General features: G+C 66.5%; 206 protein-coding genes, 3 tRNA genes and 1 pseudogene (1 of these 210 only partly in view). 94 read left to right on the top strand and 116 right to left on the bottom strand.

What is annotated here, in order from left to right; genetic code table 11:
• The first annotated feature begins 311 nt into the window (after positions 1-311).
• Both KHO22_RS12240 and KHO22_RS12245 read left to right on the top strand, forming a co-directional pair.
• Positions 312-1904: an exonuclease domain-containing protein gene (locus KHO22_RS12240; RefSeq protein ID WP_211947412.1), complete on the top strand. Its 1593-nt coding sequence runs from the start codon at positions 312-314 to the stop codon at positions 1902-1904.
• A 211-nt stretch (positions 1905-2115) separates the two neighbouring features.
• Positions 2116-2478: a hypothetical protein gene (locus KHO22_RS12245; protein WP_338031336.1), complete on the top strand. Its 363-nt coding sequence runs from the start codon at positions 2116-2118 to the stop codon at positions 2476-2478.
• 37 nt (positions 2479-2515) lie between these two features.
• Here the strand turns inward: KHO22_RS12245 and KHO22_RS12250 are convergent, their stop codons facing one another.
• The 3 genes from KHO22_RS12250 to KHO22_RS12260 form a co-directional block, all read right to left on the bottom strand.
• Positions 2516-3523, bottom strand: a complete 1008-nt coding sequence (locus KHO22_RS12250; RefSeq protein WP_211947414.1) for a Bug family tripartite tricarboxylate transporter substrate binding protein — start codon at positions 3521-3523, stop codon at positions 2516-2518.
• Between the two features lie 135 nt (positions 3524-3658).
• Positions 3659-4663, bottom strand: coding sequence for a pyridoxamine 5'-phosphate oxidase family protein (locus KHO22_RS12255; RefSeq protein ID WP_211947415.1), 1005 nt, complete (start codon positions 4661-4663; stop codon positions 3659-3661).
• 51 nt (positions 4664-4714) lie between these two features.
• Complete coding sequence (locus KHO22_RS12260) at positions 4715-5383, bottom strand: glutathione S-transferase family protein (protein ID WP_211947416.1); 669 nt, start codon at positions 5381-5383, stop codon at positions 4715-4717.
• Between the two features lie 109 nt (positions 5384-5492).
• Here KHO22_RS12260 and KHO22_RS12265 point away from each other — a divergent pair, with 109 nt between their 5' ends.
• The 3 genes from KHO22_RS12265 to KHO22_RS12275 all read left to right on the top strand — a co-directional run bounded on the left by KHO22_RS12265 (position 5493) and on the right by KHO22_RS12275 (position 8091).
• A complete protein-coding gene (locus KHO22_RS12265) occupies positions 5493-6383 on the top strand; it encodes a LysR family transcriptional regulator (RefSeq protein WP_211947417.1) in 891 nt (296 codons plus the stop codon).
• Between the two features lie 140 nt (positions 6384-6523).
• A complete protein-coding gene (locus KHO22_RS12270) occupies positions 6524-7210 on the top strand; it encodes a TetR/AcrR family transcriptional regulator (protein WP_420839595.1) in 687 nt (228 codons plus the stop codon).
• Positions 7211-7416: 206 nt separating this feature from the next.
• On the top strand, positions 7417-8091 hold the full coding sequence (locus KHO22_RS12275) for a histidine phosphatase family protein (protein ID WP_211947419.1): 675 nt from the start codon (positions 7417-7419) through the stop codon (positions 8089-8091).
• 325 nt (positions 8092-8416) lie between these two features.
• On the opposite strand, the gene KHO22_RS12280 is transcribed toward KHO22_RS12275, so the two are convergent.
• The 3 genes from KHO22_RS12280 to KHO22_RS12290 form a co-directional block, all read right to left on the bottom strand.
• Positions 8417-9595 (bottom strand): acetyl-CoA C-acetyltransferase, encoded by a 1179-nt coding sequence (locus tag KHO22_RS12280; RefSeq protein ID WP_211947420.1) that lies wholly within the window; start codon positions 9593-9595, stop codon positions 8417-8419.
• A 125-nt stretch (positions 9596-9720) separates the two neighbouring features.
• A complete protein-coding gene (locus tag KHO22_RS12285; protein WP_211947421.1) occupies positions 9721-10170 on the bottom strand; it encodes a PaaI family thioesterase in 450 nt (149 codons plus the stop codon).
• Positions 10171-10174: 4 nt separating this feature from the next.
• Positions 10175-11146, bottom strand: coding sequence for an NAD(P)H-dependent flavin oxidoreductase (locus tag KHO22_RS12290; RefSeq protein WP_211947422.1), 972 nt, complete (start codon positions 11144-11146; stop codon positions 10175-10177).
• Positions 11147-11310: 164 nt separating this feature from the next.
• Here KHO22_RS12290 and KHO22_RS12295 point away from each other — a divergent pair, with 164 nt between their 5' ends.
• Complete coding sequence (locus KHO22_RS12295) at positions 11311-12186, top strand: crotonase/enoyl-CoA hydratase family protein (RefSeq protein WP_211947423.1); 876 nt, start codon at positions 11311-11313, stop codon at positions 12184-12186.
• Between the two features lie 12 nt (positions 12187-12198).
• Positions 12199-12870 (top strand): nitroreductase, encoded by a 672-nt coding sequence (locus KHO22_RS12300; protein WP_211947424.1) that lies wholly within the window; start codon positions 12199-12201, stop codon positions 12868-12870.
• A 35-nt stretch (positions 12871-12905) separates the two neighbouring features.
• On the opposite strand, the gene KHO22_RS12305 is transcribed toward KHO22_RS12300, so the two are convergent.
• Positions 12906-15689: a winged helix-turn-helix domain-containing protein gene (locus KHO22_RS12305; protein WP_211947425.1), complete on the bottom strand. Its 2784-nt coding sequence runs from the start codon at positions 15687-15689 to the stop codon at positions 12906-12908.
• A 165-nt stretch (positions 15690-15854) separates the two neighbouring features.
• Positions 15855-17399 (bottom strand): AMP-binding protein, encoded by a 1545-nt coding sequence (locus tag KHO22_RS12310; RefSeq protein ID WP_211947426.1) that lies wholly within the window; start codon positions 17397-17399, stop codon positions 15855-15857.
• 271 nt (positions 17400-17670) lie between these two features.
• Here KHO22_RS12310 and KHO22_RS12315 point away from each other — a divergent pair, with 271 nt between their 5' ends.
• The 5 genes from KHO22_RS12315 (at position 17671) to KHO22_RS12335 (ending at position 23747) form a co-directional block, all read left to right on the top strand.
• Positions 17671-18816, top strand: a complete 1146-nt coding sequence (locus KHO22_RS12315) for an acyl-CoA dehydrogenase family protein (RefSeq protein WP_211947642.1) — start codon at positions 17671-17673, stop codon at positions 18814-18816.
• A gap of 53 nt (positions 18817-18869) precedes the next feature.
• A complete protein-coding gene (locus tag KHO22_RS12320; protein WP_211947427.1) occupies positions 18870-20105 on the top strand; it encodes an acyl-CoA dehydrogenase family protein in 1236 nt (411 codons plus the stop codon).
• A 700-nt stretch (positions 20106-20805) separates the two neighbouring features.
• Entirely contained in the window at positions 20806-21426 is a 621-nt protein-coding gene (locus KHO22_RS12325; protein ID WP_211947428.1) for a response regulator transcription factor, read from the top strand.
• Positions 21427-21706: 280 nt separating this feature from the next.
• Positions 21707-22846 (top strand): FAD-dependent monooxygenase, encoded by a 1140-nt coding sequence (locus KHO22_RS12330; protein ID WP_211947429.1) that lies wholly within the window; start codon positions 21707-21709, stop codon positions 22844-22846.
• Positions 22847-22907: 61 nt separating this feature from the next.
• Positions 22908-23747: an IclR family transcriptional regulator gene (locus KHO22_RS12335; protein WP_211947430.1), complete on the top strand. Its 840-nt coding sequence runs from the start codon at positions 22908-22910 to the stop codon at positions 23745-23747.
• Between the two features lie 108 nt (positions 23748-23855).
• On the opposite strand, the gene KHO22_RS12340 is transcribed toward KHO22_RS12335, so the two are convergent.
• The 7 genes from KHO22_RS12340 to KHO22_RS12370 all read right to left on the bottom strand — a co-directional run bounded on the left by KHO22_RS12340 (position 23856) and on the right by KHO22_RS12370 (position 31309).
• Positions 23856-24887, bottom strand: coding sequence for a tripartite tricarboxylate transporter substrate binding protein (locus KHO22_RS12340; protein ID WP_211947431.1), 1032 nt, complete (start codon positions 24885-24887; stop codon positions 23856-23858).
• Between the two features lie 11 nt (positions 24888-24898).
• Positions 24899-25723 (bottom strand): IclR family transcriptional regulator, encoded by an 825-nt coding sequence (locus tag KHO22_RS12345; protein ID WP_211947432.1) that lies wholly within the window; start codon positions 25721-25723, stop codon positions 24899-24901.
• A 147-nt stretch (positions 25724-25870) separates the two neighbouring features.
• Positions 25871-26644, bottom strand: coding sequence for an SRPBCC family protein (locus KHO22_RS12350; RefSeq protein WP_211947433.1), 774 nt, complete (start codon positions 26642-26644; stop codon positions 25871-25873).
• The gene (locus KHO22_RS12355) at positions 26634-27110 is read right to left on the bottom strand and encodes a (2Fe-2S)-binding protein (protein WP_211947434.1); all 477 of its coding nucleotides are present in this window, start codon (positions 27108-27110) and stop codon (positions 26634-26636) included. Before KHO22_RS12355 ends, KHO22_RS12350 begins: the two co-directional genes overlap by 11 nt.
• Before the next feature lie 9 nt (positions 27111-27119).
• Positions 27120-27986, bottom strand: a complete 867-nt coding sequence (locus KHO22_RS12360; RefSeq protein WP_211947435.1) for an FAD binding domain-containing protein — start codon at positions 27984-27986, stop codon at positions 27120-27122.
• Positions 27979-30276: a xanthine dehydrogenase family protein molybdopterin-binding subunit gene (locus KHO22_RS12365; protein ID WP_211947436.1), complete on the bottom strand. Its 2298-nt coding sequence runs from the start codon at positions 30274-30276 to the stop codon at positions 27979-27981. Before KHO22_RS12365 ends, KHO22_RS12360 begins: the two co-directional genes overlap by 8 nt.
• 46 nt (positions 30277-30322) lie before the next feature.
• Positions 30323-31309 carry a Bug family tripartite tricarboxylate transporter substrate binding protein gene (locus KHO22_RS12370; protein WP_420839596.1) on the bottom strand — a complete coding sequence of 329 codons (987 nt, stop codon included), beginning with the start codon at positions 31307-31309 and terminating at the stop codon, positions 30323-30325.
• A gap of 347 nt (positions 31310-31656) precedes the next feature.
• Between KHO22_RS12370 and KHO22_RS12375 the strand changes: the two genes are divergently transcribed.
• The gene (locus KHO22_RS12375) at positions 31657-32181 is read left to right on the top strand and encodes a MarR family winged helix-turn-helix transcriptional regulator (protein ID WP_211947437.1); all 525 of its coding nucleotides are present in this window, start codon (positions 31657-31659) and stop codon (positions 32179-32181) included.
• 85 nt (positions 32182-32266) lie between these two features.
• On the opposite strand, the gene KHO22_RS12380 is transcribed toward KHO22_RS12375, so the two are convergent.
• Entirely contained in the window at positions 32267-34690 is a 2424-nt protein-coding gene (locus KHO22_RS12380) for a penicillin acylase family protein (RefSeq protein ID WP_211947438.1), read from the bottom strand.
• A gap of 362 nt (positions 34691-35052) precedes the next feature.
• Positions 35053-35256, bottom strand: coding sequence for a cold-shock protein (locus KHO22_RS12385; protein ID WP_010812830.1), 204 nt, complete (start codon positions 35254-35256; stop codon positions 35053-35055).
• A gap of 480 nt (positions 35257-35736) precedes the next feature.
• Here KHO22_RS12385 and KHO22_RS12390 point away from each other — a divergent pair, with 480 nt between their 5' ends.
• The 6 genes from KHO22_RS12390 (at position 35737) to KHO22_RS12415 (ending at position 39448) form a co-directional block, all read left to right on the top strand.
• Positions 35737-36468 (top strand): S1 family peptidase, encoded by a 732-nt coding sequence (locus tag KHO22_RS12390; protein WP_211947439.1) that lies wholly within the window; start codon positions 35737-35739, stop codon positions 36466-36468.
• Between the two features lie 458 nt (positions 36469-36926).
• Positions 36927-37202 carry an isochorismatase gene (locus tag KHO22_RS12395; protein WP_211947440.1) on the top strand — a complete coding sequence of 92 codons (276 nt, stop codon included), beginning with the start codon at positions 36927-36929 and terminating at the stop codon, positions 37200-37202.
• Positions 37203-37219: 17 nt separating this feature from the next.
• A complete protein-coding gene (infA, locus tag KHO22_RS12400) occupies positions 37220-37441 on the top strand; it encodes a translation initiation factor IF-1 (protein ID WP_115682815.1) in 222 nt (73 codons plus the stop codon).
• Between the two features lie 196 nt (positions 37442-37637).
• The gene (locus tag KHO22_RS12405) at positions 37638-37850 is read left to right on the top strand and encodes a DUF2513 domain-containing protein (protein WP_230426852.1); all 213 of its coding nucleotides are present in this window, start codon (positions 37638-37640) and stop codon (positions 37848-37850) included.
• Between the two features lie 869 nt (positions 37851-38719).
• On the top strand, positions 38720-38950 hold the full coding sequence (locus KHO22_RS12410; RefSeq protein WP_230426853.1) for a hypothetical protein: 231 nt from the start codon (positions 38720-38722) through the stop codon (positions 38948-38950).
• 213 nt (positions 38951-39163) lie between these two features.
• Positions 39164-39448, top strand: coding sequence for a hypothetical protein (locus KHO22_RS12415; RefSeq protein WP_211947645.1), 285 nt, complete (start codon positions 39164-39166; stop codon positions 39446-39448).
• Positions 39449-39588: 140 nt separating this feature from the next.
• Here KHO22_RS12415 and KHO22_RS12420 read toward each other — a convergent pair whose 3' ends face one another.
• The 6 genes from KHO22_RS12420 to KHO22_RS12445 all read right to left on the bottom strand — a co-directional run bounded on the left by KHO22_RS12420 (position 39589) and on the right by KHO22_RS12445 (position 41944).
• Positions 39589-39831: a hypothetical protein gene (locus KHO22_RS12420; RefSeq protein ID WP_211947442.1), complete on the bottom strand. Its 243-nt coding sequence runs from the start codon at positions 39829-39831 to the stop codon at positions 39589-39591.
• 48 nt (positions 39832-39879) lie between these two features.
• Positions 39880-40146 carry a GTP cyclohydrolase gene (locus tag KHO22_RS12425; protein ID WP_211947443.1) on the bottom strand — a complete coding sequence of 89 codons (267 nt, stop codon included), beginning with the start codon at positions 40144-40146 and terminating at the stop codon, positions 39880-39882.
• 12 nt (positions 40147-40158) lie between these two features.
• Positions 40159-40467, bottom strand: a complete 309-nt coding sequence (locus KHO22_RS12430; protein ID WP_230426854.1) for a hypothetical protein — start codon at positions 40465-40467, stop codon at positions 40159-40161.
• Positions 40468-40493: 26 nt separating this feature from the next.
• Complete coding sequence (locus KHO22_RS12435) at positions 40494-40730, bottom strand: hypothetical protein (protein ID WP_211947646.1); 237 nt, start codon at positions 40728-40730, stop codon at positions 40494-40496.
• Positions 40731-40762: 32 nt separating this feature from the next.
• Positions 40763-41281, bottom strand: coding sequence for a hypothetical protein (locus KHO22_RS12440; RefSeq protein WP_211947445.1), 519 nt, complete (start codon positions 41279-41281; stop codon positions 40763-40765).
• A 321-nt stretch (positions 41282-41602) separates the two neighbouring features.
• A complete protein-coding gene (locus tag KHO22_RS12445; RefSeq protein WP_211947446.1) occupies positions 41603-41944 on the bottom strand; it encodes a hypothetical protein in 342 nt (113 codons plus the stop codon).
• A gap of 295 nt (positions 41945-42239) precedes the next feature.
• Between KHO22_RS12445 and KHO22_RS12450 the strand changes: the two genes are divergently transcribed.
• On the top strand, positions 42240-43097 hold the full coding sequence (locus tag KHO22_RS12450; RefSeq protein ID WP_211947647.1) for a transglutaminase-like domain-containing protein: 858 nt from the start codon (positions 42240-42242) through the stop codon (positions 43095-43097).
• Between the two features lie 5 nt (positions 43098-43102).
• Here KHO22_RS12450 and KHO22_RS12455 read toward each other — a convergent pair whose 3' ends face one another.
• The 6 genes from KHO22_RS12455 to KHO22_RS12480 all read right to left on the bottom strand — a co-directional run bounded on the left by KHO22_RS12455 (position 43103) and on the right by KHO22_RS12480 (position 50270).
• Positions 43103-43420, bottom strand: coding sequence for a hypothetical protein (locus KHO22_RS12455; protein WP_211947447.1), 318 nt, complete (start codon positions 43418-43420; stop codon positions 43103-43105).
• Between the two features lie 483 nt (positions 43421-43903).
• Entirely contained in the window at positions 43904-44146 is a 243-nt protein-coding gene (locus KHO22_RS12460) for a DUF2188 domain-containing protein (protein ID WP_338031337.1), read from the bottom strand.
• 175 nt (positions 44147-44321) lie between these two features.
• The gene (locus tag KHO22_RS12465) at positions 44322-45704 is read right to left on the bottom strand and encodes an amino acid permease (protein ID WP_211947448.1); all 1383 of its coding nucleotides are present in this window, start codon (positions 45702-45704) and stop codon (positions 44322-44324) included.
• 89 nt (positions 45705-45793) lie between these two features.
• Positions 45794-47350: a histidine ammonia-lyase gene (hutH, locus tag KHO22_RS12470; RefSeq protein ID WP_211947449.1), complete on the bottom strand. Its 1557-nt coding sequence runs from the start codon at positions 47348-47350 to the stop codon at positions 45794-45796.
• Between the two features lie 8 nt (positions 47351-47358).
• Positions 47359-49047, bottom strand: a complete 1689-nt coding sequence (gene hutU / locus KHO22_RS12475) for a urocanate hydratase (protein WP_211947450.1) — start codon at positions 49045-49047, stop codon at positions 47359-47361.
• Positions 49048-49367: 320 nt separating this feature from the next.
• Positions 49368-50270, bottom strand: a complete 903-nt coding sequence (locus KHO22_RS12480; RefSeq protein ID WP_211947451.1) for an alpha/beta hydrolase — start codon at positions 50268-50270, stop codon at positions 49368-49370.
• 337 nt (positions 50271-50607) lie between these two features.
• Between KHO22_RS12480 and KHO22_RS12485 the strand changes: the two genes are divergently transcribed.
• The 3 genes from KHO22_RS12485 to KHO22_RS12495 are packed head-to-tail and all read left to right on the top strand — an operon-like array spanning position 50608 to position 51855.
• Entirely contained in the window at positions 50608-50961 is a 354-nt protein-coding gene (locus KHO22_RS12485) for a hypothetical protein (RefSeq protein WP_211947452.1), read from the top strand.
• 14 nt (positions 50962-50975) lie between these two features.
• Positions 50976-51407: an anthrone oxygenase family protein gene (locus KHO22_RS12490; RefSeq protein ID WP_211947453.1), complete on the top strand. Its 432-nt coding sequence runs from the start codon at positions 50976-50978 to the stop codon at positions 51405-51407.
• Between the two features lie 22 nt (positions 51408-51429).
• A complete protein-coding gene (locus KHO22_RS12495; protein ID WP_230426855.1) occupies positions 51430-51855 on the top strand; it encodes a methyltransferase family protein in 426 nt (141 codons plus the stop codon).
• Between the two features lie 57 nt (positions 51856-51912).
• Here the strand turns inward: KHO22_RS12495 and KHO22_RS12500 are convergent, their stop codons facing one another.
• Positions 51913-52443, bottom strand: coding sequence for a VOC family protein (locus KHO22_RS12500; protein WP_230426856.1), 531 nt, complete (start codon positions 52441-52443; stop codon positions 51913-51915).
• 212 nt (positions 52444-52655) lie between these two features.
• Positions 52656-53708: a ribonuclease Z gene (locus tag KHO22_RS12505; protein WP_211947454.1), complete on the bottom strand. Its 1053-nt coding sequence runs from the start codon at positions 53706-53708 to the stop codon at positions 52656-52658.
• Positions 53709-54199: 491 nt separating this feature from the next.
• Here KHO22_RS12505 and KHO22_RS12510 point away from each other — a divergent pair, with 491 nt between their 5' ends.
• The 3 genes from KHO22_RS12510 (at position 54200) to katG (ending at position 58320) form a co-directional block, all read left to right on the top strand.
• The gene (locus tag KHO22_RS12510) at positions 54200-55783 is read left to right on the top strand and encodes an isocitrate lyase (protein WP_211947455.1); all 1584 of its coding nucleotides are present in this window, start codon (positions 54200-54202) and stop codon (positions 55781-55783) included.
• 124 nt (positions 55784-55907) lie between these two features.
• On the top strand, positions 55908-56066 hold the full coding sequence (locus tag KHO22_RS12515) for a hypothetical protein (RefSeq protein ID WP_211947456.1): 159 nt from the start codon (positions 55908-55910) through the stop codon (positions 56064-56066).
• Between the two features lies 1 nt (position 56067).
• The gene (gene katG / locus KHO22_RS12520) at positions 56068-58320 is read left to right on the top strand and encodes a catalase/peroxidase HPI (RefSeq protein ID WP_230426857.1); all 2253 of its coding nucleotides are present in this window, start codon (positions 56068-56070) and stop codon (positions 58318-58320) included.
• 79 nt (positions 58321-58399) lie between these two features.
• Here the strand turns inward: katG and KHO22_RS12525 are convergent, their stop codons facing one another.
• The 13 genes from KHO22_RS12525 to KHO22_RS12585 all read right to left on the bottom strand — a co-directional run bounded on the left by KHO22_RS12525 (position 58400) and on the right by KHO22_RS12585 (position 71610).
• Positions 58400-59827: an MFS transporter gene (locus KHO22_RS12525; RefSeq protein ID WP_211947652.1), complete on the bottom strand. Its 1428-nt coding sequence runs from the start codon at positions 59825-59827 to the stop codon at positions 58400-58402.
• A gap of 172 nt (positions 59828-59999) precedes the next feature.
• On the bottom strand, positions 60000-60956 hold the full coding sequence (locus tag KHO22_RS12530) for a PDR/VanB family oxidoreductase (protein WP_211947457.1): 957 nt from the start codon (positions 60954-60956) through the stop codon (positions 60000-60002).
• A gap of 76 nt (positions 60957-61032) precedes the next feature.
• A complete protein-coding gene (locus KHO22_RS12535; protein ID WP_211947458.1) occupies positions 61033-62007 on the bottom strand; it encodes a VOC family protein in 975 nt (324 codons plus the stop codon).
• 22 nt (positions 62008-62029) lie between these two features.
• Positions 62030-63505 carry an aldehyde dehydrogenase gene (locus tag KHO22_RS12540; RefSeq protein WP_211947459.1) on the bottom strand — a complete coding sequence of 492 codons (1476 nt, stop codon included), beginning with the start codon at positions 63503-63505 and terminating at the stop codon, positions 62030-62032.
• Between the two features lie 41 nt (positions 63506-63546).
• On the bottom strand, positions 63547-64350 hold the full coding sequence (locus KHO22_RS12545) for an aspartate dehydrogenase (protein ID WP_211947460.1): 804 nt from the start codon (positions 64348-64350) through the stop codon (positions 63547-63549).
• Positions 64351-64362: 12 nt separating this feature from the next.
• A complete protein-coding gene (locus tag KHO22_RS12550) occupies positions 64363-66087 on the bottom strand; it encodes a thiamine pyrophosphate-binding protein (protein WP_211947461.1) in 1725 nt (574 codons plus the stop codon).
• Complete coding sequence (locus KHO22_RS12555; protein WP_211947462.1) at positions 66080-66883, bottom strand: SDR family oxidoreductase; 804 nt, start codon at positions 66881-66883, stop codon at positions 66080-66082. The genes KHO22_RS12550 and KHO22_RS12555 overlap by 8 nt, the downstream gene beginning before the upstream one ends.
• Before the next feature lie 5 nt (positions 66884-66888).
• The gene (locus KHO22_RS12560) at positions 66889-67755 is read right to left on the bottom strand and encodes an IclR family transcriptional regulator (RefSeq protein ID WP_211947463.1); all 867 of its coding nucleotides are present in this window, start codon (positions 67753-67755) and stop codon (positions 66889-66891) included.
• A gap of 46 nt (positions 67756-67801) precedes the next feature.
• Positions 67802-68338 (bottom strand): cupin domain-containing protein, encoded by a 537-nt coding sequence (locus KHO22_RS12565; RefSeq protein ID WP_211947464.1) that lies wholly within the window; start codon positions 68336-68338, stop codon positions 67802-67804.
• 32 nt (positions 68339-68370) lie between these two features.
• Positions 68371-69141 carry an SDR family oxidoreductase gene (locus tag KHO22_RS12570; RefSeq protein ID WP_211947465.1) on the bottom strand — a complete coding sequence of 257 codons (771 nt, stop codon included), beginning with the start codon at positions 69139-69141 and terminating at the stop codon, positions 68371-68373.
• Entirely contained in the window at positions 69134-70201 is a 1068-nt protein-coding gene (locus KHO22_RS12575) for an aromatic ring-hydroxylating dioxygenase subunit alpha (RefSeq protein ID WP_211947466.1), read from the bottom strand. The genes KHO22_RS12570 and KHO22_RS12575 overlap by 8 nt, the downstream gene beginning before the upstream one ends.
• A 46-nt stretch (positions 70202-70247) precedes the next feature.
• On the bottom strand, positions 70248-70568 hold the full coding sequence (locus KHO22_RS12580) for a recombinase-like helix-turn-helix domain-containing protein (RefSeq protein ID WP_230426858.1): 321 nt from the start codon (positions 70566-70568) through the stop codon (positions 70248-70250).
• Between the two features lie 196 nt (positions 70569-70764).
• Positions 70765-71610, bottom strand: a complete 846-nt coding sequence (locus KHO22_RS12585; RefSeq protein WP_230426859.1) for an alpha/beta fold hydrolase — start codon at positions 71608-71610, stop codon at positions 70765-70767.
• 552 nt (positions 71611-72162) lie between these two features.
• Between KHO22_RS12585 and KHO22_RS12590 the strand changes: the two genes are divergently transcribed.
• Positions 72163-73257 (top strand): porin, encoded by a 1095-nt coding sequence (locus KHO22_RS12590; protein ID WP_211947468.1) that lies wholly within the window; start codon positions 72163-72165, stop codon positions 73255-73257.
• A 206-nt stretch (positions 73258-73463) separates the two neighbouring features.
• Positions 73464-74456, top strand: coding sequence for a Bug family tripartite tricarboxylate transporter substrate binding protein (locus KHO22_RS12595; protein ID WP_211947469.1), 993 nt, complete (start codon positions 73464-73466; stop codon positions 74454-74456).
• A 95-nt stretch (positions 74457-74551) separates the two neighbouring features.
• On the opposite strand, the gene KHO22_RS12600 is transcribed toward KHO22_RS12595, so the two are convergent.
• The gene (locus KHO22_RS12600; protein WP_211947470.1) at positions 74552-76132 is read right to left on the bottom strand and encodes a fatty acid--CoA ligase; all 1581 of its coding nucleotides are present in this window, start codon (positions 76130-76132) and stop codon (positions 74552-74554) included.
• Positions 76133-76212: 80 nt separating this feature from the next.
• Entirely contained in the window at positions 76213-76998 is a 786-nt protein-coding gene (locus tag KHO22_RS12605) for an SDR family NAD(P)-dependent oxidoreductase (protein WP_211947471.1), read from the bottom strand.
• A 299-nt stretch (positions 76999-77297) separates the two neighbouring features.
• On the opposite strand from KHO22_RS12605, the gene KHO22_RS12610 reads away from it, so the two are divergent.
• The gene (locus tag KHO22_RS12610; RefSeq protein ID WP_211947472.1) at positions 77298-79607 is read left to right on the top strand and encodes a mechanosensitive ion channel family protein; all 2310 of its coding nucleotides are present in this window, start codon (positions 77298-77300) and stop codon (positions 79605-79607) included.
• Positions 79608-80003: 396 nt separating this feature from the next.
• Positions 80004-81191, top strand: coding sequence for a helix-turn-helix transcriptional regulator (locus KHO22_RS12615; RefSeq protein ID WP_211947473.1), 1188 nt, complete (start codon positions 80004-80006; stop codon positions 81189-81191).
• A gap of 76 nt (positions 81192-81267) precedes the next feature.
• Here the strand turns inward: KHO22_RS12615 and KHO22_RS12620 are convergent, their stop codons facing one another.
• Positions 81268-82167: a LysR family transcriptional regulator gene (locus KHO22_RS12620; protein WP_211947474.1), complete on the bottom strand. Its 900-nt coding sequence runs from the start codon at positions 82165-82167 to the stop codon at positions 81268-81270.
• Positions 82168-82270: 103 nt separating this feature from the next.
• On the opposite strand from KHO22_RS12620, the gene KHO22_RS12625 reads away from it, so the two are divergent.
• The 5 genes from KHO22_RS12625 to KHO22_RS12645 all read left to right on the top strand — a co-directional run bounded on the left by KHO22_RS12625 (position 82271) and on the right by KHO22_RS12645 (position 87275).
• Positions 82271-83503 carry a CaiB/BaiF CoA transferase family protein gene (locus KHO22_RS12625; protein WP_211947475.1) on the top strand — a complete coding sequence of 411 codons (1233 nt, stop codon included), beginning with the start codon at positions 82271-82273 and terminating at the stop codon, positions 83501-83503.
• Positions 83500-83967 carry a MaoC family dehydratase gene (locus tag KHO22_RS12630; RefSeq protein ID WP_211947476.1) on the top strand — a complete coding sequence of 156 codons (468 nt, stop codon included), beginning with the start codon at positions 83500-83502 and terminating at the stop codon, positions 83965-83967. Before KHO22_RS12625 ends, KHO22_RS12630 begins: the two co-directional genes overlap by 4 nt.
• Positions 83968-84033: 66 nt before the next feature.
• Entirely contained in the window at positions 84034-85026 is a 993-nt protein-coding gene (locus KHO22_RS12635; RefSeq protein ID WP_211947477.1) for a Bug family tripartite tricarboxylate transporter substrate binding protein, read from the top strand.
• 49 nt (positions 85027-85075) lie between these two features.
• Positions 85076-86236 (top strand): acyl-CoA dehydrogenase family protein, encoded by a 1161-nt coding sequence (locus KHO22_RS12640; protein ID WP_211947478.1) that lies wholly within the window; start codon positions 85076-85078, stop codon positions 86234-86236.
• Between the two features lie 46 nt (positions 86237-86282).
• On the top strand, positions 86283-87275 hold the full coding sequence (locus KHO22_RS12645) for an acyl-CoA dehydrogenase family protein (protein WP_211947479.1): 993 nt from the start codon (positions 86283-86285) through the stop codon (positions 87273-87275).
• An 80-nt stretch (positions 87276-87355) separates the two neighbouring features.
• Here KHO22_RS12645 and KHO22_RS12650 read toward each other — a convergent pair whose 3' ends face one another.
• The 8 genes from KHO22_RS12650 to KHO22_RS12685 all read right to left on the bottom strand — a co-directional run bounded on the left by KHO22_RS12650 (position 87356) and on the right by KHO22_RS12685 (position 98619).
• Positions 87356-88909 carry a SpoVR family protein gene (locus tag KHO22_RS12650; RefSeq protein ID WP_211947654.1) on the bottom strand — a complete coding sequence of 518 codons (1554 nt, stop codon included), beginning with the start codon at positions 88907-88909 and terminating at the stop codon, positions 87356-87358.
• 130 nt (positions 88910-89039) lie between these two features.
• On the bottom strand, positions 89040-90302 hold the full coding sequence (locus KHO22_RS12655) for a YeaH/YhbH family protein (RefSeq protein ID WP_211947480.1): 1263 nt from the start codon (positions 90300-90302) through the stop codon (positions 89040-89042).
• Between the two features lie 37 nt (positions 90303-90339).
• The gene (locus tag KHO22_RS12660; RefSeq protein ID WP_211947481.1) at positions 90340-92262 is read right to left on the bottom strand and encodes a PrkA family serine protein kinase; all 1923 of its coding nucleotides are present in this window, start codon (positions 92260-92262) and stop codon (positions 90340-90342) included.
• 402 nt (positions 92263-92664) lie between these two features.
• Positions 92665-93858, bottom strand: coding sequence for an acyl-CoA dehydrogenase family protein (locus KHO22_RS12665; protein ID WP_211947482.1), 1194 nt, complete (start codon positions 93856-93858; stop codon positions 92665-92667).
• Between the two features lie 158 nt (positions 93859-94016).
• Positions 94017-94796 (bottom strand): enoyl-CoA hydratase/isomerase family protein, encoded by a 780-nt coding sequence (locus KHO22_RS12670; protein ID WP_211947483.1) that lies wholly within the window; start codon positions 94794-94796, stop codon positions 94017-94019.
• 44 nt (positions 94797-94840) lie between these two features.
• Positions 94841-95824 (bottom strand): Bug family tripartite tricarboxylate transporter substrate binding protein, encoded by a 984-nt coding sequence (locus KHO22_RS12675; RefSeq protein WP_211947484.1) that lies wholly within the window; start codon positions 95822-95824, stop codon positions 94841-94843.
• Between the two features lie 49 nt (positions 95825-95873).
• Positions 95874-97601, bottom strand: coding sequence for a long-chain fatty acid--CoA ligase (locus KHO22_RS12680; RefSeq protein WP_211947485.1), 1728 nt, complete (start codon positions 97599-97601; stop codon positions 95874-95876).
• A gap of 13 nt (positions 97602-97614) precedes the next feature.
• Positions 97615-98619, bottom strand: coding sequence for a tripartite tricarboxylate transporter substrate binding protein (locus tag KHO22_RS12685; RefSeq protein ID WP_211947486.1), 1005 nt, complete (start codon positions 98617-98619; stop codon positions 97615-97617).
• Positions 98620-98940: 321 nt separating this feature from the next.
• Here KHO22_RS12685 and KHO22_RS12690 point away from each other — a divergent pair, with 321 nt between their 5' ends.
• Positions 98941-100101, top strand: coding sequence for an AraC family transcriptional regulator (locus KHO22_RS12690; protein WP_211947487.1), 1161 nt, complete (start codon positions 98941-98943; stop codon positions 100099-100101).
• Between the two features lie 1115 nt (positions 100102-101216).
• On the opposite strand, the gene KHO22_RS12695 is transcribed toward KHO22_RS12690, so the two are convergent.
• Both KHO22_RS12695 and KHO22_RS12700 read right to left on the bottom strand, forming a co-directional pair.
• Positions 101217-102452: a CaiB/BaiF CoA transferase family protein gene (locus tag KHO22_RS12695; RefSeq protein ID WP_211947488.1), complete on the bottom strand. Its 1236-nt coding sequence runs from the start codon at positions 102450-102452 to the stop codon at positions 101217-101219.
• A 1-nt stretch (position 102453) separates the two neighbouring features.
• Positions 102454-103368, bottom strand: coding sequence for an SDR family NAD(P)-dependent oxidoreductase (locus KHO22_RS12700; RefSeq protein WP_211947489.1), 915 nt, complete (start codon positions 103366-103368; stop codon positions 102454-102456).
• 193 nt (positions 103369-103561) lie between these two features.
• Here KHO22_RS12700 and KHO22_RS12705 point away from each other — a divergent pair, with 193 nt between their 5' ends.
• The gene (locus KHO22_RS12705; RefSeq protein ID WP_211947490.1) at positions 103562-104464 is read left to right on the top strand and encodes a LysR family transcriptional regulator; all 903 of its coding nucleotides are present in this window, start codon (positions 103562-103564) and stop codon (positions 104462-104464) included.
• A gap of 31 nt (positions 104465-104495) precedes the next feature.
• Here KHO22_RS12705 and KHO22_RS12710 read toward each other — a convergent pair whose 3' ends face one another.
• Positions 104496-104981 (bottom strand): DUF2628 domain-containing protein, encoded by a 486-nt coding sequence (locus KHO22_RS12710; RefSeq protein ID WP_211947491.1) that lies wholly within the window; start codon positions 104979-104981, stop codon positions 104496-104498.
• Between the two features lie 945 nt (positions 104982-105926).
• Here KHO22_RS12710 and KHO22_RS12715 point away from each other — a divergent pair.
• The 5 genes from KHO22_RS12715 (at position 105927) to KHO22_RS12735 (ending at position 111539) form a co-directional block, all read left to right on the top strand.
• Complete coding sequence (locus tag KHO22_RS12715; RefSeq protein WP_211947492.1) at positions 105927-107096, top strand: acyl-CoA dehydrogenase family protein; 1170 nt, start codon at positions 105927-105929, stop codon at positions 107094-107096.
• Between the two features lie 8 nt (positions 107097-107104).
• Positions 107105-108304, top strand: coding sequence for a CaiB/BaiF CoA transferase family protein (locus KHO22_RS12720; RefSeq protein WP_211947493.1), 1200 nt, complete (start codon positions 107105-107107; stop codon positions 108302-108304).
• Positions 108305-108414: 110 nt separating this feature from the next.
• Positions 108415-109809, top strand: a complete 1395-nt coding sequence (locus tag KHO22_RS12725) for an MmgE/PrpD family protein (RefSeq protein ID WP_211947494.1) — start codon at positions 108415-108417, stop codon at positions 109807-109809.
• A gap of 11 nt (positions 109810-109820) precedes the next feature.
• Positions 109821-110657 (top strand): HpcH/HpaI aldolase/citrate lyase family protein, encoded by an 837-nt coding sequence (locus tag KHO22_RS12730; protein ID WP_211947495.1) that lies wholly within the window; start codon positions 109821-109823, stop codon positions 110655-110657.
• An 18-nt stretch (positions 110658-110675) separates the two neighbouring features.
• Positions 110676-111539, top strand: coding sequence for an HTD2 family dehydratase (locus KHO22_RS12735; protein ID WP_211947496.1), 864 nt, complete (start codon positions 110676-110678; stop codon positions 111537-111539).
• Between the two features lie 518 nt (positions 111540-112057).
• Here the strand turns inward: KHO22_RS12735 and KHO22_RS12740 are convergent.
• Positions 112058-113104 (bottom strand): porin, encoded by a 1047-nt coding sequence (locus tag KHO22_RS12740; RefSeq protein WP_211947497.1) that lies wholly within the window; start codon positions 113102-113104, stop codon positions 112058-112060.
• Positions 113105-114250: 1146 nt separating this feature from the next.
• Here KHO22_RS12740 and KHO22_RS12745 point away from each other — a divergent pair.
• Complete coding sequence (locus tag KHO22_RS12745) at positions 114251-115954, top strand: methyl-accepting chemotaxis protein (protein ID WP_211947498.1); 1704 nt, start codon at positions 114251-114253, stop codon at positions 115952-115954.
• Positions 115955-116050: 96 nt separating this feature from the next.
• Here the strand turns inward: KHO22_RS12745 and KHO22_RS12750 are convergent, their stop codons facing one another.
• On the bottom strand, positions 116051-117019 hold the full coding sequence (locus tag KHO22_RS12750; protein WP_211947499.1) for a Bug family tripartite tricarboxylate transporter substrate binding protein: 969 nt from the start codon (positions 117017-117019) through the stop codon (positions 116051-116053).
• A gap of 80 nt (positions 117020-117099) precedes the next feature.
• Positions 117100-118614, bottom strand: a complete 1515-nt coding sequence (locus KHO22_RS12755) for a class I adenylate-forming enzyme family protein (protein ID WP_211947500.1) — start codon at positions 118612-118614, stop codon at positions 117100-117102.
• A gap of 296 nt (positions 118615-118910) precedes the next feature.
• Here KHO22_RS12755 and KHO22_RS12760 point away from each other — a divergent pair, with 296 nt between their 5' ends.
• Positions 118911-120104 (top strand): acyl-CoA dehydrogenase family protein, encoded by a 1194-nt coding sequence (locus tag KHO22_RS12760; protein ID WP_211947501.1) that lies wholly within the window; start codon positions 118911-118913, stop codon positions 120102-120104.
• 13 nt (positions 120105-120117) lie between these two features.
• The gene (locus tag KHO22_RS12765) at positions 120118-121251 is read left to right on the top strand and encodes an acyl-CoA dehydrogenase family protein (RefSeq protein WP_211947502.1); all 1134 of its coding nucleotides are present in this window, start codon (positions 120118-120120) and stop codon (positions 121249-121251) included.
• Positions 121252-121391: 140 nt separating this feature from the next.
• Here the strand turns inward: KHO22_RS12765 and KHO22_RS12770 are convergent, their stop codons facing one another.
• The 6 genes from KHO22_RS12770 to KHO22_RS12795 form a co-directional block, all read right to left on the bottom strand.
• Complete coding sequence (locus KHO22_RS12770; protein WP_211947503.1) at positions 121392-122132, bottom strand: GntR family transcriptional regulator; 741 nt, start codon at positions 122130-122132, stop codon at positions 121392-121394.
• A gap of 185 nt (positions 122133-122317) precedes the next feature.
• A complete protein-coding gene (locus KHO22_RS12775) occupies positions 122318-123352 on the bottom strand; it encodes a Bug family tripartite tricarboxylate transporter substrate binding protein (protein ID WP_211947504.1) in 1035 nt (344 codons plus the stop codon).
• 64 nt (positions 123353-123416) lie between these two features.
• Positions 123417-124433, bottom strand: a complete 1017-nt coding sequence (locus tag KHO22_RS12780; RefSeq protein WP_211947505.1) for an Ldh family oxidoreductase — start codon at positions 124431-124433, stop codon at positions 123417-123419.
• Positions 124430-125365: a hydroxyacid dehydrogenase gene (locus tag KHO22_RS12785; protein ID WP_211947655.1), complete on the bottom strand. Its 936-nt coding sequence runs from the start codon at positions 125363-125365 to the stop codon at positions 124430-124432. The genes KHO22_RS12780 and KHO22_RS12785 overlap by 4 nt, the downstream gene beginning before the upstream one ends.
• Positions 125365-126540, bottom strand: a complete 1176-nt coding sequence (locus tag KHO22_RS12790; RefSeq protein WP_211947506.1) for a UxaA family hydrolase — start codon at positions 126538-126540, stop codon at positions 125365-125367. The genes KHO22_RS12785 and KHO22_RS12790 overlap by 1 nt, the downstream gene beginning before the upstream one ends.
• 59 nt (positions 126541-126599) lie before the next feature.
• Positions 126600-126881: a UxaA family hydrolase gene (locus tag KHO22_RS12795; protein ID WP_211947507.1), complete on the bottom strand. Its 282-nt coding sequence runs from the start codon at positions 126879-126881 to the stop codon at positions 126600-126602.
• 641 nt (positions 126882-127522) lie between these two features.
• Here KHO22_RS12795 and bcsB point away from each other — a divergent pair.
• From bcsB to KHO22_RS12840, 9 genes are read left to right on the top strand one after another with little or no spacing between them, the layout of a single operon-like run.
• A complete protein-coding gene (gene bcsB, locus KHO22_RS12800) occupies positions 127523-129841 on the top strand; it encodes a cellulose biosynthesis cyclic di-GMP-binding regulatory protein BcsB (RefSeq protein ID WP_230426860.1) in 2319 nt (772 codons plus the stop codon).
• A gap of 1 nt (position 129842) precedes the next feature.
• Positions 129843-131021 (top strand): cellulose synthase complex periplasmic endoglucanase BcsZ, encoded by a 1179-nt coding sequence (gene bcsZ, locus KHO22_RS12805; protein WP_211947509.1) that lies wholly within the window; start codon positions 129843-129845, stop codon positions 131019-131021.
• A complete protein-coding gene (locus KHO22_RS12810; RefSeq protein ID WP_211947510.1) occupies positions 131006-134833 on the top strand; it encodes a cellulose synthase subunit BcsC-related outer membrane protein in 3828 nt (1275 codons plus the stop codon). Before bcsZ ends, KHO22_RS12810 begins: the two co-directional genes overlap by 16 nt.
• 7 nt (positions 134834-134840) lie before the next feature.
• A complete protein-coding gene (bcsE, locus tag KHO22_RS12815) occupies positions 134841-136559 on the top strand; it encodes a cellulose biosynthesis protein BcsE (protein ID WP_211947511.1) in 1719 nt (572 codons plus the stop codon).
• 6 nt (positions 136560-136565) lie between these two features.
• Positions 136566-136769, top strand: coding sequence for a hypothetical protein (locus tag KHO22_RS12820; protein ID WP_211947512.1), 204 nt, complete (start codon positions 136566-136568; stop codon positions 136767-136769).
• On the top strand, positions 136766-137554 hold the full coding sequence (gene bcsQ / locus KHO22_RS12825; protein WP_211947513.1) for a cellulose biosynthesis protein BcsQ: 789 nt from the start codon (positions 136766-136768) through the stop codon (positions 137552-137554). Before KHO22_RS12820 ends, bcsQ begins: the two co-directional genes overlap by 4 nt.
• Positions 137551-140118 carry a UDP-forming cellulose synthase catalytic subunit gene (bcsA, locus tag KHO22_RS12830; protein WP_211947514.1) on the top strand — a complete coding sequence of 856 codons (2568 nt, stop codon included), beginning with the start codon at positions 137551-137553 and terminating at the stop codon, positions 140116-140118. Before bcsQ ends, bcsA begins: the two co-directional genes overlap by 4 nt.
• A 13-nt stretch (positions 140119-140131) precedes the next feature.
• Positions 140132-141700, top strand: a complete 1569-nt coding sequence (gene bcsG / locus KHO22_RS12835; RefSeq protein WP_211947515.1) for a cellulose biosynthesis protein BcsG — start codon at positions 140132-140134, stop codon at positions 141698-141700.
• Complete coding sequence (locus KHO22_RS12840) at positions 141700-141924, top strand: hypothetical protein (RefSeq protein WP_211947516.1); 225 nt, start codon at positions 141700-141702, stop codon at positions 141922-141924. Before bcsG ends, KHO22_RS12840 begins: the two co-directional genes overlap by 1 nt.
• A gap of 940 nt (positions 141925-142864) precedes the next feature.
• Here the strand turns inward: KHO22_RS12840 and KHO22_RS12845 are convergent.
• The 4 genes from KHO22_RS12845 to KHO22_RS12860 form a co-directional block, all read right to left on the bottom strand.
• Positions 142865-144037: a thiolase gene (locus KHO22_RS12845; RefSeq protein ID WP_211947517.1), complete on the bottom strand. Its 1173-nt coding sequence runs from the start codon at positions 144035-144037 to the stop codon at positions 142865-142867.
• Entirely contained in the window at positions 144034-144438 is a 405-nt protein-coding gene (locus KHO22_RS12850) for a Zn-ribbon domain-containing OB-fold protein (protein ID WP_211947518.1), read from the bottom strand. The genes KHO22_RS12845 and KHO22_RS12850 overlap by 4 nt, the downstream gene beginning before the upstream one ends.
• 142 nt (positions 144439-144580) lie before the next feature.
• Complete coding sequence (locus tag KHO22_RS12855; RefSeq protein ID WP_211947656.1) at positions 144581-146125, bottom strand: acetolactate synthase large subunit; 1545 nt, start codon at positions 146123-146125, stop codon at positions 144581-144583.
• A gap of 33 nt (positions 146126-146158) precedes the next feature.
• Positions 146159-146938, bottom strand: coding sequence for a GntR family transcriptional regulator (locus KHO22_RS12860; RefSeq protein ID WP_211947519.1), 780 nt, complete (start codon positions 146936-146938; stop codon positions 146159-146161).
• 380 nt (positions 146939-147318) lie between these two features.
• Here KHO22_RS12860 and KHO22_RS12865 point away from each other — a divergent pair, with 380 nt between their 5' ends.
• Positions 147319-148878 (top strand): glycosyltransferase family 39 protein, encoded by a 1560-nt coding sequence (locus KHO22_RS12865; RefSeq protein ID WP_211947520.1) that lies wholly within the window; start codon positions 147319-147321, stop codon positions 148876-148878.
• Between the two features lie 292 nt (positions 148879-149170).
• Positions 149171-149668 carry an acyl-CoA thioesterase gene (locus tag KHO22_RS12870; protein WP_211947521.1) on the top strand — a complete coding sequence of 166 codons (498 nt, stop codon included), beginning with the start codon at positions 149171-149173 and terminating at the stop codon, positions 149666-149668.
• Between the two features lie 74 nt (positions 149669-149742).
• Here KHO22_RS12870 and KHO22_RS12875 read toward each other — a convergent pair whose 3' ends face one another.
• The 10 genes from KHO22_RS12875 to KHO22_RS32845 all read right to left on the bottom strand — a co-directional run bounded on the left by KHO22_RS12875 (position 149743) and on the right by KHO22_RS32845 (position 160450).
• On the bottom strand, positions 149743-151161 hold the full coding sequence (locus KHO22_RS12875; protein WP_211947522.1) for a sensor histidine kinase: 1419 nt from the start codon (positions 151159-151161) through the stop codon (positions 149743-149745).
• Between the two features lie 196 nt (positions 151162-151357).
• A complete protein-coding gene (locus tag KHO22_RS12880) occupies positions 151358-151561 on the bottom strand; it encodes a CsbD family protein (RefSeq protein ID WP_211947523.1) in 204 nt (67 codons plus the stop codon).
• An 83-nt stretch (positions 151562-151644) separates the two neighbouring features.
• Entirely contained in the window at positions 151645-152226 is a 582-nt protein-coding gene (locus tag KHO22_RS12885) for a hypothetical protein (RefSeq protein WP_211947524.1), read from the bottom strand.
• Positions 152227-152507: 281 nt separating this feature from the next.
• Positions 152508-155627, bottom strand: a complete 3120-nt coding sequence (locus tag KHO22_RS12890; protein ID WP_211947525.1) for an efflux RND transporter permease subunit — start codon at positions 155625-155627, stop codon at positions 152508-152510.
• 13 nt (positions 155628-155640) lie between these two features.
• Positions 155641-156849 carry an efflux RND transporter periplasmic adaptor subunit gene (locus KHO22_RS12895; RefSeq protein WP_211947526.1) on the bottom strand — a complete coding sequence of 403 codons (1209 nt, stop codon included), beginning with the start codon at positions 156847-156849 and terminating at the stop codon, positions 155641-155643.
• On the bottom strand, positions 156833-158101 hold the full coding sequence (locus KHO22_RS12900) for a TolC family protein (RefSeq protein WP_211947527.1): 1269 nt from the start codon (positions 158099-158101) through the stop codon (positions 156833-156835). The genes KHO22_RS12895 and KHO22_RS12900 overlap by 17 nt, the downstream gene beginning before the upstream one ends.
• A gap of 144 nt (positions 158102-158245) precedes the next feature.
• Positions 158246-158506, bottom strand: a complete 261-nt coding sequence (locus KHO22_RS12905; RefSeq protein ID WP_211947528.1) for a hypothetical protein — start codon at positions 158504-158506, stop codon at positions 158246-158248.
• 4 nt (positions 158507-158510) lie between these two features.
• A complete protein-coding gene (locus KHO22_RS12910; RefSeq protein WP_211947529.1) occupies positions 158511-159668 on the bottom strand; it encodes an acyl-CoA dehydrogenase family protein in 1158 nt (385 codons plus the stop codon).
• A 127-nt stretch (positions 159669-159795) separates the two neighbouring features.
• Positions 159796-160215: a DUF2442 domain-containing protein gene (locus KHO22_RS12915; RefSeq protein WP_211947530.1), complete on the bottom strand. Its 420-nt coding sequence runs from the start codon at positions 160213-160215 to the stop codon at positions 159796-159798.
• Positions 160202-160450, bottom strand: a complete 249-nt coding sequence (locus tag KHO22_RS32845; protein ID WP_211947531.1) for a DUF4160 domain-containing protein — start codon at positions 160448-160450, stop codon at positions 160202-160204. Before KHO22_RS32845 ends, KHO22_RS12915 begins: the two co-directional genes overlap by 14 nt.
• Positions 160451-160646: 196 nt before the next feature.
• Here KHO22_RS32845 and KHO22_RS12925 point away from each other — a divergent pair, with 196 nt between their 5' ends.
• Entirely contained in the window at positions 160647-160886 is a 240-nt protein-coding gene (locus KHO22_RS12925; RefSeq protein ID WP_211947532.1) for a hypothetical protein, read from the top strand.
• 15 nt (positions 160887-160901) lie between these two features.
• Here KHO22_RS12925 and KHO22_RS12930 read toward each other — a convergent pair whose 3' ends face one another.
• From KHO22_RS12930 to KHO22_RS12975, 10 genes are all read right to left on the bottom strand, one after another.
• Positions 160902-161768: a LysR family transcriptional regulator gene (locus KHO22_RS12930; RefSeq protein WP_211947533.1), complete on the bottom strand. Its 867-nt coding sequence runs from the start codon at positions 161766-161768 to the stop codon at positions 160902-160904.
• 95 nt (positions 161769-161863) lie between these two features.
• On the bottom strand, positions 161864-162229 hold the full coding sequence (locus KHO22_RS12935) for a hypothetical protein (RefSeq protein WP_211947534.1): 366 nt from the start codon (positions 162227-162229) through the stop codon (positions 161864-161866).
• Between the two features lie 206 nt (positions 162230-162435).
• Complete coding sequence (locus tag KHO22_RS12940; protein WP_211947535.1) at positions 162436-163773, bottom strand: DUF1214 domain-containing protein; 1338 nt, start codon at positions 163771-163773, stop codon at positions 162436-162438.
• Between the two features lie 154 nt (positions 163774-163927).
• A complete protein-coding gene (locus KHO22_RS12945; RefSeq protein WP_211947536.1) occupies positions 163928-164755 on the bottom strand; it encodes a class I SAM-dependent methyltransferase in 828 nt (275 codons plus the stop codon).
• Between the two features lie 190 nt (positions 164756-164945).
• Positions 164946-166265: a PQQ-dependent sugar dehydrogenase gene (locus KHO22_RS12950; protein WP_230426861.1), complete on the bottom strand. Its 1320-nt coding sequence runs from the start codon at positions 166263-166265 to the stop codon at positions 164946-164948.
• Between the two features lie 158 nt (positions 166266-166423).
• Positions 166424-167128, bottom strand: a complete 705-nt coding sequence (locus tag KHO22_RS12955) for a glutathione S-transferase N-terminal domain-containing protein (RefSeq protein WP_211947538.1) — start codon at positions 167126-167128, stop codon at positions 166424-166426.
• 301 nt (positions 167129-167429) lie between these two features.
• Positions 167430-167504, bottom strand: a tRNA-Thr gene (locus KHO22_RS12960).
• 19 nt (positions 167505-167523) lie between these two features.
• Positions 167524-167599, bottom strand: a tRNA-Gly gene (locus KHO22_RS12965).
• A gap of 5 nt (positions 167600-167604) precedes the next feature.
• Positions 167605-167680: transfer RNA gene (locus KHO22_RS12970), tRNA-Asn, on the bottom strand.
• Positions 167681-167846: 166 nt separating this feature from the next.
• Positions 167847-169550 carry a methyl-accepting chemotaxis protein gene (locus KHO22_RS12975; RefSeq protein ID WP_211947539.1) on the bottom strand — a complete coding sequence of 568 codons (1704 nt, stop codon included), beginning with the start codon at positions 169548-169550 and terminating at the stop codon, positions 167847-167849.
• 328 nt (positions 169551-169878) lie between these two features.
• Here KHO22_RS12975 and KHO22_RS12980 point away from each other — a divergent pair, with 328 nt between their 5' ends.
• A complete protein-coding gene (locus KHO22_RS12980; protein WP_230426862.1) occupies positions 169879-170229 on the top strand; it encodes a LysR substrate-binding domain-containing protein in 351 nt (116 codons plus the stop codon).
• A 53-nt stretch (positions 170230-170282) separates the two neighbouring features.
• Positions 170283-171245 carry a prolyl aminopeptidase gene (gene pip / locus KHO22_RS12985; RefSeq protein WP_211947541.1) on the top strand — a complete coding sequence of 321 codons (963 nt, stop codon included), beginning with the start codon at positions 170283-170285 and terminating at the stop codon, positions 171243-171245.
• Between the two features lie 14 nt (positions 171246-171259).
• Here pip and KHO22_RS12990 read toward each other — a convergent pair whose 3' ends face one another.
• The 5 genes from KHO22_RS12990 to KHO22_RS13010 all read right to left on the bottom strand — a co-directional run bounded on the left by KHO22_RS12990 (position 171260) and on the right by KHO22_RS13010 (position 174830).
• Positions 171260-171613 carry a CREC-EF hand family protein gene (locus KHO22_RS12990; protein ID WP_211947542.1) on the bottom strand — a complete coding sequence of 118 codons (354 nt, stop codon included), beginning with the start codon at positions 171611-171613 and terminating at the stop codon, positions 171260-171262.
• A 106-nt stretch (positions 171614-171719) separates the two neighbouring features.
• On the bottom strand, positions 171720-172373 hold the full coding sequence (locus KHO22_RS12995; RefSeq protein WP_211947543.1) for a glutathione S-transferase family protein: 654 nt from the start codon (positions 172371-172373) through the stop codon (positions 171720-171722).
• Positions 172374-172474: 101 nt separating this feature from the next.
• Positions 172475-172966 (bottom strand): flavodoxin family protein, encoded by a 492-nt coding sequence (locus tag KHO22_RS13000; RefSeq protein ID WP_211947544.1) that lies wholly within the window; start codon positions 172964-172966, stop codon positions 172475-172477.
• 58 nt (positions 172967-173024) lie between these two features.
• Entirely contained in the window at positions 173025-173765 is a 741-nt protein-coding gene (locus tag KHO22_RS13005) for an oxygen-binding di-iron domain-containing protein (protein ID WP_211947545.1), read from the bottom strand.
• Between the two features lie 141 nt (positions 173766-173906).
• On the bottom strand, positions 173907-174830 hold the full coding sequence (locus KHO22_RS13010) for a LysR family transcriptional regulator (RefSeq protein WP_211947657.1): 924 nt from the start codon (positions 174828-174830) through the stop codon (positions 173907-173909).
• Positions 174831-174947: 117 nt separating this feature from the next.
• Between KHO22_RS13010 and KHO22_RS13015 the strand changes: the two genes are divergently transcribed.
• From KHO22_RS13015 to KHO22_RS13025, 3 genes are all read left to right on the top strand, one after another.
• Complete coding sequence (locus KHO22_RS13015; RefSeq protein WP_211947546.1) at positions 174948-175691, top strand: SDR family oxidoreductase; 744 nt, start codon at positions 174948-174950, stop codon at positions 175689-175691.
• A gap of 512 nt (positions 175692-176203) precedes the next feature.
• Positions 176204-176683, top strand: a complete 480-nt coding sequence (locus KHO22_RS13020) for a hypothetical protein (RefSeq protein WP_211947547.1) — start codon at positions 176204-176206, stop codon at positions 176681-176683.
• A gap of 122 nt (positions 176684-176805) precedes the next feature.
• Complete coding sequence (locus KHO22_RS13025; RefSeq protein WP_211947548.1) at positions 176806-177783, top strand: ABC transporter substrate-binding protein; 978 nt, start codon at positions 176806-176808, stop codon at positions 177781-177783.
• A 2-nt stretch (positions 177784-177785) separates the two neighbouring features.
• Here the strand turns inward: KHO22_RS13025 and KHO22_RS13030 are convergent, their stop codons facing one another.
• Positions 177786-178151: a mechanosensitive ion channel protein MscS gene (locus KHO22_RS13030; protein WP_211947549.1), complete on the bottom strand. Its 366-nt coding sequence runs from the start codon at positions 178149-178151 to the stop codon at positions 177786-177788.
• A gap of 472 nt (positions 178152-178623) precedes the next feature.
• Here KHO22_RS13030 and KHO22_RS13035 point away from each other — a divergent pair, with 472 nt between their 5' ends.
• Positions 178624-181062: a DUF3772 domain-containing protein gene (locus tag KHO22_RS13035; protein ID WP_211947550.1), complete on the top strand. Its 2439-nt coding sequence runs from the start codon at positions 178624-178626 to the stop codon at positions 181060-181062.
• A gap of 14 nt (positions 181063-181076) precedes the next feature.
• Here KHO22_RS13035 and KHO22_RS13040 read toward each other — a convergent pair whose 3' ends face one another.
• A complete protein-coding gene (locus KHO22_RS13040; protein WP_211947551.1) occupies positions 181077-181463 on the bottom strand; it encodes a c-type cytochrome in 387 nt (128 codons plus the stop codon).
• Positions 181464-181646: 183 nt separating this feature from the next.
• Between KHO22_RS13040 and KHO22_RS13045 the strand changes: the two genes are divergently transcribed.
• The 3 genes from KHO22_RS13045 (at position 181647) to KHO22_RS13055 (ending at position 183218) form a co-directional block, all read left to right on the top strand.
• On the top strand, positions 181647-182354 hold the full coding sequence (locus KHO22_RS13045) for a cyclase family protein (protein ID WP_211947552.1): 708 nt from the start codon (positions 181647-181649) through the stop codon (positions 182352-182354).
• A 16-nt stretch (positions 182355-182370) separates the two neighbouring features.
• Entirely contained in the window at positions 182371-182673 is a 303-nt protein-coding gene (locus tag KHO22_RS13050) for a DUF1330 domain-containing protein (protein ID WP_211947553.1), read from the top strand.
• 119 nt (positions 182674-182792) lie between these two features.
• Positions 182793-183218 (top strand): TOBE domain-containing protein, encoded by a 426-nt coding sequence (locus tag KHO22_RS13055; protein WP_211947554.1) that lies wholly within the window; start codon positions 182793-182795, stop codon positions 183216-183218.
• A gap of 18 nt (positions 183219-183236) precedes the next feature.
• Here KHO22_RS13055 and KHO22_RS13060 read toward each other — a convergent pair whose 3' ends face one another.
• Both KHO22_RS13060 and KHO22_RS13065 read right to left on the bottom strand, forming a co-directional pair.
• Complete coding sequence (locus tag KHO22_RS13060) at positions 183237-183719, bottom strand: molybdopterin-binding protein (protein WP_211947555.1); 483 nt, start codon at positions 183717-183719, stop codon at positions 183237-183239.
• A 137-nt stretch (positions 183720-183856) separates the two neighbouring features.
• Entirely contained in the window at positions 183857-184267 is a 411-nt protein-coding gene (locus KHO22_RS13065; RefSeq protein WP_420839597.1) for a winged helix-turn-helix domain-containing protein, read from the bottom strand.
• Positions 184268-184380: 113 nt separating this feature from the next.
• Here KHO22_RS13065 and KHO22_RS13070 point away from each other — a divergent pair, with 113 nt between their 5' ends.
• Both KHO22_RS13070 and KHO22_RS13075 read left to right on the top strand, forming a co-directional pair.
• On the top strand, positions 184381-185367 hold the full coding sequence (locus KHO22_RS13070; protein WP_211947556.1) for a molybdopterin-dependent oxidoreductase: 987 nt from the start codon (positions 184381-184383) through the stop codon (positions 185365-185367).
• A gap of 215 nt (positions 185368-185582) precedes the next feature.
• A complete protein-coding gene (locus KHO22_RS13075; RefSeq protein ID WP_211947557.1) occupies positions 185583-186548 on the top strand; it encodes a LysR family transcriptional regulator in 966 nt (321 codons plus the stop codon).
• Positions 186549-186659: 111 nt separating this feature from the next.
• Here the strand turns inward: KHO22_RS13075 and KHO22_RS13080 are convergent, their stop codons facing one another.
• Complete coding sequence (locus KHO22_RS13080) at positions 186660-187859, bottom strand: NAD-dependent formate dehydrogenase (protein WP_211947558.1); 1200 nt, start codon at positions 187857-187859, stop codon at positions 186660-186662.
• Positions 187860-188011: 152 nt separating this feature from the next.
• Positions 188012-188923 (bottom strand): LysR family transcriptional regulator, encoded by a 912-nt coding sequence (locus KHO22_RS13085; RefSeq protein ID WP_211947559.1) that lies wholly within the window; start codon positions 188921-188923, stop codon positions 188012-188014.
• 145 nt (positions 188924-189068) lie between these two features.
• Here KHO22_RS13085 and KHO22_RS13090 point away from each other — a divergent pair, with 145 nt between their 5' ends.
• A complete protein-coding gene (locus tag KHO22_RS13090; RefSeq protein ID WP_211947560.1) occupies positions 189069-190349 on the top strand; it encodes a DUF2325 domain-containing protein in 1281 nt (426 codons plus the stop codon).
• Between the two features lie 25 nt (positions 190350-190374).
• On the opposite strand, the gene KHO22_RS13095 is transcribed toward KHO22_RS13090, so the two are convergent.
• Positions 190375-192066, bottom strand: a complete 1692-nt coding sequence (locus KHO22_RS13095; protein ID WP_211947561.1) for a Na/Pi cotransporter family protein — start codon at positions 192064-192066, stop codon at positions 190375-190377.
• Positions 192067-192311: 245 nt separating this feature from the next.
• On the opposite strand from KHO22_RS13095, the gene KHO22_RS13100 reads away from it, so the two are divergent.
• Positions 192312-192503: a YjfB family protein gene (locus KHO22_RS13100; RefSeq protein WP_211947562.1), complete on the top strand. Its 192-nt coding sequence runs from the start codon at positions 192312-192314 to the stop codon at positions 192501-192503.
• A 202-nt stretch (positions 192504-192705) separates the two neighbouring features.
• On the opposite strand, the gene acnB is transcribed toward KHO22_RS13100, so the two are convergent.
• Entirely contained in the window at positions 192706-195297 is a 2592-nt protein-coding gene (acnB, locus tag KHO22_RS13105; RefSeq protein WP_211947563.1) for a bifunctional aconitate hydratase 2/2-methylisocitrate dehydratase, read from the bottom strand.
• Between the two features lie 450 nt (positions 195298-195747).
• Here acnB and fliL point away from each other — a divergent pair, with 450 nt between their 5' ends.
• The 8 genes and pseudogenes from fliL to KHO22_RS32850 all read left to right on the top strand — a co-directional run.
• Positions 195748-196242 (top strand): flagellar basal body-associated protein FliL, encoded by a 495-nt coding sequence (fliL, locus tag KHO22_RS13110; RefSeq protein ID WP_211947564.1) that lies wholly within the window; start codon positions 195748-195750, stop codon positions 196240-196242.
• 153 nt (positions 196243-196395) lie between these two features.
• The gene (gene fliM, locus KHO22_RS13115; protein ID WP_211947565.1) at positions 196396-197409 is read left to right on the top strand and encodes a flagellar motor switch protein FliM; all 1014 of its coding nucleotides are present in this window, start codon (positions 196396-196398) and stop codon (positions 197407-197409) included.
• Positions 197402-197839 carry a flagellar motor switch protein FliN gene (gene fliN / locus KHO22_RS13120; RefSeq protein WP_211947566.1) on the top strand — a complete coding sequence of 146 codons (438 nt, stop codon included), beginning with the start codon at positions 197402-197404 and terminating at the stop codon, positions 197837-197839. The genes fliM and fliN overlap by 8 nt, the downstream gene beginning before the upstream one ends.
• A complete protein-coding gene (fliO, locus tag KHO22_RS13125; protein WP_211947567.1) occupies positions 197836-198285 on the top strand; it encodes a flagellar biosynthetic protein FliO in 450 nt (149 codons plus the stop codon). Before fliN ends, fliO begins: the two co-directional genes overlap by 4 nt.
• Positions 198282-199079 (top strand): flagellar type III secretion system pore protein FliP, encoded by a 798-nt coding sequence (gene fliP / locus KHO22_RS13130; RefSeq protein WP_211947568.1) that lies wholly within the window; start codon positions 198282-198284, stop codon positions 199077-199079. Before fliO ends, fliP begins: the two co-directional genes overlap by 4 nt.
• A 22-nt stretch (positions 199080-199101) precedes the next feature.
• Positions 199102-199371 (top strand): flagellar biosynthesis protein FliQ, encoded by a 270-nt coding sequence (gene fliQ, locus KHO22_RS13135; protein WP_211947569.1) that lies wholly within the window; start codon positions 199102-199104, stop codon positions 199369-199371.
• Positions 199372-199401: 30 nt separating this feature from the next.
• Positions 199402-200187, top strand: a complete 786-nt coding sequence (gene fliR, locus KHO22_RS13140; protein ID WP_211947570.1) for a flagellar biosynthetic protein FliR — start codon at positions 199402-199404, stop codon at positions 200185-200187.
• 207 nt (positions 200188-200394) lie between these two features.
• Positions 200395-200505: pseudogene (locus KHO22_RS32850) on the top strand (porin); the annotation flags it as partial.
• 77 nt (positions 200506-200582) lie between these two features.
• Here KHO22_RS32850 and KHO22_RS13150 read toward each other — a convergent pair.
• The 3 genes from KHO22_RS13150 to KHO22_RS13160 form a co-directional block, all read right to left on the bottom strand.
• Positions 200583-202208, bottom strand: coding sequence for a methyl-accepting chemotaxis protein (locus tag KHO22_RS13150; protein WP_211947571.1), 1626 nt, complete (start codon positions 202206-202208; stop codon positions 200583-200585).
• A 686-nt stretch (positions 202209-202894) separates the two neighbouring features.
• Positions 202895-203278, bottom strand: coding sequence for a RidA family protein (locus KHO22_RS13155; RefSeq protein ID WP_211947572.1), 384 nt, complete (start codon positions 203276-203278; stop codon positions 202895-202897).
• Positions 203279-203356: 78 nt separating this feature from the next.
• Positions 203357-204298 (bottom strand): LysR family transcriptional regulator, encoded by a 942-nt coding sequence (locus KHO22_RS13160; RefSeq protein ID WP_211947573.1) that lies wholly within the window; start codon positions 204296-204298, stop codon positions 203357-203359.
• A gap of 141 nt (positions 204299-204439) precedes the next feature.
• On the opposite strand from KHO22_RS13160, the gene gtdA reads away from it, so the two are divergent.
• The 5 genes from gtdA (at position 204440) to KHO22_RS13185 (ending at position 209660) form a co-directional block, all read left to right on the top strand.
• Positions 204440-205486 (top strand): gentisate 1,2-dioxygenase, encoded by a 1047-nt coding sequence (gtdA, locus tag KHO22_RS13165; RefSeq protein WP_211947574.1) that lies wholly within the window; start codon positions 204440-204442, stop codon positions 205484-205486.
• Between the two features lie 92 nt (positions 205487-205578).
• A complete protein-coding gene (locus KHO22_RS13170) occupies positions 205579-206277 on the top strand; it encodes a fumarylacetoacetate hydrolase family protein (RefSeq protein WP_211947575.1) in 699 nt (232 codons plus the stop codon).
• Between the two features lie 58 nt (positions 206278-206335).
• A complete protein-coding gene (gene maiA, locus KHO22_RS13175; RefSeq protein WP_211947576.1) occupies positions 206336-206977 on the top strand; it encodes a maleylacetoacetate isomerase in 642 nt (213 codons plus the stop codon).
• A gap of 27 nt (positions 206978-207004) precedes the next feature.
• A complete protein-coding gene (locus tag KHO22_RS13180) occupies positions 207005-208219 on the top strand; it encodes a 3-hydroxybenzoate 6-monooxygenase (protein WP_211947577.1) in 1215 nt (404 codons plus the stop codon).
• Between the two features lie 97 nt (positions 208220-208316).
• Positions 208317-209660 (top strand): MFS transporter, encoded by a 1344-nt coding sequence (locus KHO22_RS13185; RefSeq protein ID WP_211947578.1) that lies wholly within the window; start codon positions 208317-208319, stop codon positions 209658-209660.
• Positions 209661-209672: 12 nt separating this feature from the next.
• Here KHO22_RS13185 and KHO22_RS13190 read toward each other — a convergent pair whose 3' ends face one another.
• Genes KHO22_RS13190 through KHO22_RS13205 form a run of 4 tightly spaced genes read right to left on the bottom strand, consistent with a single transcriptional unit; the run spans position 209673 to position 213923 of the window.
• Positions 209673-210839 (bottom strand): ABC transporter permease, encoded by a 1167-nt coding sequence (locus KHO22_RS13190; RefSeq protein ID WP_211947579.1) that lies wholly within the window; start codon positions 210837-210839, stop codon positions 209673-209675.
• Between the two features lie 8 nt (positions 210840-210847).
• The gene (locus KHO22_RS13195) at positions 210848-212002 is read right to left on the bottom strand and encodes an ABC transporter permease (RefSeq protein WP_211947580.1); all 1155 of its coding nucleotides are present in this window, start codon (positions 212000-212002) and stop codon (positions 210848-210850) included.
• Positions 212003-212023: 21 nt separating this feature from the next.
• Positions 212024-212716, bottom strand: coding sequence for an ABC transporter ATP-binding protein (locus KHO22_RS13200; RefSeq protein ID WP_211947581.1), 693 nt, complete (start codon positions 212714-212716; stop codon positions 212024-212026).
• A 4-nt stretch (positions 212717-212720) separates the two neighbouring features.
• Positions 212721-213923: an efflux RND transporter periplasmic adaptor subunit gene (locus tag KHO22_RS13205; RefSeq protein ID WP_211947582.1), complete on the bottom strand. Its 1203-nt coding sequence runs from the start codon at positions 213921-213923 to the stop codon at positions 212721-212723.
• A 192-nt stretch (positions 213924-214115) separates the two neighbouring features.
• On the opposite strand from KHO22_RS13205, the gene KHO22_RS32730 reads away from it, so the two are divergent.
• The 9 genes from KHO22_RS32730 (at position 214116) to KHO22_RS13245 (ending at position 221726) form a co-directional block, all read left to right on the top strand.
• The gene (locus KHO22_RS32730) at positions 214116-214250 is read left to right on the top strand and encodes a hypothetical protein (protein WP_268914536.1); all 135 of its coding nucleotides are present in this window, start codon (positions 214116-214118) and stop codon (positions 214248-214250) included.
• A gap of 123 nt (positions 214251-214373) precedes the next feature.
• Positions 214374-215294: a dioxygenase family protein gene (locus KHO22_RS13210; protein WP_211947583.1), complete on the top strand. Its 921-nt coding sequence runs from the start codon at positions 214374-214376 to the stop codon at positions 215292-215294.
• Between the two features lie 38 nt (positions 215295-215332).
• Positions 215333-216082 (top strand): SDR family NAD(P)-dependent oxidoreductase, encoded by a 750-nt coding sequence (locus tag KHO22_RS13215; protein WP_211947584.1) that lies wholly within the window; start codon positions 215333-215335, stop codon positions 216080-216082.
• A gap of 29 nt (positions 216083-216111) precedes the next feature.
• Positions 216112-216996 carry a beta-keto acid cleavage family enzyme gene (locus KHO22_RS13220; RefSeq protein ID WP_211947585.1) on the top strand — a complete coding sequence of 295 codons (885 nt, stop codon included), beginning with the start codon at positions 216112-216114 and terminating at the stop codon, positions 216994-216996.
• A gap of 42 nt (positions 216997-217038) precedes the next feature.
• Entirely contained in the window at positions 217039-218016 is a 978-nt protein-coding gene (locus tag KHO22_RS13225; RefSeq protein ID WP_211947586.1) for a quinone oxidoreductase family protein, read from the top strand.
• A complete protein-coding gene (locus tag KHO22_RS13230) occupies positions 218013-218354 on the top strand; it encodes a cupin domain-containing protein (protein ID WP_211947587.1) in 342 nt (113 codons plus the stop codon). The genes KHO22_RS13225 and KHO22_RS13230 overlap by 4 nt, the downstream gene beginning before the upstream one ends.
• Before the next feature lie 111 nt (positions 218355-218465).
• Positions 218466-219569, top strand: a complete 1104-nt coding sequence (locus tag KHO22_RS13235) for a porin (RefSeq protein WP_211947588.1) — start codon at positions 218466-218468, stop codon at positions 219567-219569.
• A 25-nt stretch (positions 219570-219594) separates the two neighbouring features.
• Positions 219595-220596 (top strand): tripartite tricarboxylate transporter substrate binding protein, encoded by a 1002-nt coding sequence (locus tag KHO22_RS13240; RefSeq protein ID WP_420839598.1) that lies wholly within the window; start codon positions 219595-219597, stop codon positions 220594-220596.
• Between the two features lie 98 nt (positions 220597-220694).
• Positions 220695-221726, top strand: a complete 1032-nt coding sequence (locus KHO22_RS13245; protein WP_211947589.1) for a LacI family DNA-binding transcriptional regulator — start codon at positions 220695-220697, stop codon at positions 221724-221726.
• Positions 221727-221776: 50 nt separating this feature from the next.
• Here KHO22_RS13245 and KHO22_RS13250 read toward each other — a convergent pair whose 3' ends face one another.
• Both KHO22_RS13250 and KHO22_RS13255 read right to left on the bottom strand, forming a co-directional pair.
• Positions 221777-222247, bottom strand: a complete 471-nt coding sequence (locus KHO22_RS13250) for a MaoC family dehydratase (protein ID WP_211947590.1) — start codon at positions 222245-222247, stop codon at positions 221777-221779.
• Positions 222248-222283: 36 nt separating this feature from the next.
• Positions 222284-223267, bottom strand: coding sequence for a tripartite tricarboxylate transporter substrate binding protein (locus KHO22_RS13255; RefSeq protein ID WP_211947591.1), 984 nt, complete (start codon positions 223265-223267; stop codon positions 222284-222286).
• A 217-nt stretch (positions 223268-223484) separates the two neighbouring features.
• Between KHO22_RS13255 and KHO22_RS13260 the strand changes: the two genes are divergently transcribed.
• A complete protein-coding gene (locus KHO22_RS13260) occupies positions 223485-224387 on the top strand; it encodes a LysR family transcriptional regulator (protein ID WP_211947592.1) in 903 nt (300 codons plus the stop codon).
• 90 nt (positions 224388-224477) lie between these two features.
• Entirely contained in the window at positions 224478-225680 is a 1203-nt protein-coding gene (locus tag KHO22_RS13265) for a CaiB/BaiF CoA transferase family protein (RefSeq protein ID WP_211947593.1), read from the top strand.
• A gap of 99 nt (positions 225681-225779) precedes the next feature.
• Here KHO22_RS13265 and KHO22_RS13270 read toward each other — a convergent pair whose 3' ends face one another.
• The 3 genes from KHO22_RS13270 to ppk1 form a co-directional block, all read right to left on the bottom strand.
• The gene (locus KHO22_RS13270) at positions 225780-226001 is read right to left on the bottom strand and encodes a hypothetical protein (protein WP_211947594.1); all 222 of its coding nucleotides are present in this window, start codon (positions 225999-226001) and stop codon (positions 225780-225782) included.
• A gap of 50 nt (positions 226002-226051) precedes the next feature.
• On the bottom strand, positions 226052-226471 hold the full coding sequence (locus tag KHO22_RS32855) for a DUF3562 domain-containing protein (RefSeq protein ID WP_420839599.1): 420 nt from the start codon (positions 226469-226471) through the stop codon (positions 226052-226054).
• Positions 226472-226746: 275 nt separating this feature from the next.
• Positions 226747-227280, bottom strand: the 3' end of a protein-coding gene (gene ppk1 / locus KHO22_RS13280) for a polyphosphate kinase 1 (RefSeq protein ID WP_230426863.1). 1602 nt of this gene lie beyond the right edge of the window; only the last 534 of its 2136 coding nucleotides appear in the window; its start codon lies beyond the right edge, outside the window; its stop codon occupies positions 226747-226749.

The following is a 227280-nucleotide window of genomic DNA, read 5'->3' on the forward strand; positions in this document are numbered from 1 at the left end:
TTGTTAAAGAACCCGCCCTTTCGGACCCGCACCGGCTTTGCCGTTTGCGTCGCTGCGTCAGCAGCAGAGAAACGAGATTATGCAGAACTTTCTTCGTTTCGTCAACCAGGTCAGCAATCTTTTTTGCTTCGGTCCGCCGCGCCAACTTCGCGCCGCCGAACCACCCGGTCCACCCCGCAACCCTTGCCAGCCCTGCCTTGCAGCGCCGCGTTGTGTTGCGAGGGGGCGAATAGTACGGCAGCCTGCAGGGCTTGGCAAGCGCTTTTTAAGAACACTCTGACGCCGGCCGCCAGGGCCCTTAGAATCAGGCCATGCAGGACATCTCTCCCTCTCTCGCAGACCAACCGCCAGCAGAAGCGACTTACGCCGATGCACAGTCCCTCGCGGCAGCGCTGTCTCGCCCCATTGTCTTCGTGGATCTGGAAACCACCGGCGCCGATGCCCAGCACGACCGGATCACCGAGATCGGTGTCGTCGAAGTCGGCCCCGACGGGATTCAGGAGTGGGACACGCTGCTGGACCCCGGCACAGGCATCCCCCCGTTCATCCAGCGCCTGACCGGCATCACGAATGAGATGGTCCGAGGCCAGCCCACTTTCGCGTCGATCGCTGAGACGCTGGCTGAGCGCCTGCAAGGTCGCCTTTTCGTCGCCCACAACGCGCGCTTCGACTACGGATTCCTGAAGAACGAATTCCGCCGCGCGGGGCTCACCTTCCGCGCGGATGTCCTGTGTACGGTCAGGCTGTCGCGCTCCCTGTTCCCGTCGGCGGCAAAGCACGGACTTGATGCGATCGTCGCCCGCTTCGGGCTCGAGCCCCGCGCACGGCACCGGGCGCTGGCCGATGCCGAGCTGCTCTGGCAATTCTGGCAGAAGATCCATGCGCTCTACTCTGTCGAACTCATCGCTGCCGCCACGCAAGCGCTGATCCGGCGCGCCAGCTTGCCCGCCGGCCTCGAAGAGACGGCGCTGGATGACGTGCCGGATACCGCGGGTGTCTATCTCTTCTATGGCGACAACGAAGCGCCTCTTTATGTTGGCAAGAGCGTGCATTTGCGGCAACGAATCGGCGCGCATTTTTCAGGCGATTACCGCGTCGGCAAGGACATGCGCCTGGCCCGGCTCGTCCGGCGCGTGGAATGGCGCGAGACCGGCGGCGAAATCGGCGCCCTGTTGCTCGAAGCGAGCCTGGTCAAGTCCATGCAGCCGGTCCACAACCAGATGCTGCGCCGGAACACCAGGCTATACACGTGGGAACTGCCCCCGGAGTTGCCCGTGCCGCGCCTGCGCTCGGACATCGACACAGATTTCAGTCGACGTGGCCACCTGTACGGCGCGTTCCCCAGCCGCGGCGCAGCGCACGCCTGGCTGCGCCGGCTGGCTGACGAACATCAGCTCTGCCAGGCAACGCTCTCGCTGGAGAAGACGACACGCGCGGGCAGCCCCTGCTTCGCGCGTCAGATTCACCGGTGTGAGGGGGCCTGCGTCGGCCTAGAGAGTTTCCGCCGCCACCGCGCGAGAATCGCCGCGGCCATGGCGGAAGCGGAACTCAAACCCTGGCCCTTCGGCGGCCCTGTGGCCTGGCCCGAGGTTTCGGGAACGCAGACCTGGTGGCATGTCGTGGAGGACTGGTGCTATCTCGGCTCAGTGCGAACCCGGGAGGACGCCGCGGCCCTGCTTGCAGCGCCAGCACGTTTCGAACTCGATACCTATCAAATCCTGGCTTCGCGGCTGCCGCAGTGGATGCCCCACGTGGTGCACCTGAGGTCGACACGCAGCTTCGAGCTTGCCTTTTACGAGGCTTCCGCCCCCGACGATCATGCCCGCCCGACAGCGTTGCGCCCGCGGGTATCGGGCAAGCCGACGGCTCGGCAGCAACCGTCGCCAGGCCTATTCAACGACTGACGCGCCGAAGTTCCGGGCCTCCGTGCGCCAGCACGCACAGCCCGCTTGCACCGGTCGGAGCGGCTCCGCTAGCCTTTTATCGAGGGGCTTGGCGCCCTGATGTGCAGCCGCGGAGTCGCCCATGCCGGCCTCATGTTTCCTTCTCCCCGCCCTGCGCGCGCGCAGGACAGCGATCCTTCGCACTGCACCCGCCGCAGCAGCCGCACTAGCCATGATCCTGACTGGCGCTTGCGCCAGCATCGAAAGCGACACGATGCGCAGCCTGCTCGACTCCTGGAAGGGCATCCCCATCGATGAAGCCAAGGCACAGTGGGGGCCGCCGCTGACCGTGCAGGCGGTACCAGGCGGCACCGCTTATGTTTGGCAAGACATTGTGCCGCCGCCAGCCAAGCCACAGTCCGCTGAAACCCGCGATGCCGGCGTGGATGCGCCGCGCCCGCCTGGCCGCTGCGAACGCCGGCTGGTGGCGGGGCCGGACGACGCCGTCATGTGGGGAGACTGGCGCGGCGACGCTTGCTGCGTCACCACGCTCGTCAGGTATTGCGCCGCACTGAAGCACCGCACGCGCCAATGAAGGGAAGGCGCCCGCGCAGCATCCGGCTCCCCGGGGCTCAGTCGATCTTGGCGCCAGACACCTTCACAGCCTGACCCCAGCGCTTCTGTTCAGCCACGATGGTGGCCGTGAAAGCCTCCGGCGACTGCCAGGCGGGCTCGGCGCCCTGCTGCTCCAGCCTAGCCTTGGTATCCGGGTCGGTCAGCACCGTGTGCAAAGCGTTCGACAGGCGCGCCACGATTTCCTTCGGCGTGCCCGCCGGCGCCAGCATGCCGTAGAAGCCGACCACCTCGAATCCCTTCAGGCCACCCTCCTCCAGGGTCGGCACGTCGGGCAACGCCGGCGAGCGCTGCTTCGACGTCACGCCCAGCGCGCGCACCTTGCCTGCCTTGATGTATTGCGTGAACAGCGGGATCGAATCGGCCATCATCTGCGCCTGACCGCCCATTACGTCGGTCAAGGCCGGCGCGCTGCCCTTATAGGGGATGTGCACGATGAACGTGCCCGAGGCCTGCTTGAACAACTCGGGCATCAGATGGGAGATGCCGCCGTTGCCGCCCGACGCAAAATTCAGCTTGCCCGGGTTGGCCTTGGCATAGGCGATGAACTCCTTGAGGTTGCGCGCCGGCACGTTGTTGTTCACCACCATTACAAGCGGGATCAGAGCGGTTCGCGCCACCGGTGCGAAGTCCTTCGGCATGCCGTACGGCAGCTTCGGATACAGCGAGTTGTTGATGGCCATCTGCCCGGTATTGGCCAGCAGCAGGGTGTAGCCGTCCGGGGCCGACTTGGCGACGTTGTCGGAGCCGATATTGCCCGCGGCGCCGGCCTTGTAGTCGAGCACGATCGACTGGCCAAGCAGCGGCTGCAGCTTTTCCGCCAGCACGCGCGCGTGCGTATCGACCGGGCCGCCCGGCGGGAACGCCACCACCAGCCGGATGGGCTTCTCGGGCCATGCCGCTTGCGCGGTCCCCATGGCGATGGCAAGCGGTGCCGCCGCCAGGGCAAACAGCGCACGCCGGAAGCGGTTCGGACGGGATTGCGGCTCGTGCTTCGACGTCTTCATGTCTTCTTTCTCCTCGTATGAGCCACGGTGGATGTCCGGCAGCAGCCGCTGGCATCCGGCATGGCCAGCCGCTATTGTGACGTTTTTATGACACCCATGTGGCCTCTTACATGGATCTCCTGGCTGAGCAGACGCTCACCGGTCATGCCTCCCGGCGGCCACTTCCTTCCAGGTTCCGGTTTTTGCCAGCCACGGCGAGTACTCACGAAGCTGCCAGCGCCATGGCAGCGCATGCTCGCGATGCACGACGGAGGCCACATGCACCCGCACCAGCCGCTCCGCGCCGGCGAAGCCGTGCAACTCGGCGCCATCCCAGATCACTTCGGCGTCGCCGCTGACATGCAGCAGGCTACCGTTGCCAAAGTCCGGCACGAGGAGCCCGGCACGGGGATTGACCAGCAGGTTGCCAATGGTATTGAAGAGGTTGTTGCCATTGAAATCAGGAAAGGTCAGCGTGCGCGCGTCGTCCACGCGAATGAAGCCGGGCCTGCCGCCGCGGTGAGACACGTCGACGCCTTCGCCGTTGGCGACCTCGTCACCCACGCCTGGCTTCGCATGATAGTGACTGGCAATGAACAGCGTGTCCGCACGGCTCAGCAGCGCGACGGACGCCGGGTCCAGTTCGCTTCCTTGCCACGCAGCTGCCGACGGCTCCGCAGACGGAACGGGACTCAGGTCGCGCAACTGGATATAGCGCGGGCAATTGCCGAAGCTCTGCTCGACTGCCACAGTGAAGCCACGATCATCGCGCACGGCGATGGTGCCGTTCATGCGATTGCGGCGCCGCGTCGGCAGTTCGATGCCGAGCAATCCGATGCCGGCCCCTTCCTCCAGCAATCCCAGGAGGGGATCGCCGGCCATGGGCAGTGCATCGATGCGCAGGTGGCCCGGGTCCGGCGACCAGGCAAACCCAGGCGCCCCGGTCAGCAGCGTCGCCCACGGCAGCCCGCCGTCATCGATCGCACTGGCAACCATGAACGGCAGCTGGCCGAAGAACGTCCGGTGCTGCTCGGGCATCTCGGCACGGATCATGCGCCGCCCGGCAGATGCCATCTGCTCACGCACGCCTGTCCGCTCCTGGGCTGCAATCTCGCCGGCATGGAAAGATGAATCGTGATCAGGGCGTACGGGCAGTTCCATGATGGACTCCTGGGTAATCGAAGCCTTTTCGGGCAGCGCGCTTGCTCGTGGTCAGGCGGCGAGCCCGACGCGCGACACCGGCATCGGGACGAATCCCGGCAGCGCCTCGATGCGCCGCAGCCAGGCGTTGAGCGCCGGGTAAGGCGACAGCGCGACGCCGCCCTCCTCCGCCCGCGCGATATAGCTGTATGCCGCCACGTCTGCGAGCGTGGCGTGACTGGCCGCCAGGAATGGCTGATGGGCCAGGATCGGCTCCATCAACGCGAACAGGCGGGTGGCGCGGGCGCGTGCCTCCTCAACCGGTAGCGCAGCGCCGAACAGCACGGCCAGGCGCGCGGCGGCAGGGCCGGATGCAATCTCGCCAGCGGCAACCGACAGCCAGCGCTGCACCGTCGCGGCCCCGGCCGGATCACGCGGAAGCCAGTTGCCGTCGTCATAGCGCGTGGCCAGATAGACGAGGATGGCATTCGAGTCGCTGACGATGGTGCCGCCATCATCGAGCACCGGCACCTGCCCGAACGGATTGAGGCGCAGGAACGCCTCGCGCTTGTGCTCGCCGCCGCGCAGGTCGACGTCCACCGACCGGTATGGCAGGCCCAGTAACGAAAGCATCAGTTCGGCGCGGTGTGCGTGGCCTGACAGCGAGAATCGATACAGGATCAGCTGCGTCGAGGGCGGCTGCGTCGAGGGCGGTGCGGAGGGGACGGTCGGATTTGGCATGGCAGCTCCATTGGCTGGGTGGAATGCAGTCATTGTGGGAACCTCCAGCCGTGCAATAAAGACGATCAACCGTATTTGACTACTCCGGAAATCGGAGTAATGTGCCGCCATGGACAAGCTGAGAGCCATGCAGACTTTCGTGCGCATCGTCGACGACGGCAGCCTGACTGCCGCCGCCGCGTCGCTGGATTCCTCGCTGCCCGCGGTGGTGCGGACGCTGGCCGCGCTGGAGTCGGCGCTGCAGGTGCGGCTTCTCAACCGCACCACGCGCCGCCTGTCGCTCACCGACGAGGGCCGGCGCTATCTCGACAGCTGCCGGCGCATCCTTGCCACCCTCGACGAGGTGGAAGCCGGACTGACCGAGCGCCACGTGGAGCCGACCGGCCAGCTCCACCTGACAGCGCCGATGCTGTTCGGCCAGATGTATGTGGCGCCCGCCGTGACACGCTTTGCGCAGCGCTACCCGAAGGTGCAATGCCGGATGTCATTCACGGACCGCGTCGTCAACCTGCTCGAAGAGGACCTCGATGTCGGCGTGCGCATCGGTCCACTGGCCGATTCCACGCTGGTCGCGCAGACCGTCGGCCACATCCGCCGGGTGGTAGTGGCCACGCCCGCAGTACTGCGCCGCCACGGCGTGCCCCGGCATCCGGATGAACTGGCCCAGGTCGCGTGCATCCGCGTGACCGGCACCAGCGCACACTGGTGGACCTTCCAGGAGCAAGGCAAGGAATTCCAGGTGCCGGTCACGGGCAATCTGGAATTCAACCAGACGGCTCCCGCGGTGGCCGCGTGCGCAGCTGGCGCGGGCTTTGGCCATTTCCTGTCCTACCAGGTCGACGACCTGGTCCGGCAACGGCAATTGCGCATCGTGCTCGAGCGTTTCGAACTGCCCGCCTGGCCGCTCTCGCTGATCTATCCGCACGCGCGCCTGCTGCCGGCCCGCACCCGCGCATTCCTGGCATGGATGCGCGAGGATCTCGAGCCACGCTTTCGCTGAAACGAGCGCGCGGCGGCACGCCGGTGCAGCGGGCCGCAGGTGACGCACCAGGCCGAAATGGAAGAAGGCGCTTGACGTCCCGGCCACCCTGCCCGTATGGTTCAAAACCGAATCATAATTCGAATTATATAAATACAACTATGCGAGACATGACACCAGGAGGCACCTTCCCGTCTTCCGCCTTTCCGCGCGTGGAGACCCCCTCGATCCTGCAGCCCCCGCGCCAGCGCCGCGCGCGCGAAACCGAGCAGGCACTGCTCGGCGCGGGACGCGAACTGCTCGCGCAGCGGGACTTTGCAGCGGTATCCGTGGCCCAGATCGCCGCGGCGTGCCAGGTGTCGGTGGGTGCCTTCTATGGCCGCTTCCGCGACAAGATGGCCTACTTCGAAGCCCTGCGCGCCCTGGTGATCGAAGAAACGGCCGAGTCGGTCAAACGCTACCTGAGCCAGCAGCGCTGGGAGGACGTCCCGACGCACACGGTGCTCGAGAAGGCCATGCGCTTCCTGGTGCTCGGCGTCATTGCCAACCGTGGCGTCATCCGCGCTTCGCTCCGGCATGCATCGACTCGCCCGGAGGAATGGCTGCCTCATCGCCAGAACGGCGACGAGGTGGTCGAGCGCATGGTGCTGCTGCTGGTGCCGCGCCTGGCTTTGCCGACCGCCGAGGCTGAGCAGCGCGTGCGCTTTGCCATGCAGGCGGTGTTCAGCATGCTGGTCAACGCGGTACTCAACGATTCCGGGCCATTGCATCTGGACGACGAACGGCTGCCTGGCGAGATGACTCGCATGCTGACCGGCTACCTGGGCGTGGAAGTCGCGCCGGCCTGAGTCCGCGTTGCGCGCCCCGTGGTCCCGGCCGCAGGTAATGCAGGCCGGCGATAGCCGCTATGAATTTCCATGCGCCTTGCTTTGACGGCGCATGCAAGCCCCCTAGAATCCGCCTACACACTGGGGGCCCGTCGGCGCATCCAGCCCTTCCTGCCGTCGCTCCGCGCTTTCGCGGAGCAGCGGCACTTCGAACCTCGAGATCCTCCATGGCAACCCTCTTCCTCGTCCGGCACGGACAGGCCTCGTTCGGCGCGGCCAACTACGACTGCCTCTCCGAAACCGGCCGGCAGCAGGCGCGCTGGCTCGGCGAGTACTTCCGTGATCGGGGCCTCAGCCTCAAGCGCGTCGTGGCCGGCACGCTGGTGCGCCAGCAGGACACGGCCTCCGAAATCCTTTCGGCCATGGGCATTGCGGGATCCTCGATGGAATCGCATCCGGGCCTGAACGAATACGACGGCGAGGCGCTGTACCGGTCCTATACCGGCGGCGCCGACCATCGCGTCCACCAGAACGGCGACTACCATGACTACTGGCGCACGTTCAGGGCCGCCTATCACGCCTGGACCCAGGACACCCTGGCCGATATGCCGGAATCATGGGCCGAGTTCGGTGCGCGCATCCAGGGGGCGCTGACGCAGGCGTGCGAAGGTACCTCGCGTGAAGATGCCATCCTGGTGGTCAGCTCGGGTGGCGCCATCGGCCGCGCCACTGCGGACCTGCTTGGCGCTCCCGCGCAGACGGCCATCGAGCTGAACCTTCAGTTCCGCAATACCGCGTTCTGCGAAATCATTGTCGGCCGCGGCACGCGGCGCTTGCTGAGCTTCAACAGCGTGCCGCACCTGGAACTGCCGGACCGCCGCAGCGCGCAGACGTTCGCCTGAGTGCGCGGCGCCTGGCGCCGTGAATCGGTCCTGCCGGATGGAATCCCGGGACCCGCGCCGGGATTGGAGTGTGATCCCGGCAACTGGCGCGGGCACTTTGACATGCCCGCGCCGCCGGTCCTTCTCCCTTTACACTTCTCTGCCAGCGTCCTTGCGACGCCGGTCGGAACAGTGGCGCTGCCCATTGCCTTGGTTTTGGCCTGCGCCGCCCCGGCGACTGGCGCAGGCACTTTGACATGCCCGCGCCGCCGGTCCTGCTCCCTTTACACCTTTTACCCCTTGCCCTCCGCCGTACCGCGCGGAGACCGGTTGCCCGGCGCAGCGCCTACAGGCGCTCGATAATGGTGACGTTGGCCAGCCCGCCGCCTTCGCACATGGTCTGCAGGCCGTAGCGCTTGCCATGCGTGTGCAGCGCATGGATCAGCGTGGTCATCAGCTTGGCGCCCGAGCCGCCCAGCGGATGGCCCAGCGCGATGGCACCGCCATGGATGTTCAGGCGTTCCGGATCGGCACCCGTCGCCTTGAGCCACGCGAGCGGCACCGGGGCAAATGCCTCGTTCACTTCGTACAGGTCGATGTCATGGATGCTCATGCCGGCCTTCCTGAGCGCGTGCTGCGTAGCCGGCAGCGGCGCTTCCAGCATGATCACCGGATCATGGCCGATCACGGTCATGTGGTGCACGCGTGCCAGCGGCTTGACGCCCAGCTTCTTCAGGCCGGCTTCGTTGACCACCATCAAGCCTGCCGCGCCGTCGCAGATCTGGCTGGCCGTGGCCGCGGTCACGCGCCCGCCGTCGGCGATCAGCTTGACGCTGCCGATGGATTCCAGCGTGGAATCCGCCCGAATGCCTTCGTCGGCAGTATGCATCTCGCCGTTGCGGGTGCCATCGGCCAGGCGAGCCTCCACCGGCACGATCTCGGCATTGAAGCGGCCCGCGCGGGTCGCGGCGGCGGCGCGCTGGTGGCTCAGCAAGGCGTAACGGTCCAGGTCCTCACGCGACAGGCCGTAGTTGCGCGCGATCATTTCCGCGCCCGTGAACTGGCTGAACTGCACACCCGGGTAACGCTGCTCGACGTTCGGGCTCTTCGGCACGCCAAAGCCGTTCTTGGCCGGCAGCTGCGACGACAGGCCCATCGGCACGCGCGTCATGCTCTCCACGCCAGCGGCAATGACGATGTCCATCGCGCCGGACATCACCGCCTGCGCGGCAAAGTGCAGCGCCTGCTGCGACGAACCACACTGGCGGTCGACCGAGGTGCCCGGCACGCTCTCGGGCAGGCGCGAGGCCAGGATGGCGTTGCGCGCCACGTTGCCGGCCTGTTCGCCGACCTGGCTCACGCAGCCCATGATGACGTCTTCGATCAGCGCGGGATCGGCACCGGTGCGGTCGAGCAGCGCGTTGAGCACCTCCGCGGCCAGGTCGGCCGGATGCCAGCCGGCAAGCCTGCCGCCCTTGCGCCCACCCGCGGTACGTACCGCACCAACGATATATGCCTCTGCCATGTGGATCTCCTTGAACGGTGCCGGCAATATGATCAGCCGTATAGCCTCGATGCTCGTATTCTGGTGGCCTCATCAGGCGCGCGCGTCGTCGGAAGCGACGAACCGCACGCCGCCCCCCTCCCCGCTCAGGTCCGCGGCCCGAGCACGGCAAAGATGGCGGTAGCGCGCAGCAGGCAGCGCTCCCCGCTCATCACGCGGCATGTGCCATAGCGCAGGCGCGACCCGAGCTTGTCGAACTCCACGCGCGCCTCGAGCCAGTCGCCGACGCGCGCGGCGTCGAGGTAGTCCAGGCTCAGGTTGACGGTGACGGCGTTATTCTTCCGCTCGGTCTCGACCTGCATCATCATGCCGATCGCCGTATCGGCCAGCGTGGCCAGCATGCCGCCGTGCGGAATGCCGAGATTGTTCAGATGATGCTCGCCAACGCGCACGGCCAGGGTGCGGCGCTGCAGATTGACGTACAGCTGGCCGAAGTGGCCCATGTAGCCATCCAGCTTGCTCAAGGCCGCGAATCCCTCGGGCACGACTTCAGCGTCATCGCCGGTTGCCATGTTGGCAATGTCCCCTTCCGCCATGGCTTCAGCCGAAATAGCGCGTGGCGACGCCGAGCTGCTCGCGGCACTCGGCTACCATGCGTGCGATCAGTTCTTCACAGCTCGGCACATCGTCGATCAGGCCCACGCACTGGCCCGCGCTGACGATGCCGCCATCGGGCTCGCCCGACACCAGTGCCGCCTTGCCACGCTGGCCCGTGACCAGGTGCCGCACTTCTTCGAACTGCGCGCCACCGGGACGGCGTTCGATGCTGACCACCTCGTCGGACACGGCATTCTTCAGCACGCGCGCGGTGTTATGCATGGTGCGGAAGATCAGGTTGGTATCGCGCTCGCTCGCACCGACCAGCGCCTGCTTGATGTTGTCGTGGATGGGGGCTTCGCGCGTGGCGCAGAAGCGCGTGCCCATGTTCACGCCCTCGGCGCCCAGCACCAGGGCCGCCGCCATGCCGCGGCCATCCGCGATGCCGCCCGACGCGATGACGGGAATCTGCAGCCGGCGCGCCGCCAGCGGAATCAGCACCATGCCGGGCACATCGTCTTCGCCGGGATGGCCCGCGCACTCGAAGCCGTCGATCGACACCGCATCGACACCCAGGCGCTCGGCCGACAGCGCATGGCGGATCGCCACACACTTGTGGATCACCCTCAGGCCGGCGGCCTTGGCGCGCGCAATGTGTTCCCTGGGGTTGTTGCCCGCCGTTTCCAGCACTTTGACGCCGCTTTCGATGATGGCATCGAGATAGCGCGCGTACGGCGGCGGGTTGATCGACGGCAGCAGCGTGAGGTTGACGCCGAAGGGACGATCGGTCATGGCGCGGCAGCGGCGGATTTCCTCGGCCAGCGCCTCGGGCGTCGGCTGCGTCAGCGCGGTCAGGATGCCCAGGCCGCCGGCATTGGAGACGGCAGCCGCCATCTCGGCATAACCCACCCATTGCATGCCGCCCTGGATGATCGGGTAGCGGATGCCCAGCATTTCGGTGATACGTGTCTTCATGGTTGTCCTTGGATTCAGCCGCGCGGCCTGCTACCTGGGCAGGCTGCGCCACGCAGGGGCAGTCTAAGGTGCCCCCGCGCGCCCTAGCTTCGTCGGAAGCGACGATTGCAGGAGACGCATTCTGCACTAGTGTGGACCCGACCCACCCACGCCGCCTGACCGCCATGAGCCATCCCACCCCGACCTTCGAGACCCTGCGCTACGCCGTGGAAGACGGCGTAGCGACCATTACCCTGCACCGGCCCGAGCAGCTCAACGCCTTCACGGCCCAGATGATGCAGGACCTGATCGCCGCCTTCGACGCCACCGATGTCGACGACAACGTGCGCGCCGTCATCGTCACGGGCTCCGGCCGCGCCTTCTGCGCGGGCGCGGACCTGTCGGGCGGCAGCTCCACCTTCGATTTCGAGAAGCGCTATGGTGCGAAGCCCGACACGGCCCACCGCGACGGCGGCGGCCGCGTGTCGCTGCGCATCTTCCGCAGTCTCAAGCCGGTCATTGGCGCGGTGAACGGCGCAGCAGTTGGCGTCGGCGTGACCATGCAGTTACCCATGGACATCCGGCTGGCGTCCACCGATGCCAGGTTCGGCTTCGTGTTCGCGCGGCGCGGCATTACGCCGGAAGCCGCGTCTTCGTGGTTCCTGTCGCGCGTGGTGGGCATCTCGACGGCGCTGGAGTGGTGCTACACCGGCCGCGTGTTCTCGGCGCAGGAAGCGTTCGAGCGCGGCCTGGTACGTTCGCTCCATGCACCCGAGGACCTGTTGCCCGCCGCCCGCGCCATCGCGCGGGAAATCGCCGATAACGCGGCGCCTGTGTCGGTCGCCATCTCGCGCCAGCTGATCTGGCGCATGGCCGGGGCCAGCCACCCGATGGAGGCGCACAAGCTCGACAGCCGGGCGATCCAGTCGCGCGGCCGTTCGGCCGACGTCAAGGAAGGCGTCAGCGCGTTCCTCGAGAAACGCCCCGCAGCCTTCCCCGATCGCGTTTCGGAAGACATGCCGGACTTCTTCGAATGGGGCGGCGAGCCGCCGTTCGCCTGAACAGGGGTCAACATGAAAGTCAGCCAGGCGGTGGACAGCCGCAAATCCGTGCGTGGTTTCCTGCCGAAGCCCGTTGATCCCGATACCATCCGCCGCGTGCTGGGCGCCGCGGCACGCGCGCCCTCGGGCGGCAACCTGCAGCCCTGGCACATCCACGTGATCGGCGGCGCGGAGATGGATCGGCTCAAAGGCATCATGCGCCAGCGCGTGGCGGAAGCGCCCGGCGGCGAAGACCGCGAGTACGACATCTATCCGCGCGAACTGGCCTCTCCCTACCGCGACCGGCGCTTCGAAGTCGGCGAGGCGCTATACCGCTGCCTGGACATCCCGCGCGAAGACAAGCAACGGCGCCTGGCGCAGTTCGCCAACAACTTCGCGTTCTTCGGTGCGCCGCTGGCGCTGTTCTGCAGCGTCGACCGGCGCATGGGGCCGCCGCAATGGTCCGACCTTGGCATGTACCTGCAGACGGTGATGCTGCTGCTGCGCGAGGAGGGCCTGGATAGCTGCGCGCAGGAATGCTGGGCGATCTATCCGCAGACCCTCGGCAGCTTCCTGTCGCTGCCGCCGGAGCGGATGCTCTTCTCGGGCATGGCGATCGGCTACGAAGATCCCGAAGCTCCCGCCAACCGGTTGCGCGCGCCCCGCGCGCCGCTGGAGGCGTTCGCCGAGTTCATGGGCATCTGAACGGCCAACAAGGCGCGCCGCTCCGGCGCGCCTTTTTACAGCAGCCCGAGCTGCCTCGCGATGGCCACCGCCTGCGTGCGGTTGCTGGCGTGCAGCTTGGCGCTGATATTGCGCAGGTGCGTGCGCACGGTGGTTTCCGACACGAACAGCCGCTGCGCCATGGCGACGTTGGAGAAGCCTTCGGCCAGCAATTGCAGCACCTTCTGCTCCTTCGGCGTCAGCGGTTCCACAAGTGGCGCCGGTGCGGGCTGGTTTGCCGGCGCCGCGTCCGGTCCCATGCCACAGGCTTCGAGCAACTTTTCCACATAGGCCGATGGCAGGTTGCCGCCTTGTCTCGCGCAGGCCTGCGCCACGAGGCGGCGCACCTCGTCGCCCTCATCGGCAAAGATGCGGACAAAGCCTTCCGCCGCACCGAAGCGCAGCGCTTCACCCATGACCACGAGCGCCTGCGCGCCGTCGCCCGTGCGCTGGTACGCCTGCGCCAGCAGGATGCGCAGCTTCAGCGCGCGCCGCATGAGCTGGTTGGACACCGCGGCCGCCAGTTCGCGCTCCAGCGCCTCGCGCACCTGCGCAGTGGGCTCGACATGCAACGCCAGCCGCAAGCGGCCGACGGTGATGTCCTCGACATCGCTGGCAAAGGAACTGACGCCCGGCCGCGTCCGCCACAGCGCAGGGTCGGCGGCGCGCAGCAGGGCTTCTTCGGCGGCATGCCGGTTGCCCTGGCGCAAGGCCAGGCGCGCGCGCTCGAGCATCGCGGACATGACCAGGCGCGTCAGGCCCCGGTGGTGCCCGAGGTGCTCCAGCGCGGCCAGCCACTCATGGGCCTGATCGGCTTCGCCACGCTCGAACGCAATGCGCGCCAGCACCAGATGTCCGGTAATGATCTGGTCCGGCAGGCCCAGGTCTCGCGACAGGGGCAGGTACACATTGAGCAGCCGGCCGGCGCGATCGGAATCGCCGCTCTCATAGAGTCCCTCGGCCAGCAGGATGCACGCCATGGCGTTGCCGTTGGTCGGCCCGAACCGGTTCGGCAGCATGGTGCGCGCGGCAATGCGGAAGCGCCCCAGCGCCTGCTGCAGCCGTCCCTGGCGCAGGTCGATCAGCCCTTCCACCGACTCCGAGAAGATCTTGTTGAAGTTGCTGTCCGAGCCGCGCACGGCCTGGCGCGCCACGGCCAGCAGCCGGCGCGCCTCGCCATAGTCGCCGCTGACCGCCGCCAGCCGCGCCATCGACGTGGCGAGAATGGCATCGGGAAAGGCATAGCCCATCGGCAGCGGCGGCAGCTCGTTGCGCGCAAAGGCGCGGGCATCGTCGAAGCGATCCATCATGTTGAGCAGCATGTGCCGCAACGCACGCACATGGGCCAGCAGCTCGCCGGCAGCGCCTTCGGTGGAAGCGGCCTGCAGCAAGGCAATGGCCTCCGCCGGGCCGCGCGTGAACGACACCGCCCACGCGCGCGCGATCTGCAGCTTGGGCCAGCGCGCCAGTTCGTCGGGCGGCACCACCTCGAGCCAGCGCGTCAGCAGCCGCATGCGGCCCTGCGCCAGCAGCTCGCCCGCCGCGCTGTCCAGCAGCTGCAGCGCATGGGCCACGGCCCCGGCGGCAAACGCATGTTCGATGGCCGGCACCGGGCGCCCCTGCCCTTCGTACCAGCGCGAGGCCGCCATGTGCAGCCCGGGCACGGCCTGCGGCATGGTCTGCGCGAGCTGTCCGCGCAGGAAGCTGGAAAACAGGCTGTGATAGCGATACCACTGCTGCGGCGGCTCGCCCGTGCCGCGTTCGCCGTAGCGCTCGCTTTCCAGCGGCAGCAGGAACAGGTTGGCACGCTCCAGCCAGGCCAGGATGTCGGCGCTGTTGCCGGCCGGCGCGTCGCCATCGACGGGTGCCGGGGGCTGCGGGCCTGACTGGTACAGCGCGTCGCACAGCGGTCCGCACAACTGGTCGAGGATCGACGTGCGCAACAGGAAATCGCGCACCGGCTCGGGCAGGTGGTGAAAGACGTCCTCGACCAGGTAATCGGCAATGGCCGCGTTCGAGCCCGAGAAGCCTGCGATGAAGGTCTCGGGCTGCGCGCGCCGCTCCATGGATACCGAGGCCAGCCACAGCGCGGTGGGCCACCCTTCGGTACGCCGGTGGAGCACGCTGATGGCGGCCTGCTCCAGCTTCAGGCCACGCGCCTGGCGCAGGAACGATTCGGTTTCGCTGGCGCTGAAGCGCAGCTGGGCGGGCTCGATCTCGAGCAGTTCGCCACGCGCGCGCAGCCGGCCAAGGCCGGTCTCCGGTACCCAGCGCGTGCCGACCACGACGCGCGCGCCCGGCGGCAGGCTTTCGACGAGTTGCCAGACCAGCCCCACCACGGCCGGGTTCTGCAGGGCTTCGAAGTCGTCCAGGAACAGCGTGAAGGCGCCATGATGCCGCGCCACGCGGTCCATCAGCGCGAGCGCCTGCTCGCCGGCATCCACGCCGGCATGATCGGCTGCACGACCGGGGCCGCCTTCCAGTACCTGCGACAGCGCCACCTCCAGCGAACCGAGGAAGCGCGTGGCGTCATTGTCGGCACGGTCCAGCGTCAGCCAGACCGTCGGCACGCCCGCCGCTTCCAGCCGCGCCCGGCATTGCAGCATGGCCGTGGTCTTGCCGAAGCCCGCCGGCGCGCGCACCAGCACGAGCCGCACGAAGCCGGCCGCGCAGACGGTGTCGCAGATGGCCGCTCGCTCGACCTGGTAAGGGGACAGCAGGGGTGGCCGCAGTTTCGCCGCCAGGGCGCCAGTGCCCGCGCCCGGCGCCGGGCGCCGGGCAGTCTCCTCTTTGCTCGCCATTGGCTAGTTTGTGCTCCGCATCCGGGTTCAGCCTTGCCCTGTGTACTGCAGGCCGGCCGGTGTGATGGCGCGGCCGTGCCCGTGAATGAACAGGGGATTATGGCGTAAACCGCCCCCGGCGTCGGCAAGCAAGGCCGCGACAGGCGATCGCGGCGCCGATGCGTCTCAGACCAGCTTGCTGCCGTGGCCGGCCCAGTAGCGGTCGCGCAGCACCCGCTTGAGCAGCTTGCCGGTCGGCAGACGCGGCAGTTCGGCCGCGAAGTCCACGGTGCGCGGGCACTTGATGCCAGACAGATTCTCGCGGCAGAACGCGATCAGCTCGGCAGCCAGTTCCGGCCCCGCTTCCGCCATGCTGGCCGGCTGCACCACGGCCTTGACCTCTTCGCCGAAATCTTCGTTCGGTACGCCGATCACGGCCACGTCCATGACCTTCGGATGGGTCATCAGCAGGTTCTCGGCCTCCTGCGGATAGATGTTCACGCCGCCGGAGATGATCATGTTGGCCTTGCGGTCGGTGAGGTAGAGGTAGCCGTCCTCGTCCACGTAGCCGATGTCGCCGATTGTGCTCCAGTCCGCGTGTCCGGGATGGCGCGATTCCCCGGTCTTGGCCGGGTCGTTGTGGTACACGAACTGGCGCCCCTCGGCAAAATAGATGGTGCCGGGTTGCCCGGGCGGCATCAGCGCACCCTCCGCGTCGCAGATGCGCAGCTTGCCGATCATGGCGCGCCCGACCGTGCCCTTGCGCTGCAGCCACTCGGGCGAGCTGACCACCGTCACGCCATTGCCCTCGGTGCCGGCGTAGTACTCCCATACGACCGGCCCCCACCATTCGATCATCTGCTCCTTGACCTGCACCGGACACGGCGCCGCGGCGTGGATGGCCGCGCGCAGCGACGACACGTCATAGCGGGCGCGCGTCTGCGCGGGCAGCTTCAGCATGCGCGAGAACATGGTCGGCACCACCTGCGTATGCGTGATGCGGTGCGCCTGCAGGAGCCGCAGGAAGTGCTCGGCATCGAAATGCTCCATCACCACCGAAGTGCCGCCGAGCGCCTGCACCGACATGTTGTAGCGCAGCGGCGCGGCATGGTACAGCGGCGCCGGCGACAGGTAGCGCATATCGGGCCCGAAGCCATACAACTTCTGGGTGAGCGCGGTCAGCGAAGTCGGTGTGTCGATGTCCGGGCTGCCCGGTGGCGCGTAGACGCCCTTCGGACGTCCGGTGGTGCCCGATGAATACAGCATGTCGCCGCCCGTGGTTTCGTCCTCGATGCGCTGGGCCGGATACCGTGCAAGCGCGGTTTCGTACGACGTGTAGCCGGGCAAGGTACCGTTTAGCATCAGGTAGCCCTTCAGGCCCGGCACCTGTTCCGTCAGCGCCGCGGCGACCTCTTGCTGTGCCCGGGACGTGATCAGCATCTGCGCGCCGCTGTCGCGGATGATGTAGGCGGCATCCGCCACGTTCAGGCGCGTGCTCAGGCAGATGAAGGTGATGCCGCTGCGCTGCGCGCCCCAGCACAGCTCGAACAGCCGCGGATGGTTTTCGATCAGGAAGGCCACCCTGTCGCCCGGCTGCAGGCCGTGGTCGCGATAGAGGCGGGCCACCTGGTTGGAACGCTCGTCCAGCTCGCGGTAGGTCACCACGGTGCCGTTGTCCATGATGACGGCCGGCTTGTCTGGGGTGCGCTGCGCGTGGACATACGGGTGCATGGTGGTCTCCTGGAATGCGAATGGGCACCGCCGCGTCGCCGGCGGCTGGACTGGATGCATTCTCATGAGCCCGGCCAGACTCGGGCATCGTCGGAAACGACGAACGGGCCGAGGCCGGTGCATGCGGCAGTGCGGCAAGAGCCGGGCCCGGGGCTTCGTCCGATGCGACGATGCGCGCGCGACCGGCTTGCGTCGAAGATGGCTGTCGCAGCACGTCCTTGCGTCATTGCCCCTTCCCATTCCGAGACATCCCTTGCCGAAAGGAGCCGCGGTGGATTTCCAGTTCAGCGAAGACCAATCGATGCTGCGCGACACGCTCGCGCGCTACCTGGCCGATCACTATGACTTCGAAGCGCGCCGCGCCGCCGTGCGTACAGAGGCCGGGTGGCGCCCCGGCTGCTGGCGCGCCTTCGCGCGCGAGCTCGGTATCCTTGGCGCCGGATTTCCCGAGGCGCTGGGCGGTCTCGGCGGCGGTGCGGCCGAACATTTGATCGTGATGGAACAATGCGGCCGGCACCTGGTGCTGGAACCGTACCTGTCGACCGTCGTACTGGGCGGCGGCGCCTTGCTGCATGGCAGCAAGGCGCTCGCAGAACAATGGGTGCCGGCCATCATCGGCGGCGAAGCCATCGTGGCCTGGGCCCACGCCGAACCGGCCAGCCGCTACTGCCGGTATGACGTGCAGGCGAGCGCGGCCGCGGACAGCGCCGGCTACGTACTCAATGGCCACAAGTCCGCGGTGGCGGGCGCACCGTTCGCCACGCATTTCGTCGTCAGCGCCCGCACCGGCGGCGCACGGCGCGACACCGATGGCATCAGCCTGTTCTGGGTGCCGCGCGACGCGCCGGGCGTGTCGCTGCGCGAGTACCCGACCATCGACGGCAACCGCGCCGCCGAAGTGCGGTTCGAGCAGGTCCGGGTGCCGTTCGGTCACCTGATCGGCGCCGAAGGCCAGGCGCTGCCCCTGATCGAACAACTGAGCGACGCCGCGCTCGTGGCGCTGAGCGCGGAAACCAACGGCGCGATGGCCCGCATGCTTGCGGACACGATCGACTATGCCCGCCAGCGCAGGCAGTTCGGCGTCGCCATCGGCAGCTTCCAGGTCCTGCAGCACCGCATGGCCGACATGGCGATGCAGCTGGAACAGTCCGTGGCATTGACCCAGGTCGCGGCCATGCAGGCCACGGCACCATGGTGCGAGCGCGCCCTGGCAGCCTGCGCGGCCAAGGCGCAGGCCGGGCAGGCCGGCCGCTTCATCGGCCAGGCCGCGGTGCAGATCCACGGCGGCATGGGCGTGACCGATGAACTGGCGGTGGGGCACTACTTCAAGCGCGTGACGGCCATCGACCTGCAGTTCGGATCGGCCGAGCACCACCTGGGCCGCTACGCCGACCTGCTCTACCCCGCGGCAGCCTGAGGCTGCGCCACCCAAACCCCAAGCATCCTTCAGTCCTTCAGCGAGGCCCGCCGATGCATCTCGAGTTCTCCGAGCAAGACCTGCAGTTCCGCGACCAAGTGCGCGCCTGGATTGCCGAGGCGTTCGACCCTGAATTGCGCGCCATGATGGCGCAAACCAAGAATGGCTACCTGGACAAGGCCGGCCAGGTGCGCTGGCAGAAGGCGCTGCACGCGCGCGGCTGGGCCGCGCCCAACTGGCCCGAGGCCTACGGTGGCCCCGGGTGGACGCCGACGCAGCGCCATATTTTCCAGTCGGAGTTGGCCGCGGCCGGCTGCCCGCCGGTGTCGCCGATGGGCCTGAAGATGGTCGCGCCCGTCATCATGAAGTACGGCACCGAAGCGCAGAAGGCGCGCTTTCTGCCGCCCATCCTGAAGTCCGATGTGTGGTGGTGCCAGGGCTACTCCGAGCCCAATTCAGGCTCCGACCTGGCATCGCTGCAGATGCGCGCCGATCTTGCCACCGACGGCGAAGGTGCCCACTACGTGCTCAACGGCTCCAAGATCTGGACCACGCATGCGCAATGGGCCGACTGGATGTTCTGCCTGGTGCGCACCAGCCGCGACGCGCGGCGCCAGGAAGGCATCTCGTTCGTACTCGTGGACATGCGCACGCCCGGCATCACGGTCGCCGCGCTACCCACGCTCGATGGCCCGATGCCCGGGCAGCAGGAAGTCAACCAGGTGTTCTTCGACAATGTGCGCGTGCCGGTCGAGAACCGCATCGGCGAAGAAGGCATGGGCTGGACGGTCGCGAAGTACCTGCTCGAGTTCGAGCGCGGCGGCACCTATGCTCCGACCTTGGGCAAGCAACTGGCAAAAGTCGCCGCGATCGCCGCCGACCAGCCTGGCGATGATGGCCGGCCGCTGCTCGAAGACGCCGGCTTCCGCCGCAGGCTGGCCCAGCTTCACCTGCGGGCGGCCGGACTGCAGGCGGTGGAGCTGAAGCTGTTCAGCGGCGTGGAATCGGGCAAATCGATCGGCGCGGCGTCGAGCATGCTCAAGCTGCTGGGGACGGAGGCCATGCAGGCCATCAGCGAACTGGCCGTGGAAGCGGCCGGCCCGGCGGCGCTGCCGTTCGTGCAGGACACCTGGGCCGAAATCCAGGGCCGGGAGGCACCGCCGCGTGTCGGGCCGGAGTATGCCGCCGTGCTGGCCCCGCGTTATTTCAACTACCGCAAGGCTTCGATCTACGGCGGATCCAACGAGATCCAGCGCAATATCATTGCCAAGCTGACGCTCGGTCTCTAGCGCCATCGGTAGCTGCGCACGTTGCGCGGCAAAGGCTTGTGGCAGACAGAAGCCCGCCGAAGCGGGCTTCTGTTTGTGCAACGGGCCTGAGCTACAACGCATTGCGCGGACACCCCGCCATCACCGCAATACTCCTTCCGTCCACCGGACGCTGCCCGTTCGCCGCAGCCTGCTGGACCGCGACTTCAGAATTTCCGGCCCCGATTGCGCGGGCTCGCTTGCCCCGTCTGCCAGGCCGTTCGTCACTGCGGGGCGAATTCTGCTTGGGCTGGCACATTACGGAAAGAGTAGAACTACTCAACCTCGCGCTCTCCTTGGCAAAATTGGCTGCACAGGACCTAACTCGTTTGAGGTGTTCTGCGCGCGCGGCCTTGCACCGCCAGGCCTGGATTGCGGATCATCACGCCGCCGTCTGCGGCGCAGGGCATCGGTTTGCGATGGTATGGCGCGAACGGCGCTGCGACTTCTCCCGCAGTCGTGCCAAGGCTGCAAGGCATCGCGCCGCTGAACGAACACTTTTTTTGTAACGACGGGCTTCCGGCAGCACTGGCCACGCAATCCGGCAATTGCCGTTGCGCGCGAAGTACAGGAAAATTTCCGGCCCTCCCGGATATCGGCGGGACACATCGTCCCTACAGCAACCGCCCGGCTCGACCGGTTGAAAGACCTGGCATGGCATCAGCAGAAGGAGCAAGCACCCGTGTCGGGTAACCCATCCATCGTCTACGTGGTTGACGACGACGAGATCGTCTTGTGGCTGTACCGCGAACTGCTTCAGCACCATGGCGTGGTCCTGAGGCCGTTCACGTCGCCGCGGGCCTTTCTCGACAGCTATTCCCCGAGTCCGTGCGAATGCCTGGTCTGCGACCTGCGCATGCCGGAACTCTGCGGCCTGGGCGTCCAGAATGAACTGCTTTCCACCGGCGACTGCCTGCCCATCGTCTTCGTCTCCGGCCACGCCGAAGTGTCGTCGGTGGTGGAAGCCATGCGCGTCGGCGCATTCGATTTCCTCGAAAAACCCGTCGATGGCGAGCGCCTGGTCCGGACGGTGCACGCCGCGCTGGAGCACAGCCGCGGGCTGCACGCGAGGCGGCTGGCCCTGACCGGGCGCCGCAAGCGCCTGGCCATGCTCACGCCAAAGGAACGCGAGATTGCCGAGCACGTCGCCAGCGGCAAGTCCAGCCGCCAGATCTCCGAGGCCCTGAGCATCAGCGTGCGCACGGTGGAGAACCATCGCGCGCGCATGACCGAGAAGCTGTCTATCACCTCCGTGGCCGAACTGGTGCGGCTGCTGTACGACCTGCCCGGGTCCGGCGTCTGAACCGGAACGCCTTCACGTCCTTCCCTGCGTTGGCGAGGCCTGCGGCCTCGCCCGCCGCGCTCGATCTCCGAAGGACTCACGGCCGTTGACCTGACGGCTGCCGCCGTTCTTCCGCTGCCTCCCTGTTCACCTCCTGCATGAACGGCTTGACGCGAAGCTTTTTTCGCGCCTAAACTTTTATGAACAATACGTTCATTTTTGAACACAAGCCACCAGATGCGGATCGCCCGAAGGAATCCGTCCTGGCGCCCCCACCACTGGCAGACAGCAGGCAGACAACATGACTTCACTGAAGATCGGCATCAATGGCGCCGGCATCGGCGGCCTCGCGGCGGCGATTGCGCTGCGCAAGCTCGGCATGGACGTGACCGTGTACGAACAGGCTTCCCGCTTCGCGCGGGTAGGCGCCGACATCAACCTGACCCCGAATGCCGTGCGCGCGCTCGATGGCCTTGGCGTCGGCGACGCCTTGCGCGAAACCGCCGCGCGCCCCACCCACCGCATCAGCCGTACCTGGGACACCGGCGAGGAAACCTCGCGCCTGCCCATGTCCGATGAAGCCGAGCAGCGCTATGGCGCGCCGCAGCTCACCATGCACCGCGCCGACCTGATGAGCGCGCTGGAAAGCGCCTTGCCGGCCGCCAAGGTCAGGCTCGGCCACAAGGCCGTGGCGATCGAGCGCAATGGCGGCGGCATCACCGTGCGCTTTGCCGATGGCAGCGAAGACGAGGTCGACGTGCTGGTCGGCGCGGACGGCATCCATTCGATGGTGCGCACCGCCCTGTTCGGCCAGGAGAGCCCGATCTTCACCGGCGTCGTGGCGTACCGCGCGGTGGTACCCGCCGAACGCCTGGCCGGCGTGCCCAACCTCGATGCCTTCACCAAGTGGTGGGGCACGGATCCGGCCTCGCAGATCGTCACCTTCCCGCTCAACCGTGGGCGCGACATCTTCATCTTCGCCACCGTGGCGCAGGCAAGCTGGCGCCATGAGTCGTGGACCACGCCGGGCCGCGTGGAAGACCTGCGCAGCGCCTACGCGGGGTTCCACCCCGAAGCGCGCGTCCTGCTGGACGCCTGCGACGACGTGCTGATCTCCGCGCTGTACGTGCGCGACCCGCTGCCGTCGTGGTCGGACGGCCATGTCACGCTGATGGGCGATGCCTGCCACCCGATGATGCCGTTCATGGCGCAAGGCGCCGGCATGGCGATCGAGGACGGCGTGGTGCTGGCGCGCTGCCTGGCCGAAGCCGCGGGCGACGGCCAGGCCGCCGTGCCGGCCGCGCTTGCCTGCTACCAGCGCGCCCGCCATGAGCGCACCAGCCGCATCCAGATCGGCTCGCGCAGCAATGCCTGGCTCAAGGAAGGCGGCAACGCCGACTGGGTGTACGATTACGACGCCTGGAACGTCGCGCTGGGTTGATTCCGGCGCTGCATTGCCCGTACGGCCGCGCCTGCGCGGCCGTTTGCCTTTTCCGATGACCATGCCCAAGCAAGCACGCCACGACACCGACGACACTGCCGACAACGACGACGCCAGGGACCAGCAACTGGTCTCGCCCGTCATCCGCGGGCTGCGGCTGCTGCGCTTCATCGCCGAAGGCGGCTCGACCGCCAACCTCAGCGAGGTAGGCCGGCGCATCGACGTGAACCGCGTCACGGTGATGCGGCTGCTCGCCACGCTCGAACACGAGGGCATGCTGGAACGCCTGCCGCAGGGCGGGCACGAGGTCGGCTTCGGCTTCCTGAAGCTGGCCGCGCGCGTCCTGGCCGCCAACGACCTGACCACGTTCGCGCGGCGCGTGCTGGCGCGGCTGAGCGCTTCGCTGCAGCTCTCGGCCTATCTGGTCGTGCGCGATGGCGGCCACGCGCTCTACCTGCTGCGCGATATGCCCAACACCTCGCTGGTCAGCAATATCCAGGTCGGCAGCCGCGTGGCCGCGCACCTGACCACGCCCGGCCGCATGCTGATCGCCGATCAGCCCCCCGAGGAACTCCGCGCCTTGCTGGGCGATGACCCGCTGCCGACCGCAACCGGCCAGAGCCCCGCCACGCATGCGCGCCTGGCCGAGATCCTCGGCGCCGACCGCGAACGCGGCTGCGCGTGGAGCTTCTCCGCCTATGAGGCCGGCATCGATTCCTGCGCCGCGCCCGTGCGCGATGCCAGCGGCGAGGTGATTGCCGCGATCAGCGTGGCCGGACCGCAGCAGCGCTTCGAAGCCGACGGCACGCTTCGTGAACGCGCGGAGCGCGAAGTCAAGGCCGCCGCGCGTGACCTGTCCGCCCTGCTGGGCGACCGCACCGGGAACGGCAGCCGGCGATAGCGCAACTGCCCGCGCGAAGTGCAGCCGCTATTCGGGCTATTCGGGCTATTCGGGCTATTCGGGCTATTCGGGCTATTCGGGCTATTCGGGCTATTCGGGCTATTCGGGCTATTCGGCCTTGATGTCGTATTCGCGGATCAGCTTCGCCCACGCGGCGGTTTCTTCGCGGATGCGCGCGGCGAGCGCGTCGGGCGTACTGGCCACCGGCTCCATGCCCTGGCGCTGCAGCTCGGTCCGGACCGCCGCCGTCCCCAGCAAGGCACGCACCTCGGCAGCCAGTCCGTCGACGGCCGCCGCCGGGGTGGCGCGCGGCACCAGCAGCGCATACCAGGAACTGACGTCGATGCCGGCCACGCCCTGCTCGGCCAGCGACGGCACGCCGGGTGCAGCAGGCGAACGCTTCGACTGCGTCACCGCCAGCGCACGCAGCTTGCCCGACTGGATGAACGGCGCCAGCGTTGGCCACGTGCCCAGCAACACGGGTACCTGGCCGCCCACCACGTCATTGAGCGCCTGCGTCGTGCCTTTGTAGGGCACGTGCATCAGCGTCACGCCGGCCTTGTGCCGGAACAGCTCTCCGGCCAGGTGCAGGCCGCTGCCGACGCCGGGGCTGGCATAGCCGAGCGGCGTCCCGGCCTGCGCCGACTGCCGCGCGAGCCGGATCAGCTCCTGCACGGAATTCGCCTTGACCGACGGATGCACGGCCAGCACGTTGGGCGAGCTGGCCAGCAGCGAGACCGGCCGGAAATCACGCTCCACCTGGTAGGACAGCGCCGGGAACAGCGTCGGGTTGATGGTCAGGTTGCCGGCCGGCACAACGAGCAGCGTGCAGCCATCGCCCGCGGCACGGCGCACGGCGTCAATGCCGATATTGCCGTTGGCGCCGGGCTTGTCGTCGACGATGTACGGAACGTTGGCATGCCGCTGCTGCAGCCCGTGCGAGAGCGTGCGCGCGAGTTGGTCGGCCGGCCCGCCGGCCGGGAACGGCACCACGATGCGCACATTGGCACAGGCGGCCTCGGCGCTCTGCGTTGCGAGGCCGGCCGTAGCCAGCAGGCCCGCCGCCACGGCAGCGAGCCAAAGGCGCCTGGCAGGGAATCCGGCCAGCCGGCCGCCGTGACTGAAATGACTTTGCTGCATCGGTCGATGGTTCAGCCCAGGCCGAACGGCCGGGGCGGTTCGGGCGGACGGTAGTCGAGCAGCCGCGACAGTTCCGCGGCGGCCCCCCGGACCATTTCCACCATATTGTCGAGCTGATCCGGCTCGATGCGCGAAGCCGGGATGGTTGCCCCCAGCGCCGCCACCACCTTGCCGGTACGGTCGCGCACGGGCGCCGCGATGGTCGAGATGCTGGCCTCGAAGAAGCCTTCCTGCAGCACATAGCCGCGTTCGCGGTCGCGCTGGACCATGTCGTAGAGTTCTTCCACCGTGCGCGGCGTGCTTTCCGAGAACACCTCCAGCCGCGATTCAGGATACAGCGCGCGCAGCTCGTCCAGCGACAGGTCTTCGAGCAGTACGCGCCCGAGCACCGTGGCGTGCGCCGGCAGCCGCGTGCCCACGTTGACCGTGCTGGCAAACGGGCGCGGCGACACGGACTTGGCCACGTAGACGATCGAGCGCCCGTCGCGCACCACGAGGTTGCAGGGGTAATGGATCTCGTCGCGCAGGCGGTCCAGCAGCGGGCGGCCCAGCTCGGTCAGTTCCAGCGAAGCCAGGTAATCAAAGCCCAGCCGCAGCACCGCCATGCCGAGTCGGAACTCGCGGCCGCCATCGGTGCGCTCGACGAAGCCCATCATCTCCAGCGTGGCCAGCAGGCGGAACACGGTCGAGCGCGGCACCTTCAGGCGCCGCGCCAGCTCGGCGGCCGACAGCGTGCGCTCGCGGCTGCTGAACTCCCCCAGCAAGCGCAGGCCGCGCTCCAGCCCGGGCACGATGTACTTGTCCTGGGCGTCTTCGGGCGGCGATTCGGTGGTCATGGTCTGTCTCTGAGGTGGCGTGTTATGGCGTTGATAAGGTGCGGGGTGCCGCAGGGGCGGCTCCTCGCCGCTCCCGCGCCCCGGTAAATGTCCCATATATCACGCCTGAGCCCCGCAGGGTACCCGTCACGCCGACAAACCCCGCGCTTATTTCAGGTAGTCGCGCAACCAGCCCGCGCACTGCTCCCCATACTGGGCCGGCCAGCGCACCACGATGGTTTCGTCGCGGCGGCGCAGTTCCACACAGATGTCGGAGTGCGGCCCGCGTTGCGCCGGCGCGCGCCCGAACAGCCGGGAGAGCAGCCCGCCGCCATGGCCATTCAGGGCCGGCGCGCCCACGGCATGGCCATTGTTGGGGCCAATGTTGGGGCCATTGCCGGCGGCCAGTGGCGCCGGCGCGGCAACCGCCGGCATGGCGGCGGCCCGCGGCGCTGCGACCGCGACGGGTGCCGCGCCCGCCACCGCTTGCGCGCCCTGCGGCGACAGCCGCGCCAGCAGGTTCGCGCCGAACTCGTCCCACATGCGATCGGCCTTGGTCTTCATCACGCTCAGGCCAAAGGTTCCGAGCCGGCCCAGCACGTCGACCTGGACCCGGATGCGCAGCTGGGTCGAGCCATCCTCCTGCTCCGTCAGGAAGATCTCGCTGGACTGGCGCAGCGAACTGGCGACGGACGCGTCCTCGCCGGTGCCCTCGGTGCGCAGGTAATGCGGCGCGCGCGTCTCGACGATCTTCGTGTGCAGGCGGAAGCGTGCATTGATGAACGCGATCTTCACCGCCATGTGCGCGATGTACTCTACGTCGCTGATGACCTCGATCGATTCCATGCCGGGCACGCAGGCGCCCATCACGTTCGGGTCGAGCAGCAGCTCCCACACGCGCGCCGGCGGCGCCGCGGTGACCAGGGTCTTTTCAATTTCCACGCATTTTCTCCGCGGCGGACAGGATGGATTCGACGATGCCGACATAGCCCGTGCAGCGGCACAGGTTGCCGTTCAGCCCGTGGCGGACCTCTTCTTCCGTAGGGTTGGGGTTGTTGGCCAGCAGCGCGCACGACGTCATCAGGAAGCCCGGCGTGCAGTAGCCGCACTGCAGCCCGCCGCACGCCATGAAGCACTGCTGCAGCGGGTGCAGTTCGCCGTCGGCGGCCAGGCCTTCGACGGTCATCACGTGGCGCCCACGCGCCTGCGCGGCGAGCATCAGGCAGGACTTGACGGCCTCGCCGTCGACCAGCACCGTGCACGCGCCGCAGATGCCGGTCTCGCAACCGCGCTTGGTACCGGTCAGGTTCAGGTCGTCGCGCAGCAGGTCGGACAGCATGCGCCGCGCCGGGACCTCGACGGTGTGTTCCTCACCGTTGACGGTGACATCGATGGTGATCTTGTTCATGGCAACTCCTCAGTCCGCGGCCACGCCGAACAATCCGGCGATGGTGCGGCGTGCGACCGTGCGCACGATGTGGCGGCGGAAATCCTCCGAACCGCGCATGTCCGATACCGCGTTGATGTCGGCGGCAACGATCTCCGCGGCCTCGGCCGCGAGCTCCGCGGTCACGGCCTTGCCTGTCAGCAGCGCCTCGGCCCGATGCAGTCGGGCAGGAATGGGCGTGGAAGCGCCGACGGCCAGCCGTGCCTCCACGCAGAAATCGCCCTCGCGCCGTACCGACAGCGCCACGCTGGCGAGCGGGCGGTGCTCGGCCGCTGTACGCAGGAATCGCGCGTAGCGCCCGTCCGCGCCCGCTGCCGGGGCCGGCAACCGGACCTCGGTAACGATCTCGCCCGGCGTCAGCGCCGTGACGTAGTAGTCGACGAGGAAGTCTTCGATCGCCAGCACGCGCTCGCCGCCGGGGCCGCTCAGCACGATCTGCGCGCCGAGCGCCATCAGGCAGCCCGGTGGGTCGGTGGCCGGATCGGCATAGCAAAGGTTGCCGCCGATGGTGCCCTGGTTGCGCACCTGCGGATTGGCCACGCGCGATGCCATGCTGGCGAGCATCGGATAGTGCTGCTGCACGATGGGCGAGCGCGCCACCTCGGCATGCAAGGTCAGCGCGCCGATGCGCAGGCCCTGGTGCGGGTCGAACGCGATGCCGCGCAGCGCCTCCAGCTTGCCGAGGTAGACCACATGGCTCGGCGTCAGCATGCGCTGGCGCATGCCGAGCATCAGCGCGGTGCCGCCCGCGTAGGCGCGGCCGTTGTCGCCGAGGTCCGCCAGCATGCGGCTGGCCTCACCGACCGTGGCCGGCTCCAGGAATTCGAAATCACGCATGGGCGGTCTCCTTCTCCGTCTCATGGCGCTCGCGCAGCGCCGCCAGCACCTTCTCCGGCGTGATCGGCAGCGAGTGGATGCGCACGCCGATGGCGTGATGCACCGCGTTGGCGATCGCCGCCGCGCCGGGCAGGATCGCCGTTTCGCTCGCGCCCTTGGCACCGAACGGGCCGTTGGGATCGTTGGACTCCACGAGGTCGGTGCGCAGCATCGGCAGGGCATCGGCCGTGGCCATGGTGTAGTCGGCAAAGTTGCCGTTCTGCAGGCGGCCGTCTTCGTAGCGCAGGTGCTCGTAGAGCGTCCAGCCGATCGCCTGCACCGTCGCGCCGTGGGTCTGGCCATGCACCGCGAGCGGGTTGATCGCCTTGCCGCAGTCGTCGGCGACAAAGCTGTCGATCACGGTCACGCGGCCCGTGCAGGTATCGACCTCCACCTCCACCGCCTGCGCCGCGAACGAATAGGCGGGTGCGATGTTGCCGTAGTAGCTAGCGTCATGCATCACCGTGGGCGCGTCATAGGTGGCGCGCACATGGATGCCTTCGCCGCCATGGCGGAAGATATGCAAGCGCGCGATCTCGGCGAGCATGGCCGACTTGTCGGGTTGGCCCGGCACGCTGATGCGGCCGTCGGCAAATGACAGGCTTGCCATTTCCACGCCGAACTTCTCCGCCGCCAGCGCCAGCACCTTCTGCTTCGCTTCCCGCGCGGCGCGCAGCACGGCATTGCCCGAGATGATGGTCACGCGCGAGGCCAGCGAGCCCAGGCAGAACGGCGAGGTATCGGTATCGGGCACCATCACGGTCACGTGCGACAGCGGAATCCCCATCTCCTGCGCGCAGATCTGGCTGAGCATGGTGTTGGCGCCCTGCCCCATGTCGCACTCGCTGGTCTGCAGCATCACGCGGCCGTCTTCATTGAGCTTGAGCAGGATGGTCGAGCCGTCCCAGTTGCCGAGCGTGCGGTTGCCGCTGACGTGCATGGCCGCCGCAATGCCCACGCCACGCCGGCGCGTGCCGGTGCCGCGCGGGGCATTGCGCTTGGCATCCCAGCCGATCGCCTGGCGCGTCATCTCCAGGCACTCCTGCATGCCCGTGCTGCCGATCTGCCAGCCGTGCACGCTGGTCTCGCCACGGCCGATGGCATTGCGCTTGTGCACCTCGATGGGATCCATGCCGATCATCCCGGCCAGCACGGTCAGGTGGCAGTTCAGCGGGAACTGCATCTGCTGCCCGCCAAAGCCGCGGAAAGCGCCGCGCGGCGGATTGTTGGTATAGGCCAGCACCGCGTGCGAGCGCACATTGGTGACGCGGTGCATATTGTCGCTGCGCATCGCGCTGACGTGCATGACGTCCCCGGCCAGGCCGGAGAAGGCGCCGCACTCGGCCGTGATGCGCACGTCCTTGGCCACGATCATGCCGTCGGCCGACAGGCCCATGCGCAGCCAGACCTTCGCGGGCACGCTCGCCCGCGCCCCCTGGAAATCTTCAAGGCGGTTGTTGACGAGCCGCACCGGACGATCGAGCTTCGTCGCCAGGAACGCGCAGATCAGGCTGTTGTTCTCCTCGACGATCTTGGCGCCGAAGCCACCGCCGGTGGTGGCCTGCACCACGCGGATCGTCGACGCCGGACGATCGAGCGCCTCGGCCATGCGGCTGCGCGCGAGGAATACCGACTGCGTCGACGCATACACCGTCAGCCGCCCATTGCCATCCTGCGTCGCCACGGACGCCATCGGCTCGAGGTAGCCCGGATATTGCGAGTGCATGTCGTAGGTCGCCTCGTACACCGCGGCGGCCGCGGCAAAGCCGGCATCCACGTCGCCGCGCTCGATGTGCATCTCATGGCCGATATTGCGCGTACCGGCATGGATTTCCGGCGCGCCGTCGGCCAGCGCGGCCTCGGGGCTCAGCAGCGCCGGCAACTGCTCGTACTCGACGCGGATCAGGTCCAGCGCATCGCGGGCAATTTCCTCGCTCACCGCCACCACGGCCGCCACTTCCTCGCCGACATGGCGCACCACGCCGGCGGCCAGGATGCGCTGCTCCTTGCGGTGCGGCCCCCACAGGCGCGTGGGTGTATCGCACCCGGTCACCACCAGCCTGACACCGGCCAGCGCCTTCGCCGCCGAGGTGTCGATGCCGACGATGCGCGCATGCGGGTGCGGGCTGCGCAGCACCTTCGCGTGCAGCATGCCGGCCAGCTTGATGTCGCCGGCATACTGCGCGCGTCCCATGACCTTCTCCCGCGCGGTCACCTGCGGCGTGGACGCTCCCACGATGGACTGGCTCATGCCCGCCTCCTGCGTCTTGTGTGGCATCGATCTGCTGCGTGCCGCGTCATTCCGCGGAAATGCCCATGTCGCGGATGACCTTGCCCAGGCGCTCGTAGTCGGAAGCGTTGACCTTCTCAAGCGCCGCGGGCGCGCCTCCGACCGGCTGGGCGCCGAACGTGGCCATCTTCTCGGTGACGTCCGGCAGCCTGATCACCTCATTGAGCTGCTCGTTGAGGACCTTGACCACTTCCGGGGGCGTGCCCCTGGGCGCCATGACGCCATGCCATGCCCCGACCACCACGTCCTTGTAGCCAAGCTCGGCCAGTGTCGGCACGTTCGGCAGCAGCGCCGAGCGCCTGGCATCGGTGATGGCCAGCGCGATCAGCCTGCCGGTGTTGATGTACTGCGCGACCGGGCCCAGCGTGACGTAGGCGAAGTTCACATGGCCGGCCACCACGTCGTTGACGGCCGGCGCCACGCCCTTGTACGGCACATGCTGGATCTTCACGCCTGCGGCGCGGTTCAGCATCTCGCCGGCAATATGCATCGGCGAGCCGGCGCCCGGGCTGCCATAGGTGAAGCTCTTGCCCGCCTTCGCCGCGGCGATCATCTCCGGAACCGTCCTGACGCCGGCTGCCGGGTTGGCCACCAGCAGCACCGCCTGCACCGCGGTCTGGATCACGGGCGTGAAGCTGTGAAGCGGGTCATAGCTGGCTGCCGGCGCGAGCTTGAGCACCATCGGCGCGAGCGTGAACGGGTTCGGCGTGTAGAGCAGCGTGTAGCCATCCGCCTGCGCGCGGCTGACGAAGGCGGTACCGACCACGCCTGCGGCGCCCGGCCGGTTCTCCACGATCACGGGCTGCTTGAGGCGTGCCGACAGCTTGTCGGCATACAGGCGCGCCATGGCATCGGTGTCGCCGCCCGGTGGATAGGCCACCACCATGGTCACGGTCTTGGTCGGATAGGCAGCGGCAAAGGCCGTGCTGCCCGCGGCAAGCGCCAGCGCCGCCATGGCAGTGGCGGCAAGGAAAAGTCGGCGGTCTCGTTTCATCAACAGCTCCTGTGGGGGCGCTTCGCGACGGGAGTCAGGTCAGTTTGTGCACAACGCGAAGACAGGGGTGGCTCGACGGAAAACACCTCTGCGTGTGTTTCATTGGTAAAACTCACGCTCACTACCGGAACGTTCCATCCATCGTAGGTCGAGCTTATTGACTACTCAACTTACGTTAATCACCGATTGACAATAGAGCTAATATGTAGACACAAAACGGGAGACCTCTGGCGCAGGCATGGACGGACACCACATCCGCCTGTGAGACAATCTGGCGCCCCGCACGCCGCTTGTGCCCCCGTACGTGCAACGGGCGCGCCGAATACGTCTCAACCGGAAAGAATTCGATGACCCGAAACACCGGGCCTGTAGCAGGCCAGCCAGCCCAGCCGGCGTCCCATCCGGACGACAGCCCCTGGACCGACCTGGACGAGGCCGGCAGCGGCCTCACGGTGGACAACTTCCTGACCACCATGCTGAGCCAGCTCATCACCAGGCTGCGCAGCACGGTGACCCAGCCCTATGCCGAACAGTTCGGACTGACCGTGCCGGAATGGCGCATCCTGGCGCTGCTGGCCCATGCGCGGCGACTGCCGTTCTCGGAGCTGGTGGTGCAGTCCACGTCGGACAAGGCGCTGGTCAGCCGCACGCTGCGGCTACTGGAGGAACGCGGGCTTGTGCACCTGGAAACCGAAGGCAACACGCCGCGCAAGAAGCTCATCTGCAATGTGACCGAGGCAGGAATCGCCCTGCATGATGAAGTCCTGCCGCTGGCGCGGCGCGGGCAGGCGGACGTGATCCGGCAACTGGCGCCGGAGGAGAGACGAGCGGTTTATCTCGGATTGAGGAAGCTGCTGAAGAGCCAGGGATAAGAACGGACCTGGCAGCATTCTCCGGTGCGTCGGCCAGGCCCTCGCACTTGCCGGCACCGCATGCCGCGGTGCCGGCGGTACCGCCTTACTGCGGCACCAGTTCCAGCCGCTCCCGGCTTTCCTTCTCCACCGCCTTGCGCGTGTACACTAGCGGGAAGTACTCCCCCTTGGCCCACAGCGGCGCCAGGTCGCGGTAGTGCGGGCTGGCCGGGTTGCCCGACTGCCCCGGCGTATTGACCACACGCGACGCGTCCCAGTTGCCCACGTCCAGCACCATGCGGAAGGAAGCGCCGGCGGTCAGCCGGAAATCGCTGTTGCGGTAGCTGGTGTTCATCGGCGTGAAGGCCGACCCGCCGATCGGACCCGCATCGACGTCATATTGCTGGTGCTCGGCGGCATCCAGGATGGAGTCCATCGGGTGCATGAACACCGCCGTGTGCAACTTGCCCCACTGCCACGCGCGCGGGTCGCCGCCGAGCTTGGCCTCCACTTCCGCCATCGCGCCCTTGAGCGAGGCGAGCATGACCTGGTTGCGCTTGTCCACGGTCATCCACCGCGCCGGCCGCTCCAGCACGTCCAGCACGCGCGCGGCATCGCCCGCGCCGATCAGCTTCGCCACCTCGGGCGCGGGGATCGCGCGCACGACGGCCGGGCGCAGGTGCTTGCTGAACCAGACCTCGAACAACGCCGCCGGCGCGCTGTCGGCGCGCTCGTTCCCGTCCCAGCCGCGCAGCAGGTCCAGCCCGCGCGCAAGCTGCGCGTCATCCGAGCGCAGGTCCTTCAGCACCGCCACCACGCGCCGCGCAGGCAGCGACACGGTATCGTTCTGCCACGCCATCGAATCCCTGACCGAGCTGCGCGCATTGGCCGCCACCAGGGCCCTGAGCCGCTGCGCGCGCGAGCTGTCGCTCCACTCATATCCCACCCCCAGTTTTGCGGCCGGGTGATCGGGCGGGATGTTGTTCTCGTTGGCGGTCACGACATAGCCGGCGGCAGGGTTGTACGCCCACGGCAGTTCGTCCATGTTGCGGTAGCCGGCCCACTCGTAGCGGCCATCGCCCGGCACCGGGGTCAGGCCGTCCCAGTTCGGCCGGTTCACGGTCAGGCCGCCCGGCAGCCAGCCAATATTGCCGCCGGTATCGGCATAGACCTGGTTCTCGCCGGGCGCGCCCCAGCGGTTCATCGCCGCACGGAACTGGTCCCAGTTGCGCGCGCGCATATAGTCCATCGAGCCGAAGTAAGGCGCCATGCCGTAGTCAAGCCATGCCGCGCGCAAGGCCCACGCCTGCCCGCGTTTTGCATCCGCGTACAGCACCGGCCCGTGGCGCGTAAAGTCGATCGCGACCTTGCGCGGCGTGGCTTCGCCCTTCACGGCGATCTCCTCGGTGATGGTCTCCATGGGCTCCCAGCGGCCCTTGTACTTGTACTCATGCGGCTGCGCGGGGTTGAGCTCGTAGCTGTACAGATCCTCCTGGTCCATATAGAAACGCGTCAGGCCGAAGGCGATGGTGCCGTTGTGGCCGATCGAGATGCCAGGCAGGAACGGTTCGCCCGCGCCGATCACCGACAAGCCCGGCGCGTTCAGGTGGCTGATATAGCGCAAGCTCGGCGCGCCATGCGAGCGGTGCGGGTCATTGGCCAGGATCGGGCGGCCGGTGGTGGTGCGGCGGCCCGCGATCACCCAGTTGTTGGAGCCCAGGCTGCGAGCCGTGTCGCTGGCGGGATCGACCCGGGCGTAAAGCTGGTCGACCGGCACCTGGCCGGCATCGGCGCTGGTCCAGGCTTCCTTGGGGAAGCGCGGCGCGGCGGTCGCGAGATCATAGGCACGGCGAAGCTCCGCGGCGGGAACCGAGCAGGTGTTCAGCCCGTCCGGCAGCCTGGGCTCGATCGGCGGATCGAGTTCGCGGCGCAGCCAGTCCGCGCGCGCGCCATCGTCCCTGGCCTCGCAATAGACCTTCGCGCGGTCGATCTCGCCGGTGAAGTTCAGCGTCAGGCCATGATGGCGAATGCGCACGATGTCTTCAGCGCGCCAGTGCGCGGGCTTGTAGTTCAGCTTGCGGAATTCCGGCGGCAGCAGCGCGGGCCGGCTTTCCGTCAGGGCGACATAGGCATTCACGCCCGCCACGAAGGCCTCGGCCACGCGCTTGGCGTCGGAGCCGTAGGCCAGCCATTCACGGTACATGTCGCCGCGGAACTGCACGGCACGCGCCATGCGGTCGCCCTCCACATAGGCAGGGCCGAAGTCCTTCGCCATCTCGCCCATCCCGCGCTTGCGCCACAGGTCGATCTGCCAGAGCCGGTCGCGCGCGGCCATGAAGCCCTGCACGTAGAAAGCGTCATAGAGCGTGTTGGCATAGATATGCGGCACGCCCCAGCGGTCCACCAGGATGCTGGCGGGCTTCTCCAGGCCTGGCACGGCAAAGCGCTCGGCGGGCGGCTGGGCGATTGCGGGGGTAGTGCAAGCGAGCATGGCCAGCGCTGCGGCCAGCCTGCGGGGGGACTGGAACATCGGATCTCCTCGTTTGTCGTGATGCCGCACGTTATGCTGCGCGGTCGACATCGAGGATAAAGGAAGGTGCCGGGATCGGCGAGCGCGGCAGCCGATCTCCGCACGCTGGGTCTGAGGGACGGGTGACTCCCCAACTGCCCGTCTGCCTATGCGCGTCCCGGCAGCTGTCTGACCATGGCCTACGTCCGCAATGCGGGCATCAACTTCATGACGGCGATCGCCGTTGGCATCCGGCACAAGTTCTGACGGGAGCTGCCGCGCGGCCGGGAGAACTCCTTCCACACCCATCGCGGTGAACCCACAAGAAAAAAGCCCTGTCGGCTTTCGACAGGGCTTTTTGTACTACGTCTTGCGCAGGTGCGTCAGATCGGTTCGATCTTCGTCGCGGCCGGGCCCTTCTGGCCTACACCAGCCACATAGCGCACTTTCTGGCCTTCCTGGAGCGACTTGAACCCGTTGCCTTGAATTTCGGAGAAATGGGCGAACAGGTCATTTCCGCCTGCATCAGGCGTAATGAAGCCAAAACCCTTTGAATCGTTAAACCACTTTACAGTACCGGTTTCCATGTAAGGACTCCATAAAAATTCTCGCCTAGCCAAAAAAGCGTGCGAGGCATGACGATCAAGGAGGAAACATGGAGAGAAAGTGGCGCCGCCGGGGCGTGTACCTAACGCTTCGAGGTTACGCTTGAAGATCCTGCACTCATCCTTATACAGGCATGCCACATCGCGGTCAATGAAGATCTCGCAGCAATCGAAGCGCACCGGCCAAAGAGGGCCGCCACAGCCAATGCGCTGGAGACCTCCGCGAAGCGGTGTCGGATCGTCTGCGATGCATGCTGCAGTCGCATCCCTCCGGCGCAAGAGATGGGTATGTTACTCTGCGCAAACTGCCTTGCAGTGGCGCGTGACGCCTCCAATGCCCCTGGACATCTGGCATTGCATATCATCAAGACACGGCGAAGCAAGCTCCCCCGCACTGCCACGGTCTGAACCCCGGCGCACTCCATCCACGTTGTCGAGCAAGCAGGGAGGAACCACCGAATCATGATCGAATCGATCCTGCTGGCCGTCACGCGCGTTGCCACATTCGAGGATCAAGAGGCAAAGACAAACGCCACTGGCTTTTTCTTCAAGCGAGGGCAGCGCCTGTTCGTTGTGACAAGCCGGCATGTGCTGATCGACGAGCCGACCAAGCACTTCCCCGACCGGATCGAGATAGAGCTGCATGTCAATCCGGACAACGTGGCAGAGTCCATCGGCTTCTCGATTCCACTGTATCGCGACGGCAAGAGTGTCTGGCGCGACGGGCTCGATGGCGGCGGCGGCATCGACGTGGCCGTGGTCGAACTCGACCGCACCGCGCTGCCGTCGGGTATGGTCTACCGGGCCTTTACGCCGGCCCACCTCTACCGGCCGCGCGACCGCATCGAAGCAGGCGATCCGTTGCTGATCGTCGGCTTCCCGCTGGGCTTCCATGACACGCTTCATCATTTGCCCGTCGTGCGCCAGGCGGTCATCTCATCCTCGTTCGGCATGCGCTTTCAGGGGCATGGCTACTTCCTGACCGATGCGAGGACGCATCGCGGCACGAGCGGAGCACCGGTGGTCATGCGCATGCCCAGGACCGATGCCTCCACGCGCGCGCTGCCGTGGATGCTGCTCGGCACCCATTCGGCGAGACTGGACGTGGGCTCGCGGGACTTTGAATTGGACGAAGCCCTGGGCCTGAATTCCGCCTGGTATGCCGACATCCTGCTGCCTCTGACCGAGGCATGATCCGGCAAGGTGGTCGGGCTTGATGGATCCTGCATTCCATGGAGTCGCCCCGAAGCCGCAGTACCTGCCCGGATAGCCCACCCGGCAGGGAATCTCAGAAGGTGGTACCATTCGCTACCGTCGAGTGACATCGACGCCAAATGCGCCGTCCGCCAAACATCATTAGAAGAGTACCGGCGGCAGCACGGGCGTACACCCGAACCTTTCGCGGCAACAATCTGCCGCAATCATTTCCGACCCGCGGCACGTCCGCTCCGTAACCAGCGCGCATGTACCAGGCGTGCCGGGTAGCGCAAGCACGGTCAATCCCAAGCCAGTTTCCCTGCCTGCGATGATGCGCAGGATGCGACACTGAATTTCTGCAATGGCAACCGATCGCCGGGCACGCGCGTACCTCTCCCGCATGGGAAAGCAGGACACGCCCTCCAGGATCGAGCGCCGCCCGAACAGGCAACAATTTGAATCCCCGTATTACTCCGTTCACGGTTTCGGTTTACCCCATCCAACAAGAGCCCGGCGTCTGGTTCGCGAACTACATGATCTCCGAGTACAAGGACGGCGCTGAACGCATCGTCGCGAACGTCTCGATGCGGCATGCCACGCACCATACCGAAGCCAAGGCCAGGCAAGCCGCCCGCCATGCGGGGGAAAGCGCAGTGGCGCACATTCGCTTGCTACCGGCCGCGCATCGGCACGCTACAACCCCCTCCACGTCACCGCGTGGCATTCGCTGAAACAGCAAGGAGCATCCATGGCTAAAGAAGAACTGGTGGAATTTGGTGGAAAGGTTTCGGAAGTCCTTCCGGATAACCGCTTTCGCGTCACGCTGGAGAATGGCTTCGAGGTTTGGGCCTATTCGTCCGGGCGGCTCAAGAAGAATCGCATACGTGTTCTTGCGGGGGACCGCGTCACGCTCGAAATGTCGCCATACGATCTGACAAAGGGGCGCATCAACTATCGTCACAAGTCCTGAGCGAATCCGGCGTTTCCTCGCTCCCGGAAAAGCGATCACTGTTGACGCCACCGTGGAATGGGATCATCTTCCTCTTGGCACAGGTCCGAACAAGACCGCAGCCTCTGGTGCACATAGGGCTCCCATCCACGAAGCAACAATACACGGCGCAAGCCAATAAGATCCGAGGTGCATGATGCAGCGAGACAAGTCTCTGTTGGACAGAATCCTCCTGGCGCTACGCGCCGAGATCCAGGCCTCGATGACCGATCTCCAGCTTGGCAAGGCCCTTGGCAATGTCGAGCCGTCCAGGCTAGCCCACCATCTCCTGCTCCTGCAGGACCATGGACTGGTGGAGAAGACCCCGAATATAGCGTGGCGCCTGACATGGAACGGCCACGACCGGGCAGACGCCAGCCTGTCACGTTAGCCTGCTGGCGCCAGGCAACTACGCATTCGAGAACGCGCACATTGCCTTGAACCATCGACCGGCCATGTCGGCGGAACCCGTTCGCATGGCTGCCTGCCGCAGCTACCGAAGGGTTCCTCTCCATGCTCCACGCGCTTCCCGGCACATGGAGTTCCGGAGCGGCCCTCCTTGCACGACAGCTTGATTTCGATCCGAGTGCGCACAGCAACATCACGCCGCCCCGGGTCTGGGCGCTTGCAGATTCGAGCGCCAGAGTTTCATTGACTACGGTGGGAAAGCTCCGTATAACTGATCGTGCAGGATCTTCAAGCAGCCATGCCATCCGCATTGACTCGCCCGCTTCTGGTTCGCTTCTACGGGGCGCCCTCTTCAATGCCGTCTCCTTGATCTTCTCGCTGCGCCGCACTTGTTGAGGCGTGGATTGCTGCAAGACAACGACGGAGATGAGTACATCCTTGATCCCGAATACCCGGAGCGCGGCAATCCCGTGCAACGCGAAGCGTGCGAATCACGCATCAGCCAGCGTGGGTTAGCCTGCCTCTCTTCCAGTCAGCCATCTCTCGTTCGGGATAGCTGAACCGCTGACCGCAGGGAAAAGCCTTTCATTTACGGAGGGAAGCGTGTGTTGGCAGTCTACTCTTCCAGTTTTATCTTGTTTGTCCTCTCGCAGTTATTCGAGTGGTACCGACGGCGAAGCGAAATGCCGAGCAGAACGCTCCATTGGCTTAGTGCGGTCACCTACTCCACATCATTACTGGTGATGGTATGTGCCGTTGCAAAGATGGTCATCACAAACTAAGACACAGGCTGGTTGACGAGCGCCCACCATGCGGGCACGAATGAGTTGGCTGTGCCAGGAGTATCGAGGCATGTACATACATGTCACGGCATTCGAGGCTTCCGGCGACTCTGTTCGCACGGGCGCTCCCGGGCCGAAATGGGGCTATATGATGGCCATCCGCTATACAGCGGACCGGGACGATCGAATGTTCTGTAAATCATTCGACGAAGAGGATGATTACTACACGCGCACGGCGGCGGAGCAGGCAGCCGTCCACTATGGCAAATTCGCTGTCGATATTATTCATGGCCTGGCTTGAGGCGCGGCCGCGTATCGCCTCGGGGAGGCACAAGCCGAATCCATGAGTTGTTCGCAGCGACTCGGAATGATCGCGTGCCAGCGGCCTTTATCCAGATCGGATATGCAAGACATCAAGCAAGGCCACAGTGGATAGTCTCGAATCTTGATGGAATACCTGAACGCCGTCACGAAAGGCGGCGTTCAGGAACCCTACCATACCTGGAGTGACATGATGGACAACTATCCTGCAGCAAACCACAAGGGTTTCGATATCTACCCGCTGGTCTATAAATTCAACGCACCTCGCAAGTGGCACGAGCGCCGGCCAGACCGCTCATACAGTGCGTCCGTGGTCATCTGCCGGGAAGGCGAACCACCCAGCGGCACAAGCGCGCGCGTGTTCCACGTTCCGGATATGCACTGGTCTGACCTGGGGTTAGCGAAGCGCGCGGCCATGCAACACGGCGAACACATTATCGAAGGCCAGGTCGCAGGTGAGTCGCTGGCCGGTCTTTGACAGCAAACGCTGAATCCCTTCTTTGGAATAGAACCTGCCTGCAGACGCATACTCCTGACGAAGGACAGGAGTGCGGCCTATGGCCGCAAAGCGGTGCGTCTTAGGTGGATTGCTTCGTGGATTGCTTCGGCCGCGGCGCGCTACTTTCCTTCGTCCGGCACGTTGTACATCTCGCGCAGCCCGCTGGCGAACGGGCGGATCGCCTCCAGGCATGCGGCGCTGTTGCCGCCTTCCATGGTTGACAGATTCCAGTTGCAGCCCCCGGCATCCGCGGCATGCCAGAACACGTCACCAAAGCAAGCGCCCGCGCATTCGGAGAATTTTTCCTGTTCCGCGCGAAGCATGGCGCGCAGTTCGGCCTTGTTTTTAACCTGTCTCGACATGATGTCTCCCCTTTCTCTTTCGATCTGAGCCTGTGGACGGCCGACGGGCTACCTCGCCTTGACGGAGGTGGACATGCCGTCGATCGCGTCCCTGGCTGATGACAGGGCCAGCGCGATGGCAGCATGCGGCGCACTGGCGAAATGCTGGATCATGGGTGGCAGCCGCCTGCGGGAACCCATTCCTGTACTGACTTGCGTGATCGTGACGGTAGCGAGGAAGCGCGGAACCAGGTCGCTGCCGAGGACTGCACCGGGGGCGTGACGCACCCTTGCAGATACCCTGAAGCCTTTGTAGATTGCGTTGTTCTGAGACATGTTGGTCTCCTTTCAACACCGAGCATACGCGGATATGCCGGGACGTGTCCGATTTACTTTCGGCGACAAGGTAGCAATGTCATCGCGAGCCTTTGCCTCTCCGTAGTCCAGCGCCGCATCGACGCTGTGAAAGTAGTCGGTGCCGTCGATGAGATCGTAGGAATGTACGCTCGGAAGATCGCCTCTGATGGGCCGGCAATCCGTACGAGCGATCGCGTAGCGGACTACGTAGCCAATCGCTCCGGCCAACCGGGTGGGACCGAGGTGTTGCTCAGCTTCGATCAACACTTCATATTCACCAATCGTGACGCGTCTTTGCATATCCAACCTCCGCTCTCGGCCTCCGTTCATTCTTCCGGTCCAAGAATAACGTCCACGGCGGCGCGTCCAGCCAGCTCCGCCACGAGGTAAGCCCAACGTCTGGAGTACGGCCCGCCAAAGACTTTGATGCGCTTGCCAATCGCTGCGACGCCTGGCGGACTCATGGGTCCCTCAATCTGGAACCAGACGTCGAACATGTCCCTGGATGCCAGATGGAGATCGACATGGATATCGAACCCTCGATACTCCGTCACGCGATCCATCGCCCGGATCGACACGGCCGACGAAGCGGCGATCATAGCCATCTGAAATTCGGCATCAGGTCACTATGCTCGTCGACCCCGACGCCGCCCAGTTCGTTGATGATTTCCTTCAGGGCTTCCTTCGATCGCGAATCGCAACTGGCGATCATCAGCAACTGTCCCGGTGCCATTTGCGCATTCCGCCGCCACAGCGCAAGGCGACCGATCCTGGCGCCGACCAATCCGCCGACCCACCATCCGATCATCGCGGCAAGCATGACGGCGCCCACATACGCAACGGCAGTGGCATTGGCGCCGGCGGAAACGCCGTATCTGAAGATGACAAGCGCGCCGACGATCGCGCCGACGAAGATTCCTGTGATCGCCGCCTCTTCGCGGTACGTGATCTGACCGACGTCGATCGTCGGCAATCCGTCGACGGGCTGATTGTCGCGCTGGACAAACCACGGCCCTGCGACGAGTGCCGGGGTACCGGCCAGGTCGCCCAATCGCGCTTGTGCCCGTCGCGCCGTGGCGGTGTCTCTCAGACTGAAATACAGCAGCGTACGCATGAAGTCACCTCACGCAATCTCGGTTTCAATTTCCGGCGAGCCGGCGGATGCCTGCCTGATGGCTGCGGCCGATGCTCCTGATGCCCCTGGCTCGGGTGCAGGACGGTGACCGCAGGTCTGGCCAGCCTTCGTTGACAGCACGATCCCAGTCAATCAGCAGCGTGATTGCCTGATGCCATTGGCGCGCTGCCAATCGCACGACTCCGAATCGCCGGGTGTTTCTCTTCGGCGGCCTGCCGGCCTGACGGTCGCGTAGAAAGCGTGTGACATGGATGGCCCGGTAAGTGGTCTCTGCAGATTCTTTCGGCACGATAGCTTCCTTCATCGCTTGCCAGGCTGGTTTAGTGACGGCAGTGTTGAAAAATTGTCACCGTAAAATTTGTCACCGTTGTAGGCACCGATCTTCCATTGCCAGCGGGTAATCATTTCCACCCATAGGGCATTGCGGGAAATCGTTACGGCATCGTCATCACGATGAGAGCACGGCTCCGTCAGCCTGAAACGCGGAAGCGCAGCAGCAAAGGCGGAGGCCAGCTTTGTGATCGGCCTTGCGGAGAAGCGTCTCCCCCGCCAGACATCGGTTGCATCGATCCCGGCGAAAGACTGACTGACTTGAATACTGGGGGATTGGGCGAACGTCGGTCGCCGCGCGGCATCTTGCATGAAATTTCCGGGAATCCCCATGAGTGACTTCAGGAGTCACCAGTCCTAAGACGTCATCGAGGGGGAAGGCCCGGAAACGAGTGATAAGCGAACCAGACGCACCTGGCTTCTGAAACGCTGTACCTAACAGTATAGGAGGGCGATGCACACCGTCCTAATCCCCTTACAAATTGGTCGCGCAGACGCTGCGACATGCACCTGCAGTGCCCGCTTCTGGCGCTACACTGAAATGGATGGCCGGAGCCGTTCACGCGGCCGACACCATCTCCGCCTCCATGTCGACACAAGGTCAGCAATGAACCGTCTTCGGTACTCGGTGAACCTGTCCTATGAGATCCAGGATCCCACAGGAGACTTTCTGTTGATTGTCGAAGCTGCGAAGACCGCAAGACAGTCCGTGGTCTCCGAGCGCCTGACGCTCACGCCACCGGTTGACGCCGCTCGCTACACGGATCCACTCTGCAACCGCCTGCTCAGGATACGTGCGAACAAGGGCCCGCTGGCTATCCGCTATGAAGCTGTGGTGGACATCGATCATCGTCTGGACGATGGCATGTCACTCACGGAGGTACCCGTCGCCGAACTTCCCTTCGATGTACTGTCGTACCTCGCGCCGAGCCGCTATTGCGAATCCGACCGCATGATGGAGTTCGCCATGCGCGAGTTTGGCGGCATGCGCCCCGGCTATTGGCGCGTGTATGCGATTCGGGAGTGGGTTCGCAACCATGTGCGCTTTCTTTCGCGATCCACCAATGAGCGCACCTCGGCCATCGATACGATCGTCGAGCGCACCGGCGTCTGCCGGGATTTTTCCCACCTGATGATCGCGATCTGCCGCGCCCTGAGTATTCCCGCCCGCATGTCCAGCAGCGTGGACTATGGCGCGGATCCCGCCATGGGCGCGCCGGACTTTCACGCGGTGGTCGAGGTGTTCCTGTCGGGCGGATGGTACCTGCTCGATCCATCGGGGGTATCCATTCCGACTGGCCTGCTGCGCATCGGCACCGGCCGGGATGCCGCCGACATTCCGTTTGCCGCCATATTCGGCAAGGTCGAGTCGAAGCGCCCCTTTATCGAAATCCAGCCAATCGCCGACCCCGCTGCCGGGATTGGCCTGCCGCTAGCAACGACAAGCGCCATCTCCACCTGGTAGCGCCATCAGCGCGCTTCGCCTTTCATCCCTTCGATTTCCATGGCGGCGTTCCAATCCTCGTATGCCGCAATCGGTTCCATGGCCTCGTCGACGAACGATGCCGCACGTTCCGCGGCAGCCGACGGTCCCAGAAGAGCATCGTCCCGACTACCATCCTCGGCCTTCGGCGGCAGCAACATGTCTTCGAGCATCCCGCGCAGTTCCGGGGTGTCCCAGGGCTTGCCACGCCTCGTCTTTCTGTTCTGATAGTGGCGAACCTCCGAGTCTTGCTCGGCGGTAAGTGGCAGGCCTCGGAATGTAGAGCCTGCGTCAGGATGGATCATGATGTGCCTCCCTCATCGGTCGGCATTCGTTGAATGAAAAGGTATCGCCCTGCGGTGATTGCGCGCATTGCCCCGGGGGGCTTAAGACTTCCTCTTGTCGAGACCGTCGTTCCGGACCCGCGACTGAACCGTGCTGAACGGGGTTGCCGGGACGGAAGGCTTCTTGGGTTGCTTCGGCTTTTTCGCTTCACGGTTACCGCGTAGTTGGCTTTTTGCCATGAGAAACTCCTGCTGCATTACTTGCCGGTTGGCAACCCCAGCATACGCGCTAAGTCTTCGGCAAAGGGAATTATTTCGCCCAACCCATGACTTCGTATGGCTCCAGCGCGTGAGGGTCCCTGTCCCTGGCATCGAGCGTTCCGCCTCGCGGCCCTCGCGCCCCGGCACGGACGCGAGCGAGGCATCGGCCGATGCCTGCTGGTGGACAGGGCTGCGCCACGGAGGCGGCGCGGCTCACCCTTAGGATCCGCGTCGTCATGATTGTCAATGCTTCACAGGATCGAAGGAATTGCGCACACGGATCCGGCCATCACGGCCATGGACGAAGAGCTTGACCCCGTCCTGCTTCGCCGCGTCCGTGCCAGCGGCGATTGCCTCGGCTTCCGTCGGGAACAGGACGGTAGCGCCGTTCGGGCCTTCCACGGTGACAGCCCAGCCTCGATCGTGATCCGGCATGACGTGGATATTTCGAGAAGTCATGATCATCCCCGGCTGCTTGCTCTGCACAGCCAGTCTCGCGCAGAAAACTGTGTTTCCGCAATCAGTCGCTGTCCCACGACGGGAAGCGCACATCCGTTCGAGTGCAAGTCAGCGGAGAAAAGGGGCGCACATGTGCGCCCCTGCCGGACTGCGTCGATGGCCTCCACTCATGTGAGCGCCGCCATGTCCGGCAAAGCGGCAATCACGATGCGCTGGACTCCCGGGTGAGCATCCGGCTTTCCCGAGGCTTGCCCCTGAGGTACCAGGCGAGTGACAGCAGGGCAACCCAACCCGCACCGATATAGAGCGCTACGCGCGTGTCCTCGACATATCCCAGCACGCCGATGACGAACAACATGAAGGCAATCGCAAGCGCCGGACCGACAGGCCACATCGGCACCTTGAACTTGAGGGCGCGAACCTCCTCGGCCGACAGGCGACGCCGCATGGCAACCTGGGACAGCAGGATCATGAGCCAGACCCATACGGTCGCAAAGGTCGCAATCGATGCGATGATCACAAACACCTGCTCGGGAATCAGGTAGTTCAGCACCACGCCGCCGAGCAGTGCGGCAGCCATCGCCAGCACCGTCACCCAGGGCACACCATGACGCGAGGTGGTCGCAAATAGACGCGGTGCGTGGCCCTGCTCTGCCATGCCGAACATCATCCGTCCGGCACCGAAGATGTTGCTGTTGATTGCCGAGATGGCGGCGGAGATGACGATCAGGTTGAGAATCGCGGCGGCAGACTGGATGCCCAGCCCGGAGAAGATCTGTACAAACGGGCTGCCCTGGCCGCCAATGCCGGTCCACGGAAAGATTGCCATCAGCACGGTCATCGTCAGGACGTAGAACAGCAGGATCCGGGCCGGCACTGCGTTGATCGCCCGCGGAATGACTTGCTCAGGGTTCTTCGCTTCGCCGCCGGTGATGCCGATGATCTCGATGCCACCATACGCAAACATCACCACGGCCAGCGACGCGATCAGCCCGCCCGCACCGTGCGGCAAGAAGCCGCCATGCGCCCACAGATTGGTCAGGCCCGGGGTGTGTTCGCCATTCATCTTGACGCCGAGGAACAGGATCAGGATACCGCCAATGATCATCGCGGCGATGGCAAGGATCTTCACCAGCGCCAGCCAGAACTCCAGCTCCCCGAACACCTTGACGTTGCACAGGTTCAAGCCGCAGATCAGCATGACGATGCCGAGCACCCATACCCATTGCGGAACTTCCGGAAACCAGAATCCCATGTAGATGCCGAATGCCGTTACGTCCGCGAGGCAGACGATGATCATCTCGAGGATATAGGTCCATCCGGTGAGAAAGCCCGCGAGCGGCCCGAGGTACTCGCTTGCATACCGTCCGAAGGAACCGGATACCGGCTCGCGCACTGCCATTTCGCCGAGCGCACGCATGACCATGTAGACTGCCGCGCCGCCCAGGATATAGGCCAGGATGACGGCCGGGCCAGCCATCTGGATCGCCGATGCCGAGCCGTAGAACAGGCCCGTGCCAATGGCCGAGCCAAGCGCAAGGAAGCGGATATGCCGCGCGCTCAGGTTGCGTTGCAGGTTTTTCAAGCTGTCTCCAGAAAGATATCGGGAAGGGGACCGACGGTCCCGAGGCGCGCGGATCTTCGCCCGCTCCGCGCCAGTGCAGGCGTCTTCTCTCAGAGGCTTGGCAGCATGCCCGCGGGCAGCAGGGCCGAGAGGTGACGCTCGGCGATCAGGACGCTGGCAGCTTCGATGTCCGGGGCGAAGTAGCGGTCCTTGTCGTAGAACGGCACTGACTGTCGCAGCAGCCCACGCGCGCGCTCGAGTGCGACCGAAGTCTTTGCCCCCTCGCGGAAATCGAGTCCCTGGCAGGCAGCGAGCCACTCGATGGCAAGGATGCCCTTCACGTTGTCAGCCATCTCCCAAAGACGCTTCCCGGCGTTGGGTGCCATGGACACGTGGTCTTCCTGATTCGCGGAGGTCGGCAGGCTGTCGACGCTGGCGGGATGCGCGAGCGCCTTGTTGTCCGACGCCAGGGCAGCGGCCGTGACCTGCGCGATCATGAAGCCGGAGTTGACGCCGCCATTGGCGACGAGGAACGCCGGCAACTGCGACATGTGCTTGTCCATCATCAGTGAAATGCGCCGCTCGCTCAACGCGCCAATCTCGGCCAGTGCCAGCGCGAGGTTGTCCGCTGCCATGGCCACCGGCTCCGCGTGGAAGTTGCCGCCCGAGATGATGTCCCCTTCCTGCGCAAACACCAGGGGGTTGTCGGACACCGAGTTCGCTTCGACGGCAAGGACGTCCGCCGCATTGCGGATCTGCGTCAGGCAGGCGCCCATGACCTGCGGCTGACAGCGCAGGGAATAGGGATCCTGGACCTTTTCGCAGCTTGCATGGGATTGACCGATTTCGCTGGTCGGCCCCAGGAGGTCACGATAGATCGCCGCCGAGTCGATCTGGCCACGCTGACCGCGCGCCGCGTGGATACGCGGATCGAACGGGGCACGCGAGCCAAGCGACGCCTCGACGGTCAGCGCCCCGCTGACGCTCGCCGCGGCGAACAGGTCTTCTGCCTGGAACAATCCCTGGAGTGCGTAGGCCGTGGAGACCTGCGTGCCGTTGAGCAACGCAAGCCCTTCCTTGGCTGCGAGCGTGAGCGGTTGCAGATCGGCAATGGCAAGCGCTTCACGTGCGGGCAGCCATTCGCCGCGATAGCGCGCGTCGCCCTCGCCGAGCAGCAGCAGCGACATGTGGGCAAGCGGCGCCAGATCGCCGGACGCACCGACCGACCCCTTCAGCGGAATGCGGGAGTACACCTCGGCGTTCACCAGCGTGATCAGCGCGTCGATGACCTTGCGACGGATGCCGGACAGACCGCGCGCCAGGCTGTTGATCTTGAGCACCATGATCAGGCGCACCACGGCGTCATCGATCGGCTCGCCTACGCCGGCCGCATGCGAGAGCACCAGCGAGCGCTGCAGGCTCTCCAGATCCTCGCGCGCAATGCGCGTCTGTGCCAGCAGGCCGAAGCCGGTGTTGATGCCATAGGCCGTGCGGCCTTCGGAGATGACGCTCTCAACGCAAGCCACGCTGCGGTCGATGGCCGCGAAGGCACGCTCGTCGAGCGTGATCCTGACGGGATGCTGATGGACGGCACGCAGTTGCGCGAGCGTCAGCTCACCGGGTTGCAGATGCAGGGCGGTGGCCGACTGGTTGGCTTGATATGACATGTTCAGATTCACTTGGAGGTGCCGAGCATCGGCAGGTTCAGACCGTTTTCGCGTGCGCAGTCGACGGCGATGTCGTAGCCCGCATCGGCATGGCGCATCACGCCGGTGGCCGGATCATTGTTCAGCACGCGCGCGATGCGCGCGGCGGCTTCATCGGTGCCGTCGCAGACGATCACCACGCCCGAATGCTGCGAGAAGCCCATGCCGACACCACCGCCGTGGTGCAGGCTCACCCAGGTCGCGCCGCTCGCGGTGTTGAGCAGCGCATTGAGCAGCGGCCAGTCGGAGACCGCGTCCGAGCCGTCCTGCATGGACTCGGTCTCGCGGTTCGGGCTGGCGACCGAGCCCGAATCGAGATGGTCGCGGCCGATCACGACCGGCGCGGACAGCTCGCCGCTGCGCACCATCTCGTTGAACGCCAGGCCCAGCCTGGCGCGCAGGCCCAGGCCCACCCAGCAGATGCGTGCCGGCAGGCCCTGGAAGCTGATGCGCTCGCGCGCCATGTCGAGCCAGCGATGCAGGTGGGCGTCGTCGGGGATCAGTTCCTTGACCTTGGCGTCGGTCTTGTAGATGTCCTGCGGATCGCCCGACAGCGCGGCCCAGCGGAACGGGCCGATGCCGCGGCAGAACAGCGGTCGGATATAGGCCGGCACGAAGCCCGGGAAATCGAACGCATTGTCGACGCCCTCTTCCTTGGCCATCTGGCGGATGTTGTTGCCGTAGTCGAAGGTCGGCACGCCCAGCTTCTGGAAGGCCAGCATGGCGCGCACGTGCGCGGCCATCGAGGCCTTGGCGGCCTTCACCACCACGGCCGGCTCGCGCTGGGCGCGCTCGCGGTATTCGTCCCAGCCCCAGCCGGCGGGCAGATAGCCATTGAGCGGATCATGCGCGCTGGTCTGGTCGGTGACCATGTCCGGGCGCACGCCGCGGCGCACCAGCTCGGGCAGCACTTCGGCGGCGTTGGCGCACAGCGCGATCGAGACCGACTTGCCTTGCGCGGTGTAGCGGTCGATGCGCGCCAGCGCGTCGTCCAGGTCGGTGGCCTGCTCGTCGACATAGCGCGTCTTCAGGCGGAAATCGATGCGGCTCTGCTGGCATTCGATGTTCAGCGAGCACGCGCCGGCCAGCGTCGCGGCCAGCGGCTGCGCGCCGCCCATGCCGCCCAGGCCCGCGGTCAGCACCCAGCGGCCCTTGAGGCTGCCGCCGTAATGCTGGCGGCCGGCCTCGACAAAGGTTTCATACGTGCCCTGCACGATGCCCTGGCTGCCGATATAGATCCACGAGCCGGCGGTCATCTGGCCGTACATGGCCAGGCCTTTGGCGTCGAGCTCGTTGAAGTGCTCCCAGCTGGCCCAGTGCGGCACCAGGTTGGAGTTGGCGATCAGCACGCGCGGCGCGTCGCGGTGGGTGCGGAACACGCCGACCGGCTTGCCGGACTGGACCAGCAGGGTCTCGTCGTCTTCCAGGCGGGTCAGCACCTCGACGATGCGGTCATAGCACTCCCAGTTGCGCGCGGCGCGGCCGATGCCGCCGTAGACCACCAGTTCCTTCGGGTTCTCCGCGACCTCGGGATCGAGGTTGTTCATCAGCATGCGCAACGGCGCTTCGGTCAGCCAGCTCCTGGCGGTCAGCTGGTTGCCACGCGGGGCGCGGATCTCTACATCGCGGAATCGCGGGTTCTGGGGGTTCTCACTCACGGCAGCTCCTTCGGAATCACTGGCCCGGCCACGCCGGGAAACATCACCTGATAGGCGTGTATAGTCTTGTATATACAAGCATAGATGTATTGGGGTATTCCCGAAGATCGGCAAGACCGGGCGGCCAGATGTGACGGCGCCCGGACGTAGCCGGGCGCGAGTGTCGAATCAGTAACGAGAAGTCAGGCGGATTGGAGGCGTCCGCCCAGCGCTGCGGGAGCAATCAGGATGTGAACCGCCCTTCGAGCCGACGCATGGAGCCCGGATGATGCGGGCCCGATATCGTCAGCGCGGGAACCCGGTCCGAAGCACCCACTCACTCACGCGTCGCGTCCCGGATGCAGATGACGGACCAGGAAGTCCGTCTGGTCGGCCACGGCACGCTCCCACAGGGGCCCCATGTAGAGACCAAAGTGGCCGCAAGGATAGGTCTTCACCTCCGCCCGGGGCGTTCGGCTGGCGGCTTCATGCGCCAGACCGGCAGGCGCCAGGTGGACGTCCTCTTCACCGATGCAATAAAGCGTCGGGCACTGGATCTTTCGCACGCCGGCAATCGGCCTGTAGGTTCCGTAGCGCAGGGCAATGCGGGCGCAGACCTGGTTAACCCATGTTGATTTGTCCGGCGTGACACTCTCGAACCACGACAACGCCTCGGGCGTAGCCATGGCCGACCACGTACCCGGGCGACCGGTCGCCGCGATATAGAAAGGCGACATGCCGACGAGTGATCGGGCAGCGTCGTACAGGCCAGCCAGGGTCAGCCGCGTCAAATGGGCGAGACCCAGCGCCGGGAGGTTGCGAAGGCCGTCGCAGGTGGGCACCTGGGCAACGGCTGCGGCGATGGCCGGATCGCGGGCCGCCATGGTCAGCACGTGGCCGCCGCTAAGCGATGATCCGAACAGGGCGATGCGCTTCGGATCGATGTCGGGCAGGTTGCGGGCAAACGCGATCGCGGCCGCCCAGTCCTGCAACTGGTCCTGAATGTTCAGCAGTTGGCGCGGTATGCCACCGCTGGCGCCGAAATAGCGATAGTCGAAGAGCAGCACGGCCATTCCCGCCTGCACGAAGCGTTCGGCAAAGGCGTCAAGCCGCTGCTCGCGCACGGCCGAAAAACCATGTGCCATGACCACGCACGGCACCGATGCAGCAACACCCTCCGGACGATAGAGCCAGGCGGCGCACCGGACGTTGCCGGAAGAGAATTCGACGTCACTGCGTACCATTTGTATGGGATCTTCCTCTTGTGGGAGCCAGGGCTGGCCAGAACGGCAGTATGGGGAATCGCCGCCAATGTGTTTGACCGACGGTGACAGTCATTTGACGAATCGGGACAGTTCGGCACCACGCGTGTACCAACGCCGAATCGACGGCGCGATGACGCTTAAAGCACCACTTGCGACCGGCTCTGCCCCCGGTGTGCTGCATCTTGTCGGACGACGCCTCAGGATCGCGGGCGCGGCCATGCCAGGGCGCATCCACGGATGTCGGTGCGGAAGCGAACGGAAGCGAGCGGGAGGCTGATGCAGGCTTGTCCGCCTACTGTGCCACTGGGGAATCCTGATGCGCACCCATCTCCCTTTGCTTCCGGCCTTCGCCGCACTGATCGTCGCCGGGTGTAACACGGCGCCAATCCCGCCAGGCAAGCCGGTCGATATTCCCACCGCCTTGCAACAGGTCGCCGCCGGACTGTGCGCATTCAAGAAAGACGCTGTGGCAAAAGGACAGGGCTCCTTTGACTCGGTCACGGTCGAGCTTGACCTGACCATCGATGGCGCGAAAGATCCCCCGGTCGCTGTGGCACCTGACATCCAGTTCATGCCGACAGTCAGCTACGGACAGACCATTTCCGTCACCAAGGGAAGCAAGCTGACGCTGACGCTGAAGAATGCCGATGCCTGCGACATGCGAAAGTGAGCCAGGCACTGCAGATGATTGCCGCATTCGCTGCGATGCTCTTCGCCGGGGCGGCCTTGTATGTGAATGTGGTCGAGCATCCCGCAAGAATGGTGCTTGAGACAAGGTCCGCCGCGCAGCAGTGGGCGCCCAGCTACAGGCGTGCCACGCTCATGCAGGCACCATTGGCACTGATCAGCTTGCTGAGCGGAGTGCTGGCATGGCTGTCGGGTGCCAGTCTCTGGTGCCTTGCTGCCGCGCTGCTGATCGGATCTGTCGTGCCGTATACGTTTCTCGTCGTCATGCCCACCAACCACAGAATTCTTGAGTCAGATCGCGATCTTTCATCGGTCGAGACCCGGGAACTCTTGCAGAAATGGGCCAGACTGCATGGCGTGCGCACGGCATTGAGCCTTGTCGCGTCCGTCATCGACGTATGGCAATTGGGCGGCAATGGCGTCACTTGAACTGAAGATCCCGCCGCCAGTCGTGGCGCTGCTGACTGGCTTGCTCATGTGGCTGGCATCCAGGTTGATCGCCCCGGTTGCCGTTCCGTTCGGACTTCGCGCAGGTGTCGCAGTTGCCATGGCTTGCGCAGGCGCGGCGATCGGGGTGTCGGCCATGGTTTCATTCCTGCGGGCGAAGACCACGATGAATCCGGTCAGGCCCGATACTGCGTCGTTGCTCGTCACGGACGGGGTGTTTCGCTTCACGCGCAATCCCATGTACCTGAGCCTGCTGCTGTACCTGTTGGCGTGGGCGGTGTACTTGTCAAACTGGCTGGCTCTGCTGCTCCTGCCCCTGTTCGTGCTCTATATCAACCGGTTTCAGATCGCCCCCGAGGAGCGCATGCTTTCATCGCTCTTCGATGCGCAGTACGTTGCATACAAGGGGAAAGTTCGCCGGTGGCTGTGACGCATGACGCCTCCATCGGGCCTGCAATGCAAAGACTGCCAGCCTGCTCGCGGGATGCTAGTTCGCCGCCATCCCTTTTTCCGCCAGTTCCTTCTTCGCGCTCTCGTTCTTCGTCAAGTGCGTCAGGCCCATGCCACGCAGAACGTTCGGAGCCTTGGTGAACTGGACATTGTCATAGCCCACGATCTCGATGCGATTGCCCCAGGGGTCACGGAAATCCAGAAACGGGCCATCGAGCGGCTTGACCCCCGCCGCCTTGAGGGCGGCGCGCGCGGCCTCCTTGTCATCGACAACGAGGCCGAAATGCCGGCCGTCATCGGCTGGCTGTTTGCGTCCCGCCTGCAATGCGATGAACTGGTCGCCAAGATCGATGAAGGCCATCGTCTTGCTCTTGCTGCGCAACTGAAAGTCGAAAATGCGGCCGTAGAACGCCAGCGCGTCCTCGATATCGCCGACTTCCAGCGCTATGTGATTGAAGCCGATGGCGCGCGGCTTGGTGGAATCAGGCATTTCACCCTCCTCTCGCAATCCGTGGGTAGTGTTCACAAGCAAGCCGATCTGGCCGGTGGTCCGGAAACGGCCTGCCACAGTGCGACGCCTCAAGTATGGTGGTTGAAGTCATCTCCCACTAGACGATCAAATTGGATTGGTTTGCTCCAATTTTGGATAGCGTACTTTCCCGGCCAGATCGCGCGTGCGTGCCTGCCTGCGGACAGGTTTCCTGATATGAGTACTTCGCTGCTGGCGGCGATGCCTTGTGTTGCCCCTAAGACGCCCTTACCCCGCTACCCCCATGGCCATTACGTCGTCCGGTCCGGCAGCCGCGGCCTGAAGCTGGTGTGCGCATCCCCGGCCCACGCAGCCCGTATTTCGGCTGCCAGCTCGGCGGCGCGACCCTCATAGCGTGGCGAGAAATGAAAGGGGGTTACCTCGCGGGCACCGATGCAGCGGGCGATCCGGCCGGCCTGGGCCGCGGTCAAATGGTTCTTGCGCAGACCGTGAGCGCTGTCCTGATCCAGAAACACGCTCTCGATGAACAACTCGTCGACGTCCTGCATGAATTGCGACAACGCTTGCACGTTCTCGTCCGAGTAGCGCAGGTCGGTGACATAGCCGATACGCCGGCCAGGTCCGACGTCAAGGATCAGCCGGCTCAGCTCGCCAACCTGCCGCGTCGTCGCGTGATCGCCCTCGCGGTCGCGCCACTGCACAAGAATCGGCGCATCGTCGGGCGCGCCGGTCAGGACGGCGTGCTTCAGCTCGCGCAGCCAGGCTCCTGTGGTCAGGCCTGACGCGACCAGCCGCTCCTTGTTGAGACCGGGCCGTGCCTTCTCTTCCACCAGGTAGGCCAGGCAAGGCGTTCCATGATCGACGAAGCACGCGCGCACCCGGAAGGTCGACTCCTCGTGGACGATGTCGCCGGTGCCCCCCGTCAGCACCTCCCCCTGCCTTGCAAAGCCGTGCCGGCTGGAAAAGCAGGCGCTGCGCCGCTGCCAGTCCAGGCCGAGTTCGGCCGCTTCAATCGTCAGATCGACCGCGTAGCGATGGACCACATTCCACGTATAGCCCTGCAGCTTGTGCCCGACCTGCGCGAGGAATCCCGGCCCGCCGTACAGCACGATACGGTCCTTGCGCCCGAGCAGCACGCGCAGCAGGTGGTCGAAGCCGGAAAAATGATCCATGTGCGCATGCGTGACGAACACATGTGACACCCGCATCAGCTCGCGCGGCATCAGTCCGGTGATATCGCCCAAGTCGAACAGCATCGCGCGCCGTTCGTCCAGGAAATCTACGAACAGTCCAGGATCGCCAAAGACATCGTTGACGAGGCGGGCTTCCAGCAAGTGACGCATGACGGTCACGGCCCCATGAACATCGTTAGTCCTCCCGTTCCCAGGCTATGCCAGGAACTCGACTTCGACATCCTATGCGCCGATTCCAGCCCCGCCAAGGACGTGTCGAGCAGGAATGGCAGCCACGGGTTGCTGCTGCACCGGCACATGTCACTGTTCGCCGACAGATGTCCGCAAAATCCCGCGAGCTATCGTTGCCCGGCCAGCCGCACTCGCCTCTATCTCCGACAACTGAAAGCACGTTTCACATTGCGGAATTTACTTCGAATTTCCCCGGAGATACTTTCCGTTTCCTGAAAGCGTGTTCCACATCGCAAAATCTGTCGCGTAAGCTATTGAAAAATAAAGATAAACTAACTCTTATGTCTTATATAAGACCTTGCCGCGACGCATCAAAACCGCCCTACAATAACTCCACGCTGCTTGCTTCGACATCCGTGGCGGCACACTCAACCATTTCTTCAAACGCGCCTTACCCTTAGGAAATTCACATGGCCCAGTATCAAGACGACATCAAGGCAGTTGCGGCTTTGAAAGAGAACCACGGCAGCGCGTGGAATGCGATCAACCCCGAGTATGCCGCCCGCATGCGTGCCCAGAACAGGTTCAAGACGGGCCTGGACATCGCCAAGTACACCGCCAAGATCATGCGCGCCGACATGGCCGCCTACGATGCCGACCCGTCCAAGTACACCCAGTCGCTGGGCTGCTGGCACGGCTTCATCGGCCAGCAGAAGATGATCTCCATCAAGAAGCACTTCAACAGCACCGACCGCCGCTACCTGTACCTGTCGGGCTGGATGGTGGCCGCGCTGCGCTCCGAGTTCGGCCCGCTGCCGGACCAGTCGATGCACGAAAAGACCTCGGTGAGCGCGCTGATCCGCGAGCTGTACACCTTCCTGCGCCAGGCCGATGCCCGTGAACTGGGCGGCCTGTTCCGCGAGCTGGACGCCGCCAAGGACGCTGCCGCCAAGGCCGCCATCCAGGCCAAGATCGACAATCACGTCACCCACGTGGTGCCCATCATCGCCGACATCGACGCGGGCTTCGGCAACGCCGAGGCCACCTACCTGCTGGCCAAGCAGTTCATCGAAGCCGGCGCCTGCTGCATCCAGATCGAAAACCAGGTGTCCGACGAGAAGCAGTGCGGCCACCAGGACGGCAAGGTCACCGTGCCGCACGAGGACTTCCTGGCCAAGGTCCGCGCCGTCCGTTACGCCTTCCTGGAACTGGGTGTGGACGACGGTGTCATCGTGACCCGTACCGACTCGCTGGGCGCCGGCCTGACCAAGCAGATCGCCGTGACCCACACGCCGGGCGACCTGGGCGACCAATACAACTCCTTCCTCGATTGCGACGAAATCTCGGCCGACGCACTCGGCAATGGTGACGTTGTCATCAAGCGCGACGGCAAGCTGCTGCGTCCCAAGCGCCTGCCCAGCAACCTGTTCCAGTTCCGCGCCGGCACGGGCGAAGCGCGTTGCGTGCTGGACAGCATTACCTCGCTGCAGAACGGTGCTGACCTGCTGTGGATCGAAACCGAAAAGCCGCATATCGAGCAGATCGCCGGCATGGTCCGCGAGATTCGCAAGGTCATCCCGAATGCCAAGCTGGTGTACAACAACAGCCCGTCGTTCAACTGGACCCTGAACTTCCGCCAGCAGGCGTATGACGCGATGAAGGCCGCGGGCAAGGATGTGTCGGCCTACGACCGCGCCCAGCTGATGAGCGTGGAATACGATCAGACCGAACTGGCGGCCGCCGCCGATGAAAAGATCCGCACCTTCCAGGCCGACGCGGCCCGCGAAGCCGGTATCTTCCACCACCTGATCACGCTGCCGACCTACCACACCGCAGCACTGTCGACCGACAACCTGGCCAAGGAATACTTCGGCGAGCAAGGCATGCTGGGTTATGTGGCTGGCGTGCAGCGCAAGGAAATCCGTCAGGGCATCGCCTGCGTCAAGCACCAGAACATGTCCGGCTCCGACATCGGCGACGACCACAAGGAGTATTTCAGCGGCGAAGCGGCCCTGAAGGCAGCAGGTAAAGACAACACCATGAACCAGTTCTGATACTGGCTACAGCCCAAGGCAAAACGCCAACCCATGACGGGTTGGCGTTTTTTTATGTGCGTCGTACTCGCAACACTCACGCCCGGCCGGCAGTGAACTCGTGCGGTATCCAGCACGCGGAAACATGCGGCTGATTCTGCGCGCCGTTTTGGCGATGAACCCATTGCTTTCCCCTATCGCCTTGATTGCTAAATTTCAACTGGCGGGGCTTGATTTCCTGCTGGCACAAACTACTCCAAGGAAGTGTCACGTCAAAAATGTGCCACTGCTCCCTGGAGGATGATATGCCTGACAAGCAACACACTGGAAGCGCTAGCGAAAGCGAGAGCCCTGCCATACCCGCCCCGACGCCAAAGACCAGCCGGCCGAGGAGGAACAAGGATTGGTGGCCGAATCAACTGGATCTCTCGGTACTTCACACGCACTCGCACCTGTCCTGCCCGTTGGAAGAGGAGTTCGACTATGCCGAACAGTTCCGGAGTCTTGATGTCGACGCGCTGAAGCAGGATCTCATCAAGCTCATGACCACATCCCAGGACTGGTGGCCGGCCGACTACGGACACTACGGGCCCTTGTTCATCCGCATGACCTGGCATGCCGCCGGCACGTATCGCATCGCCGATGGCCGCGGCGGCGGCGGCGAGGGCCAGCAGCGGTTTGCGCCGCTGAACAGCTGGCCGGACAACGCCAATCTCGACAAGGCACGCCGGCTGCTCTGGCCTCTCAAGAAAAAGTATGGCCAGAAGGTCTCCTGGGCCGATCTGCTCATCCTGGCTGGGAATGTGGCTTACGAGTCGATGGGCTTCAAGACCTTCGGCTTCGGTTTTGGCCGGCCTGACGTCTGGGAGCCCGAAGACATTTTCTGGGGTCCGGAGGACACCTGGCTGGGGGACGAGCGCTACAGCGGCGAGCGCGAACTTGCCAAGCCGCTCGCCAACGTGCAGATGGGCCTGATCTACGTCAATCCCGAGGGACCGGGCGGCAACCCCGATCCGCTCGCCGCGGCCAAGGACATCCGCGAAACGTTTGCCCGCATGGCCATGAACGATGAAGAAACCGTTGCGCTCATCGTTGGCGGCCACACGGTCGGCAAGACGCATGGTGCCGCGCCGGCGGCGGGGAATGTCGGCCCGGAACCAGAGGGCGCCGCGGTCGAGGAGCAAGGCCTGGGCTGGAAGAACAAGTTCGGCAGCGGCAAGGGTTCCGACGCGATTACCAGCGGGCTTGAAGGCGCATGGACCAACAATCCGACCACATGGGACAACGGGTTCCTGGAGAACCTGTTCAAGTATGAGTGGGAGCTGACCACGAGCCCTGCGGGCGCGAAGCAGTGGAAGCCCAAGAATCCCGAGGCAAACGACACTGTGCCCGATGCACACGACGCGTCCAGGCGGCACGCGCCGAGGATGCTGACGACAGACCTGTCGCTGCGCATGGATCCGATTTACGGGCCGATTGCGCAGCGCTTCCGCGACAACCCGGACCAGCTAGAGGACGCGTTTGCCAAAGCCTGGTTCAAGCTGCTTCACCGCGACATGGGTCCCCGCTCACGCTATCTGGGTCCCTGGGTGCCGGAGGCGCAGCTCTGGCAAGACCCCGTACCACCCGTCGATCACGAGCTGGTCAGCGAACAGGATATCGTCGCCCTCAAGCGCACGATCCTCGACGCCGGCTTGTCCGTCCCTGAGCTGGTTTCCACCGCCTGGGGTGCTGCGGCCAGCTTCCGTGGCACCGATAAACGTGGCGGTGCCAACGGCGCGCGGATTCGCCTGGCGCCGCAAAAGGATTGGGAGTCCAACGAGCCGCCGCGGCTGGCAAAGGTTCTGACAGCCCTCGATCGCATCCAGAAAGACTTCAACAGCGCGCAGTCCGGCGGCAAGAAGGTTTCGCTTGCCGATCTGATTGTGCTCGGCGGGTGCGCCGCCGTCGAGGAAGCGGCCAGAAAAGCGGGATACAACATCAGCGTCCCGTTCGCGCCGGGCCGCACCGATACCTCGCAGGAACAGACGGATGAGAACATCTTCGATGTGCTCGAACCGGTCGGCGACGGATTCCGCAACTATTTCCGGGCGGAAGATCCCCTGTCGCCGGAGACACGTCTGCTGGACCGGGCCAATCTCCTGAAGCTGACCGCGCCCCAGATGACGGCTCTCGTCGGCGGCATGCGCATGCTCGGTGCAAACCACGGACAATCGAAGCATGGCGTGTTCACCGACAAACCGGGCACGTTGAGCAACGACTTCTTCGTGAACCTGCTCGACACCGGCATCGCCTGGCGACCTTCCGCCTCGGACAAGAACGTCTACGAGGGCAGTGATCGCACGACGGGGAAGACCAGGTGGACCGCGACGGCTGCCGACCTCGTCTTCGGGGCGCATTCCCAATTGCGCGCACTGGCCGAGGTCTACGCGTGCGACGACGGGAAGGAGAGATTCGTGCGCGACTTCGTGGCGGCGTGGAACAAGGTCATGAATCTCGATCGCTTTGACCTGCTCGGCCGTGGAGACGGCCGACGCGCGGTTGCGGCCACGCCCTGAGCACGCGTGACGACACGCTGAAGCAAGCGCGGGCGCACCTCTCAACGGTCGCCCGCGCTTCCCGGCGAAGCAGCGAACCTCAAACCTCGAGTTCCTCGAGCACCTGGCCCTTGGTTTCGATCCCCAGGAAATGCACTGTAAGCGCCGCCAGGAACGGCACCACGGCCAGCGCAAGGAACGCACCGCTGAGATTGCCACTGCCGATGGTGCCGGCGATGAGCGAAGGCGCGAAGATGGCCGCCAGCTTGAGCCACGCGCCGCCAAGGCCGCAGCCCATGGCGCGCACGCTGGTGGGGTACAGCTCCGGCGTATAGACGTACGCCGTGATGAATCCGCTGGCCAGGAAGCCCATGGCCAGCGCGCACAAGGTCGCCACGACATAGACGGTCGACGCGTGGAACACCCCGGCCAGCACCAGCGACAGTGCGCACAGCAGGAACGACACATTGATGACCGGCTTGCGGCCGACCTTGTCGACGATCATCGCGCAAACCAGGGAACCCACCACGCCCAGAACGGAGGCACCGGCGGCAAGGTTCAGCGCGAGCTGCAGCGGCGCGTGATACACGGTCTTGTAGACCGTCGGCAGCCATGTGGACAAACCATACTGGATGAACCCGCAGGTCGCCCACAGCATCCACACCGCCAGCGTGCGGCCGAGGTAGGCCTTGCCGACCAGGTCACGTACCCGGCGACGCGGATGGTGCGTCATGGCATCAAAGGCGCTGGTATCGCCGGGCGGCGGCAGCGGCGTACGAGCGCGCGCTTCGAACGCGCGCAGTGCGCCGTCGGCTTCCGCCATGCGGCCCTTCTCCGCCAGCCAGCGCGGCGACTCCGGAACCACGCGGCGCAGGATGAAGAACAGTACCAGCGGCACGCCGCCGAGGAAGTACATCACCTCCCAGCCGTAGTGCGGCACCAGCCAGGCGCCAATGCCGTTGGACACCATCAGGCCGATCGGGAACACCACTTCGTACAGCAGCACGAAACGGCCGCGGCCATGCGCGCGCGTGACTTCGTTGATGTAGGTGGCCGCCACCGGCAACTCGCCACCGAGGCCCAGCCCCTGCACGATGCGCAGCAGCGCGAAGATCTCGAACGACGGCGCGAAGCCGCAGGCAAGGCTCATCAGGCCGATGATGCCCGCGCTCCAGCCGATCGAGCGCAGCCGGCCAAAGCGCTCGGCCAGCGCCGGGAACACCAGCGCGCCGACGAGCTGCCCCACGGACGGCGCCGCGATCAGGAAGCCGATCTGGCCCGGCGTGAGCGACCACTTGGCGATCAGCAGCGGCAGCGTGGTGGCGATGGCGATGACATCGAAGCCATCGAAGAACGTCGCCAGGCCGATCAGCAAGCGGGCGCGGATATGCATGGCATTGCCCGGCATGCGCTCGATACGGGCGATGATGTTGCCCCGTGTGATACCGCCCGCGGCGCTGGCGCTGCGGCTGTCGGCAATGCCGGCGGCCCCTTCGGCCGCGGTCACGATACTGGCGCTGGCCGCCATCTGCGCGCCGGAGGACGCGGGGTCTTGTCTCTGTATCAGCACGGTGCTTCTCTTCTAATGCTTTCGGGGGCAGTCAGCCATCGCGCCGCGGCACGAAGGGCATCGGTTGCGCTCGCAGGCGCACGGTGAAGCGCCGGCGAGGCCGGCAGGCCCCGCCGTCGGGCGCGCGGACCTACAGGTCCAGCACCAGCCGGCTGCCCTTGCAACCGGACACACAGACCATCATGGTCTTGTTGGACGCGCGCTCGCTGTTGCTGAGCACGCTGTCGCGGTGGTCGGGGCAGCCTTCCAGCACGGCGGTCTCGCAGGATCCGCACACGCCTTCGCGGCAGCTGTGCTCGACATCCAGCCCGGCATCGAGCAGGGCATCGAGCAGCGACTTGCCCGACGGCACCTTGACGAGCGAGCCGGTGCGCGACAACTGGACCACGTACTCGCCTTCCTGCACCGCCTCGGTCGACGGATCGGCGGCGAAGCGCTCGATATGGACGTTCGGATAGCCGTGCGCCTCGCACGCGGCTTCGAAGGCATTGAGCATCGGGCCCGGGCCGCAGCAGTAGAGATGCGTCTGCCCATCCTGCCCGGCCAGCATGGCCTTGAGGTCGGGCGGTGCGCCCGCTTCATCGTCGAAGTGGAAGCGCACGGCGTCGCCGTAGGCCGAGAGCGATTCGGCGAACGCTGCTTCGGCGCGCGTGCGGGCGCAGTACAGCAACGTGAACGGACGGCCCAGTTCGGCCAGCCGGCGCGCCATGCAGACGATCGGCGTGACGCCGATGCCGCCGGCCACCAGCACGGTATGCGCGGCGCTTTCATCGAGCTCGAAGTTGTTGCGCGGCGCGCCGATGGTCAGCGTGGCACCCACGCGCAGTTGCTCGTGCACGTAGCGCGAGCCACCGCGGCTGTTGCGGTCCAGCAGCACGCCCACGGTGTAGCGGTCGCGGATTTCCGGTGCTCCGCACAGCGAGTAGCTGCGCACCAGGCCGTTGCCGAGGTGCAGGTCGATATGGGCGCCCGGACCGTATTCGGGCAACGCGGCCCCGTCGGGATCTTGCAGCTCGAGGCTGACAATGCCACGCGCTTCGTAGCGCATGGCCTGGACTCGCATCGTCAGGGTCTTGTGGGCACTCATGTCTCTTCCTTCTGTTTCCATCGCGCGCGCGGGTAACGCGGACGCGGTGCTGACTTGCCTGGTCGTGCGCCGGGGTTCAGCGCTTCTCGGTCAGGAACTTGCCTGCCGGACCACCGGCGTTCTTCTGGCGGCGGGTGTTGCCGTCGATGCCGCCCTCGATCGCCCACTCGGCGAACATGGTCGGTCCCGGCTCGAACGCGCGCGGCTCCCAGTGCTCGTCGAGCTGGTCTTCGTCGGCGTAGTACTCGATCAGGCCGCCGGCCGGATTCTTGAAGTACCAGAAGTAAGCCGACGAGATCGGGTGGCGGCCCGGGCCGAGCTGCGTGTCCCAGCCCTTGCGCGACATGTGCATGCCGCCGCCGAAGACTTCGTGCAGGTCGCGCACGGTGAACGCCACGTGGTTGATGCCGGCCTTCGGTTCCGGCAGCTGCAGCAGGAACAGATCGTGGTGGCCGCCCTCGGCTGCGCAGCGCAGAAAGGCGCCGCGGTCCGGGTAGCGGTCGGACGGCACGAAGCCGAACTTCTCGACGTAGAAGCGCTCGGTGGCCTTCACGTCCTTCACGAAGAACACGACATGGCCGACTTCGATGGGAATGGCGCGTTCGTAGATCGGGCTGCGCTGGTTCAGGCGCGGCTTGTCATTCCAGGTGTTCATCAGCGCGCATTCGACCTCCACCTCATGCTTGCGCGTGACCTGGAAGCGCACGGCCAGTCCGTTCGGGTCGGTGCAGCCGATACGCAGGGTGCTGCCCTCGCCCTGGCGCAAGAAGCCGGGTGCATCGGCAATCGCGTCGGCGATGTGGTCCAGCGAAGCCTGCGATGCCACGCCCCACACCACCTCGCGCAGCGTCGGGCCGGCCTCGATGGCGGGCGGCAGCGTGGCGTCGTCGATGCGGCGCACCAGCACGCGGCAGCCGTTGAGCGTTTCGAAATCGAGGCCCTGCGCTTCGTCGCGCTTGATGGTCAGGCCCCAGTCGCCGAAAAAGCCGCGGCAGGCATCAAAGTCATCCGCGCCGTAGACGATTTCGTCGATTCCCAATACCTTGATCATGGTTCTCTCCAGCGTGCCGGGCTCAGTTGGCCCACGGCAGCGGTTGTTCGTTCAGGCCCCAGTACACACTCTTCTGCTCCATGTACTGCAGGATGCCCAGCCTTCCCTTCTCGCGCCCGAGGCCGCTGTCGCGCCAGCCACCGAACGGCGCGGAAATGGAAAACTGCTTGTAGGTGTTGATCCAGACGTTGCCGGCCTGCACGGCCCGTGCCACGCGCCAGGCGCGCTTGTAGTCGCGGGTCCAGATGCCAGCCGCCAGTGCGTAGACGCTGTCGTTGGCCTGTTCGATCAGGTCATCCTCGTCATCGAACGGGATGGCCACCAGCACCGGCCCGAAGATCTCTTCCCGGGCGATGCGCGCCTGGTTGTCCAGGCCTTCGATGATGGTCGGCGTATAGAAGTAGCCGTTGGGCAGCCCCGCCACGTCCGGGCGCAGGCCGCCGGTGCGAAGCTGGCCGCCGTCCTGCACGCCCATGGCGACATAGGACTCGATCGAATCGCGGTGGCGATCAGTGATCAGCGGTCCCATCTGGGTGCGTTCATCGGCCGGGTCGCCCACGCGCAGGTGCGCGGCGCCGGCAGCCAGGCGCTCCATGAAGGGCTCGTACTGCGAGCGCGCCACGAACAGGCGCGAACCCGCGATGCACGATTCGCCCGACGAGCTGAAGATGCCGTACAGCACGCCGTTCACCGCGTGGTCGAGGTCGGCATCGTCGAACACCATGGTCGGCGACTTGCCGCCCAGTTCGAGCGACACCGGCATCATCTTGTCGGCGGCGATATGCGCGATGTGCTTGCCGGTCGTGGTGCCGCCCGTGAACGACACGCGGCGCACCAGCGGATGCTTGGTGATGGCGTCACCGATCACCGAGCCCTTGCCCGGCAGCACGCTGATCAGGCCCCTGGGCACGCCGGCTTCCTCGCAGATGCGCGCCAGTTCCAGCGCCATCAGCGGCGTCACTTCGGCGGGCTTGACCACCACGGCGTTGCCGGCGGCCAGTGCGGGCGCCATCTTCTGCGCTTCGCTGGCGATGGGCGAGTTCCACGGCGTAATGGCGGCCACCACGCCCATGGGCTCGTACACGCTCATGGTCAGGCATTCGCCGCGCTGCGGGGTGATGCTCTCTTCCAGCGTCTCGCAGGCCGCGGCGAAGAACTGGAAGGTGCTGGCGGCGCTGGCGACCAGCGCGCGCGTTTCACTGATGGGCTTGCCGTTGTCCAGGCGCTGGCGCTGCGCGAGCGGCTCGGACTGCGCGCGGATCAGCTCCGCCACGCGGTGCAGCACGGCGGCGCGCTCATGCGGCTTGCGCCGGGCCCAGCCGCTGGTCTCGAACGCGCGCTGCGCGCCCTGCACGGCTTCTTCGACGTCCGCCAGGCTGGCGGCGTTGAGTTCGGCCACCACTTCACCGGTAGCCGGATAGCGCGTCGCGTAGCGGTCGCCGGTCCCCAGGCGCCATTCGCCTGCGATACAGATGGGGAGTACTTCTTGCGTCTTCATTGTCGTTGCCTGCTTGGTCTGTGGGGGCCGGCCGCTGCCTGCTAGATCGATACCGCGTGCGCGCGGTTGCCCAGTGCGCGCACCACGCTGAACACCGTCAGCGCCGAAGTCTTGGGATTGGCCGCGAGCGGCTTGCCGCGCATGGTCAGCTCGAAGCCGCCGAACGCGCCGCGCGCTTCGACGTGGTGGACGTTTTCCACGGCGTCGGGGTCGGCCAGCAGCCGCACCGAAGTGCGGTCCAGGCCGAGGCCGGCCAGCGACACCGTGGCCGCCACGTTGGCGTTCTTCGGATACAGGCGGGCCGCGTCGCGCGCGCTGCCTTCGAAGATCACCGTGGGTTCGGTCAGGGCGTCGAGGTCGAACAGCTCGGCGGCCGGCGTGCCGCTCCAGGCGCGCGCCGGCTTGCGGCCGGTGTAGATGACCTCGTCAAGGCCGCCCACGCGTGCCGCGGCCAGCGCGTCGATCGCGCCGATCGCGCCGGACAGCAGCTGCACCTGCGTGTTGCCACGGCGCGCGGCAGCTTCCAGCCGCTCGACCAGGCCCGGCTCGGACAGCGCACCGACCGACACCACCATGCACGGGATGCCACGCTCCAGCGCCGGCACGATGTGCTCTTCCAGCGCGTGGTGGCCCGCGCACTCGACCAGCAGGTCGGGGCGCTGGCCGTCGGCCAGGCACGTCGCCACGCGGACATTGGGCGCCAGCGCCGACAGCGCGCCGCGTGCCTCGTCCATCTGGCCTTCCGGCACGATCACCACGTCGAACGCGACATCCGGATCCGACTTCAGCAGCTCCAGCACGCCGCGGCCGATCGCGCCACATCCCACCATGGACACATGCAGCATGGACATCTCCCTTCAGGCGGTTGTGGCGGTCGTGGCGGTCGTTGCCGGGCTGGCAATCGGCGCCTGCTTGTTCACCGGCGGGCCGGCGAACACGGTCTTGAAGCTGCCGATCGACAGCATGTCGATTTCCAGCAGGAACGGACCGGTCTCGGCCGTGGCTTCCTGCAGGGCGGCGCCGACGTCGTCCAGGCTGCTGACGCGGCGGTGGCGCAGCGACAGCGACTGGCACAGCTGCGCATAGTCCGGCGTGTGCAGGTCGACATAGTGGCGGCGGCCGCCGTACTGCGCGTCCTGGATGTTCTTGATCACGCCATAGCCCTTGTCGTTCATCAGCACGATGACCATGTCGGCGCGTTCCTGCACGGCCGTGGCCAGTTCGCCGAGGTTCAGGATGAAGCCGCCGTCGCCGGCCAGGGTGAAGGTCTTCTTGCCCGAAGCCGTGGCAGCCGCGCCGACAGCGGCGCCGATGCCCATCGCCAGGCCCTGGCCGATGCCGCCGCCCAGCGCATGCACCCCGGCACGCGAGTCGAAGATCTGCAGGTGGCGATTGCCCCAGGTGCTGTTCGACACGGTCACGTCGCGCACCCAGTTGAAGTTGCGGCCCACGGCCTGCTGCAGCGCCTGCACCAGTGCCGAGTACGGTCCCAGGCCATCGACCAGCGCGTTCACCGCGGTGTCGTGCGCACGGCGCAGGTCGCCGGCGAAGGCCGGGTCGATCTGCATGCGGCCTGCCAGGCGGTCGGCCAGCGCGTCCAGCGCCAGCGCGGCGTCGCCGCTGACAAAGTAGTCGCTCTGGTAGCAGCGGCCTTCGGACGCCGGATCGGCGTCGATGCGCAGCAGCGGACGCGGCAGCTTCAGTTCGTACTTGAGCGTTTCATTGCCGCGCAGGCGCGAGCCGACCACCAGCATGGCGTCGCAGCTCTGGTAGAACTGCTCGACCGGCTTGTGCAGGTTGTAGGCGCCCAGCGAGCGCGGATCGTCTTCCGCGACGATGCCGCGGCCCTGGGTGCTGGTGACCACGCCGAAGCCCAGGTCGAGCAGGCGCTTGACCTGCTTGCTGGCGTGGCGCGCGCCGCCGCCCAGCCACAGCATCGGGCGTCTGGCCTTGGCCAGGCGCTCGGCCAGCGCGTCCAGCGCATGGGCCGACGGCTGGTGCTGCGGCACCGGCAGCGGCTTGAGGTCGGCCGGCATGTCGATCAGCGCGGCCTGGATATCGATGGGGATCTCCACGCTGACCGGGCCGGTCGGCGCGGTCAGCGCAGTCTGCACGGCCAGCTTGATCGTGCTGATCGCGGTGTCGGCGCTGCGCACGCGGAAGGCGGCCTTGGACACGGCCTTCAGCATGGTGAGCTGGTCCGGGGCCTCGTGGATGTACGCGAGGCTCTGGTCCAGGTACGGCGTTTCGATCTGGCCGGTGATGTGCAGCATCGGCGTGCCGGCGGTCAGGGCTTCGACCATGGCGCCCGCGGCGTTGCCGGCGGCGGTGCCGGTGCTGGTCAGGCACACGCCCAGGCCGCCCGTGGTGCGGGCGCAGGCGTCGGCCATATTGGTGCCGCCCGCTTCGCCGCGTGCCGGCACGAAGCGGATGTTGCCGCGCTCGCCCATGGCGTCGAGGATCGGCATGTTGTGGATCGAGATCACGCCAAAGGCAGCCTTGACGCCGCACTGTTCGAGAAAGGCCGTGATGGCGCAGCCCACGGTGACCTGCTGTTGTTCATACTGTTGCTGATTAGGCATGACGGGAGTGTCCTCCGGAAATATCAAGATGGCTGCCCGTGGTGTACGAAGACAACGGCGAGGCAAGGAACAGGATGGCGCGGGCTGCCTCGACGGGCAGGCCCAGGCGGCCGAGCGGAATATGTTTCTGTCGGGCCAGGCGCGCGGTCCACGCGGCCCAGTCCAGGTCTTTGTCTGCTTCGGGGCGTGCCTCGAAGCGGCGGCGCCACTGGCCCGACTCGACCAGCCCGATCAGGATGCCGTTGACGCGCACACCCTTGGGCGCGAATTCGGTGGCCATGGAGCGCACCAGGTTCAGCACGCCGGCACGCGCGGCCGACGTGGCGACCATGTGCGGCTCGGGCTGCTGCGCGAGCAGCGAGTTGACGCAGACCACGGCGCCCTGCCCCGATTGCTCGAGCTGCGGCAGGAACGCGCGCGTCGGGTGGATCACCGAGAAGAACTTGAGCTGCAGCTCCTCCATCCACGCTGCGTCCTCGGTGTTCGCGAAGGTCGAGACGCGGCCCTGGCCGGCGTTGTTGACCAGCATGTCGACGTTGCCGAGCGTGGCCTGCACGCTGGCGGCGAAGGCGGCGACCTGTTCGGGCTTGAGCACGTCGCAGGTGGCGGCATGGAGCCGGCAGCCGGGGAAGGTCTCGCGCAGCTGCGCTTCGGCGCGGCGCAGGCGCGCTTCGTCGCGGCCGCACATGGCCACGGCGGCGCCCGCTTCGAGCAGCAGTTCGACGGTCGCCAGCCCGATGCCGGAGGACCCGCCTGTGACGACGGCAACCTTGCCGTCGAGTTCAATCATGGACATTGTCCTCACTCCCGATACAGATTCACGACCTTGCCGCCAGTGCCTCTGGACGACGGCCGGTAGTCCAGCAGGCGCGACAGCTCGCCCGCGGCGTCCCTCACTCTTTCCACCATGGTGTCGAGCTGCGCCGGATCGATGTGCGCGGCCGGAATGGTCGCGCCCAGCGCCGCCACCACCTTGCGGGTGCGGTCGCGCACCGGTGCGGCGATGGTGGAGATGCTCGCTTCGAAAAAACCCTCGTGCAGCACGTAGCCGCGCTCGCGATCGTGCTGCACGAGTTCGTACAGCGCTTCCACGCTGGCCGGCGTGCGCTCGGAGAAGGCTTCGAGCCGCGGCTCCGGGTACAGTGCGCGCAGCTCGTCGAGAGACAGGTCTTCGAGCAGCACGCGGCCGAGCACGGTCGCATGCGCCGGCAGCCGGGTGCCCACGTTCACGGTGCTGGCGAACGGGCGCGGCGATACCGCCTTGGCCACGTACACGATCGAGCGGCCGTCGCGCACCACCAGGCTGCACGGATAGGCGATCTCGTCGCGCAGGCGCTCCAGCAAGGGGCGGCCCAGCTCGGTCAGCTCCAGCGATGCCAGGTATTCGAAGCCCAGCCGCAGCACGGCCATGCCCAGGCGGAAGTCCCGGCCGCCGTCGGCGCGCTCCACAAAGCCGAGCATCTCCAGCGTGGTCAGCAGGCGGAACACCGTCGAGCGCGGCACCTGCAGGCGCCGCGCCAGCTCGGCCGCCGAGATCGCGCGGTCCTTGCTGTTGAACTCGCCGAGCAGGCGCAGGCCGCGCTCGAGGCCCGGGACGATGTACTTGTCCGGGAACTCGGCGGCGGCGCCTTCCGTGACTGTGGCGGTGGCGGATTGCAGGGCGGTCATGGCCTGGGTACCTGTGGATGGCGCGGCGTGCGGGCGGGCGCGCGCATCAGCGCTTGATCTTCGACAGCGGGTGCTCGGGCGGGTACGTCGGCGTGATGGGCTGCCTGGCGCCCAGCATCACGCACATCAGCGCATCTTCATCGCCGATGTTGATTTCCTCGCGGTACACACCGGGCGGCACCGAGACCAGGTCGCGGTCGGTCAGGACGGTCTCGAAGCGCTCGCCGTCCTTTTCCAGGATCAGCTTGATCTTGCCGCGCATGACGAAGAACACCTCTTCCACGTCGGTGTGGATATGCGACGGGCCTTCATGGCCGGCCGGGATGATCATGGTCGAGAACGTGAAGTTTTCCGAAGGCACGGTGTTGGTGTCGGCGGCGACGCCGGTGCCGCCGGTACCCAGGTAGCGCATCTGCGCACGGCGGTACTTCGGGTCGTAGTCGGCCTGGAACTTCAGCGCATCCCAGTCGTACTTGCGCGTGGAGAAGCGCGCCACGCGGCTTTCCATCCACTGGTCGAACGAAGCGTCTTCCGGTTGTTCCCACGAACGCTTGATGTTGGCTGGTTGAGACAGGTCGCTCATTTGGATTCCTTCTGTTTCTGTGGATCAGTGGATCAGTGCATGACAAAACCGCCGTTGACCGCCAGCGTCTGGCCGGTCACGAAGCGGGCGAGATCGGACAGCGCAAACAGCACCGCGCCGCAGACATCGTCGGGCAGTTGCTCGCGCTGGATGGCGCGCTGCTCGCGATACAGGTCGTGCCGGTGCTGCGGCACGTATTCGGTCGCCTCCACCAGCGTCAGGCCTGGCGCCACCGCGTTGACGGTGATCTGGTCGCGGCCCAGTTCGCGCGCCAGCGAACGGGTCATGCCGATGATGGCGCTCTTGCTCGCCACATAGGCCAGCAGGTTGGGCGCGCCCCACAGCGGCGTGTCGGAGGCCAGGTTGATGACCGCGCCGCGGCCGCTGGCCTTCAGGGCCGGCAGGCAGGCGGTGGTCATCAGCCAGGTGCCGCGCACGTTGACGTTCATCACGCGGTCCCAGGTGGCGATGTCGATGGCGCTGGCATCGCGGCCGCCGGAATCGGTCACCGCGGCGTTGTTGACCAGGCCATCCAGGCCGCCCAGGCCCTTGATGGCGGCGTCGGCGCATGCCTGGATGGATGCGGGGTCGGACAGGTCGACCGGCACCGCCACCACCTTGAAGCCGCGCGCACGCAGCGCTTCGGCTTCCTGCTGCAGGCGTTCGGCCAGGATGTCGGCCATGGCCACGGCGGCACCGGCTTCGGCCAGCGACTTGACGAAGGCCAGGCCCAGTCCGCGCGCGGCGCCGGTGACCAGCACCTTGCGCCCCGCCAGCAGAGCGTTGCTAGTGGTCTCACGCATGGCTTGCCACTCCACCGGCAGGCTTGATCATGGCGACCGGCTCGTCGGCCACTTCCTGTTCGGCACGGCGCTTCAGCAGGCGGCGCACACGCGTGATGCCGGCATCGTGCTGGTACAGCATTTCATGGTCGCGCGCCTGCGGGGCCATCGATTCGAGCACCACGCGGTCCTGCTCCAGCACGTCCCAGTGCAGCTGCTCCAGGCGGTTGCGGTACAGGAAGCGCCAGACGTCGCGCTGCCAGCCCTGCACGTGGCGGGTGCGCCAGAAGAACACCATGCAGTGATCTTCATCGACCGGCGTGGCCATGCCGACGATGCCGAACGGGCCGCCGGGGCCGACCTTGTCGCGGTAAGGAATGGCCAGGCGCAGCCACAGCGTGCCGGTCTCGCCGAATTCCACCCAGTCGAAGTTCACGCCGCGCTGGCCGACCTTCTCGAAGATCAGGCCGTGGTCGGTCTCGCGGATCTGCATCACGGCCGACTTCTCGCCGCAGGCCATCGAGTGCGACACGGCGTGCAGGTAAGCGCCATGCATCGGGTCCATGACGTTGTCGATGGCGTAGCGGTAGTTGCAGTCCCAGTGCGCCACGCACAGGAAGTTGCTGTGTTCGTCGCTGACCAGTTCTTCGGGCAGGCGCAGCACGTCGGGGCTGCCCTCGCCTTCCTGCGGGGCCTGCTCGCCGAACCACAGGAAGATCGCGCCGGCCTGTTCCTGCACCGGGTAGCTGCGCACGCAGGTGCGGCCCTCCAGCGGGCAGCTGTCTACGGCCGGCACGCTCTTGACCTGGCCGTCGCCGCCGACTTCCACGCCGTGGTACCAGCAGGCCACGCGGTCGCCCAGGTTCCAGCCCATCGACAGGCGGGCGCCGCGGTGCGGGCAGCGGTCTTCCAGCGCGTGCACCTGGCCGGCGTTGTCGCGCCACAGCACGATGTTCTGGCTCAGGCGGGTGATGCCGATGGGGGCATGCGTCACCGCCCACGAGGCGGCCACCGGGTACCAGTAGTTGCGCAGGCCGCTGTTCAGGCGGGCTTCGGCGCGGGCTTGCTTGTTCGATTCCATGTTTCTCTCGTTCGGGCTCTGGGCTTGTCGGTCGGGCTGGCTGCGCTCAGGCGCCCAGCCGGCGCATTTCGGCCAGGAAGCGCTCTTCGGTCCAGGCCTGGCCGTCCAGGCACAGGAAGGTGGTGGCATTGAAAGCGCGCACGATGTCGGCGGGCGTTTGCGCACCGCCTTCGAACGCGGCTTCCAGCGCGTCGCCCAGTGCGTTCTCGTACGCCGAAGCCGCGTCGGCGCGGGTCTGCCAGACGATGTTGGCAACCTTGCCCGGCTGTTCGATGCGGCCCTTGCCGGCGACATTGTTCGGAGCCGGACGCTCCCAGGGCACCAGGTTGGGGTTGTACGAGAGGCTATCCATTGCGCTTTTCTCCATGTCTGCCTGCTTGGGGACCGGTTTCATCACGCTGTGGCCTGGTTCCGGTCACGTCGCGTTTTGTTTTACTAATGAAACGCTGGTTTAGATATTGAACACAGGTACGACTATAGACAACGATCGTTCAAAAATTGACTGGGGTTAACCCGCGATACGCGGAAAGTGCCGCCGGGGCGGCGCGCCCCGGCGAAGAGGACTAGAGGACAGCCGCTGGCAGTGCGCCGCGAATCAGGCGGGCCGTGGCGGAAGCCTGGTCGATGTAGCACGCGTGGCCGGCATCGGGCACCGGCGCGAATGGCAGGCCGAAGCGCTCGGCCAGCATGCCGCAGGCTACCGGCGTCGTGACAATGTCCCGGCTGCCGCAGGCAATCTGCACGGGCACAGCCGTGGGACGCTTTGCCAGGTAGGCATCGATATCGTCCCCGCACAGCATGGCCACGGCCTGGCGATAGCCATCCGGACGCAGGCGCCGCATGTTCCAGCGCACCCAGGCCTGCGCGCCCTCGTCGGCGCTTTCGCTCAGCAGCCGCCCGGGACCGCGCTCGGCCAGACCATCCACGCCCAGCGATGCCAGCGCGTCGAGCCGCTGCCGCGCGACTTCACGCGCCTTGTCTTCCTTGCCCGGCGCGCCATAGCCCTGTGCCACGCTCAGCAGCAGCAACTGCGCGGGCAGGCCGGCGTTATCCGCGCCGGCCACATAGGCCGCCGCCATCAGCGCGCCCAGTGAATGGCCGACGATCAGGTCGGGGCGCACGCCCAGCGCGCGCAGCCATTGCCGCAGGCGCGCCGCGTAGTCCGCGGCCTTCGGCCCCGCCTGCGCCAGTGGCGACGAATCGCCATAGCCCGGGGCATCCCATGCGAGCACGCGCGCATGCGCGGCCAGCAGGCTGGCGCAGGGCAGCCATGACGCCGCCCCGGAACTGATGCCGTGCAGCAGCACGATCACCGGCCCGGCGCTGCCGCCGCTCCGATAGGCGACCTGCGCGCCATCCCCGACCTGCGCGACACGCTCCGCAAACCCGCTGTCTAGCGCGGCCAGCATGTCCCGCAACCTAGGGCTTGAATCTTGATAGTCATTTCGTTCCATATATAAAACGTAGATTTGCAAATGAAACCTTATGACTATAGAAGCTGGCCTGAGGCAAGAGGATCAGGGTTAACGACAGGCCCTCGTCCAGCCCAATGCGGCGGCGCCGGGCCGGTGCATGCACCGCGATCGGGCCGCCGCCGGCGGCAAGGGCCGGGCAGCTGTCCGCAAAGGCTTGACTGGCGCGCCTTCCCTGTCCGCACGCGGTGGCTGCCGGCGGAGTCGTCGCGACAGCCCGGCCGCCGCCGAGCGCACGCGCATGCACGAACCGTGTGCAGCCTTCGGCCGGGCGGCTGCGTCGCTCGCCGGCCTCACTAGGGATAACCCTCCTCACTGCTTGAGAAAAGCCCGGCTATATTTTGCTCAACGTTTCTTAGGTTGTTTGATGTTTTATATATGAAACGTTAAAGCGGCTGAAAACGCATTTCCGCAGAGAATTGCAGCAGCCAGCGCCCAGGACAGACGAGCCAGAACGATTAGAAGACGGAACAAAGAAGGAAACGGTAGATGAAACTTGCACGAATCGCTGCGGGCCTGCTCGCAGCCTCCCCCCTGCTGGCCTCGGCACAGTCTTCGGTCACGCTGTATGGCGTGATCGATACCGGTGTCGAGTATGTCAACAACGTCGGCGTCAACGGCTACGGCCTGACGCGCGTGCCCAACAACACCGCGACCGTCCCCTCGCGCTGGGGCCTGCGCGGCACCGAGGACCTCGGTGGCGGCCTGAAGAGCATCTTCGTGCTGGAATCGGGCTTCGCGCCCGACACGGGCAGCGCCAACCAGGGCGGCCGCCTGTTCGGCCGCCAGGCGCTGGTGGGCCTGTCGAACCAGTACGGCCAGATCTCGTTCGGCCGCCAGTACACCATGCTGTTCTGGGCCACGCTCGACAGCGACATCCTCGGCCCCAATGTCTACGGCTCGGGTTCGCTGGACAGCTACCTGCCCAATACGCGTGCCGATAACGCGATCTCGTACAAGGGCACCTTTGGCGGCCTGACGGTCGGCGCCACGTACAGCTTCGGCCGCGATGCGGTCAATGCCGGCCCGAGCCCCGCCGGCACCAACTGCGCGGGCGAGAACCCGGCCGACAAGAAGGCCTGCCGCGAATGGTCGGCCATGGTGCAGTACGCGACCGACTGGTGGGGCGTGCACACCGCCTATGACTCGCAGCGCGGCGGCCCGGGCGCGTTCGCCGGCCTGACCAACAGCAACCTGAAGGACGACCGCCTGTCGGTGGGCGGCTACATGATCCTGTCGCGCACCAAGCTCGGTGCCGGCTGGCTACGCCGCGACAACGACGGCAGCCCGACCCGCATCAGCGACCTGTACTACGCCGGCGCGTCCTACGACATCACGCCCGCGGTCAACCTGGCCGGCCAGTTGTACTACCAGAAGTACCACGGCAGCGACAACAAGGCGTGGCTGTACGCGCTGCGCGGCACGTATGCGTTCAGCAAGCGCACGTCGGTGTACGCCACCGCCGGCTTCATCGACAACGGCGGCCAGCTCGCCGCGTCGGTCAGCGGCGGCTCGCCGGGCTCCAACCCGAAACCGGGCGCGAACCAGTTCGGCACGATGCTGGGCATCAAGCACATCTTCTAAGGCACGTACAAGAGACGTACGCAACGCGGCGGACGCGATCCCGGCCGCCGCGTTCCAAGGCGATACATCCGTCTGCACGACACAGTCCGCGCGGCTTCCGGCCTGGCCTCCACGCCAGCACGCGCCCGCGGCTGCCCTGAAGCACTCACCTGCCACCGTCCGCGCGCATGCCTGATGCGCCGGACCCCAGTTTTCAGAGGTCCACCATGAAGTCTGCACGCCGCAAAGTCCTTGCAACCATCATCGCAGCCGGTGCCGCCGCCATGTTCGCCGGCGGCACGGCCCTGGCCCAGGGCGCCTACCCCAGCAAGCCGATCACGATCGTGGTCGCCTACCCCGCCGGCGGCGACGTCGATGTGCTGGCCCGCCTGTTCGCCGAGAAACTGGCGCCGCGCCTGAAGCAATCGATCGTGGTCGAGAACCGCACCGGCGCGGCCGGCACCATCGGCAGCGCCTACGTGTCGCGCGCCAACCCGGACGGCTACACGCTGCTGCTGGCGCCGAACACCGTCGCCATCGCGCCGCTGGTGCTCAAGCCGGGCACGGGCGCCAGCTACGACGTACAGCGCGACTTCACGCCGATCACGCAGATCGGCACGCAATCGCTGTTCGTGGTGGTGAACAAGGGCACCGGCATCACCAAGGTCAGCGACCTGGTCGCGCGCGCCAAGGCAGGCAAGGTGGAAACCTATGCCACGCCGGGCAACGGCTCGCCGATGCACATCATGGGCGAACTGTTCAACAAGTCCGCCGGCGTGAAGATCAGCCAGGTGCCTTACCGCGGCCTGGCCCCGGCCATCGTCGACGTGCTCGGCGGGCAGGTGCCGGTGACCTTCGTCACCTACGGCGCCGTGGCCCAGTATGTCGGCAACGGCAGCCTGGTCCCCATCGGGGTGGCCGACCAGAAGCGCTCGCCGTTCGCCCCCAATGTCCCGACGCTGGCCGAGCAAGGCTACAAGGACGTGGAGATCGGCGCCTGGCAGGCGCTGCTGGGGCCAAAGGGCATGTCGCCGGAACTCGTGCGCACCCTCAACGGGCACATCAACGAGATCCTGAAGATGCCCGACGTGGTCTCGCGCATGGCGACCATTGCCGTCACCCCGGCCGGCGGCGAGCCTGCCGTGCTGCAGAAGCTGCTGGCGGCGGACACGGCGCGCTACACGAAGATCGTCAAGGAGTTCAATATCCAGGCCGACTGAGCGCCACCGCGATCGCGCATGCGGAAAATCGAAGGGCCCGGCTCCTTGCGGAACCGGGCCCTTCCTGCTGGTGTGGCAGTCGTACGGCTCGATCGTCAGTTGACCTGCCGGCCCATGCCCTCCCAGTACGGTTCGCGCAGCTTGCGGCGCAGCAGCTTGCCGGACGGGTTGCGCGGCAGGGCTTCGACGAAGTCGATGCTCTTCGGCACCTTGAACCCGGCCAGCCGCTGCCGCGTCCAGGCGATGATGCTGTCGAGGTCGGCGCCCTGCCCCGGCTTGAGCACGACGATGGCCTTGACCGCCTCGCCCCACTTCTCGTCGGGCACGCCGATCACGGCCACGTCGGCCACGATCGGGTGGCCGTAGATGGCGCTCTCCACCTCGGCGGGATAGACGTTCTCGCCACCGCTGATGATCATGTCCTTGACGCGGTCATGGATGTAGAGATAGCCCTCGGCATCCAGGTAGCCCGCATCGCCGGTGCGCAGCCAGCCATCGGCGTCGATCGTGCGTGCGGTCTCCTCGGGCTGCTTCCAGTAGCCGGACATATTGTGGGCGGAGCGGACCACGACCTCTCCGACTTCGCCAGCCGCGAGTTCGCGCCCTTCGTAGTCCACCACCTTCAGGTCCACGCCCGGCAGCGGCTTGCCGGCCGCACGCATGCGCGGCACCTGCTCCGTCGTGTGGTCTTCCGGCGGCAGCGCCACGACCGTCCCGGTGGTTTCCGTCATGCCGTACTGCTGCACGAAGCCGCAGCCGAAGACCTCGATGCCCTCGCGCAGCAGCGCCGCCGGAATGGGCGCCGCGCCGTACAGCAGGTACTTCAGGCGCGAATAGTCCACCGCGCGCGCGCGCGGATCGCGCAGCACGATCTGCATCGCGGCCGGCACCATGAACAGCTTGCTGATGCGCTCGTGCTCGATGAAGTCGAGCACCGCGCGCGGATCGAACTCCCTGGCCACCACGCCCTTGGCGCCGGACAGCAGGTTGCGCAGGCCCCAGCCGGAGCCGCCGATATGCGCGACCGGCATGGCCACCAGCGAGATATCGTCCGCCGTCCAGTGCGACCAGGCAATCGATTCGCGCTCGCTGACCTCGGTGCCGATGGTCAGGTTGCGGTGGGTCAGCATGGCGCCCTTGGGCCGCCCGGTCGTGCCGGAGGTATAGAGCTGCAGCACGACGTCATGCGCACCCGGCTGGTGATCCGGCAGCGAGGCGGGATGCGCGTCGCGCCATTCCGTGTAGAGCGGCCAGTCCGGGTTGCCTCCCGCCTCCATGGCAACCACCTGGCGCACCATCGGCAGCGCCGGCAGCAAACCCTGCACCATGGCCGCGGACTCGGGCCCGACGAACAGAAGCACGGCGTCGCAGTGGCCGATGATGAATTCCACTTCGGGCGGCGCCAGCCGCCAGCTGGCCGGCGTCAGGACCGCACCCATCTTCGCGGCGCCGAGCCAGGCCTCGAAGTAGTGGTCGCAATTCTTGCCGATGTAGCCGATACGGTCGCCGGCGCGCACGCCGGCGGCGAGCAGCGCCTGCGCTACGCGGCTGGTGTTGCGATCGAACTCGGCATAGGTGGTCTGCCGGCCTTCGAACGAGTAGGCAACCGCGTCAGGCCTGAGGCTGGCAAAGTGGCGCACGGCCTGAGGCAGCGTGGCCAGGTAGCTGAAATCCATCGACGTCTCCCTCTGTTCTTGTGGGAACGGCCCGGCCAGGCCGGGCCGCAGCGTTCACCTGCGGCATCGGCGTGGCCGGATCAGCGCGGTGCCATGCGGATGGCACCGTCCAGGCGCACGGACTCGCCATTGAAATAGCCATTACGGCACATCTCCACGGCAAGCGAAGCAAACTCCTCCGGCTGTCCCAGGCGCTTGGGGAACGGCACGGAAGCGCCCAGCGCGGCCTTGACGTTCTCGGGCGCGCCTTGCAGCAGCGGCGTATTGAAGATGCCCGGCAGGATGGTGTTGACGCGGATGCCTTCACCGGACAGGTCGCGCGCGATCGGCAGCGTCATGCCGACTACACCGGCCTTGGATGCCGAGTAGGACGCCTGGCCAATCTGGCCGTCCTGCGCCGCCACCGATGCCGTGCTGATGATCACGCCGCGATCGCCGCTGGCAGTGTGGTCCAGCGTCAGCATGCCGGCGGCCGAGCGCGCGATGCAGCGGAAGGTCCCGATCAGGTTGATCTGGATGATGCGTTCGAACGCATCGGTGGGGAAAAACTTGATCTGCGACGGGTCCTCCTTCGAGCGCGAGGCAGTCTTGATCGCGTTGCCGGTGCCGGCGCAATTGACGAGGATGCGTTCCTGGCCGATGGCGGCGCGCGCCTTGGCGAAGCCGGCCTCGACCTCGGCTTCCGAGGTCACGTTGACCTGGCAGAACACACCACCCAACTCGCGCGCCAGCGCTTCGCCCTTCTCGACATTGAGGTCGAACAGCGCCACGCGCACGCCGTGCGCCGCCAGCGCGCGGGCGGTCGCCGCGCCCAGGCCCGAGGCGCCGCCGGTCACGATGGCCGATACCGATGCATTAAGTTCCATTACCGTGTTCCTTCCGTCTGGTTTTGCCGGGTCATGGCCGCACACGCGACCGGCCCGATGCGGGTGTCGAAAGCCGGCGCCGCGGAGCGCCGGAGCGGGTTCGAGATTCGTGGATCGGCCCCTGACACGCATCGTCGGAAGCGACGAATGCACCGATACGCCACTTTCGTGGCCGCCGCGGCGTCACAGCACGGCATGCGGGACCCGACTTCGCGAACCGGGATGGGACCAATGCGCTACAGTGTCGCGCATGGAAGGCTTGACCGCGACGGCCCTGCCCGCGCGGCCCCCCGGATCCCATGCGCCCTCATCTCCCTGAAGCCCGCTGGCATGTGCGCCGGCATCTCTGGCTGCTGCTGGCCGCCGTGCTGCTGTCGCTGCTGCCTCACCGGCCCGCCGGCGCGGCGCCGGCAAACCCGCTCGTTGCCGCGATACAGAAGAGCGATGCCAAGGCCGCACCAGCCAGCGTCCCCCTGGCCCAATCGCTCGACCAGGTCATCGGCACGCTGCAGGACGACACGCAACGCAAGGCCCTGCTTGAACAGTTGCAGGCACTGCGCAGCGGACTGAACGCCCCGGCATCGGCGCCCGCCTCGCCGGCTTCGGCTCCGGCTTCGGCGCCGGGCCTGATCGGCGCCGTGGCGCAGGCCCTCGATGAAGTCGATACGCACCTGCGCAAGGACCACGGCCCCTGGCACTACTGGCGCTGGCGCTCGCAGTTCGCCGCCGAGGAATGGCGGGCCGCCGTGACGCTCAACGGTACGCGCGGCGGACTGGACTCGCTGCGCGAGTTCGCCGTGGTGATCGGTGGCTGGGCGCTATGCGGATGGATCCTGTGGGAGATCGGCCATCGCATCCGGCTGCGGCGCCGCATGCATGCCGACAGCAAGGTCACGCTGGTACGAAAGCCGCGCAGCGGGCTGCCCGACGTGCCGTCGTGGATGGATGTCGGCATCTATATGTTGCGGCGCATCGGGCCGTGGGTGGCGGCATTCGGGCTCACGGTGCTGCTCGCCTACAGGAATTTCTCGCAATCGCCGGCCAGCGTGGCCGCCGTGATGGTGGCCCATGCCATCGTCGCCGGGGCCATCGCGGCCGCGGTCTGCCAGGTCATCTTCGCGCTGTTCCGCACCGCGCACCGGCGGCGGGCGGTGCACCAGTTGCTGACGCGCTCGCCGTTGCTGCTGTTCTGCACCGGCGCCCTTGCCGCACTCGGCAACAGTGCCACCGACAGCCGCATTACGGCCGTGCTCGGCACCAACCTGTGCGCCTTGCTGTCGACGACGGCCAACGTGGCCGCGGCGATCCTGATCGGCGTGTTCGCACTGCGCTTCCGGCGCCAGGTCGGCCAGCTGATCGCACAGCGACCGCTCGAATTCCGCCAGTCGCATCCGGCCCTGGCGGACCTGCTGCGCCTGGCCGGCCAGGCCTGGCACCTGCCCGTACTGGCGGTGGTGGTGGCTTCGGTGATCGGCACCGTACTGGCCACCGGCCATGCCGACGTCTTCCTGCGCCGCACGGTGGCCTCGGTGGCACTGTTCGTCGTCGCGCTGCTGCTGACGCTGGTCGCCGGCCGCTCGCCGAAGGCGCGCGGGCGCGCGCCCCGGATCCGCGACCGGCGGCGCTCCGCCTACCTGCAACGCTTCGGGCGCTTCGCCATGGCGCTGGTGCGCGTGGTGATCTGGGTCTCCGTGGTCGAACTGGGCACGCGCATCTGGGGCACCTCCGTGCTGCACCTGGTGGAAGCCTCGTCGGCGGGCCGGCACATCGCGGAGTCCCTGCTGAGCGTCACCGCCACGGTGCTGCTGGCGTGGCTGGTCTGGCTGGTGATCGATACGGCCATTACCCAGGCGCTGTCCCCTGCCCCCGGGCGCGCCGCGCAGCCCAGCATGCGCGTCAAGACCATCCTCCCGCTGGTGCGCAACGCGTCGTTCGTCACGCTGCTGGTCATCGCGATGATGGTGATACTCGCCAACCTGGGGGTCAACGTCACGCCGCTGCTCGCGGGTGCCGGCGTGGTCGGGCTGGCGATCGGCTTCGGCGCGCAGAGCCTGGTCCAGGACCTGATCACGGGGCTCTTCATCGTGATCGAGGATTCGATCGCCATCGGCGACTCGATCGAACTGCCCGACCATGCCGGCGTGGTCGAAGGCATGACCATCCGCACCGTCAAGCTGCGCGATGGCAAGGGGGCGCTGCATACGCTGCCGTACAGCCAGATCAAGGCGGTGAAGAACCTGTCGCGCGGCTATGGATATGCCGTGTTCAGTATCGGCATCGCCTACCAGAGCGACCTGGACCGGGCCCTCGAGCTGATCCGCTCCACCGGCGCCCAGATCGCGCACGATCACCGCTATTCGCACAAGCTGCTGTCCGGCCTGGACATCCTCGGCCTGGACCGCTTCGACCCGAGCGGCCCGGTGGTGGTGGCGCAGGTCAAGACGCGCCCGCTGATGCAGGCCGAGATCACGCGCGCGTTCAACGCGCTGCTCAAGCGTCAGTTCGACGCCAATGGCATCCGCATGGCCTCCCCGAGCCTGACCATCCAGCTCGACGGGGGAGCCGCCAAAGCGGCAAGCGTAGAAGCCGTCATGCCGCGATCGGAATGAGATGCGCGCATCACGCAGAAACGGGTACGCTGTCGCTTTTGCGAAACGGCCCGACCCTTCCAGCGTCAAAAACTTCCTCACGATTCCGTATCGCGCATTAACATCCGAGCGTTATGCAGGCGTCGACATATGCCAATCGACCGGTGGTTCCCGTTTGACGGGAGCTTGGCCCCCCAAGACGGGGGATAAGGCCGGCAAGATTGTTTGGCATGATGGCCGACACCCGGGCACGGTCAATGCTTGGGGAGCATCCTGCACACGGCGCCGGGAGCCACGGTACCGTTGCCACAGAGCGCGACAGAACGCCCGGGCAGGCATTGGCAGCAAGGGAATACAAAACAGCAGCCATTAAAAAAATGGCGTCAGTAAAGGCGTTTGCCACCGGGGGAACTGAATATGGGCGAACACCCGAGTCTCGACGATGAGTTTCATCGTCTGGTCGACTCTATCTACGAGTCCGCAATGGACGTGGCGGCAATGCCCGCCGCTCTGGACCTTTTTTCCCGCTATACCGCGACAGGCAGCCCGCGCTACCTGATCTGGGACAAGCTGGCCGGCCACGCCCGGCTCGGCGTGACCCCGCACGGTTGTTTCACCAGCGGCGTCAACCTGCCTGAAGGGGTCGTCCCGCCATCGTATTCCGGTGGCCAGCCGGCTCCGGCCGGAGCCGCGCTCGCCATGGCCGGAGCCGGCGCTGCCCTGGCGATGGCGGACGGCGCGGCAACCGACGTAGCCGTCTCCGGTGACGGCAGCGGACTCGATCAGGGCTTCCGGCTCATCGACACCACCGAGATCTGCGTGCTCATGAGCGGCACCTGCTCGGAACACAGCCATCTCCACGGCAGCGTGCGCGAACGCCGCCTGGCCCATGTCATGCCGCACTGGGTCCGGGCCGCGCGCATGCAGCAGCGCAACTTCGAACTGAGCGGACTGGCCTCGCTGGGGCTCGCAGGGCTCGACACGCTCGACTTCGGCGTCATGGTGCTGCAGGCGGATATGCGCGTGCGCTACGCCAACAGCTGGTCCGAGGCGCTGGTCCAGGCCGACAGCAACCTTTCGCTCGAACAGGGCGTGCTGCGCGCGCGCGACGCCTCGCTGCAGGACGTGCTGCAGCGGCTGCTGGACGGTGCCGTACGTGGGCGTAGTGCCGATGCAGCCGCGGGCTCATGGATGCATATCACTTCTGGCGGGCAACCCGTGCCGATCATCGTGGTGCCGCTGGTCTCGCGCCAGCCGGTGGAAGGCCCGTGGCAACTGCCCGCGGCGATGATGCTGCTCGGCAATTCGGAATCGCGCTCGGTGCTCGATGCCGCGGTGCTGACCTCGCTGTTCGGCCTGTCGCGCAAGGAAAGCATCATTGCCATCCGGCTGGCGGCCGGCGAAACGCTCAATGAAATTGCCGAGCGGGAGTTTCTGTCGCCGCATACCGTGCGCGTGCATATCCGCGATACGCTGCGCAAGACCGGCACGCACCGGCAGTCGGAGCTGGTGCGGTTGCTGCATCTGCTGCCTGGCGTGAATCTGGTGCGCACGGGCGCCTGTCCGGTGGCCCGGCCTCGGGGGAGGCAGGGGAAGAACGGGTGAGGCTGCAATGGAGCCGCTGTTTCGCCGGCGTAGCCGGCGGATCCGCTGCGCTCGCGGGGATCGGTAATGCCTCCCCTCACCCACGCCCCTCAACCGCGGCCAACGCCGCCGCCAGGAACCTCTGCACCTGTCGATCCGCATCATCCACCCGTGCGGCCAGCGCAATGCCAATGCGCCCCGCCGGCCGCGGACTGGACAGCGGCAGAAACTTCACCCCGCGGTTCGCATAGCGCGTGGCTACGCTGGGCACCAGCGCCACCCCCAAGCCGCTCTCCACCAGGCTCACGATCGTCTGCACCTGCACCGCTTCCTGCGTGACACGCGGCACGAAGCCCGCCTGCTGGCACAGCATCATCGCTACGGCATGCAGGTTGGGCACCGCCGCGGCCGGATGCATGATGAACGGCTCGGCCGCCAGTGCCTTCAGCGGAATGGACTCCTCGCTGGCATGCGGGCTGTCCGCGGGCACCGCGGCGACGAAGACATCGGTTTCCAGCGGCGTGAGGGTGTAGCCGCCACTGCTCAGGATCGGAAACCGCACCAGCCCGGCGTCGAGCCGATGCTTTTCGAGCTGGTCCAGGATGGCAGCCGTGGTGGATTCCTGCAGCACCAGTTCGATCCCCGGGTGCGCGGCACGGAACGCCGGAATCAGCTTCGGCAGCAAGGCATAGGTAGCGGAGCCGATGAAACCGATGCGCAAGGCACCGCGCTCGCCCTGCGCGGCCGCCATCGCCGCCGCACGTGCCTGGCCGGCATGGAATAGCGCGCGGCGCGCGTCCTGCAGCGCCGCCTCGCCGGCCTGCGTCAGCCGCACGCCGCGTGGCGTGCGCACAAACAGCGCGGTGCCGAGCTGCTCCTCCAGCTTGCGGATCGAAATCGACAGCGGCGGCTGCGCCATGTGCAGGCGCTCGGCCGCCCGGTGGAAGTTGCCCGTCTCGGCCAGGGCAACGAACTGCTGTAGCTGGCGCAGATCCATATCGATATCCTGTGAATATCAATTTCTAAAAAACTAATATTAGACCAGATACGCGACCCTGATCTACGCTGTGCCTCACAGAACAAGATCCGGAGACAGACGCATGCTGCCGTTAGCAGGCATCCGCGTGATCGACCTTTCCACGGTCGTGATGGGCCCTTATGCCAGCCAGTGGCTGGCCGATTTTGGCGCCGAGGTCATCAAGGTCGAACCGCCCGAGGGCGATTCGACACGCCGCACCGGCCCCGCCGCCGAAGCCGGCATGGCCGCCATTTTCCTGGGCGTGAACCGCAGCAAGAAGAGCATCGTGCTGGACCTGAAGCAGCCGGCGGCGCAGGCGGCGCTGGACCGCCTGCTGTCCGGCGCGGACGTGCTGATGCACAGCATGCGCCCGCAAAAACTGGCCGCGCTGGGCCTGGCGCCGGACGACGTGATGGCGCGCCACCCGCAGCTGGTCTACGTCAGCCTGCTCGGATTTGCCGAGGATGGCCCTTACGGCGGGCGCCCGGCCTACGACGACATCATCCAGGGCCTGTCCGGCAACGCCGCACTGATGGCCGCGCAGACCGGCAGAAGCCGCTATTTCCCGACCATCGCGGCGGACAAGACCAGCGGGCTGGTCGCGGCGCTGTCGGTCTGCGCGGCGCTGGCCGGCCGGGCGCGCGGCGACGGCAAGGGCGCCATGGTCGAGGTGCCGATGTTCGAATCCATGGTCGCCTTCAACCTGGTGGAGCATTTCTATGGCAGGCACTTCGAACCGCCGCGCGGAGGCACTGGCTACCCGCGCGTGCTGGCGCCGCTGCGCCGGCCATACCAGAGCGCCGACGGCCATGTCTGCATGATGCCGTACACCGACGCCCACTGGCGCGACTTCTTCCGCGCCGCCGGCCGGCCCGAGTTGGCCGCGGATGCGCGCTTCACCGATATCTCGGCCCGCACCGCCCACATCGAAACGCTGTATGAGATCACGGGCGAGATCGTGCGCGGACACAGCACCGCGCACTGGCTGGAAGTGTGCGAAGCGCTGCAGATTCCCGTGGCCCGGGTCAACGAACTCGACGACCTGCCCGACGATCCGCACCTGCGCGCGACCGGCTTCTTCGAACCTGTCGAGGACGCCGCCATGGGCGCGCTGCGCTTTCCGGGCGCACCGGTGCGCTTCGATGGCGCGCGCGCGCCGGTCAGCGTGCCGCCGCGCCTTGGCGAGCACACCGCCCAATTGCTGGCGCAGGCCGGGCTGACGCAGCAGGACATCGACGCGCTCAGCGCCACGGGTGCCGCGTATTGCGCCCCGCAGCCGCCAGCCCCGCAGGACAACCCCAAGGAGACAGCATGATGCAAAGCCACCTGCCCCGCCTGGGCCAGGGCTTCTACTGGCAGGACCTGAAGGAAGGCCAGGCCTTCCGGACATTCCGCCGCACCGTGACCGAGACCGACCTCGTCAACTTCATCTCGGTCACCGGCATGGTCGAGGCCATCTTCATCGAGGACGGCTACGACGGCGGCGCGATCGGCGGCCGCCCGGTCCCGGGCGCGCTGACCTACACCCTGATCGAAGGCTTCATCCTGCAGACCATGATCCAGGGCACGGGCCTGGCGATGCTGGAGCTTGCCCAGCAGATCCTTGCCCCGGTGGTGGTCGGCGACACGGTATGGGCCACGGTCACGGTGACCGGCATCCGGCCCACGTCGCGCAGCGGCCGCGCGGTGGTGGACTCGGCCATCGAGGTCTTCAACCAGCGCAACGAGAAAGTCATGACCTACACGGCGCGCCGGCTGCTGGCCGGACGCCCGGACTGAACCCCGCTGCGCCCCGGCGCAACGCACTGGATTCGACCCCGTCGATTTCGTGGAGGAGACAAGCAAATGAAGGCAAAGACCCTCATGACCACCGTGGCCGCGCTGGTACCGGCCGTACTCGCCAGCACCGCCGTGCTGGCCGCGCCGGCGCCGGAAGGCAGCGCCTTTCCCGCCCACCCGATCCGCCTGGTGGTGCCGTTCCCGCCGGGTGGCCCGACCGACCTGGTGTCGCGCGTGATCGCCAGGCGCATGACCGACGAACTGGGCCAGCAGGTGCTGGTGGACAACCGGCCCGGCGCCAACGGCAATATCGCCGCCGAAATCGTCGCCAAGGCGCCGGCCGATGGCTATACGGTGCTGTACAACACCTCGTCGATCGCGCTGAGCCCGGCGCTGTACAGCAAGCTGAGCTACGACGTGCGGCGCGATTTCGCGCCGGTCGTGCTGACCGCCATGGTGCCGCTGGTGCTGGAGGTGAACGCACAGCTGCCGGTGCACAACGTCAGGGAGTTCATCCAGTACGTCAAGGCCAATCCGGACAAGCTGACCTATGGCTCGGCCGGCAACGGCAACGTGACGCACCTGGCCGCCTTCCTGTTCCTGCAGGCCAACGGCCTGAATGCCGTGCACGCGCCGTACAAGGGCAGCGCGCCGGCGCTGACCGACCTGGCCGGCGGGCAGGTGCAGTTCATGGCGGACACCATCAATTCGTCGCTGCCGTTCATCCGCGACAAGCGCATGCGCGCGCTGGCCGTCACCAGCAGCACGCGCAGCTCGCAGTTGCCCGACGTGCCGACCGTGGCCGAAACGGTCATGCCGGGCTTCGAAGTGGGCGCATGGCAGGGCATGATGGTTCCCGCCAGGACCTCGCCGGAGATCGTGCGCAAGCTCAACGCCGCCACCATGAAGGCGCTCGCCAACCCCGAGACGCGCGCGGCGCTGGCCGCGCAGGGCGCGGAGCCTCGCGGCTCCACGCCCGAGGCCTACGCCAGCTACCTGTCCGCCGAAATGACGCGCTGGCGCAAGGTGGTCAAGGACTCCGGCGCCACACTCGACTGACCCTGGGCCACGCCCCAGCTCCACGCCATCACGCACCTGGACATTCAACGTGACCGCACTGCTTTCCACCTTCCAGCTCACCAGCCTGCCGCCGCACGCCACGGCGTTCCGCGAGCAGGTCCGGGCCTTCCTGGCCGAACACATGCCGGCGCTGCCGCCTGAAGTCCGGGCACGCTCGTGGATGGGCTTCGACGCCGCCTTCAGCCGCGCGCTGGCCGCGCGTGGCTGGGTCGGCATCACGCTGCCGGCCGCGCATGGCGGCGCCGGGCTGGACCCGTTTTCGCGCTTTGTGCTGGTGGAAGAACTGCTGGCCGCCGGCGCGCCCGTGTCCGCGCACTGGATCGCCGACCGCCAGAGCGGCCCGCTGATCCTGCGCTATGGCAGCGAGGCGCAGAAGGCCAGGTACCTGCCCGCCATCTGCCGCGGCGACGCCTTCTTCTGCATCGGCATGAGCGAGCCGAATTCCGGCTCCGACCTCGCGAGCGTGGCCACGCGCGCGGTGCGGCAGCCGGACGGCAGCTGGCGCCTGAACGGGCGCAAGATCTGGACGACCAACGCCAACCACTGCCACTACATGCTCGCGCTGGTGCGCACCTCGGGCACGCCGCAGGACCGGCAGGCCGGGCTGTCGCAGGTCATCGTCGACCTCTCCGCACCCGGCGTCTCGGTGCGGCCGATCCAGGACCTGACCGGCGACGCGCACTTCTCCGAGGTCAGCTTCGAGGACGTGGTGCTGGCACCGGATGCACTGATCGGCCAGGAAGGCAGCGGCTGGGAACAGGTGAACGCCGAGCTGGCTTTCGAGCGCAGCGGACCCGAGCGGCTTTATTCGAGCGTGGTGCTGCTCGACACCTGGCTGGCCGCGCTGCGGCGCCTGCCCGAAGCGCGGCGCGACACCGTCACCGCCGGACGGCTGGTCGGCCATCTGGCGGTGCTGCGCGCCATGTCGCTCGCCGTGACGGCACGCCTTGCCGCGGGCGAAAGCCCGGTGGTCGAAGCCGCACTGGTGAAGGATCTTGGCACGACCTTCGAACAATCGATCCCGGCACTCGTGGAAGCCGCGCTGGGCGACGAACCGGCGCTGGCGGCCGATGGCGCGCTGTACCGCACGCTCGCCTACGTCACGCAGATCGCCCCGTCCTATTCGCTGCGCGGCGGCACCCGGGAGATCCTGCGCGGCATGATCGCGCGCGGCCTGGGGCTGCGCTGATGCGCTGAACGCGTCCAATCCTGAGTCCATCGCTGAGTCCATCGCCATGCATAACACCTATTCCGACGCACTCGACGACCTGCTGCGCGATCAATGCCAGCCCGCGACCGTACGCGCCATCGAGCAAGGCGCCGACCCGGCGCCGCTTTGGCAGGCGCTGCTGGACAGCGGCTTTGCCGACTGCCTGCTGCCTGAATCGGCTGGCGGCGCCGGCCTGTCCTTGTCCGACCTGGCGCCCGTGCTCTACGTGCTGGGCCGCCATGCCATGCCCTTGCCGCTCGCGCAGACGCTGTTTGCGCGAGCGCTGCTGCAAGCCCGCGGCGTGAACGTGCCCGCCGAACCGATCGCGCTGGCAAGCCTCGACGACGACAGCCCGGCCACGCTGGTGGCCGATGCCCGCCACGCGGGCTGGTTCCTGGTGCAGTCCGGTACGCGCTGCATGCTGCTGCCGGCGTCCGCTGCCGGCGCCGAACCGACCGGGGCTCACGCCGACCAGACCATGCGCCTGCCACGATGGGTCGGCAAGGCCGGCACGGCCTTCGAGCTGCCCGCCGGCACGCTGCGCACCATCGGCGCCTGCCTGCATGCCGCGCAGATGGCTGGCGCGCTGTCCCGGGTCATGGACATGACGCTGCAGTACGCCAACGACCGCCTGCAGTTCGGGCGCGCGATCGGGAAGTTCCAGGCCATCCAGCACCAGATCAGCGAGATGGCGGAGCATGTCGCCGCCTCGCGCCTGGCCGCGCAGATCGCCTGCGACAGCGCGGGCAGCCAGCCTGACCCGGTACGCGCCGCGATCGGCAAGCTGCGCGCCAGCGACGCCGTCACGCCAGTCGCCGCCATTGCCCACGCAGTGCATGGTGCCATCGGTATCACCGGGGAATTCGACCTGCAGCTCTACACGAGGCGCCTGCATGCGTGGCGCGTGGCGGACGGCTCGGAGCGCTGGTGGAGCCGCGTGCTGGGCGAGCTGGTTTGCGCGGAACCGTCGCGGGGCGCGGTGGAGCTGGCGCGCGCGTGGTACGAAGCGGCAGCCTGACGCCCGCAAGAAAACGGCGGCCCGGTCAGGGGCCGCCGCGTGGCGTGTCGTGAACGGGCCGCAGCGTTAGGCGGCAAAGCTCAGGCGGCCAGGCTCAGCCCGCCCCCCGGCACCTTGCGGTGACGGCGTTCCGGCTTGCACTCGTACTTGAGCTCGCGCCGGCCATCCTCATACGCCACTTCCAGCCGGACATTGAAGCCCCACAGGCGCGTCACGTGGCGGATCACTTCGTCGAAGTTGTGCGACAGCGGCCGGCGGTCGCTTTGCTGGTGGCGCAAGGTGAGCGAGCGGTCGCCGCCCACATCGACATTGGTGACCTGGATATTGGGCTCCATGCCGGACAGGTCGTACTGCGACGCCAGCAGCTGGCGGATCAGGGCGTAGCCTTCGTCGTTGTGAATGGCTGTCACGCGCAGCTTGTTTTCGCGGTCATCGTCCAGCACCGAGAACAGCTTCAGTTCGCGGATCACGCGCGGCGACAGGAACTGGAGCAGGAAGCTCTCGTCCTTGAAGTTGCGCATGGCGAAGTCCAGCGTGGTGCGCCAGTCCGATCCGGCAATCTCCGGCGCCCAGCGGCGGTCCTCCTCGTCCGGGTTCTCGCACATGCGGCGCAGGTCCTGGAACATCAGGAAGCCCAGCGTGTACGGATTCAGGCCGCTGTAGTACGGACTGTTGTACGGCGGCTGGTAGATCACGTTGGTGTGGGCCTGCAGCAGCTCCAGCATGAAGGCGTCGTTGACCAGCTTTTCCTCGTAGAGCTGGTGAATGATGGTGTAGTGCCAGAACGTGGCCCAGCCTTCGTTCATCACCTTGGTCTGGCGCTGCGGATAGAAATACTGCGCGATCTTGCGCACGATGCGCACGATCTCGCGCTGCCACGGCGCCAGCTTGGGCGCGTTCTTCTCGATGAAGTACAGCAGGTTTTCCTGCGGCTCCGGCGGGAAAGTGACTTCCGGCTCGGCCCCGTCATCATCCGCCGCGAGGGCGTGGGGACGATGCTTGGGCAGCGTGCGCCACAGGTCGTTGACCTGCATCTGCAGGTAGTTTTCGCGCTCGGTCTGGCGCGCCTGCTCTTCGTTGATCGAGAGCTTCTTGGGCCGCTTGTAGCGGTCCACGCCGTAGTTCTGCAGCGCGTGGCAGGAGTCGAGCAACAGCTCCACTTCCTGCTCGCCGTAACGCTGCTCGCACTCGGCCACGTAGTTCTTGGCGAACAGCAGGTAGTCGATGATGGCGTCCGCGTTGGTCCAGGTGCGGAACAGGTAGTTGCCCTTGAAGAACGAGTTGTGGCCGTAGCAGGCATGCGCAATGGTGAGCGCCTGCATCGGCAGCGTGTTCTCCTCCATCAGGTAGGCAATGCAGGGGTTGGAGTTGATCACGATCTCATAGGCCAGCCCCATGTGGCCGCGCTGGTAGCCGCGCTCCGAAGCCAGGAAGTGCTTGCCGTATGACCAGTGGCTGTATCCCACTGGCAGGCCGGACGATGCATAGGCATCCAGCATCTGCTCGGCGGTGATGATCTCGATCTGGTTGGGATAGCTGTCCAGGCCAAACTCGCCGGCAATGCGCGCAATCTCGCGGTCATACCGGTTGATCAGCTCGAAGGTCCATTCCGAACCCGTGGAGAGATAAGCCATCTTCACCTCCGTCAGGCGGGCAAACCGTCCGCGCCCGGCGCATGGTGCCGGGACGGCGCCGGCGCGCCGCGTTGCCATGCCAAGATCCCGCCGACCTGCCGGAACCGGCAAGCCGGGTACTACCCGACCCTCAGGCCGCGCGCTTCTGGAACAGGTCGTGCAGCACCGGGTAGATCTCGTCCGGGCTGATGATGCGTTGCATCGCAAAATGATCGAACAGGCTCTTGACCGTCAGGTACTCTTCCCAGAGATTCTGCGGTTCCTCGGAAGCCACTTCCACATACGCGTAATACTGCACCAGCGGCAGGATCGACTCGCGCAACAGGCGTCCGCACAACTCGGAGTCACCGGCCCAGTTGTCACCGTCGGATGCCTGCGCGCAGTAGATGTTCCATTGGCTGGGCGGGTAGCGGTCATGGATGACCTCGACCATCAGCTTCAGCGCGCTGGACACCACGGTACCACCGGACTCGCGCGAATGGAAGAAATCCTCCTCTTCCACCTCTTTGGCCACGGTGTGATGGCGGATGAACACCACGTCGATGCGCTCGTAGTTGCGCTTGAGGAACAGGTACAGCAGCATGAAGAAGCGCTTGGCGAGATCCTTCCTGCTCTCGTCCATCGACCCGGAGACGTCCATCAGGCAGAACATCACCGCCTGTGCCTGGGGCCGCTTCTTGAGTACGCGATTGTTGTAGCGCAGGTCGAGCTTCTCGATGAACGGCACGCGATCGATGCACGCGCGCAGGTGCCGCATCTCCTTCATCAGCTCCAGCGCGGTCTCCGCGTAGGGACCGTCCTTCTCCAGCGCTTCGTTGTAGGCCGCTTCCAGTTCGCGCAGGCGCTTCTGGTATGGGCTGGACAGCGCGATGCGCCGGCCGATCGAACTGCGCATGGTGCGCAGGATCGACAGGTTGGAAGGCGTGCCGTCAATGGAGTAGCCGGCGCGCACCTTGCGGACTTCCGCGATCTTGGCCAGGTGGCGCTTGGCCAGGTCCGGCAGCGCCATGTCCTCGAAGAAGAAATTCAGGAAGTCCTCGCGCGACAGCGTGAAGACGAAGTCGTCCTCGCCCTCGCCGCTGTCGCTGGCGCGCGAGCCGCTTCCACCGCCGCCCTGCTGCTGGCGGTCGAATGAATCCCCCCGGACGAACTTCTTGTTGCCGGGATGGATCCATTCACGCCGCCCGCCCGGGCCGTGATGAAAGATCGGCTCGGAGATGTCCTTGACCGGGATGGACACCTGCCCGCTCTGCTCGATGTCCATGATCTTCCGGCCGGACACCGCCTTTGCGACCGCCTGGCGTATCTGCTCGCGATAGCGCTTGATAAAGCGCTGCTTGTTGACGGCACTCTTGTTGCCGCTGTTCTCACGCCTGTCAATGACCGTGGCCATGTATTTGCCCTCGACGAGAGGCCTGGTTCAGGCGCCGTTACGATGATTTTCTTACGCGCAGATACCACTCCACCAGCAGTCGGACTTGCTTTGGCGTATACCCCTTCTCGACCATGCGGTTGACGAAGTTCTCGTGCTTGTCCTGGTCTTCGCGCGAAGACTTGGCGTTGAACGAGATGACCGGCAGGAGATCCTCTGTGGTGGAAAACATGCGCTTCTCGATCACCATCCTGAGCTTCTCGTAGCTGGTCCAGACCGGGTTCTTGCCACCGTGGTTGGCCCTGGCGCGCAGCACGAAATTGACGATCTCGTTGCGGAAGTCCTTCGGGTTCGAGATGCCCGCGGGTTTTTCCACTTTTTCCAGTTCGTCGTTCAGCGCGTTGCGATCAAGGATTTCACCGGTATTCGGATCGCGGTACTCCTGGTCCTGGATCCACAGGTCGGCGAACACCACGTAGCGGTCGAAGATGTTCTGCCCGTACTCGGAATACGACTCCAGGTACGCCGTCTGGATCTCCTTGCCGATGAACTCCACGTACGGCGTGGTCAGGTACTCCTTGATAAAGGACAGCAGCTTCGCTTCCTGTTCCGGCGGGAACTGTTCACGCTCGATCTGCTGTTCGAGCACGTACAGCAAGTGGACCGGGTTGGCCGCGACCTCGGTGTTGTCGAAGTTGAACACCTTGGACAGGACCTTGAACGCAAAGCGCGTCGACAGGCCGTTCATGCCCTCGTCCACGCCGGCATAGTCGCGATACTCCTGGTACGACTTCGCCTTCGGATCGACGTCCTTCAGGCTTTCGCCGTCATAGACCCGCATCTTGGAGAAGATGTTGGAGTTCTCGGGCTCCTTGATCCGCGTGAGCACCGCGAACTGCGCCATCATCTTGAGCGTGCTGGGCGCATTCGGCGCCGCCGACAGCGAACTGCTGCGCAGCAGCTTGTCGTAGATCTTCACCTCTTCCGACACCCGCAGGCAATACGGCACCTTGACGATGTAGATACGGTCGAGGAAAGCCTCGTTGTTCTTGTCCTGCTTGAACGTCTGCCACTCGGCCTCGTTCGAGTGCGCCAGAATGATGCCGTCGAACGGGATCGCGCCAAAGCCCTCGGTGCCCTTGTAGTTGCCTTCCTGCGTGGCAGTCAGCATCGGGTGCAGGACCTTGATCGGCGCCTTGAACATCTCGACGAACTCGAGCAGGCCGCGGTTGGCCAGGCACAAGCCGCCGGAATACGAGTAGGCGTCAGGATCGTCCTGCGGGAAATCCTCGAGCTTGCGGATATCCACCTTGCCGACGAGCGAGGAAATGTCCTGATTGTTCTCGTCGCCAGGTTCCGTCTTGGAGATCGCGATCTGCGACAGCACCGACGGGCGCAGCTTGACCACGCGGAACTGCGTGATGTCACCGTTGAACTCGTGCAGGCGCTTCACCGCCCACGGCGATGGAATCGTGCTCAGGTAGCGGACCGGGATGCCATAGTCCTCCTCCAGGATCTTGCCGTCTTCCTCGGGCGAGAACAGGCCGAGCGGAGATTCATGGATAGGCGAACCCTTCAGCGCATAGATGGGCACCTCTTCCATCAGCGCCTTCAGCTTCTCTGCCAGCGAGGACTTGCCGCCGCCAGGAGGCCCGAGCAGATACAGGATCTGCTTGCGTTCTTCCAGCCCTTGGGCGGCATGCTTGAAGAAGGAAACGATCTGCTCGATCGTGTCCTCCATGCCGTAGAAGTCGCGGAAAGCCGGATAAACCCGGATCACCTTGTTGAAGAACAGCCTGGACAGGCGCGGATCATGGTGCGTGTCCACCAGTTCCGGCTGGCCGATCGCGGCGAGCATGCGCTCCGCCGCAGTCGCATAGGCGGTCGGATCCTTCTTGCAGATCTCCAGGTACTCCTGGATGCTGTATTCCTCTTCCTTGCGAGCTTCGAAACGCGTAGCGTAATGGCCGAAAATGTCCATACCTCACTCCCGTCAGAGTCCCCGTCCGAGGCGAAGGCACTGCTGCTCCCCTGAGGCTTCGCGCCAGCTTTCGCGGTACACCACCCCGGCTTGGCGACCTGGTCATGTTGCGAAGTCTTTACTTCATCATAGTCAAATAACGGCGAGGGTGGAGCTTGAGTTGACGATTCGCGTGCCTGTGCGCAACGGCATTTCAGCCCTGCAAACACCACATTTGAACCAGTGCCCCTCCCCGCGCGCGACGGGCCATTGACTATGCTCGTGACAAACCTTACACCTTTCCGCCCCAATCTGCACAGCAGGTTTTGTAACGATGAAACAAAAAGGCCGGCGCTTTCGCCGGCCTTTTTGTTTCGAATTCCGCGACCTGCATCAGCACACGCGGACTGCTGATGACAACGCTCAGAGCGTGCGCGCCACCAGTTCCTTCATGATCTCGTTCGAGCCGCCGTAGATCTTGCCGACACGCGCGTTGGCGTACATTCGCGCGATCGGGTATTCGAGCATGTAGCCGTAGCCGCCGTGCAACTGCAGGCACTCGTCGATGATTTCGCAGTTGCGCTGCGTGCACCACCACTTGGCCATCGCCGCCGTCGCGACGTCGAGCCGGCCCTCCATCAGCCGCACCATGCAGTCGTTCACGAAGGTGGCGGCAATGGTCGCGTTGGTCTTGCACTCGGCCAGCGTGAAGCGCGTGTTCTGCAGGTCGAGCAGCGGCTGCCCGAACACCTTGCGCTCGCGCACGTATTCGGTCGTCAGTTCGATTGCGCGCTGCATGCTCGCCACGGAGCCAAGGGCGATGATCATCCGCTCCTGTGGCAGCTGCTGCATGAGCTGGTAAAAGCCCTGGCCTTCCTGCACGCCCAGCAGGTTCTCGCACGGCACGAGCACGTCGTCGAAGAACAGCTCGGCGGTGTCCTGGCCCTTCTGTCCGATCTTCTCCAGGATGCGGCCGCGGCGGAACCCGGGCAGGTCCCGGGTTTCCACCATGATCAGCGATACCCCGCGCGAACCGGCTTCCGGATCGGTCTTGGCAACCAGGCAGACCAGGTCGGCGTGATACCCGTTGGTAATGAAGGTCTTGGCACCGTTGATGCGATAGCAGTCCCCGTTTTCGGTCTTCTCGCGCACCGCGCGGGTGCGGATCGATTTCAGGTCGGAGCCGGCGCCCGGTTCCGACATGGCGATGGCCGCCACCATTTCGCCGCTGGCCATCAGCGGCAGCCATTTCTCCTTCTGCGCCTGGGTGCCGTAGTTCAGCAGGTAGTGCGCCACGATGCCGCTGTGCACGTTGTTGCCCAGGCTGGTACAGATGCCGCGGGCCATTTCCTGCGTGATGACGGCCTCGTGGGCGAAGTTGCCGCCACCGCCGCCAAACTCCTCGGGAATGCTCGCGCAGAGCAGGCCGATCTGGCCGGCACGGCGCCAGACCTCGCGGTCGATGTAGCCCTGTTCAGCCCAGCGCGACTCGTTCGGGGCCAGTTCGCGCTCGACAAAGCGCCGCACCGTGTCCCGGAACAGGATCAGGTCTTCGGTCATCCAGGGTGCCTCGGTCGAGGTGGCGGCGGCGGCGGCGTTCAGTTCGGGAGATCCCATGATGTGTATCGACTTCGAAATGCCAGTGAGGGAAAGATAGGCAGCCGGTCATGCCCGCTGCCATGCCTATATAGATAGAAGCAGGCGTATTTCGCGTTGAAGGCCCCAAGGCATGCGGCACCGCAGCATGCCGGGCCGCCGGATGACTCCGGCGGTCCTCAGTCAGGCCAGCGATAGCGCGGCGGCTGCTTGGATAGGAAGCGGTTGGCGGCTTCCTGGCGGTACTCCGTTGCGAAGGCAATGCCCTGTCCGTCCGCTTCCATGGCCAGCATGCTGTGCAGGTCCTGGTTCAGCGAGGCATTGAGCGCCTTCTTGGTCAGCGCCACCGCCACCGGCGATGCCTCGGTGAACGCGCGGGCCATCGAGCGCGCGCGCTCCTGCAGGCTGTCTGCCGGCACGATCTCCATGACGATGCCCTGCTCCCGGGCGGCCTCGGCATCGAGTTCGCGCATCGAGAACATCAGCGCCTTGGCGCGCTGGAGTCCGATCATGCGCGGCAATGTGTAGAACACACCACAGTCGGGAATCAGGCCCAGGCGCAGGAAGGGCAGCGCGAACCGGGCACGCGGCGTGGCCAGGATGATATCGGCGGTCAGCGCCAGGCTGAAGCCGGCGCCGAACGCGGCCCCGTCCACCGCGGCGATCACGGGAATCTCCAGCTGGATCAGTGCCTCCAGCCACGGATGGATGTTGTTCAGCCGCTGGCGCCCTTGCGCCGCCGTGAACTCGCCCTGCATGGAACTGATATCGCCGCCCGAGCAGAAGTCGGTGCCGGCGCCGGTCAGGATCAGCGCGCGCACGCTGGTGTCTTGACGCAACTGGTGAATCACATCTCCGATTTCGCGGCGCATGACGCCGTTGAGCGCATTCTTGCGGGCCGGGTAATCGAGCGTGAGGGTGGCAATGCCGTCTTCCACGGCATAGCGAATCGTTTCCATTAATGACTCCAGGTAATGCCGCGGTTCGGGGCCCGGTGCGGCGATCAGTCCAGCTGGATATGCGCGTCGCGCACGATCTTGGCCCACTTCGGCATGTCGCCCGACACCACGCTGGCCAGTTCCTGCGGTGCGGATCCGACCGGCTGCAGCCCCATGCCGGCGAGCTTCTGGCTGATTTCGGGCAGCTTGACGATGCGCGCCACTTCGCTCGCCAGGCGCGCGGTCACGTCCTTCGGCGTGTTGGCCGGCAGGAAGATCGCGAACCAGCCGCTCGGTTCAAAGCCTTGCAAGCCCTGTTCGGCAAACGTCGGCACGTTCGGAATCGCCTTGAAGCGCTGCGTGCCGGTAATGCCCAGGATTCTGAACTTGCCGCTGGTCAGGTACGGATACGCCGAGGTCACGTCAACGAATGCCGAATCCACCTGGCCGCCTAGCAGGTCGTTGACCAGGGGCGCCGCGCCTTTGTAGGGGATGTGCGCCAGGTCGATGCCGGCCTGCTGGCTGAACAGTTCCCCGTGCAGGTGCGACGAGGTGCCGTTGCCATACGAGCCGTAGCTGAGCTTGCCCGCCTTGGCCAGCGCGATGAACTCGCGCAGCGAATTGGCCGGCACGCGGTTGGGCACCACGAACAGGTCGGACGACTTGGCGATCAGCGAGACCGGCGTGAAGTCCTTGTTCACGTCATAGGGCGTGCGCTTGTACAGGCTTGGCGACTGGATCAGCGCGGTGATGGCCAGCAGCACCGTGTAGCCATCGGGTGCCGCCTTGGCAACGATATCGTTGCCTAGCATGCCGCTGGCGCCCGGCTTGTTGTCGACCACGACCGCCTGGCCCCAGGCTTCGGCCAGCCGCTGGCCGATCATGCGGCCCACGGTGTCGGTGCCGCCGCCGGCCGGATACGGCACGACCAGGCGGATCGGCTTGCCGGGGTAGTTGGGCTGGGCCAGTGCCTGGCCCACGCTGCCCAGCATAGCGGCGCCCGCCAGGGTGCCGGCCTGTGCCAGCCAGGTTCGTCTGCTGTTGTGCATGATGCTGTCTCTCTCCAAAACTCTGTCTGGCAGGCGGGCCAGGTGGGCCCTAGCGGCCCTGCGCACTGGCTTGCGCCGGGGCCTCCGGCCGCATGGCATCTTCCTGCAGGGCGCGCCACTGGATCTTGCCGGTGGCCGACTTGGGCAGCGCGTCCACGAATTCGACGATGCGCGGCACCTTGTAGGCGGCCAGGCGCTCGCGGCACCAGGCCATGATGCGTTCCGGCTCGGCCTCGGGCGTGCCGCGCGACCCGGCGCGCAGCGCCACCACGGCCTTGACCGTTTCGCCGCGATGGTCGTCGCGCGCCGCGATCACGCAGGCCTCGTGGATGGCCGGGTGGCCGTAGAGCAGGTTCTCCACCTCGGCCGGCCAGACCTTGAAGCCGGAGGCGTTGATCATGCGCTTGAGGCGGTCGCGCATGAAGAAGTAGCCCTCCTCGTCCATGAAGCCGAGGTCGCCGGTGCGCAGGAAGCGCTTGCCGTCGATCTCGATGAAGGACTCTTCGTTGGCCTGCGGGTTGTTCCAGTAGCCCTGCATCACCTGGGCACCGTGGGCGACGATCTCGCCGATCTCGCCCTGCGGCAGCTCCGCCAGCGTTTCCGGGTCCACCACGCGGGCGTCCACGCCGAAGGTGGCGATGCCCAGGCATTCGCGCTTGGGCTTCTGGCGCGGGTTGGACAGCAGGAACGACGCGGTCTCGGTCATGCCGTAGGCTTCCACGTACGGCAGGCCAAAGCGTTCCTGCAGCATGTTGGCCACCGCATCGGGCATAGCGGCCCCGCCGCCGCCCAGGAAGGCCAGGCTGGACAGGTCGCGCCGGGCCACGTCGGGCTGGGCGAAGAAATCGACCAGCATGGCCGGCGGCGCGCCCCAGACCGAAACGCGGTAGCGCTCGATCAGGTCGGCGGCCAGTGCACGGTCCCAGCGCGGCATCAGCACCACGGTCGCGCCCAGGTAGATCGGCGAATGCATGCAGTTCTGCATGCCGAGCAGGTGGAACATCGGCGCCACGGCCAGCACCACCGCTTCCGGCGAGCTGCTGCGCCAGACCTGCGAACCCACCGCGGAACTCATCATGGTGCCGTGGGTATGCATGCAACCCTTGGGATTGCCGGTCGTGCCCGAGGTGTAGGCCAGCATGCAAAGCGTGTCGTAGCCGGCCTCGTGCGGGCGCGGACTCTGGCCGGCATTGCGCGCGGCATCCCAGTCTGCGGGCATGGCGCCGCCCGGTGCCGCATTCAGTGCGGGCGCCGGCTCGCGCAACCAGGCCGGCACCTGCAGGCCACCGTCGTCGCGCAGCATGCCTGCGTAGTGGTGGACGATCACGTTGCGCAGCGCCTTGCCGTGCAGCGGCGCGACGCGGTCGTACAGCTCGCTGCCGCAGAACGCGGCCACGGCGCCGCTGTCGGCGACCACGTGCCCGAGTTCGGCTTCCAGCCACATCGGGTTGGCCGGCACCACCACCGCCTCGGCGCGCAGGATGGCGTAATAGGCCGCGATGTATTGCGGGCAGTTCTGGCTGAACAGCACTACCCGATCGCCGGGCTGGATGGCGCAGGTGTGCTGCAGATAGCCCGCCATCCGCTCGACCTCATCCAGCAGCGCCGCGTAGGAAATCGCGGTGCCGAAATACTGGATCGCGGTCTTGTCGGGATAGCGGCGCGCGGCCACCTCCAGGTTGTAGAACAGGCTGGTACGCGGCACGTGCAGCGTGGCCGGCAAGCCGGCGGGCCAGGCGGGGGAACGGTAAGGCTGGGGGATACTGGCGGACTTCATGTCAGGCAATGGCTCAGTCAAGGCGAATGTTGTGGGTACGGATCACCTTGCCCCAGCGCGCATAGTCGGACTGCACGGTCTGGGCAAAGGCATCTGGCGTGCTGCCGGTCAGGATCACGCCCAGGTCGTTCATGCGGGTACGCACGGCGGGATCGGCCAGCACCTTGTTGACGTCGGCGGAGAACTTCTCGACGATCGCTCGCGGCGTGGCGGCCGGCAGCAGCAGGCCGAACCAGCCCATCGAATCCATGCCGGCGATGCCGGCTTCCTTGAACGTCGGCACGTCAGGCAGTTGCGGCGCGCGCGACGGACCGGTCACGGCCAGCGCGCGCAGGCGCCCCGATGCGGAGTGCGGCTTGGCCCCCATCACGGAGATCACCGCGGACGGCACCTGGCCGCCAAGCAGGTCGTTCAGTTCAGGCGCCTCGCCCTTGTAGGAGACGTGGATCAAGTCGAGCCTGGCGCTCTCGTTGAAGATCTCGCCGTAGAGGTGTCCGCTCGAGCCGGTGCCGTACGAGCCGTAGGAGTACTGCTTGGGCCTGGCGCGCACCAGCGAGATGAACTCCTTCAGACTGGTGGCTGGCACGGCGCTGTTGATGGCGAACACCAGATTCGTGGTGCCAAGCTCGGACACCGGGGCGAAATCCTTGACGGGATCAAACGGAGCCTTGGCATAGAGGCTCGGCGCCTGCACGAGCGTCGTAATGGTCAGCAGCGCGGTGTAGCCATCCGGTTCGGCGCGGGCCACCACTTCGGAGCCGATCATGCTGCTGGCGCCAGGGCGGTTCTCCACCACCACCGAGCGTTTCCAGGCCTTGCCCAGGCCGTCGGCAACCGCTCGCGCCAGCACGTCGGTCGCACCGCCGGCCGGATACGGCACCACCAGACGCACGGTCTTCGACGGGAACGCCCCTTGCGCCATCGCGGCGCCGGCGCCGAGCAGGCCGGTCACGATACCGCCCGTGGCCAGAGCCGCGGCGCCCAGACGCTGCCATGCACTACGACGATCTGCCTGCATGTGGTTGTCTCCTTTGTATTTTTTGTTGGCGGGGCCGGGGTTTCTGTCCCCCCTTGCATCCGGCGATCCGGCCCTGTCGGCGTGCCGGTGGCGGTCCGTTCGGCGCGGACTATTCCACAGCGAAAGAGTGCGCGATGGGGTTGGCCCGGACAATGACCAGACATCCCAAAATCATTGGCCGAATTGCTCAGATGGAAGGCAGGCTTTGGCAAATCCCGATTGTGCGGCGCCACCCGGGCGCGCTAAGGTCTGACCCAGGCCGATCTTGCCGCCATGGCAGGCGGCAAGATCGGGGGCCGCCCCAGAACGACGAGGAGACTCATGCATATCGTTGCCACGCCCGCTCACCGGCATCCCGTGCCGGGCATGCCGCGCAGCATCGCCGCGCCGGGTCCGGTGCTGGCCGGCAGCGCTGGCACCGTCATGGCGGCACCGGTCGCGGCACCAGCGCCGGCCCGCCATACCATCGCCATCCATCACGTCCAGCAGATCCTGCTCGGCGCGCACCGGCTGGGGTGCGACATCGAGGCCCTGCTGCGCCGCGCGGCCATCTCGCCCGCGCTGCTGGCGTCGTCCTCCGCGCGGGTCACCCAGGACCAGTACGCGGCGCTGATCCGCACGCTGCGTCGCATCACGCGCGATGAACTATGGGGCCTGCTGAGCCGCCCCGTGCCGCCAGGCGTCTTCGCCCAGGCCGCGAATGCGATGATCCATTGCACCACGCTGGAAGAGGCCATCCAGGCCGGGCTGCGCCAATACCGGCTGCATATCGGCGACTTCACGCCAAGACTGCACCGCAGCGAGGATGGCCGGACGATTTCCTTGCGCCTGCACGCGCATGCGCCGGCATCGCCGTGCCAGGTCTTTGCCGAGTCGACTTTCGTGTTCCACGCGTATGGCCTGATCAACTGGCTGGTGGCGCGGCGCGTGCCGCTGTCCAGCGTCGACCTGAGCGCCAGGCCACCCACCGGGCAGACCGACACCGAGCGCGTCTTCAACACGTCGGTCCGCTACGGGCAGCCGTGCACGGCGCTGCACCTCGACGCCGCGTGGCTGCGGCTGCCGGTGATGCAGGATGCCACCGGCCTGGGTGAGTTCCTGCGCGACGCGCCGCACAAGCTGCTGGTGCGCTACCGCGACAACGGCTGCCTGGCCGAACGCATCCGCCTTCACCTGCGTTCGCACCTGGACGATGAGCTTCCTTCGCTGGAGCAGATGGCGCAAATGCTGCGACTGACGCCGCAAACCCTGCGCCGCCGCCTGCGCGACGAAGGGCGCGGCTACCAGAACATCAAGGACAGCCTGCGGCGCGATGTAGCGATCGGCATGCTCGAGCGCTCGGGCCTCACGCTGCAGCAGGTCGCGCTGCGGCTGGGCTTTTCAGAGCCGAGCACCTTCCATCGCGCGTTCAAGAAATGGACCGGCGTGGCTCCGGGAGAATACCGGCAGCGCGGCATGCAGCTCGCAAGCGCCGAAGGCTGACAACGGGAACAAAAGACGTTCTTCGCTGAATTGCGGGAGGGCGGGTTGGTTTGTTTGATGATGATTGGGTTGTCGTTCTTGACATGCGCTGCGGTTTCGCCGGTAGCCGGCAGGGTTTTGATTTGAGCGGGAGTCGGCGCTCTTGACCGGCTGGCGCGTCTTGATTTGACCGGTCGTTGTTCTTGACATGCGCTGCGGTTTCGCCGGCGTAGCCGGCAGGGTTTTGATTTGAGCGGGAGTTGGTGCTCTTGACCGGCTGGCGCGTCTTGATTTGACCGGTCGTTGTTCTTGACATGCGCTGCCGTTTCGCCGGCGTAGCCGGCGACCTCCTTTTGCCCGAGCGGCAAAAGGAGGCAAAAACGCGTCTTCGTGGTTGACGAACGGCCCGATGGGGTGAAGACGGTACAGGGCATGGCCAGACTGCCTGCCGCGTAGATGATCAGGATAGAGACGTCGGATGAGCGAACCCGGATTACTTGGTGGCCCCTGCTAACCGCGCCATCGGTTGGACGCCTACGGCTGCGCTGCGCGCGGCTCAGCGGAAAACAATTAGGGCAATAAGGGCAGGGGAAGTGGTGGGAGAGGACGCGAGGGGACGGGAAGCACCGGCGCCAGCGATGTTGATGCGCCGCGCATCCCGACTAGGACGTGCGCGCAGCGCAGCCGAAGGCGTCCCACCACTGACCCCGTTGGAACGCTGTACCCGAGTCCAACTTGGGGATCGTTCAAAAGCAGGTTATCGCAGGCACTGGTTCTGACTCACTAGGCGTAGCAGAGTCGAACGGCGATCACGTTTCGCGAGACCAAAGCCGCTTGAAAACAAGAAGCGCATCGTTGATAGCCAGCCGCTCAGGCGACGCGTTCTTTGGTTACTTTCTGTCGCTTGGACAGAAAGTGACTCGCCGGCTTCGCCGGCGAAACGGGGGCGCCGGCCAAGAACGACGCGCCAATCAAAACCCTGCCGGCTACGCCGGCGAAACAGCAGCGCATGCCAAGCACCATGAATCCGCTCCACTTGACATCCCCCAGCCCCGCAATTCAGCGATGAACCATAAAAAAACCGGCGATGACCTTGTCATCGCCGGTTTTCTGCTGTCGGACTTCACAGCGCGCGCTCAGACCACGCCCTGCTCCCGCAGCGTAGCAATCCGCTGCGCGGACAAGCCCAGCACCTCGCCCAGGATACGCTCGGTATGTTCACCGAGACGCGGCGGCGGCGCGTCGTACCGCACCGGCGTCGCCGAAAGCCGCAGCGGGCTCTTGACGGTCGGGCAGATGGCGCCGTCCTTGCGCACCAGGTCCACCTGCAGTTCGCGATGGCGGACCTGCGGGTCTTCCAGCACCTGTGCGTAGTCGTTGATCGGCCCGCACGGAATGCCCTGCGCTTCCAGGGCCTCCACCCAGTGCGCGGTGGTGCGGGTGCGCATATGGTCCTCGAGCATCGGCACCAGCACCTCGCGATGGATGATGCGCCCCGAACCTGCCGCGAAGCGCTCGTCGGCGGCCAGGTCCGGACGCCCGATGCCGCGGCAGTACGCCTGCCACTGGCCGTCGTTGCCGGCCGCGACGATCATGTAGCCGTCCGCCGTGGCGAACACGTGGTACGGCACCATGTTCGCATGCGCATTGCCGTAGCGCGGCATGGCCTGGCCGGTGATGCGCTGGGCGATGATCGGCGTCGCGCCCACCGCCACCACGGCGTCGAGCAGCGCCATGTCGATGTGCTGGCCCTCGCCGGTGCGCTCGGCATGCCGCAGCGCAGCCAGCACGGCCACGGTCGCGTACATGCCGGTCAGCACGTCCACCACCGCCACGCCGACCTTCTGCGGCCCGCCGCCGGGCAGGTCGTCGCGCTCGCCGGTCACGCTCATCAATCCGCCGATGCCCTGGAAGATGAAGTCGTAGCCGGGCTTGTGCGCGCTGGGGCCGGTCTGGCCATAGCCGGTGATCGAGCAATAGACCAGCGCCGGGTTGATCGCCTTGAGGCTCTCGTAGTCGAGCCCGTAGCGCTTGAGGTCGCCGACCTTGTAGTTCTCGAGGACGATGTGCGACCTGGCTGCCAGGTCACGCACGACCGCCTGCCCTTGCGGGCTGGCAATATCGAGCGTGAGCGACTGCTTGCCGCGATTGGCGCCGGCAAAGTAGGTGGCATCGCGCGAGGACTGGCCTTCTGCGTCCGGCAGCCACGGCGGGCCCCAGGAGCGCGTGTCATCGCCGACCCGGGGACGTTCGACCTTGATGACTTCGGCGCCAAGGTCCGCCAGGTTCTGCGCGCACCACGGCCCCGCCAGGATGCGCGACAGGTCGAGCACCCGGACGCCGGCCAGCGCGCCCTGCATGGCGGCCGCCATCTCAGATCGGGTCCCAGCTGATCACGTCGGGCGAACGCTCGAGCTTGAAGAAGCTGCTGCGCATGGCCGGCATGGCGATCTCGCCGATCGCTTCCGGCGTCCAGCCTTCGCTCATGTGCACCGAGCGCACCGGGCGCGGCTGACTCATCAGGATGATCTCGTTGGCGCGCACGGCGAAGATCTGCCCGTTGACCTCGGCGGCCGCCGGGCTGGCCAGGTAGACCGCGACGGGGCCGATCTTGCCGGCTTCCATCTTCTGCAGCTTGGCCACGCGCGCCTTCTCTTCCGGCGTCTCGGCCGGGATCGAGCTGGTCATGCGGCTCCACGCGAACGGCGCGATGCAGTTCGAGCGCACGTTGAAGCGCTGCATGTCGAGCGCGATCGACTTCGACAGCGCGGCGATGCCCAGCTTGGCCGCCGAGTAGTTGGCCTGGCCCAGGTTGCCGATCAGGCCCGAGGTCGACGTCATGTGCACGAAGGCGCCGCCTTCCTGGTCCTTGAAATAGTTGGCCGCGGCGCGGCTCACGAAGAAGGTGCCGTGCAGGTGCACGTCGATCACCGAACGCCATTCCTCTTCGTTCATCTTGAAGAACATGCGGTCGCGCAGGTTGCCGGCGTTGTTGACCACGGCGTCGATGCGGCCGAAATTGTCGAGCGCGCACTGGACGATGCCGTTGGCGCCGTTCCAGGTCGATACGCTGTCCGTGTTGGCCACGGCTTCGCCGCCGGCCGCCCGGATCTCGTCCACCACGCGCTGCGCGGGACCGGCATCGCCGCCTTCGCCGGACATCGAGACACCAAGGTCGTTGACCACGACCTTGGCCCCGGCGGCTGCCATCGCCAGCGCGATACCGCGCCCGATTCCACCACCAGCGCCCGTTACCAGCGCCACCTTGCCTGCCATCAAACCGCTCATTGCGTTGCTCCTCTGAATACTTTCCCGGTCACCGGACCGCGTTTCTGGCGACAATAACGGCTTGTCCGCGACGGCCATGCCACTCGCGGACAATCACGTTCAGATGTTATTGCCACGCCGGATACGATAAATTGATGGCTGAGACATTGGAATTCACGAATCGCAAAAGTGGCCTTTGGCCTGACGGAACCCCATGCATTACGACCTGACCGACCTGCGCCTTTTCCTCAACGTCGGTGAAACGGAGAACCTGACCCGCGCGGCGGAACGCAGCTTCCTGTCCCTGCCGGCGGCCAGCACCCGCATCAAGCAGCTGGAAGAGGCGTTCCAGACCCAGTTGCTGATCCGCCAGGTAAAAGGCGTCAGGCTCACCCCGGCCGGCGACACCCTGCTGCACCACGCGCGCGAGGTGTTCCGCGAGCTGGAATGCCTGCATTCCGACCTGCGTCCCTATGCCAAGGGCGTCAAGGGCAAGGTCCGCCTGCTGGCCAACACGACCGCCACCAACTCCTTCCTGGCCACCGGGCTGTCGCGCTTCCTAAGTGAAAACCCTGATGTGGATGTGGAGCTGGAAGAGCACCTGTCGCAGGAAATCGTCTCCGCGATCAGTGCCGGCGCGGCGGATCTCGGCATCGTGGCGGGCGAAGTCGCCACCCAGGACCTGGACGTGATGCACCTGTGCAGCGATGAGCTGATCGTGATTGCGCCGGTCAACCACCCGCTGCCGCAGTTCAAGCGGCTGCACTTTGCCGACCTGCTCGACACCTGCCGCTTTGTCGGCCTGAACCAGTTCAGCGCGATCCAGTCGTTCCTGGACCGCATTGCCGGCGGCATGGGCAAGCGCATCAGCCTGCGCATCCAGGTCGGCAGTTTCGACGCCGTCTGCCGCATGGTCGAGGCCGGCGCCGGCATCGCCATCGTGCCCAACAGCTGCGCGCGCCGCTACGCCAGCCGCAAGGTGCTGCGCTTCATCTCGCTGGAAGACGAGTGGGCACGCCGCGAATTGCGCCTGTGCCGCCGCCCGGGCCGCGAGCTGCCGCAGTTCGCCGAAACCCTGATCCAGTACCTGGTCGACGCCGCCCGCGAGCCCGTATAGGGTTGGCAATACATGGCCGTTCCCCGTGATGCTAGGCCACCAGCCCGGCGAGCGGCCGCAGCGAGATGACCATGACCGCGATCAGCACGGCCATGGCTGCCACGCCGGGCCAGCTGGTCCGGCCACAACGCGCCAGCGAGTCGTTGACCAGTTCCGGCGACAGGTGGTATTCGCGCAGCCGTTGCACCGTCGATTCCGCGTGCCAGCGGTAAAGCTGGTTGCCATAGAAGCCGAGCAGCAGCGCCATGGCATACAGCAGCGGCCGCGAGAGCACGACCGGCATGCGGATCTGGAACAGTGCATGCAGCACCGGTTCGGCGCAGAGGATGACGGCGTAGACGCCGACCTGCCAGTACATGCGGCGGTAGGCCATCCAGAACGGCCCGAAGATGAAAGCAGCCCAGTTCCATGCCATGCCGTTGCGCGACGCGGCGAGCTGCCACTTGTTACGGTAGTACGCGAACCGCGGCCCCACGAACACGGCCAGCGCCGCTTCGTCGCTGATGATTGCTTTCATGCTTCGTTCCCCCTGCGGTGGGTCCTGACGACGGACCTCAGCGAAAGCATAGGCCCGAGCCATCGCGGCAAGCGTGCGGTTGCGCGCAGATGGCGCGATTTGCATGGCAGTCATGCGCGCAGGTAGTCTGGCGGGGCAGCGCCCAGCACCCGGACGGCCTTCCGGCACCGGGCATCCCGGCAATCAGCGAAGTGAACAGGTGGCAGGGCCGGGAAGTTCGGGGAAGCCGGGGCGGTACAAGCGCGGCACTTGCGGCTGCTGCCCCGGAACCGGCGTGGGGACGCCGCGCGGCCTTGCCCGGCGGCACGCCAGGTGCCGCCGGGCGCGCCGTCTACGCCCCTCACGGACATCGTCCCGTCTTGCCGACATTGGCCGGCCCCTTGCGCCGGGCGAGGACGTGGTCCGCTTTCGCTTCCCCTGCTTTTTCGCGGGTCCCATGTGACGCCTCCCCGTCGACAATGCGCCCGCGTCTTCATTGTGACCGACAGGCGGTGCCGGATCATCACCAATATTGGTTATGTCGTGGCTGCCCCGCCGGTCCGGTGCCCGATGCGGTGCCGTCCTACAGCGCAAACGGATTCGTCCGGACACGGCGGGGCCGCCGCTCCTTCTATCGTGGAAGCGTGGAAGAAAGGAAGGAGAACCCATCATGCCCTACCTCATCGCCTGGCTACTCGGCGTACCCGCTCTCGTGCTGATCCTGATCTGGCTGTTCATGCACTGACGCGCTGCCCGCCTATATCTGCCAAAAGACAAGACGCCCGGTTCGCCGGGCGTCTTGCATCAGGCGTGCGCGAGGCACCTGTGCGCCGCACCTATGCCGCACCTATGCCGCACTTATGCCGCACCTAAGCCGCACCTAAGCCGCTCTTTCGCAAATCCGAATTTCGGGCCTGTGAGCCCTCGGGAATAATGGCCCCATTCAAATCGACCGGGCCTACCCCCATGTTTGCAGATCAGGATCAAGACCAGCTTTACCCGGAAATCCGCGAAGCCGTACGCAACCTTTGCGCGGGTTTCGATTCGGCCTACTGGCAGCGGGTTGAAGAACAGAACGGCTTTCCCGAAGAATTCGTCCAGGCACTGACCCAGGCGGGCTGGCTGTCGGCCCTGATTCCCGAGACCTACGGCGGTTCCGGCCTGTCGCTGACGGCCGCGTCGGTCATCATGGAGGAAATTAACCGCAACGGCGGCAATTCCGGCGCCTGCCACGGCCAGATGTACGTGATGGGCTGCCTGCTGCGCCATGGTTCCGACGAGCAGAAGCAGCGCTGGCTGCCGGGCATCGCCTCGGGCGAGCTGCGCATGCAGTCGATGGCCGTGACCGAGCCGACCACCGGCACCGACACCACCAAGCTCAAGACCACCGCCGTGCGCAAGGGCGACAAGTATGTCGTCAACGGCTCGAAGGTCTGGATCTCGCGCGTGCAGCACTCGGACCTGATGCTGCTGCTGGCACGCACCACGCCGCTGGACCAGGTCAAGCGCAAGTCCGAAGGCCTGTCCGTATTCGTCGTGGACCTGCGCGAAGCCATCGGCAAGGGCCTGACGGTCCGCCCGATCCGCAACATGGTCAACCACGAGACCAACGAGCTGTTCTTCGACAACCTCGAAGTCCCGGCCGAAAACCTGATCGGCGAGGAAGGCAAGGGCCTGAAGTACATCCTCGACGGCATGAACGCCGAGCGTATCCTGATCGCGGCCGAATGCATCGGCGACGGCTACTGGTTCGTCGAGCGCGCCAGCAACTACGCGCGCGAGCGCGTCGTGTTCGACCGCCCGATCGGCCAGAACCAGGGCATCCAGTTCCCGATCGCGCGTTCCTACGTCAACGTGGAAGCCGCCAGCCTGATGCGCTACAAGGCCGCCGCGCTGTTCGACGCCGGCAAGCCGTGCGGCAAGGAAGCCAATATCTCCAAGCTGCTCGCGGCCGACGCCTCGTGGGAAGCCGCCAACGTCTGCCTGCAGACGCACGGCGGCTTCGGCTTCGCGGCGGAATACGACATCGAGCGCAAGTTCCGCGAAACGCGCCTGTACCAGGTCGCGCCGATCTCCACCAACCTGATCCTGTCCTACGTGGCCGAGCACGTGCTCGAACTGCCGCGTTCGTTCTGAGGCCGCGCATGACTGCATCTACGCCCAACGGCATTCGCCCGCTCGACGGCATCCGCGTGGTGTCGCTGGAACACGCGGTGGCCGCGCCGTTCGCCACCCGCCAGCTCGCCGACCTGGGTGCCCGCGTCATCAAGATCGAACGCCCCGGCGTGGGCGACTTCGCGCGCGGGTATGACCAGTCCGTGCACGGCCAGGCCTCGTACTTTGTCTGGCTCAACCGGGGCAAGGAAAGCCTGACCCTGGACCTGAAGGATGACGAGGCGCAGTCCATCCTGCACCGCCTGCTGGCCGATGCCGACGTCCTGGTGCAGAACCTCGCGCCGGGCGCCGCGGCGCGCATGGGCCTCGATTTCGACACGCTGCACGGCAAGTACGAGAAGCTGATCGTCTGCGACATCTCCGGCTATGGCGACTCGGGCCCCTATCGCGACAAGAAGGCCTACGACCTGCTGATCCAGGCCGCGGCCGGCCTGGTGGGCCTCACCGGCGGCCCGGACGAGCCGTCGCGCGCGGGGGTTTCGATCGCCGATATCTCGGCCGGCATGTACGCCTACAGCGGCATTCTGTCCGCACTGCTGCAGCGCGGCCGCACCGGCAAGGGCCTGCGCGTGCAGGTGACCATGTTCGAGGCCATGGCCGAGTGGATGAACCAGGTGCTCTACTTCGGCCACTACGGCGGCAAGCCGCCGGCGCGCGTCGGCGCCTCGCACCCGACCATCGCCCCGTACGGCATTCATCGCACCGCCAATGGCAGCGTGATCTTCAGCGTGCAGAACGAGCGCGAGTTCGCCAATTTCTGCGAGGTCGTGCTCGGCAACCGTGAACTCGCGCAGGACGAGCGGTTCTCCAGCAATACGGCGCGCGTGCGCAACCGGCCCGAACTCACCTCCATCATCGAGGATCGCTTTGCGTCGCTGACGGTGGCGCAGGCCGAGGCGCTGCTGGACCAGGCGCAGATCGCCAATGCCCCGATGAACGACATCGAAGGCGTGTGGAACCATCCGCAATTGCAGGCGCGCCAGCGCTGGCGCGAAGTCGCCACCCCGGGCGGCCCGATCGGCGCGCTGCTGCCGCCCGCCAACCTGTCGGGCGTGGAGCCCGTCATGGGCGATGTACCGGCACTGGGCGCGCACAGCCGCAGCATCCTGGCCGAACTGGGCTACGGCGACGGCGATATCGACGCACTGGTGAGCAAGAAGACTGTCTGAGGACGTCCGCGCGGCGTCCGTTTCCCCATCCTCTCCCGGCACCGGGAAAGGATCCCGATCCCCGCGAGGCCGCCAGCGGCCGAGCCCAGCCAACTATCTCCGGAGACGGCATGAGCCAACCCGCAGACCAAACCTATCCGACCCGCCAGCTTTGCAAATTCCTGGCCCGCTTCACGCTGGCCGACGTGCCGGCACCCGTGATCGAGCGCACCAAGGACCTGTTCCTCGACTGGATCGCCTCGGCCATCGCGGGCAAGGACGCCCCGGCCGTGCGCCGCATCCAGGAGTTCGCGGCCGCGATGGGCCCGACGATGGGGCCAACGCACGGTGCCGCCGAAGTGCTGGTGGACCGCCGCCGCACCTCGCCCTACTTCGCGGCGCTGATCAACGGCGCTTCGTCGCACGTGGTCGAGCAGGATGACGTGCACAACGGCTCGGTGCTGCACCCGGCCGCGGTGGTGTTCCCGGCCGTGGTCGCCGCCGCGCAGGCCGAAGGCAAGACCGGCGCCGAGGTGCTGCTGGCCTCCATCGCCGGTTACGAAGCCGGCATCCGCATCGGCGAATTCATGGGCCGGTCGCACTACCGGATCTTCCACACCACGGGCACGGTTGGCACGCTCGCTGCCGCCGCGGCAGTCGCCAAGCTGTACAACCTTGACGCCGAGGGCATCAACCAGGCGCTCGGTTCGGCCGGCACGCAAGCGGCCGGCCTGTGGGAATTCCTGCGCGACGCTGCCGATTCCAAGCAGCTGCACACCGCCAAGGCCGCCGCCGACGGCCTGCAGTCCGCCTGGCTGGCGCGCGCCGGCTTCACCGGTGCGAAGCAGATCCTCGAAGGCGCCCAGGGCATGGCCGCCGGCATGTCGAGCGACGCCAATCCGGCATGCCTGACCGATGGCCTCGGCACGCGCTGGGCTACCGCCGAAACCTCGTTCAAGTTCTTCGCCTCGTGCCGCCACACGCATCCGGCCGCCGATGCGCTCAAGGTACTGATGCAGCGCGAGGGCGTTGCCGCGGACCAGATCGCCAGCGTCACCACGCATGTGCACCAGGGCGCCATCGACGTGCTCGGCCCCGTGGTCAACCCGGCCACCATCCACCAGGCCAAGTTCTCGATGGGCACCGTGCTGGGCCTGGTAGCCGTGCACGGCCACGCCGGCCTGCCCGAGTTCGAGCAGCACGCGCTGCAGGACAGTAAAGTGGCGGACTTCCGCGGCAAGGTGGTGATGGAGCTCGACGACGAGATCAACGCCGCGTATCCGCGCCAGTGGATCGGGCGCGTGACGGTGCGCACGACCGATGGCCGCACGCTGGCCGCGCGCGTGGACGTGCCCAAGGGCGACCCGGACAACACGCTGTCGCGCCCCGAACTCGAAGCCAAGGCGCTGCAGCTCGGCGCCTTCCGCCACGGCGCGACCGAGGCCGAGATGCGCACCATCATCGCGCGCGTGTGGGCACTGGAAAGTGCGCCGAACGTGAACGACTGGCTGCCTGCCGCACGCTGAGGCACCCGACCATGTCCACTGCTGTGACCTACCTGTTCGTGCCGGGCGACCGGCCCGAACGCTTTGATAAGGCCGCCGCGGCGAAGCCGGATGTGATGGTCCTCGATCTCGAGGATGCGGTGCATCCGGACGCCAAGCCGGCGGCGCGCCAGGCCATCGCGGCCTGGCTGGCGACGGGCCCCGCGGCCAACGCCTGTGTGCGCATCAACGACAGCGCCGCCCCGGGTTTTGCCGCCGACATGGAGTGGCTGCGCGCGCTGCCCAGGGGTACGCCGCTGGCGGGCCTGATGGTCCCCAAGGCAGAAGACGCGGCCGCGCTGGCAGCGATCACGGAAGTCCTGCGCGGCATCGATCCGACAGCCGGCCTGATCGCCATCATCGAGACCGCGCTGGGCCTGCATCGGATCGATGCGGTCGCCACGGCCAGCGGTGTCGAACGGCTGGCATTCGGCTCGCTCGACTATGCGGTCGATCTCGGCTGCAGCCATACGCGCGACGCCCTGGCGTATGCGCGTGCGCGCATCGTGCTGGCATCGCGCGTGGCCGGCCTGCCACCGCCGGTCGACGGCGTCACCACGGCGCTGAAGGACGAGTCCGTACTGGCCGACGATGTCGCCTATGCGCGCGCGCTCGGCTTTGCGGGCAAGCTTTGCATCCACCCGGCCCAGCTCGGCGCGGCCCGCGCGGGCTTCCTGCCCTCGCCCGAACAGCTCGACTGGGCGCGACGCGTGCTGGAGGCGACCGCCAGCGGCAGCCACGCCGTGCAGGTCGATGGCAAGATGGTGGACCGCCCTGTCATCGAGCAGGCCCGCCGCCTGATCGCGCTGGCGCTACCGCCGGCGCTCTGAACACAAAAGGCAGTTGTCATGACCCAGAACTCCCAACTTGAACACCTGCGCACCTGGATCGGACGCAGCGAATCGCGCACCGAAACCCTGACGCCGGAGCCGGTGACCGGCCTTGCCGCCACCTTTGACCTGGACCCCGAGGCCGTGGTGCGCGGGCCGCTGCCGCCGCTGTGGCACTGGCTCTACTTCCTGCCGCGCGCGCCGCAGCGCGATATCGGCGCCGACGGCCACCCGGCCCTCGGCGGCTTCATGCCGCCCGTGCCGCTGCCGCGCCGCATGTGGGCCGGCAGCGAGCTGTCGTTCGAGCGTCCGATTCACGTCGGCGATACGGTAACGCGCACGTCGACCATCAAGGATGTCCAGCATAAATCCGGCCGCACCGGCGAACTGTGGTTCGTCGCCGTCGACCATGAACTGACCGTCAATGGCCAGGTCGCGGTGCGCGAGCGCCATGACATCGTCTACCGTGCCATGCCGGAACTCGGCAAAGCGCAGCCGCCGCGGCCGCGCCTGGAGCACACGGCGCAATGGCAGCGCACGCTGCGCGCCGATCCGGTGATGCTGTTCCGTTATTCCGCGCTGACGTTCAACGGCCACCGGATCCACTACGATCGCGATTACACGCGCGACGTCGAGGGCTATCCGGGCCTGGTGGTGCACGGGCCCATGCAGGCCATGCTGATGCTGGACCTGGTGGCGCGCGAACAGCCGCAGGCACGCGTGCGCCGCTTCGGTTTTCGCGGGCTGGCGCCGCTGTTCGACCAGGACATCATCACCGTGGGCGGCACGGCGGATCCCGCGCAGGCCGGCAAGCTCATCCTCTGGACTGGTGATGATGCCGGCGGTCAGGCTATGCAGGGATGGGCCGAGATCGAGGGCTGATTGCAGGCTTGATGGCTGCGAGCCGGCCCCGGCCTCCGGGTGAGCAGGCGGAAGCGTTGAAGTAGGGCAAGTCTTCGGGCTTGCCCTTTTTTGTTCTTCTTCGTTGATCTGCGTGGCGGGCTGACTGCCTCAAAGCGACCGAAACTGTTCCAAGCGCGTGGCGATTTGGGGGAGTAGCTCATAGGCTGACACCGTGAAACTCATGGCCATGATTTTAAACTGCTCGAGGCGTCGATGTCTCGATCATGCGAAAACTATACAAAATCCTCAATGCAAATCTCAACGCAGACAACCTTGTGATTTATGTCAATTTATTCAATGAAATATGCTCTGCGCTCGCACCATAAAATCAAACTGCCTCGTAGAATTCGTTCCCGGAGGAACTCGACACTCCTTCACAACTGATTTTGAAAGGCCACCTAAGGGTGGCCTCTTTTTTTTGGCGTGCCCTGCCGGTCGCACCCCAAAAAAAAGCCCCGCCAGAGCGGGGCCTTCCCTTCAGAACGAGTCAGATCGCGTCAGAACTTGTGGCGAATACCAACCAAGGCGCCGAACTGGTTGATCTTGTCACCAGTAGCGTTACTGCCGCCCAGCAGTGCATTCGAATAAATCCCGACATTATTATCGGAACGGTTCAGAACGTAGCCCATGTTGAAGTAGGCATCCGTGCGCTTGGAGAACGCGTAGTCGGCAGAAACGACAAACGACCACGGATCAGCCTTGGTGCTGCGAAGGTCCTGATAATATGCAGCACCGGTCAGGGACAGCGCAGGCGTCACTTGATAGCCGAGGCCCAGCCAATACAGGTTGGCAACGGCAGAAGCAACGCCTGTCGTCACGTGCTCCCAGCGATAGCCCGCAAACGCCTTGGCAGGACCAAAGGCGTAGGTGCCAGCCACCGAGAACCGCTGGTCCTTCACCACATCGTTGGGCTGCATCAGATCATAGACAGCACCCACGCTCAGCGGACCAGTTGCGTAGTTCAAGCCGGCGGAATACTCCTTGCCTGCCTTGTAATTCCCAGGAATCTCACCATTCGCGTTATAGCCAAAGCTATACAATGCGGAAGCGGTCAGGCCACCGAAGGTACCGAGGTACTTGATCGAGTTATCAGCGCGCTGGGAGCCCATCGTCGGATCTTGAACCGCGATCGAATAACGCGATGCAATAGCCATCGGGTCATACATCAGGCTGTAGTCGTACAGAGGGGTCTGATGACGACCCAGCGTTACCGTACCATAGCTGCTTTGCAAGCCAACATACGCTTGACGATTGAAGAAGCGATTACCCGTAGTGTCAGCGGTTTTACCATCGTCGATGGTAAAACCGCTTTCGAGCGTGAAGACACCCTTCAGGCCGCCGCCGAGATCCTCGACGCCGCGAATGCCCCAGCGCGAACCGGACATATTGCCCGAGGTCATCGCAACGCGGCTGTGCGTACCGTCAGCCTTCGAAAGGTACTCCACACCAACGTCTGCAACACCGTAGAGGGTGACGCTGGATTGTGCATATGCGCCCGTCGATGCCAGTACTGCAGCCGTGACCGCAAGCATTTTTTGCTTCATATTGCTCCTCGATTGCTTTGGATCGCAGGCCAGTCCTGCGAAGGCGCCAATTATCGAGTTGCGTGTTCATGGTTGCAAAATGAAGATCCCCATTTTGTTGCTACTTTTCATCGTCGCGATCGCAAGCTTTTCCTTATTATTCAAAGGACATCACCCGACATCTCTGACAGACGTCAATGATATATAACAAATATAATTATCGAGTGGCGCGACACTAGGTCGACACGACTATACTCCGCGCGTGAAACACTGCGGTGGCAGCCTCTGGCACCGGTCAACAGCGCGCAATGCAAGAGTTAGACCCCGAGCTCATATCCCTGATGCGGCGAAACGTGTCAGAGCGCCATGCTCCCCGCGATGCACTGGCGGGCCCAGGAAAAGGGTAATGTCACGTGCCTTTAGACTAGACCACTTGGTCGACGTAAATGGCATGCCTGGCGAATGATGTCAGACTCCGTCGAATGAAGTGTGTCCGGGCGATGTCCGGTTCATCATCTTCGGTGACTACCTGGACTTCGCCGCTCGCAGCGGTAGACACGCCTTCTCCCTACCTGCCTTCACTAAATGGCATCGCCCGGGTTAAGAACCTCATCGCGCTCGCCCGCCGTGCATGTGAAAGCGTGGGGCAACCGGCCCGCGCATACCGCTGGCAGCCGTAGGCGACCTGTCCGGGCGCCAAGCCAGCGTCATGGGTCTCCAGCAACTGGTCGAGTTCGAACTCGGAAAGCAGCTGCGCCCTTCCATTTCCAGAAGATTGACGCTTCGCAAGATTGCTTCATGTCCTGGCTGTCCCGCAACCGCCATGTGACAAACGGATAAAAAAATATGCTGCCCGGAAAAATTGCGCGCTGTAGTGACGCCCAGAATCATGGAAAACAACTCAGGCTGTTGCCTCACGTTCCAGCCGGCCTTCTATCTGGGGATGTGCATTTCCCCCTTTCCCGATCGAAGCACCCAACATCCGGCTATTCACAAGACACGAACCTGTCAATAGTCAACCATTCGAACATTATTTTTCTACCGCTGTGGGCCGACATTCCTCCTGAATGTCCTTGGCAAGCGAATCACTTTCGCCTCGGACGGTTCGCCTCTGGCACTAGTGGAGCTCCGGAGTCTTCATAGGTAGAACAGACCATAGGACCTCTCATGTCGCAATTCCTTCAGACAATCAAGTTCAGGATCATCTTGACGCTGACAATCAGCATCTCCCTGACACTTCTTGTCGGATTCTTTGGCCTTAGCGGAATGTCCAGTCTCAACGACAGGCTGCAGGCAACCTACACAGGCAATGTCGTTCCCATTACAGAGTTGGCAAACACCCGTGCCTCAACGCTCAATGTGCGTCTTCTGTTGTGGAGGACATATACCGAAAAGACCAGGACACATCTTCCCAGGATCCGCGAGCTGCAAACCGGGGCTAACGAGGCCTGGAAAGCGTACTATCCGAGCGGCATTACCAACGATGAGGAACGCGCCATTGCGGATCAGATCGATGCAGGGTTGAAGAAGTATCATCTCGCGGTGGCGCAGGCACTGGAGATTCTGGAACGGGAAGATTATGAGTCTGCGATCGCCTTCCAGACAAAGGAAATCACCCCCGTTGGCGATAAGTTGACGGAATTGTTCGCTGCCGATTTGGCATCCAATATTGGCCAGGCCAAGGATGCCAATGCCGAAAGTTCCGATCACAGCAGGGAAGTCATGTGGATCGCAAGTACCCTTATCGCCATTGGTACGTTGCTGAGCATCGGGGTGGCGGTCTATCTCGTGCGCGCCGTGTCCGGCCCGCTCGATAAGGCAGTCAGGCTGGCGGGAAACATTGCACAGGGCCGCCTGGACGGCGGGATCGTGGTCGATGCCAAGGGGGAATTCGGAAAGCTGCTCAACGCCATGCAGCAGATGGGGCGCCAGCTTACCAGCACAGTACGCGGCATCCGCGATGCAAGCGAGTCGGTCATGGTGGCGTCCAAGGAAATCGCCAATGGCAACCTGGATCTGTCGTCGCGTACCGAGGAACAGGCTTCCTCGCTGGAACAAACGGCTGCCAGCATGACCGAACTCACGCAGACCGTGAAGCAGAACGCCGAGAATGCTCAACAGGCAAATTCCCTTGCGGCTACCGCGCGGGACCTGGCCGACACGAGCAACGTCGAAGTCGCCGCCATGATGCAGACCATCGGCAAAGTCAGCGGGAGCTCGGCACAGATTTCCGAGATTACCGGGCTGATCGAGGGCATCGCGTTCCAGACCAATATCCTGGCACTGAACGCCGCCGTGGAAGCCGCCCGTGCCGGCGAGCAGGGACGGGGCTTTGCAGTGGTCGCGGGTGAGGTCCGTTCGCTGGCGCAGCGCTCTTCCTCCGCGGCCAAGGAAATCAAGGACCTGATCGCATTGTCGTCTGCGATGGTACGGGAAGGCGAGCGGCAGGCCCTCAAGGTCGGCGAATCGATGGAGCGGGTGAAGCAGTCCATCGGCCAGGTGTCCAACATTGTGAGCGAGATTTCGGCAGCGTCGGCGGAGCAGAGCCAGGGCATCGAGCAGGTGCACCAGGCGATCAGCCAGATTGATGCGGTCACCCAGCAGAATGCGGCCCTGGTGGAAGAATCCACTGCGGCAGCCCAGTCCCTGGAAGAACAGGCGGGCAAGATGAAGACCGAGGTGATGTTCTTCCGGCTTGGCGACGAGAAGGCTGCCACCTCACGCCACGATTCGCCCAGTAGGAGCATCAAACAGCGGCCCAAGGTGATCGCAGGCAGACCGGCTGAAGCGAAGACCGTCACCGCGCCTGCTACAGCGAATCAACCCAACCCGAGGATGAGCAACGGCTCGGAGGACTGGGAAACGTTCTGAGACCGCAGAGCGAGCCAAGACTCCATCGGGCCCGGCAGACTGTCACCCAGGCTGACCACGCCACACAACGAGCGGATCGAGATCCGCTCCGGAAGCTCAGTCCGCCTGGATCTTCGCCGTCTTCACCACCCCGCCCCACAGCGTCAGTTCACGCTGGATGCGGTCAGCCAGCGGCTTGGGCCCGGTGATGTCGAGGTCGTAGCCGCCGGCGGCCATGCGCTGCTTGAACGCGGGATCATCGCCGATGGCCTTCTGCGCCTTGATCAGCTTGTCGACCACGTCGGCGGGCAGCTTCTGCGGGCCGATCAGCGCATACCAGCCGGTCAGGTCATAGTCCTTGAGCCCGGACTCGATCATCGTCGGCACGTTTGGCAAGGCGGGGTTGCGCGTCTTCGATGTGACCGCCAGCGCCCGCACCTTGCCGCCGTTGATGTGGCCGATGGCCGTGCCGGTGATGTCGAACATGAACGTCACCTTGCCGCTGACCACGTCGGCCATGGCCGGCGAATTGCCCTTGTAAGGCACGTGCAGCATCTTGACGCGGCTCATCTGCGCCAGCAGTTCGGCCGACAGGTGGTTCGATGCCCCAACCCCGGCGGAGCCAAACGACACATCGTCCGGATGCTTGCGCGCGTAGTCGACCAGCTCGCCCACGTTCTTCGCGGGGAAGTCCTTGTTCACCAGCAGCACGTTGGTGTAGTCAGTGATCAGGCCGATGTAGGTGAAGTCCTTGAGCGGGTTGAACTTGACCGAGCGCTGGATCAGCGGCGTCATGGTCATGGTCGGGCTGGCCACGAAGTACAGCGTATAGCCGTCCGGCTCCGACTTGGCGGTCAGGTCGGCGGCGATGGCACCGCTCGCGCCGGCGCGGTTGTCCACCACCACGGGCTGATGCAGCGCGCGGCCGAGCTGCTCTGCGTAGATGCGTGCGGCGGTATCGACTGGGCCGCCAGGCGCATAGCCCACGATCAGCTTGACCGGGCGCGACGGATACGCATCCGCAGCCCATGCGGCCCCATGCAGCAGTGTCGCCATCATCGCGGCAACGGTCATCCAGCGTTTCATATTGTCTCCTCCAGGATTGCTTTGTGTTCCCGCCGGACACCGGCCGGGCCGGCGGGAAAAGAAAAATCCGCGCCGGGCCGTCAGCCCAGCAGCGCCCGCAGCGGCTGCTTGAGCAGCTTGCCGCTGGCAGTCGTCGGGATCACGTCGATCACGCGCACTTCGGCCGGGCGCTTGTACGGGGCCAGGCTCTCGCGCAGATAGGCATCGAGCCTGGCGCGATCGGGCTCGATGCCGTCCTGCATCTCGATGAAGGCCACCACCTCCTCGTTGCCGTCGCTCGTGTTGCGGCCGACCACGGCCGACTGGCGCACGCCCGGGAACGCGTTGATCACGGACTCCACTTCGATCGGGTACACATTGAAGCCCGACCGGATGATCAGGTCCTTGGAACGGCCCGAGATGAACAGCGCGCCGTCGGTGTCGAGGTAGCCGAGGTCGCCCGTATTGAGCCAGCCGCCCGGCAGCAGCGCTTCGGCGGTCTGCTCCGGATTGCGATAGTAGCCAAGCATCACGCCCGGGCCGCGCACGCGGATCTGCCCGCGCTCGCCGGCCGGCAGTGCCTTGCCTTCGCCGTCCGTGATGCTGATCTCCACGCCTTCGACGATGTAGCCGGCCGAGCAATCGGCGCGCGGAGCTTCCATGCGCGTGATGAACAGCGAGCCGGCGTACTCGGTAATGCCATAGCCATGGTGCAGCGGCTGGCCGAAGTATGTCTCCACCTCGCCCTTCAGGGTCGGATCGAGCGGCGCGCCGCCGGTGTAGAGGTAGCGCAGGCGCGGATAGGCCTTGCGCTCGCGTTGCTGCGCCACCGCCATGATGCGCGTGAACATGGTGGGCACGCCCTGCAGGATGCTGATCCCGGGAGTGTCCAGCGCCGCGAACACCTCGTCCGCATCGAAGCGGGGACGCACGAAGAGGCTGGCGCCACCATACAGCGTGGCCAGCAGCACCGTGGCGATGCCGAAGATGTGCGACATCGGCAGCGCGCCATAGGCGACATCGGTCGGCCCCATATTGCGGGAGGTCGCGGAAATGCGGGCAAAGTGCGTGAGGCCTTCGTGCGGCACCATCACGCCCTTGGGCGCGCCGGTGGTGCCGGAGGTATAGATCAGCGTGGCGACTTTGCGCGCCTGCTCGGCGGGCACGCGCTCCGGCGTGGTCGCGGCGCGCACCACGGTCATGCCGTCGGCATGGACCGCGCAACCCGTCGCCCTGGCGTCAAGCCGCCGGCCGTGCGCGGCGGCGACGTCGGAAACATGGCCCGTGAACAGGACCAGCACCGGCTGCGCGTGGTCGCGGATGTTGTCGATCTCGCGCGCCGACAGGCGTGCGTTGACCTGGATCGGCCACGCGTGCAGCGTGCTGCAGGCGAACATCGTGGCGATCATCTCGTTGCAGTTCTCGCCGACCACGATGACGCGATCGCCTTCGCCCACGCCCTGCGCGGCCAGCCAGTCCCGCGTGCTCTCGATGCGGCGCCACAGGTCGCCGTAACTGATCACGGTGCCGCTTTCGTAGAGGCACGGCGCCTGCGGCGTCTGCGTGGCCCAGTGGCGGGGAAGGTCGTGGATGAACTCGGGACGGAAGGAAGACATGATGCTCGCTGCTCGGTCGGAATGGTTACGGCGGATACGGCGGATGCGTCGAAGCATGCACTGCAACGCACTTGCTGCAGGTGAGGAAGTTTGCGCCATGTATCCCCGCTAAGCCATTTCGAATTCGCTAAGGCCGTCTTCGGCGCGGCCACGTCCTCCCAACGGTTCCGCCGGTCCGAAGGTCACCTTTGCCATTGGTGAAGAAGCGAACGGCAAGCCCCTCATACAATCGGCCGGCACAGTGAAGGGCCGCCGCGCATACGCCATGCGGCCCGCGTACCACAGGGGACATTCAGATGGATTTGCGTTTTACCGCCGAGGAACAGGCCTTCCGCGAAGAAGTCCGGGCTTTCGTCCAGGCCAATCTGCCGGAGGACATCCGCAACAAGGTGCTGAACCACCAGCGTGTCGAGAAGGATGACTACGTCCGCTGGCACCGTATCCTGAACGCGCACGGCTGGGGCGCGCCGACCTGGCCCAGGGAATGGGGCGGCACCGGCTGGAATGCGCTGCAGCGCCTGATCTTCGAGATCGAGACCCTGCGCGCCGGCGCACCGCGCATGCTGCCGTTCGGCCTGACCATGATCGGCCCGGTGCTGATGAAGTACGCCAGCCAGGCGCACAAGGAACGCTTCCTGCCGCGCATCCCCAATGTCGAGGACTTCTGGTGCCAGGGCTATTCCGAGCCGGGCTCCGGTTCGGACCTGGCCTCGCTCAAGACGCGCGCCGTGCGCAAGGGCGACAAGTACATCGTCAACGGCCAGAAGACGTGGACCACCATGGCCCACTTCGCCGACTGGATCTTCTGCCTGGTGCGCACCGACCCCGAGGCCAAGGCCCAGGAAGGCATCTCGATGCTGCTGATCGACATGAAGTCGCCCGGCGTGACCGTGCGTCCGATCAAGACGCTGGATGGCGGCCACGACGTCAACGAGACCTGGTTCGAAGACGTCGAAGTGCCGGTCGAAAACCTGCTCGGCGAAGAGAACAAGGCCTGGACCTACGCCAAGTACCTGCTCGGCCATGAGCGCACCGGCATTGCCGGCATCGGCCACTGCCACCGCGAACTGCGCCAGCTCAAGCACTACGCGAGCCAGGCCAGCGACGGCGCCGGCCGCCCGCTGATCGAGGACGTGCGCATGCGCGACAAGATCGCGCGCATCGAGATGGACATCATGGCGCTGGAAATGCTGCTGCTGCGCGTGGCCACGCAATCGGGCGGCCAGCCCGGCCCCGAGGCCTCGATCGTCAAGATCCGCGGCTCGGAAATCCAGCAGGACCTGGCCATGCTGATGATGGAAGTGGCCGGCCCCAACGCCTGGCCGTACTCGCCGGACTGGCTCGAAGCGGGCACCGGGCAGCCGGGCTCGGCTCCGGACTGGGCCGCCCCGGCGTCGTCGACCTACTACGACATGCGCAAGACCTCGATCTACGGCGGCGCCACCGAAGTGCAGAAGAACATCATCTCCAAGATGATCCTGGGTTTCTGAAGGGATAGCAGACATGGACTTCACCTACAGCGAAGAGCAGCAGATGCTGGCGGACAGCCTGCGCCGCTTCATCGACACCGAATACACCTTCGAAGCGCGCCGCAAGAGCTCGCGCGCGGGCGAAGCGCTGGACCGCGGCCTGTGGAACAAGCTGGCCGAGATGGGCGTGCTGGGCCTGACCGTGCCGGCCGACTTCGGCGGCTTCGGCGAAGGCGCCGCGAGCCAGCTCGTGGTGCAGCGCGAACTGGGCCGCGGCCTGGTGCTGGAGCCGGTCACGCCGAGCGGCGTGATGTCGGCGGCGATCCTGTCGGCCTACGGCAGCCAGCCGCAGAAGGAACAATGGCTGCCTGCCATTGCCGGCGGCGAACGCATCGTCACGCTGGCCTACCTCGAGCCGACCACGCGCTACCGTCCCGAGACCGCGCGCGCCAGCGCGGAACGCAACGGCAGCGGCTACGTGCTGAACGGCACCAAGAGCCTGGTCTGGCACGGCGCCTCGGCCGATGCCTACCTGCTGACCGCGCGCATTGCCGGCAGCAACGACGTTGCCCTGTTCCTGGTGCCGCGCGGCAGCGCCGGCCTGACCGTGACCGGCTACCCGACCATCGACGGCCTGCGTGCCGCCGACGTGTCGCTGCAGAACGTCACCGTGGGCGCCGATGCGCTGGTGGGCCAGCCGGCCGACGGCCTGGCCGCACTGGGCCTGGGCATGGAGCATGGCGTGGCCGCGCTGTGCGCCGAAGGCGCGGGCGCGATGGAAAAGCTGATCGAGATCACCGGCGAGTACCTGGGCACGCGCCGGCAGTTCGGCAAGCCGCTGGCCGCGTTCCAGGCGCTGCAGCACCGCATGGCCGACATGCTGGTGCAGAAGGAGCTGGCCCTGTCGATGGCCTATGTGGCAGTCCAGGCGCTGGACGAAACCGATCCGGCCCGCCGCCGCCGCATGCTGTCCGCGGCCAAGGTCACGCTGGCACGTGCCGGCCGCTATGTCGGCCAGCAGGCGGTGCAGCTGCATGGCGGCATGGGCATGACCGACGAGCTGTCCGTGGGCGACTACTTCAAGCGCCTGACCATGCTCGACCAGCTGCTCGGCGACAGCGACTACCACCTGCAGCGCTTCGGCGAAGTGATGGAAACCGCGGCCTGAGGCCGGCGTCGCCAGACCGGCGGCGCTCCTGCGAAGCGCCAGGAGCGCTGGCTCGCGCGGCGAACGGGTACCGGACGGTCCGGTGCGCGTTCGCCGCGCGGCGTTTCAGGGATCGGGGATCAGGGATCAGGACTCGGAACTTAGGGCTGCGACAGCACGAACTCGTGGCTGGTGGTATCGACGCGCGAAACCCGATACTCGATGCGCTCGTCTTGATACGACGATGCCACCCTCAGGATCTTCAGCAGCGAGGTGCCGACCGGCACGCCGAGCAATGCCTCGTCATCCTCATCGGCCAGCGAGGAACGCATGCGCTCCTCGGTGCGGATGATGTTGATGCCGAATGCATCCTGGTAGAAGTTGTAGAGCGTGTTCGGGCGCTCGCGCAGTTGCTTTTCCGTCAGCGTCCTGAACCGCTCTTCCGGCACCGTGATGGCGTCGATCATGACGGGCTTGCCTTCCAGCGACAGCACGTTGGTGAAGCGGAACACGGCTTCGCCGACCGCCAGCCCCAGCGCGGCGGCCTCTTCCTTGTCAGCCTTGGCCCGGCGGAACCTGGCGAGTTGCACGGTGGGATATTCGCGATGCCCGTCCTGCCGGACGATGCGGAAGAAGCGGAAGAAATGGTCTTCCTGCCGATGCGTGGCCACGAAGGTGCCGCGGCCCTGGTGGCGGATCATGATGTTCTCCGCCACCAGTTCGTCGATCGCCTTGCGCAGCGTGCCGATCGACACGCCAAAGCGTTCAATCAGCTTGCGCTCGGACGGGATGACCTCACCCGGCTTCCACTCGCCTTTTGCCAGCGCGGCGAGTATTGCCTGCTTCACATCCTTGTACAGGACACCGCCGATGGCGCTGCCTGCGTCAAATCTCGCGCCCACGTCAGGATCCCCTGTGATTAGCGTGCCGGGCGGCCCGGACGGCCGCGCCATGCAATTCCGATAGATAGGCCGGATCATATCAAAGCGATTCCTGCCGCTACGCCATGCGCCGCACCGGCCTGAACCGCATGCTCCGGCGCGCTCATCGCCGCCCGGCCCGCCCGGCCGCCGCTTGTTCGACCCTGTTATTCGACCCGGATCTGCTTCTCCTCGATCAGCTTCGCCCAGCGCGTGACCTCGGTATTGAAGTACTCGTTGAAAGGCGGGTTCTGCGGGGCCGGCGTGAAGCCCGCCGCCACGATGCGCTCGCGCATGGCGTCGGTCTGAAGCAGGCGCCCGACCGAAGCGGCGACCTTCTCGACGATGGGCCGCGGCGTTCCCGCCGGCATCATCAGTCCCGTCCAGTTCTCGACGATGAGCTCCGGGAACCCGGCTTCGGCCACCGTAGGGACATCGGGCAGTTGCGGATGCCGCTCACGCGTCGTGACCGCCAGCGCGCGCAGCTTGCCGCCCTTCACATAGGCAATGGATTCCGGGAAGTTGGAAAACACCACGTCGAGCTGGCCACCGATGAGGTCCGTCATCGACGGCGCGCCACCCTTGTACGGGACGTGGGTGAGACTGCTGCGGGTCTGGCTCTCGAACAATGCCAGCGTCAGATGCGGCGGCGTGCCGTTGCCGCTGGAACCGGCATTGAGCCTGGCCTTCTGGGCCGCGGCCGCGAGGTCCTTCATCGACCTGACGGGCGAATTCGCCGGCACCACCACCAGCATCGGCGACGACGCAATGCGCACCACCGGCACCAGGTCCTTCTGCATGCTGAACGGCAGCTTCGGGAACAGCGTCGCGTTGGAAGCATGGGTCAGCGTGACGGCCAGCCAGGTGTAGCCATCGGCCGGCGACTTGGCGACCTGGTCGGCGCCGATATTGGCATTGCCACCGGGCTTGTTGTCGACGACGATGGGCTTCTTCCACTCCTCCGACAACTGCTGGCCGACCAGCCGCGCCATGATGTCCGTCAGCCCGCCGGCCGAAAACGGCACGACATAGCGGATCGGCTTGCCCGGATAGTCATTGGCGGCCGGGGCCGGACCGCCTCCCTGCCCCCCCTGCGCTGCCGCTGGCGTTGGCGCCAGCCACGCGAACGTCGATACTGCGGACAACGCAACCAGCGCGCGGGCGGCTAGCCTGAGCGCAGGGCGAATCGAGCCTCGATGCATGGTGTGTCTCCGTTTGGGGTCGCCGGCCCGCTTCCTGGCGGGTCCGTTGTCGATGGGGAATGAGCTACGCCTTCACCTCCTCGCCGGCGAGCGACAGCAGTTCGGCAAGCTGCGCTTCCGGTACTTCGATGCCATGGTCCTGCGCTTCAGCCTGCAGCGTGTAACGCCGGGCGCCCGGCAGCCGCGTGCCTGCGTCGCCAAGCATCGCATGCAGCAGCGCTTCGACCCTTTCCCCATAGACGGCCGACCCGGCGAAGGCGCCCGGATCGAGCACGAGGAACAGTTGCCCGATGCGCGGCCGGTTGCCGGCATCCGTGAAGAATGAATCCGCCTCGGCGCCGAACCGCGCGCCGGCCAGGGTGGTCACCAACAACTCCACCATCAGCGCCAGCATGGCGCCCTTGACGCCGCCCGCCGGCAGCATCGAGCCGCGCAGCGCGGCCTGCGCGTCGGTGGTCGGCTGCCCGTCCTCGTCGAGCGCCCAGCCGGGCGGGATCGGCTTGCCCTGCTTCGCCGCGACCATGATCTTGCCGCGCGCGACCTCGGACAGCGACAGGTCGATCAGGACCGGCGGCTGCCCTTGCCGCGGAAAGGCCGCGGCAATCGGATTGGTGCCGAACAGCGGGCGCTTGCCACCCCAGGCCGGCATCGCCGCCGGCGAATTTCCCATGGCGATGCCGACCATGCCCGCGCGGGCCACCGCATCCAGCGGCAACCCGGCGGCGCCGAAGTGATGGCTGTTGGTGACGGCGGCAACGCCCACGCCGGTGTCGCGCGCGCGGCGCATGGCCTCGGCGATCGCCAGGTCGCAGGCGGGGAAGGCAAACCCGCTCCCGGCATCGACCAGCGCCGCACTGGCACGGACACTGCGCACGGCGGGCACGGCCTGCCCGTCGACGCGGTCATGGCGCAGATGCCCGACGTACATCGGCACGCGCGAGACGCCGTGCGAGGCCAGGCCCATGGCATCGGCCCGCACCAGCGCCGCGGCCGTGGCCTGCGCCTGCAAGGCGCTCGCTCCGGCCCGGCGCAAGGCGGACCGGGCCAGCGCTTCCAGCCGCTCCATCGGGATTCGGCTCATGACAGGGTCTCCAGCGTTTGCCGCACCTGCGCGGCGATCATCATCGACACGCGGGCATTGGCCTCGCGCGTCACGCCGCCGATATGCGGGGTCAGCACAAGGTTCGGCACGCCTGCCAGCACGCTGTCCGCGGGCAGCGGCTCGGCCTCGAACACGTCCAGCGCGGCGCCGCCAAGATGGCCGTCGCGCAGCGCGCTGGCGAGCGCGGCTTCGTCCACCACCCCGCCGCGCGCCGTGTTGATCAGCACGGCACCGGACTTCATCGCGGCAATGCGCTGTGCATTCATCAGGTGCCGCGTCGCGGCCACCAGCGGGACGTGCAGGCTCACCGCATCGGATCGGGCCAGCAGCGCATCCAGCGCGACGCCTTCCACACCGGTGGCGGACCAGACCGGGTCATCCGCGGACAGCATCGGGTCATGCGCCACCACGTGCATGCCGAACGCCTGCGCGAGCGCGGCGGCCTGCCTGCCGATATCGCCGAAGCCGATCAGGCCCAGCGTCTTGCCCAGGGCCTCGCGCCCTTCGGACAGGCGCGCACGCGGCCAGTTGCCGCCGGCCAATTCCGCGCTGCTGACATAGGCGCCGCGCAGCAGCATCGCGGCCATGGTCACCACGTATTCGGCCACGGACCGGGCGTTGGCGCCCGATGCCGGAATCACGCGGATGCCGCGGTCGCGGCAGGCCGCGACATCGATATTGTCGAGCCCCACGCCGAGCCGCCCGACCACGCGCAGCGCGGGCGCGCGCTCCAGCAGCGCCGCGTCGACCCGGGTGCGGTTGCGCACGATCAGCGCATCGGCCTCGGGCAGCGCATCGAGCAACGCGCCGCGCTGATCCACCCAGCCCGGCTCGTAGCGCACGTCGAAGCCGGGCGTGAGCGCCTGCACCGCGGCCGGGTCCATGAACTCGCTGATGCAGATGCGCTTCATCATGCGGACTCGTGGATGCGGGTCAGCACGAACTCGCGGTGGCCAAGTGCCTCGGCTGCCGTCCAGCGGCCATTGACGGTTGCAAGCATGCACTCGAGCAGCTTGTCGCCGGTCTGGTCCAGCGTCTGCTCGCGCTGCAGCAGCCCGGAGCAGTCGACGTCCATATGCTCGCTCATCAGCCGCACGGTACGCGGATTCGCGCAGAGCTTGATGACCGGAACGATCGGGTTGCCGATCACATTGCCCTGGCCCGTCGGGAAGAAATGCACGACGTATCCGGCGGCGGCGCACAGGGTCACCATCTCGGCCGCGGCGGACGACGAATCCATGAACCACAGGCCCGGGTGGGTCGGCTCCTCGGCCTTGTCCAGCACGCCGTCGACCGTGCACTTCTTGCCGATCTTCTGGATATTGCCGAGCGCCTTCTCCTCGATGGTGGTCAGGCCGCCGGCGATATTGCCCTTGGTCGGCTGGGACTCGGACAGGTCCGAGGTCTTCCAGCGGTCGATCATGCCCTGGTAGCGCTCGAACATGGCCATGAACTGGTGGCGCACGTCGTCATTGGCGCAGCGCGCCGCGACGATCTGTTCGCCGCCGGTCAGCTCCGAAGTCTCGCCGAACACCAGCGTGGTGCCGAGCGGATGGAGCTTGTCGAAGGCGTTGCCGACCGTCGGATTGGCACCGCAGCCGGACGTGGTATCGGACTCGCCGCACTTGGTCGACACCCACAGTTCGCCGATCGGGCATTCCACGCGATGCAGCGAAGTGGCGTACTGCACGAACTCCTTCGCCGCCCTGGAGGCGCGCATGATGGTCTCGTGATCGCCGTGGCCCTCGATGCCGAAGCCCACCACCGGCTTGCCGGTCTTGGCGATGCCATCGACAACGCGCTTGGTCCAGCCGTCCTCGATGCCGATCACCACCACCGCGGCGACGTTCGGGTTGCTGCCCGCGCCGATCAGCGTGCGGAAGTGCAGGTCCAGGTCCGGCCCGAACTGCAGGCGGCCATACGGGTGCGGAATGGCCATGGTGCCCTTGATGGAGGCGGCCACGGCCTCGGCGGCGGCATTGGACAGGTCATCCAGCGGCAGGATGATGACGTGGTTGCGCACACCAACGCGACCATTGTCGCGGCGGTAGCCCCAGAAGGTGGTGTTTTGGTCGATCACGGACATGGCGTGGCCCTCGGATTTGGAATGGATGCAGTGGATTTGGGGGACGGCAGCGCGGCGGATTACCAGCGCTTGGTCTTGATGTTGTGGACGTGGGCGTGCTCGCCGGCCTTGATCGGGGCCACCACCTTGCCGATGTCGATGCCGTACTTGTAGACGGTGTCGTTGGGGGCCATGTCGCACAACGCCACCTTGTGGCCGATGGGAATCGGCTGCAGCGCCGTCACCGTCACGATCTTGTCCTCATCCATGATCCACGCATTCAGCCTGGTGCCAGCCTGGATGCCCTCCACCACAGCCACCGCGACGGTGTCCTTGGCGTCATGCAGCACGACATGAATCATTTGTTGTCTCCTTGGTTGCGGGTCGGTTTGTGGGATTGATCTTAGGAGAGGTATTCATCCATGTCAACTAACTCATATATATGAGTTGGATGAATTAGTGAGGGATGGGATTTTGGTTTTGGGAGCTGGTGGCTGGGTTGTCGCCATTGGCGGGCGCGGCTGTTTCGCCGGCGTAGCCGGCGACACCGGCTTCTTGTCCGGGCGACAAGAAGCAGGCAAGAAGCGCGTCGCCTGGCGGCGGGCCATCAACGGTGCGCTTCTATCGTTCGAACGGCTTTGGTTTCGCGAGGCTTGGCACGCAAGCCCCCCCGACGATCAAAATCAGACCCTGACCGACAAAGAGTACCAAGCGACACATGATACGATCGGCGCGACTCTTTTCTGCGGCGACAAAAGCACCGTGAGGCATCACCTTTCGTTTCACATTTTGGGCGACGGACATGAATGTTTTCGACAACGACACCCGTCATGTGATCACCCAAGGCATTCGGTCTACACTCGGCCGAACCGTTGAACGGCTGGTCTCGTCATCCAGGCCGGCGCTTCCAGCCGCCCGCAGCCATGACCGCGACCGGCGACAGGACGCTGACGCGCCAGGCGATGCTTCCACCGTTCGCATGAACAGGAAAAGGCCTGCTGCCATGCCCCGCTCAGCGTACGACCCGACGCCCCGCCGCCTGCTGTCCGCCAGCATCGCCCTGATGATGCTGGCCGCGCCGACGTGGCCGTGGCAAGGCGTGCTTGCCGCCCCCGCCAGCGCCGCGGCCACAGCGCCTTCCGTCCAGCCGTCCGAGCCGTCCGAAAAGCCGCCGGCCCTGCCGGCGGCCACCAGCACACAGGTACTGACCCTGCGCCAGATGGGCTCCTACGGTCCGCTTGCGCTGCGCGGCGTGGACCATGCCCGCACGCTCGATATCGGTGTCCGGCTGGATGAAGTCGTCACCGCGGCAAAGCTCAAGCTGGTGTTCACGTATTCGCCGGCCCTGGTCTTCCCGCTTTCCCATCTCAAGATCACGCTCAATGACGAGGTGATCGCCACCGTGCCGCTGGAAGAGAAGGAAGCCGGCCGCCTGGTCACGCGCGAGATCGACCTGGACCCGCGCTTCTTCACCGATTTCAACCATCTTGGCGTGCAGCTGATCGCGCACTACACGATGGACCATTGCGAGGACCCGCTGCATTCCAGCCTGTGGGCCGATATCAGCCCGGCCACCACGCTCACGCTGGGCAAGGCGCGCATGACGCTGCCGGACAGCCTGGCGCTGCTGCCGGCGCCCTTCTTCGACCGGCGCGACAACCGCCGCGTGACCGTGCCCTTCGTGCTGCCGGCCAAGGCCGACGCCGCCACCTTGCGCGCGGCCGGCGTGGTGGCGTCGTGGCTCGGCGCGCTGGCGTCGTACCGGGAGGCTCGCTTCCCGGTGGCGCGCAGCGCGCCGGCGGACACCGATGCCATTGCCTTCGTGCTGCCGGGCACGCTGCCCGCCGGGGTCAGCCTGCCCGAGATCAAGGGTCCGTCGGTCAGCATCATGCCCAACCCGGCCAGCCCCGGGCGCAAGCTGCTGGTGGTTGCCGGCCGCACGCCGCAGGAACTGCAGACCGCGGCCAACGGGCTGGTGCTGGGCAAGACGGCGATGGCCGGCAACAGCGCGCAGGTGCAGTCCGTGGATATCGGCAATCCGCGCCAGCCCTACGACGCGCCGGCCTGGGCGCCCACGGACCGCCCGGTGCTGTTCAAGGAACTGGTCGCCGACCCGCAGCAGCTCCAGGTGGCTGGCTACAACCCGAACCCCATCCGCGTGAACCTGCGCGTGCCGGCCGATCTCTACGACTGGACGCGCAGCAACGTGCCGTTGAGCATTCGCTACCGCTACACCGCGCCGCCCACGTACAACGATTCGGTGATCAGCATCGACATCAACGACCAGCTGGTGCGCTCCTACCGGCTCAAGCCGCTGGCAACCAAGGACGACCAGAACCTGGTGAGCGTGCCGCTGCTGTCGGGCAGCAGCGTATCGGCCTCGAACCTGATCGGCATCCCGGCCTTCCGCGTGGGCAGCAACAACCAGATGCAGTTCAGCTTCCACATCGATTCGCAGAAAACGGGCCTGTGCTCCTCGGCCGCGACGAACATCGCGCGCGCCGCCATCGATCCCGACTCCAGCATCGACTTCAGCCGCTTCTCGCACTACACCGGCCTGCCCAACCTGGCGTTCTTCGCCAACAGCGGCTACCCGTTCACGCGGCTGGCCGATCTGGCCGACACCGCGGTCGTCATGCCCGACGCGCCCACGGCCCAGGACCAGGAAGCCCTGCTCACGCTGCTCGGCCATATGGGCAAGTGGACCGGCCTGCCGTCGCTGCGCGTGGCCGTGGTGCCCGCGGCCGCGGTCGACAGCGTGCGCCAGCGCAACCTGCTGGTCGTCGGCACCGGCAGCGCCGCCGGCATGCTCGGCAAATGGGGCAAGTCGCTGCCGATGCTGATCGAGCGCGGCCGCACCGAGATCACGCTGCGCGACCAGCGCAGCCACGCGTGGTCCAACTGGCTGAGCGGCATCGAGGAGGATCCGGTCACGCCGACCGGGCGCGCCATCCTGACCGCCGACGGCCCGCTGGCCGCGCTGGTCGGGTTCCAGTCGCCGTATGCCGAAGGCAACAGCGTGGTGGCGCTCACGGCCACGCAGGACGACCGCGTCGCCGATGTGCTCGACGCACTGGAGAACCCCGGCAAGGTCGCCCAGATGCGTGGCGACCTGACGGTCGTGCGGCAGGACCAGATCGATGGCCTGCGCCTGGGTGCGCGCTATTTCGTGGGCGACCTGCCCTGGTATGCGCGCATCTGGGTCAGGGTGTCGGCGTTCCCGGGGCTGATGGCCATCGCGGGCCTGCTGGCCGGGCTGATCGTCGCGCTGTCGCTGTTCTGGACGCTGGGCAAGCTCGCGGCACGGCGCAACGGAGGCTGACATGTGGCGTGCCCTGCCGGGTCTGACCAGGTGGCTCGCGGCGGGCGCGCTCGCCTGCGCCTGCGTGGCGGCCGTGCCCGCGCAGGCGGCCACGTGCGCGTGGTCCGACTGGGACAATTTCCGGCGCACGCTGCTGAGCGCCGACGGACGCGTCATCGACGCCAGCACCGACGACAAGGTCACGGTGTCCGAAGGCCAGGCCTATGGCCTGTTCTTCGCGCTGGTGGCGAACGACCGCGCCACGTTCGACAAGCTGCTGGCCTGGACCGAGAACAACCTCGCGCAGGGCGATCTCATCGCCCACCTGCCCGCCTGGATCTGGGGCCGCATTCCGGCCGACAAGGCCAAGGACGGCAAAGAGACGTGGGGCGTGATCGACACCAACTCCGCGTCCGACGCCGACCTGTGGATGGCCTACACGCTGCTGGAAGCCGGCCGCCTGTGGAACGAACGCCGTTTCACCGCGCTGGGCACGCTGATGGCGCGGCGCATCGTGCGCGAGGAAACCGCCAGCATGCGTGGCCTGGGCCGTACCGTGCTGCCCGGACCGGTCGGCTTCGCGCTCGCCGACGGGCGCTGGCGCGTGAATCCGAGCTATGTCCCGCTGCAGGTCATGCGCCGGCTCGCGCGGCTGATGCCGGATGAACCCGGCTGGGACCAGCTTGCGGCCAGCTCCCTGCGCGTGATCGTGGAAACGGCGCCGCGCGGCTTCTCGCCGGACTGGGCCGAGTACGACAGCAGCCGCGGCTTCCTGCCCGACAGCGCCACCAGGGCCGAGAGCGCGTACAACGCGATCCGCGTCTACCTGTGGGCGGGCCTGCTCGCCGCCGACGACCCGCAGCGCGCCCGCGTGCTGCAGCAGTTCGTGCCGCTGGCGGACTACGTGGCCGCCAACGGGCACCCGCCCGAACGCGTCGACACGCAGACCGGCCAGCCCGGGCCGAATGCCGGCAACGCCGGCTTCTCGGCGGCGGTGGCCCCCTACCTGGCCGCGCTGGGCCGCGCCGACCAGGCGCGCGCGCAGGTGCGGCGCACGCGCGAGCTGGCCGCACGGGAGCCGCTTGGCTACTACAGCCAGGCCCTCGCGCTGTTCGGTCTCGGCTACCTCGACGGCCTGTACCGCTTTGCCGGGGACGGCGCCCTGCTGCCAGCCTGGAAGACCGGATGCCCCGCGCGCTGACCCCCTTCCTGCTCGCGCTTGCCAGCGCACTGGCCGTGCCTGCCATGGCGCAGCCCGCCGTGGTGCAGCCCGCCGACAGGCCATCGCCCGAGATGACGCAGCTGCTGGCCGCGGCGCGCATGTGGGAAGCCAAGAACCGGACCGACATCGCGCGCGGCATCCTCGACAAGGCGCTGCTGATCGACCCCAACCAGCCCGATGCGCTGATGCTGCTCGGGCTGATCGAGCTGCGCTCGAACCGGCCGCTCGAAGCCGACAAGATCCTGCGCAAGCTGCGCCAGCGCGCGCCCAACCATCCGGCCACGCTGGAGCTCGATGACGCCTACCGCATCGCCACGCGCGACAAGCAGGAAATGGCGCGCATCCGGCTGCTGGCACGCGCCGGCAAGTCCGAGGAAGCCATCGCGCGACTCAGGCAGCTGTTCCCGCGCGGCGCGCCGCGCGGCGACCTGGCCGTCGACTACTACCGCATCATGGCCGGCACGCCGGCCGGACGCACCGCCACCATCGCCGAGCTGCGTGCGCGCGTGAAGCAGAACCCCGATGACCTGCGCCTGGCCATGGCGCTGGCCAGCCTGCTGACCGACCGCGAAGCCACGCGCCAGGAAGGGCTGGCCATCCTGTACCGCATCGTCCAGCGGCCCGATGGCGACCGCAAGTCGGCCCTGGAGATGTGGCGGCGCACGCTGTATGGTGTCAGCGACGACCCGTCCTACTACAAGTGGTTCGAGCTGTACGCCAGGGAAGTGCCTGACGATACCAGTGTCCAGCAGACGCTTGCGGAACTCGGCAGGAAAGGTGGCGCGCGCCAGCGCGAGCAGGCCAGCCCCGCCGAGCAGGCCCGCCGCCGCGGCGAACAGCAGCTTGCGCGCGGCGATGTGCGCGAGGCCGAGACCGCACTGGAAAGTGCCAACCGCAAGCGCCGCAACGACGGCGAAACGCTGGGCAACCTCGGCCTGGTGCGCCTGCGCCAGGGCCGCCACGACGAAGCCCGCGAACTGTTCGCGCGCGCCGAGCAGCTTGACGCCGGCAACCGCGGCAAATGGCGCAGCCTGAAAGGCACCGCCACGTTCTGGGGCACCGTGGCCAGGGCACGCGAAGCGAACGCACAGGGCAAACCCGCGCAGGGCGAGGCGCTCGCGCGCGAAGCGCTGGCGCTGCAGCCCGGCAATGCCAATGCGCGTGGCGTGCTGGCCGACGCGCTGATCGCGCAGAACAAGCTGCCCGAAGCCGAGGCGCTGTTGCGCGAAACGCTGGCCGGCCCCGAGCCCGATATCGGCACGCTGCGCACGCTGGTCAAGCTGCTCAACGACAGCCAGCGCAGCGACGAAGTGGGCCCGCTGATCACCAGCACCGCCGGCCGGCTGAAGGGCTCGCCCGCCGAACTGCGCACCTTGCGCGCGGACCTGCTGTCGCTGCAGGGCGAACAGTTGCTGGCGCAGCGCAAGCAGAGCCCCGCGCTGGCGCGGCTGGAGGAATCGATCCGGCTGGCGCCCGACGATCCCTGGACCCGCTTCACGCTGGCGCGCGCCTATCGCGACCTGGCGCTGCCGGCATTGGGCCGCCGCGTGATGGAAGACGGCATGGCCGCGTCGCCGACCGGCGAGATGCGCTATGCCACCGCGCTGTACCTGAATTCGGTCGACGATATCGAGGGCGCCAGCACCGTGCTGGCCGGCGTGCCAGAGGCAGAGCGTTCCGATTCCATGCGCCGGCTGGCGGGCAACCTGCGGGCGCAGCGGCTGTTGCGCGAGGCGCGCCAGCTGGTCGCAGCGGGCCACGAGCAGGAGGCGGAGGAAAAACTGCGCGCCGCCGCCGAGGCCGCGCGCGACGACCCGCAGATGCTGGCCTCGGTCGGACGCGAGTGGATCGCGATCGGGCAACCCGACACCGGCCTGAAGCTGGTGCGCGACTGGCTCGATGCGCATCCGCAGGACCCCGCCATCGACGTGCGCATCCGCTATGGCGAACTGCTCGCGTCGGCCGAGCGTGACGACGACCTGCGCGCCTGGATTGCCGAAGCCCGCGCGCTGCCCGGCGTCACGCCGGAACAGCGCGCCGATTTCGACGACCAGTTGCTGCGCCTGGCGCTGCGCGACACGGATCGCCGCATCGCCGAGGGCGACCTGAAGGGCGCCCAGCGCACGCTCTACGCCGTGCCGGCTGAGCAGCAGAAGGACCGGCGCTGGCTGCTGGAACTGGCCGACCTGCGCGAAGCCCAGGGCGACTATGACGGTGCCGCGCAGGCCGCGCGCGAGGTGCTCAAGACCCGTCCGCAGGACGCCGACGCGCGCCTGACGGTTGCGCGCATGCTGGAGCGGCAAGGCAAGGAAGACCAGGCGCTGGAAGACGTGCGCGCCGTGCTGGCCGATACCCCGGCGGACGACATCGATACGCGCCTGGCCATCGCGCGCCGGTTCACCGCCATGCGGCGCGAGGACGAAGCGCTGGCCGTGGTGGCGCCATTGCGCGAGCGCTATCCGGAGCGCTCCGACGTCACCCTGCAGGCCGGGCGCATCGCCCAGTCGCGCGGCGACTTCAACGGTGCGGCCGGTCTCTATCGCGAAGCGCGCGTGCAAGAGCAGCGCGAGAACGAAGCGCCCGGCACCGATGGCACCGCGGCCGAGCGCGCGTTGCGCGCGCTCGACATGCGCCGCGAGGGCCAGGTCGCCAGCGCCGTGCTGTTTTCCAACAAGACCGGCGACCCGGGTATTTCGCGCCTCAATGCGGTAGAGGTTCCGCTCTATGTGCGCATTCCGTCCGGCTACACCGGCCATGCCTTCTTCCATGCCGACACCGTGCTCCTCAACGCGGGCACCCTGCGCGCGGACAGCCTGCCGGACTCGCGCGACTTCGGCAAGATCCGGGCGCTCGGCAACAACGGGCTGGGCCAGATCGGCCAGAGCGACCGCGGCGTTGCCCTGGCCGCGGGCTACGAGTTCAATGGCGCCTACAACAGCTGGCGCGCCGACATCGGCACGACGCCGCTCGGCTTCACGCTGCAGACCGTGGTCGGCGGGTTCCGCTACCGCGCGGAAATGGGCCCGGCCTCGGCCACGGTCGACCTCTCGCGCCGCGCGGTCACCAGCAGCCTGGTCTCGTATGCGGGGGCGACCGATCCGCGCCACGTCGACGCACAGACCGGCGCGGTCACGCCGTCCGAGAGCTGGGGCAACGTGGTGCGCAACGGCATCCACGCACGCTATGCGCGCGACGTGGGACGCTTCGGGCTCTTCGCCGACCTTGGCTACGGCGTCTACACTGGAACCAACGTCCTCACCAACCAGGAGTTCACCGTGCGCACCGGCTTCGACGTCCCGGTGTTCGTGCGGCGGGACCAGCGCATCACCAGCGGCCTGGTCCTGAATTACTGGCGCTACTCCGAAAACGAGCGCTTCTATACCTTCGGCCACGGCGGCTACTACAGCCCGCAGCGCTACCTGTCGTTCCTCATCCCGCTGGACTGGACCGGCCGGCGCGGCCTGCTGTCATGGCGGCTGCGCGGTTCGGTCGGCATGTCCAGCACCTACGAGAAGAACATGGACATCTATCCCACCCGGCCCGACCTGCAGGCCATGGTCGGCGGCGCACAGTACCAGGGCGGCTCCGGCGGCGGCTTCAGCTATACCGCGGGCGGGATCGTCGAGTACCGCTTCGCTCCGCAATGGGTGGCCGGTGCCGGCTTCGACATCGACCGCTCGCGCGATTACGCACCGAACCGCGCCTTCGCCTACGTGCGCTACTTCTTCGAGCGCCAGCAGGGGCTGGTCCCCTATCCGCCCACGCCGGTGCGGCCGTACTCCACCTATTGAGGGCCGCATGAGCGACACGCGTCCAGCCCCGTCCCGCCACGCTGCCGCCCGCCCCTGGCTGCAGGCGCGCCACGCGCTCGCGATCGACGCGTTGCCGGCGGCGCTGGCCGCGCTGCAGCCGGCCGCGGTGCATGCCGTCTACGCCGACGCCTCGCCGGCGCGCGACGCGCTGTTCTGGCAGAGCGCCGCGCGACTGCTGCGCTCGCGCACCACGGTGCTATCCACGCGCGAGCCCGCCGAAATCGGCGCCATGCTGCGCCAGCACGGTCTCGATATCGACAGCAGCCGCACCTTGCACGGCCGGGCCAACGTGTGCACGCTGCGCGGCGTGGCCGACCGCCCGGGCCCTGACGTACTGCTCGAGGCATTGCAGGCCATCGTCGACCAGTGCGGCGCGCGTGGCAGCGAATTCCTGCTTGAGGGCGCCGAGGCATTCCTGCCATGGGAAGACCCGTCGGCCCTCGCCGCGGCCGGCGCGCGCCTGGCGCAATGGTGCGTCGCGCAGAGTTGCGGCCTGTTGCTGCTGGCCGCACCGCCTGGCGGCGCCGAGGCACTGGACCTCGCCGGCCTGGCACGTTTTCACCAGCACTTCGCCGGCGCGGCCAGGCTGTCGCAGGTGCACGGCCAGTATGTGTGGGAAGTTGGCTTCTGGCGCCACAAGGACGCCGTGCTGCCGCACGAAGTCGTGCCGCTGCGTTTTTCCCCGGAAGACCACGGCCTGGTGGCGGGCAGCGGCGACGCCGACGCCGCGCACGGCATGCCGTCCGGCCTGCTCGCGCCCGACGAGGCACGGGTCATCGTCAGCCGCGATGCGGTGCTGCGCGAGCGCTGGGTCCCGGCCGACTGGCAGGTCGTTCCCGACAATGACGCCGCCGTCGCCGCTGCCGCCGGCGCCGTGGCGGCTACCGTGATCCTGCACTATGGCAACCGGCAGGAGCTGGAGCCTCTGGCCGCCCAGGTCCACCAACTGCGCCACGGCGCCGGCAAGGCCTTGAAGATCGTGGTGCGCGAAGACAAGGAGATGCTGCGCCAGCGCTACGAGCTGCTGATGATGACGCTTGGCGCCAACATCGTGATCCAGCGCAACACGCCGTTCGCACGCATGCAGACCCGCATCGAAGCGCTCCAGGGCCAGGTGTTCCAGCGGCCGGTCCTGCCGGACTACAAGGGCGCGCTGTCCGCCGTGCTGGCCACGGCCGCCACCGGCTACCTGCCCGCGGCCGAGTTCATCGCGCTGGTGCGCAGCACGCTCGAGCGCAGCAGCGTGGTGCGCCTGCCCCATGTGTTGCTGGAACTGCCGCTGCTGCCCGAAGTCGCCCATGTCGATGCGCTGCGCGCCTGCCAGATGCGCGACGCCGGCGACCTCTGCAGCGCGGGCAGCAACAGCGTGTACGCGTTCTTCTTCGCGTGCCGGCTGGAGCACGTCGAGATCGCCTGCCAGCACGTGTTCCAGCGGCCCCTGTCCGAACTGTTCAGCGGCGAGCTGCGTTGCGGCGATGCCGAGTCCATCCTGGCCACGCTGCAGCGGCTGGAGACCGATATCGCGCAACGCCCCGCCCAGGACTACAGCGGCTGGCTGGCCCGGCATGCGGGCGACAGCGCCCCCGAGGCCCCGGCCAGCCAGCCCGGCGCCGCCGGCATCATGCCGCAACCGCCGGGCACGGCGCGGCGGCACCCGCGCGCCGCGCCGCAGCCGTTTTCCATCCCGCTCAAACCACAAGGCTAGACCACCATGGCGATCTTCCTGGGCTATTTCATCTGGGGCCTGATCCTGGCCGTGCCGGTGGCCTGGCTGGCCTGGCGCTTCCGCCTGTTGCGCCTGCTGCCGCGCTGGCGATGGCCGCGCTCGCGCCGCTCGGTGCGGCTGCCCGCGCAGCTGCGCCCGATCGTAGTCCGCGGCCGGCCGTGGCGCGACGCCGCCGGAGGCCGCGAATGAAGACCATTGCCGTGGTCTCCGCCGTCGGGGGCGCCGGGCGCACCACGATCACCGCGGAACTTGCCTCGCTGCTGCGCTGGCATGGCCATGCGCCGCTGGCGATCGAGTGCGACCCGCGCGGCCTGCTGGGCTTTCACTTCGGCCTGCGCGAACCGGTGCGCCAGGGCCTGTCCAACACGGCCGACTGGGCCGCGCACGGGCAGCGCAGCGACGACGGCGTGCTGTTTGTGCCCTGGGGCGAGCCCGGCACGCGCGCCACGCGCGCGGAGATCGCCATGCGCCTGCATGCGGACCCGCACTGGCTGCGCGGACTGCTGCGGCACGTGGACCTGTCCGGCGATGCCGTGGCGCTGATCGACAGCGCGCCGTGGCCCTCGCCGTTCGCCGAGCAGGCGCTGGCCGCCGCCGATCTCGCGCTGGTGCTGCTGCCCTCGCTGCCGCAGAGTTGCGCCACGCTGGCCCCGCTGCGGCAGGCGCTCGACGACGGCGGCATGGCGCGCGCCTACGTGGTCACGCGGCTGCAGCCGGGCCGCCAGCTCCATACCGACGTATCGGTGCTGCTGCGCGCCACGCTTGGCAATGCACTGCTGCCTTACGAGATCCATGAGGACGCCGGGGTGCCGGAAGCGCTGGCGCGCGGCGAATGCTTCTGCCGCAGCACGCCCCACTCGCAGACGGCGCATGACCTGCAGGGTCTCGCTTCCTGGGTGTCAGGCTGGCTCCTGAATGGCGCGCGCGCCGGCGACGGGCAGGCGGGCGCCGTGCGTCGCGAGGGGACGCCATGACGCTGCCGTCGGCCTCCGCCATGTTCGAGCGCCTGCGCCATCTGCTCGCGCGCGAGCTTGGCATCTCGGCCAGCGCGCCCGCCGGCCTGTGGTGGCTGCGGCTGCTGTTCCGCGCGCCGCCGCCCGGCCGGCCCGACCTGCCGCTGCGCTGCGCCATCTGGCTGCGCGGGCATGCGCGCGAACGGCTGGGGATCGGCCGCCAGCATGGCATCGGCATCTGGCTGCAGCGCCTGCTGCTGCGCCCGCCACGCGCCATCCGCCCGCTCGCGGCGGACCTGCGCCAGCGCCGCCAGACGCAGGCGCCGCCCGAAACCAGCGCGTTGCGGCGCTGGTTCCGCAGCTGGCTGGAGCCCACCTACTTCCGCCTGAAGCGCCTGCGCCGCCGGCTGCTGGCACGCCTGCCGCGGGTGGACTGGAATGGCATCGCCCACCGCCTGGAAGCGCTGTCGCCCGCGCTCGGACAGGTCCCGCTGCTGATGCCGGTGCTGCTCGTGCTCGCCGCGGTCTCGGGCATCCTGCTCTGCACCACGCCGCTGCCCCTGCATGACCAGTTCCTGCTGGTCGTGCTGATCCTGATCGGCCTGTTCGTCCTGCGCCGCATTCCCGGACGGCTTGCCACGCTGTCCATGGCCGCGCTGTCCGTGCTGATGGCGGGCCGCTACATCTGGTGGCGTGTCACGACCACCCTGCAATTCGAAACCACGATCGAGGCCGTGTTTGGCTACCTGCTGCTCGTGGCGGAGTTCTATACCTGGATCGTGCTCTTCCTCGGATACATCCAGACCATCTGGCCGCTGAACCGGCAGCCCGCGGCGTTGCCGGCGGAAGCGGCCGACTGGCCCACGGTGGACGTGTTCATCCCGACCTACAACGAGCCGCTGCGCGTGCTGCAGCCCACCGTCTATGCCGCGCGCAGCATGGACTGGCCCGCCGGCAAGATGCGCATCTACGTGCTCGACGATGGCGACCGCGAAGAGATCCGCGCCTTCGCCGAAGAGGCCGGCGTGCACTACCTGGCACGCGACGAGCATTCGCACGCCAAGGCCGGCAACATCAACTCCGCGCTCAGGCAGACCGCGGGCGAGTATGTGGCCATCTTCGATTGCGACCACATCCCCACGCGCTCCTTCCTGCAGATGACGATGGGCGAGTTCCTGGCCGATCCGAAATGCGCCATGGTGCAGACCCCGCACCACTTCTTTTCGCCCGACCCGTTCGAGCGCAACTTCGACACGTTCCGCCGCGTGCCGAACGAAGGCAGCCTGTTCTACGGGCTGATCCAGGACGGCAACGATTTCTGGAACGCCACGTTCTTCTGCGGATCGTGCGCGGTCATCAAGCGCGCGCCGCTGGAGGAGATCGGCGGCATCGCCGTGGAAACCGTGACCGAGGACGCGCACACCGCGCTCAAGCTGCACCGGCTCGGCTACAACAGCGCCTACCTGCGCACGGTGCAGGCCGCGGGCCTCGCCACCGAGAACCTGGCCGGGCATATCGGCCAGCGCATCCGCTGGGCCCGCGGCATGGCGCAGATCTTCCGCATCGACAACCCGATGCTGGGCAAGGGCCTGCACCTGTTCCAGCGGCTGTGCTACAGCAACGCCATGCTGCACTTCTTCTACGGCATTCCGCGCCTGATCTTCCTGACCATGCCGATTGCCTACCTGTACTTCGGGCTGCACGTGATCCACACCTCGGCGGTGCTGATCATGGCCTACGTGATCCCGTACCTGCTGGTGGCCAGCATCACCAATTCGCGGCTGCAGGGCCGGTACCGGCATTCGTTCTGGGCCGAGGTCTACGAGTCGGTGCTGGCGTGGTACATCGTGCTGCCCACCACCATGGCCTTCATCAACCCGCGGCTGGGCAAGTTCAACGTGACCGCCAAGGGCGGCCAGATTGCGCAGGACTACCTCGACTGGACCATCTCCAAACCCTACGTGCTGCTGCTCGCGCTCAATGTCGCGGGCCTGGCGCTGGGCGCGGGACGCGTGCTGTTCGACGACAGCTTCGAGCCATCGGCGCTGGTCATGAACATGGGCTGGGCCACGTTCAACCTGGTGATGCTGGGCGCGGCCATCGGCGTCGCGCGCGAGGCGCGGCAGGTGCGCATCTCGCACCGCATCCCCATGCGCGTGCCGGCCACGCTGCTGCTGCCCGACGGCCGCACGCTGGCCTGCAAGACCGAGAACTATTCGCTGGGCGGTCTGGGCCTGCTGTTGCCGGTCGAAACCCGTGTCGATCCCGGCGCGCAGGTGGGCGTATGCCTGTCGCGCGGCAAGCGCAGCTACCACTTCCCGGCCGTGGTGACGCGCAACGCAGACCGCCACCTCGGCGTGCGTTTTGAAGACATGGACGCCCAGGCCGAACAGCAACTGATCCAATGTACCTTCGGCCGCGCCGATGCATGGATCAACTGGATCGACGAGCAGCCCGTGGACGTGCCGCTGAACGGCCTCAAGGAAGTGATCGAAATGGGATACCAGGGCCTGCTGCGCCTGGTCGACGCCGCGCGCACCTCGGTCGCCGGCATCTTCGGCCGCACCGGGCCGCGGCAACCCTGACGCTGATATCGACATGGGAATCTGGAACCTCTACTTCATCGTCAAGCTCTACCTGTTCCATATCGGCCGGGTGGAGCCGCAATGGCTGCTCAACCTGCTGTTCGCGCTGGCACTGGCGGTGCGCATTCCCAACCGCGCGCTGGCCGCGCTGCGACAGGTGGTGGCGGTGGTGGCGGGCGCCGCGCTGCTGTACTGGGAATCCAACCTGCCGCCGTTCTCGCGCGTGGTGTCGCAGTTCTCCAATCTGCAGGCCTTCACGCCGGCCTATATGGTGGAGCTGCTCGGGCGCCTGGCCAGCCGTGAAATGCTGCTCACGGCGCTGGCGGTGCTGGTCATCTTCTGGATCGTGAACCGCTGGCTGCGCGTGACGACGCTGGTGCTGGCGGCACTGGTGCTGGTGCCGTTCTGGCAGTTGCTGTCCAATGGTCCCGTGGCCAGCGGCGGCGCGCAGGCCATTGCCGGCACCGAAGCCATCAGCGCTGGCGGCACGGCGGGCGAGAGCGGCTGGGATGCCCGCCTGAACGCGTTCCGCCAGCAGGAAGCGCCGCGCTCGGTGCACTTCGGTCCGGTCGCGGCAACGCCCGATTCGCAGTACGACATCATCGTGCTGCATATCTGTTCGTTGTCGTGGGACGATCTTGATGTCGCCAAGGCGCGCGACAACCCGCTGCTGTCGCGCTTCGACTTCCTGTTCACGAACTTCAGCTCCGCCGCGAGCTACAGCGGTCCCGCGGCCATCCGCGTGCTGCGCGCCGCGTGCGGGCAGCCACGGCACAAGGACCTGTACGACCCGTCGCCGGCCGAGTGCCACATCTTCTCGGCGCTGGCCGACGCTGGTTTCAGCACGCGGATGCTGCTCAACCACGACGGGCACTTCGACAACTTCCTGCAGGAAATCGAGAAGGAAGTCGGCGTCCCCGGCATGAAGCCGCCTTCCAACGACGGCCTGCCGGTCGCGATGCGTTCGTTCGACAACTCGCCCGTGGCCGGTGACTTCGACGTGCTGCAGCGCTGGTACAAGCAGCGGCTGGCCGAAGGCGGCGGCCCGCAGGCGCTGTACTACAACACCGTGACGCTGCATGACGGCAACCGCCTGCCGGACAGCAAGCTGTCGAGCCTCGAATCGTATCCGGTGCGGCTGACGCGGCTGCTCGGCGACGTGGACAAGATCATCGACATGGTCGCCAGTTCCGGGCGCAAGGCGGTCATCGTATTCGTGCCCGAGCACGGCGCGGCGTTGCGCGGAGACGCCAACCAGATCGCGGGCATGCGCGAGATCCCGACGCCGCGTATCATCCACGTGCCCGTGGGCGTGAAGCTCGTCGGCCTGCCCGGCGGCCAGTCGCAAAGCGGCAAGACCGTGACGATCGATGCGCCGGCCAGCTACCTGGCGCTGTCGCAGCTGATTGCGAACCTGGTGGCCGAGAACCCATTCCAGCCCGGCGCCCAGACGCTGGAACAATATGCCGCCGACCTGCCCCAGACCCAGATGGTCGGCGAAAACGAAGCGACAGTGACCATGCGCGATGGCAACGGATACATGGTGCACACGCCGGACGGTGTGTGGATCGAGGGGAAATAATGAAGCCGGCCAATGCACGCGGGCTCGCGCTCGCCCGCAGCGATATCGACGTCCTCGGCAAGGAGGTGGCCGGGTTCGATCCGAACCGGTATTTCGACCAGCAGGACCTGCAGGCGGCGCGCGGGGCGGCGCAGCGGTGGCCGCTGCTGGCCGGCCTGCTGGGATATGAGAGCGACGTGCCGGCGCTGGTCCGGGACCAGGCGCCTACCCGGGCTCCTGCGTGATGTAGCAATAGAACGCACGCGCCATTTCCGTCTCGAGTTCTTGGCGGGCGCTGCTGTTTCGCCGGCGTCGCCGGTTGGGTTTTGATTGGGGTGTCGTGCTTGACGGACGCTGCCGTTTCGCCGGCGTAGCCGGCGACCTCCTTTTGCCCGAGCGGCAAAAGGAGGCAAAAACGCGTCTTCGTGGTTGACGAAGGGCCCGATGGGGTGAAGACGGTACAGGGCATAGCCAGACTGCCTGCCGCGTAGATGATCAGGATAGATACGTCAAATGAGCGAACCCGGATTACTTGGTGGCCCCTGCTAACAGGGCCATCGGTGGGACGCCTACGGCTGCGCTGCGCGCGGCTCAGCGGAAAACAATAAGGGCAATAAGGGCAATAAGGGCAATAAGGGCAATAAGGGCAATAAGGGCAATAAGGGCAATAAGGGGAAGCACCGCGCCAGCGACAATGATGCCGCGCATACCGACTAGGACGCGCGCGCAGCGCAGCCGTAGGCGTCCCACCACTGACGCTGTTGGAACGCTGTACCCGAGCCCTACATGGGGATCGTTCAAAAGCAGCTTATCGCAGGCACTGGTCCTGACTCACATAGCGTTAGCAGGGTCGAACGGGCAACCAAGCATCGCGAGACCAACGCCGGTTGAACAGTAGAAGCGCATCGTTGATAGCCAGCCGCTCAGGCGACGCGTTTCTTGCCTACTTCTTGTCGCTCGGACAAGAAGTAGGTCGCCGGCTACGCCGGCGAAACAGCGGCGCCTGTCAAGCACGACACACCACCAATCAAAATCCCCCCGGCTATGCCAAAAAAACAGCGGCGCCCGCCAAGCACAACAACCTCCACCATTCCCGCAATCCGGCGAAAAACCAAATAAAACGGCGGCGGAACCGAAACCCGGTTCCACCGCCGCCTTCCTGCTTCCCTTAAAACCTGGAGCGCCTTACAACGTGGCAGCCGTCCCCAGAATTGCCGTCGCCTGACTGGACAGCGTGCCGCCGTTACCGTGGACCACGGCGACTTCCGCGTCCTTGACCTGGCGGTCGCCGCATTCGCCACGGAGCTGGCGCACCGCTTCGATCGTGATGAACATTCCGTACATGCCCGGATGCACGCAAGACAGACCGCCACCGTTGGTGTTCACCGGCAGGCGCCCGCCCGGCGCAATGCCGCCGCCGCTGACGAAGTGGCCGCCCTCGCCCTTCGCGCAGAAGCCGAGGTCCTCCAGGAACAGCAGCGTGTTGATGGTGAACGCGTCGTACAGCTCGGCCACGTCGACATCCGACGGCTTGAGGCCGGCCATGGCGAATGCGCGCTCGCCGGATTCCCTGGCCGCCGTGACGGTGACGTCGGGCATGCAGGAGATCTGGCGGTGCCACGTCGCGGTGGCATTGCCGAGCACGTAGACCGGCGGCTTGGCCAGGTCCCTGGCACGGTCGGCGCGGACCATCACGTAGGCGCCGGCACCGTCCGTCACCAGGCAGCAGTCGCGCACCGACAGCGGGTCCGACACCATGCGCGCGTTAAGCACATCGTCGATGCTGAGCGGGTCGCGCATCTGCGCTTCGGGGTTGAGCTGCGCCCACTTGCGCGCAGCCACGGCCACTTCAGCCAGGTGTTCGCGCGTGGTGCCGTACTGGTGCATGTGGCGCGCGGCGGCCAGTGCGTACGACGTGATCGGGCTCAGCGGCTGGTACGGGTTTTCGTACGGCTGCGGGTCCAGCACCGCCCGCACCTTGCTGATGCCGGCGCGGCCCACGGTCGAGGTGCGCTGGTTGCTGCCGTAGCAGACCAGCACCGCGTCGCACAGGCCGGCTTCCAGCGCCATCATGGCGGGCAGCATGTGCGAGACAAAGCTCGAGCCGCCGATCATGGTGCTGTCGACGAACTTCGGCTTGATGCCGAGGTACTCGGCCACCGGCATCACCCACATGGTGGCGCCGACGCTGGCGGTGGCGATGCCGTCGATGTCGCGCATTGACATGCCGGCATCCTTCACGGCGGCCTTGGCGGCTTCCACCAGGATTTCCATTTCAGTCTTGCCATGGGCTTCGCCCAGGCCGGCCTGGCCGACGCCGACGATGGCGACGCTGCCGCGCAGAGAAGACAGACTCATTTTGCTTGGCCCTCCACCGGATCGAACACGACGAGAGCGGGCTCGCCTTCTGCCTTGCCAGGCGCCACACGCGCCTTGACGCGCATGCCGATGCGCACGGACGCGGGGGCAATGCCCTCGACCCGGCTCATCATGCGCACGCCTTCATCCAGGTCGACCAGCACGATGTTGTAGTCGCCGCCGGCTTCGGGCTTGCGGCGGATCACGCTGGTGGAGTAGACCGTGCCGGTGCCGTTCGGCTCGGTCCAGTCGAGCGCATCGCCACCGCAGTGCGGGCAGATGTTGCGCGGGAAAAATACGTGCTTCTTGCAGTCCTGGCAGTGCTGGATGCGGAATTGGCCGGCGGCGAGCATGTCCGCGTAGACCTTGTCCGGACCCGCTGCCGCTCCTTGTTGGGGCATGGTGTCTCCTTCACAAATGATGCCGCCATGGGGCTTCCATGGCACAGCTGCCAGATTGCCGCACTATGCGCGGTGCAGCAATTCGCATCTGCCAAAGGCAGGATTCCCGAATGCGGAAATCCCCCTTCGGGCACGCCGGTACTCAGATGACCAGCTCGATCAGGAACGGGCCCCTGCGCTGGTTGGCCATGCGGAACAGGTCGGCAAACGCCTCCATGTCGTGCGCGCGCGCGCCCTCCACGCCCATGCCGTTGGCCATCTGCACCCAGTTCAGGTCGGGGTTGCCAATGTCGAGCATGTCGAGTGCGGTCTTGCCCGGGCTGGCACCGACATCGGCCAGTTCGCCGAGCAGGATCGCGTACTTGCGGTTCGCCAGCAGCACGACGGTGACGTCGAGCCGCTCACGCGCCATGGTCCACAGCGACTGCAACGTGTACATGCCGGAGCCATCGGCCTGCAAGGCCACCACGCGCCGGCCCGGCGCGGCCACGGCGGCGCCGGTGGCCAGCGGCAGGCCGGCACCGATGGCGCCGCCCGTGAGTTGCAGCCAGTCATGTGGCGCGGCGTTCACGGTGCCCGGATAGAAGGCCCGCCCGAAGCTGACGCTCTCTTCCACCACGATGGCTTGTTCGGGCAGCAGCGCGGTCAGCGTCCTGGCCACGGCCTCCGACGTGACGGCGCCACGCGCAATGTCGGCGTGCGCTACGGCGGCGGATGCCGGCAGCGCCGCGTTGCGCGCGCCCACTTCATCGGCAAGGCGGGCCAGCGCGTCCGCGAGGTCTTCCTCCTCCCTTGCCAGCACGTGCACGACCGCATCCTCGGGATACGGACGCGGCGACTTGCCCGGATAGGCGAAGAACGTCACCGGCGCCGGCGCACCGACCAGGATCACATTGTGGATACCGGCCAGCCGGTCGCGCGCCACATCGCCGGAATATGGGATGCGATCGACCGCCAGGCGCCCTCGCCCGCGCGACACGCGTGCGTTCGACATCGGCGTGATCAGCCTGGCCTGCGTGGCCGCGGCGATGCGGTGCGCATCGGCCAGCGGCGCTTCGCGCAGCGCGCTGCCTGCCAGCACGATCAGCGTCGGCTGGCCGGAACGCAGCACGCGCGCGGCGTTCCGCACGGCATCAGGAGCCACCCTGGGCACAGCGAGCGGCGGCAGTGGCGCGGCCACTTCGCCGCCGGCGTCCCAGCACACGTCCGACGGCAGGATCAGGCTGGCGACGCCACCGGGCGCGGCACGCGCGGCCTGCACCGCGGCCGCCGCGTCCGCACCGACCGAAGCCGCGCGTGTGGCCGTGCGCGTCCAGACCGAGACCGGGCGGGCCCATCCTTCGGTATCGGCGGTGAGCGGCGCGTCAAGCGGGCGATGGTAGGTGGCCTGGTCGCCGATGATGTTGACCACCGGCGTCTGCGCGCGGCGCGCGTTGTGCAGGTTGGCCAGGCCGTTGGCCAGCCCCGGGCCGCAATGCAGCAGCGTGGCGGCGGGCTTGTCGGCCATGCGCGCATAGCCGTCGGCGGCCCCCGTGACCACGCCTTCGAACAGGCCCAGCACGCAGCGCATGCCGGGGATGCGGTCGAGCGCCGCCACGAAGTGCATCTCGCTCGTGCCCGGGTTGGCAAAGCAGGTATCCACACCGCTGGCCAGCAGGGTCTTGACCAGGCTTTCGGCGCCGTTCATCGCTTGGGAAGTTTCCATGGGTCGGTTCGTGATTCAGGACAGGTTGGCATCAGACTGCGGCGCCGCCGGGGCGAGCAGGTCGAAATCGAGACAGACGAATTCCGTGGGGAATTCAATGCGGGCGTAGTAGACGATCACGTCGTCGACGCAGGCATAGCGGCGCAGTTCGGCCACAGGTGCCCCAACGGCAAGATCCAGCGCCACGGCGGATTCGGCACCGGCCGCGACGATGGTCAAGCGCTGGCGCGCCGCGCTGACCTGCAGGCCGGGAAAGCGGTCCAGCACCTGCACCGAGGCTCCATGCCGGAAGGCCTCCGGCTCGCGCGCGAACACCTCGGCCTCGATGTAGACCTGGCAGATGGCGAAAGGCCGGCCCTCCACGCGGTGCAGGCGGCGCAGGAAATGGTATTCAGCGGCATGCCGGCCGCTGCATGGCAGGCCCAGGTCGGCGGGCAGGGCCACGTTGCCCATGGACTCCACCAGCGCCTCGGTGTCGATGGCATCGCCGATGGCGACAGCCTCGTCCCAGCTCGTGGACAGCGAAACCCGCCGCTGGGGCCGCCGGCCGGCCTTGACGAAGGTGCCGCGTCCGCGCGAACGCTCCAGCAGCCCCTCCTCGTCCAGCATCGACAGGGCCTGGTGCATGGTCATGCGGGCCACGCCGTACTGGCGGCACAGCGCCTCCAGCGAAGGAATCTGCGCGCCGGGCCCCCATGCGCCGCTTTCGATCTGCCGGCGGAAGATGGTTGCGAGCTGCAGGTAGACAGGCTGGCGGCTACGGGAGAGGAGTTCGGTCGATGGGTTGTCCGGCATGGCTGGCCAGGCTGACGCGCAGCCCGCTTCAATGGCCGTCCGCAGGGACGGCATGCCGAACCTTACAAAAAGTCTACAAACCTAGACTACTAGGGTTTACGCCGGGCGGTGCACCCTCATACACGTCATGCGTTCTTATTTTGTGGTGATTGATCGTCATTGTCTGGCGGCTATCACTCCGCCATTAATGTGTCAACCCGCACATTCATACTTTGTAATCATCCGTAATATTTTGAGAGAATCGCTCGGCCGAAAAGGCGATAGTTGACCTCCGTTCGTGCCAGCGCGGTTTTCTGGCGCAGCAGTTCCTGCGGGCGAGCAAGGCATTTCAAGTCTTCCCCTTGCGCATCCGGTCTTGCGCAGGGATTCCCAAGATCAAAGTGGAAAAATTTTCAGCTTTTTCGCCTGGCGAAGTCAGTCAGGCGCCCGTGATCCTTCCCGGGGCTTTACAAACGTGGTCCGACACCCTGCAGAGACAGGGCGCCGGCCGGATCCTTGCCCTGGCAGTGCTCTGCCACGTCATTCTCTGGACACTATTGCCAAGCCTGCTGCTGAAGAATGCGTCACTCGACATCATCGAGGCGCTGGCGTGGGGGCACGAATGGCAACTCGGGTACGAGAAGGACCCACCGCTCTGGCCGTGGGTAACAGAAGTCCTGACCGTGTGGCCGGGCAAGAACTTGTGGGCCTGCTATCTTGCCGCGCAAATCTGCATCGGAACGGTTTTCGTCGCGGTCTGGCAGTTGGGGCGTCGCATTACCAGCAAGCGCGAAGCACTCATCGGGGTCCTCCTGCTGGAAGGGGTCTATTACTTCAACTTCCCGACGCCGGAGTTCAACGACATTGTCCTGCAGATGCCGTTTGGCGCCCTGTTTGGCTGGCTGTTGCATCGCGCACTGACCGATAACCGCCTCGGCGACTGGTGCCTGAGCGGACTCGTTGCCGGCCTGGGACTCTGGGCGCGCTATTCGATGGGGGCCTATCTCATCCCCATGGCCATCTTTGTGCTGGCGCACCCGCAGGCCCGCCGTCGCCTCGCCGAACCCGGTCCGTGGGTGCTGGTATCGACCGCGCTGCTCACCTTCCTCCCGCACATGGTCTGGATCGTCGATAGCGGTTTTATCTCGATCGAGTATGTTGCGAGACGCGCGCCCGAAGTCGCGAAGAGCGCCTACCTGATCAAGCTGGTTTCGTTTATCGGCGCGCAACTGGCAGCGTTCATCCCGATGCTGCTTCTCGCGCTCATGCTCTGGCGCTGGCGGGACAAGGACGCAACGCCATCGCCGTCGCCGTCGGACTCGCACAAGTTCAACCAGGCCTATCTTGCCGCCCTGGCCCTCGGGCCGCTCGCCTTTTCCCTGACCCTGTCGGCCATGACGCAACGGCCGCCGAGGGTCATGTGGGCGGCGCCACTGCTGTGCTTCGTGGGATTGCTGATCGCTACCTCGATCAGGCCGGTGTTGACCACGGACCGGCTGCGTACCTTCGGCCGCGCGTGGATCGTGGTCCTGCTGCTTCCCGCAATGCTGTTCGCGCTGGACCAATTGGGCCGGCCGCTCCTCGCCGGCAAGGAAAACCGGACGCATTTTCCCGGGCGGCAGCTCGGCGCCGAGGTGACAGACCGATGGTTCGCCGAAACAGGAAAGCCGCTCAAGTACGTGATTGGCGACACCTGGTATGCGGGCAATGCCGCGTTCTATTCCGACGATCGCCCCTCGGCCCTGTTCGTGCACGGTGGCTATCGCTTCAATCCCTGGGTGACACCCGAAGACCTGAGGAAGTCCGGCGCAGTCCTGGTCTGGGACGCAGAACACGAAGGCGCCGAGATTCCGCCAAACTTCGCCGAGCAATTTCCGGGGGCCGCCATCCGGACGGAAGTCCCGATCCAGGGACCGGCTTCGGTCCATAAGGTCGGCATCGCGATCCTGTTCCCCAGCTAGCGTGGCTAGCGCGGGACGCGCAGCGTCCCGCGCCTCCTTTCCGGGTCTCCGGCACCCGTTGCGACTGGGGAAATCCCGCAAACGCGCCCGGGCAAACTCCTCCCACGCCTCTCGCCATCGAGCCGGCAACTGGCGGCCAGTCCTTTCACCGACGGCGCCGGTGTCGCCAGAGCGCCAAAGGCACCACATCCTCGCGCCTACTCGATGCGGCAAGCGGCCAGAATGCGTTATGCCCCGACCTTCCCCGGGGCATGCGCGACTGCCGCTTTGCAGTCATTCCCGGAGTCAATCCATGTTGATGCGAGACGTGATCCCCCAAGTGCTGAACCGCGGTACTGCCATGCTGACGCAGGACCTGCTGGAGACACCCCCGCAGAAGACGTTCCACCATGCCATCGATATCTATCTCAAGGATTCCAATGCCTTCATGAACACGTACTTCGCCCGCTACTTCGAATGGCAGGGCATCTGCCGCGAACGCTGGTTCCACGAATGCATCCATGACAACCTGCTGGCCACCGGCGGCGTCTTCGTGACCAAGCGCGCGCACCAGGAGTATGTCGAGGAGACGTTCCCGTTCCAGCGCGTGGATTGCTACCTGAACACCTTCCAGGTCAAGCAGTGCTCGGCATACCTGTTGTTCCGCTTCTGCGTCGGCGGCAAGCCGGTTTCGCTGGGGTACCAGCAGATCGTCTTTGCCGACAAGGACAAGCGGATCAGCCGCTTCCCGCACGGCATCATCGAGCGCGTCAAGGAATATGAACTGGTCCTGCCGGCCCTGGCCAGTTAAGGCCAGTTAGGTATCGCAGCCCGCGGCCTCCAGGGCCAGGGGCTGCAGCGCAAGTCCAGCGTCGCCGGACCGGGTCAGCCGGCGGCGCTGACGCGCAGGTGCCCGTCCGCCATGGGCGTGAAGCGCGGCAGCCGCAGCGTGAAGGTGGTATGCGAGCCGGCCACGGACTCGCACTCGATGCGCCCGCCAAACGACTCGATGGCTCGACGGCAGAACGCCAGTCCCAGCCCGGCGCCAGTGCCATGCGCCTTGGTGGAGAAGAACGGATCGAAGATGCGCGGCAGGACGTTGGGCGCAATGCCGGAGCCGGTGTCGCGAAAGCGCACCACGTGGTAGGGGCCGTCGGCCGAGCCGACAATGTCGATATCCCCGTCGCCGCGCACGCGGATCGCGTGCAGCGCATTCTTCAGCAGGTTGAACAGCACATACACCAGCAGCGTGTCCGAGCCCACGAAACGCCAGGCATCGTCGATGCCGCGCACCTGCACGCGGGCGCGGTCGTCGCCCTGGAACGGATAGCGATCGAGCGCGGCGCGCACGCAGTCGCCGATGCCGTGCGGCGCGAAGGTGCTGCGGTCCAGGCGCTCCAGCGTGACGGAGGCCAGCGCCATGTCGATGACCGTGCTGGTGCCGTCCACCTCGCGGGTGATCGCGCCCACCAGGCTGGACACCCGCTCGAGTTGCCCGGGACGCATGCGGTCTTCGCACAGCCCATGTTCCACGGCAAGACGGTAGCCCTGGAGCACCTCGGGCCAGGTCCGCGCCATCTCCTGTGCCTGCATGCGGATGGAAGCGAGCGGCGTGCGCACTTCATGGGCCACCGTGGCGGCCAGCGAATACGGGTGCATCAGGTCGTAGCGCACCACGCTGACCGCGAGAATGCCGAGGCTCAGCGCCACGAACACCACACCAGGAGGGTAGAAGGCATAGCCGTAGTTCGCCGCGTAGTCCACGGCCGCCAGCGAGTAGAGCAGCACCGCCACGAGGCACAGGTTGTAGCGCTTGCGGCGTTCCGCGGTCGCGTTCTGGCGGGCTTCGACCAGGATCCAGGCGCTGCGCATCGCCACCAGTACCGTCTGCAGGAGATGCAGCGGATGCAGCGGCCCGGCCTTCGGGTATTCACCGAAGAAGTAGGTGTAGTAGCCCGCCACCACCTGGTTGCTGGACAGCAGCAGCATGGCCAGCAACAGGCTCATGCCATAGGACGCGAGCAGGATCGGCCGCTCCTGGCGCCGCTCCGTCACCTCGGCGATGAAGTGGTAGTACGTCGTCGGCAGGAACAGGATGAACAGGTAGCCAAGCCGCGCGAGCAGCGTGGCCACGTCGGGATGCTCGGCCTGGAACAGGAACACCCAGGTCCCCTGCCAGGCGAAGGTGGTCACGCACAGCAGGAAGAACGACGCCGACACGCGCGTCACGCCCTTGGTCACCAGCACATAGAGGCCGTAACCGAGAAAGGTGGACGAGACGAAGGCGGGCAGGACGGCGTACATGCGTGGCGCGATAAGGGAGTGTCCCCGAAGCAACTTGACATGTTAAGTCGCGGCTGCTTGCGGCGTGCATCATTTGATTGCATTCAGAGCTAACGTGCGCTTAACGCACTCCCTACTACCTGGGGGTTCCCAAAACGCCAGGGCGGCGGCCGGTGCTTGCGCACCCGGCCGCCGCCCTGGTCAGGCCTGTCGACGCTTACCAGCGCACGTCGTTTTCCCAGGCCTTCATCTCCTCTTCGGCGCGCTCCTTCGTGTAGCCGTAGCGCTCGCGGATCCGGCCGGCGAGCTGGTCGCGCTTGCCGTTGATCTGCGTGATATCGTCATCGGTGAGCTTGCCCCACTTTTCCTTGACCTTGCCCTTGGCCTGCTCCCACTTGCCTTCGATCTGTTCCCAGTTCATGCGGTACTCCTAGTGATCGTCGATGTTTCGGTCGTCAATGTTGCGCGAGGGTGGACGGATGCCGGCGTCGCGTTCCGGACGGCTTAGCGCGCGTACTTGGCCTTCACATCGGCCACGCACTTGTCCTTGCTGTCGCCGGTCATGGCGTCGCAACGCTCCTTGTCGGCCTTGTAGGCGGCGTCAGTGGTGTCCTTGCGGGCATCGCGGCGCGCCTCGGCGACATCGGTGCGCGTACCGGTCGCGGCCGCCTTGTCTACCTTGGCTTCACCCAGCGCCTTCTCATGCGCGGTCTTGGCGTCCTTCTTGCACACGTCCTTGTCATTGCCGGACTTGTCGTCGCACATCTCCTTGGCGACGTCGTAGTCGCGATCGGCCTTGGTCTTCATGGCCTTGGCATGCGCCTTTTCCGTACCGTCGCGCCTGGCCTCGGCGTCGGCCTTGGCGACGTCATGGTCGCGCTTGGCCTCGGCCTTGCACACGTCCTTGGCGTTACCGCTCATGCCATCGCACTTGCCCTTGGCTGCCTTGTAATTGTCGTCGGCCTGCTTGACCGCGGCGTCGTAGTCGGCCTTCGACCCGGCTGGATGGGTCTGGGCCATGACATAGCTTGCCGGGACGGCAACCATCATCGAACACACTGCTGCTGACAGCCATTTCTTCATCATGTCGGGCTCCTTCCACGTAAATGATTGGCGGGATTGCCGTCGCAGCGGGCAGCCGTTACCTCAGGCCGCCCTGCTGCATGTGTTCAGCGTAGGTTCTGTGCTGCGGGTCCTGCAGGAGTGGGGTTCCGAAAGAGACGTCAGAGGATTCCGACAGGAGAAAGGCGCGGCGGGGGGAGATGGAGGCGCCCGGGAGGCGATCCGGCGATGAGCGGCATGGCAATTCCATGCCCTGAAAGCAGAAGGCCCGTCCTCGGGGGGACGGGCCTTTGTTGCCTGTTACATCAGGAGGACAGTGATTCCGACAAGCGGTTGTTCGGCTCGTCGACTTCCTCGTCCGGCCAGTTGCGGCCGACCATCCACTCGTACAGCGTGGGCAGCACGATCAGCGTCAGCATCGTGGCGGTGATCAGGCCGCCGATGATGACGATGGCGAGCGGGCGCTGGGTTTCCGAGCCGATGGCGCGCGAGATCGCCATCGGGAACAGGCCCAGCATGGCCAGCAGCGCCGTCATCAGCACCGTGCGCAGGCGGTCCATGGAGCCGGTCAGCACGGCCTGGCGCACCGGCATGCCTTCATCGCGCAGCTGGTTGAAGTACGTCACCATCACCACGCCGTTCAGCACGGCCTGCCCGAACAGTGCGATGAAACCGATGGCCGCCGACACCGACAGCGGAATGCCCGTCAGGAACAGCGCGAACACGCCGCCGATCAGCGCGAACGGGATGTTCGAGATGATCAGCGTGGCGCTCTTGAACGACTTGAACGCATTGAACAGCAGCAGGAAGATCACCAGCACCGACAGCGGCACCACGATCGACAGCCGTGCCATGGCGCGTTCCTGGTTCTCGAACTCGCCCGACCAGCTGATCTTGACGTCCTCGGCATTCACGTTCTTCTTCACCAGCGCCTGCATGTCCTTCACCACGCTGCCCATGTCGCGGTCGTGGATGAAGATGCCGATGGAGGTGGTGCGCTGGCCGTTCTCGCGGCTGATGTTCATGGCGCCCGAGGCGGCACGGAACGTCACCAGCTGCGACAGCGGTACCTGCGCGCCATCGGCCGTCTGCATGAAGATGTTAGGCAGGTTCGGCAGCTCGCGCTCCGACGGCTTCAGGCGCACGGCCACGCTGAAGTGTTTTTCACCTTCCCACAGCTCGGTGGCGGCCTTGCCGGCCAGCGCGGTTTCCATCAGGTCCTGCACGTCAGCCACGTTGATGCCGTAGCGCGCGGCCTGGGCGCGGTCGAAGTCGAGCACGTACTGCGGCAGTTCGCCGTCACGGTCGATAAAGGCGCGCATCACGCCCTTGACCGACTGCACGTTTGCCAGGATCTGGTCCGCCACCTGCTTGTTGTGCACGAGGCTGTCGCTCTGCACCTTGATGACGATCTGGCCCTTGATCTGCGAGATGCTCTCCAGGATGTTGTCACGCACCGGCTGCGAGAAGTTGGGCTCGATGCCCGGCAGCTCGCGCAGGTTGTGGTTGATCTCCTCGATGATCTTGCGCTTGTCGTAGCCCGCGCGCCATTGCTTGTCGTTCTTCAGGTCGACAAGAATTTCCACGGTGTTGATCAGCTTCGGATCGGTACCGTCGTCGGGGCGCCCCACCTTGGAAATCGTCGTGTTGACTTCCTGCGTCTTGCGGATCACGCCGCGCAGCTTGCGCGCCTGGTCGCGCGCCTCGTCGATCGAAACCGAGGCCGGCAGGTCGAAGCTGACCCACATCGAGCCTTCGTCGAGTTCAGGCAGGAACTCGCTGCCCAGGAACTTGCCCACGCCAACCGTCGCCACCAGCAGGCCCAGCGCCACGCCCACCACCATCTTCTTGTGGTCGAGCGCCCAGGCCAGCATCGGCTCGTACAGCCGCTTGCAGTGGCGCACCACGAAGTTGTCGTCGTGCGCAATGTTCTTCTTCAGCAGCAGGTGGCACAGCAACGGCACCAGCGTCAGCGAGATGATCAGCGAACCGATCAGCGCGCCCGTCACGGTATAGGCCATCGGCGCGAAGATCTTCCCTTCGTGCCGCTGCAGCGTGAAGATCGGGATGTGCGCGGCGATGATGATCACCATCGAGAACACGGTCGGCCGGCCCACTTCCGTGGTGGCCTGCAGGATCGCGTAGAGCCGCGCCTTGCTGTCCTGGATCTGCTGTTCCTTCAGCTCGCCCAGACGCTTGAAGATGTTCTCGACCACGATCACCGCGCCGTCGACGATGATACCGAAGTCCATCGCGCCCAATGACAGCAGGTTGGCCGGGATGCCGACCCAGGTCAGTCCGATGAAGGTGGACAGCAGCGCCAGCGGGATCACCAGCGCCACGATGGCCGCCGCGCGCACGTTGGCCAGGAACAGGTAGAGCACCGCCATCACCAGCAGCGCGCCTTCCACCAGGTTGCCGAACACCGTGTGCAGCGTCTTGTCGATCAGCGTGGAGCGGTCGTAGTACGGCACGATCTTCACGCCCTTGGGCAGGATCTGGTCGTCGAGCAGATCGATCTTCTTCTTGAGCGATTCCAGCACCAGCGACGGGTTCTCGCCCTTGCGCATCACCACGATGCCCGAGACGATGTCGTCTTCGTCGTCCTGTCCCATCAGGCCCTGCGGGGGCGCCGCGCCGATCTTCACCTCGGCGATATCCTTGACCAGGATCGGCGTGCCGTTGTTCTCGGCCACCACCACATTGGCGATGTCCGCCGACGTCCGGAAGCTGCCCAGCGAGCGCAGCAGGAACTGCTGGCGGCCGTGCGCCACGGCACCGCCGCCGGCGTTGGAGTTGGCACGCTGCAGCGCGGTGAACAGCTGCGACAGCGAGATCTTGGCGTCGCGCATGCGCGCCAGGTTCGGGTTCACCTCGTACTGCTTGGTGGTGCCGCCGATGGTGACCACGTCCGCCACGCCGGGCACCTGCCGCATGTTCTTCTCGACCACCCAGTCCTGCAGCGTGCGCAGTTCCTGCGCTGTGTAGCCCTTGCCGGTCAGCCGGAAGCGGTAGATCTCGCCGATTGCGGTGGACAGCGGGGCCAGGTCCGGGTGCACGCCGTCAGGCAGGTCCACGCCGCGCAGGCGTTCCAGGATCTGCTGGCGCGCGGTCACGTCGGTGGCCTTGTCGTTGAAGGTCACCATCATGAACGACAGGCCGAACTGCGTGTGCGAGAACACGCGCACCGAATTGGGCGTGCCCGCCATCGCGGTTTCGATCGGGATGGTCACCTGGCGCTCCACTTCTTCCGCCGCGCGGCCGGGGTAGAGCGTGATGATGTTGACCTGGATGTCGGATACATCCGGGAAGGCCTCGATCGGCAGGTTCTTGAAGGCGGCCAGGCCGCCACCCACGAAGATCAGCAGGCCCAGCCAGACGAACAATTTCTGGTGCAGGGCAAAATTGACAATACGCGAAATCATCTGGCGGCCGTCCTTATTGCTTGGCCGCAGCGCGCGCCTTGTTGACGGCGGTGGCGTCGCGCAGGATGTCCTGCAGGTACAGGTTGCCCTCGGTCACCACGGTCTCGCCGTCCTTGATACCGTCGATCACCTCGCTGACGCCGGGCAACGACACGCCCAGCTTCACCGGACGGCGCACGAAGGTGTTGGGCGCCGTGCGCACGAACACATAGTTGCGGTTATCGGCCAGGAACACCGCCTTGGACGGCACGGCGATGCCCTCGAACGAAGCGGCCTGCAGCCGCGCCGTCACGAACATCTCGGCCTTGAGCCTGCGGTCGGCGTTGGGCACGGCCAGGCGCACCTTGATGCTGCGCGAAGTCGGGTCGACATAGTCGGCGATCTTCACCACGGTGCCCGGGAAGGTCTCGCCCGGATAGGCGGCGGAGAGCAACTGCACGGTCACGCCGGGCTTGAACAGGCCCAGGTCGGCCTCGCCGGCATCGACCTGCGCCCACAGCGTGGTCGGGTCGGTCACCAGGAACAGCGGCGCGGTGGGTGGCTGATCAGGGCGCAGCTCCATGCCGGGGTTGATATTGCGTTCCACCACCAGTCCGTCGATCGGGCTGCGCAGGGCGAAGCGGTTGGCACCGTCGCCGGCCGCGCCGCCATACTGCCGCAAGGCGGCCTGGGTGCGCTGCAGGTCGGCGGCCGAGCGCGCGGCGTCGCCCTGGGCCTGCTCCAGGTCCTTCTGGGCGATCACGCCGGCGTTATACAGTTCACGCTGGCGCGACAGCGCCTTGGCGGCAACCGCGTTGTCGGCGGCGGCCTTGCGCGCATCGGCCTGGGCCACGCCGAAGTCCGACGAGGTCAGCCTGGCCAGCGGCTGGCCGGCCTTCACCGTGGTGCCCGGCTGAACCAGGATTTCGGTCACGCGGCCGGCAAACGGCGTGGACACGCGCACGGTCTTGTCCTCGTTCCACACCAGGCGGCCCGGCAGGCTCAGCATGCGCTGTCCGCCGGTGCGGGCGGCTTCGCCTGCGATGCCCGGCAGCACCTTCACGCTGGCCGGGAACTGGACAGTCTCGCCGCTCACCTTGGGCTCGTCATCGGCCTTGGGCGCTTCGTCCTTGCCGCATGCGGCAAGCGCCAGCGCGCACAGGGTCAAGGCGGCCACGCGCGCGGGCATGCCGGCACGGGAAACTCGGAACACTTCGGACAGCAGATTAGGGGCGCGGCGCATCGGTACGGACCTGGGAATTCGGGATGGAGCTGACGGGAGTGGTGGAGGACTGCAACGCCGTGCGGTATGCGGACAAGGCCTTGGCGTAGTCGCCCTGTGCATTGGTGGCATCCAGTCGGGTCTGGCGCAGCGCGCGGCGCGCATCGAGCAGGTCGAGCACGCCGGTTGCGCCCTTGGTATAGGCAAACTCGGCGCTTCCGGCGACCGATTCGGCGGCGGGCACGACCGACTCGCGCATCTGCCTGAGCGACAGGCGCGCGGCTTCGAGCTGGTTGCGCAGGCGCTCGACTTCGTTCTGCGCCTCGAGCAGCACCCGGTTGCGGTCGTCGAGCGCGGCGTAGTAGTCGACCTCGGCGCGGCGCGCCTCGCCGCCATTGCTGTGGCGCACGAACAGCGGAATGGAGACAAAGACGCCGTAGCTGTTGCCGCTGCCGTTCGTGTTGGCTTCTGAAATCGGGTAATGCTCGTACTGCGCGCCCACGGTCACGTCGGGCACGCGGCCGGCGCGGGCCAGGTCGCGCACCGAAGCGGCGGCGGCCAGCCGGGCCTCGGCCGCGGTCACGTCCGGGCGGCGCTGCGCGATATCCGGATCGACGGGCGGCGTCGGCTCGTCGAGCGACGGCCAGTCCGGCACCAGGCGATTGTCGGCCAGCGTGCCCGGCACGCCCATGGCCTGCGCCAGCTGCGCCTTGTCGCGCATATGGTCGGCCATGGCCTGCCGCATATCGTTCTGCGCACGCAGGTTGTCGAGCTGGAGCTTGGTCACGTCGGCGCGGGAGACATCGCCTGCTTTCAGGCGCGTCTCATTGGCCTGTTGCGTGCGGGTATAGAGCGACACGGTCTCGGTCAGCACCTGCACACGGTCCTGGCTGACCACGGCATCGTAGAACGCCTGCTCGACCGCGCCGGTCTGCTGCGCGACCACGGCCTGCACTGCCTCGCCGGCTGCTACGCTCGCCTTCTGCGCGGCGTCCTTGCGCAGGTTGCCCTTGTTGGCGGTTTCGACCAGCTGGTCGATGCGGAAGGTCGAATCGACAGTCTTGCTGCGCAGGTTGCCCGAGCCGACACCCGCGTGCGGGTTGATGTTCTGCACGCCCACGCTCAGCACGGGGTTCGGCCGCTGCGACGCGATCTGGATATCCGCCTGGCTGGCTTCCTCACCGCGGCGCGCCGCGATGATGTCGCGGTTGCAGCGCAACGCGTCCTGGCGCGCCTGGGCCAGCGTCAGGCTGGCCTTGGGAGGGGGCGGCATGCAGGGCCCGTCGGGAGGGAGCGGCTGGCTGGCGCCCTGGGCTGCCAGCGGGGCCGTCAGGCCGGCCACGGCAGCCAGGATGGCGGCAGCAGTAGCTCTTGAAACAGGAAAAGGCACGATTCAGTCTGGCTCGTTCGACAACAGTCAAAGGTAAACGACCGTGCCCGCCAATTGGTGCACCGAACTGACGATATTTCGTCGCCTGGCGCGTCCCTGCAGCGTGTTTTTCCGCCTTGTCCGGTACTTGCGCACGATCTCCCGCCCGCATTCAACCCGAATCGGATTACAAAGCGCTTTCATCCTGACAAAAAAACGCGCTAACTGCGGCGATAACACCAGATCGAGGGAAAACCCCAATGCCTCAAATGCGAAATGCACCACATGAGTGCATTTCGCTTTGGTCATACCACTAGGCCTTGGCCCGGTCGTCCAGGCCCAGGCTTCTGCCGATGATTTCCTTCATGATTTCGCTGCTGCCCGCATAGATCCGGGAGATACGCGCATCGGTGTACATGCGGCAGATGCGGTACTCCTCCATATAGCCGGCGCCGCCATGGAATTGCACGCCCTCGTCGACCACGCGCCCCTGCAACTCCGAAGTCAGCAGCTTGGCCGAAGCCGCGGTCTCGACGGTCAGCGTGCCGGCATTGTGCTGCAGCACGCACTGGTCGACGAAGGTTTGCAGGGCGTCGAGCTGGGCGCGCAGCGCCGCCAGCCGGAAGCGCGAATCCTGGAACGTGCCGATGGCCCGGCCGAACGCCTTGCGCTCCTTCACGTAGTCCAGCGTGATGTCGAACGCCACCTGCGCCGACGCCATGTAGCCGCAGGCGCCGATCAGCCGTTCCTCGGCCAGGTGTCGCGTCAGGTAGCGGAAGCCCTGGCCGGGCTCGCCCAGCACGTTGGCCTTCGGCACCTTGACGTTGTCGAAGAAGAGTTCGGAGGTGTCCTGCGAATGCAGGCCCATCTTGCGCAGCTTGCGCCCGCGTTCGAAGCCCGGCATGTCGCGCTCGACGATGAACAGGCCCAGCCCGTGGCTGCGCTCGGGGTCGGTGCGCGCGACCACCACCACGTAGTCGGCAAGCTGCCCGTTCGAGATATAGGTCTTGGCGCCGTTGAGCACCCAATGGTCGCCCCTGTCCTCGGCGCGGGTGCGGATGCCGGCCAGATCCGACCCGGTCTGGGGCTCGGTCATGGCAATGGCAAAGATCTTCTCGCCGCGCGCGGCGCCCGGCAGGAACCGCTGGCGCTGCTCCTCGTTGCCGATGCGGCCGACATAAGGCGCCACCAGCCGCGAATGCAGCGTGCCGAAGAAGCCCGAATCGCCATGGCGCGCGTTCTCTTCGATCAGGATCTGCTCGTAACGGAAATCGTCCACGCCGGCGCCGCCGTATTGCTCGTCCGCCCACATCAGCAGGTAGCCCTGCTCGCCGGCCTTGCGGAACACGTCGCGGTCCACGCAGCCCTGCTCGCGCCAGCGCTCGCCGTGCGGGCCGACTTCGCGCTGGTAGAAACGGCGCGCGGACTCGCGGAAGCTCTCGTGTTCGGCGTCGAAGATGAGGCGTTGCATGGGGTTGTCTCCTTTCTCGTTTTGCTGACGGAATCGGTCCAGTGTCGGCCTTGCGGCCGGCGTCAGGTTCGTCGGAAAGGATGATTTTTCGGCGCGGGGTGCTGGCGCCGGCAGCCGCTGAAGACCGCTAGGCTTGCGCGGCCACCTTGCGCGGGCGGCCGCCAAGCCGGCCATTGCGCCTGGCGGCAGCTGCCTTATCGGCGCTGGCACTGGCGCCGCCGCGCCGGCCCATTTCGGCCGCCATCCACCGCCGCGAGCCAAGAAACCCCTCAAGCAGGGCTGGCAGGTACAGATCGGCATCGAGCCGTGGGAAACGGATGCCCAGGCCGGAAGGACTGATCTGCGCGTCGACAAGATCGGCCGGCCGCGCGTGCTCAAGGCCCTGCACCGCCGCGGGTGGAAATGCCAGCTCGAGGCCTGAAGACAGGCAAATCACCACGCGTCCCACGCGCCGGTGATAGCGCACGGAGAGCACCGCCGGATTTGCAGCTTTTCGTGCAGCGCCACGTGCGTTGGCGGCAGCGATTTCAGCATCAGTCAGGACCATGGATGGTTCTCCATTCCGTGCACAAGTCAGTCAGGCGGGCGCTCAATCCCTCGATGATCCGTATCAGGTCGCGCGCGCCAAAGTCGTAGTTCCCTCGCAGCTGGGGCGGCCCGGACGGGCAATGCAAGTGGAACACGGCCTCGCATCCTTTCCCGATGACATGCACATGCGCGGGCCGATGATCGTTCGGACAGATGACCACGCGCAGGTCGGATAGCAGAAAGACGGTCGGCATTCGATTGTAGCAAACCCAAACTGGTTGGGTTATTGGATCGTTGCGCGATCGTAGTTCGCCCCTGCCGGGGCTGCCATCAGACAACAACCCATTCAATGCAACTTTATTGATATGAAATAGAGATAACTTTCACTAATCAATCCACTCGCCCCCACCGATACTGGATGCATACAAGACATTCAAGATGGAGCGGGAAATGGAAGTTGCCTTGTGGATCGCCGGTGCACTCGGCCTGATGGCGCTTGGCGCCACCGTGACGTACCTGATCGCGATGGCCGTGCCGGAACCGGTATTCGAACGCGCCCAGCCGCATGGCCGCTACGCCGGGCTCGGGGCCGCGACAGACAGGCGCCGGGGTGGCGGCAGGCGCATTCGCCGGATGCGCATCCTGCCGGCTGCCCATCCTGTACTCCACGTGGTGCCGGTCCGCGCCTGAGCGGGACAACGGCCTTCAAGACTGCGGAAAGTCCCAGCGTTGCGACCAGTCCGATTCTTCACGCACGATGTCGTGGAGAATCCGGACCGCGTCGTCCAGGGCCTGGCGCCCCGGTGATTCGGCGTGGACGAGGAACACCGGATACGAGAATTCCGACGCGTCCTCCACGCGTTCCAGCACGCCGCTGTCCAGATAGCTCTGCACGACCCGCGTGCGGAAGTACCCGCTGCCGCCGTATTGCAGGATGTACTGCAGCGCCAGCGGACCGAGGTTGAAGTACAGCGACGACCTGGCGTAGCCCGGCAGCGCGCTGTCGTGCTGCCGGCGGAATTCCGGGCCCCAGTCGACATACACATAGGATCCGGCGCGCTGCGTGGAACGGATCTGGATCAGCTTTTCCTCCATCAGCTGCTCGACGTGCATGCCGGCGGCGTACTCCGGCTGGTAGACCAGCGCGGCGTCGAGCGTGCCAGACTGCAGCTTGCGCTGCAGCTCCGTGCCATCGCCGACTTCGGCGCGCACCGCATGGTCGGGCATCTGCTGGCGCAGGCGGGTGGCCCACAACAGCACCAGCGGATTGCCCAGGCTGATCTCCGCGCCGAACGTCAGCATGCTGCCCAGCCCTGCGGGCAGTGGCAGGTCGCGGCACGCCGCTTCCCACGTCTGCACGAGCTGGCTGGCATAGCCAAGGAAACGCTGGCCATCGGCGGTGAGTCTGGCACCGGCCTTGTTGCGGTCGAACAGCCTGCTGTTGAGCTGCGCTTCCAGGCTCTTGATGCGAGCGGTGACGGCGGTCTGCGTCACATGCAGCTTGTCGGCCGCCGCGAGCAGGCTGCCGGTCCGTACCACCTGGAGGAAAGTGCGGGCAAGTTCGATATCCATGCGAAGCGAAGCGGGCTGGACCGGTGGAGTGCCATGGGCCGCACAGCGGCGTGTCTGCCAACCTTACCATGCCCCTTGCGCATCGCGTGCGCCACTTACCTTGCCGGCGCGGCAGGCGCGGGCGCGGCTGTCCTCACGGCGCGCGGCTGGCCCATCGGTGGCGGCACGCCTGGCAGTTCGACACGCGTCATCCCGGCTTGCGGCACGCGAACCGGCGCCATGCCTTCGGCTGCAGGCATGGCCTGACCGTTGTCGTAGCCGGTGGCGACGGATTCCAGGTAGCCCGGCGGAAACTTCTGTTCGGGGGTGACGGCGGATGGCGTGGGCAAGGTGCCCTGCGCCAGCGCCACGCTGTTGGCGCACAGCCCCAGCACACGCAGCAGGATCATGGTGCGCCGTGCCCGGCGCAGTACGGTACGGGCGCTCGGCGGCTCGCCTCGGGATTCGGAAGGGGTCGTCATCACGGTTCTCCAGGGGGAGCCATCGCTCCGGTTGGGACATCGAGCACTGGGCTGCGCTCGACGCTCAATCCGCAACGACCATGCCACGCGCCCGACGGCCCGCGCGGCGCCCATTGCGCCACTCGCCGGAGCCGAAAAGAACGAACGGCGCCAACAGGCGCCGTTTGCGGTGTTGGCCGCGGGCCAACAATCGGTATTTGATGACGCTAACGGCTGCGCACCAGGGGCGGCGGGTACCAGTTGCCACCGGTCAGCGCGGCATCCGGCCCATAGGTGCGGAAGGTCAGGTGGTAGTCCTGCCCGCCCGGAGTGGGCAGCCAGTTGCCGTCCGGTGCGCCGGCCGGCTTCGTCGGGGCGAAGTACAGTGTCAGCGAACCGTCCTTGCCATATTGCAGGCGCGATTCCTTGTTGAGCAGGTACCGCTTCCTGGGGTTCTCCATCACGTGGAAATTGACAGTGTCGACCGCGATCACGGACCAGAAATACCGCACGTGGGCAGCCGGAAGATCCGCCTTCGGGAACGTCATGGTGTAGGCGTTGGCGCCATTGAGCCGGCTTCCCTCGCCATCTGTGGCGCCCTGGAAGTACACAACCTCTTCCGCGGTATTGGCCCAGATACCGCTGAAATTGACGCGTGTCCGCGCCTTGTAGTCGCTGCCGTACTGGCCGATGACCGCCGGGCGCGTCCAGCCGTCGCGCGGCGTCCCGATTTCCGTGGTCATGGACTGCATGAACTGCGGAATGGCCTTGTCCCGGATCACGCGGTCGACACGTTCGCGCTGGGCCGGACTGGCCTCCACCTCCGCCGCGATCTGCCGCACCCGGGCCTGCAACGGCTCCATGCCAGGATTGATATCGGGCTCCGAATCGAGCGCCACGGCCGCCGCATCGAACGCCTCCACCCCGGGCAGCCGCGTATTGGCGAACTCCGGCGTGACCGGCACCGGAGCGATGTTCGGCGTGCCCGTCATGCGGATCTGAATCTGGCGCTGCAGCTGCACGGCCTGCTTGCGGTTCTTGCCGATCTCCACGCGCGCCAGGACCCGTGCCGTCCTGCCAGGCAGGTCGATACGGCGCACATCGGGCTGCAGCTGCACGCTGGCACCTTTCAGGCAGAGGCCGTAGCGGGCAGCCCCCCGCTGCGGATAGTTGCGCTCGTTGATGTTGGCGACGGTCTCGCCCCAGCCGTTGAGGAACTGCACGGTGTAGTAGCGCCCCTTGATCAGCGGCACGCTGAAGACCATGCAGGTGCGCTCGTCCACACCGATCCATGCCTCGCTATACAACACGTCCAGGTTCGGGTTGGCCCAGCTCACACCGCCGACGTCGCGGTGCAGCATCTCGTTCCAGCGAAAACCCTCCTTCTGGAAATCGATCTGCTCCTGGCGCAGTACCAGCAGGCGCCCGAGCAGGTAGACATAGGCATCTGCGACTTCCTGGTCGGCGGCGGCATCGGGCGGCGGCGCAGAGGCTTGCTGCTTGTGCGCGCACGCCGACAGCAACGCGGCAACCGTGATGGACAACAGGGCGGCGTGAGGTCGCATGCGCATCTCCAGCTGATGGCTCGGGACCCGACAGATTGCGCCAGCTTGCGCCACCGCGCAACGTCCGATTGCACCTCAATGTGCGCGATAAAACATAATGCTGCGCAGCCGCAACCCCGAAGGAATGTGCGGCCGCCGCGCCTACCCCTCGGCACTATGCAGGCTTGACCGCCCATGCCAGCACCGCCGGCATCGGCACGACAAAGTCGTTGCCTTTCATGTAGGACGCCACCGTGCCGCGCAGCACGGCACGGATCTCGTCGCGCGCCTTGGGGCTTTGCGCGCGCAGCGTGGCCGCGGCGCGCACCGTGCCTTGCGCCAGCGCGTCAAAGAGCTGGTCCGGCGTGGAGAAGCGCCACTGCTGCGGCACCTGGCGGCATGCCGCGGCGGTGAAGCCCGCGCCCTGCAAAGCGCCGATGCATTGCGACGGATCGCTGAACTGGAAGAAGTTGGGACCGGCCGGCAGGCCCACATCCATCGAACCATAGGCCCGGATCGCGGCGTACACCGCGCCGAAACCGATGGCCCGTTCCGGCGCGTCCCACACCGTGAAGCCGATGCGACCGCCGGGACGCAGCACGCGAAAGGCTTCGCGCAGGGCCTGGTCAGGGTCGGTCAGGTGGCACATGCCAAAGCCATTGACCACGGCATCGAAGCTGCCGGCTTCGAACGGCAGGTCCTGGGCATCGGCCTGCTCGAATCGCAGGCCCGGATGTGTCTTGCGCGCCAGCTCCACCTGAGCGGTGGAGAAATCGATGCCGATGGTGTCGGCACCGCGACGCGACGCCGCCGCTGCGACATAGCCGGCGCCGCTGGCGACGTCAAGCACGCGCTGGCCGCTGGCCACCTGGGCACTGTCCAGCAAGGCGTCGATCGATTGCGTGGTGACAACCGTGAGCTGCTCGTGGTAGCGGCTGACAACGCCGGGATCTTCCCAGCCGGCCAGCTCGAAATCACGAAAACTCTCCCCCGTGTGATCCATTGCACCCTCCCTTGGCGAAAAGTCGCTGCGGGGCGCTGGACTGCCGCCCGTTCTGGCGACGCGTGCCCTCCGGGCGCGTCGTCGCCAGACAAGCGAAGTATAGTCACCACGGGCCAGCCGGTCAGCAGGGCGTGCGAGCCATCCCGCGCGGGACGCCAGAGGGCCGGTGCTGGCACGTCCAAACGGAGCGTCAGCGCGCTCCGCTCACGCGCCACACGGTATTGCCGACGTCGTCCGCGACCAGCAGTCCGCCGCGCTTGTCGATGGCCACACCGACCGGGCGGCCCTGCGCATCGCCATTCCGGTCGATGAAGCCGCTCAGCACGTCGAAGGGCGCGCCGTTGGGACGGCCGTTGTCGAACGGTACGAAGATCACCTTGTAGCCGGCGAGCGGCTTGCGGTTCCACGAACCGTGCTGGCTGACGAACATGCCGTGCTGGAACCGGGCAGGCAAGCTGTTGCCGGCCGCCGCGGTCATGCCCAGCGACGCCGTGTGCGCGCCTACCGCATAGTCCGGCACGATGGCCTTGGCAACCATGTCCGGCGCCGCCGGCTTGACGCGTTCATCCACATGCTGGCCGTAGTAGCTGTAGGGCCAGCCATAGAAGCCGCCGTCCCTGACCGAGGTGATGTAGTCCGGCACCAGGTCGCTGCCGATTTCGTCGCGCTCATTGACCGAGGTCCACAGCGCGCCGGTCACGGGCTCCCACGCCATGCCGTTGGGATTGCGCAGGCCGCTCGCGAACACGCGGTGCTGCCCGGTCGCGCGGTCGACTTCCCAGATGGCCGCGCGTCCTGCTTCCTGGTCGATGCCGTTCTCGCCCACATTGCTGTTCGAACCCACGGTCACATACAGCTTGCTGCCATCGGGGCTGGCGATGATGTTCTTGGTCCAGTGGTGGTTGATCGGACCGCCGGGCAGTTCCACCACCTTCTGCGCCGGCGCCGTGATGCTGGTCTGCCCCGGCTGGTACGGAAAGCGCAGCACGGCATCGGTATCGGCCACGTAGAAGTCATTGCCCACCAGCACCATGCCGAACGGCGAGTGCAGGTCTTTCAGGAATACCGAGCGCACGTCGGCCACGCCGTCGCCATTGGTGTCGCGCAGCAGCGTGATGCGGTTGGCGCTGGGCGTGCCCGCGCCCGCGCGCGCCTGCATCTTCTTCATGATCCAGCCACGAATGCCCTTGCCGTCGTCAGGCTTGGGCGGTGCGTTGGTTTCGGCGACGAGCACGTCGCCGTTGGGCAGCACGTAGACCCAGCGCGGATGGTCGAGCTTGCCGGCAAAGGCCACGACGGACAGGCCCTCGGCGGCCGTCGGCTTGGCGCCATCGGCCCAGCCTTTCGCCGGTGCGATATGGATGGTCGGAATCGCGGTCTGGTTCGGCTCAGGCAATTGCGGCGTGGGACCGAAGCCCGCTTCCGAAGGAAGCTTCGCCGATTCGCCGCACCCGGCCAGGACCATGGCAAGAGTGAGCGTGGCTATGGTGCCCGCTCGTGAATGCGACATGGGGAGACGTGGCTGCGGCATGGTGGCACCTCCTGGCAAAGCAGGTCCTGCCTTGACTATAGGTGCGCACCCGGGCCATCTCTGTCAGTGCGGGCGAAGCGCGCTGTAGGAGTTTGCCCGACACGCGCGCCTTCGCAGCGCGTGCATCGGCCGCTGCTTCAGCCGCGATGCGGCGTATCGAGGCCCTTGATCACGGCCGGCCTGGCCACGAATGCTTCGAGCGCGCGCGTCACATGCGGAAAATCCGCAATGCCCACCAGCTCGCCGGCCTCGTAGAACCCGAGCAGGTTGCGTACCCACGGGAAGGTCGCGATATCGGCAATGCTGTAGTCCTGGCCCATGATCCATGGCCGGTCGGCCAGCCGCTCGTTCAGCACGTTGAGCAATCGGCGGCTTTCGGCCACATAGCGGTCGCGCGGGCGCTTGTCCTCGTAGTCCTTGCCGGCAAAGCGGTTGAAGAAGCCCACCTGGCCGAACATGGGTCCGATGCCTCCCATCTGGAACATCACCCACTGGATGGTCTCGTACCGGCCGGCAGCATCGGCGGGCACGAGCTTGCCGGACTTGTCGGCCAGATACAGCAGGATGGCGCCCGACTCCCACAACGGCAGCGGCTTGCCGCCCGGCCCATTGGGATCGATGATGGCCGGGATCTTGTTGTTGGGATTGAGCGAAAGAAACTCCGGCGACAACTGGTCGTTGTGGTCGAAGCGCACCAGATGCGGCTCGTAGGGCAGCCCGGTCTCCTCCAGCATGGTCGACACTTTCACGCCGTTCGGCGTGGGCAGCGAATACAGCTGGATGCGGTCAGGATGCTGCGCTGGCCATTTGCGGGTAATAGGAAATGCGGACAGATCGGACACGTAGGCTCCTGGCGATGGGCGCCACCGCATGGCGGCCGCGCCTAAAGCGCGATGATAAACCGCCCCTGCCACCGTTGCAGGCGGCGCCGTGAGCATCGCGAGAAACTGGTGCGCAAGCTCAACGTACACAACACAGCCGGACTGACAGCGTGTGACGCGCGGCATGGCGTGCTGGCCGGATAGCCGCAACGATCAGCGTGAAGCGTCAGATAAAAACCGGGAGAGGAAAAACGGGAATTCGGCAGAAGGCCGAGGAGACACGAGGCAGGAAGGCGCGCGTCAGGAAAACAGAAAAGCGGAGTGGTGCCCATGGGCAGGATCGAACTGCCGACCTCTCCCTTACCAAGGGAGTGCTCTACCACTGAGCCACATGGGCGACGTCCGGTGCCGGGCACTGGAGCGGGAGACGAGTCTCGAACTCGCGACCTCAACCTTGGCAAGGTTGCGCTCTACCAACTGAGCTACTCCCGCGTTGCTGGCTCCCCGACCTGGGCTCGAACCAGGGACCTACGGATTAACAGTCCGGCGCTCTACCGACTGAGCTATCGGGGAACAACGCTTCCTCATCAGAGGAGGCCGGATTGTACAACGATTGACCGGCGGGGTGTCAAGGGTCGAAGGCAGATTTTTGTTGCTCTTCCAGCGCCATGGCCGGGCGGGACGAAGGCAACAATGCACAGGCCCCACGGACCGAAAGACGTTGCCTTCGGTCCGTGGCTCAGAACGTTTCCCAATCCTCCGTGTTGCCGCTCAGCCGCGGCGCCACATGCTTCAAGGGCTTGTGTGTCGTTGCGGCATCCGCCTCGCCAGACCTGACAGGATTCGTCCCGGGTCGTGCCTGCATGTCATTGCGGGAACCCCGCGAACGCGAGGCCGCAACCGTCTCGTCGCCAAGCCGGAAGAACATCACCTCGGCCTTCATCTTGCCGGCCTGCTCTTCCAGGGACTGGGCCGCTGCTGCGGATTCCTCGACCAAGGCCGCATTCTGCTGGGTCACGGCGTCAATCTGGCTGATCGCCTGGTGCACCTGCTCGATGCCCTGGCTTTGCTCGTCCGACGCCGCGGATATTTCTCCCACGATCTGCGATACCTGGCCGATGGCCTGCTTCACCTGCTCCATGGACTCCCCGACCTTGATGGCCTGCCGTTCGCCCTCTTGCACCAGCATTGACGACGTCGCGATCAGGTCCTTGATTTCCTTTGCCGCCGAGGAAGAGCGCTGCGCCAGCGAACGCACCTCGCCGGCCACCACCGCGAAGCCACGCCCTTGCTCTCCGGCACGCGCGGCCTCCACGGCGGCGTTCAGCGCCAGGATATTGGTTTGAAAGGCGATCCCTTCGATCAGTCCGGTAATCTCGGAGATCTTTGCCGAGCTTGCGCTGACCTTGCCGATGGTCTGCATCATGCCGTCCACTTCCGCATCACTGGCTTCGGTCATATTGCGCGCCGCCAACGCCAGGCCGTTTGCCTGGCGCGCGTTTTCGGCGTTCAGCCTCACGGTCTGCGTGAGCTCGGTCATGCTGGCAGCCGTCTGTTCGAGCGAGGATGCCTGCTCTTCGGTGCGCGACGACAGATCCATGTTGCCACTGGCAATCTGCCTGGACGCCACCATGACCGATTCGCTTGCATCGCGGATGCCGCGCACGGTGCCGGTAAGCTGCCGGGCCATCTGCTGCATGGCGTTGAGCAGCAGTCCGAATTCCCCCTTGGCGTCGCCAACGATCTCTCCGTCCAGGCGGCCTTGCGCGATGTCGCCTGCCAAACGCACCGCCTGGTCCAGCGGCCTGGACACCGCGCGAACCAGATAGATTGCCGCGCCAACACCCAGGAGCGTTCCAATGCCGATCAGAGCGCCCCCCGCCCACATGATGGCCTTGCTGTGGGCAGAGCTTTCGGCATTGGCGTCCCTGGCCTGGGCAATATTGGATGCGAAATCGGCAGAGAACAGTTCCGTCAGCTTGTCACCGACGGGAGTGATTTCCTTCGCCTGAAATGCGGCTGCGGCCGTGTAGTCCTCACTCTCAAGAATCGTCAGTTCTTGTTGTACCGAAACCTGGTACTTCTTCATCAGCACGTCAATCTGGTCCGCAATCTCGCGTTCCTGTTCATCGGTGACGCCACTTGGGTAGTAGGATCTCCAGGCCTCGCCTGCCTGGCTCTGCAACTCACGAATCCTCGGGATATGCGTCTGCACCTTCTCCGCGTGTGTCCGCCACAGGAGGAGGCGCACATTCAGCGTCGATGCGCGGGTTTTGGCCAGCTGGGTAACTGGAACCACGTTGTTATCGTAGGTTGCTTGCAGCCTGTCATTAAGACTGGACATCCCGATCAGGCCAAAGAAGCCGATGACAAGCAAGAGCAGACTGCTGATTGCCAGCGTCAAGATGATCTTGAACCTGATCGTCTGAAAGAGTTTCTGCATGAGGGTTCCTAAGTCAGGGATTCGATCACGACTCCGGAACTCTGCAATGCAACTTCAGCCCGAGTAGCGGAGACGAACCACCCAGGGCAAGGTGACTCGCGTACTCGCAATACGTTGACTGAGATGTCGGTCTGGCGCGGCGGAAGATTGATCCCCGCATGACGATAGATTGACCCCGCCCCGTAATCACCCCACTGACTTTATGTGATTGGAAATCATGAAATGGGGCGACTACCACGCGGCGGTTCAGGCGGCCATATATCCAAAGGCGGATCGGCCAGTAGCCAGAAGAACTATTGGCTTTCCATGTTCAACCCGACGGACGGCGATGCGCCGGACCCGATCCCCGCCATGGTTCGACCAGGTCGTGGCGCTCTGCGCCGGTGCCGGCTTCACACCGAATATCCGGCACAAGGTCCGCCACATGCTGACCATCGCCACGCTGGTCGCACAGAACTTTGGCGTCGCGCTGGTACCGGCCTCCGTGCAGGTCGTGCAGTTGCCCAACCTTGTCAGCCGGCCGCTTGCACGGCCCGGCAAGCCGTCCGAACTGCACGGCATCTGGCGCAGCGATGAACAGTCGCCTGCCGTGCTCGCCTTGCTCGCGGCGCTTTCCGCCAGCGCGACGGCCGCGAGCGCGCCACGGACACGAAAGCCGCGCGCCCGCGCTGCCTCATGACGACGTCCCGACCGGCGCTACACTCTGGCACTACGCACCCGGAGTCCACTTCCATGCCAGCCCTTCGCACGCTCTATCCCGCCATCGAACCGTATGCCACCGGCACGCTCGATGTCGGCAGCGGCCATGTCATCCACTACGAGCGCGTCGGCACGCCCGGCGCCAAGCCGGCGGTGTTCCTGCACGGCGGTCCGGGCGGCGGCGTCAGCGCCGACCATCGGCGGCTGTTCGATCCCGCCCGCTACGACGTGCTGCTGTTCGACCAGCGCGGCTGCGGGCGCTCCACGCCGCATGCCGGGCTGGAGGCGAATACCACGTGGCATCTCGTCGACGATATCGAACGCCTGCGCGAACTTGCCGGTGTCGAGCGCTGGCTGGTATTCGGCGGGTCCTGGGGTTCCACGCTTGCGCTGGCCTATGCGCAGAAGCATCCGCAGCGCGCCAGCGAACTGGTGCTGCGCGGCGTCTATACCGTGTCGCAGGCGGAACTGGACTGGTACTACCAGTTTGGCGTGTCGGAGATGTTCCCGGAGAAATGGGCACGTTTCCAGGCGCCTGTCCCCGAGGCCGAACGCGGCAACATGATGGCGGCCTATCGCAAGCTGTTGACGGGCGACGACCAGGAAAGGCAACTCGAAGCGGCACGCGCGTGGAGCGTCTGGGAAGGCGAGACCATCACGCTGCTGCCCGATCCCGGCAACAGCGCCAAGCATGATGACGCGCATTTCGCGCTGGCCTTCGCGCGGCTCGAGAACCACTACTTCACGCACCGCGCCTGGCTGGACGATGGCCAGCTGTTGCGCGACGCTCACCGCCTGGCGGGCATCCCCGGCGTGATCGTGCACGGCCGCTACGACATGCCCTGCCCCGCGCGCTATGCCTTTGCACTGCATCAGGCATGGCCGGACGCCGACTTCCACCTGATCGAAGGCGCCGGGCACGCGTGGACAGAACCCGGCATCCTGGACCAGCTTATCCGCGCCACGGACCGCTTTGCGCAGCCGCAACGCACCTGACGCGCGCGGCGTGGTCAGCCCCCCGGGCTCTCCATGCCGCGGCGCTGCCGGGCCTTCGCGCCATAGTAGGCGCCGATCTGCTTCTGCGTGACGAAGCCGGTCTTCTTGGTGTCGATCTTGTCGAAGCTCTTCGCCACCTCCGGCATGCCGGCCTCGGCCTCCTGGCGGCTGAGCTTGCCGTCGTGGTCAGCGTCGGCCGCGTTGAACTTCTCGGTGAACCTGGCCTTGGCTTCCTTGGCGTTCATCGGCTGCTGCTGCGGCTGCTGCGGCTGCTGGGGCGGTTGCTGCGGCGGTTGCTGTGCTCCCGCCTGAGCGGCGACCAACATCCCGGCCAGCATCGCACCGGCAACCCATACGCGTGTCGTCATCTGCGTCTCCTTCTCCGTGGTGGTTTCGAAGCAGCCTGCGCGGCGTGATCGCGCACGGGCCAGCGATAGTGAACCAGAAATCGGCTACGCCGAACAGGGCACGCCGTCAGTCCCGGTCTGGCGCGCCCGGGGGGAACAGCTCCCGGTAAGGCCGCGCCTCGTCCACCGCGCGGGCGAATGCCGGCCGCGACAGCAGCCGGCTGCGGTAGGCCCGCACATGGCTCAGCCCGGGGTTGATCGGGTGAACCCAGTCGGCGTAGAACAGAGACGGCGCCGCGGCGCAATCCGCCAGGCTGAACGCGCCGGCCGCGGCCCACTCGCGCTTTGCGAGCACCCCGTCCAGCCACTGGTAGGCGGTGTCGAGCAGCTTCCTGGCATCGGCGACGCCCGACGCATCGCGATGCTCCGGCGCGCGGATGTAGTCGAACACGATGCGCTGCATCGGCGTCATGATGTAGTTGTCGAAGAAGCGGTCCATCATGCGGACTTCGAGCGCCGCGTCCGGGTCCTGCGGAATCCAGCGCACGGGGCCGCGATGATGCGTGTCGAGGTACTCGATGATGATGCTCGACTCCATCACGCTGCGCCCGGCATCGACCAGCAACGGCATGCGTTTCAGCGGCCAGAGCGCGGCGTGTTCGGCAAGTATGTCGGCGTGGTCCGGCGACAGCATGCGCCATTCGAACGGGATGCCGTTCTCGTACAACGCGATCAGGACCTTCTGGCAGTACGAGGAAAACGGGTGCGCATACAGCTGCATGGTTGCCTCCGGGGTGATGTATCTGGCAGACGCGCCAGCTTACTCCATCCCGGCGCCCGAAGGGCCGCCGCATATCGCATATGCGCATATCGCGCCGGCGGTCAGAACACGCCCAGCGCAAGGCCGGCCGCGAGGCCGGCGCCAATCTCGGCGCAGCGCTCCAGATCGTCGGCGCCGATCTGCTTGGGCGCAAGGATTCGCTCAGGCGTCTGCGCATGCGTGCAGACGATCAGACCCGGCGCCACGCTTTTCAGGCGCCAGCCGGTCGCGATGCGGTCGATCTGGCGCAGGGCGTTCTGCCCATCGCTGCCCGCACAGATCATGACCGCGTAAGGACGGCCGTTCACGCGGTCGAGCGCGGCGTAGTAGCAGCGGTCGAAGAAATCCTTCATCAGGCCGGACATCGCGGCCAGGTTTTCGGGCGTCGCGAACAGGTAGCCGTCGGCGGCCAGCACATCGTCCGGCCCGGCCTCGGTCGCACGCCGCAGGCTGACCGTGACGCCCGCCTGCTGGCTCGCGGCGTCGGCGGCGGCCCGGGCCATCTGCGCGGTGCCGCCGGTCATGGTGTGGTAGACGATCAGCAGGGTCTTCATTCGTGCATGCTCATGCTCGCGAGGTTCGGGGCGACTGTAGCACGCACGTGCGCGCCGCCTACCGCTGCACCGGCCGCTGCGCCAGCCGCTGGGACAGACGCTCCAGCAGCGCCGCGCCATCGCCGCGCCACGCGCTGCCATGCATGCACGCCAGCGTGGCGGGATGCAGGTCGGCCAGGCGCTGCAGGTGCATGCCGGTGTCCGGGCTGTGCGCGTAATAGTCCATCTGCAGGCGGAAGGCCTCGCTCGCTTCGAGGATGTCGCCTTCCGTGAGCGGCGGGTTGGCATCGCCGGGCTGCGTGAACAGGTCACCGCACAGCAGCGTGCGCGTGGTTTCCTCGAATGCCATCGAGCATTCCCAGCCATGCGGCACGTGCGGCGTGGCCAGCCAGCGGATACGGTGCGTGCCCAGGCTGATGACCTCGCCATCCGCCATCGCCCGGGCCGGCCGCGTGGCGATGTCGTTGATCGACACCATGGCGGCGATCTGCCCGCACAGCGGCACGGCATCCGGCGCCAGTTCCAGGAAATCGTTGAGCGTGCCGCATTCGTCGGACTCGACATGGGAGAAGCCGATATAGGCGAGCCGCGACACCGGCATCACGCGCTCGATGGCTGCGCGGATCTGCCCGAACAGCTTGCGCGGGCCCGTGTGGTAGAGCAACGGCCTGTCATCCACCACCAGGTACTGGTTGAAGGAGAAGCCGCCCGGCATGTCCTGCGGGGGGACGGGCGTGGAGATGCGGTAAATGCCATCGGCAATCTCGTCGACGGTGGTGGCGGGTCCGGTGTGTTCCATGTTCACTCCCCTTCTTCTGCCGGGCCAACCCGGCCATCACGCGGTGGCTGTCGCGCGGCATGCGCGCACCGTTACAGGCTAAGAGGCATTGTGGCTGGATGCAACCCGCGGTGAACGTGGCCGTCGTCACCGGCGCTGTCGTCACCGCCCGTCGAAGCGCCTCGCCAGGCCCTTGGTGCGAAACGCGTCGACCACGAACTCGACGAACACGCGCGTGCGGGGCGGCAGCAACGTGCGGCTCGGGTAGTAGAGCGAGATCGGGCCATTGTCCGCATACCAGCCGGGCAGCAGCCGCATCAGCGCGCCGCTCTCCAGGCGCGGCGCGGCGTGCGGCATGGGCAGCAACGCAATGCCCAGCCCGTGCATGGCCGCGTGGGCCATGGCCTCCGGATCATCGAAGATCAGGCGCGCGCGGTGGCCGGCCGCTGCCTGCTCGCCGACCTGGTTGCGCAAGGTCCACGCGCGCAGGCGCCCGGTGGCGCCCGAGCGCCGCACGATGCCATCGAACGCGGCCAGGTCGGACGGGTGCCGGGGCAGCGGCCGCCCCTTCATGTACGCCGGCGATGCCACCGCCACCACGTGGGTGTGCGCCAGTTCACGCGCGACCACGCCCTCGGTCAGCTCGATGCCGCCGCCAATGGCGGCGTCGAAGCCGTCGCGGATCAGGTCGGTGGGCCGGTTCTCGAAGTGCCAGTCAGGCACGATGCCGGGATACAGCGCCAGGAATTCGCCCAGCAGCGGCACCAGGTATTCGCGCCCGAACGCCAGCGCCATGCTGACCTTGAGCACACCCGCAGGCTTGCCGGCGTCCTGGGCCGCACCGGCAAACGCATCGCGCAGCGCCGAGTAGGGATCGGACACCTGCGTGAAGAACTGCTCGCCGCCCGTGGTCAGCGTCAGGCGCCGCGTGCTGCGGTGGAACAGGCGTAGTCCCAGGTGCCGCTCCAGTCGCGCCACGTTCTTGCTGACGGCAGCCGGCGTGAGCCCGAGCCGGCGCGCCGCAGCCGAAAAACTGCCGGTCTCCGCACTCTGGATAAACGATTCAAGCAGGTTGAGGGCTTCCATGCCCACCAGCTTATACCAATGGTTGAAGAACATGATCCGCACTCATGCCTACCAGTAGGGGAATGCACCAACCATACTTCCCTGCACCCCCCTCATCCTTTCAGGAGCACGAACATCATGAGCACACCTCTTTCCGGCAAGGTTGCATTCGTTACCGGCGGCGCACGCGGCATTGGCGCCGCAGTGGTGCGCCGCCTGGCGCGCGAAGGCGCGGCCGTGGCCTTCACCTACCAGAGTTCGGGCGCAGGCGCGCAGGCGCTGGCGGAATCGATCCAGGCTGCCGGCGGACGCGCCAAGGCCTTCCATGCCGACGCGGCGGACGCGGCCTCGCTGGCGCGCGCTGTCGACGAGGCGGCAAGCCATTTCGGCAAGATCGATATCCTGGTCAACAACGCCGGCGTGCTGCTGCTGGGGCCGGTCGAAGGTTTCTCTCTGGAGGACTTCGACAAGACCCTGGCCGTGAACGTGCGCGCGGTGTTCGTGGCGGCCAAGGCAGCATTGCCCCACATGGGCGAAGGCGGCCGCATCATCAACATCGGCAGCTGCAATGCGGACCGGATTCCGTTCGCCGGCGGCAGCGCGTATGCCATGAGCAAGGCCGCGCTGAAGGGCCTGGTGCAGGGCATGGCGCGCGATCTTGGCCCCCGCGGCATCACCGTGAACAACGTGCAGCCGGGTCCGACCAATACCGACATGAACCCCGAGCACACCGACTTCGCCAGTGCGCTGCATGGCCTGATGGCATTGCAGCGCCACGCGGATCCCGACGAGATCGCCGGCATGGTGGCATACGTTGCCAGTCCGGAAGCAGGCTTCGTCACCGGCGCCAGCCTGAACATCGACGGCGGCTTCAGCGCCTGAGGGCGCGCATCGCGGCCGCGGCCGCGGTTGCGGTTGCGGTTGCGGTTGCGGTTGCGGTTGCGGTCGCGGTCGCGGTTGCGGTTGCGGTTGCGGTTGCGGTTGCGGTTGCGGTTGCGGTTGCGGTTGCGGTTGCGGTTGCGGTTGCGGTTGCGGTTGCGGTTGCGGTTGCGGTTGCGGGCCCATTGCGTGGCCCGCAAGGGCGCCGTGTGCGCACGTTCGCCGGCATGCCCCCACCTTTGCAGGGATACGGATCGCCTCACGGGCACCGACATTGCATGCAGTGTGCTGCTGCGGCACACGATTCCCCAATCTTCCCCGTACGTTCGGGACCGGCGGCCGCCATGCGGCCACCGGCCATTTTTCTCCTCGCCGCCAACGGTGCGGGGAAGCCGTGATGAATTCACCTCCGCAGCCACCAGTTGAGTAGTTCTACTCTTTCTCGCATGCAGCACGCGCGGCATAGTGCGCGCTTCGCGCCAAACGGGCCGGCAAAGGAAAGCCAGACAGACGGTATGAGCAGGCGTAAGGACTTTAGCGTCGGCGCACAGGCCGAAGGCCAGGACGGCCAGCGCCGGCGCATTGACGAATGGATGACGCTGGTCGGCCAGCACAAGACCACGCTCGGCTTCGACGACTGGCTGCAGCGGATTCTCGACGAACAGCATCAGCGCGCCGCGGCCGAAGCGGGGCATGGCGTTTGCCAGCCCGCGTCGCGCCTGCTGCGCCAGGGCGACATGCTGTTCCGGCTGGAGCACGGCGCGCGCTACCGCGTACGCAACGGTCAGGAGCCGGCCCGCGTCTTCACTTGCGTGTTCGATGGAGAAACCCCCTACATCGCCTTCGAGAACGTGGTGACCGGTGTGCGCTTTCCGTGGATCACCGTGGACGGCGTGTTTCGCCAGAGCGAGCTGCGTTCGATGACGCGGCTGGAGCCAGGCGAATCCGGCGAAGCCAGTCCTGCCGGCCAGCCGGCCGGCACGTCATCCGCATAAGGAAGCGCGCAGATATTCGTTAGCGCAGAGGCGCGATCGGGTTACGGTTGCGTGCTGAACGGGCTGGCTCCGGCCCGATCATCCCGATAGTCCCGATAGTCCCCACACAGCACGCAAGACCGATGACTGCATCCCGACGACAATTCCTCCGCTACGGCACGGCGGCCACCGCCGCCATCGCCGCCGACACCCTGCGTATTGCCGCATTCCCGGGCGCCGGCACAGCCCGCGCCCAGGGCCGTCCGCTGCTGAAGGCCGGCGACCAGAAAGGCGGCCTGCGCGCGCTGCTCGAATCCGCCGATGCACTGCGCGGACTGTCCTACGACATCCAGTGGACCGAGTTCCCTGCCGCCGCGCCGCTTGCCGAAGCGCTCAATGCGGGCGCGGTCGACTGCGGCCCGATCGGCGACGCGCCGGCAATCTTCGCGCTGGCCGCGGGCACGCGCATCCGCCTGATCGGGGCCAACCGGTCCGATCCGTATGGCACGGCCATCCTGGTCCGGCCGCACTCCGCGCTGAAGACCGCAGCGGACCTGAAAGGAAAGAGCATTGGCACCAACCGCGGCTCGATCGGTCATTTCGTCGCGCTCAAGGCGCTGGAATCCGCCGGGCTGCGGCCGGAAGACGCCAACATCCGCTTCCTGCCGCCCGCCGATGCCAAGCTCGCTTTGACGAGCGGCTCCGTCGACGCCTGGGCCACCTGGGAACCCTATACCGCCATGGCGGAAACCAGCGGGCATGCGCGCGTACTGGTCAGCGGGCGCGGGCTGTGGTCGGGACTGAGCTACCTGGCCGCCACCGACGCCGCGCTGGCGGCCAGGCGCGCCGTGCTCGCCGATTTCCTGCAGCGCGTGGTGCGCGCGCAGGCCTGGTCGTACCAGCATGTGCCGGAATTCTCGGCGACGCTGGCGCGCATCATCGGCATTTCGCCGGAGGCGGCGCGCCTGCAGTTCGAACGCCGGCGCACGCAGTGGCAGAAGATCGACGATGCGCTGATTGCCGAGCAGCAGCGCACCGCCGATTTCTACCTGAAGGCCGGGCTGCTCAGGCAGCGGCTCGACGCGCGCACGACCTTCGATACGGGCTTCGCGATCGCCTGAGATCAGTAGCCGTAGCTGACCGGCGCCTCATAGTAGCCGCGGGCTTGCGGGGCGCACGGCACGTAGCCGCCGACGTCGTCGCGATAGCAATAGCCCGGCGGGACGGCCGGCGCGGCATAGCTCACGCGGGCCGGGGGCGCATAGGCGACCGGTGCGGGTGCATAAGCGACTGGCGCGGGTGCATAAGCGACTGGCGCGGAGGCAACGGCCGCACCGAATGCCAGGCCGACCAGCGCGCCAACGGCCAGCGCCACGCCGGCCTGCGAGCCGCCACCATGGTGATAGCGTTCATGCGCCGACGCCGGCCCGGCGGCCAGCAAGGCCAGCGACACGGCGGCAGCGGAAGCGATACGGATAGAGGGGCGCATGTCTGACTCCTGTTCGGGTACTGATGTCGTGATGTCATCATGCACAAGAAACCCGCGCTCAGGTGTTTCCGCGGAGGGCCGCACTTGTTAGCGTTGTAACGCGCGCTTCCCCTCGTAACGGACAATTACATGATTCTCGCCGCCGCGCCGCGCAGATGGGCCCGTGTGATCTGAACGCTTTCGTATAATCTCGGCTCGGCGTCCAGATCTCCAAGCAACTGGCCGCCCTGCTCCGGCCGGCTTGCCGCGCGCCAGACAGGCCCGACGGCAAGCCATGCGGCGTCGCCATGCTGCGCCGGTCAATTTCGTGGAAGCGGTTTGCCCTTCATGTGGCGTTGCTTCCTGTGTTCGTCTTCCGCGCCCCCGGACCCTTCGCATCCTCAGGCCTCCGTTCCCCGCCATTCGGCGTGCAGGACTTGCCGGAGCCTTCGCAAGGATTTCCGGGCGGCCACGTCTCAACGTGAATCCGCCAATGCGCAGACTATCCTGGCTCGCCCTGAGCCTTGTGCTGACAGCACTGTTCAACCTGATGCCCGCGGCAATGGCCGCCGAGCCGGCATCCGCCCCCGAAGCGGACCAGCCGCCGGCCCTGACGCACGCCGAGGCCATGGCCGAACTCAAGCGCCTGCAGACCGAGCAGGACCGCATCAAGCAGTCCGCCTCGAGCGTCAACGGCAACACGCGGCTCGGCGACATGGACGAGGCGCTGCACCAGCTCGCAACCGACGTCAACAAGCTGAAGTCCGCGCTGACACCGCAGCGCGCGCAGCTCCAGGCCCAGCTCGACGTGCTGGGGCCGCCGCCCGCGCCCGGCACTACGCCTGAAACGGCTGCGGTGGCACGACAGCGCGCCGAGCTGAACGCGCGCAAGGTCCAGCTCGACAACGCGCTCAAGCAGGCGACCGAGGGCAAGGAGAATATCGAGAACCTGAATGCCCAGCTCGGCAAGCTGCAGCGCGGCCGGATGAAGGACCAGCTCGCGCTGCGCTCGGAAAGCATCCTGAATCCGCAGTTCTGGGCGCCGCTGTTCAAGCCGTCCGAGGACGACAGCGCGCGCATGGCGGCCTTCGCCGATGACGTCGTGCCGATGCTGCAGACCGCCTGGGAGCCGGAGCACCGCGCGGCCACGGCCTTGCTGCTGGTGCTGGCGCTCGCCATCTGGACGCTGGGCCGGCGCCTGACCGAACGCGCCGCCGTATGGTTCTGCCTGAACTGCCTGCCCGAAAACCGGTTGCGGCGCAGCGCGCTGGCGCTGGCCACGGCGCTCACCACCGTGGCCACGACGGCGCTGGCGGTGCAGCTGGTCTATATCGCCTTCACGCGCAATTTCGAGCCACCGGCCGACCTGCAGGACCTGCTGAGCCAGATGGCCAGGCTGATGCTGACCAGCGCGCTGATCGCCGGGCTCGGCCGCGCGCTGCTGTGCACGCGTCATCCGTCGTGGCGGCTGCCGGCGCTGGCAGACCCGGTCGCGCTCGCGCTCAAGCCGTTCCCGCGCGCGCTGGCCGGGCTGTTGCTGCTGGCGGGCACGCTCGAATTGCTCAACCACGTCGCCGACACCAGCGTGCCGTTCACGCTGCTGGGCCGCGGCCTGGTGTCGCTGGTGGTGGTCTTCACGATCGGCGCCGCGCTGCTGCGCGCCAACCGCGTGCGCAGCGGCCTGGCCGCGGCCGGCGAGCGCGCCGAGGCGCGCGCCACGCTGGCGGGCATGATCCACGCCGGCGTCACGCTCGCGGTCATCATTGCGCTCGTCGCGCTGCTCGCGGGCTATGTCAGCTTTGCCCGCTTCGTGACCTACGAGCTGGTGTGGTTCGACATCGTGCTATGCACGCTGTACCTGCTGACGCAGCTCACGCGCGACACCTTCGAAAGCCTGCTCTCGCCGCAGCACGCCAGTGGCCGCGTGATCCGGCAGCTCTTCGGCGTGGACGAGAGCCGGCTGGAACAGGCCTCGACGCTGCTGTCGGGCCTCGGCACGAGCGTGCTCACGATCATTGCCGCTATCGCGCTGCTGACCGGCGGCTTCGGCACCACGCCGGCCGAACTGCTCGACAGCCTGCTGACCGTGCTTGGCGGCGACAAGCTGCGCAGCTACAACATCATGCCCGAGCGCATCGTCAATGCTGTGGTCGCGCTGTCAGTGGGCATCTGGCTGCTGCGCTCGGTGCGGCGCTGGCTCGATGCCGAGCTGCTGCCGCGCATGTGCATGGAGCCGGGCCTGCGCGCGTCGCTGGTCACGCTGTTCAGCAACGTCGGCTATGTGCTCATCGTGCTGCTGACGCTGTCGCTGCTCGGCGTGAAGTGGGAAAACCTGGCGTGGATCGTCAGCGCGCTGTCGGTGGGGATCGGCTTTGGCCTGCAGGAGATCGTCAAGAACTTCGTGTCCGGCCTGATCCTGCTGACCGAACGCCCGGTAAAGGTCGGCGACATGGTCAGCATCGCCGGCGTGGAAGGCGACATCCGCCGCATCAACGTGCGCGCCACCGAGATCCAGCTTGGCGACCGCTCCACCGTGATCGTGCCCAATTCGCAGCTGATCTCGCAGAACGTTCGCAACGTGACCATGAGCAACAGCACGCAGGGCGTGGCCACGCTGCAGCTCACCTTCCCGCTGAATACCGATCCCGAACAGGTGCGCGATCTGCTGCTCGATATCTACCTGGACAATGAAACGATCCTCGACCATCCCGTGCCATCGGTCACGTTCAGCCAGCTCGCTCCCAACGGCATCACGCTGAGCGTGACCGGCTACGTGTCGAATCCGCGCATTGCGGGCTCCACCAAGAGCGACCTGCTGTTCGAGATCCTCAAGCGCCTGCGTGCCGCGGGCATTCCCCTGACCATGCCGCAAACGCTGCGCGTGGAGAACCTGCCGGGGATGACGGCGGAGGCGCTGCTGCCGGCGCCGTAGCGCCAGGCGGGTGGCTAACGGTAGGTCTGGAGGTATGCCAGCAGATCGTCGATCTGCTGGTCATTGCCCATGCCCCAGAAGCGCATGCGCGTACCCGGTACGACCTTGCCGGGCGATCTGACGAAGGCGCGCAGGGTATCGGCCGTCCACACCACGCCGGATGCGGTCATGGCCGGAGAATAGCGATAGTCCGCGGTACTGCCCGCGCGCCTGCCGACAATGGCATTGAGTTGCGGGCCGAAACCACCGCGTGCGGAGGGTCCCACGCTGTGGCAGGACGCGCAGCGGGTGGAGAACACTTCCTTGCCAGCCTGGGCATCGGCGGCGAAGGCGGCGAAGGCGGAATGCGCAAGGACAAGGCAGGTCAGCGCCCGAACAAGGCGCGGTACAGCGTGATGCATGGGTCATGCCAGGAGATCGCCCCAATGGGCAGGCCCGCATGATAGCGTGACGCGGCCGGCAGCGTGAACGGGGTTGACTGGCAACTTGCGGGCGCCAGTCACATACTAGGAGAGGTTCCTGCCGGCCAATCGCGGCAGTCAGCAAGACCGGAAGCCCCAACAAGAAGAATGGAGGGAGAAGGGATGATCGTCGACCTCTCGCATGTATTCCACGACGGGATGCCCGGCGTGCGCTTCCAGAGCGAAACTGGCGAATGCGTGGAACTCACTGCGCACATCCGGCCGTTCATGACGCATGCGGAGTCGGGCCGGCACTACGCGGGAAAAGCCTCGTTCGAAATCTCGGACATAGCTTTCCAGAGCTCCGTGGGTACGAAGATGGATGCTCCCCGTCACCGGTTCGAGGGCGCCGAAGACATCGCGTCCCTGGAACTCGACCGCCTCGTGCTTGACGGGGTCGTCATCGACGCGCGCCACGCAAAAGCCGGACAAGAGCTGGACTGGCATGACCTGCGCTTTCCCGACCATCTTGCAGGCCGTGCCGTACTGGTGAACTTCGACTGGGATCGCCACTGGGGGACGGAAGTCTACCGTTCCCACCCGTTTGTTTCACGCGCCGTCGTGACCCGGCTCTGCGACGCGGGCATTGCATTGTTCGGGGTCGACTGCGCGAACGTCGACTCTACCCAGGATCCCGAACGACCGGCGCATACCGGGTTCCTCGGGCGGCGAATCCTGATCGTCGAGAACCTGACCGGCCTGTCCCGCCTGCACGACATGCCTTTTCGCTTCTTCTCCATTCCGCTGAAAGCCCGGGACGCTGCAGCATTTCCGGTAAGGGCTTTTGCAGAAACTGGGGGACGGTCACTGCCTAGTATGGCAATACAGTGAAGAAAGGGAGCGCATCATGGCTGCATACCTCATCGCGGATGTCGACGTCAGGGACCCGGCTGCTTTCGAAGCGTATCGACGCGAAGTACCCGCCACCGAAGTGCGTTACGGCGGCAGGTACCTGGGCCGTGGCGGCCAGACCAGAGTCCTGGAAGGAGACTGGCAGCCGCACCGCCTTGTCATCCTCGAGTTCCCGGACATGGATTCCCTGATGGCATGGTATGACTCGCCGGAATATGCGCGGCTCCGGGCCATCCGCGAGAAATGCGCGACGACAAGGATCATCGCGCTGGAAGGCGTCACCACGCCGCTCGGCTAGAATCGGGGCCCGACCCGGTTGCCGCCTGAGCCGGCACACTGGCACTGCCGGGCCCGCCTCCGCCCCATGCGGATGGCCCGGCAGCAAATCAACGTTTAGTGAAACAAGGGAACAACAACATGATCACCAGCGCACGCAACCAGTTCTCCGGCGAAGTCGCCCAGGCCCGCCACGGCGCGGTCAATGACGAGGTCATCCTGCGCCTGGCCGGCGGCCAGGAAATCGTCGCCACCGTCACCAGCGAGAGCGCGTCGCGCCTCGGGCTGACCGCAGGCAAGAAAGCTTCCGCGATGGTCAAGGCCACGTCGGTGATCGTCATGGTCGACGTGGATGTCAGCAAGGTCTCGGCCCGCAATGCGGTGAGCGGCAAGGTGTCGGACATCAAGAAGGGTGCCGTCAACACCGACGTGACCATTACCGACGACACCGGCATGGCCATATCCGCCATCATCACCAACAGCAGCGCCGACCGCCTCGGGCTGGCCGTGGGCAAGTCCGCGGCGGCGGTATTCAAGGCCTCCAGCGTGATCGTGGCGGTGGATTGAGCCTGGGCTTTGCGCGGCTCACGAATGCCAGGCGCTCACCACGATCCGGTCGACCGCGATCGCCTGGCGCGGGCCCAGCCTCAGGTCGTGCAGCGAGATCAACTGCAGGCCGCCTGCGGACCGCGGCAGCGTGTCGCCGTCCTGCTCCACCAGCAGCAATGCTCCCTGGCCAACCGGCGTGTTGTACAGCTCATGCCAGGTGAACAGGCAGGCGTAGCCGTCCCCCGCCTGCACGGCGATGACCAGCTGCTTGCAGCGCGAGCGCGGCAGCGCATGCATGCCCGCCTCATCCAGCAACGCCGTCAGGCGCACCCCGCGCAGGCGCCCGACGTTGCGGATATGGCGCCCTGAATAGCATTCGATGGTGGCGGGACCGCTATGCGTCTGCGCCATGGCCAGCAGCGCATCGCGGCCGAAGCGCCGCGAGCCGGGCAGGATGCCCTCGACAGCCACGCTGTCCGAGTAGTGGCTGGCAGCCTCGACGGCCGATTCAGCTTGCATGGCAAATCCCCTCCCTCAGATGGACTGTCGCTCTGGCATCTCGTATGGTCTTGCGGCGCACCGTTATATACATTCTGACATAACGGAAGGCGAACAGATATGCGCGGCGTCGCATGACAACTATGCGCCGCAATGCGTCATGCCAGCAGCTTGAGCAGCGCGGAAATTTCTTTCGAGCAGGCTGCGGCGGCCTGTGATTCGATTGCGCGGTAGAGGCGGATGACGGCTTCGCCGTCCGGCGTCAGCGTGCTGCCGCCGCGGTTCTCGCCGCCATGTTCGGACAGCACCGCAGGCCGGCGCATGGACTGGTTGATTTCCTGCAGCAGCACCCACGCGCGCCGGTATGACATAGCGAGGCTGCGCGCCGCCGCGGAAATCGACCCGTGATCGCGGATGGCTTCCAGCAGCGCCACCTTGCCCGGACCAATGGCAACGAGGTCCGCCACGGTCACGCGCATGCGAAAGCGGACCCTGGGCCTGGATGACGGGTCGGCGGCTTTCTTGCGGGCCGGCCGGACAGTGGAAGCGGAGGACGTGCGTGGGCTCATGCCGGCAGTCTACCGCACTGACCGCCGCGATCGGGCAGCCGCGCAATGGTACGATTTGCCGCGATATCCGCCCGCGCATATCGACGGGCAAGCCCGTGCCCGAGGAGCCCTCCATGTCCGTTGTCCATCCTGCAAGATCCGTGCTCCTGCGAGCCGTCGGCCTGGCGCTTCTCCCCGCCCTGCTCGCGGCCTGCGCGACCATGCCCGGCGATGACCGCGCGCCTGCGCCGCTGACACTCGCCGGGGACGTGAACCGCCCCGCCACGTTGTCGCCGGCCCAGTTGCAGGCACTGCCCGCCATCACGCAGCAGGTGAGCTACGCGGGCAGCGGCGGGCGGCAAACCCGCACCTACACCGGTGCCAGCCTGTGGCCATTGCTCGATCAGGCCGGTATCACGACCAATCCGGCCGTGCACAATGACCTGCTGTCCAAGTACGTGGTCGCGACGGGCGCCGGCAACTACCGCGCGGTGTTCTCGCTGGGCGAACTCAGCCCTGGCTTCGGCAATCGCGCGGGTCTGGTGGCCTATGCCGAGACGATCGACGGCAGCAGCCGGCCGCTGGCAACAAATGGTCCCTTGCGCCTCACCGCGCCCGGCGACGTCCGGGGCGGGCGCTATGTTTCCGGCCTGACACGGCTCGAAGTGCGCAGCGCCGTCTCCAGTGCCACCGGCACCGGCGGCGGACCCAGCCAGCAACTCCATGTCGGTGGCATGGTGTCCCGGCCCACGACGCATGACCTGGCTTCACTGCAGGCGCTGCCGGCCATGACGCGGACGGTCGGAAGCCATACCTACACGGGCGTCAACCTGTGGGCATTGCTCAATGCCGCGGGCATCGCCCGGCCACCGGCCGGGCACGGCATCCTGGACATGTACGTGGTCGCGACTGGCAGCGACGGCTACCGTGTCGTGATCGCCCTGGCCGAGATCTCGCCCGACTTCGGCAATCAGCCAGACTTGGTTGCCTACGCGCTCGACGGCGCACCGTTGACGGCAAGCGGCTTCGCCCGGCTGGTGGTACCCAATGACAACCGCGCCGGGCGGCACGTCTCCAGCGTTGTTGCGCTGGAAGTCGTCGCCGCGCCGGAAGCGCCGTAACGCCGCTCCCACGCGATACGGCTCTACGGCGCTACGGGCACCTGGCCTCGGACTGAAGCGCGGAACGAACCTTCCGCCTGTTCACCTGGCCACGCCCGCGGACTGCTCCCCCCGTTGACTGCATAACCGGCATGGGGATTCACATATGACCACGCCCTCACCGTTATGTCAGAATGTATATAACGGCATTCATTGGCAGGGCATCATTTGAAGTCATGGCAAGAGATCTGGTCGATTCCTATCTGATTCGCGTGCTGCACGTACTGCTGACCGAGCGCAGCGTCTCCCGTACCGCCATGCTGCTCGGGCAGTCGCAGCCGGCCATCAGCGTGGCCCTGCGCCGGCTGCGCACGCTGACCGGCGACCCGCTGCTGGTGCGCAACGGCAATCGCATGGTACCGACCGAGCATGGCATGAGTCTGCTGGAGCCCGCCCGGCAGGCGCTGCAAGGCATCGGCAGGATCCTCGAGCCCATGACCTCGTTCGATCCATTGCACAGCACGCGCAGCTTCCGGATTGGTTCCCCCGACTACCTCGACGTGTTCTTCGTTCCCGCCATCACCGAGCGCTTTCAGGCGCAGGCGCCCGGCGCCACGCTGGAGATCCGGCATCTGCTGTCGGATGTCGGCTATGAACAGGCGCTGGCGAGCGGGGATCTCGACCTCGTCATCGGAAACTGGCACACCCCGCCAGGAAGCCTGCACCTGCAATCGCTGTGTACCGACGAGCTGGTCTGCCTGGTGCGCGAAGCGCATCCGATAGCCGAAGGCAAACTGACGGCAGCCGCCTACGCCTGCGCCAGCCATCTGGCGGTTGCGACCCGCAACGTGGCTGGCCACGGCACCATCGATGTCGAACTCTCGCGCGCCGGCCTGACACGCAAGGTGACCACGCAGATCCCCTACTTCTGCATGGCGCCCTATGTCCTGGTCCGCACGAACCTCGTGTTCACCACGACCCGGGCCTTTGCCAGCCACTACGCCAACCTGCTGCCGCTGCGCATGGAGCCTCTTCCCGTCCCGGTGCGGGAGCTGCACTACTACCAGCTCTGGCACGAGCGGGCGCACCGTGACCTGGGGTCGCGCTGGTTGCGCGGCATCGTGAGCAGCGTGGCACGGACCCTGGTGCCGGAGGCGGATCGGAATGCGAAGCCAGGCCAGGCCGTTCCATTGCCTGCATGATGCAGCAGGTGTCGTCGCCGGCCCGGCCCGCGAGCCCAATGCAGTCAGCCTGGGCATTCCGGATTCCGGAAGCCGCGCCAGTTCCTGGCGCGGACCGGACTGGCAACGGCTTCAGCCCTTGAAGCGTGCCGCTTCTTCCGAGCCGGACGTGGCATTGCCCGCGCTGTAGGAATGAGCGCCCACGCCCGCCAGCCTGCCGCCTTGCACGATCAGGTACTCCTCGCGGATCGGCCGGCCTTCGAAGTAGCACTCCAGGATCTCGCGCGTGCCGGCTGCGTAGCGGGCCTGCGCCGACAGGCTGGTGCCCGAGATATGCGGCGTCATGCCGTGGTGCGGCATGTGGCGCCACGGATGGTCGGCCGGTGTCGGCTGCGGGAACCAGACGTCGCCGGCATAGCCCGCAAGCTGGCCGCTTTCGAGCGCGGCGGCGACGGCATCGCGATCGCACAGCTTGCCGCGCGCGGTGTTGATCAGGTAAGCGCCGCGCTTGAAGTTCGCCAGCGACTTCGCGTTGATCATATGCTCGGTTTCCGGGTGCAGCGGGCAATTCAGCGTGACCACGTCGCACACGCGCGTCAGGCTGTCCAGGCTGGTGTGGTGCGTGAGGTTGAGTTCGCGCTCCACCGTTTCGGGCAGACGGTAGCGGTCGAGGTAGTGCAGCTTGACGTCGAACGGATTGAGCAGGCGCAGTACGCGCAGGCCGATGCGGCCCGCCGCCACGGTGCCGACGTGCATGCCCTCGAGGTCGTAGGAGCGAGCCACGCAGTCGGCGATATTCCAGCCGCCCTTGAGCACCCATTGGTGCGAGGGCAGATAGTTGCGCACCAGCGAGAGCGTCATCATCGCCACATGCTCGGCCACGCTGTTGCTGTTGCAGTAGGTGACTTCAGCCACCGTCACGCCGTGGTCCATGGCCGCCTGCAGGTCGGTATGGTCGGAGCCGATGCCGGCCGTGACGATCATCTTCAGCTTCTTCGCCCGCCTGATGCGCTCGGCCGTCATATACGCGGGCCAGAACGGCTGCGAGATCACGATCTCCGCATCTTCCAGCTCGCGGTCCAGCACACTGCCGGTGCCGTCCTTGCTCGACGTCACCACGAGTTCATGGCCATTCGATTCCAGGTACTTGCGCAAGCCCAGTTCCCCCGAAACGCTGCCCAGCAGCGTACCGGGCCGGAAGTCGATGCCGTGCGGCGTGGGCAATGTCTGACCATCCGGATAGCGCTCCAGCACCGGCAGGTCATCCCGGGCATAGGTCTTCGGGTAGCCGGTCACCGGGTCGTCGTACAGCACGCACACAATCTTTGCCATTTTCCAGTCTCCTCGCCTGGCCCCGCAAGGAGGCCCTGGTTGCGCCCGGACTTGCCAGGCGGCTGCGGCCGTTACCGCAACGAGAGGAATGATCGGCGTCCGCGCGTGGCAAGGAAAATCGAACGCCTTGATGACGTGATCGGCGGTTCCTATCAGGCGCGCAACAGCGCATCGACGCGCGACTGCAGATCCACCGCGCCGAACAGCGCCACCGCGGCGTCGAGCAGCGGCGAGCGCGGCTGACGGTCAAGCAGCACCAGTCCGATCTCGCGGTGCAGTGCCGGCGTGAGCGGCACCGCGCGCAGTTCATCGCGCATCTCGGCCAGGCACAGGACGCTGTGGGGAACGATGCTGCACAGGCCCGCGCAACGGACATGGGCATAGAGCGCCATCACCGAGTCGGTTTCTACGCGTGGCTGGGCCGAGACGCCAGCCCTGGAAAAGGCAGCGTCGATGCCGCGCCGGCATTGCATGTTGGTCGTCAGCAGACAGAGCGGCAGGTCGGCAGCCTCCTGCCATGTCACGGCGGTGCGGCCCGCGAGCAGTGCGTCGTCCCGCACGATCAGCACATAGTGCTCGCGGAACAGCGCGACCTTCTCGAAGCTGCGCAGGCGCTCGTCATCCAGATAGCTCAGGCCCACATCCAGGTCCAGGTCGAGCAGCTGCTTGAGCGTCTGCGCGGCCGACATGGTGTAGACCTCGTGCCGCATGCCCGGATGCTGGCGCAGGCAGGCATCGGTAAGCAGCGGCACCAGCGGCAGCGCTGTCGGGATCGCACCAATGCGCAGGCTGCCGGCCAGGCCGTCGCGGCTGGCGCTGGCCTCCTGCCGCAGTCCTTCGCAGTCGGCCAGCACCCGGCGCGCCCACTCGAGCACGCGCTCGCCTTCTGGCGTGAAGCCTTCGAAACGACGCCCCCGGCGCACAATCGGCAGGCCGAACTCTTCTTCGATGCTGCGCACCGCGCCTGACAGCGTGGGCTGCGAGACGTTGCAAAGCTCGGCGGCACGGCCAAAGTGCCGCGTTTGCGCCAGCGCGACAAGGTAGTTCAGTTGCCGGATGAACATCGTGCTCCTCGGAGAATCTTCGTTATATCCGCCAGGACATATCGTATCGCAAACTTCCCTCCGTTATATACGATGATATATTTCGGCAGCGTGATTCCCTCAAACCCGTTCAGGCAACGCGTATCAGACCGCACCAGGACGCACCATGCACAGCCCACCGTTCCGACTTGCCCGTACCCACCTGCTGGCCGTCTCCCGGCCGGCACTCGCCGATCCGGGCTGCTGCACCGGCCAGCAGGCCGCACCCGGGCCTGCGGCCCGCCGCCGCGCGACACTGGCAGACCTCGAACCCCGCTTCCACTGTTCGCTGATCGGCACCTGCCTGGGCACGGCGGAGCTGCGCAAGCTGGTGATGCGCCTGTCCGCGACTGACCGCAACGCGGGCGACCTCGAGATCCATCATGAGGCGGTCACGCTCGCCACCCGCGGCGGCGCGCCATGCAAGACGCTTAACAAGGCACTGGACGAACGCCACGCCCTTGCCGTCCGACGCTTCGGTGCCGCGCGGGACGTGGCGACGCTGCAGACGATGTGGGAACAGGCGCTGGCCGGCGGCGATATTCCGGGCGCCTACTGGGCGCTGATGACGCATCCGCATGCGACGCCCGCGCTGCGCCAGGCGGCATTCGGTGAGGTCCATATGCTGTCGCACCTGGTGGGTGCAGCGAATCGCGCCGATATCCGGCGGCTTGTCGCGCTGGAAGCGGAGAACGAGGCGCTGAAGGACAAGATCGGGCGCCAGCAGCAACGGATGCGGCAGATGAGCACCGAACACGCCGCCGGACAGCGCGAGCTGGCCGGCCAGATGGCCCGGCTCCAGGCGATGCAATGCGCTGCCCCGGCCGCCGGGGACGCCGACGTGGCGTCGCTGCGCAGCACACTGAGGGCTCGCGAGGAGAACATCGCCACACAGGCCAGCCGCATCACCGCGCTGGAGCAGCGGGCGCTGAGCAGCCGTGAAGAAGCGCAGGCCCTGCGAGATACGCTGGAGGCCGTGCACGCGCAGCTCGCATCGAGCCAGGCCGAGATACTCGCGCTGGAAGCGCTGCTGTCAGCGCCTTCCGGCCACGATGGAGCGCCCGCGCCGGCCATCGCCGCCCTGGCCGGAAAGCGCATCGTCTATGTCGGTGGCCGCCCGGGTTCCAACCACGCGCTGCGCGATTGGATCGAGGCCGCCGGCGGGAGCTTCCTTGACCATGACGGTGGCGTGGAAGACCGCAAGGGGCTGCTGCCGGCGATGGTGGCGGGCGCCGACATCGTGGTATTTCCCGTCGATTGCGTCGACCATGATTCGGTGGCGCGCGTGAAGCGCGAGTGCCAGCGGCACAGCGTGGCCTACCACCCGGTGCGCAGCGCCAGCGTGGCAAGCTTCGTGGAGCTCGCCACGCGGCTGTTCGGCATGCCGGCCGGCACTGGCCAGGCGTAGTCCGCGGGCGATGCGGATCGCGCGGTCATGGCACGCTCCTGACGCCCTGCAGGCATCTCGTCGCCCTGGCCATGGCCCGGGACATGCGCGCGATCTCCAGGAACTGTTCGATCATGTCGTTCGACAGGCGGAAGCTGATCACCTCGTCGCGGCTGCGCAGGCGCAGCTGCGACGCCACGCTTTGCCGCGCCGCGTCCGCCAGAGCTTCGATCTCCGCCTTGGCCCCGACCACGCTCGCGATGGCACCGGGCAGGGGCTGGCCGATCGTACCAATCGACTGCGCCAGGCAGTCGAGCACGGCCGACGCGAAATTCGCCGTGTCCTCGCTGCGCAGGTGCTCCAGTTCGATGCCTTCCGCCAGCCGGCGCTGGCTGGCCGCGATCATGCTGGTCGACGCCACTTCGCGGATCGACTCCAGGCACGTGGCAATGCGCGTGAGGCTGACGATCTGCTGGCCCTCCACCTCGGTCAGGTCCGCATCGGAAAGACGACCGACGTACTGCAGGACCGCCAGCCCCAGGTGATCGGCGTCGCTGTCCTGCTCCGTCAGCGTGGCGATATCGCGCGTGCCGCCCCCGATTGCGGCCTGCGCACCCTGCCGGACCAGCTCAAGCGTCTGTTCGCCGAGCGCCAGCAGTTCGAGCTGCACGCGTCCGATGCCCAGCGCCGGCATGTCGAGCAGCGTCTCGTCCAGATAGCGGGGCTCTCCGCGCTCCCGCCACGGGCTCGGCCGCGACGGCACGATGCGCTGCGCCAGCGTGCCGATCGGGCCGGAGAACCAGATCAGCACCAGCGTGCTGGCCACGCTGAATACCGCGTGCGCGTTGGCGGCCTGGCGCGGCGTCTCCGCGGCCAGGCGCGCCGCCCCCTGCAGTTCCGGCGCGCTCGGGGAAATCATCCGGATGAAGTCGGCAAACTGCGGAATGACAAAGGCAAAGAACAGTACGCCAAGCACATTGAAGAGCAGGTGCACAATGCCGACCTGCGCCGCTTCCGGCGGTTTGCCGATCGCGGCGAGCAACGCCGTGCCGCAAGTGCCCACGTTGGCGCCGAGGATCAGCGCGATGCCCGCCTCCAGCGGGATCAGGCCCTGGCTGCCCAGCGCGATGACGATGGCCAGCGTGGCGGCGGAACTCTGGACAATGGCCGTGAACACCGCGCCGATCACGATGCCAAGCAGCGGGCTGCGCATGTCCTGCATGGCGTCGATGAACGGCTGGAAGCTGCGCAGTGGCCGCGTGGCATCGCCCATGAACTCGATGCCGAGGAACAGCAGCCCCAGGCCCAGCACCACGCCGCCAAGCTGGCGCAGCAGCTCGCGCCTGGCGAACGCGTGCAGCAGGAAGCCGGCGGCAAGCATGAACGGCGTGACCGCCGACACGTTGAAGGCAATGATCTGCGCGGTCAGCGTGGAACCGACGTTGGCGCCCATGATCATCGGGATCGACTGGCCCAGCGTCATCAGCCCTGCCGACACGAAGCCGACCAGCAGCACGGTGGTGATCGTCGACGAGTTCAGCAGCGCCGTCACGCCGGCGCCCGCCAGCACGCCGCGCAGCCGGCTCGCGGTCAGCGTGCCAAGCAGCGACTGCAGCCTGGCGCCGGCAATGGCCTTGAGCCCGCCGGTCATCAGCTCCAGCCCGAACAGGAAGAGTGCCAGGCCGCCGACCAGCAGGCCGGTGATGCCAAGGAGGTTCAGGCTGTCCGCAGGTTGCATGGCTTGGTATTCGTCTTGGTATGCACAAGGACTGACGGCCGGCCAGCCGGCACGCGGCTGGCATGACTCCGGGGGCCATGCCGTATTGTAGGTAACGCCCTCCGAACCAGCCGGAAATCGCGGCGCCGGGCGCGCTGCCCTCAAGTCATGCCCGGTTCCGGACGACAACCAGGATGCGGGAATCCCGGAAACCATGCGTGCCGGGCGCCCCGTATCCGTTCAATCCTTTTCAGGAACCGACAAACATGAGTATCTCCCTCGTCAGCGCACCCGGCGCGGCGGACCCGGGCACAGACCCGGTGTCACTGCTGATGCTGCGCAAGTCGCTGGATCTGCAGGCCCAGGGCGTAGCCAGCCTGCTGCAGGCCGCCACCGCGGCGGCACCGGTGGCCAGCAATCCGCCCCATCTTGGCCAGAACATCGACGTAAAGGCTTGAGGCCTGAGGCCTGAAATATGCAAAAAGCCCCGCGACTGCGGGGCTTTTTTGCTGGTGCGGGCAAGCGACTGCGCCCGTCGGGCTGCGGCCTGATATCCGCCAGCCATGAAAAAAGCCCCGTCCCTGCGCGCAGGGACGGGGCTTGTCCGTTGCCGGCCACCGCATCACTTGATCGTGTTTGCAGCCGGTGCGGCCGCGAACCTTACAGGTTCACGCCGTCGGCAACTTCCTTGAAGTCTTCGATCTGGTCGAAGTTCATGTACTTGTAGATCTTGTCGCCATTGGCGTTGATCACGCCGATGTCGGCCATGTACTCGTCCTTCGACGGGATCTTGCCAAGGCGCGAACAGATGGCGGCCAGTTCGGCCGAGCCCAGGTACACGTTGGTGTTCTTGCCCAGGCGGTTCGGGAAGTTGCGGGTCGAGGTCGACATCACCGTCGCGCCTTCGCGCACCTGTGCCTGGTTACCCATGCACAGCGAGCAACCCGGCATTTCGGTACGCGCACCAGCCGTGCCGAACACGCCGTAGTGGCCTTCCTCGGTCAGCTGCTTCTGGTCCATCTTGGTCGGCGGGGCCACCCACAGCTTGACCGGGATATCGCGCTTGCCTTCCAGCAGCTTGGACGCTGCGCGGAAGTGGCCGATGTTGGTCATGCACGAACCGATGAACACTTCGTCGATCTTCGCGCCAGCGACTTCCGACAGGGTCTTCACGTCGTCCGGGTCGTTCGGGCAGGCCACGATCGGCTCGTGCACGTCGGCCAGGTCGATCTCGATCACGGCGGCGTACTCGGCGTCGGCGTCCGGTTGCAGCAGTTCCGGCTTGGCCAGCCATGCCTGCATGGCTTCGATGCGGCGCTGCAGGCTGCGCGGATCCTGGTAGCCCTGGGCGATCATCCACTTCAGCAGCGTGATGTTGCTGTTGATGTATTCGATGATCGGTTCCTTGTTCAGGCGCACCGTGCAACCGGCGGCCGAACGTTCGGCGGAGGCATCCGACAGTTCGAACGCTTGCTCGACCTTCAGGTCGGGCAGGCCTTCGATTTCCAGCACGCGGCCCGAGAAGATGTTCTGCTTGCCTTGCTTGGCCACGGTCAGCAGGCCTTGCTTGATCGCGTACAGCGGAATCGCGTTGACCAGGTCACGCAGGGTCACGCCCGGCTGCATCTTGCCCTTGAAGCGGACCAGCACCGATTCCGGCATGTCCAGCGGCATCACGCCGGTGGCGGCGGCAAAGGCCACCAGGCCCGAACCGGCCGGGAAGCTGATGCCGATCGGGAAGCGGGTGTGCGAGTCGCCGCCGGTGCCGACGGTGTCGGGCAGCAGCATGCGGTTCAGCCACGAGTGGATCACGCCATCGCCCGGGCGCAGCGAGATGCCGCCGCGGGTGCTGATGAACTCGGGCAGGGTGTGGTGGGTCTTCACGTCCACCGGCTTCGGATAGGCGGCGGTGTGGCAGAACGACTGCATCACCAGGTCGGCCGAGAAGCCCAGGCAAGCCAGGTCCTTCAACTCGTCGCGGGTCATCGGGCCGGTGGTGTCCTGCGAGCCCACCGAGGTCATCTTCGGTTCGCAGTAGGTGCCCGGGCGGATACCCTTGCCGTCGGCCAGGCCGCAAGCGCGGCCAACCATCTTCTGGGCCAGCGTGAAGCCCTTGCCGGTATCGGCCGGGTTCTGCGGCAGGCGGAACAGCGTCGACGGGGCCAGGCCCAGCGCTTCACGCGCCTTGGCGGTCAGGCCACGGCCGACGATCAGCGGAATGCGGCCGCCGGCGCGCACTTCATCGAACAGCACGTCGGACTTGACCTTGAACTCGGCGATCACTTCGCCGTTCTTCAGGGCCTTGCCTTCGTACGGGCGCAGTTCGACCACGTCGCCCATTTCCATCTTCGACACGTCCAGCTCGATCGGCAGCGCGCCGGCGTCTTCCATGGTGTTGTAGAAGATCGGGGCGATCTTGCTGCCCAGGCACACGCCACCGAAGCGCTTGTTCGGGATGAAGGGGATGTCTTCACCGGTGAACCACAGCACCGAGTTGGTGGCCGACTTGCGGCTGGAACCGGTACCCACCACGTCGCCCACGTAGGCGACCAGGTTGCCCTTCTCGGCCAGCGACTGGATGAACTTGACCGGGCCGCGCTTGCCGTCTTCTTCCGGCTGGAACGCCGCGCCTTCGCGCTTGTTCTTCAGCATGGCCAGCGCGTGCAGCGGGATGTCCGGGCGCGTGGTGGCGTCCGGAGCCGGCGACAGGTCGTCGGTGTTGGTTTCGCCCGGCACCTTGAATACGGTGATGGTCAGGCTTTGCGGCACTTCCGGGCGGCTGGTGAACCACTCGGCGTCGGCCCAGCTTTGCAGCACGGCCTTGGCGTTGGCGTTGCCCTTGTCCGCCAGTTCCTTGACGTCGTGGAAGGCGTCAAACATCAGCAGGGTCTTCTTCAGCGCGTCGGCCGCGACGGTTCCGACTTCCGCGTCGGCGAGCAGCGCGATCAGCGGCGAGATGTTGTAGCCGCCCAGCATGGTGCCCAGCAACTCGGTAGCCTTGGCGCGGCTGATCAGGGCGCACTTCTCCTTGCCCAGTGCAACGGCGGCCAGGTACGAGGCCTTGACCTTGGCGGCGTCATCCACGCCGGCCGGCACGCGGTTGGTGATCAGGTCGACCAGGGTCTGCTCTTCACCGGCGGGCGGGTTCTTCAGCAGTTCAATCAGCTCGGCCGTCTGCTTGGCGGTCAGGGGCAGCGGAGGGATGCCGAGCGCAGCGCGTTCGGCGACATGGGCGCGATAGTTTTCAAGCATGGGAACCTGCTGAGTAATTGGTTGTAGAAATTCCGTAACGTCGCGATTGTAGTCCGAAGCGCCGACACGGTCAAATGTCTTATATCTTATATAAGAGTGAAAAAACAAAAATCCTTTCACAACAAACACTTAGCACTGAAGGATCACTCTGACCTGCATGAGCAACTACCCGACTAGTGTAGTAGGGATTGGCGGCTGCGCCAGGCATGCGAAGTCCGCCGCCACCCCGCCTGGAACAGGGGCCGCAACAGGCCCTTGCTGCCGCAACTCAAGTTCCGCAACCAACACGCGTTAACCATGCAGCAGGCGCGCTTCGCACGCCCGCTGGCGCAGCCATGCCTGCTCCCTTTCTGCTCAAACGGCCAAGCTGAAAGGGTTTCCCCCTTTTTTTCGGCCCTTTGCTGGCCTGCGATTCCGCAAGAATGGCAGGCATTCCGATACAGGCTTCTCATGGCGAACACGGCTTCTCCTTCCCAGATTGGCGGCAACGCAAGCAAGCGCGGCCGCATGCTGCTGATTGGCGGCGGCGTGCTGGTCCTGGCTCTGGGCGCCGGAGGTTTCGTGCTTGGCAGCATCCTGGGCAACCGGCAACCGGCGGTACCCGCTGCGCCGGCCGCGCCCGTGATCCCGCCGCCCATCTTCGTGCCGCTGGACGCCTTTACCGTCAACCTCAAGGGCGAGGACGGCGATCGCTTCCTGCATACCGGCCTGTCGCTGAAGGTCGCCGATGCCGAGACGCAGACGCGCATGACGCAGTACCTGCCCGAAGCCCGCAGCCGCATCCTGTTGCTGCTGTCGGCACGGCAGCCGGCAGACCTCTCGACCGTGGATGGCAAGCGCAAGCTGGCCGACGATATCCGCAATGCGATCAACCAGCCGTTCGCGGCCGGACTGCCGCCGCAGCGCGTGCTGGACGTGTTGTTCACCTCTTTCGTGGTGCAGTAAGCACTTGCCCTGCCCCGACAGCCAACCCGATATGAAACTGCCAGCCGGATTCCAGCACAGCCACGCACGCGCCCGCACGCCAGCGGGTCGCCATGCGCGCTGACGCGGATGGTCAGTTCGATTCACACCGCAGCATAAGGGGCAGGACATCAGATGGCCTATGACAAGTTCCTCTCGCAGGACGAGGTAGACGAGCTGCTCAAGGGCGTTTCCGGCGAAGCCGACACGCCCAAGGCGAGCGAGCCCGTCGCGGTCGACGAGGGCGGGGTTCGCCCGTACAACCTGGCCACGCAGGAACGCGTCATCCGCGGACGCCTGCACACGCTCGAGATCATCAACGAGCGCTTTGCGCGTTCGCTGCGCACGGCGCTGTTCAACTTCATCCGCCGCGGCGCGGACATTACCGTGGGCAGCGTGCGCATCGAGAAGTTCGGCGACTTCGCGCGCAACCTGCCTATGCCGACCAACCTGAACCTGGTCCACATGAAGCCGCTGCGCGGCACGGCCTTGTTCGTGTACGACCCCAACCTTGTATTCCTGGTGGTCGACAACCTGTTCGGCGGCGACGGCCGCTTCCACACCCGCGTGGAAGGCCGCGACTTTACCCAGACCGAACAACGCATCATCCAGCGCATGCTGGAGATGACACTTTCCAGCTATGGCAATGCCTGGCGCACCGTGCATCCGATCGAGACCGAATATGTCCGCTCGGAAATGCACACCAAGTTTGCAAACGTCGCCACGGCCAATGAGGCCGTGATCACCACCGCCTTCCACATCGAACTCGGTGCCGTGGGCGGGCAGCTCCATGTCTGCCTGCCCTACGCCATGATCGAGCCGCTCAAGGACCTGCTGATGAATCCGCTGCAGGACGAGAAGGAGGTCGACAAGAGCTGGCTTGCGCAGTTGTCAACGCAACTGCGCGCCGCCGATGTGGAAGTCGTGGCCGAGTTCACCCACGTGCAGAGCACCGTGGCAGACGTCCTGGCGCTGCGCGCCGGCGACGTGCTGCCGATCGACCTGCCGGAGCACGTGTTCGGCAAAGTCAACGGCGTGCCCGTCATGCAATGCGGCTTCGGCACGATCAATGGCCAGTACGCGCTGCGGGTAGAGCGAATGATCAATCACCAAGACAGCGATTCCAACAAGGAAACCGATCATGACTGACGGCATCGAGGACAAGCCGGTCGATCCGATGGACGACTGGGCCAGCGCACTGGCTGAACAGACCAGCGCCACCGCGGCCGAAGCCCCGGCGGCGGCCACCCCGGCCGCCACTCCGGCCGCCGCCACCGTCTTCCCGCCGCTGGCCAAGGAAGCACCGAGCGGCTTCCACAACGATATCGAGATGATCCTCGATATCCCGGTACAGCTCACGGTCGAACTGGGCCGCACCAAGGTGCCCATCAAGAACCTGCTGCAGCTTGCGCAGGGATCCGTGGTGGAACTGGACGGGCTGGCCGGCGAGCCGATGGACGTGCTGGTCAACGGCTACCTGATCGCGCAGGGCGAGGTGGTGGTGGTGAACGACAAGTTCGGCATCCGCCTGACGGACATCATCACGCCGTCCGAACGCATCCGCAAGCTCAACAAATGAACGCCGTCGCCCGCCTGCGGCGTGCCGTCCTGCCGCTTGCGGCAGTCGGCGTGCCTGGCCTGGCCCGTGCCGCCGAAGGCGGTGCCCCCGCCATCAGCAGCGCCGGCAGCCTCGCACAGGCCGGGCTCGGACTGTTCGGTGTCATCGCGCTGATCCTGGGGCTGGCCTGGGCGGCGCGCCGCGCGGGCCTGGTCCGCCACGGCCCGCAAGGGATGATGAAGGTGATCGGCAGCACCATGCTCGGCGCCCGCCAGCGGCTGGTGCTGGTCGAGGTCGGCGAGACCTGGCTGGTACTCGGCGTGAGCGCTGGCGAGATCCGCACCTTGCACAGCATGCCGGCAGGACCGGCCACGCCATCGGCCCCCTCCGGCCCCGGTGGCCAGATTTCCGGCGGCAGCTTTGCCGAAAAGCTGCTGCGCTCGATGCAGGAAAACTTCAAGTCATGAACACCCAGCGCGCCGCCACGTCGCGGCGCAAGACGCAATTTCACGCGCTGGCCGCGGGCGGTGCCCTGCTGCTGGCCGTGCTGGCGCTCGCCGCCATGCCGGCCCCCGTGCTCGCACAGGCGCTGCCCGGCGTGACCAGCAAGCCGGGTCCTGGCGGCGGCCAGATCTGGTCGCTGTCGATCCAGACCCTGGTCCTGCTGACTTCGCTGAGCTTCCTGCCGGCGGCCATGCTGATGATGACGGGCTTCACGCGCATCGTCATCGTGCTGGGCCTGCTGCGCAACGCGCTCGGCACCGCATCGTCGCCGCCCAACCAGGTGCTGGTGGGCCTGTCGCTGTTCCTGACCTTCTTCGTGATGGGGCCGGTGCTGGACCGCGTCTACAACGAGGCCTACAAGCCGCTGTCCGAGAACAAGATCAGCCTGGAAGCCGCGATCGCGAAGGCGGCCGATCCGCTCAAGGGGTTCATGCTCAAGCAGACCCGCGAGAAGGACCTGGCCATGTTCGCGCAGATGGCCAAGGCGCCGGAAATGCAGGGCCCCGAAGAGGTGCCGATGAGCATCCTGGTGCCGGCCTTCGTCACCAGCGAACTCAAGACCGCGTTCCAGATCGGCTTCACCATCTTCATCCCGTTCCTGATCATCGACCTGGTGGTCGCCAGCGTGCTGATGGCCATGGGCATGATGATGGTGCCGCCGGCCACCATCTCGCTGCCATTCAAGCTGATGCTGTTCGTGCTGGTGGACGGCTGGCAACTGCTGCTGGGCTCGCTGGCGCAGAGCTTCATGAACTGACCCGCACTGACCGACCCTGGCCATGACTCCGGAAACCGTAATGACCATCGCGACCCACGCGATGAAGATGACGCTGATGCTGGCGGCGCCGCCGCTGCTGGTGGCCCTTGCCGCCGGCCTGGTAGTGAGCCTGTTCCAGGCCGCCACGCAGATCAACGAAATGACCCTGACCTTCATCCCGAAGCTGGTCGCGCTGTTCGCCACGCTGGTGCTGGCCGGCCCGTGGATGATCAACACCATGGTCGACTACATGCGCGAAGTACTCCAGGGCATTCCGGCCCTGGCGCACTGACGCCGCCATTGCCGCGACCAGCTTATTGCCGTGGTTGAAGTCACCAATGCGCAACTCTATGGCTGGATCGCGGCCTTCCTGTGGCCGCTGTTCCGGCTGCTGGCGCTGATCGGCACGGCACCGCTGTTCGGGGAATCCACCATCCCGGGCCGCGTCAAGATCGGTCTTGCCGCGCTCACCGCGATGGTGGTCTCGCCGACCCTGCCCAACCTGCCGGTCGTGCCGGTCTATTCGTGGGAAGGCCTGATCATCATCCTCAACGAGGTCGGCATCGGGCTGGCCACGGGCTTCACCATGCGGCTCGTGTTCGCCGTGGTGCAGCAGGCCGGTGAAATCATCGGGCTCCAGATGGGCCTGGGCTTCGCGTCTTTCTTCGATCGCGCCGCGGGTGGGCAGACCATGGTGCTGTCGCGCTTCCTGAATATCATCGCCGTGCTGCTGTTCCTGGCGCTGGACGGGCACCTGCTGATGCTGGGCACGCTGGTCGACAGCTTCCAGGGACTACCGATCGGCGCCACGCCGGTGGCTGCCGAAGGCTGGCACGCCGTAGCACGCGCCGGCGGCATGGTGTTCTCGTCCGGGCTGCTGCTGGCGCTGCCGATGATTGCCGCGCTGCTGACCCTGAACCTGGCCATGGGCATTCTCAACCGCGCCTCGCCGCAGTTGTCGATCTTCGCGGTGGGCTTCCCGGTCACGCTTTCCGGCGGCCTGCTGGTGCTGTCGCTGGTGATGCCGCAGATGGGCAGCTACATGCAGCACATGATCGAGTCGGGGCTGGAGGCGATCAGCACGGTGCTGGCGCAGTTCGCGCGTTAGCGCACGGCCCTGCCTGGAGCACTTCCTGATGGCCTGTTGTGTCATGAGCCTGATGAGGCTGTGCGGAAGATAGCCAGCCCGAACCGCACGCGCCATTCGGCACGGTACTACTGCGTTAGCGGGACCAGTTATCCCTTGCTCTCGGGCCGCCCCGCTGTGGCCGCCCATGCATTGCCATCGCCGGCCTTTCCGCTCACCGAATACTCGAACAACGACGGCAAGCTGGCGCTGTCCGTGGACAGCGCCTCCACCGGCGCGTCACCCGTTGCCGGCGGCACGCAGCTCGGCGCGATGGTAGGCATCAAGCACACCTTCTGACGCCTGCGGCACGCAGCAGCCCCCGCTTCCCCGCGGGGGCTGGCATCACCAGGGGGAATGGTGCCGCAGGCCGACGGTCAGGCCACGGCAACGCGCCGCCGCGCCTGGGCCGCAGTACCCGCCGGCGCATATCTGGCGTGCGACTCTCCGGGCAGCTTGAAGAATGACACCAGCTCATTGAGTTCACGGCCCTGCTCTTCCAGCGAGCGCGACGCGGAGGCCGCCTCGCTGACGAGCGAGGCGTTGTGCTGGGTGACCTGGTCGATCTGGACGACCGCCTGGTTCACCTGCTCGATGCCGCGCCCCTGTTCCGACGACGCCGCGGCGATCTCTTCGACGATGGCGGTGACCTGCGCCACGGCCTGCGTGACCGACGCCATGGTCTGCCCCGCCTCGCCAGCCAGCTCGGCCCCGGTGGCAACCTGCTTGCCGGAGGTCTCGATCAGTTCCTTGATTTCCTTGGCCGCGCCGGACGAGCGCTGCGCCAGCGCCCGCACTTCGCTGGCCACGACGGCAAACCCGCGGCCCTGCTCGCCCGCGCGCGCCGCTTCCACGGCGGCATTAAGCGCAAGAATATTGGTCTGGAACGCGATGCTCTCGATGATGCCCGTGATCTCGGCAATCTTGGTGGAACTGGCGCTGATGCCCTGCATGGTCTGCACCACGCGGCCCACGGTGCTGCTGCCCTGCTGCGCCACGTTGGTGGCATTGCGCGCCAGTTCGCTGGCCTGGCGTGCGTTGTCGGTGTTCTGGCGGACGGCTTCGGTGAGTTCCTCCATGCTGGCCGCGGTCTGTTCCAGCGAGGCGGCCTGCTCTTCGGTGCGGCTGCTCAGGTCGGCATTGCCCTGCGCGATCTCGCGCGTGGCGCCGGCAATGCTGGCGCAACCCGAGCGCACGCGCGTGACGGTCTCGGTGAGCCGTTCGTTCATCTCGCGCAGCGACGCGAGCAGGCGACCGGTCTCGTTGTCACTCGTGACGTCGATACGCGCGCCGAGATCGCCGCTGGCGACGGTACGGGCCACCTCCACCGCCTGGCCGATCGGCCCAGTGATTGCGCGCGTGAGCAGCAGGCCGCCCGTCCACGCCAGCGCCACCGCCGCCAGCGCGATCGCGATCAGCAGGTTGCGGCGCTCGACATAGTCCGCCGCAAGCTTCGCTTCCATATCGCGCTGGCGGCGATGCGTGAGGTCGTCATAGGCATCGATGGCATGCAGCAGCGACGCGAGCAGCGGCCGGCATTGCGTGTTGATGCGGGCGATGGCTTCCTCGGTGCTCTTCTGGGCTGCCAGCGAGACGATGGCCGTCGCCACCGGCCCGTACTGGGCTTCGATGCGGACCACGTCCGCCACGCGCTGGCGCGCTTCGTCGCTGGCGCTCCTGTCCTGGACCATCTGGTTCAGACGGCCCAGGCGGTTCTGCACATCGTCATGCGCGCGCAGCGCTTCGGCTTTTTCCTTGTCGATGTCCGCGGGCGTGGCCGCGAGCACCATATTGCGCGCGGCAACGGCGCGGTGATCGACCGCTGCGCGTACCTCGGCAGCCAGCTCCGAGCGCGCATTGAGACCTTTCAGATACTGGGTGAAACCGTCTGTGGCCTCGCCAAGCGCATGGAGCGAGTATCCGGACACGACCAGCACGATGCAGGCCAGTGTGCCAAAGCCGGCCAGCAGCCTGGTCTTGATCGAAAGATCCCTGAAGTTCACAAATACCCCTCCCCTTTTTGTCCGTCGGACGTAAGCGCTTCGATTGAATGCCAATCCTGTTGGCACGGCGGCGACAACCGCCGTGCAACGCCTTCCACCCGTTCGCGCAGCCGGTACTGCGATTGCCAACGCTGCACCGGCGGGGGGTTTTGCGATGCCGTCGGAACGGCGTTTCGCAATGCCCGTATTCGTTTACCTCGTGTTATGCCGGCGGCTAACGGTAGGAATGTGGGAAAGGTTGAGGCCCATCTGAGGGAGGGAAAGGTTTACCCCTCTGCAACCCGGTGCAGTATGCGGGGCATGGCGTGGGCAGGTGCCGGGGGGGTAAGGGCTGTCCGGCTTATGGTGGTTTTGGCGGTGTCGTACCTGGCGGGCGCCGCTGTTTCACCGGCGTAGCCGGCGACCTGCTTCTTGTCCGAGCGACAAGAAGCAGCCAAGAAACTCGTCGCTTGGCGCTGGCCATCAACGGTGCGCTGCTATCGTTCGAGCGGCTCTGGTCTCACGAGGCTTGGCCAAAGTTCGACCCTGCTACGCACAGTGAGCCAGAACCAGTGCCTGCGATAACCGGCTCTTGAACGATCCCGCGTTGGGCCGTGGCCGCCTGCTGCCAGCGCTATCGCATCATCGCCTTCGGCTGCTGCGCAGCTCACTATTCGGCATAGCGAGTGGCATCTACGTCGCTGGCGCTACCCGGCGCCAACGACCACCAGACACTCCACCTCCACCCGCCCCCCCAACGCCAGCCCGTTGGCGCCAAACGCGCTTCGGGCGGGATAAGGCGCCTCAAAGAACTCCTTGTAAACCTCATTAAAAACCGGCCACTCGCCAATATCCGCCAGCATGATCGTGCACTTGGCCACATCCCGCATCGTCACGCCATGCGCCTCGAGCGTCGTGCGGATGTTCATCAGCGCCTGTTTCGCTTCTTCGCGAATGCCACCCGGAACCAGCCGCGTGCTGCCGGGTACGATGCCCATCTGGCCGGACAGGTAGAGAAAGTTTCCGACGCGGACCGCTTCGGAAAATGGCAGTCCCGCGGGCAGGACCTTGCCGGAATTCAGGAATTCCATATCGCGCCTCCATGGTGGATGTGCGGCACGCCGGAGCACCGGCGTGAGCATCCAATGTAGGCGCCAGAACCCGGACCCTCAAGGCGCAGGGATGACGGCTTCCGGCACCTCCCGGTCGGCCGCGCGCCGCAGGCAGTCCAGCATGGCCGCCACGGCCGAGCGCTTGATTGTGTCCTCGCGCCAGTACATCGACACCGAGCCGAAGCCCGCCAGCCGCAGCGGCACGATACGCAGTGCCCCGAGCTCTTCCAGCCGGCGCGCGGTCCGGTGCGAGGCCAGGCCGATCATGTCGCTGTTGTTGAGCAGCGTGAGGTTGAGCACGGTGGAGTTCGACTCCACGCAGTCCGCCGGCAACGGCCGGCCGGCGCTGGCCAGCGCGGCCTCCAGCGCGTTGCGGATCGGGGTGCCGCGCGGCCACACCACCCAGCGGTAGCCCTGCAGCGCCTCCCACGTCACCGCTTCCTGCGTGGCGAGCGGATGGCGCGGGCGCGCCACGAAATGGATCGGCTCCAGGTAGAGCGATTCGCCAAGGGTCTGCCCATCCTGCAGTTCGGGCGCGGAGCGCCCTACCACGATATCCAGCTCATTGTGCGCAAGCTGGTTCATGAGCCGGTCCATGGTGGTCTCGACCACCCGCACCTGCGCGCGCGGCATGCGCTGCAGCAGGCGCAGCACGGCCAGCGGCACGGTATCGGCCGCCGATGCCCCCGACGTGCCGACCACCACCAGGCCGCTGCCGCCTTCGCGCATGGCCGCCAGGTCATCGCGCGCGGTGTCGAGCTGCGCGGCAATGCGGCGCGCGTGCTCGATCAGCGACTCGCCGTAGGGCGTCGGCTGCAGCCCGCGCGCCTGGCGCTCGAACAGCGGCAGGCCGATGTCGTCCTCCAGGTCCTTGAGCCACTTGGAAAGCCCGGGCTGGGTGGTGTTGAGCAGCGCGGCCGACTGGCTCATGTTGCCGGTCTCGGCCAGGCTGAGGAGCATCTGCAGGTTGCGCAGGCGCAGTCGCTGGGTCCAGTCCATGTCTGATCGCTTGGTTCACCTATACGATGAACCGTATAGATAAGAGGAATTCTTCATTTCAAATCTTATATCGCCGGACGTATAACTCCAAGCAACAGCCCGGAGCTACTGCCGGGAACCACAAAAAGCCACGGAGACAGCATGTCCGACCATTCGCCTGATCCCGCTCGCGCCGCCTATTACGCGGACATCGGCCGCAGCCACATGACGCCGCTGTGGGAATCCCTGCACAGCCTGGTGCCGCCGCAGCCGCGCCCGCAGATCGTCCCGGCCATCTGGAAGTACGACGCCCTGCGCCCGCTGGTCATGCAGGCCGGCGAGGTCATCAGTGCCGAAGAGGCCGTGCGCCGCGTGCTGATCCTGGAGAACCCGGGCCTGCCCGGCAAGTCGAGCATCACGTCCACGCTCTACGCCGGGCTGCAGCTGATCCTGCCGGGCGAGATCGCGCCGAGCCACCGCCATACACAGTCGGCGCTGCGCTTCATCGTCGAAGGCAAGGGCGCATGGACCGCCGTCAACGGCGAGCGCACCACCATGCGCCCGGGCGACTTCATCATCACGCCGTCCTGGACCTGGCATGACCACGGCAACCCGAGCCTGGCAGACGGCGGCGAGCCAGTGGTATGGCTGGATGGCCTCGACATCCCGCTGGTGCAGCAGTTCGACGCCGGCTTTGCCGAGAACTACCCCGAGTCCCAGCAGCCCGTCACGCGCGCCGAGGGCGACAGCTTCGCGCGCTTCGGCCACAACATGGTGCCGGTGCGCCACAAGGTCACCGACCCGACCTCGCCGATCTTCAGCTATCCGTACGATCGTTCGCGCGAAGCGCTCGACAAGCTCTACCGCAATGGCGAACTCGATGCGTGGGACGGCGTGAAGCTGCGCTATGTCAACCCGGCCACCGGCGGCTGGCCGATGCCGACCATCGCCACCTTCATGCAGTACCTGCCGGCCGGCTTCCAGGGCAAGACCTACCGCAGCACCGACGCCACGGTTTACAGCGTGGTGGAAGGCCGCGGCACCGTGCGCATCGGCGATGCGCAGTTCCGCTTCGAGCCGCGCGATGTATTCGTGGCGCCGTCGTGGGCCCCGGTGCAGCTTGGCGCGATGGAAGACGCCGTGCTGTTCAGCTACTCCGACCGCCCGGTGCTGTCGGCGCTGAACCTGCTGCGCGAAGCGCGCACCTGAGCCACCTTTCCATTCATCCGAAACCCGATGCCCGGGTGCGCGCATGGCGCGGCACCCCGGCCCCGTACACCCTCTGACTGACTGAGCCGACCATGTCCTACGTCTTCACGCCCCCCGCCACCGTTGCCATTCCCGTTGCCGGCACCGATGACCAGTTCGCCGTGCGCCGCGTCTACTGCGTGGGCCGCAACTATGCCGCCCATGCGCGCGAAATGGGCTTCGACCCTGACCGCGAGCCGCCGTTCTTCTTCTGCAAGCCGGCCGACGCCATCGTGCCCGTGGCCGACGGCCAGACGCTGGAACTGCCCTATCCCGCGCAGACGCAGAACTACCACTATGAAGCCGAGCTGGTCGCCGTGATCGGCAAGGCCGGCGCCGACATCCCGGTGGAGCAGGCGCTGGAGCATGTGTGGGGCTATGCCGTGGGCCTGGACATGACGCGCCGCGACCTGCAGATGAAGATGCGCGAGATGGGCCGCCCGTGGGAAATCGGCAAGGCCTTCGACGCGTCCGCGCCGGTCGCGCCGATCCATCGCGCCGCCGACATCGGCCACCCCCAGCAGGCCGCCATCTGGCTGACCGTCAACGGCCAGGACAGGCAGCGCAGCAACGTCACGCACCTGATCTGGTCAGTGGCCGAGACCGTGGCCTGCCTGTCGCAGTTCTTCCGCCTGGAACCGGGCGACGTGATCTTCACCGGCACCCCGGAAGGCGTGGGCGCGGTCAAGGCCGGCGACACCATGGTGACCGGCGTCGAAGGCCTCGGTGAACTCAAGGTCCGCGTGGTCTGACCATCGCCCCCCCCATCCGCCACCAACCGGGCCCGCCATCCGCAGCAAGCAAGCCATCATGCAGCTCTATAGTTTCTTCAACAGCTCCACGTCCTACCGCGTGCGCATTGCGCTGGCGCTCAAGGGCCTGCCGTTCGAGTACCTGCCGGTCAACATCCGCACCGGCCAGCACCGCGAGGCGGAGTACGTGCAGGGCATCAACCCGTCCGCCTCGGTGCCCGCACTGGTGGACGGCGCATTCATGCTCGGCCAGTCGCTCGCGATCATGGACTACCTCGATGCGCGCCACCCGGAACCGCGCCTGCTGCCGCAGGCCCCGGAGCAGCGCGCGCGCGTGCTGGAACTGGCCAGCCTCGTCGCCTGCGACATCCACCCCGTCAACAACCTGCGCGTGCTGCGCTACCTGCAGGACGTGCTGAAGGTGACGCCGGAACAGAAGGACGCCTGGTACCGCCACTGGATCGACGAAGGCATGGCCGGCGTGGAACGCCTGCTCGCGCGGCACGGCACGGGCCCGTGGTGCTTCGGCGACAGCCCGACACTGGCCGACATCACGCTGGTGCCGCAGGTCGCCAACGCCCAGCGCATGGGCTGCGACCTGTCGGCCTATCCGCGTGCGCTGGCGGTGTTTGCGCACGCCAGCGCGCATCCCGCCTTCGCCAAGGCGGCGCCCGCGCAGCAACCGGATTACACGGCCTGATTGACTGACCCAGGCCAGGAGACAAGCATGAACACACCACAAGACACGGGGCGCAAGGTCCTGATCATCGGCGGCGGCATCGGCGGCCTGGCCGCGGCGCTGGCGCTCGCGCGCAAGGGCATCCGCATCGAGCTGCTGGAACAGGCCGAGCAGATCGGCGAGATCGGCGCGGGTATCCAGCTCGCGGCCAATGCCTTCGCGGCCATGGACGCACTGGGCGTGGGCGAGGCCGCGCGCGGCCGCGCGGTCTTCACCGACTACCTGAGCCTGCGCGACGCGATCGACACGCACGAGATCGCGCGCGTCGATGTCGGCACGCGCTATCGCGAGCGCTTCGGCAACCCGTACGCGGTGATCCACCGCGCGGACATCCACCTGTCGATCCTGGAAGCCGTGCAGGACCACCCGCTGATCAGCTTCCGCACCGCCACGCGCGTCGAGAAGCTGGAGCAGGACGGGCGCGGCGTCACCGTCATCGACCAGCGCGGCGAACGCCACCATGCCGATGCCGTGGTCGGTTGCGACGGCGTCAGGTCCGCCGTCCGCGAGGCGCTGATCGGCGATGCGCCGCGCGTGACCGGCCACGTGGTGTACCGCGCGGTGGTCGAGGTCGATAACATGCCGAAGGACCTGCAGGTCAATGCGCCCGTGGTATGGGCCGGCCCGAACTGCCACCTCGTGCACTACCCGCTGCGCGGCGGCCAGCAATACAACCTGGTCGTGACCTTCCACAGCCGCGAGCAGGAGAGCTGGGGCGTGCGCGAAGGCAGCAAGGAGGAAGTGCTGTCGTACTTCGACGGCATCCATGCGCTGCCGCACCAGATGCTGGACCGCCCGACCTCGTGGAAGCGCTGGGCCACCGCCGACCGCGAGCCGGTGGAGCGCTGGAGCTTTGGCCGCGCCACCATCCTCGGCGATGCCGCGCACCCGATGACGCAGTATGTCGCGCAGGGCGCCTGCCAGGCGCTCGAGGATGCGGTCACGCTGGGCGCCGCGGTGGAAGCGGCGGGCAATGACTTCGAAGCCGCGTTCAGGCTGTACGAACAGGCCCGCATCCCGCGCACCGCGCGCGTGCTGTATGCCGCGCGCGATATGGGCCGCGTGTACCACGCCAAGGGTGTCGACCGCATGGTGCGCAACACGCTGTGGACCGGCCGCACGCAGGCGCAGTACTACGACGCGCTGCAGTGGCTGCACGGCTGGCGCGCCGAACGCTGCCTGAGCCCGACACCCTGGCTCTGAACTTCAGGAGAACCATGCAGTGACCGCCACGGTGACTGGCGGCCGATCCGGCCGCCGGCCCGAATTCGCCCCGAAACAGGCAACGAGGAGACAACCCATGCCTGCCAGCCAGACCATCAATATTTCCACGTTCATCGACCGCCAGCCGCTATCGCCGTTCCAGGTCATGATCGTGGTGCTGTGCTTCCTGATCGTGGCCATCGACGGCTTCGACACCGCCGCGATCGGCTTCATCGCGCCGGCGATCCGCGCCGAATGGCAGCTGACGCCGGCGCACCTCGCTCCGCTGTTCGGCGCCGGGCTGGGCGGCCTGATGGCCGGCGCCTTCCTGTTCGGCCCGCTGGCCGACCGCTTCGGCCGCAAGAGCGTGCTGGTGTTCTCGGTGCTGTTCTTCGGCGTGGCCAGCCTGGCTTCGGCGTGGTCGGGCGAGCTGTGGGTGCTGATCGCGCTGCGCTTCCTGACCGGCCTTGGCCTGGGCGGCGCCATGCCCAATACCATCACGCTGACGTCCGAGTTCTGTCCGGAGAAGCGCCGCTCGTTCCTGGTCACGACCATGTTCTGCGGCTTCACGCTCGGCTCCGCGCTGGGCGGACTGGCCTCGGCCGGGCTGATCGAAGCCTACGGCTGGCGCTCGGTGCTGGTGATCGGCGGCGTCATGCCGCTGGCGCTCTCTGTGCTGCTGGCGCTGCTGCTGCCGGAATCGGTGCGCTACCTGGTGATGGCCGGCCGCGCACCCGAACGCATTGCCGCCACCTTGCAGCGCATTGCCCCGCAGGCTGACCTGCGCGGCGCCACCTTCACCGTGGCCGAGGCGCGCAGCACCAGCTCGCCGGTGCGCCACCTGTTCAAGCCCGAACTGGTGCGCGGCACGCTGCTGTTCTGGCTGACCTTCTTCATGAGCCTGCTGGTGATCTACCTTCTCTCGAGCTGGTTGCCGACGCTGCTGCGCGGCACCGGCCTGTCGCTGCGCACCGCGGCGCTGGTCACCACCATGTTCCAGGTCGGCGGCACGCTCGGCGCCATCGTGCTGGGCTGGCTGATGGACCGCTTCAACCCGCACTATGTGCTGGCCACCAGCTACGCGCTGGCCGGCGTGTTCGTCGCCGCCATCGGCAGCCTCGCCGATACGCCTGCGCTGGCCAGCGTGGCGGTGTTCTTCGCGGGCTTCTGCGTATCGGGTTCGCAGGTCGGCGCCAACGCGCTGTCGGCCGGCTTCTACCCGACCGACTGCCGCGCCACGGGCGTGAGCTGGGCCAATGGCGTGGGGCGTCTCGGTTCGGTGGTGGGCTCGGTCGGCGGCGCCACCATGCTGTCGATGGGGCTGGGCATGCCCACGCTGTTCGCGCTGATCGGCGTGCCCGCGCTGCTGGCTGGCGGCACCATGCTGACGCTCGGGCTGGCGCGGCGCGCGCATGCGCGGCAGGAACTCGCCGCGAGCTGACACCCGACGGCGTCAGCGCGCCCGCAAGGCATCGACGATGTTCATGCGGGCCGCGCGCAGCGCCGGGAGGAAGCCCCCCACCAGGCCCATCGCCATCGAGAACCCCAGCGTCTTCGCCACGATGCCTGGCGTCAGGATAAAGCGGAACGACAGGTCCGCGAAGGTCTGGAAGTTGGTCGTGGAAAACGAGGCAAACTGCATCAGCGCCGCGCAGCAGAGCCCGGCCACGCCACCGGCCAGCCCGAGCAGCAGCGCCTCGACCAGGAACGCGGCGAGCACGTTGCTGCGCCGGAAGCCCAGCGCGCGCAGCGTGCCGATCTCCGCGACGCGGTTGGCCACCGACGCATACATGGTGATCATCGCGCCGATCATCGCCGCGATCGAGAAGATCGTGGACAGCGTCAGGCCCAGAATGTTGATGAACGTCGACAGCGCCTTGGACTGGTCGCTGTAGAAGGTCTGCTCGCTCTTGGCCTCCGCGGTCAGGCGCGGGTCGACGTCGATATCGGCGCGCAGGCGCGCAAGCCCTTCCGGCCGCGACAGCCGCACCACCATCGACGAATAGCTTGTGCGCCGGAACGACTGCATGAGCTGGTCGCCATCGCCCCAGATCTCCGAATCAAAGCCGCTGCCGCCCGCGTCGAACACGCCGACGATGGTCCAGTCGCGCTGGGCGAAGCGCAGGCGCCCGCCAGGCTGCGCGCCCGTGAAGCCGCCCGCCACGCCGCTGCCGACGATGATCTCCGAGGAGCCCGGCCGGAACGTGCGCCCCGCCACCAGCCGGATCTGCGGCCGGAGTGCGAGGCCCTTCGGCGACACACCGCGGATCACGACGTTGGACGGCGTGTCCGAGCCGCGCTTGTTCAGCGAGATCAGCACCACCGCCTCCTTCGAGGCCATGGGCCGGCCGTTGCCGTCCATCGCCACCGACGGGTGCATCTCCATGATGCTGGCCTGGTCGCGGCTGATGGCGCTCTGCACCTCGGTCTCCGCGCCCTTGCGGATCATGACGACGTTGTCCCGCTCGCCGGTGGTGACGAGCGTGCGCTTGAGCCCTGCGTCGAGCATCAGCATGGTGGCGAACACGAACACCACCAGCGCGAGGCCACCCGCCGTGAGCGCCGTGGTCAGGCGCCTGGCCCACAGGTTGCGCGCGATGTAGCTGAGCGGAATCGCCATGCGCTAGCCTAGCCGATGGCCCGCAGGCCTTCCACGATGCGCACGCGCGCGGCCTGCACGGCCGGCACCACCGCGGCGACGAGCGCCACGACCAGCGCGCAGGCCGCCTGCATCCACATGGTCTCGCGCGACACGGTGAACACTGGGAACACGCCGCCGACCGCCTGCTTGAACATCGCGGCCATCGGCGGCGTGGCCAGCATGCCGATGCCGCCGCCCACGAGGCAGATGAGCATCGACTCGCCGAACATCAGCAGCGCCAGGAAGCCGGGCCCGAAACCCAGCGCCTTGAGCGTGGCGTACTCGGTGGTGCGTTCGCGCGCGCTCATGGCCATGGCGTTGGCCATCACGGCCATGATGATCAGGATCACCACGTACGACACCACGCGGATGGCCGCGATGATCTGGTTCGACATGGCCACGAAGCCGAGCTGGAATGCCTGCTCGGTCTCCGTCAGCGTCTCGGCCAGCGAATTGCGGAACACCGCGTCCACGTCGCGTGAAATCGCGGCGGCGTTGTCCGGGTTGTCGATGCCGAGGATGTACACGCCGACCTGGTCGGCCTGCTTCGGCGAGCGCTTGCGCACGGTCTCGTTCAGGTACTCCCAGTGGAACACCATATGGCGCGTGATGGTGCTCTCGTCTCGCCCTTCCATGATGCCGCGCACCACGAAGTCCCACGTGCCCGTGTAGATCGTGCCCTTGATGGGAATCACGTCGCCGACCTTGAAGCCGTACAGGTCCGCGAGCTGCCGCCCGATCAGGCAGCCCTTGCGATCGCGCTGGTAGTCGGCGCGCTGCTGCGCCGCGACGACGAACTCGGGGTACAGGTCCAGGTAATTGTCCGAGACGGCGAACTGCGCGAAGAAGTTCTTGGGATCGCGGTAGACGCCGCCGAACCAGTTCGAGCGCGCCACCAGCGTCACGCCGTCCACGCCGCGGATGCGGTTTTCATAGCTGAGCGGCAGCGGGAACACCAGCGAGATCGCATTGCGCGTCACCAGCCGCCCGCTGGACGCCGCGGCGGCGCCCGCATACCAGGCATCGACCACGGTCTGCAGCAGCCCGTAGGCCAGCACCGCGACCACCAGCCCGGTCACGGTCAGCACCGTGCGCAGCTTGTGGCGCAGCGCGTTACGGGCGATCAGCTTGAGCACGAACATGGCGCGCGCGGTCAGTGCGGGTCAGGCGCTGTTGTCATGGTTCAGCTCCCCTTTCTCCAGGTGCACCATCGACCTGGCCGCGTTGGCGGCATGCGCGTCGTGCGTGACCATGATGATGGTCTTGCCCGCCTCGCGATTGAGCCGCTGCAGCATGGCCAGGATGTCCGCGGCGGCGTTGCGGTCGAGGTCGCCGGTGGGTTCGTCGGCCACGATCAGCACGGGGTCGGTGATCAGCGCGCGGGCGATGGCCACGCGCTGCTGCTGCCCCCCGGACAGCTCCGACGGGTAGTGATCCATGCGGTCGGCCAGGTTCACCATGCCGAGCACCATGGCCACGCGCGCGCGGCGCTCGGCACGCGACAGGCGCGTCAGCATCAGCGGCAGCTCGACGTTCTCGAACGCGGTGAGCACCGGCATCAGGTTGTAGAACTGGAAGATAAAGCCGACGTGGCCGGCGCGCCACGCGGCGAGTTCCGATTCCGCCAGATGCGTGATGTCCTGCCCGGCCACAAGAAGTTCGCCGCTGTCGGGGCGGTCTATGCCCGCGATCAGGTTGAGCAGCGTACTCTTGCCGGAGCCGGACGGTCCCATCAGCGCAATGAAATCGCCCTCGGCAATATCGAGCGTGATATCCGTCAGGACCGGCACGGTCTGCATGCCGCGCCGGTACGATTTGGCGACATGGCGGATGCGTACGAGTGGAGCGGTTTCCACGTTATTACTTCTTCGCCGCCGTGACGCCGGCGCCGTCGCGCAGCTTGTCGCCGGGCGAGAGCACCACCGTGTCGCCGGCGGCCACGCCGCCGACCGCCACCAGTTCGCCGATGCGCTCGCCGGTGGTCACCGCCGTTTCATGCGCCTTGCCGTCGCGGACCACGAACACCACCTTGCGCCCGTCGCGCGTGGCAATGGCAGCGGGCTGCACGGCCACCACGGGCTTGCGGTCCTGCCCGGCCAGCGGCCTGGACAGGAACGCGATCTTGGCGCTCATATCGGGCAGCACGCGCGCGTCGCGGTCGACAAAGCGCACCTTGACCAGCACGGTTGCCTTGGAGCGGTCGACCGTCGGCACGATGCGCGACACCTGGCCCGCAAAGCGGACCTCGGGCAGCGCGTCGAGCTGCAGCAGGCAGGGCTGGTCCGCGCGGATCTTCCCGATATTGGATTCGGCCACGTCCGCTTCGACTTCCAGCGTCTCCATGTCGGCAATGGTCACCACCGCGCCCTTGGTGTCGGACGCCGACGAGAACGGCGTGATGTTGTCGCCGACATTGGCATGCTTGATCAGCACCACGCCGTCGAACGGCGCGCGGATCACGGTCTGGTCCACCGCCACCTGGGCAGCCTCGGCACTGGCCTGCGCGGACACGATCGCCGCGCGCGAATTGGACACCGACGCCTGCGCCTTCTTGTAGCGCGCCAGGTCGGCGTCATACTGCTGGACCGAAATCGCCTTCGGACCCAGCAGCTCTTCCGAGCGGCGCAGGTTCACTTCCGCGTCCCGGAGCTCGGCGAGCTGGAGCTCCAGGTTGGCCTGCGCGACCTTCACCTGCGCGCTCGCCTGCGCGAGCGATGCCCCCACATCGCGGCTCTCGATCCGCGCGATGATCTCGTCCTTCTTCACGCGCGAGCCCTCCAGCACGCCCAGCCATTCCAGCCGGCCTTGCGCCTTGGACGCCACGGCCGCCTTGCGCTGGGGCACGACGTAGCCGGTGGCATTGAGGAGGGTGTAGTTCTGGGACGGATAGGCCGTGGCAACCGTCACGGTCTCCACGGCCGTGGGGCTGGCCACCTTGATGGCCACTGCGGCCACCACGGCGAGCAACACCGCGCCGGCGAGATACGGAAGCCACCGGCGCCTTCGCGGCGAAGCGTGCGGGCCGCGGTCGATTTTCAGCCTGGAGAGGTCGGGATCGGGCAATCGGGTCGTCCTCCTGAAGGGAGGAGGTCAGTATAGCGCCGGGGGCACTTAAGGAATGGGAATGGGCGACTGGGGGGCGATTGGGGGACGGCTCGCGGTCGGAAGCCAGCATGACGCCGGTTTGCCCACCTAATATTCAGGCATACCCAGGCATTGCACCCGGGCCTCTGTTCCTGCATTCCGCGCATCGACATGAAGCCTCCCGTACATCACTTCCATTCGAATCCGCCGCACCACGGAACCCGGTACTACCTGGCGCTGGCCGGCATCCTGCTCGTGGTAGGTGCCGTGTACGTGCTCGCATCGGCGCTGGCGACCCGCTTCTAACAAGCCCCTCTTCCTGGTCAAGCCGCCACCGTCCTGCCCCTCGACAAAGAAAATCCTTGACCAATTCCATTCTTTCTCCATAATTGCAAACGTTTGCTGCAAACGTTTGCAAGGAGCAGAACAATGGAGACGCAACAAAAACCCCCTCACCTTCGCCTGATCGAAGACGAGCACTCCGTCACCCGGATCGTCCAGGCCGCCATGGCGCAGACCGCCAGCCCGCGACTGCGCTCTGTCATGGGCCTGCTGGTGCAGCACCTGCACGATTTCCTGCGTGAGGTCCGCCCCACCGACGAGGAGTTCGAGCTGGCGCTGGAATTCATTGCCGCACTGGGACACGCAACCCATGCGACCAACAATGAGGTGGTGCTGGCCGCCGACGTGCTGGGCCTGTCCACGCTGGTGACGGTGATGAACAACAGCACCCAGGACGGCCGCACACCTGGCGCGCTGCTGGGCCCGTTCTATCGCGCCAACGCCCCGCGCTACGCCTGCGGCGACTGCGTGGTGCAGGACGACGCCCCGGGCCTGCCACTGTTCGTGCGCGGCACCGTGCGCGCCACCGATGGCACGCCGCTGTCCGGCGCGCTTGTGGAGATCTGGCAGGCATCGCCGGTCGGCCTGTACGACAACCAGGACCCGCGCCAGCCCGACCGCAACCTGCGCGGCTGTTTCCATACCGATGAGCAGGGCGCCTACCACTTCCGCACCGTGCGGCCGGCCGGCTATCCGGTGCCGACCAATGGCCCGATCGGCACGCTGCTGGACGCACAGCAGCGCCATCCGTACCGCCCTGCGCATATCCATTTCATCGTGGCGGCGCCGGGCTATCGCACGCTGGTGACGCAGGTGTTCGTGGACGAGCCGCAGGCACTGGAATCGGATGTGACATTCGGCGTGCACCGGCAGCTCGTCGGCCATCTCGAACGGATCGACCACGGCCACAGCCCGTGGGGCAACGTGCCCGCGCCGTTCTACACGCTCGATTTCGACTTCACGCTCGAACCCGGCGAACAGTCCTTCCCGAAGCCGCCGATCGACTGACCCTCCGGCCCTCTTTCCACGCAGCACGACTGAAAACCATGAGCCTCTCATCCCTCTCCGGCAAAGTTGCCGTGATCCTCGGCGGCACCGGCGGCATCGGCCTGGCCACCGGCAACGCGCTGGCACAGCTTGGCGCCAGCGTCGTCCTGACCGGGCGCCAGCACGACAGCGCGGACAGCGCCGCCGCCTCGTTGCCGGCCGGCAATCACCTCGGCGCCGTGGCCGAGATCGGCGACACCGCGTCGCTGAACGCGCTGGCCGGCGAAGTCAGCCACCACTACGGCCGTATCGACATCCTGGTCAACACCGCCGGCTTTACGCGGGCAGTTCCGCACGCCGATCTCGATGCGCTGGACGATGCCCTGATCGACGAGCTGTTCGCCATCAACTGGCGCGGCCAGTTCGCGGCGATCCGCGCGTTCGCGCCGCACCTGCGCGCCAATGGCGACGGGCTGGTGGTCAACGTCGGCTCCATCGCCGGGCGTACGGGCCAGGGCAGCAACGTGGCCTACTGCGCGGCCAAGGCCGGGCTGGACATCATGGCCGTGTCGCTGGGCCGCGCGCTGGCGCCGGCCATCCGCGTGCTGAACGTCTCGCCGGGCGTGGTCGACACGGGCTTCGTGCCCGGCCGCGACGACACCTTCAATGAGCGCGCCGCAAGGACCACGCCGCTGCGCCGCATCGGCCAGGCCCAGGACGTGGCCGATGCCATCGTCGCCTGCGCCACGTCGCTGCGCTTTGCCACGGGCACCACCATCGTCGTCGACGGCGGACGCCAGCTCGGCTGATTGCTTTCCACTCATTCGCCAACGCCACCATGCACGCACGCAAGACCATCATCACCTGCGCAGTGACCGGCAATATCGTCACGCCCGAGCAGTACCCCAACCTGCCCGTCACGCCGGAGCAGATCGCCAACGCCGCGCTGGAAGCCGCCGAGGCCGGCGCCGCGGCCGCGCACATCCACGTGCGCGATCCCGAGACCGGGCGTCCGTCGATGTCGCTCGACTACTACGCCGATGTCATCGACCGCATCCGCAAACGCAACCGCACGCTGATCATCAACCTGACCACCGGTCCCGGTGGCCGCTTCGTGCCGAGCGAGGACGAGCCGCGCGTGGCCGCGCCGGGCACCACCCTGCTGCACCCGGCCAGGCGCGTCGAGCACATCGCGGCGCTGCGCCCCGACGTTTGCTCGCTGGACCTGAACACCATGAACTCGGGCGGCGACGTGGTCATCAACACGCCGGCCAATGTCCGCAAGATGGCTGCCGTGATCCGCGCGGCCGGCGTCATGCCCGAGCTGGAGATCTTCGACACGGGCGATCTCAACATGGCGCTGGACTTCATCCGCGAAGGCGTGCTCGACGGCCCAGGCCTGTGGACCTTCGTGCTCGGCGTGAAGTACGGCTTCGCGCCGACGCCGGAAACCATCTTCTATGCCCGCAACATGCTGCCGCCCGGTGCGCACTGGTCGGCCTTCGGCATCGGCCGCGCGGAGTTCCCGATCGTGGCCCAGGCGTGGCTCGCGGGCGGGCATGTCCGGGTCGGGCTGGAAGACAACATCTACCTGGAAAAAGGCGTGCTGGCCCCGAGCAACGCCGCACTGGTCGCCAAGGCGCGCGACATCGTGCGCTCGCTCGGCGGCGAGATTGCCTCGCCGCAGGAAGCGCGCAGCGTACTCGGCCTGCGCGAAGCCTGAACCTGTCCGCACACAACACAAGACATTGAGAAGGAAGAGACCATGAATACGATTCGCGTCAGCGAGAAAGCCGCCGGCATCGACAGCCTGCAACTGGAACTGGTAGGCGCACCGCGCCCCGAGGCCGTGAACGGCCAGTGCGTGATCGAAGTGGCCAGCGCCGGCGTCAACCCCAGCGATGTCAAGGCCACGCTCGGCCTGATGCCGCATGCGATCTGGCCGCGCACGCCCGGGCGCGACTATGCGGGCACGGTGGTCGACGGCCCGAAAGGCATGATCGGCCTGCAGGTGTGGGGCAGTGGCGGCGAGCTGGGCATCCGCCGCGACGGCACGCACGGCAAGTACCTGAGCGTAGCCGCGCAAGCGGTGCGCGAAAAGCCGGCCACGCTGTCGCTGCTCGAAGCCGGCGCGGTCGGCGTACCGTTCATCACCGCCTATGAAGGCCTGCGCCGCGCGGGCATGCCCAAAGCCGGCAGTACCGTCCTGGTGTGCGGCGGCAACGGCAAGGTCGGCCAGGCGACCATCCAGATCGCCACCGCGCTGGGCGCCCGCGTGTTCGCCGTGGAGCGCACCGCCGAGCGCTATCGCGGCCACGCCAGCGGGCCGGTACGCATGATCGATGCCAGCAACGAGTCCATCGCCAGGGTGGTGCGCGACGAGACGGACGGCCATGGCGCCGACATCGTCTACAACACCGTCGGCAGCCCCTACTTCGAGCAGGCCAACCAGGCCATGGCGATCGGCGCCGCGCAGATCTTCATCTCCACCATCGAGCGCCCGGTGCCGTTCGACATCTTCACGTTCTACCGCGGGCAGCACACCTACGTCGGCGTCGATACGCTCGCGCTGGACAGCAGCGCGTGCGCGAGCATCCTCGACCAGCTCGCGCCGATGTTCGCGTCCGGCGCGCTGAAGCCCTTCCCGGTGCTGCCCGAGTACACGTACGCGCTGGCTGACGCTGCCGAGGCCTACCGCGCCGTGCTGCAGGGCGCGACCGAACGCGTGGTGCTCAAGCCATGAACACGACCCGCTTCGCCCAGGCGCCGGCGTACTTTCCGCCCAACCACGACGGCATGCACTGCCTGCGCCTGCAAGGGCATGAGGCCGGGCCGTCCGAGTCCTTGTGGCTTGGCGTATCGGTGCTGCTGCCCGGCGGCCACACCAGCCTGGATGCGTCGGCCGTCGAGAAGCACTACGTCGTGCTCGAGGGTGAAGTCTGCATCCGCACGCCTGACGAGGCCGTCACGCTGCAGCAATTCGACTCCGTGCGGCTCGCACCCGGCGAGGCGCGGCAGGTGTCGAACCCGGGCAACCGCCCGGCAATGCTGCTGCTGGCCATGCCTTACCCGAAGGCCTGAGCCCGGCAGCCACAGCCGTACGCAGGATCCGGCGCCACGGCATGGCGCCGCCCCCCGCCCATTGCGGGGGCTCTCTTCCATAACAACCATCACAGGTAGGGGAGACAACCCATGAAACGCGTCCCCATGCGCAGCACGGCCCTGGCCGTCGCCGCATGCTGCCTGGCCGGCGAGGCCGAGGCACAGTCTTCGGTCACGGTCTATGGCCGCATCAACACGGCACTGGAATATTCCAACGCCACCACCGCCACCGACGGCACGCACCTGGGCGGCACCGGCCGGCTCACCAACAATCGCTCGGTATTCGGGCTGCGTGGCGAAGAGGACCTCGGCGGCACGCTCAAGGCCATCTGGCAGATCGAGAGCAACTTCTCGCTGGATACCGGCCAGGGGCAGATTGCCGGGCGCAACGACCGCGTCGGGCTGCAGGGCAAGGCCGGCACCTTCTTCATGGGGCACTGGCAGACGCCGTACACCGAAGCGACGGCCGGCTACGACCCGTACTACCCGACCACCGCCGGCTACATGGCGCTGATCGGCAACGGGTCCACGTCCAGCTCCGATAACGTGCAGGACACCAGCTCGTTCGACCGCCGGCAGAAGAACATCATCGTCTACAAGACGCCCTCGCTGGCCGGCTTCAGCGCCGCCGCCGCCTGGGGCATCAACGAAGAAAAGCTCACGGTGCCGCGCAACCCCGGCCTGTACTCGTTCTCGGCCGGGTACGACAACGGACCGCTCAATGTGGCGCTGGCCTATGAAATCCACCAGAACTACCAGGTCAAGGGCCGCAACGACGACGCCATGAAGGCCGGCGTTTCGTACCGCTTCCCGACTGACACCACCGTCGCCCTGCTGTACGAGCGCCTGCACTACCGCACCGCGACCGGCGACCTGACGCGCAATGGCTACTACACGTCGCTGGTGCAGAAGCTGGGCCCGGGCAGCCTGAAGATCGGCTTCGCGCTGGCCAGCAACGGCGCCGGCAACGCCACCGAGACCGTCGGCTTCTTCCGCAGCGGCCCGGATACCGGCGCCACGCAGATCACCGTCGGCTACGACTACCCGCTGTCCAAGCGCACCACGCTGTTCGCCTACTACAGCCGCATCGACAACAAGAAGAACGCGGTCTACGACTTCGCCATCAACGAACTCGGCGTGAGCGCCGGTGCCGACCCGCAGACCTTCGCGCTCGGCATGCGCCACTTCTTCTGAACCCATTGTTGTGAGGAGACATACGATGAACCGCCCCCTTCGTCGCAAGACCCTGCGTGCCCTGTTCACGCTGCCCGCCGCCGCAGTGGCCATGCTGGCCGCGGCGCCTTGCGCCATGGCGCAACCGCAATACCCGTCCAAGCCGATCCGCCTCGTGGTGCCGTTCTCGGCCGGCAGCGCGACCGATATCCTGGCCCGTATCATCGGGACCAAGATGGGACAGAACTCCGGCTACCAGATCATCGTCGACAACCGCCCAGGTGCCGGCGGCACGCTGGGCGCCACCGGCGTCGCCAAGGCCGCGCCGGACGGCTACACGCTGATCCTGGTCTCGGTCGGCCATGCCATCAACGCCACGCTGTACCCGAAGCTCGCCTATGACACCGTCAAGGACTTCGCGCCGGTGTCGCTGGTGGCGAGCGTGCCCAATGTGCTGGTGGTCAATGCCGCCAGCAAGTACAACTCCGTGCGCGACATCGTCGCCGCCGCCAGGGCCAACCCCGGTGCCATGAACTTCGACTCGGCCGGCTCCGGCAGCTCCACGCACCTGAGCGGCGAGATGTTCAAGATGCAGGCCGGCATCGACGTGGTCCACATCCCGTACAAGGGCACGGGCGAAGCGCTCACCGACGTCATGGCGGGCCGCGGCGACATGATGTTCGCGCCGACGGTCTCGGCCATGCCGTTCGTGCGCCAGGGCAAGCTCAAGGCGCTGGCCGTGACCACGGCGAAGCGCTCCGCCTCCCTGCCCGACATTCCGACCGTGGCGGAAGCCGGCCTGCCGGGATACACCTTCGATTCGTGGTTCGGGATCCTCGCCCCCGCCGGCACGCCGAAGGAGATCGTCAACGCGCTCAATGCGGAGATCGGCAAGGCGCTGGCCTCGCCCGATGTCCGGGAAAAGCTCGCGGTACAAGGCGCCGAGCCCAGGACTTCGACGCCGCAGGAGTTCTCCACGTACATCCAGGCAGAAATCGCCAAGCTGGCGCCGGTCGTGAAGCAGTCGGGCGTCAAGGGCGGCCAGTAGTGCGCCAGCGCGGGCGGCGGCGCCCGCAGACCATGGCGGGTGCCTTAGAATGGCGGTTTCCCGACCCGCCCAGCGCCCCCGCACCGCTTTCCGCCGATATGCCCGAGCGCAAACGCCTGACCCTCAAAGACCTCGCCGCCGAGATCAATGTGCATTACTCGACGGTGTCGCGCGTGATGAACCCGGCAACGCGGCATCTCGTGGCGGAAGACGTGGCGGCGCGCGTGCTCGCGCTGGCCGACGAGCGCGGCTTCCGTCCCAACCGCATCGCGGCGGGGTTGCGCACGCAGCGCTCGGGGCTGGTCGGCGTGGTGCTGCCCGACATCGCCAACCCGGTGTTTCCGCCGATCCTGGCGGGCATTGAAGCGGTGTTGTGCCAGCAAGGCTATGTGCCGATCGTGGTCAACGCCGGCACCGACAAGGCACGCCAGCGCTACGTCATCGACCAGCTGCTCGGGCGCCAGGTCGAAGGGCTGGTGCTGGCCACCGCCGAGCGCGACGACCCCGTGCTGGAGTACTGCGTGGCCCAGCGCATTCCCGTGGTCATGGTGAACCGCGGCGAGGACACGGGCCGCGCGTCGTGCGTGGTCAGCGACAGCCTGCTGGCCATGCGCCTGACCGTGGATCACCTGGTTGGGCTCGGGCACCGCCAGATCGGCCACATCGCGGGGCCGTCCACGCTGTCGACCGGCTTCCTGCGCCGCGAGGGCTTTGTCCGCGCCGTGCGGCGCCACCGCCTGCGCGCCGGGCAATGGCAGGTCATCGAAGCCGCGAGCTATTCGCGCGAAGCGGGCCGCGAAGCCTGCGAACGGTTGCTGGCCGAATTCCCGGGAATGACGGCCATTGCCGCCGGCAATGACCTGATCGCCATGGGCTGCTACGACTGCCTGCGCGCCCGCGGCCTGCGCTGTCCCGACGACATCTCGGTGATCGGCCACAACGACATGCCGTTCGTCGACGCGCTGTCGCCGCCGTTGACCACGGTGCGCATTGCCGTCCATCAAATGGGCGAGGAAGCGGCAAAGCTGCTGCTCAGCAAGCTCAGCCAGCCCGACGCCAAGGCCGTGACGGTCGAGCTGACGCCGGAGCTGATCGTGCGCGGGTCGACGGCGGCGCCGCCGGCGGCCTGAAGACTTCAGCTCCCGGCGATGCGCACCTTGCGGCCGCCGCCGCGGGAATATCAGCCTTGCGCCGGCGATCGCTTGCGCAGCAGGTACTTCTGCCAGCCCTCCATGACGCACACATCGTTCTGGTTGCGTACCTCCGTGCGCATCACCAGCACGCCGGTGGTGCGGCCCGGAATCAGCTCGCTGACGGTCAGGCTGCTGTAGAGCGTGTCGCCGACATAGACCGGCGCCAGGAACCGGCTGCCCTGTTCGATGAAGGCCTTCAGCGACTCCTCCACCATGTGCGGGAACAGGCCGGACCCCGCCGCCGTCTGGATCACCACCTGGTAGCCGTGCGCGAGCATGTGCGGCATGCCATGGGCACGGCAGTACTCGACATCGTAGTGCACGGGATGGTTGTCGCCGCTGGCAAGCTGGAATGCGGCGAACAGCGCGTCGGTCATGGTGCGCGACGGCAGGTTCATGCGCTCGCCGATCTCGAAGTCCTCGAAGTAGCGCTGCGGGCAAAGCTGGTGCTTGTTCATGATGTGCTCGGTTGTCGTGATGGGTGTGGGTCGCGCTCAGTCCGACTTCATGTTGGCCGCGGCGGCCACCGGCTTCCACTTGGCGATCTCCGCGCGCAGGAACTTCTCCAGCGCTTCCGGGGTCGGCTTCGGTTCGAGGATCAGCCCCAGTTCATTGGCCTTTGCCTGCAAGGCGGGCTCCTGCAGGGTCTGGGCAAGCGTTTCCGACAGCTTGCGGATGATCTCGGGCGAGGTCTTCGCCGGCGCGAACACGGCGTTCCAGGTATAGGCCTCGTAGCCCGGCACCACGTCCGCGATCGCCGGCGTATCGGGGGTCTGCGACAGGCGCTTCGACATCGATGTCGCCAGCAGCCGCACCGTGCCCGAGCGGACCTGCGCAAGGCCGGTCGGCGCGCTGTCGAGCATGAATTCGACGTGGCCGCCGATCAGGTCCGCCATGGCTGGCGCGCTGCCGCGGTACGGCACGTGGACGGCCCTGGTGCCTGCCTTGTAGTTGAGCAGTTCCGCCCCCAGGTGCGGCGCACTGCCGACGCCTGCCGAGCTGTAGTTGACCTTGCCGGGGTGCGCCTTCAGGTAGGCGATGAACTCGCCCAGCGTTTGCGCGGGGACTGACTTGTTGACCACCAGCACCAGCGGCGCGCGCGCGGCCAGGCCCACCGGGGCGAAGTCCTCGATCGTGCGATACGGCAGCGTGGCATGGATGCTCGGGTTGACCGCGTGAGCCACTGTCGTCAGCAGCAGAGTGTAGCCATCCGGGGCCGCCTTGGACACGTACTCGGTGCCGACGATGGTGCCGGCGCCGGTGCGGTTCTCGACCACCACCTGGGCCTTGAGCTGGCGGCTCCAGCTCGCTGCCAGCGATCGTGCAAAGGTATCGGTCGGACCGCCGGCGGCGTAGGGCACCACCAGCCTGACTGGCCGTGCGGGATAGTCGGTTTGCGCGGCGGCGCCCGCGGCCGCGCCCAGCAGCGCGAGGCCGAGGCCGAGCGCTGCGGCTAACCGGGAAATAGGGGGAATCATGTCGGTGTCTCCGTCTCGTGGTCAGGCGATCGCGCGGTCCCTGCACCAGGGCTTCGCCGTGCGGTGCGAGCGGAAAATATAGAATCGTGAGCATCGGGCAGGCCAGTCGAAAGGTGCTGGGGTCCCTTAGAAGAATTCTAAATGCGCGGTGCGGCAAGGCTTTGCGGGCGGTCCGGCGCGCTCCGGCCAGTCCCGGCCGCCGCTGACGGAGACAGATTTGCGATTCGAACTGACAGACCTGCGCGTATTCCTGGCGATCGCGGAGGCCAAGAGCCTGACCGCCGGCGCGTCGGACGTGCACCTGACCGCGCCGTCGGCAAGCTACCGCCTGAAAAACCTTGAACAGGCCGTGGGCGTGCCCCTGTTCCGGCGCACGCAGAAGGGCATGGCCCTGACCGCGGCCGGCGAAACCATGCTGCGCCATGCGCGCACCATCCTCGACAACGTCGAACGCCTGCAGGCCGACATGCGCCGCCACACCGACGGCATCGAAGGCCATCTGCGCGTGCATGCGAACAGCAGCACCATGAGCAGCCTGCCCGCGGCGCTCAGCCGCTTCCTGGCCGCCTACCCCAACGTAAACGTCGATCTCGAGGAGCACCTGAGCGAGGAAAGCGTGCGCGCGGTGCTGGACGGGCGCGCCGATATCGGCCTGGTGGCCGGCGCGATCGACCTGCGCGGCCTCGAATCGATCCGCTATGGCGAAGACCAGCTGCTGTTCGTGGTCCCGCCCCGGCATCCGCTTGGCATGCACGAACGCGTGTCGCTCACGCAGGCGCTGCAGTACGACCTGGTGTCGATCGGCAGCCGCAGCAGCAACTTCCTGTTCCTGAAAGAGATGGCCACGCGCGCCGGCAAGGAGCCCCGCGTCAGGGTGCACGCGGCCAATTTCCCGGCGGTCATCCGCTGCGTCCAGGAAGGCGCGGGCATTTCGCTGGTGCCGCGCTCGGTCGCCGATCCGGCAATCGAGCAGGGGCTGGTGGAAGGCGTGGGGCTGGATGAGCCGTGGGCCAGGCGCGAGCAGCGCATTGTCGTGCGCAGCCAGGAGGCGCTGCCCGGATTTGCGCGGGCGTTCATCCGGTTCGTGGCGGAGTCGGGCGAGGCCGGCATCGACCGTTAGACACCCTCAAACCCCGCTTAGTAAATCTCGACTGGCCGCGGCACGCGCGCGGTTCCTATACTCGGCCGACCCGATTCCCTGGAACCCGCCATGTGTGCCACCGCCTCTCCCACCGCTGCGCCGCTCGACGGCGTTACCGTCCTCGCACTCGAACACGCCGTGGCCGCGCCGTTCGCCAGCCGCCAGCTGGCCGACCTCGGCGCGCGCGTCATCAAGATCGAACGCCCGGGCGTCGGCGACTTCGCGCGCGGGTATGACCAGACCGTGCACGGCATGTCGTCGTTCTTCGTCTGGGCCAACCGCGGCAAGGAAAGCCTGACGCTGGACCTGAAACATCCGCGCGCCGCGGAGATCGTGCGGCAACTCCTGGGGCAGGCCGATGTCCTCATCCAGAACCTCGCGCCCGGCGCAACCCGGCGCATGGGGCTGGATTTCGACGCGCTGCATGCCGACTTTCCCGGCCTCATCGTGTGCGATATCTCGGGCTACGGCGACCAGGGCCCGTACCGCGACAAGAAGGCCTACGACCTGCTGATCCAGGCGGCAGCGGGGCTGATCTCCGTGACGGGCACCGAGGCGGAGCCGTCGCGCGCGGGCATCTCGATTGCCGATATCGCGGCCGGCATGTATGCGTACTCGGGCATCCTCTCGGCGTTGCTGGCGCGCGCGCGTACCGGCAAGGGCCAGCGCGTGGAGATCACCATGCTCGAAGCCCTGGGCGAATGGATGTCATACCCGCTGAACTTCGCGCACTATGGCGGCACCCCGCCGGCGCGCACCGGCCTGGCCCACCCCGCCATCGCGCCCTACGGCCAGTATCGGACCGGGGACGGCGGCAGCGTGATCTTCGGCCTGCAGAACGACCGCGAGTGGCAATGCTTCTGCCGCGAGGTGCTCGGCAACGCGGCGCTCGCCGCGGACGAACGCTTCGCGACCAACCTGCAGCGCGTGGCCAACCGCGACGCGCTCGATGCGGAGATCGGCGCGTACCTTGCGCACATGACGCGCGACCAGCTGATTGAACGTCTGGACCGGGGCGGAATTGCCAATGCGCCGTTGAACGATATGCACGAGGTCTGGGCGCATCCGCAGTTTGCCGCGCGAGACCGCTGGCGCGAGGTCGCCACGCCAGCCGGGCCGGTGCAGGCGCTGCTGCCGCCCGCCACGCTGTCCCGCGCACCGGCCTGCATGGGCAGCGTGCCTGCGCTCGGCGAGCACTCGGCGCAGATCCTCGGTGCGCTGGGAGTCAGCGACGCGCAGATGGATGCGCTGCGCGCGGAACGCGCGATCTGAACCGGCAGCGTGTCAGCGGGCGGCTGACGTCAATACGAACGGCCCGCCGCAACGATCGCTGCCGCAGGAAAACCATGCCAGCCACCCGCCCTATGCCGCCTACTTCGAACCCCCGAAGCTGGCGAAAACACGCGCCTGCACGGCATCCATGATCTGCAGGACATCCGCATCGGCCGGACCACTCGCCGCCACGCCCGTCGCGTGTTTGGGCTTCGCACCCAGGGGATAGAACACAAAGGCGGCGTCGCTGCTGCCGGCCAGCTCCTTCTTCAGTTGCCGGTTGAGCGCCTTCAGGTACTGCTTCTTGATCGTCTTCGACATGAATGCCCTGGCTCCGTTGGCGGTGCTGTTCCCGATGTCAGGCTGCCATGCTAGATGGAAGCGTGACCCGGCCGGTCATGGGAATCCGCTGTCCGCGACGCATGCATCTCCTTCCGGCGCAATACCGCCATGACTCGCTTCTCGGTCAGGACCGGAAGATAGTCAGTGAATTTGGCATCGGCCCTCAGTGCATCCCAGACGTTCCAGAATTCCCATTGCACCACTTCCCTGGGCACATTGAGTGTGCTCGCAATGCGTTCGATGGCCCTGCTGCCTGACAACGGGCGCGCAGAATCGCCGCCTTCGGGACTGGATCCGCTCCGAGGCGCGCATACGGGTCGGGCATCGTGAAAGTGATGCACAAATAACCCCAGAGAATGTAGCGACCATGGTGAGTGTAGACGCTGCGGCGCCGGCATGGCACGGTTCCCGGTCGCAGGCGAAGCGCACCTGCGTGCAACCGTACCCATAAAGAAATAGAGGCTGTCCTCAAGGACAGCCTCTAATACCCCCGCGACTTGAAAGCCCCTCGCCGTCTTCCGCGAGTTCTTGGGACTCGCATGAAGCCATTGTCGGCGGAGGCAGTATCGGAAACGCGGCGCATTCTTCACAACATCTGAGCGCGCCTGTCCAAACACGGCGCGAAGTATCGGGCCTGGATGTGACAGCAGCGTGTCAATGCCGCGCAGGCCGCACGCCGCATGTACCAGACTGGCGGCCGTGTCGACCGCTTTCGCGCATCGGTTCAGGTCAGGCTTGCCAGCAACATGCTCTGCGCAGACTCCCCCTGACGGGAGCGCCTGCGCCGGTAGCTTCCTGTCGGCTCCATTTCCCAGGCATCGCGCTTGTCGTTCAGATAGGGTTTCAGGCCTTCGCCGATCACGCGTTTTTTCAGGCGCGGATCCAGGACCGGAAAACAGACTTCGATGCGCCGGAACAGGTTGCGACCCATCCAGTCCGCACTGGATAGCATCACGTCCTCGGCCTTGTCGTTGTAGAAGTAGAAAATCCGGGAATGCTCGAGGAAGCGGCCGATGACGGAGCGCACCGTAATGTTGTCGGACAGCCCCGCCACGCCCGGCCGCAAGGCACAGGCCCCACGCACGATCAGGTCGACGCGCACGCCTTCGCGCGAAGCTTCATAGAGCGCCTGGATCAGGCCCGGCTCGAGCAGCGCATTCATCTTGGCGATGATCCAGCCCTTGCGCCCTGCCTTGGCGTGCTCGGCTTCGCGCCGGATGGCCTGCAGCAGCGACTTGTGCATGGTGAACGGCGACTG

The organism is Cupriavidus yeoncheonensis, from assembly GCF_905397275.1.
GTDB lineage: Bacteria > Pseudomonadota > Gammaproteobacteria > Burkholderiales > Burkholderiaceae > Cupriavidus > Cupriavidus yeoncheonensis.

Excerpts from the sequence above, each read along its gene's own strand:
- KHO22_RS12595 (WP_211947469.1), top strand. The coding sequence starts at position 73,464 with ATGAAGTCTGCACGCCGCAAAGTCCTTGCAACCATCATCGCAGCCGGT.
- KHO22_RS13085 (WP_211947559.1), bottom strand. The coding sequence starts at position 188,923 with ATGTTCATCCGGCAACTGAACTACCTTGTCGCGCTGGCGCAAACGCGG.
- KHO22_RS12440 (WP_211947445.1), bottom strand. The coding sequence starts at position 41,281 with ATGCGTACGCTGCTGTATTTCAGTCTGAGAGACACCGCCACGGCGCGA.
- KHO22_RS12545 (WP_211947460.1), bottom strand. The coding sequence starts at position 64,350 with ATGCTGCATGTGTCCATGGTGGGATGTGGCGCGATCGGCCGCGGCGTG.
- bcsZ (WP_211947509.1), top strand. The coding sequence starts at position 129,843 with ATGTGGCGTGCCCTGCCGGGTCTGACCAGGTGGCTCGCGGCGGGCGCG.
- KHO22_RS12275 (WP_211947419.1), top strand. The coding sequence starts at position 7,417 with ATGGCAACCCTCTTCCTCGTCCGGCACGGACAGGCCTCGTTCGGCGCG.
- KHO22_RS12515 (WP_211947456.1), top strand. The coding sequence starts at position 55,908 with ATGCGGCTGATTCTGCGCGCCGTTTTGGCGATGAACCCATTGCTTTCC.
- KHO22_RS13255 (WP_211947591.1), bottom strand. The coding sequence starts at position 223,267 with ATGATTCCCCCTATTTCCCGGTTAGCCGCAGCGCTCGGCCTCGGCCTC.
- KHO22_RS32855 (WP_420839599.1), bottom strand. The coding sequence starts at position 226,471 with ATGGGTACGGTTGCACGCAGGTGCGCTTCGCCTGCGACCGGGAACCGT.
- KHO22_RS13190 (WP_211947579.1), bottom strand. The coding sequence starts at position 210,839 with ATGGCGATTCCGCTCAGCTACATCGCGCGCAACCTGTGGGCCAGGCGC.
- KHO22_RS12705 (WP_211947490.1), top strand. The coding sequence starts at position 103,562 with ATGCATTACGACCTGACCGACCTGCGCCTTTTCCTCAACGTCGGTGAA.
- KHO22_RS12380 (WP_211947438.1), bottom strand. The coding sequence starts at position 34,690 with ATGTTCCAGTCCCCCCGCAGGCTGGCCGCAGCGCTGGCCATGCTCGCT.
- KHO22_RS12755 (WP_211947500.1), bottom strand. The coding sequence starts at position 118,614 with ATGTCTTCCTTCCGTCCCGAGTTCATCCACGACCTTCCCCGCCACTGG.
- KHO22_RS12910 (WP_211947529.1), bottom strand. The coding sequence starts at position 159,668 with ATGCAACGCCTCATCTTCGACGCCGAACACGAGAGCTTCCGCGAGTCC.
- KHO22_RS12850 (WP_211947518.1), bottom strand. The coding sequence starts at position 144,438 with ATGCCCCAACAAGGAGCGGCAGCGGGTCCGGACAAGGTCTACGCGGAC.
- KHO22_RS12585 (WP_230426859.1), bottom strand. The coding sequence starts at position 71,610 with ATGCTGGCCGCGCTAGACAGCGGGTTTGCGGAGCGTGTCGCGCAGGTC.
- KHO22_RS13065 (WP_420839597.1), bottom strand. The coding sequence starts at position 184,267 with ATGAGCCCACGCACGTCCTCCGCTTCCACTGTCCGGCCGGCCCGCAAG.
- KHO22_RS13050 (WP_211947553.1), top strand. The coding sequence starts at position 182,371 with ATGGCTGCATACCTCATCGCGGATGTCGACGTCAGGGACCCGGCTGCT.
- KHO22_RS12245 (WP_338031336.1), top strand. The coding sequence starts at position 2,116 with ATGATCCTGACTGGCGCTTGCGCCAGCATCGAAAGCGACACGATGCGC.
- fliO (WP_211947567.1), top strand. The coding sequence starts at position 197,836 with ATGAACGCCGTCGCCCGCCTGCGGCGTGCCGTCCTGCCGCTTGCGGCA.
- KHO22_RS32845 (WP_211947531.1), bottom strand. The coding sequence starts at position 160,450 with ATGCCGACCGTCTTTCTGCTATCCGACCTGCGCGTGGTCATCTGTCCG.
- KHO22_RS12950 (WP_230426861.1), bottom strand. The coding sequence starts at position 166,265 with ATGTCGCATTCACGAGCGGGCACCATAGCCACGCTCACTCTTGCCATG.
- KHO22_RS12340 (WP_211947431.1), bottom strand. The coding sequence starts at position 24,887 with ATGCAGCAAAGTCATTTCAGTCACGGCGGCCGGCTGGCCGGATTCCCT.
- KHO22_RS12905 (WP_211947528.1), bottom strand. The coding sequence starts at position 158,506 with ATGACCAAAGCGAAATGCACTCATGTGGTGCATTTCGCATTTGAGGCA.
- KHO22_RS13155 (WP_211947572.1), bottom strand. The coding sequence starts at position 203,278 with ATGGAATTCCTGAATTCCGGCAAGGTCCTGCCCGCGGGACTGCCATTT.
- KHO22_RS12390 (WP_211947439.1), top strand. The coding sequence starts at position 35,737 with ATGATCGAATCGATCCTGCTGGCCGTCACGCGCGTTGCCACATTCGAG.
- KHO22_RS12600 (WP_211947470.1), bottom strand. The coding sequence starts at position 76,132 with ATGGATTTCAGCTACCTGGCCACGCTGCCTCAGGCCGTGCGCCACTTT.
- katG (WP_230426857.1), top strand. The coding sequence starts at position 56,068 with ATGCCTGACAAGCAACACACTGGAAGCGCTAGCGAAAGCGAGAGCCCT.
- KHO22_RS13095 (WP_211947561.1), bottom strand. The coding sequence starts at position 192,066 with ATGCAACCTGCGGACAGCCTGAACCTCCTTGGCATCACCGGCCTGCTG.
- KHO22_RS12285 (WP_211947421.1), bottom strand. The coding sequence starts at position 10,170 with ATGGCGGAAGGGGACATTGCCAACATGGCAACCGGCGATGACGCTGAA.
- KHO22_RS12670 (WP_211947483.1), bottom strand. The coding sequence starts at position 94,796 with ATGGAAACGATTCGCTATGCCGTGGAAGACGGCATTGCCACCCTCACG.
- KHO22_RS13180 (WP_211947577.1), top strand. The coding sequence starts at position 207,005 with ATGAACACACCACAAGACACGGGGCGCAAGGTCCTGATCATCGGCGGC.
- KHO22_RS12425 (WP_211947443.1), bottom strand. The coding sequence starts at position 40,146 with ATGTCTCAGAACAACGCAATCTACAAAGGCTTCAGGGTATCTGCAAGG.
- KHO22_RS12790 (WP_211947506.1), bottom strand. The coding sequence starts at position 126,540 with ATGTCCGTGATCGACCAAAACACCACCTTCTGGGGCTACCGCCGCGAC.
- KHO22_RS12265 (WP_211947417.1), top strand. The coding sequence starts at position 5,493 with ATGGACAAGCTGAGAGCCATGCAGACTTTCGTGCGCATCGTCGACGAC.
- KHO22_RS12310 (WP_211947426.1), bottom strand. The coding sequence starts at position 17,399 with ATGCACCCGTATGTCCACGCGCAGCGCACCCCAGACAAGCCGGCCGTC.
- KHO22_RS13090 (WP_211947560.1), top strand. The coding sequence starts at position 189,069 with ATGCACAGCCCACCGTTCCGACTTGCCCGTACCCACCTGCTGGCCGTC.
- bcsG (WP_211947515.1), top strand. The coding sequence starts at position 140,132 with ATGGGAATCTGGAACCTCTACTTCATCGTCAAGCTCTACCTGTTCCAT.
- KHO22_RS13005 (WP_211947545.1), bottom strand. The coding sequence starts at position 173,765 with ATGGAACACACCGGACCCGCCACCACCGTCGACGAGATTGCCGATGGC.
- gtdA (WP_211947574.1), top strand. The coding sequence starts at position 204,440 with ATGTCCGACCATTCGCCTGATCCCGCTCGCGCCGCCTATTACGCGGAC.
- KHO22_RS12535 (WP_211947458.1), bottom strand. The coding sequence starts at position 62,007 with ATGATCAAGGTATTGGGAATCGACGAAATCGTCTACGGCGCGGATGAC.
- KHO22_RS12925 (WP_211947532.1), top strand. The coding sequence starts at position 160,647 with ATGGAAGTTGCCTTGTGGATCGCCGGTGCACTCGGCCTGATGGCGCTT.
- KHO22_RS12560 (WP_211947463.1), bottom strand. The coding sequence starts at position 67,755 with ATGACCGCCCTGCAATCCGCCACCGCCACAGTCACGGAAGGCGCCGCC.
- KHO22_RS12845 (WP_211947517.1), bottom strand. The coding sequence starts at position 144,037 with ATGAGTCTGTCTTCTCTGCGCGGCAGCGTCGCCATCGTCGGCGTCGGC.
- infA (WP_115682815.1), top strand. The coding sequence starts at position 37,220 with ATGGCTAAAGAAGAACTGGTGGAATTTGGTGGAAAGGTTTCGGAAGTC.
- KHO22_RS12740 (WP_211947497.1), bottom strand. The coding sequence starts at position 113,104 with ATGAAGCAAAAAATGCTTGCGGTCACGGCTGCAGTACTGGCATCGACG.
- KHO22_RS12995 (WP_211947543.1), bottom strand. The coding sequence starts at position 172,373 with ATGCAGCTGTATGCGCACCCGTTTTCCTCGTACTGCCAGAAGGTCCTG.
- KHO22_RS12510 (WP_211947455.1), top strand. The coding sequence starts at position 54,200 with ATGGCCCAGTATCAAGACGACATCAAGGCAGTTGCGGCTTTGAAAGAG.
- fliP (WP_211947568.1), top strand. The coding sequence starts at position 198,282 with ATGAACACCCAGCGCGCCGCCACGTCGCGGCGCAAGACGCAATTTCAC.
- KHO22_RS13235 (WP_211947588.1), top strand. The coding sequence starts at position 218,466 with ATGAAACGCGTCCCCATGCGCAGCACGGCCCTGGCCGTCGCCGCATGC.
- KHO22_RS12625 (WP_211947475.1), top strand. The coding sequence starts at position 82,271 with ATGCTGCCGTTAGCAGGCATCCGCGTGATCGACCTTTCCACGGTCGTG.
- KHO22_RS12750 (WP_211947499.1), bottom strand. The coding sequence starts at position 117,019 with ATGAAACGCTGGATGACCGTTGCCGCGATGATGGCGACACTGCTGCAT.
- KHO22_RS12630 (WP_211947476.1), top strand. The coding sequence starts at position 83,500 with ATGATGCAAAGCCACCTGCCCCGCCTGGGCCAGGGCTTCTACTGGCAG.
- KHO22_RS13245 (WP_211947589.1), top strand. The coding sequence starts at position 220,695 with ATGCCCGAGCGCAAACGCCTGACCCTCAAAGACCTCGCCGCCGAGATC.
- KHO22_RS12645 (WP_211947479.1), top strand. The coding sequence starts at position 86,283 with ATGCATAACACCTATTCCGACGCACTCGACGACCTGCTGCGCGATCAA.
- KHO22_RS13230 (WP_211947587.1), top strand. The coding sequence starts at position 218,013 with ATGAACACGACCCGCTTCGCCCAGGCGCCGGCGTACTTTCCGCCCAAC.
- KHO22_RS12760 (WP_211947501.1), top strand. The coding sequence starts at position 118,911 with ATGGATTTGCGTTTTACCGCCGAGGAACAGGCCTTCCGCGAAGAAGTC.
- KHO22_RS12650 (WP_211947654.1), bottom strand. The coding sequence starts at position 88,909 with ATGGCTTATCTCTCCACGGGTTCGGAATGGACCTTCGAGCTGATCAAC.
- KHO22_RS12280 (WP_211947420.1), bottom strand. The coding sequence starts at position 9,595 with ATGGCAGAGGCATATATCGTTGGTGCGGTACGTACCGCGGGTGGGCGC.
- KHO22_RS12820 (WP_211947512.1), top strand. The coding sequence starts at position 136,566 with ATGGCGATCTTCCTGGGCTATTTCATCTGGGGCCTGATCCTGGCCGTG.
- KHO22_RS12895 (WP_211947526.1), bottom strand. The coding sequence starts at position 156,849 with ATGCGCCGCGCCCCTAATCTGCTGTCCGAAGTGTTCCGAGTTTCCCGT.
- KHO22_RS12565 (WP_211947464.1), bottom strand. The coding sequence starts at position 68,338 with ATGAGCGACCTGTCTCAACCAGCCAACATCAAGCGTTCGTGGGAACAA.
- KHO22_RS13040 (WP_211947551.1), bottom strand. The coding sequence starts at position 181,463 with ATGCATCACGCTGTACCGCGCCTTGTTCGGGCGCTGACCTGCCTTGTC.
- KHO22_RS12420 (WP_211947442.1), bottom strand. The coding sequence starts at position 39,831 with ATGTCGAGACAGGTTAAAAACAAGGCCGAACTGCGCGCCATGCTTCGC.
- KHO22_RS12675 (WP_211947484.1), bottom strand. The coding sequence starts at position 95,824 with ATGCACAACAGCAGACGAACCTGGCTGGCACAGGCCGGCACCCTGGCG.
- KHO22_RS12365 (WP_211947436.1), bottom strand. The coding sequence starts at position 30,276 with ATGAGCCAGTCCATCGTGGGAGCGTCCACGCCGCAGGTGACCGCGCGG.
- KHO22_RS12410 (WP_230426853.1), top strand. The coding sequence starts at position 38,720 with ATGTACATACATGTCACGGCATTCGAGGCTTCCGGCGACTCTGTTCGC.
- KHO22_RS12855 (WP_211947656.1), bottom strand. The coding sequence starts at position 146,125 with ATGAACGGCGCCGAAAGCCTGGTCAAGACCCTGCTGGCCAGCGGTGTG.
- hutH (WP_211947449.1), bottom strand. The coding sequence starts at position 47,350 with ATGTCATATCAAGCCAACCAGTCGGCCACCGCCCTGCATCTGCAACCC.
- KHO22_RS12605 (WP_211947471.1), bottom strand. The coding sequence starts at position 76,998 with ATGGAACTTAATGCATCGGTATCGGCCATCGTGACCGGCGGCGCCTCG.
- KHO22_RS12335 (WP_211947430.1), top strand. The coding sequence starts at position 22,908 with ATGCCCAAGCAAGCACGCCACGACACCGACGACACTGCCGACAACGAC.
- KHO22_RS12730 (WP_211947495.1), top strand. The coding sequence starts at position 109,821 with ATGTCCACTGCTGTGACCTACCTGTTCGTGCCGGGCGACCGGCCCGAA.
- KHO22_RS12720 (WP_211947493.1), top strand. The coding sequence starts at position 107,105 with ATGACTGCATCTACGCCCAACGGCATTCGCCCGCTCGACGGCATCCGC.
- KHO22_RS13240 (WP_420839598.1), top strand. The coding sequence starts at position 219,595 with ATGAACCGCCCCCTTCGTCGCAAGACCCTGCGTGCCCTGTTCACGCTG.
- KHO22_RS13015 (WP_211947546.1), top strand. The coding sequence starts at position 174,948 with ATGAGCACACCTCTTTCCGGCAAGGTTGCATTCGTTACCGGCGGCGCA.
- KHO22_RS13225 (WP_211947586.1), top strand. The coding sequence starts at position 217,039 with ATGAATACGATTCGCGTCAGCGAGAAAGCCGCCGGCATCGACAGCCTG.
- KHO22_RS12860 (WP_211947519.1), bottom strand. The coding sequence starts at position 146,938 with ATGCCGGACAACCCATCGACCGAACTCCTCTCCCGTAGCCGCCAGCCT.
- KHO22_RS12635 (WP_211947477.1), top strand. The coding sequence starts at position 84,034 with ATGAAGGCAAAGACCCTCATGACCACCGTGGCCGCGCTGGTACCGGCC.
- KHO22_RS12695 (WP_211947488.1), bottom strand. The coding sequence starts at position 102,452 with ATGGCGGCCGCCATGCAGGGCGCGCTGGCCGGCGTCCGGGTGCTCGAC.
- KHO22_RS12890 (WP_211947525.1), bottom strand. The coding sequence starts at position 155,627 with ATGATTTCGCGTATTGTCAATTTTGCCCTGCACCAGAAATTGTTCGTC.
- KHO22_RS12655 (WP_211947480.1), bottom strand. The coding sequence starts at position 90,302 with ATGGCCACGGTCATTGACAGGCGTGAGAACAGCGGCAACAAGAGTGCC.
- maiA (WP_211947576.1), top strand. The coding sequence starts at position 206,336 with ATGCAGCTCTATAGTTTCTTCAACAGCTCCACGTCCTACCGCGTGCGC.
- KHO22_RS12455 (WP_211947447.1), bottom strand. The coding sequence starts at position 43,420 with ATGATCCATCCTGACGCAGGCTCTACATTCCGAGGCCTGCCACTTACC.
- KHO22_RS12745 (WP_211947498.1), top strand. The coding sequence starts at position 114,251 with ATGTCGCAATTCCTTCAGACAATCAAGTTCAGGATCATCTTGACGCTG.
- KHO22_RS13265 (WP_211947593.1), top strand. The coding sequence starts at position 224,478 with ATGTGTGCCACCGCCTCTCCCACCGCTGCGCCGCTCGACGGCGTTACC.
- KHO22_RS13160 (WP_211947573.1), bottom strand. The coding sequence starts at position 204,298 with ATGGACTGGACCCAGCGACTGCGCCTGCGCAACCTGCAGATGCTCCTC.
- KHO22_RS13070 (WP_211947556.1), top strand. The coding sequence starts at position 184,381 with ATGTCCGTTGTCCATCCTGCAAGATCCGTGCTCCTGCGAGCCGTCGGC.
- fliL (WP_211947564.1), top strand. The coding sequence starts at position 195,748 with ATGGCGAACACGGCTTCTCCTTCCCAGATTGGCGGCAACGCAAGCAAG.
- KHO22_RS12435 (WP_211947646.1), bottom strand. The coding sequence starts at position 40,730 with ATGGATCGCGTGACGGAGTATCGAGGGTTCGATATCCATGTCGATCTC.
- KHO22_RS12580 (WP_230426858.1), bottom strand. The coding sequence starts at position 70,568 with ATGGAGAAAAGCGCAATGGATAGCCTCTCGTACAACCCCAACCTGGTG.
- KHO22_RS12295 (WP_211947423.1), top strand. The coding sequence starts at position 11,311 with ATGAGCCATCCCACCCCGACCTTCGAGACCCTGCGCTACGCCGTGGAA.
- KHO22_RS12940 (WP_211947535.1), bottom strand. The coding sequence starts at position 163,773 with ATGCGACCTCACGCCGCCCTGTTGTCCATCACGGTTGCCGCGTTGCTG.
- KHO22_RS13210 (WP_211947583.1), top strand. The coding sequence starts at position 214,374 with ATGGAGACGCAACAAAAACCCCCTCACCTTCGCCTGATCGAAGACGAG.
- KHO22_RS12880 (WP_211947523.1), bottom strand. The coding sequence starts at position 151,561 with ATGAACTGGGAACAGATCGAAGGCAAGTGGGAGCAGGCCAAGGGCAAG.
- KHO22_RS12540 (WP_211947459.1), bottom strand. The coding sequence starts at position 63,505 with ATGAAGACGCAAGAAGTACTCCCCATCTGTATCGCAGGCGAATGGCGC.
- KHO22_RS12255 (WP_211947415.1), bottom strand. The coding sequence starts at position 4,663 with ATGGAACTGCCCGTACGCCCTGATCACGATTCATCTTTCCATGCCGGC.
- KHO22_RS12885 (WP_211947524.1), bottom strand. The coding sequence starts at position 152,226 with ATGATGAAGAAATGGCTGTCAGCAGCAGTGTGTTCGATGATGGTTGCC.
- KHO22_RS12450 (WP_211947647.1), top strand. The coding sequence starts at position 42,240 with ATGAACCGTCTTCGGTACTCGGTGAACCTGTCCTATGAGATCCAGGAT.
- KHO22_RS12620 (WP_211947474.1), bottom strand. The coding sequence starts at position 82,167 with ATGGATCTGCGCCAGCTACAGCAGTTCGTTGCCCTGGCCGAGACGGGC.
- KHO22_RS13030 (WP_211947549.1), bottom strand. The coding sequence starts at position 178,151 with ATGCGCCCCTCTATCCGTATCGCTTCCGCTGCCGCCGTGTCGCTGGCC.
- KHO22_RS12610 (WP_211947472.1), top strand. The coding sequence starts at position 77,298 with ATGCGCCCTCATCTCCCTGAAGCCCGCTGGCATGTGCGCCGGCATCTC.
- KHO22_RS12700 (WP_211947489.1), bottom strand. The coding sequence starts at position 103,368 with ATGAGCGGTTTGATGGCAGGCAAGGTGGCGCTGGTAACGGGCGCTGGT.
- KHO22_RS12360 (WP_211947435.1), bottom strand. The coding sequence starts at position 27,986 with ATGCGTGATTTCGAATTCCTGGAGCCGGCCACGGTCGGTGAGGCCAGC.
- KHO22_RS13010 (WP_211947657.1), bottom strand. The coding sequence starts at position 174,830 with ATGGAAGCCCTCAACCTGCTTGAATCGTTTATCCAGAGTGCGGAGACC.
- KHO22_RS12915 (WP_211947530.1), bottom strand. The coding sequence starts at position 160,215 with ATGGTCCTGACTGATGCTGAAATCGCTGCCGCCAACGCACGTGGCGCT.
- KHO22_RS12930 (WP_211947533.1), bottom strand. The coding sequence starts at position 161,768 with ATGGATATCGAACTTGCCCGCACTTTCCTCCAGGTGGTACGGACCGGC.
- bcsB (WP_230426860.1), top strand. The coding sequence starts at position 127,523 with ATGCCCCGCTCAGCGTACGACCCGACGCCCCGCCGCCTGCTGTCCGCC.
- KHO22_RS12260 (WP_211947416.1), bottom strand. The coding sequence starts at position 5,383 with ATGCCAAATCCGACCGTCCCCTCCGCACCGCCCTCGACGCAGCCGCCC.
- KHO22_RS12575 (WP_211947466.1), bottom strand. The coding sequence starts at position 70,201 with ATGGAATCGAACAAGCAAGCCCGCGCCGAAGCCCGCCTGAACAGCGGC.
- KHO22_RS12240 (WP_211947412.1), top strand. The coding sequence starts at position 312 with ATGCAGGACATCTCTCCCTCTCTCGCAGACCAACCGCCAGCAGAAGCG.
- KHO22_RS12680 (WP_211947485.1), bottom strand. The coding sequence starts at position 97,601 with ATGAAGTCCGCCAGTATCCCCCAGCCTTACCGTTCCCCCGCCTGGCCC.
- KHO22_RS12900 (WP_211947527.1), bottom strand. The coding sequence starts at position 158,101 with ATGCCGCCCCCTCCCAAGGCCAGCCTGACGCTGGCCCAGGCGCGCCAG.
- KHO22_RS12530 (WP_211947457.1), bottom strand. The coding sequence starts at position 60,956 with ATGAGTGCCCACAAGACCCTGACGATGCGAGTCCAGGCCATGCGCTAC.
- KHO22_RS12935 (WP_211947534.1), bottom strand. The coding sequence starts at position 162,229 with ATGACGACCCCTTCCGAATCCCGAGGCGAGCCGCCGAGCGCCCGTACC.
- KHO22_RS13000 (WP_211947544.1), bottom strand. The coding sequence starts at position 172,966 with ATGAAGACCCTGCTGATCGTCTACCACACCATGACCGGCGGCACCGCG.
- KHO22_RS12765 (WP_211947502.1), top strand. The coding sequence starts at position 120,118 with ATGGACTTCACCTACAGCGAAGAGCAGCAGATGCTGGCGGACAGCCTG.
- fliQ (WP_211947569.1), top strand. The coding sequence starts at position 199,102 with ATGACTCCGGAAACCGTAATGACCATCGCGACCCACGCGATGAAGATG.
- KHO22_RS12305 (WP_211947425.1), bottom strand. The coding sequence starts at position 15,689 with ATGGCGAGCAAAGAGGAGACTGCCCGGCGCCCGGCGCCGGGCGCGGGC.
- KHO22_RS13060 (WP_211947555.1), bottom strand. The coding sequence starts at position 183,719 with ATGCAAGCTGAATCGGCCGTCGAGGCTGCCAGCCACTACTCGGACAGC.
- KHO22_RS12715 (WP_211947492.1), top strand. The coding sequence starts at position 105,927 with ATGTTTGCAGATCAGGATCAAGACCAGCTTTACCCGGAAATCCGCGAA.
- KHO22_RS12735 (WP_211947496.1), top strand. The coding sequence starts at position 110,676 with ATGACCCAGAACTCCCAACTTGAACACCTGCGCACCTGGATCGGACGC.
- KHO22_RS13250 (WP_211947590.1), bottom strand. The coding sequence starts at position 222,247 with ATGAACAAGCACCAGCTTTGCCCGCAGCGCTACTTCGAGGACTTCGAG.
- KHO22_RS12430 (WP_230426854.1), bottom strand. The coding sequence starts at position 40,467 with ATGCAAAGACGCGTCACGATTGGTGAATATGAAGTGTTGATCGAAGCT.
- KHO22_RS12555 (WP_211947462.1), bottom strand. The coding sequence starts at position 66,883 with ATGTCCATGATTGAACTCGACGGCAAGGTTGCCGTCGTCACAGGCGGG.
- KHO22_RS12385 (WP_010812830.1), bottom strand. The coding sequence starts at position 35,256 with ATGGAAACCGGTACTGTAAAGTGGTTTAACGATTCAAAGGGTTTTGGC.
- KHO22_RS12570 (WP_211947465.1), bottom strand. The coding sequence starts at position 69,141 with ATGCGTGAGACCACTAGCAACGCTCTGCTGGCGGGGCGCAAGGTGCTG.
- KHO22_RS13220 (WP_211947585.1), top strand. The coding sequence starts at position 216,112 with ATGCACGCACGCAAGACCATCATCACCTGCGCAGTGACCGGCAATATC.
- KHO22_RS13195 (WP_211947580.1), bottom strand. The coding sequence starts at position 212,002 with ATGTTCGTGCTCAAGCTGATCGCCCGTAACGCGCTGCGCCACAAGCTG.
- KHO22_RS12785 (WP_211947655.1), bottom strand. The coding sequence starts at position 125,365 with ATGAAGCGCATCTGCATCAGCGAGTTCATGGACCCGGCCGCGGTGCAG.
- KHO22_RS12250 (WP_211947414.1), bottom strand. The coding sequence starts at position 3,523 with ATGAAGACGTCGAAGCACGAGCCGCAATCCCGTCCGAACCGCTTCCGG.
- KHO22_RS12660 (WP_211947481.1), bottom strand. The coding sequence starts at position 92,262 with ATGGACATTTTCGGCCATTACGCTACGCGTTTCGAAGCTCGCAAGGAA.
- KHO22_RS12725 (WP_211947494.1), top strand. The coding sequence starts at position 108,415 with ATGAGCCAACCCGCAGACCAAACCTATCCGACCCGCCAGCTTTGCAAA.
- KHO22_RS13025 (WP_211947548.1), top strand. The coding sequence starts at position 176,806 with ATGACTGCATCCCGACGACAATTCCTCCGCTACGGCACGGCGGCCACC.
- KHO22_RS12975 (WP_211947539.1), bottom strand. The coding sequence starts at position 169,550 with ATGCAGAAACTCTTTCAGACGATCAGGTTCAAGATCATCTTGACGCTG.
- KHO22_RS12615 (WP_211947473.1), top strand. The coding sequence starts at position 80,004 with ATGGGCGAACACCCGAGTCTCGACGATGAGTTTCATCGTCTGGTCGAC.
- bcsA (WP_211947514.1), top strand. The coding sequence starts at position 137,551 with ATGACGCTGCCGTCGGCCTCCGCCATGTTCGAGCGCCTGCGCCATCTG.
- KHO22_RS13020 (WP_211947547.1), top strand. The coding sequence starts at position 176,204 with ATGAGCAGGCGTAAGGACTTTAGCGTCGGCGCACAGGCCGAAGGCCAG.
- KHO22_RS12300 (WP_211947424.1), top strand. The coding sequence starts at position 12,199 with ATGAAAGTCAGCCAGGCGGTGGACAGCCGCAAATCCGTGCGTGGTTTC.
- KHO22_RS13170 (WP_211947575.1), top strand. The coding sequence starts at position 205,579 with ATGTCCTACGTCTTCACGCCCCCCGCCACCGTTGCCATTCCCGTTGCC.
- KHO22_RS12870 (WP_211947521.1), top strand. The coding sequence starts at position 149,171 with ATGTTGATGCGAGACGTGATCCCCCAAGTGCTGAACCGCGGTACTGCC.
- KHO22_RS12875 (WP_211947522.1), bottom strand. The coding sequence starts at position 151,161 with ATGTACGCCGTCCTGCCCGCCTTCGTCTCGTCCACCTTTCTCGGTTAC.
- KHO22_RS12355 (WP_211947434.1), bottom strand. The coding sequence starts at position 27,110 with ATGAACAAGATCACCATCGATGTCACCGTCAACGGTGAGGAACACACC.
- KHO22_RS13080 (WP_211947558.1), bottom strand. The coding sequence starts at position 187,859 with ATGGCAAAGATTGTGTGCGTGCTGTACGACGACCCGGTGACCGGCTAC.
- KHO22_RS12290 (WP_211947422.1), bottom strand. The coding sequence starts at position 11,146 with ATGAAGACACGTATCACCGAAATGCTGGGCATCCGCTACCCGATCATC.
- KHO22_RS12320 (WP_211947427.1), top strand. The coding sequence starts at position 18,870 with ATGCATCTCGAGTTCTCCGAGCAAGACCTGCAGTTCCGCGACCAAGTG.
- KHO22_RS12480 (WP_211947451.1), bottom strand. The coding sequence starts at position 50,270 with ATGGTACGCAGTGACGTCGAATTCTCTTCCGGCAACGTCCGGTGCGCC.
- KHO22_RS12810 (WP_211947510.1), top strand. The coding sequence starts at position 131,006 with ATGCCCCGCGCGCTGACCCCCTTCCTGCTCGCGCTTGCCAGCGCACTG.
- KHO22_RS13185 (WP_211947578.1), top strand. The coding sequence starts at position 208,317 with ATGCCTGCCAGCCAGACCATCAATATTTCCACGTTCATCGACCGCCAG.
- KHO22_RS12270 (WP_420839595.1), top strand. The coding sequence starts at position 6,524 with ATGCGAGACATGACACCAGGAGGCACCTTCCCGTCTTCCGCCTTTCCG.
- KHO22_RS13045 (WP_211947552.1), top strand. The coding sequence starts at position 181,647 with ATGATCGTCGACCTCTCGCATGTATTCCACGACGGGATGCCCGGCGTG.
- KHO22_RS12445 (WP_211947446.1), bottom strand. The coding sequence starts at position 41,944 with ATGCAAGATGCCGCGCGGCGACCGACGTTCGCCCAATCCCCCAGTATT.
- KHO22_RS13075 (WP_211947557.1), top strand. The coding sequence starts at position 185,583 with ATGGCAAGAGATCTGGTCGATTCCTATCTGATTCGCGTGCTGCACGTA.
- KHO22_RS12415 (WP_211947645.1), top strand. The coding sequence starts at position 39,164 with ATGGACAACTATCCTGCAGCAAACCACAAGGGTTTCGATATCTACCCG.
- bcsQ (WP_211947513.1), top strand. The coding sequence starts at position 136,766 with ATGAAGACCATTGCCGTGGTCTCCGCCGTCGGGGGCGCCGGGCGCACC.
- KHO22_RS12375 (WP_211947437.1), top strand. The coding sequence starts at position 31,657 with ATGACCCGAAACACCGGGCCTGTAGCAGGCCAGCCAGCCCAGCCGGCG.
- KHO22_RS12525 (WP_211947652.1), bottom strand. The coding sequence starts at position 59,827 with ATGGCGGCCAGCGCCAGTATCGTGACCGCGGCCGAAGGGGCCGCCGGC.
- KHO22_RS12485 (WP_211947452.1), top strand. The coding sequence starts at position 50,608 with ATGCGCACCCATCTCCCTTTGCTTCCGGCCTTCGCCGCACTGATCGTC.
- KHO22_RS12685 (WP_211947486.1), bottom strand. The coding sequence starts at position 98,619 with ATGCAGGCAGATCGTCGTAGTGCATGGCAGCGTCTGGGCGCCGCGGCT.
- pip (WP_211947541.1), top strand. The coding sequence starts at position 170,283 with ATGCCAGCCCTTCGCACGCTCTATCCCGCCATCGAACCGTATGCCACC.
- KHO22_RS12330 (WP_211947429.1), top strand. The coding sequence starts at position 21,707 with ATGACTTCACTGAAGATCGGCATCAATGGCGCCGGCATCGGCGGCCTC.
- KHO22_RS12490 (WP_211947453.1), top strand. The coding sequence starts at position 50,976 with ATGATTGCCGCATTCGCTGCGATGCTCTTCGCCGGGGCGGCCTTGTAT.
- KHO22_RS12665 (WP_211947482.1), bottom strand. The coding sequence starts at position 93,858 with ATGGGATCTCCCGAACTGAACGCCGCCGCCGCCGCCACCTCGACCGAG.
- bcsE (WP_211947511.1), top strand. The coding sequence starts at position 134,841 with ATGAGCGACACGCGTCCAGCCCCGTCCCGCCACGCTGCCGCCCGCCCC.
- KHO22_RS12840 (WP_211947516.1), top strand. The coding sequence starts at position 141,700 with ATGAAGCCGGCCAATGCACGCGGGCTCGCGCTCGCCCGCAGCGATATC.
- KHO22_RS12345 (WP_211947432.1), bottom strand. The coding sequence starts at position 25,723 with ATGACCACCGAATCGCCGCCCGAAGACGCCCAGGACAAGTACATCGTG.
- KHO22_RS12590 (WP_211947468.1), top strand. The coding sequence starts at position 72,163 with ATGAAACTTGCACGAATCGCTGCGGGCCTGCTCGCAGCCTCCCCCCTG.
- KHO22_RS13055 (WP_211947554.1), top strand. The coding sequence starts at position 182,793 with ATGATCACCAGCGCACGCAACCAGTTCTCCGGCGAAGTCGCCCAGGCC.
- KHO22_RS12370 (WP_420839596.1), bottom strand. The coding sequence starts at position 31,309 with ATGAAACGAGACCGCCGACTTTTCCTTGCCGCCACTGCCATGGCGGCG.
- KHO22_RS12505 (WP_211947454.1), bottom strand. The coding sequence starts at position 53,708 with ATGCGTCACTTGCTGGAAGCCCGCCTCGTCAACGATGTCTTTGGCGAT.
- KHO22_RS12795 (WP_211947507.1), bottom strand. The coding sequence starts at position 126,881 with ATGATTCATGTCGTGCTGCATGACGCCAAGGACACCGTCGCGGTGGCT.
- KHO22_RS12550 (WP_211947461.1), bottom strand. The coding sequence starts at position 66,087 with ATGCCTAATCAGCAACAGTATGAACAACAGCAGGTCACCGTGGGCTGC.
- KHO22_RS12775 (WP_211947504.1), bottom strand. The coding sequence starts at position 123,352 with ATGCATCGAGGCTCGATTCGCCCTGCGCTCAGGCTAGCCGCCCGCGCG.
- fliM (WP_211947565.1), top strand. The coding sequence starts at position 196,396 with ATGGCCTATGACAAGTTCCTCTCGCAGGACGAGGTAGACGAGCTGCTC.
- fliN (WP_211947566.1), top strand. The coding sequence starts at position 197,402 with ATGACTGACGGCATCGAGGACAAGCCGGTCGATCCGATGGACGACTGG.
- KHO22_RS13215 (WP_211947584.1), top strand. The coding sequence starts at position 215,333 with ATGAGCCTCTCATCCCTCTCCGGCAAAGTTGCCGTGATCCTCGGCGGC.
- KHO22_RS13270 (WP_211947594.1), bottom strand. The coding sequence starts at position 226,001 with ATGTCGAAGACGATCAAGAAGCAGTACCTGAAGGCGCTCAACCGGCAA.
- KHO22_RS13035 (WP_211947550.1), top strand. The coding sequence starts at position 178,624 with ATGCGCAGACTATCCTGGCTCGCCCTGAGCCTTGTGCTGACAGCACTG.
- acnB (WP_211947563.1), bottom strand. The coding sequence starts at position 195,297 with ATGCTTGAAAACTATCGCGCCCATGTCGCCGAACGCGCTGCGCTCGGC.
- KHO22_RS12990 (WP_211947542.1), bottom strand. The coding sequence starts at position 171,613 with ATGACGACACGCGTATGGGTTGCCGGTGCGATGCTGGCCGGGATGTTG.
- KHO22_RS12980 (WP_230426862.1), top strand. The coding sequence starts at position 169,879 with ATGCGCCGGACCCGATCCCCGCCATGGTTCGACCAGGTCGTGGCGCTC.
- KHO22_RS32730 (WP_268914536.1), top strand. The coding sequence starts at position 214,116 with ATGAAGCCTCCCGTACATCACTTCCATTCGAATCCGCCGCACCACGGA.
- KHO22_RS12710 (WP_211947491.1), bottom strand. The coding sequence starts at position 104,981 with ATGAAAGCAATCATCAGCGACGAAGCGGCGCTGGCCGTGTTCGTGGGG.
- KHO22_RS12780 (WP_211947505.1), bottom strand. The coding sequence starts at position 124,433 with ATGAGCCGAATCCCGATGGAGCGGCTGGAAGCGCTGGCCCGGTCCGCC.
- KHO22_RS12690 (WP_211947487.1), top strand. The coding sequence starts at position 98,941 with ATGCATATCGTTGCCACGCCCGCTCACCGGCATCCCGTGCCGGGCATG.
- KHO22_RS13100 (WP_211947562.1), top strand. The coding sequence starts at position 192,312 with ATGAGTATCTCCCTCGTCAGCGCACCCGGCGCGGCGGACCCGGGCACA.
- KHO22_RS12945 (WP_211947536.1), bottom strand. The coding sequence starts at position 164,755 with ATGGATCACACGGGGGAGAGTTTTCGTGATTTCGAGCTGGCCGGCTGG.